193 protein-coding genes, 3 tRNA genes and 8 pseudogenes (1 of these 204 cut by a window edge) are annotated in these 230,686 nt (G+C 60.3%); 88 read left to right on the top strand and 116 right to left on the bottom strand.

Annotated features, from left to right (window positions below; all coding sequences use genetic code 11):
* From flgK to EV679_RS10905, 4 genes are all read left to right on the top strand, one after another.
* Positions 1 to 900, top strand: the 3' portion of a protein-coding gene (gene flgK, locus EV679_RS10920) for a flagellar hook-associated protein FlgK (RefSeq protein ID WP_130487219.1). It extends 786 nt beyond the left edge of the window; 900 of the gene's 1,686 nt are visible here — the last part of the coding sequence; its start codon lies beyond the left edge, outside the window; the stop codon is at positions 898 to 900.
* A 30-nt stretch (positions 901 to 930) separates the two neighbouring features.
* Positions 931 to 2,169 (top strand): flagellar hook-associated protein FlgL, encoded by a 1,239-nt coding sequence (flgL, locus tag EV679_RS10915; protein ID WP_068371952.1) that lies wholly within the window; start codon positions 931 to 933, stop codon positions 2,167 to 2,169.
* 38 nt (positions 2,170 to 2,207) lie between these two features.
* Positions 2,208 to 3,977: a methyl-accepting chemotaxis protein gene (locus EV679_RS10910; protein WP_130487218.1), complete on the top strand. Its 1,770-nt coding sequence runs from the start codon at positions 2,208 to 2,210 to the stop codon at positions 3,975 to 3,977.
* A gap of 67 nt (positions 3,978 to 4,044) precedes the next feature.
* The gene (locus tag EV679_RS10905) at positions 4,045 to 5,694 is read left to right on the top strand and encodes a methyl-accepting chemotaxis protein (protein WP_130487217.1); all 1,650 of its coding nucleotides are present in this window, start codon (positions 4,045 to 4,047) and stop codon (positions 5,692 to 5,694) included.
* A gap of 43 nt (positions 5,695 to 5,737) precedes the next feature.
* Here the strand turns inward: EV679_RS10905 and fliR are convergent, their stop codons facing one another.
* From fliR to fliF, 13 genes are all read right to left on the bottom strand, one after another.
* Entirely contained in the window at positions 5,738 to 6,523 is a 786-nt protein-coding gene (gene fliR, locus EV679_RS10900; RefSeq protein ID WP_127773358.1) for a flagellar biosynthetic protein FliR, read from the bottom strand.
* Positions 6,524 to 6,542: 19 nt separating this feature from the next.
* Positions 6,543 to 6,812, bottom strand: a complete 270-nt coding sequence (gene fliQ / locus EV679_RS10895; protein ID WP_068371961.1) for a flagellar biosynthesis protein FliQ — start codon at positions 6,810 to 6,812, stop codon at positions 6,543 to 6,545.
* Between the two features lie 56 nt (positions 6,813 to 6,868).
* The gene (gene fliP / locus EV679_RS10890; RefSeq protein WP_238591395.1) at positions 6,869 to 7,570 is read right to left on the bottom strand and encodes a flagellar type III secretion system pore protein FliP; all 702 of its coding nucleotides are present in this window, start codon (positions 7,568 to 7,570) and stop codon (positions 6,869 to 6,871) included.
* 86 nt (positions 7,571 to 7,656) lie between these two features.
* Entirely contained in the window at positions 7,657 to 8,025 is a 369-nt protein-coding gene (gene fliO / locus EV679_RS10885; RefSeq protein ID WP_068371964.1) for a flagellar biosynthetic protein FliO, read from the bottom strand.
* 2 nt (positions 8,026 to 8,027) lie between these two features.
* The gene (gene fliN / locus EV679_RS10880) at positions 8,028 to 8,576 is read right to left on the bottom strand and encodes a flagellar motor switch protein FliN (RefSeq protein WP_130487216.1); all 549 of its coding nucleotides are present in this window, start codon (positions 8,574 to 8,576) and stop codon (positions 8,028 to 8,030) included.
* Entirely contained in the window at positions 8,573 to 9,583 is a 1,011-nt protein-coding gene (gene fliM / locus EV679_RS10875) for a flagellar motor switch protein FliM (RefSeq protein ID WP_130487215.1), read from the bottom strand. The genes fliN and fliM overlap by 4 nt, the downstream gene beginning before the upstream one ends.
* Positions 9,584 to 9,589: 6 nt before the next feature.
* On the bottom strand, positions 9,590 to 10,132 hold the full coding sequence (locus tag EV679_RS10870; RefSeq protein WP_127773363.1) for a flagellar basal body-associated FliL family protein: 543 nt from the start codon (positions 10,130 to 10,132) through the stop codon (positions 9,590 to 9,592).
* A 153-nt stretch (positions 10,133 to 10,285) separates the two neighbouring features.
* Positions 10,286 to 11,716, bottom strand: coding sequence for a flagellar hook-length control protein FliK (locus EV679_RS10865; protein ID WP_130487214.1), 1,431 nt, complete (start codon positions 11,714 to 11,716; stop codon positions 10,286 to 10,288).
* Positions 11,717 to 11,749: 33 nt separating this feature from the next.
* Positions 11,750 to 12,202, bottom strand: coding sequence for a flagellar export protein FliJ (gene fliJ, locus EV679_RS10860; RefSeq protein WP_130487213.1), 453 nt, complete (start codon positions 12,200 to 12,202; stop codon positions 11,750 to 11,752).
* A complete protein-coding gene (gene fliI / locus EV679_RS10855; RefSeq protein WP_130487212.1) occupies positions 12,195 to 13,634 on the bottom strand; it encodes a flagellar protein export ATPase FliI in 1,440 nt (479 codons plus the stop codon). The genes fliJ and fliI overlap by 8 nt, the downstream gene beginning before the upstream one ends.
* A complete protein-coding gene (locus EV679_RS10850) occupies positions 13,618 to 14,424 on the bottom strand; it encodes a flagellar assembly protein FliH (protein WP_130487211.1) in 807 nt (268 codons plus the stop codon). Before EV679_RS10850 ends, fliI begins: the two co-directional genes overlap by 17 nt.
* Positions 14,417 to 15,439, bottom strand: coding sequence for a flagellar motor switch protein FliG (fliG, locus tag EV679_RS10845; protein ID WP_068371985.1), 1,023 nt, complete (start codon positions 15,437 to 15,439; stop codon positions 14,417 to 14,419). Before fliG ends, EV679_RS10850 begins: the two co-directional genes overlap by 8 nt.
* The gene (gene fliF, locus EV679_RS10840; RefSeq protein ID WP_130487210.1) at positions 15,432 to 17,111 is read right to left on the bottom strand and encodes a flagellar basal-body MS-ring/collar protein FliF; all 1,680 of its coding nucleotides are present in this window, start codon (positions 17,109 to 17,111) and stop codon (positions 15,432 to 15,434) included. The genes fliG and fliF overlap by 8 nt, the downstream gene beginning before the upstream one ends.
* Before the next feature lie 391 nt (positions 17,112 to 17,502).
* Here fliF and fliE point away from each other — a divergent pair, with 391 nt between their 5' ends.
* Together fliE and EV679_RS10830 are read left to right on the top strand one after the other, a co-directional pair.
* Positions 17,503 to 17,841, top strand: coding sequence for a flagellar hook-basal body complex protein FliE (gene fliE, locus EV679_RS10835; protein WP_068371994.1), 339 nt, complete (start codon positions 17,503 to 17,505; stop codon positions 17,839 to 17,841).
* Between the two features lie 80 nt (positions 17,842 to 17,921).
* Entirely contained in the window at positions 17,922 to 18,662 is a 741-nt protein-coding gene (locus EV679_RS10830) for an RNA polymerase sigma factor FliA (protein WP_068371997.1), read from the top strand.
* 66 nt (positions 18,663 to 18,728) lie between these two features.
* Here EV679_RS10830 and EV679_RS18055 read toward each other — a convergent pair.
* Positions 18,729 to 18,944: pseudogene (locus tag EV679_RS18055) on the bottom strand (helix-turn-helix transcriptional regulator); the annotation flags it as partial.
* A gap of 31 nt (positions 18,945 to 18,975) precedes the next feature.
* Between EV679_RS18055 and EV679_RS17890 the strand changes: the two are divergent.
* A complete protein-coding gene (locus EV679_RS17890) occupies positions 18,976 to 19,494 on the top strand; it encodes an MFS transporter (RefSeq protein ID WP_242611471.1) in 519 nt (172 codons plus the stop codon).
* On the opposite strand, the gene EV679_RS10820 is transcribed toward EV679_RS17890, so the two are convergent.
* Genes EV679_RS10820 through EV679_RS10810 form a run of 3 tightly spaced genes read right to left on the bottom strand, consistent with a single transcriptional unit; the run spans position 19,484 to position 24,331 of the window.
* Positions 19,484 to 21,304 (bottom strand): ABC transporter ATP-binding protein, encoded by a 1,821-nt coding sequence (locus tag EV679_RS10820; RefSeq protein ID WP_130487209.1) that lies wholly within the window; start codon positions 21,302 to 21,304, stop codon positions 19,484 to 19,486. The genes EV679_RS17890 and EV679_RS10820 overlap by 11 nt on opposite strands.
* Positions 21,301 to 23,070, bottom strand: a complete 1,770-nt coding sequence (locus tag EV679_RS10815; RefSeq protein ID WP_242611470.1) for an ABC transporter ATP-binding protein — start codon at positions 23,068 to 23,070, stop codon at positions 21,301 to 21,303. Before EV679_RS10815 ends, EV679_RS10820 begins: the two co-directional genes overlap by 4 nt.
* On the bottom strand, positions 23,060 to 24,331 hold the full coding sequence (locus EV679_RS10810) for an MFS transporter (RefSeq protein WP_130487208.1): 1,272 nt from the start codon (positions 24,329 to 24,331) through the stop codon (positions 23,060 to 23,062). Before EV679_RS10810 ends, EV679_RS10815 begins: the two co-directional genes overlap by 11 nt.
* Positions 24,332 to 24,739: 408 nt before the next feature.
* On the opposite strand from EV679_RS10810, the gene EV679_RS10805 reads away from it, so the two are divergent.
* From EV679_RS10805 to EV679_RS10775, 7 genes are all read left to right on the top strand, one after another.
* Positions 24,740 to 25,522 (top strand): helix-turn-helix transcriptional regulator, encoded by a 783-nt coding sequence (locus EV679_RS10805; RefSeq protein ID WP_165390033.1) that lies wholly within the window; start codon positions 24,740 to 24,742, stop codon positions 25,520 to 25,522.
* Positions 25,523 to 25,967: 445 nt separating this feature from the next.
* The gene (locus EV679_RS10800) at positions 25,968 to 28,835 is read left to right on the top strand and encodes a TonB-dependent receptor domain-containing protein (RefSeq protein WP_165390032.1); all 2,868 of its coding nucleotides are present in this window, start codon (positions 25,968 to 25,970) and stop codon (positions 28,833 to 28,835) included.
* A 79-nt stretch (positions 28,836 to 28,914) separates the two neighbouring features.
* Positions 28,915 to 29,748 (top strand): hypothetical protein, encoded by an 834-nt coding sequence (locus EV679_RS10795; protein ID WP_130487206.1) that lies wholly within the window; start codon positions 28,915 to 28,917, stop codon positions 29,746 to 29,748.
* A 244-nt stretch (positions 29,749 to 29,992) separates the two neighbouring features.
* Positions 29,993 to 31,804: a type I secretion system permease/ATPase gene (locus EV679_RS10790; RefSeq protein ID WP_130487205.1), complete on the top strand. Its 1,812-nt coding sequence runs from the start codon at positions 29,993 to 29,995 to the stop codon at positions 31,802 to 31,804.
* 2 nt (positions 31,805 to 31,806) lie between these two features.
* Positions 31,807 to 33,165 (top strand): HlyD family type I secretion periplasmic adaptor subunit, encoded by a 1,359-nt coding sequence (locus tag EV679_RS10785; RefSeq protein ID WP_207224917.1) that lies wholly within the window; start codon positions 31,807 to 31,809, stop codon positions 33,163 to 33,165.
* 120 nt (positions 33,166 to 33,285) lie between these two features.
* Positions 33,286 to 34,737, top strand: a complete 1,452-nt coding sequence (locus tag EV679_RS10780) for a TolC family outer membrane protein (protein ID WP_165390031.1) — start codon at positions 33,286 to 33,288, stop codon at positions 34,735 to 34,737.
* A gap of 199 nt (positions 34,738 to 34,936) precedes the next feature.
* On the top strand, positions 34,937 to 35,218 hold the full coding sequence (locus EV679_RS10775) for a hypothetical protein (RefSeq protein WP_130487202.1): 282 nt from the start codon (positions 34,937 to 34,939) through the stop codon (positions 35,216 to 35,218).
* 284 nt (positions 35,219 to 35,502) lie between these two features.
* Here the strand turns inward: EV679_RS10775 and EV679_RS10770 are convergent, their stop codons facing one another.
* The 10 genes from EV679_RS10770 to EV679_RS10725 all read right to left on the bottom strand — a co-directional run bounded on the left by EV679_RS10770 (position 35,503) and on the right by EV679_RS10725 (position 49,061).
* The gene (locus tag EV679_RS10770) at positions 35,503 to 35,958 is read right to left on the bottom strand and encodes a hypothetical protein (RefSeq protein WP_130487201.1); all 456 of its coding nucleotides are present in this window, start codon (positions 35,956 to 35,958) and stop codon (positions 35,503 to 35,505) included.
* 26 nt (positions 35,959 to 35,984) lie between these two features.
* The gene (locus EV679_RS10765) at positions 35,985 to 37,553 is read right to left on the bottom strand and encodes an ATP-binding cassette domain-containing protein (RefSeq protein WP_130487200.1); all 1,569 of its coding nucleotides are present in this window, start codon (positions 37,551 to 37,553) and stop codon (positions 35,985 to 35,987) included.
* Positions 37,550 to 39,166 (bottom strand): ATP-binding cassette domain-containing protein, encoded by a 1,617-nt coding sequence (locus EV679_RS10760; protein WP_165390030.1) that lies wholly within the window; start codon positions 39,164 to 39,166, stop codon positions 37,550 to 37,552. Before EV679_RS10760 ends, EV679_RS10765 begins: the two co-directional genes overlap by 4 nt.
* Positions 39,167 to 39,402: 236 nt before the next feature.
* A complete protein-coding gene (locus EV679_RS10755; RefSeq protein ID WP_130487198.1) occupies positions 39,403 to 40,356 on the bottom strand; it encodes a hypothetical protein in 954 nt (317 codons plus the stop codon).
* Between the two features lie 79 nt (positions 40,357 to 40,435).
* Positions 40,436 to 40,789, bottom strand: a complete 354-nt coding sequence (locus tag EV679_RS10750) for a DUF3147 family protein (protein ID WP_130487197.1) — start codon at positions 40,787 to 40,789, stop codon at positions 40,436 to 40,438.
* A 10-nt stretch (positions 40,790 to 40,799) separates the two neighbouring features.
* The gene (locus tag EV679_RS10745; protein ID WP_130487196.1) at positions 40,800 to 42,296 is read right to left on the bottom strand and encodes a surface lipoprotein assembly modifier; all 1,497 of its coding nucleotides are present in this window, start codon (positions 42,294 to 42,296) and stop codon (positions 40,800 to 40,802) included.
* 97 nt (positions 42,297 to 42,393) lie between these two features.
* Positions 42,394 to 43,266 carry a Slam-dependent surface lipoprotein gene (locus tag EV679_RS10740; RefSeq protein WP_130487195.1) on the bottom strand — a complete coding sequence of 291 codons (873 nt, stop codon included), beginning with the start codon at positions 43,264 to 43,266 and terminating at the stop codon, positions 42,394 to 42,396.
* A gap of 69 nt (positions 43,267 to 43,335) precedes the next feature.
* A complete protein-coding gene (locus tag EV679_RS10735; protein WP_207224916.1) occupies positions 43,336 to 46,449 on the bottom strand; it encodes a TonB-dependent receptor domain-containing protein in 3,114 nt (1,037 codons plus the stop codon).
* A 632-nt stretch (positions 46,450 to 47,081) separates the two neighbouring features.
* Positions 47,082 to 47,966, bottom strand: coding sequence for a helix-turn-helix transcriptional regulator (locus EV679_RS10730; RefSeq protein WP_130487194.1), 885 nt, complete (start codon positions 47,964 to 47,966; stop codon positions 47,082 to 47,084).
* 147 nt (positions 47,967 to 48,113) lie between these two features.
* Complete coding sequence (locus EV679_RS10725; protein WP_130487193.1) at positions 48,114 to 49,061, bottom strand: helix-turn-helix domain-containing protein; 948 nt, start codon at positions 49,059 to 49,061, stop codon at positions 48,114 to 48,116.
* A gap of 305 nt (positions 49,062 to 49,366) precedes the next feature.
* Between EV679_RS10725 and EV679_RS10720 the strand changes: the two genes are divergently transcribed.
* The 3 genes and pseudogenes from EV679_RS10720 to EV679_RS17970 all read left to right on the top strand — a co-directional run.
* On the top strand, positions 49,367 to 50,641 hold the full coding sequence (locus EV679_RS10720; protein WP_130487192.1) for an MFS transporter: 1,275 nt from the start codon (positions 49,367 to 49,369) through the stop codon (positions 50,639 to 50,641).
* 13 nt (positions 50,642 to 50,654) lie between these two features.
* Positions 50,655 to 51,872 (top strand): MFS transporter, encoded by a 1,218-nt coding sequence (locus EV679_RS10715; RefSeq protein ID WP_130487191.1) that lies wholly within the window; start codon positions 50,655 to 50,657, stop codon positions 51,870 to 51,872.
* A gap of 12 nt (positions 51,873 to 51,884) precedes the next feature.
* Positions 51,885 to 52,163: pseudogene (locus tag EV679_RS17970) on the top strand (LysR family transcriptional regulator); the annotation flags it as partial.
* Here EV679_RS17970 and EV679_RS10705 read toward each other — a convergent pair.
* The 3 genes and pseudogenes from EV679_RS10705 to EV679_RS10695 all read right to left on the bottom strand — a co-directional run.
* A pseudogene (locus EV679_RS10705) lies at positions 52,164 to 53,103 on the bottom strand (tyrosine-type recombinase/integrase); the annotation flags it as partial.
* A gap of 385 nt (positions 53,104 to 53,488) precedes the next feature.
* On the bottom strand, positions 53,489 to 54,013 hold the full coding sequence (locus EV679_RS10700; protein WP_242611469.1) for a GNAT family N-acetyltransferase: 525 nt from the start codon (positions 54,011 to 54,013) through the stop codon (positions 53,489 to 53,491).
* Positions 54,001 to 54,279: a type II toxin-antitoxin system TacA family antitoxin gene (locus tag EV679_RS10695; RefSeq protein ID WP_130487189.1), complete on the bottom strand. Its 279-nt coding sequence runs from the start codon at positions 54,277 to 54,279 to the stop codon at positions 54,001 to 54,003. The genes EV679_RS10700 and EV679_RS10695 overlap by 13 nt, the downstream gene beginning before the upstream one ends.
* 292 nt (positions 54,280 to 54,571) lie before the next feature.
* Between EV679_RS10695 and EV679_RS10690 the strand changes: the two genes are divergently transcribed.
* The 5 genes from EV679_RS10690 (at position 54,572) to EV679_RS10675 (ending at position 60,159) form a co-directional block, all read left to right on the top strand.
* The gene (locus tag EV679_RS10690; protein WP_242611468.1) at positions 54,572 to 56,158 is read left to right on the top strand and encodes a GNAT family N-acetyltransferase; all 1,587 of its coding nucleotides are present in this window, start codon (positions 54,572 to 54,574) and stop codon (positions 56,156 to 56,158) included.
* A complete protein-coding gene (locus EV679_RS17880; protein WP_242611467.1) occupies positions 56,149 to 56,742 on the top strand; it encodes an EVE domain-containing protein in 594 nt (197 codons plus the stop codon). Before EV679_RS10690 ends, EV679_RS17880 begins: the two co-directional genes overlap by 10 nt.
* The gene (locus tag EV679_RS10685; protein ID WP_130487188.1) at positions 56,726 to 57,211 is read left to right on the top strand and encodes an ASCH domain-containing protein; all 486 of its coding nucleotides are present in this window, start codon (positions 56,726 to 56,728) and stop codon (positions 57,209 to 57,211) included. Before EV679_RS17880 ends, EV679_RS10685 begins: the two co-directional genes overlap by 17 nt.
* Before the next feature lie 157 nt (positions 57,212 to 57,368).
* On the top strand, positions 57,369 to 58,535 hold the full coding sequence (locus EV679_RS10680) for an STY4528 family pathogenicity island replication protein (RefSeq protein ID WP_130487187.1): 1,167 nt from the start codon (positions 57,369 to 57,371) through the stop codon (positions 58,533 to 58,535).
* 760 nt (positions 58,536 to 59,295) lie between these two features.
* The gene (locus EV679_RS10675) at positions 59,296 to 60,159 is read left to right on the top strand and encodes a phage integrase N-terminal domain-containing protein (protein WP_130487335.1); all 864 of its coding nucleotides are present in this window, start codon (positions 59,296 to 59,298) and stop codon (positions 60,157 to 60,159) included.
* 22 nt (positions 60,160 to 60,181) lie between these two features.
* Here EV679_RS10675 and EV679_RS10670 read toward each other — a convergent pair whose 3' ends face one another.
* The gene (locus EV679_RS10670) at positions 60,182 to 60,529 is read right to left on the bottom strand and encodes a hypothetical protein (RefSeq protein WP_130487186.1); all 348 of its coding nucleotides are present in this window, start codon (positions 60,527 to 60,529) and stop codon (positions 60,182 to 60,184) included.
* A gap of 496 nt (positions 60,530 to 61,025) precedes the next feature.
* Between EV679_RS10670 and EV679_RS10655 the strand changes: the two genes are divergently transcribed.
* From EV679_RS10655 to EV679_RS10645, 3 genes are all read left to right on the top strand, one after another.
* A complete protein-coding gene (locus EV679_RS10655; protein ID WP_130487185.1) occupies positions 61,026 to 61,733 on the top strand; it encodes a hypothetical protein in 708 nt (235 codons plus the stop codon).
* Between the two features lie 385 nt (positions 61,734 to 62,118).
* Positions 62,119 to 62,955: an abortive infection family protein gene (locus EV679_RS10650; RefSeq protein ID WP_130487184.1), complete on the top strand. Its 837-nt coding sequence runs from the start codon at positions 62,119 to 62,121 to the stop codon at positions 62,953 to 62,955.
* 16 nt (positions 62,956 to 62,971) lie between these two features.
* Complete coding sequence (locus EV679_RS10645) at positions 62,972 to 63,952, top strand: hypothetical protein (protein WP_130487183.1); 981 nt, start codon at positions 62,972 to 62,974, stop codon at positions 63,950 to 63,952.
* A gap of 290 nt (positions 63,953 to 64,242) precedes the next feature.
* Here EV679_RS10645 and EV679_RS10640 read toward each other — a convergent pair whose 3' ends face one another.
* The 4 genes and pseudogenes from EV679_RS10640 to EV679_RS10625 form a co-directional block, all read right to left on the bottom strand.
* The gene (locus EV679_RS10640) at positions 64,243 to 64,866 is read right to left on the bottom strand and encodes a response regulator transcription factor (protein WP_130487182.1); all 624 of its coding nucleotides are present in this window, start codon (positions 64,864 to 64,866) and stop codon (positions 64,243 to 64,245) included.
* Positions 64,867 to 64,916: 50 nt separating this feature from the next.
* Positions 64,917 to 66,242, bottom strand: a pseudogene (locus EV679_RS10635) (tyrosine-type recombinase/integrase); the annotation flags it as partial.
* Positions 66,243 to 66,474: 232 nt separating this feature from the next.
* Positions 66,475 to 66,550: transfer RNA gene (locus EV679_RS10630), tRNA-Gly, on the bottom strand.
* Positions 66,551 to 66,615: 65 nt separating this feature from the next.
* A complete protein-coding gene (locus tag EV679_RS10625; protein ID WP_068374123.1) occupies positions 66,616 to 66,858 on the bottom strand; it encodes a hypothetical protein in 243 nt (80 codons plus the stop codon).
* Positions 66,859 to 66,991: 133 nt separating this feature from the next.
* On the opposite strand from EV679_RS10625, the gene EV679_RS10620 reads away from it, so the two are divergent.
* The 3 genes from EV679_RS10620 to EV679_RS10610 are packed head-to-tail and all read left to right on the top strand — an operon-like array spanning position 66,992 to position 69,485.
* On the top strand, positions 66,992 to 68,119 hold the full coding sequence (locus EV679_RS10620) for an NAD(P)/FAD-dependent oxidoreductase (RefSeq protein WP_130487180.1): 1,128 nt from the start codon (positions 66,992 to 66,994) through the stop codon (positions 68,117 to 68,119).
* A gap of 5 nt (positions 68,120 to 68,124) precedes the next feature.
* Entirely contained in the window at positions 68,125 to 69,132 is a 1,008-nt protein-coding gene (locus EV679_RS10615) for an arsenic resistance protein (RefSeq protein ID WP_130487179.1), read from the top strand.
* 29 nt (positions 69,133 to 69,161) lie between these two features.
* The gene (locus EV679_RS10610; RefSeq protein ID WP_130487178.1) at positions 69,162 to 69,485 is read left to right on the top strand and encodes a DUF3817 domain-containing protein; all 324 of its coding nucleotides are present in this window, start codon (positions 69,162 to 69,164) and stop codon (positions 69,483 to 69,485) included.
* Between the two features lie 82 nt (positions 69,486 to 69,567).
* Here the strand turns inward: EV679_RS10610 and EV679_RS10605 are convergent, their stop codons facing one another.
* The gene (locus EV679_RS10605; RefSeq protein ID WP_242611465.1) at positions 69,568 to 70,434 is read right to left on the bottom strand and encodes an AraC family transcriptional regulator; all 867 of its coding nucleotides are present in this window, start codon (positions 70,432 to 70,434) and stop codon (positions 69,568 to 69,570) included.
* A 168-nt stretch (positions 70,435 to 70,602) separates the two neighbouring features.
* Between EV679_RS10605 and EV679_RS10600 the strand changes: the two genes are divergently transcribed.
* Positions 70,603 to 71,787: an MFS transporter gene (locus EV679_RS10600; RefSeq protein WP_130487177.1), complete on the top strand. Its 1,185-nt coding sequence runs from the start codon at positions 70,603 to 70,605 to the stop codon at positions 71,785 to 71,787.
* 138 nt (positions 71,788 to 71,925) lie between these two features.
* Positions 71,926 to 72,819 carry an aromatic amino acid DMT transporter YddG gene (gene yddG, locus EV679_RS10595; RefSeq protein WP_130487176.1) on the top strand — a complete coding sequence of 298 codons (894 nt, stop codon included), beginning with the start codon at positions 71,926 to 71,928 and terminating at the stop codon, positions 72,817 to 72,819.
* Positions 72,820 to 72,844: 25 nt separating this feature from the next.
* Here the strand turns inward: yddG and EV679_RS10590 are convergent.
* Positions 72,845 to 73,844: pseudogene (locus EV679_RS10590) on the bottom strand (phospholipase D-like domain-containing protein).
* A gap of 212 nt (positions 73,845 to 74,056) precedes the next feature.
* On the opposite strand from EV679_RS10590, the gene dbpA reads away from it, so the two are divergent.
* Together dbpA and EV679_RS10580 are read left to right on the top strand one after the other, a co-directional pair.
* Entirely contained in the window at positions 74,057 to 75,445 is a 1,389-nt protein-coding gene (gene dbpA / locus EV679_RS10585; protein WP_068374106.1) for an ATP-dependent RNA helicase DbpA, read from the top strand.
* Between the two features lie 79 nt (positions 75,446 to 75,524).
* Positions 75,525 to 77,396 (top strand): DUF3857 domain-containing transglutaminase family protein, encoded by a 1,872-nt coding sequence (locus EV679_RS10580; protein ID WP_130487175.1) that lies wholly within the window; start codon positions 75,525 to 75,527, stop codon positions 77,394 to 77,396.
* Positions 77,397 to 77,671: 275 nt separating this feature from the next.
* Here the strand turns inward: EV679_RS10580 and EV679_RS10575 are convergent, their stop codons facing one another.
* Complete coding sequence (locus tag EV679_RS10575) at positions 77,672 to 77,800, bottom strand: entericidin A/B family lipoprotein (RefSeq protein ID WP_083969731.1); 129 nt, start codon at positions 77,798 to 77,800, stop codon at positions 77,672 to 77,674.
* A gap of 439 nt (positions 77,801 to 78,239) precedes the next feature.
* On the opposite strand from EV679_RS10575, the gene EV679_RS10570 reads away from it, so the two are divergent.
* Together EV679_RS10570 and EV679_RS10565 are read left to right on the top strand one after the other, a co-directional pair.
* Positions 78,240 to 78,920 carry a hypothetical protein gene (locus EV679_RS10570; RefSeq protein WP_130487174.1) on the top strand — a complete coding sequence of 227 codons (681 nt, stop codon included), beginning with the start codon at positions 78,240 to 78,242 and terminating at the stop codon, positions 78,918 to 78,920.
* A 165-nt stretch (positions 78,921 to 79,085) separates the two neighbouring features.
* Positions 79,086 to 80,162 carry an ankyrin repeat domain-containing protein gene (locus EV679_RS10565; RefSeq protein ID WP_130487173.1) on the top strand — a complete coding sequence of 359 codons (1,077 nt, stop codon included), beginning with the start codon at positions 79,086 to 79,088 and terminating at the stop codon, positions 80,160 to 80,162.
* Here EV679_RS10565 and EV679_RS10560 read toward each other — a convergent pair.
* Complete coding sequence (locus EV679_RS10560; RefSeq protein ID WP_130487172.1) at positions 80,156 to 81,235, bottom strand: RNA methyltransferase; 1,080 nt, start codon at positions 81,233 to 81,235, stop codon at positions 80,156 to 80,158. The genes EV679_RS10565 and EV679_RS10560 overlap by 7 nt on opposite strands.
* A gap of 309 nt (positions 81,236 to 81,544) precedes the next feature.
* Between EV679_RS10560 and EV679_RS10555 the strand changes: the two genes are divergently transcribed.
* Positions 81,545 to 82,309, top strand: coding sequence for an SDR family oxidoreductase (locus EV679_RS10555; RefSeq protein WP_068374083.1), 765 nt, complete (start codon positions 81,545 to 81,547; stop codon positions 82,307 to 82,309).
* 341 nt (positions 82,310 to 82,650) lie between these two features.
* Here the strand turns inward: EV679_RS10555 and EV679_RS10550 are convergent, their stop codons facing one another.
* From EV679_RS10550 to EV679_RS10535, 5 genes are all read right to left on the bottom strand, one after another.
* On the bottom strand, positions 82,651 to 83,442 hold the full coding sequence (locus tag EV679_RS10550) for an alpha/beta hydrolase (protein ID WP_165390029.1): 792 nt from the start codon (positions 83,440 to 83,442) through the stop codon (positions 82,651 to 82,653).
* A gap of 252 nt (positions 83,443 to 83,694) precedes the next feature.
* Complete coding sequence (locus tag EV679_RS10545) at positions 83,695 to 84,906, bottom strand: MFS transporter (RefSeq protein WP_130487171.1); 1,212 nt, start codon at positions 84,904 to 84,906, stop codon at positions 83,695 to 83,697.
* A complete protein-coding gene (locus tag EV679_RS17640; RefSeq protein WP_165390028.1) occupies positions 84,903 to 85,079 on the bottom strand; it encodes a hypothetical protein in 177 nt (58 codons plus the stop codon). Before EV679_RS17640 ends, EV679_RS10545 begins: the two co-directional genes overlap by 4 nt.
* A gap of 637 nt (positions 85,080 to 85,716) precedes the next feature.
* Entirely contained in the window at positions 85,717 to 86,568 is an 852-nt protein-coding gene (locus tag EV679_RS10540; RefSeq protein WP_130487170.1) for a nucleotidyl transferase AbiEii/AbiGii toxin family protein, read from the bottom strand.
* Entirely contained in the window at positions 86,565 to 87,380 is an 816-nt protein-coding gene (locus EV679_RS10535) for a type IV toxin-antitoxin system AbiEi family antitoxin domain-containing protein (protein ID WP_130487169.1), read from the bottom strand. Before EV679_RS10535 ends, EV679_RS10540 begins: the two co-directional genes overlap by 4 nt.
* 953 nt (positions 87,381 to 88,333) lie before the next feature.
* Here EV679_RS10535 and EV679_RS10530 point away from each other — a divergent pair.
* A complete protein-coding gene (locus EV679_RS10530) occupies positions 88,334 to 88,849 on the top strand; it encodes a hypothetical protein (protein ID WP_130487168.1) in 516 nt (171 codons plus the stop codon).
* A gap of 45 nt (positions 88,850 to 88,894) precedes the next feature.
* A complete protein-coding gene (locus EV679_RS10525; protein ID WP_130487167.1) occupies positions 88,895 to 89,185 on the top strand; it encodes a type II toxin-antitoxin system ParD family antitoxin in 291 nt (96 codons plus the stop codon).
* Positions 89,186 to 89,365: 180 nt separating this feature from the next.
* On the opposite strand, the gene EV679_RS10520 is transcribed toward EV679_RS10525, so the two are convergent.
* From EV679_RS10520 to EV679_RS10495, 6 genes are all read right to left on the bottom strand, one after another.
* Positions 89,366 to 89,968 carry a L,D-transpeptidase gene (locus EV679_RS10520; RefSeq protein ID WP_130487166.1) on the bottom strand — a complete coding sequence of 201 codons (603 nt, stop codon included), beginning with the start codon at positions 89,966 to 89,968 and terminating at the stop codon, positions 89,366 to 89,368.
* Complete coding sequence (locus EV679_RS10515; RefSeq protein ID WP_130487165.1) at positions 89,965 to 90,381, bottom strand: PIN domain-containing protein; 417 nt, start codon at positions 90,379 to 90,381, stop codon at positions 89,965 to 89,967. The genes EV679_RS10520 and EV679_RS10515 overlap by 4 nt, the downstream gene beginning before the upstream one ends.
* The gene (locus tag EV679_RS10510; protein WP_130487164.1) at positions 90,368 to 90,601 is read right to left on the bottom strand and encodes an AbrB/MazE/SpoVT family DNA-binding domain-containing protein; all 234 of its coding nucleotides are present in this window, start codon (positions 90,599 to 90,601) and stop codon (positions 90,368 to 90,370) included. The genes EV679_RS10515 and EV679_RS10510 overlap by 14 nt, the downstream gene beginning before the upstream one ends.
* A gap of 115 nt (positions 90,602 to 90,716) precedes the next feature.
* A complete protein-coding gene (locus EV679_RS10505; protein WP_130487163.1) occupies positions 90,717 to 90,995 on the bottom strand; it encodes a type II toxin-antitoxin system TacA family antitoxin in 279 nt (92 codons plus the stop codon).
* Positions 90,996 to 91,178: 183 nt separating this feature from the next.
* Positions 91,179 to 91,637 carry a type II toxin-antitoxin system YhaV family toxin gene (locus EV679_RS10500; protein WP_130487162.1) on the bottom strand — a complete coding sequence of 153 codons (459 nt, stop codon included), beginning with the start codon at positions 91,635 to 91,637 and terminating at the stop codon, positions 91,179 to 91,181.
* Entirely contained in the window at positions 91,637 to 91,954 is a 318-nt protein-coding gene (locus tag EV679_RS10495; RefSeq protein WP_068374053.1) for a type II toxin-antitoxin system PrlF family antitoxin, read from the bottom strand. Before EV679_RS10495 ends, EV679_RS10500 begins: the two co-directional genes overlap by 1 nt.
* Before the next feature lie 222 nt (positions 91,955 to 92,176).
* Between EV679_RS10495 and EV679_RS10490 the strand changes: the two genes are divergently transcribed.
* Positions 92,177 to 93,001, top strand: coding sequence for an STY4528 family pathogenicity island replication protein (locus EV679_RS10490; RefSeq protein WP_130487161.1), 825 nt, complete (start codon positions 92,177 to 92,179; stop codon positions 92,999 to 93,001).
* A gap of 172 nt (positions 93,002 to 93,173) precedes the next feature.
* On the opposite strand, the pseudogene EV679_RS10485 reads toward EV679_RS10490, so the two are convergent.
* Positions 93,174 to 94,169, bottom strand: a pseudogene (locus EV679_RS10485) (IS3 family transposase); the annotation flags it as partial.
* Positions 94,170 to 94,462: 293 nt separating this feature from the next.
* Between EV679_RS10485 and EV679_RS10480 the strand changes: the two are divergent.
* Positions 94,463 to 95,344 carry a colicin-like pore-forming protein gene (locus EV679_RS10480; RefSeq protein ID WP_165390027.1) on the top strand — a complete coding sequence of 294 codons (882 nt, stop codon included), beginning with the start codon at positions 94,463 to 94,465 and terminating at the stop codon, positions 95,342 to 95,344.
* A gap of 582 nt (positions 95,345 to 95,926) precedes the next feature.
* On the opposite strand, the gene EV679_RS10475 is transcribed toward EV679_RS10480, so the two are convergent.
* Positions 95,927 to 96,451 carry a GNAT family N-acetyltransferase gene (locus EV679_RS10475; RefSeq protein WP_242611464.1) on the bottom strand — a complete coding sequence of 175 codons (525 nt, stop codon included), beginning with the start codon at positions 96,449 to 96,451 and terminating at the stop codon, positions 95,927 to 95,929.
* Positions 96,439 to 96,717, bottom strand: coding sequence for a type II toxin-antitoxin system TacA family antitoxin (locus EV679_RS10470; protein ID WP_130487159.1), 279 nt, complete (start codon positions 96,715 to 96,717; stop codon positions 96,439 to 96,441). Before EV679_RS10470 ends, EV679_RS10475 begins: the two co-directional genes overlap by 13 nt.
* 1,266 nt (positions 96,718 to 97,983) lie before the next feature.
* On the opposite strand from EV679_RS10470, the gene EV679_RS10465 reads away from it, so the two are divergent.
* The 9 genes and pseudogenes from EV679_RS10465 (at position 97,984) to EV679_RS10430 (ending at position 111,808) form a co-directional block, all read left to right on the top strand.
* On the top strand, positions 97,984 to 98,742 hold the full coding sequence (locus tag EV679_RS10465; RefSeq protein WP_130487158.1) for a type IV toxin-antitoxin system AbiEi family antitoxin domain-containing protein: 759 nt from the start codon (positions 97,984 to 97,986) through the stop codon (positions 98,740 to 98,742).
* A pseudogene (locus tag EV679_RS10460) lies at positions 98,735 to 99,658 on the top strand (nucleotidyl transferase AbiEii/AbiGii toxin family protein). Before EV679_RS10465 ends, EV679_RS10460 begins: the two are co-directional and overlap by 8 nt.
* A 237-nt stretch (positions 99,659 to 99,895) precedes the next feature.
* A complete protein-coding gene (locus tag EV679_RS10455) occupies positions 99,896 to 100,714 on the top strand; it encodes a vWA domain-containing protein (RefSeq protein ID WP_242611463.1) in 819 nt (272 codons plus the stop codon).
* Positions 100,711 to 101,415, top strand: coding sequence for a PP2C family serine/threonine-protein phosphatase (locus EV679_RS10450; RefSeq protein WP_130487157.1), 705 nt, complete (start codon positions 100,711 to 100,713; stop codon positions 101,413 to 101,415). The genes EV679_RS10455 and EV679_RS10450 overlap by 4 nt, the downstream gene beginning before the upstream one ends.
* Positions 101,412 to 102,839 (top strand): protein kinase domain-containing protein, encoded by a 1,428-nt coding sequence (locus EV679_RS10445; RefSeq protein WP_130487156.1) that lies wholly within the window; start codon positions 101,412 to 101,414, stop codon positions 102,837 to 102,839. Before EV679_RS10450 ends, EV679_RS10445 begins: the two co-directional genes overlap by 4 nt.
* A gap of 7 nt (positions 102,840 to 102,846) precedes the next feature.
* Positions 102,847 to 106,161: a DEAD/DEAH box helicase gene (locus EV679_RS10440; RefSeq protein WP_130487155.1), complete on the top strand. Its 3,315-nt coding sequence runs from the start codon at positions 102,847 to 102,849 to the stop codon at positions 106,159 to 106,161.
* On the top strand, positions 106,151 to 107,614 hold the full coding sequence (locus EV679_RS17635; protein ID WP_165390026.1) for a hypothetical protein: 1,464 nt from the start codon (positions 106,151 to 106,153) through the stop codon (positions 107,612 to 107,614). The genes EV679_RS10440 and EV679_RS17635 overlap by 11 nt, the downstream gene beginning before the upstream one ends.
* On the top strand, positions 107,499 to 109,988 hold the full coding sequence (locus tag EV679_RS10435; protein ID WP_165390025.1) for an AAA family ATPase: 2,490 nt from the start codon (positions 107,499 to 107,501) through the stop codon (positions 109,986 to 109,988). The genes EV679_RS17635 and EV679_RS10435 overlap by 116 nt, the downstream gene beginning before the upstream one ends.
* Positions 109,985 to 111,808, top strand: coding sequence for a DUF2357 domain-containing protein (locus tag EV679_RS10430; protein WP_130487153.1), 1,824 nt, complete (start codon positions 109,985 to 109,987; stop codon positions 111,806 to 111,808). The genes EV679_RS10435 and EV679_RS10430 overlap by 4 nt, the downstream gene beginning before the upstream one ends.
* A 170-nt stretch (positions 111,809 to 111,978) precedes the next feature.
* Here EV679_RS10430 and EV679_RS10425 read toward each other — a convergent pair.
* Positions 111,979 to 112,054 (bottom strand) — tRNA-Gly (locus EV679_RS10425).
* A 117-nt stretch (positions 112,055 to 112,171) separates the two neighbouring features.
* Between EV679_RS10425 and murB the strand changes: the two genes are divergently transcribed.
* A complete protein-coding gene (gene murB / locus EV679_RS10420) occupies positions 112,172 to 113,260 on the top strand; it encodes a UDP-N-acetylmuramate dehydrogenase (RefSeq protein ID WP_415777616.1) in 1,089 nt (362 codons plus the stop codon).
* 277 nt (positions 113,261 to 113,537) lie between these two features.
* Here the strand turns inward: murB and dapB are convergent, their stop codons facing one another.
* From dapB to EV679_RS10400, 4 genes are all read right to left on the bottom strand, one after another.
* Positions 113,538 to 114,329 (bottom strand): 4-hydroxy-tetrahydrodipicolinate reductase, encoded by a 792-nt coding sequence (dapB, locus tag EV679_RS10415; protein WP_130487152.1) that lies wholly within the window; start codon positions 114,327 to 114,329, stop codon positions 113,538 to 113,540.
* Between the two features lie 55 nt (positions 114,330 to 114,384).
* Positions 114,385 to 114,966 carry an outer membrane protein assembly factor BamE gene (locus EV679_RS10410; RefSeq protein ID WP_130487151.1) on the bottom strand — a complete coding sequence of 194 codons (582 nt, stop codon included), beginning with the start codon at positions 114,964 to 114,966 and terminating at the stop codon, positions 114,385 to 114,387.
* 78 nt (positions 114,967 to 115,044) lie between these two features.
* Complete coding sequence (recN, locus tag EV679_RS10405) at positions 115,045 to 116,706, bottom strand: DNA repair protein RecN (protein ID WP_130487150.1); 1,662 nt, start codon at positions 116,704 to 116,706, stop codon at positions 115,045 to 115,047.
* Between the two features lie 6 nt (positions 116,707 to 116,712).
* Complete coding sequence (locus tag EV679_RS10400) at positions 116,713 to 117,612, bottom strand: NAD kinase (RefSeq protein WP_068374037.1); 900 nt, start codon at positions 117,610 to 117,612, stop codon at positions 116,713 to 116,715.
* 280 nt (positions 117,613 to 117,892) lie between these two features.
* On the opposite strand from EV679_RS10400, the gene hrcA reads away from it, so the two are divergent.
* From hrcA to EV679_RS10365, 7 genes are all read left to right on the top strand, one after another.
* The gene (gene hrcA / locus EV679_RS10395; RefSeq protein WP_068374035.1) at positions 117,893 to 118,900 is read left to right on the top strand and encodes a heat-inducible transcriptional repressor HrcA; all 1,008 of its coding nucleotides are present in this window, start codon (positions 117,893 to 117,895) and stop codon (positions 118,898 to 118,900) included.
* Between the two features lie 9 nt (positions 118,901 to 118,909).
* The gene (gene hemH / locus EV679_RS10390) at positions 118,910 to 119,980 is read left to right on the top strand and encodes a ferrochelatase (RefSeq protein WP_130487149.1); all 1,071 of its coding nucleotides are present in this window, start codon (positions 118,910 to 118,912) and stop codon (positions 119,978 to 119,980) included.
* A gap of 327 nt (positions 119,981 to 120,307) precedes the next feature.
* Positions 120,308 to 120,847, top strand: coding sequence for a nucleotide exchange factor GrpE (gene grpE, locus EV679_RS10385; RefSeq protein ID WP_068374184.1), 540 nt, complete (start codon positions 120,308 to 120,310; stop codon positions 120,845 to 120,847).
* Positions 120,848 to 120,991: 144 nt separating this feature from the next.
* Complete coding sequence (dnaK, locus tag EV679_RS10380; RefSeq protein WP_127773429.1) at positions 120,992 to 122,917, top strand: molecular chaperone DnaK; 1,926 nt, start codon at positions 120,992 to 120,994, stop codon at positions 122,915 to 122,917.
* A gap of 174 nt (positions 122,918 to 123,091) precedes the next feature.
* Positions 123,092 to 124,219 (top strand): molecular chaperone DnaJ, encoded by a 1,128-nt coding sequence (gene dnaJ / locus EV679_RS10375; RefSeq protein WP_130487148.1) that lies wholly within the window; start codon positions 123,092 to 123,094, stop codon positions 124,217 to 124,219.
* Between the two features lie 401 nt (positions 124,220 to 124,620).
* Positions 124,621 to 127,335 (top strand): M16 family metallopeptidase, encoded by a 2,715-nt coding sequence (locus tag EV679_RS10370; RefSeq protein ID WP_130487330.1) that lies wholly within the window; start codon positions 124,621 to 124,623, stop codon positions 127,333 to 127,335.
* 428 nt (positions 127,336 to 127,763) lie between these two features.
* Positions 127,764 to 129,992: an NADP-dependent isocitrate dehydrogenase gene (locus EV679_RS10365; RefSeq protein ID WP_068374025.1), complete on the top strand. Its 2,229-nt coding sequence runs from the start codon at positions 127,764 to 127,766 to the stop codon at positions 129,990 to 129,992.
* A 186-nt stretch (positions 129,993 to 130,178) separates the two neighbouring features.
* On the opposite strand, the gene EV679_RS10360 is transcribed toward EV679_RS10365, so the two are convergent.
* A complete protein-coding gene (locus EV679_RS10360; protein WP_068374022.1) occupies positions 130,179 to 130,604 on the bottom strand; it encodes a DUF1841 family protein in 426 nt (141 codons plus the stop codon).
* Positions 130,605 to 130,980: 376 nt separating this feature from the next.
* Here EV679_RS10360 and ykgO point away from each other — a divergent pair, with 376 nt between their 5' ends.
* Entirely contained in the window at positions 130,981 to 131,106 is a 126-nt protein-coding gene (gene ykgO, locus EV679_RS10355) for a type B 50S ribosomal protein L36 (protein ID WP_068374019.1), read from the top strand.
* Between the two features lie 263 nt (positions 131,107 to 131,369).
* Positions 131,370 to 131,780, top strand: coding sequence for a ferric uptake regulation protein (locus EV679_RS10350; protein ID WP_068374011.1), 411 nt, complete (start codon positions 131,370 to 131,372; stop codon positions 131,778 to 131,780).
* A 137-nt stretch (positions 131,781 to 131,917) separates the two neighbouring features.
* Here EV679_RS10350 and EV679_RS10345 read toward each other — a convergent pair whose 3' ends face one another.
* The 4 genes from EV679_RS10345 to EV679_RS10330 form a co-directional block, all read right to left on the bottom strand.
* Positions 131,918 to 133,120: a cupin domain-containing protein gene (locus EV679_RS10345; RefSeq protein WP_130487147.1), complete on the bottom strand. Its 1,203-nt coding sequence runs from the start codon at positions 133,118 to 133,120 to the stop codon at positions 131,918 to 131,920.
* A complete protein-coding gene (mutS, locus tag EV679_RS10340; protein ID WP_415777637.1) occupies positions 133,117 to 135,738 on the bottom strand; it encodes a DNA mismatch repair protein MutS in 2,622 nt (873 codons plus the stop codon). Before mutS ends, EV679_RS10345 begins: the two co-directional genes overlap by 4 nt.
* A 181-nt stretch (positions 135,739 to 135,919) precedes the next feature.
* Positions 135,920 to 137,218, bottom strand: a complete 1,299-nt coding sequence (locus EV679_RS10335; protein WP_202969568.1) for a DUF2254 domain-containing protein — start codon at positions 137,216 to 137,218, stop codon at positions 135,920 to 135,922.
* Positions 137,219 to 137,411: 193 nt separating this feature from the next.
* Positions 137,412 to 138,068, bottom strand: coding sequence for a LysE family translocator (locus EV679_RS10330; protein WP_202969567.1), 657 nt, complete (start codon positions 138,066 to 138,068; stop codon positions 137,412 to 137,414).
* Between the two features lie 236 nt (positions 138,069 to 138,304).
* On the opposite strand from EV679_RS10330, the gene EV679_RS10325 reads away from it, so the two are divergent.
* The 7 genes from EV679_RS10325 (at position 138,305) to EV679_RS10295 (ending at position 145,395) form a co-directional block, all read left to right on the top strand.
* Positions 138,305 to 138,742 (top strand): Lrp/AsnC family transcriptional regulator, encoded by a 438-nt coding sequence (locus EV679_RS10325; protein WP_134838189.1) that lies wholly within the window; start codon positions 138,305 to 138,307, stop codon positions 138,740 to 138,742.
* 320 nt (positions 138,743 to 139,062) lie between these two features.
* The gene (locus EV679_RS10320; RefSeq protein ID WP_130487146.1) at positions 139,063 to 140,709 is read left to right on the top strand and encodes an AMP-binding protein; all 1,647 of its coding nucleotides are present in this window, start codon (positions 139,063 to 139,065) and stop codon (positions 140,707 to 140,709) included.
* A 145-nt stretch (positions 140,710 to 140,854) separates the two neighbouring features.
* Positions 140,855 to 142,024 carry an ABC transporter substrate-binding protein gene (locus tag EV679_RS10315; RefSeq protein WP_130487145.1) on the top strand — a complete coding sequence of 390 codons (1,170 nt, stop codon included), beginning with the start codon at positions 140,855 to 140,857 and terminating at the stop codon, positions 142,022 to 142,024.
* Positions 142,021 to 142,935 carry a branched-chain amino acid ABC transporter permease gene (locus tag EV679_RS10310; RefSeq protein ID WP_130487144.1) on the top strand — a complete coding sequence of 305 codons (915 nt, stop codon included), beginning with the start codon at positions 142,021 to 142,023 and terminating at the stop codon, positions 142,933 to 142,935. The genes EV679_RS10315 and EV679_RS10310 overlap by 4 nt, the downstream gene beginning before the upstream one ends.
* Positions 142,936 to 142,938: 3 nt before the next feature.
* Complete coding sequence (locus EV679_RS10305) at positions 142,939 to 143,925, top strand: branched-chain amino acid ABC transporter permease (protein WP_068373997.1); 987 nt, start codon at positions 142,939 to 142,941, stop codon at positions 143,923 to 143,925.
* Positions 143,915 to 144,703, top strand: coding sequence for an ABC transporter ATP-binding protein (locus EV679_RS10300; protein WP_068373993.1), 789 nt, complete (start codon positions 143,915 to 143,917; stop codon positions 144,701 to 144,703). Before EV679_RS10305 ends, EV679_RS10300 begins: the two co-directional genes overlap by 11 nt.
* The gene (locus EV679_RS10295) at positions 144,697 to 145,395 is read left to right on the top strand and encodes an ABC transporter ATP-binding protein (protein WP_068373991.1); all 699 of its coding nucleotides are present in this window, start codon (positions 144,697 to 144,699) and stop codon (positions 145,393 to 145,395) included. Before EV679_RS10300 ends, EV679_RS10295 begins: the two co-directional genes overlap by 7 nt.
* Positions 145,396 to 145,417: 22 nt before the next feature.
* Here the strand turns inward: EV679_RS10295 and EV679_RS10290 are convergent, their stop codons facing one another.
* The 18 genes and pseudogenes from EV679_RS10290 to EV679_RS17875 form a co-directional block, all read right to left on the bottom strand.
* Positions 145,418 to 146,695, bottom strand: coding sequence for a hypothetical protein (locus EV679_RS10290; RefSeq protein ID WP_130487143.1), 1,278 nt, complete (start codon positions 146,693 to 146,695; stop codon positions 145,418 to 145,420).
* Between the two features lie 136 nt (positions 146,696 to 146,831).
* The gene (locus EV679_RS10285; RefSeq protein WP_068373988.1) at positions 146,832 to 147,023 is read right to left on the bottom strand and encodes a 2-hydroxymuconate tautomerase; all 192 of its coding nucleotides are present in this window, start codon (positions 147,021 to 147,023) and stop codon (positions 146,832 to 146,834) included.
* Between the two features lie 93 nt (positions 147,024 to 147,116).
* Positions 147,117 to 147,905: a 2-oxo-3-hexenedioate decarboxylase gene (gene dmpH, locus EV679_RS10280; protein WP_127773438.1), complete on the bottom strand. Its 789-nt coding sequence runs from the start codon at positions 147,903 to 147,905 to the stop codon at positions 147,117 to 147,119.
* A 97-nt stretch (positions 147,906 to 148,002) separates the two neighbouring features.
* Entirely contained in the window at positions 148,003 to 148,785 is a 783-nt protein-coding gene (gene dmpE, locus EV679_RS10275) for a 2-oxopent-4-enoate hydratase (RefSeq protein WP_130487142.1), read from the bottom strand.
* A gap of 22 nt (positions 148,786 to 148,807) precedes the next feature.
* Positions 148,808 to 149,944, bottom strand: a complete 1,137-nt coding sequence (locus EV679_RS10270; protein WP_130487141.1) for a formylglycine-generating enzyme family protein — start codon at positions 149,942 to 149,944, stop codon at positions 148,808 to 148,810.
* Positions 149,931 to 151,649: an arylsulfatase gene (locus tag EV679_RS10265; protein ID WP_130487140.1), complete on the bottom strand. Its 1,719-nt coding sequence runs from the start codon at positions 151,647 to 151,649 to the stop codon at positions 149,931 to 149,933. The genes EV679_RS10270 and EV679_RS10265 overlap by 14 nt, the downstream gene beginning before the upstream one ends.
* Before the next feature lie 185 nt (positions 151,650 to 151,834).
* Complete coding sequence (locus EV679_RS10260) at positions 151,835 to 152,761, bottom strand: alpha/beta fold hydrolase (RefSeq protein WP_068373983.1); 927 nt, start codon at positions 152,759 to 152,761, stop codon at positions 151,835 to 151,837.
* Positions 152,742 to 154,202: a 2-hydroxymuconic semialdehyde dehydrogenase gene (locus tag EV679_RS10255; protein WP_068373980.1), complete on the bottom strand. Its 1,461-nt coding sequence runs from the start codon at positions 154,200 to 154,202 to the stop codon at positions 152,742 to 152,744. Before EV679_RS10255 ends, EV679_RS10260 begins: the two co-directional genes overlap by 20 nt.
* Before the next feature lie 48 nt (positions 154,203 to 154,250).
* A complete protein-coding gene (locus EV679_RS10250; protein ID WP_083969724.1) occupies positions 154,251 to 154,730 on the bottom strand; it encodes a GlcG/HbpS family heme-binding protein in 480 nt (159 codons plus the stop codon).
* Between the two features lie 126 nt (positions 154,731 to 154,856).
* Entirely contained in the window at positions 154,857 to 155,807 is a 951-nt protein-coding gene (locus tag EV679_RS10245; protein WP_068373977.1) for a catechol 2,3-dioxygenase, read from the bottom strand.
* Positions 155,808 to 156,020: 213 nt separating this feature from the next.
* Positions 156,021 to 156,350 (bottom strand): annotated as a pseudogene (locus EV679_RS10240) (2Fe-2S iron-sulfur cluster-binding protein); the annotation flags it as partial.
* A 74-nt stretch (positions 156,351 to 156,424) separates the two neighbouring features.
* Entirely contained in the window at positions 156,425 to 157,489 is a 1,065-nt protein-coding gene (locus EV679_RS10235; RefSeq protein ID WP_068373974.1) for an NADH:ubiquinone reductase (Na(+)-transporting) subunit F, read from the bottom strand.
* 31 nt (positions 157,490 to 157,520) lie between these two features.
* Positions 157,521 to 157,877: a phenol hydroxylase subunit P4 gene (locus EV679_RS10230; RefSeq protein ID WP_130487139.1), complete on the bottom strand. Its 357-nt coding sequence runs from the start codon at positions 157,875 to 157,877 to the stop codon at positions 157,521 to 157,523.
* 14 nt (positions 157,878 to 157,891) lie between these two features.
* Positions 157,892 to 159,436, bottom strand: coding sequence for an aromatic/alkene/methane monooxygenase hydroxylase/oxygenase subunit alpha (locus EV679_RS10225; RefSeq protein WP_068373953.1), 1,545 nt, complete (start codon positions 159,434 to 159,436; stop codon positions 157,892 to 157,894).
* 38 nt (positions 159,437 to 159,474) lie between these two features.
* The gene (locus EV679_RS10220; protein ID WP_068373950.1) at positions 159,475 to 159,756 is read right to left on the bottom strand and encodes an MmoB/DmpM family protein; all 282 of its coding nucleotides are present in this window, start codon (positions 159,754 to 159,756) and stop codon (positions 159,475 to 159,477) included.
* 15 nt (positions 159,757 to 159,771) lie between these two features.
* A complete protein-coding gene (locus EV679_RS10215; protein WP_068373947.1) occupies positions 159,772 to 160,770 on the bottom strand; it encodes a ferritin family protein in 999 nt (332 codons plus the stop codon).
* A gap of 41 nt (positions 160,771 to 160,811) precedes the next feature.
* Positions 160,812 to 161,057, bottom strand: coding sequence for a phenol hydroxylase subunit (locus EV679_RS10210; RefSeq protein ID WP_068373946.1), 246 nt, complete (start codon positions 161,055 to 161,057; stop codon positions 160,812 to 160,814).
* A gap of 200 nt (positions 161,058 to 161,257) precedes the next feature.
* Positions 161,258 to 161,479: a hypothetical protein gene (locus EV679_RS17875; RefSeq protein ID WP_240733365.1), complete on the bottom strand. Its 222-nt coding sequence runs from the start codon at positions 161,477 to 161,479 to the stop codon at positions 161,258 to 161,260.
* On the opposite strand from EV679_RS17875, the gene EV679_RS10205 reads away from it, so the two are divergent.
* Positions 161,432 to 163,108, top strand: coding sequence for a sigma-54-dependent Fis family transcriptional regulator (locus tag EV679_RS10205; protein WP_238591433.1), 1,677 nt, complete (start codon positions 161,432 to 161,434; stop codon positions 163,106 to 163,108). The genes EV679_RS17875 and EV679_RS10205 overlap by 48 nt on opposite strands.
* 2 nt (positions 163,109 to 163,110) lie before the next feature.
* A complete protein-coding gene (locus tag EV679_RS10200) occupies positions 163,111 to 163,869 on the top strand; it encodes a GntR family transcriptional regulator (protein WP_068373940.1) in 759 nt (252 codons plus the stop codon).
* A 76-nt stretch (positions 163,870 to 163,945) separates the two neighbouring features.
* Here the strand turns inward: EV679_RS10200 and EV679_RS10195 are convergent, their stop codons facing one another.
* The 9 genes from EV679_RS10195 to EV679_RS10155 all read right to left on the bottom strand — a co-directional run bounded on the left by EV679_RS10195 (position 163,946) and on the right by EV679_RS10155 (position 171,840).
* Positions 163,946 to 164,701 carry a sulfite exporter TauE/SafE family protein gene (locus EV679_RS10195; protein WP_068373938.1) on the bottom strand — a complete coding sequence of 252 codons (756 nt, stop codon included), beginning with the start codon at positions 164,699 to 164,701 and terminating at the stop codon, positions 163,946 to 163,948.
* 12 nt (positions 164,702 to 164,713) lie between these two features.
* Positions 164,714 to 165,343, bottom strand: a complete 630-nt coding sequence (locus tag EV679_RS10190; RefSeq protein WP_068373935.1) for a Maf family protein — start codon at positions 165,341 to 165,343, stop codon at positions 164,714 to 164,716.
* Positions 165,344 to 165,365: 22 nt separating this feature from the next.
* Entirely contained in the window at positions 165,366 to 165,836 is a 471-nt protein-coding gene (gene rlmH, locus EV679_RS10185; protein WP_068373932.1) for a 23S rRNA (pseudouridine(1915)-N(3))-methyltransferase RlmH, read from the bottom strand.
* 91 nt (positions 165,837 to 165,927) lie between these two features.
* On the bottom strand, positions 165,928 to 166,338 hold the full coding sequence (gene rsfS, locus EV679_RS10180) for a ribosome silencing factor (protein ID WP_068373930.1): 411 nt from the start codon (positions 166,336 to 166,338) through the stop codon (positions 165,928 to 165,930).
* Positions 166,339 to 166,443: 105 nt separating this feature from the next.
* Positions 166,444 to 167,046 (bottom strand): nicotinate (nicotinamide) nucleotide adenylyltransferase, encoded by a 603-nt coding sequence (gene nadD / locus EV679_RS10175; RefSeq protein WP_130487328.1) that lies wholly within the window; start codon positions 167,044 to 167,046, stop codon positions 166,444 to 166,446.
* A gap of 32 nt (positions 167,047 to 167,078) precedes the next feature.
* Positions 167,079 to 167,990 carry an oxygen-dependent coproporphyrinogen oxidase gene (gene hemF, locus EV679_RS10170; protein WP_068373929.1) on the bottom strand — a complete coding sequence of 304 codons (912 nt, stop codon included), beginning with the start codon at positions 167,988 to 167,990 and terminating at the stop codon, positions 167,079 to 167,081.
* 29 nt (positions 167,991 to 168,019) lie between these two features.
* The gene (purD, locus tag EV679_RS10165; RefSeq protein ID WP_068374157.1) at positions 168,020 to 169,315 is read right to left on the bottom strand and encodes a phosphoribosylamine--glycine ligase; all 1,296 of its coding nucleotides are present in this window, start codon (positions 169,313 to 169,315) and stop codon (positions 168,020 to 168,022) included.
* A gap of 129 nt (positions 169,316 to 169,444) precedes the next feature.
* A complete protein-coding gene (locus EV679_RS10160) occupies positions 169,445 to 170,176 on the bottom strand; it encodes a YebC/PmpR family DNA-binding transcriptional regulator (RefSeq protein WP_068373928.1) in 732 nt (243 codons plus the stop codon).
* Between the two features lie 149 nt (positions 170,177 to 170,325).
* A complete protein-coding gene (locus tag EV679_RS10155; protein WP_068373925.1) occupies positions 170,326 to 171,840 on the bottom strand; it encodes an amino acid permease in 1,515 nt (504 codons plus the stop codon).
* 242 nt (positions 171,841 to 172,082) lie between these two features.
* On the opposite strand from EV679_RS10155, the gene EV679_RS10150 reads away from it, so the two are divergent.
* Entirely contained in the window at positions 172,083 to 173,612 is a 1,530-nt protein-coding gene (locus EV679_RS10150) for a helicase HerA-like C-terminal domain-containing protein (protein ID WP_130487138.1), read from the top strand.
* Between the two features lie 24 nt (positions 173,613 to 173,636).
* On the opposite strand, the gene EV679_RS10145 is transcribed toward EV679_RS10150, so the two are convergent.
* Positions 173,637 to 174,566, bottom strand: a complete 930-nt coding sequence (locus tag EV679_RS10145) for a DMT family transporter (protein ID WP_130487137.1) — start codon at positions 174,564 to 174,566, stop codon at positions 173,637 to 173,639.
* A 142-nt stretch (positions 174,567 to 174,708) separates the two neighbouring features.
* On the opposite strand from EV679_RS10145, the gene EV679_RS10140 reads away from it, so the two are divergent.
* The 3 genes from EV679_RS10140 (at position 174,709) to EV679_RS17870 (ending at position 177,837) form a co-directional block, all read left to right on the top strand.
* On the top strand, positions 174,709 to 175,692 hold the full coding sequence (locus EV679_RS10140; RefSeq protein ID WP_130487136.1) for a quinone oxidoreductase family protein: 984 nt from the start codon (positions 174,709 to 174,711) through the stop codon (positions 175,690 to 175,692).
* 224 nt (positions 175,693 to 175,916) lie between these two features.
* Positions 175,917 to 176,474, top strand: a complete 558-nt coding sequence (locus EV679_RS10135; RefSeq protein WP_068373901.1) for a hypothetical protein — start codon at positions 175,917 to 175,919, stop codon at positions 176,472 to 176,474.
* Positions 176,467 to 177,837 (top strand): YfaP family protein, encoded by a 1,371-nt coding sequence (locus tag EV679_RS17870; protein WP_242611461.1) that lies wholly within the window; start codon positions 176,467 to 176,469, stop codon positions 177,835 to 177,837. Before EV679_RS10135 ends, EV679_RS17870 begins: the two co-directional genes overlap by 8 nt.
* 155 nt (positions 177,838 to 177,992) lie before the next feature.
* Here the strand turns inward: EV679_RS17870 and EV679_RS10125 are convergent, their stop codons facing one another.
* Positions 177,993 to 179,012, bottom strand: a complete 1,020-nt coding sequence (locus EV679_RS10125) for a class 1 fructose-bisphosphatase (RefSeq protein ID WP_068373898.1) — start codon at positions 179,010 to 179,012, stop codon at positions 177,993 to 177,995.
* 39 nt (positions 179,013 to 179,051) lie between these two features.
* A complete protein-coding gene (gene pepN / locus EV679_RS10120) occupies positions 179,052 to 181,760 on the bottom strand; it encodes an aminopeptidase N (protein ID WP_127773454.1) in 2,709 nt (902 codons plus the stop codon).
* 234 nt (positions 181,761 to 181,994) lie between these two features.
* Here pepN and EV679_RS10115 point away from each other — a divergent pair, with 234 nt between their 5' ends.
* The 6 genes from EV679_RS10115 to mnmA all read left to right on the top strand — a co-directional run bounded on the left by EV679_RS10115 (position 181,995) and on the right by mnmA (position 189,415).
* Positions 181,995 to 182,633: a DUF4136 domain-containing protein gene (locus tag EV679_RS10115; protein ID WP_068373894.1), complete on the top strand. Its 639-nt coding sequence runs from the start codon at positions 181,995 to 181,997 to the stop codon at positions 182,631 to 182,633.
* Positions 182,634 to 182,748: 115 nt separating this feature from the next.
* Positions 182,749 to 183,585: a carbon-nitrogen hydrolase family protein gene (locus EV679_RS10110; RefSeq protein ID WP_068373893.1), complete on the top strand. Its 837-nt coding sequence runs from the start codon at positions 182,749 to 182,751 to the stop codon at positions 183,583 to 183,585.
* Between the two features lie 84 nt (positions 183,586 to 183,669).
* Positions 183,670 to 185,127 (top strand): metalloprotease TldD, encoded by a 1,458-nt coding sequence (gene tldD / locus EV679_RS10105; protein WP_127773455.1) that lies wholly within the window; start codon positions 183,670 to 183,672, stop codon positions 185,125 to 185,127.
* Between the two features lie 341 nt (positions 185,128 to 185,468).
* Positions 185,469 to 186,530, top strand: a complete 1,062-nt coding sequence (aroG, locus tag EV679_RS10100; protein WP_068373886.1) for a 3-deoxy-7-phosphoheptulonate synthase AroG — start codon at positions 185,469 to 185,471, stop codon at positions 186,528 to 186,530.
* A 333-nt stretch (positions 186,531 to 186,863) separates the two neighbouring features.
* On the top strand, positions 186,864 to 188,219 hold the full coding sequence (locus EV679_RS10095; protein WP_372726452.1) for an FAD-binding oxidoreductase: 1,356 nt from the start codon (positions 186,864 to 186,866) through the stop codon (positions 188,217 to 188,219).
* A 74-nt stretch (positions 188,220 to 188,293) separates the two neighbouring features.
* Positions 188,294 to 189,415, top strand: coding sequence for a tRNA 2-thiouridine(34) synthase MnmA (mnmA, locus tag EV679_RS10090; RefSeq protein ID WP_068373882.1), 1,122 nt, complete (start codon positions 188,294 to 188,296; stop codon positions 189,413 to 189,415).
* Positions 189,416 to 189,573: 158 nt separating this feature from the next.
* On the opposite strand, the gene EV679_RS10085 is transcribed toward mnmA, so the two are convergent.
* Entirely contained in the window at positions 189,574 to 190,191 is a 618-nt protein-coding gene (locus EV679_RS10085; RefSeq protein WP_068374150.1) for a glutathione S-transferase family protein, read from the bottom strand.
* A 321-nt stretch (positions 190,192 to 190,512) separates the two neighbouring features.
* Here EV679_RS10085 and purB point away from each other — a divergent pair, with 321 nt between their 5' ends.
* Together purB and EV679_RS10075 are read left to right on the top strand one after the other, a co-directional pair.
* Positions 190,513 to 191,889, top strand: coding sequence for an adenylosuccinate lyase (gene purB / locus EV679_RS10080; protein ID WP_130487135.1), 1,377 nt, complete (start codon positions 190,513 to 190,515; stop codon positions 191,887 to 191,889).
* 78 nt (positions 191,890 to 191,967) lie between these two features.
* Positions 191,968 to 192,043: transfer RNA gene (locus tag EV679_RS10075), tRNA-Thr, on the top strand.
* Between the two features lie 759 nt (positions 192,044 to 192,802).
* Here the strand turns inward: EV679_RS10075 and alkB are convergent.
* On the bottom strand, positions 192,803 to 193,450 hold the full coding sequence (gene alkB / locus EV679_RS10070) for a DNA oxidative demethylase AlkB (protein WP_130487134.1): 648 nt from the start codon (positions 193,448 to 193,450) through the stop codon (positions 192,803 to 192,805).
* Positions 193,451 to 193,722: 272 nt separating this feature from the next.
* Here alkB and EV679_RS10065 point away from each other — a divergent pair, with 272 nt between their 5' ends.
* Positions 193,723 to 194,379: a TetR/AcrR family transcriptional regulator gene (locus tag EV679_RS10065; protein ID WP_165390024.1), complete on the top strand. Its 657-nt coding sequence runs from the start codon at positions 193,723 to 193,725 to the stop codon at positions 194,377 to 194,379.
* A 16-nt stretch (positions 194,380 to 194,395) separates the two neighbouring features.
* On the opposite strand, the gene EV679_RS10060 is transcribed toward EV679_RS10065, so the two are convergent.
* Positions 194,396 to 194,686, bottom strand: coding sequence for a hypothetical protein (locus EV679_RS10060; protein WP_068373869.1), 291 nt, complete (start codon positions 194,684 to 194,686; stop codon positions 194,396 to 194,398).
* A 472-nt stretch (positions 194,687 to 195,158) separates the two neighbouring features.
* Here EV679_RS10060 and EV679_RS10055 point away from each other — a divergent pair, with 472 nt between their 5' ends.
* Together EV679_RS10055 and EV679_RS10050 are read left to right on the top strand one after the other, a co-directional pair.
* The gene (locus EV679_RS10055) at positions 195,159 to 196,019 is read left to right on the top strand and encodes an MBL fold metallo-hydrolase (RefSeq protein WP_068373868.1); all 861 of its coding nucleotides are present in this window, start codon (positions 195,159 to 195,161) and stop codon (positions 196,017 to 196,019) included.
* Positions 196,020 to 196,165: 146 nt separating this feature from the next.
* Positions 196,166 to 197,401, top strand: a complete 1,236-nt coding sequence (locus tag EV679_RS10050; protein ID WP_130487133.1) for an MFS transporter — start codon at positions 196,166 to 196,168, stop codon at positions 197,399 to 197,401.
* Between the two features lie 90 nt (positions 197,402 to 197,491).
* Here the strand turns inward: EV679_RS10050 and EV679_RS10045 are convergent, their stop codons facing one another.
* From EV679_RS10045 to EV679_RS09995, 11 genes are all read right to left on the bottom strand, one after another.
* Complete coding sequence (locus EV679_RS10045) at positions 197,492 to 197,695, bottom strand: hypothetical protein (protein WP_130487132.1); 204 nt, start codon at positions 197,693 to 197,695, stop codon at positions 197,492 to 197,494.
* 57 nt (positions 197,696 to 197,752) lie between these two features.
* Positions 197,753 to 198,700 (bottom strand): sterol desaturase family protein, encoded by a 948-nt coding sequence (locus tag EV679_RS10040; protein ID WP_130487131.1) that lies wholly within the window; start codon positions 198,698 to 198,700, stop codon positions 197,753 to 197,755.
* Positions 198,697 to 199,464, bottom strand: coding sequence for a phosphatase PAP2 family protein (locus tag EV679_RS10035; RefSeq protein ID WP_130487130.1), 768 nt, complete (start codon positions 199,462 to 199,464; stop codon positions 198,697 to 198,699). Before EV679_RS10035 ends, EV679_RS10040 begins: the two co-directional genes overlap by 4 nt.
* On the bottom strand, positions 199,461 to 200,789 hold the full coding sequence (locus EV679_RS10030; RefSeq protein ID WP_130487129.1) for a F390 synthetase-related protein: 1,329 nt from the start codon (positions 200,787 to 200,789) through the stop codon (positions 199,461 to 199,463). The genes EV679_RS10035 and EV679_RS10030 overlap by 4 nt, the downstream gene beginning before the upstream one ends.
* A 1-nt stretch (position 200,790) precedes the next feature.
* The gene (locus EV679_RS10025) at positions 200,791 to 201,597 is read right to left on the bottom strand and encodes an MBL fold metallo-hydrolase (protein ID WP_130487128.1); all 807 of its coding nucleotides are present in this window, start codon (positions 201,595 to 201,597) and stop codon (positions 200,791 to 200,793) included.
* Positions 201,590 to 202,657 (bottom strand): NAD-dependent epimerase/dehydratase family protein, encoded by a 1,068-nt coding sequence (locus tag EV679_RS10020; RefSeq protein WP_068373846.1) that lies wholly within the window; start codon positions 202,655 to 202,657, stop codon positions 201,590 to 201,592. The genes EV679_RS10025 and EV679_RS10020 overlap by 8 nt, the downstream gene beginning before the upstream one ends.
* Entirely contained in the window at positions 202,654 to 203,661 is a 1,008-nt protein-coding gene (locus EV679_RS10015) for a 3-oxoacyl-[acyl-carrier-protein] synthase III C-terminal domain-containing protein (protein ID WP_068373845.1), read from the bottom strand. The genes EV679_RS10020 and EV679_RS10015 overlap by 4 nt, the downstream gene beginning before the upstream one ends.
* 557 nt (positions 203,662 to 204,218) lie before the next feature.
* Positions 204,219 to 206,882 carry a PKD domain-containing protein gene (locus EV679_RS10010; protein WP_130487127.1) on the bottom strand — a complete coding sequence of 888 codons (2,664 nt, stop codon included), beginning with the start codon at positions 206,880 to 206,882 and terminating at the stop codon, positions 204,219 to 204,221.
* 22 nt (positions 206,883 to 206,904) lie between these two features.
* On the bottom strand, positions 206,905 to 209,739 hold the full coding sequence (locus tag EV679_RS10005; protein ID WP_130487126.1) for a TonB-dependent receptor: 2,835 nt from the start codon (positions 209,737 to 209,739) through the stop codon (positions 206,905 to 206,907).
* Between the two features lie 135 nt (positions 209,740 to 209,874).
* On the bottom strand, positions 209,875 to 210,870 hold the full coding sequence (locus tag EV679_RS10000) for a DUF4880 domain-containing protein (RefSeq protein WP_068373839.1): 996 nt from the start codon (positions 210,868 to 210,870) through the stop codon (positions 209,875 to 209,877).
* Entirely contained in the window at positions 210,867 to 211,397 is a 531-nt protein-coding gene (locus EV679_RS09995) for a sigma-70 family RNA polymerase sigma factor (RefSeq protein ID WP_130487125.1), read from the bottom strand. The genes EV679_RS10000 and EV679_RS09995 overlap by 4 nt, the downstream gene beginning before the upstream one ends.
* A 275-nt stretch (positions 211,398 to 211,672) precedes the next feature.
* Here EV679_RS09995 and EV679_RS09990 point away from each other — a divergent pair, with 275 nt between their 5' ends.
* The 4 genes from EV679_RS09990 to EV679_RS09975 all read left to right on the top strand — a co-directional run bounded on the left by EV679_RS09990 (position 211,673) and on the right by EV679_RS09975 (position 217,118).
* Positions 211,673 to 212,431 carry a LamB/YcsF family protein gene (locus tag EV679_RS09990; RefSeq protein ID WP_130487124.1) on the top strand — a complete coding sequence of 253 codons (759 nt, stop codon included), beginning with the start codon at positions 211,673 to 211,675 and terminating at the stop codon, positions 212,429 to 212,431.
* A 133-nt stretch (positions 212,432 to 212,564) separates the two neighbouring features.
* On the top strand, positions 212,565 to 214,262 hold the full coding sequence (locus EV679_RS09985) for a 5-oxoprolinase subunit B/C family protein (RefSeq protein WP_130487123.1): 1,698 nt from the start codon (positions 212,565 to 212,567) through the stop codon (positions 214,260 to 214,262).
* Positions 214,259 to 216,007, top strand: a complete 1,749-nt coding sequence (locus tag EV679_RS09980; protein WP_130487122.1) for an acetyl/propionyl/methylcrotonyl-CoA carboxylase subunit alpha — start codon at positions 214,259 to 214,261, stop codon at positions 216,005 to 216,007. The genes EV679_RS09985 and EV679_RS09980 overlap by 4 nt, the downstream gene beginning before the upstream one ends.
* 397 nt (positions 216,008 to 216,404) lie before the next feature.
* Positions 216,405 to 217,118 (top strand): CoA pyrophosphatase, encoded by a 714-nt coding sequence (locus EV679_RS09975; RefSeq protein ID WP_068373818.1) that lies wholly within the window; start codon positions 216,405 to 216,407, stop codon positions 217,116 to 217,118.
* 55 nt (positions 217,119 to 217,173) lie between these two features.
* Here EV679_RS09975 and rsgA read toward each other — a convergent pair whose 3' ends face one another.
* Positions 217,174 to 218,076, bottom strand: coding sequence for a ribosome small subunit-dependent GTPase A (rsgA, locus tag EV679_RS09970; protein ID WP_130487121.1), 903 nt, complete (start codon positions 218,074 to 218,076; stop codon positions 217,174 to 217,176).
* The gene (locus EV679_RS09965; protein WP_130487120.1) at positions 218,073 to 219,353 is read right to left on the bottom strand and encodes a M48 family metallopeptidase; all 1,281 of its coding nucleotides are present in this window, start codon (positions 219,351 to 219,353) and stop codon (positions 218,073 to 218,075) included. Before EV679_RS09965 ends, rsgA begins: the two co-directional genes overlap by 4 nt.
* A 46-nt stretch (positions 219,354 to 219,399) precedes the next feature.
* Here EV679_RS09965 and orn point away from each other — a divergent pair, with 46 nt between their 5' ends.
* Complete coding sequence (gene orn / locus EV679_RS09960) at positions 219,400 to 219,945, top strand: oligoribonuclease (RefSeq protein WP_068373810.1); 546 nt, start codon at positions 219,400 to 219,402, stop codon at positions 219,943 to 219,945.
* A 97-nt stretch (positions 219,946 to 220,042) separates the two neighbouring features.
* Here orn and EV679_RS09955 read toward each other — a convergent pair whose 3' ends face one another.
* The 5 genes from EV679_RS09955 to EV679_RS09935 form a co-directional block, all read right to left on the bottom strand.
* Positions 220,043 to 221,446 (bottom strand): MATE family efflux transporter, encoded by a 1,404-nt coding sequence (locus EV679_RS09955; RefSeq protein ID WP_068373807.1) that lies wholly within the window; start codon positions 221,444 to 221,446, stop codon positions 220,043 to 220,045.
* A complete protein-coding gene (locus tag EV679_RS09950; protein WP_130487119.1) occupies positions 221,443 to 223,176 on the bottom strand; it encodes an ArnT family glycosyltransferase in 1,734 nt (577 codons plus the stop codon). The genes EV679_RS09955 and EV679_RS09950 overlap by 4 nt, the downstream gene beginning before the upstream one ends.
* A 138-nt stretch (positions 223,177 to 223,314) precedes the next feature.
* Positions 223,315 to 223,587: a type B 50S ribosomal protein L31 gene (locus tag EV679_RS09945; protein ID WP_127773478.1), complete on the bottom strand. Its 273-nt coding sequence runs from the start codon at positions 223,585 to 223,587 to the stop codon at positions 223,315 to 223,317.
* Positions 223,588 to 223,816: 229 nt separating this feature from the next.
* Positions 223,817 to 224,593, bottom strand: a complete 777-nt coding sequence (locus tag EV679_RS09940) for a YdcF family protein (RefSeq protein ID WP_130487118.1) — start codon at positions 224,591 to 224,593, stop codon at positions 223,817 to 223,819.
* Between the two features lie 7 nt (positions 224,594 to 224,600).
* Positions 224,601 to 225,515, bottom strand: a complete 915-nt coding sequence (locus tag EV679_RS09935; protein ID WP_165390023.1) for a glycosyltransferase family 9 protein — start codon at positions 225,513 to 225,515, stop codon at positions 224,601 to 224,603.
* Between the two features lie 186 nt (positions 225,516 to 225,701).
* Here EV679_RS09935 and msbA point away from each other — a divergent pair, with 186 nt between their 5' ends.
* Positions 225,702 to 227,429, top strand: coding sequence for a lipid A export permease/ATP-binding protein MsbA (msbA, locus tag EV679_RS09930; protein WP_068374135.1), 1,728 nt, complete (start codon positions 225,702 to 225,704; stop codon positions 227,427 to 227,429).
* 138 nt (positions 227,430 to 227,567) lie between these two features.
* On the opposite strand, the gene EV679_RS09925 is transcribed toward msbA, so the two are convergent.
* Together EV679_RS09925 and rng are read right to left on the bottom strand one after the other, a co-directional pair.
* A complete protein-coding gene (locus tag EV679_RS09925; protein WP_130487117.1) occupies positions 227,568 to 227,960 on the bottom strand; it encodes a hypothetical protein in 393 nt (130 codons plus the stop codon).
* Positions 227,961 to 228,205: 245 nt separating this feature from the next.
* Positions 228,206 to 229,669 (bottom strand): ribonuclease G, encoded by a 1,464-nt coding sequence (gene rng, locus EV679_RS09920; RefSeq protein ID WP_068373788.1) that lies wholly within the window; start codon positions 229,667 to 229,669, stop codon positions 228,206 to 228,208.
* Positions 229,670 to 230,686: the final 1,017 nt, after the last annotated feature.

Raw genomic sequence — 230,686 nt, 5'->3', positions numbered from 1 at the left:
GCCGAAAACGGCGAGAGCACTTGGGTGGAACTGGATGACACCCGCCTGAGTGGTGGACGCCTGGGAGGCCTGCTGGCCTTCAGGCGCGAATCGCTGGACAGCGTGCAGAACGACCTGGGGCGCCTGGCGCTGGGCCTGGCGCATGCCTTCAATACGCAGCACCGCCAGGGTCTGGATCAGGCTGGGCAGCCGGGCGGCGACTTCTTCACGATCGCGGCGCCGGTTGCTCACGCCAGCCTGTCCAACCAGGGCAGCGCCAGTGCGGGCGGCAATGCGGGCCTGACTGCGGAGGTCAAGGATATCCAGGCATTGCAGGCCAGCGATTACCGCATCAGTTATCACGCCGCCAGCGGCAAGTATGAAATTCAGCGCCTGTCCGATGGCGTGAAACGGAGCTTCGACGGCGATGCCGGACAGGTGGAAATCGACGGCTTGAGCCTGAACCTGCCCGACGCCACGCAGCCGGGGGCCGTCGAGCATGGAGACAGCTGGTTGCTGCAACCCACCATGAATGCGGCTGCCAGCCTGGCTGTGGCCGTGGAAAACCCGGCGGAAATCGCTGCTGCGGATGCCAGCGGCGGCGCCATCAACAATGCCAACGCGCTGAAGCTGGCCCAGCTGCAGACCGACAAGGTGATGGGGCAGGGGTCGCTGAGCATCAGCGATACCTATCTGCAAATCGTCAATAAGGTCGGGGTAAAGACCGGGGAGGTCACCACGGCCAGCAAGGCTCAGGACAATCTCGTGACGCATCGCCTGACGGCGCAGCAGGAGGTCTCGGGCGTCAGTCTGCGTGAAGAGCAGGTCGCGCTGATGCAATACGCCGAGCAGTACCAGGCGTCGGCACGTCTGATCGACGTTGCCAGCCAGATGTTCGACACCCTGCTGTCCATGAAGTAACCGCCAGCGCCGCGTCTACAGGATATCGCCATGCGTATCAGCTCGTCTTTGATGTACCAGATTGCCCTCGGCCAGTTCTCGCGCAAGGAAGCGCAGCAGGTTCAGCTGTTCGAGCAGATTTCCACCGGCCTGCGCGTGGTGCGCCCCGGGGACGACCCGTTGGCGGCCGCCCAGGCAGTGCGAACCAGCCAGAATCTGGAACTTAACGAGCGCTTCGCCGCCAATCGACAGGTGGCCAAGCACAACATGGGCGAAACCAGCCAGATGCTGGACGCCACCGTGAATACCTTGCAGGACGTGACCACACGCCTGGTGGAAGTCGGCAATGGCATTTACTCGGAAACCGACCAGCGTGCGCTGGCCAAGGTGCTCAAGGAATCCTATGACCGCCTGCTGAACCAGGCCAACGCCAGGGACGGCAATGGCGTTTACATGTTTTCGGGCCATCGTGGCGATGTCGCGCCGTTCCAGACCGATAGCGACGGCTGGGTCAGCGGCGCCTATCAGGGGGACGAAGGCAAGCGCCTGATCCAGGTGGACCAGACCCGCCAGATGCCAACGGCGGAATCCGCAATGAATATCTTTGCCCGCGCCAATCCCGGTGATCGCTCTTATGCCGCTTCATCCGCGCCGGGCAACCAGGGCACCGCGACCTTCAGTTCGCCGGCGGTCACCAGCCAGGACGGCGAGCATGTCGGCAAGACGTTGCGTATCGCTTTCGAGGCCGATCCCGCAGCAGGCGGTGTGCGCTATGTCGTGACCGATGCGAACCAGACGGTGCTGGACAGCGGCCCCTACGACGCGGAAACCGGGCTCAACCTGTCCGTCGGCGGTTTGTCGCTGGCGATCCAGGGACAGCCGGCCGAGGGCGACTGCTTCACGCTGGAACCCATGGCGCAAGCCGATATGGATGTGTTTTCCACCTTGCGCCGGACCATAGACGCCCTGGAGTCGCTGGACAAAAACGACCCCGTGTCTGTTGCCAACTTCCAGAACGTGGTTGGTGAGGCGCAGCGCAAGCTGGGCAGCGTGTATGACAACGTACTGACTGTGCAGGCCTCGCTGGGGGCGCGCATGAATGAGCTGTCCGCGCTGGACACCGTGGGAAGCGCCAGGGGCCTGAGCTATGCCAAGCAACTCGACAACCTGGTGGGTTTGAATGAGTTCGCCGCCTATAGCCAGCAGATCTATTACCAGAATGCGCTGGAAGCCTCCATGTTGGCATTCCAGCGGATCCAGAGCCTGGGACTGTTCAACGGCAATAACTAGGCGTAGCGGCGCGCCGCAGTGAAAAGGGATTGATGATCATGTTTCGGAATACGTCCATAAAAATCAATATGATGCTGGTGCTGGGCCTGTTCATGGCCTTGCTGCTGGTGGCAGTGGCGCTGGGCTGGAACGGGATGCGGGTGTCCGGCAACGCCTTCGAAACGCTCTACAGCCTGACCACCCGGCAGGTGTTGCCGCTCAAGGAAGTGGCGGCGTCGGTCAGCAATAGCCATTATTGGATGGAGCGTGCGCGGCGCATCGAAAGCGAGGATGGCGCGTTGGCGGATATCCGCCAGGCCCTGGATCAGGCCGAGACTGCACTGTCGCAGGCTGACGAGCGCTATGCGCTGTTTGCCGGCGAGGCCGGGCAGGTCGGTACCGCTCAAGCGCTGGGCCAGGTGCTGGAGCGCCATCATGCCCTGATGCGCCAGAATGCCCGCAATTTGCTGCCGCTGTCGTCGGGCGGCAGCGATGAACCGGTGTCCCAGGCCGAACTGGAAGCGTTGCTGGCGCAGGGCGGACAATTGCTGCGCGAATTCACCGATGCCGCCCAGGCGCACATTGCGCAATTGCAGACACAGGAAGTGCGACGCCAGCACTGGGCGCAACTGGCGGTACTGGTGTTGATGATTGCCGGGTTGCTGATCTCTGTGGTGGCCTGGCAGGTCATGCGGCGCCGCGTTCTGCGGCCGCTGGGCGAGGCCGGGCAGTTGCTGGACCGTGTGGCCCAGGGCGACCTCACGTCGCGGGTGGATGTCCGGGATGGCAACGAAATCGGCTTGTTGATGGCCGGTCTGCGCAAGATGCAGGAAAACCTGTCGCGCATGGTGTTGCAAGTGCGCCGTGGGGTGGAGGAAATTTCCCATGGCAGCAAGGAAATCGCGCTGGGCAATACTGATCTCAGCAGCCGTACCGAGCAGCAGGCCGCGTCATTGCAGGAAACCGCGGCCAGCATGGAGCAACTGGCCTCTACGGTGCAGCAGAATGCCGATAATGCGCGTCAGGCGGATCATCTGGCGGCCGGCAGCATGGACGTCGCACGTCGAGGCGGCCAGGCCGTGTCCGAAGTTATTGCCACGATGACTGAAATTTCAAGCAGTTCGGCAAAAATTGCAGAAATTGTCAGTGTGATCGACGGTATCGCGTTCCAGACCAATATCCTGGCCCTGAACGCGGCCGTCGAGGCATCGCGGGCGGGCGACCAGGGCAAGGGCTTTTCCGTGGTGGCCAGCGAGGTGCGTACCCTGGCCCAGCGCAGCGCCCAGGCCGCCAAGGAAATCAAGCAACTGATCGACGATTCGGTCAATAAGGTCAATGCCGGCTCCGACCAGGTGGGCCGCGCCGGCGACACCATGCGCGAAATCATGGAGTCGGTGCAGCGTGTGGCGGACATCATGGGCGAAATTTCCTCTGCCTCGCAGGAACAGTCGTTGGGCATAGACCAGATCAACCGCGCGGTGGCGCAGATGGATCAGGTCACCCAGCAGAATGCTGCGCTGGTCGAGCAGGCGGCGGCGGCGGCCGGTTCGCTGGAAGAACAGGCGTCCAGCCTGGCCCATGCCGTGGCTGAGTTCAAGGTTTCTGCTTCCGGTGCGGCCCGCACGCAAGCTGGCGCTGCACTGGCGTCGGCCCGCCTGAACGGCGCCACCAGCAGGCCCAGGCCCGCGGCACCCTCAAAGCCGGCGGTAGCCGCTGCTGCCGGGCCGCGCAAAGCCGCCAGGCCTGCCGCCACTCCCAGGCTGGAACCCGGTACGGCGCCGCGCCGGCCGACCCGCACCGCGTCAGAGGACGACTGGGAATCCTTCTGAGTGTTCACGCCGCAGGCAAGGCACGCCTTGCCCACGATGATGCCAGCTATGAACTGCGAGATACCGCATGCGAAATAACCAACCGGTCAATGACCATGAATATCATCTGAGCGAATCGGATTACCTGATTTCGCGCACGGATCTGGAAGGTCGCATCACCTACGCCAACGAGGCGTTCGTGATTGCCAGCGGTTTTACACGGGAAGAATTGATGGGGCAGCCGCATAATATCGTGCGCCATCCGGACATGCCGCCGGAAGCCTTCGCCGATCTGTGGCAAACCCTGGAAAGCGGCAATTCGTGGCTGGGCGTCGTGAAGAACCGACGCAAGGACGGCGGTTTTTACTGGGTGCTGGCCAATGTCACGCCGGTACGCGAAGCTGGCAAGGTGGTGGCGTTTTCGTCGGTGCGCGTCAAGCCCAGTGAACAACATGTAACCCGCGCTCGGCATTATTACGAACGCTGGCGCGCCGGCCATCGGGTGGCAGCCCGCCTGGTGCGTGGCCGTATTGTCCCGACCGGCTGGCGCGGACTGGCAGGCGCACTGCGCAAGCTGACCAAGCCCTGGCTGGCGCCCAGCATGTTGCGCTATGCGTTCTTTTCTTCGTTGATGGTGCTGCTGGCGGCGCTGACCTCGCTGTGGCACCTGCGTGCGGCAGACATCGGCGACACCGGGATGTGGTGGCTGCTGGGCGGCTCCCTGCTGGCATCCTTGCTGATCTTCCTGTATGGCTGGCGGCTCACGGCGCGCACGGGCAAATCCATCGAAGCGGTGGTGGACCGCGCATTCCGGCTCGCGGCAGGGGATCTCGGGACAGCGCTGCAATACCATGATGATGATCCAGTCGGACGCCTGGCTTTTGCGCTGGAAATGACGCGTTGCGGCATGAACAGCGTGGCGCTGGATATGCGCAGCAATACCCGTGGTGTGGTGACAGTACTGGAAACCATCAGTTCGGCCAACAAAGACCTGCAGCAACGCACTGAGGAATCTGCGGCCTCGCTGGAAATGACCGCCACCAGCGTTGACGAGTTGAGTGCAACCGTCAAGCACAACGTCGACAACGTCAAGCAGGTGTCTCAGTGGACGCATGACTGCCGCCAGCTTGCCGGTCAGGCGGGGGCGAGCGTCAGCGACGTGGCTGCAACCATGAAAGAGATCGAAGCCGGTTCAGCGAAAATATCGGAAATCATCCGCTTGATCGACGGTATCGCCTTCCAGACCAACATCCTGGCACTCAACGCGGCAGTGGAAGCGGCGCGGGCAGGGGAAGCTGGCAAGGGTTTCGCCGTCGTGGCTGGCGAAGTGCGTTCTTTGGCGCAGAAGAGCGCGGAGGCGGCACGCGAAGTGCGTGACCTGATCCAGGAGTCGACTGGCAGGGTGGACGCTGGCGCCAGCAAGGTCAAGGCGGCGGGTTCCATGGTGGACCAGGTCATGGCCGCCATCGAGCGTGTGGATCAGACCATGAGCGAAATTTCGCTGGCCTCGAACGAGCAGCATATCGGTGTTGAACAGGTCAGCCTGGCGATGAACCAGATCGACGGCCAGACGCAGCAGAATTCTTCGCTGGTGGACAGTCTGGCCGAAGCCATGCAGACCTTGATGGAGCGGGTCGATGGCCTGCGTGTGGCGCAACATGTTTTCCGCCTGGCACCGGCCAGCCAGCGCCAGGCTGCAGGTACGCGCGGCTCGGGCGAGGGGATGGGCGACGACTAGCGTGGTGGGCGGGCTCGGCGGGCGAGCTGCCCAAGGCGGCCGCTCAACCTCCCGCCAGCGCCTGTACCAGGCGCAGCATGTTTTCCAGGCCATCCTGGATCAGATTGCCGAGAAAACCGCTGCTGTTGGGCAGTACGACCAGCAGCGCCAGCAGGCCGGCAATCAGCGACACGGGAAAACCGACGGCAAACACAGACATCTGCGGCGCTGTCCGGTTGAGAATGCCCAGCGCCAGGTTGATGGTCAATAAAGCGGTGATCAGCGGCAATGCCATCAGCAGGCCGGAGACGATGATGGCGCTGCTCCATTCCAGCAGCACGCCCCAGCCGCTGAAATCCAGCGGCGCCGCCAGCGGCAGGCTTTCGAAGGAACGCTGCAGGCCGGCGATCATCAGCAGATGGCCATCCAGCGCCAGGAACAGCAGGACAGCAATCGCATTGAACAGGCGTGACAGCACGGTGGTGCTGGCACCCGCGCCAGGGTCGAAAAACGTGGCGAAGGACAGGCCCATTTGCAGGCCGACAAATTCGCCCGCCGTATGCACGGCGGCAAAGACCACGCGCATGCACAGGCCCATCGCCAACCCGATCAGGAGCTGCCTGGCGATGATGGCCAGGCTGGGCCAGGAGCCTGGTGGAATATCCGGAATTGGCCCGGCAGCAGGCGCCAGGGCCAGGGTGAGCGCCAGCGCGATGGCCAGCTTGATTTTCTTCGGGATGGCCGCGTCGCCCAGCACGGGTGCGGTCAGCATCAGCGCGCCGATGCGGGCGAAGGGAAGAATGAAAGCGTGGATCCAGCCGTAAAGCTGGTCCAGCGTCAGGGCAATCATGGCCGTCCTGGCCTTGCGCCTACTGGGCGAACTGGGGAATGGCGCTGAACAGCTGGCGCATGTAGTCCACCAATTGTTCGATCAGCAGAGGGCCGAGCAATACCAGCGTGCCGCACATGGCCAGCAGCTTGGGGATGAACGACAGCGTCATTTCGTTGATCTGGGTGGCGGCCTGGAAAATGCTGATGGCCAGGCCAACTAGCAGGATGACCAGCAGCAGCGGTCCGGCAATGGACAACGCGATCTTGATGGTTTCATAGGCCAGCGTCATTACCGCTTCGGGCGTCATGATTTCTCCGGTGCATGGGGCGGTGCGCCTGTGGCGGCGCATTTGCCGGTTGCAGGTCAGGTATTGAAGCTCTGGGCCAGCGATCCCAGCAGCAAGGTCCAGCCGTCCGCCAGAACGAACAGCATCAACTTGAAAGGCAGGGCAATGGTGACGGGCGGCACCATCATCATCCCCAGCGCCATCAGCACGCTGGCAACGACCAGGTCGATGATCAGGAAGGGAATGAAAATGGTGAAGCCGATCTGGAATGCCGTTTTCAGTTCACTGGTCATGAAGGCCGGTATCAGCACGCGCATGGGCACCTGTTCCGGACCTTCCAGTTCGGGCAGCCCCGCCATGCCGGCGAACAGGCTCAGATCGTTTTCCCGGGTCTGGGCCAGCATGAATTCGCGCAAGGGCTGGGCGCCGCGCTCGACGGCAGCCTCGAAGGAAATGCTGCCTTGCGACAGCGGGGTATAGGCGTCTTCATAGATGCGGTCGAACACCGGCGACATCGTGAAAAAGGTCAGGAATAGCGCCAGCCCGATCAACACCTGATTGGGCGGCGAGGAGCCGGTCCCCATGGCATTGCGCAACAGGCCCAGCACAATGATGACGCGGGTGAAGCCGGTCATGGCCAGCAGCATGGCTGGCAGCAGTCCGATGAGCGTCAGCATCAGCAGCGTTTGCACGCTGAGCGAGTAAATCTGGCCGCCGTCGGCGGCGGGCGTGGCAGTCAGTGCGGGCATGGCCAGCGATTGCGCCAGCGCGGCCGGCATGGGCCAGGCCAGGAACAGCAGCGGCGCCAGGCAGGCGGCGGCGAAGCGGGCGTTGGACAGGCGAGGCAGATGCATGATGGGCAGGTTCAGGGCTGGGCTGCACGCCACTGGTTCAACGCCCGCTGGAAGGCGCCGGCCACAGGTGCGGCGTTGCCGTTTGGCAGGCTGGCAGCCGGGATGTCGCCAGCCTCGGCCTCGGCGGCGCCGGGGGGCAGGGTTGCCAGATGCTGGATGTTCTGCGGCGACAGGCCCAGCAGCATGCGTTCGCCTTCCACGGAAACCAGTACGATGCGGTGCCGGGGCCCCAGCGCCAGGCTGGCCTGTACGCGTAAATCGTGGCGTCGCGCCTGCTGGCCCAGCACGCCGCTGCGGCGGATCAGCCAGGCGCCCAGCAGGATCGCGCTGATGACGCCCAGCAGGGCGGCGATGATGCGCAATATCGAGCCGGAATCCATGGTCAGCGGGTTTTGTTCAGGCGATTCAGGCGGTCCGATGGCGTCACGATATCCGTCAGGCGGATGCCGTATTTGTCTTCGACGACAACCACTTCGCCCTGGGCGATAAGGAAGCCATTGACGAAAATATCCATGGGCTCGCCGGCCAGGCCATCGAGCTCGATGACGGAACCCTGGCCTAACTGCAGCAGATTCTTGATGGTGATGCGCGTGCGCCCCAGTTCGACCGTCAGCTGGACCGGAATATCCTTGATGATATCCAGGTCATTGACCGACGTCCCGGCGGTATCGCTCAGGGCCGGGAAGTCCACGCGCTTCGGGGTGGCGGCTGTACTTGCAGGGGCGGAAGTGGCGTCAGCCTGGGCCGGCGCCGGCTGGGCGCTGGCCGCCGTGGCGGCAGCCTGCTCGGCCAGCGCCTGTTCCCAGAGGTCCATGCCGCTGGCGTTTTCGCCGGCTTGCGCCAGGCCGTCAGCCTGCGTGCCGCCCAGGTCTTGCGCGAGCGTATCGGCGGATAGGGGCGGTGGGTTCGGGGACGAGGAATCAGTCGTCATAGTGCGTCAATCTCATTCGAATCAAGGTCCGGGTGCGCAAGGATCTGCCGCACGCGCAGCGCATAACTGCCGTTGTGCCGGCCATATTCGCATTCCATTACCGGCACGTTGTTCACGCTGGCCTGAACGGTTTCCGGCCTTTCCAGCGGCAGAACGTCGCCGATCTTCAACTTCAGCAAATCCTGCAGTTTCAGGGGGATGTGCCCGAACTGCGCTGCCAGCGTGACTTCGGCCTGGCGTACTTCGCGTGCCAGCAGCGAGGTCCAGCGGCGATCGGCGGCGTCCAGCGACGCGTCCTGCAGCGGGCGGGTCAGCAGGTCGCGGATCGGTTCGATCATGGAATACGGCAGGCAGATATGCAGGGTGCCGCCTACCGTGCCGAACTCGATGCGAAAGGCGCTGACCACCACGGCTTCATTGCTGTCGGTGATGCTGGCGAACTTCGTGTGCATCTCGGAACGGATGTATTCGAAGTCTATCGGGTAGACCGGCTCCCACGACTTGCCGTAGCAATCCAGTGTCAGCCGCAGCAGGCGCTGGATGACGCGCTGTTCGGTCAGGGTGAACTCGCGTCCTTCGACTCGCGTGTGATAGCGGCCGCTGCCGCCAAAGAGGCTGTCCACCACCAGGAAGACCAGGCTGGGGTCGAAGACGAACAGCGCGGAGCCTCGCAGCGGGCGCATGGCAACCATGTTCAGGTTGCTGGGCACGGGCAGGTTGCGCTCGAAATCTATGTATTTCATGATGCGCAGGCTGCTGACGGAAACGTCGGCGCTGCGCCGCATGAATTGCAGCAGCGCGCTGCGGATATTGCGGCCGAAGCGTTCGTTGATGAGTTCCAGCGTCTGCATGCGCCGGCGCACGATGCGGTCCGGCGAGCCCAGGTCGTAGGCCCTTACCGCGCCCGCATCAGCCTGCTCGGCGGCATCCTGCGCGGAAGTGTCGCCGGAAACCTCGGCGACCAGCGCATCGACCTCGTCCTGAGAAAGGAATGCTTCGTAGCCCATGGTTCGCTACTGCACCACGAAATCGGTGAAGAGCACGTCGATGATCTGCTGGCCCCGCACCAGCGGTTTGAAGGGCCGGCTCAAGGCCTCGGAGATATCCTGTGACAGCCGTGCGCGGGTGCGTGTGCTGGCAATGGTTTCGGGGGATTGGTCGGTCAGGATCATCAGCACGCGGTTGCGCACTTCCGGCAGGTAGCGTTGCAGCCTTTCCTTGGATTCTTCATCACTGAGGCGGACGGTGATGGCCATGTGCACCAGCCGTTCCATGACATTGTCGGACAGCGTGACGGTGAAAGGCGTGAGATCCACGAAAATCGGCATGGGTGCGTTGGCGTCCGGGTCCCTGCCGTTCGAGACGGCGGACGTGGCGTCAGCGGGTTCGCTTGCCTGGGTGGCATCGGTAGCCACCGGGTGTTCGCGGTTGACGTAGAACCACGCACCGCCAATGCCTGCGAAGGCAAACAGTACGATGAGCAGTACTGCGCCGACAAATTTCAGGAAGAGATTGCGTTTGCGCGGAGGGGACGTGCTGGCGTCGATATCTGGCATGAGGAATACGGAGTAAAACGCCTGGGGCCTGGGATAAGACTGTTCGGAAAGCGACGCTTGCCGCGTGCGCCCGATTCCAGATTGTGCCCGACCGGCCTGGAATCCTGCCCAGAGAACAAAGCCTGGTTTCAGCAGGTATTCGTGGCTATGGCTTCAGGCGAAAGTGTCCAGCAGCGCATCGGGGCGCAATACCCGGGCCGGTGCCCTGCCGGCGCTTGCCAGCGAGGCCGCACCGCTATCGGTGACGTTGGCGGATGGGCCACTGCGGGCCTGGCGCAGCGCAGCCTGGAAAAATGCCTGAGCCTGTTCATGGCCCGCCCCGGGCTGGTCGCTGACCTGGGTATCCGCCAGGGTCAGGCCGGTATCGGCCAGGGCGTCCTGCAACTGCGGCAGGGCGGATTCTATGCTTTGGCGGACATGTGAGTGGGCCGTGTTGATCCAGGCATGGGCAACGCCGTCCTGTACGGTCATCATGATGCGCAATGGGCCCAGCGAGGCCGGATTGAGGCTCAGGTCCATTTGCTGAACGACCGATTGCTGGCCGGCGGCAAATTGCCCCAGGCGCAGGAATTGCTGGCTCAGTGCGGATTGCCAGGCGGGGCTGTCCAGGTGTTGCGGCAGCGCGCCGGCATGCGGCGCCGGTGCGGTGCCGGGCGCACCATGCAGAAGCCCGCCCGTCGGGCTGGCGGCCGGCAAGCCGGTAGGGGCTGGCGCAACCTGCATTGATAGGCCCGGAGACGCTTCCTCCGTGCCGCGGGTTTCTGCCGCGATGCCCGTGCTGAATGTGTCTGCCACGAGCCTGGCTTGGGCCGCGTCTGCAGAGCCGGCTTCTGCGGCTGGCGCGAGGCGCGCGCCGGTGGCCGCACCTGCGTGGCGGAGGCCGGGCCGGCTTGGCAGGGCAGGTTCAGCCGCCGTTTTCCCCGCAATGGCACGGGGTTCCCGGCCCGCGGTGACCATGCTGGCGCCGCTGCGGCTACGGCCGACCTGAGCCCTTGCACTTGGCGCCAATCCGTTGGTCAGGAAGCTGGCGCGCAGGCTGTCCTGCGTTTCTTCTGGTCCGGTTTCAGGCCACGTGGCATCCGTGTGGCGCTCCGCCGGGGCAGGTCCGCTCATGCTGGCCGTCCGTGCCTGCGCGCCGCCGGCAGCGGCCGGGCGTTGCGTCTGGGCCAGGAACAGCATGGTGTTGCGCAGGCCGTCCGGGTCATTGGCATCGCCATGGCCGGCGGCATCCGGCGCCAGCGTGGCGGCTGCGTCTCTGGCGCCGGTCGCTGCCGGCGGCGTGGTGGCGGCCAGGGTCATGGCGGCTGTGGCATCCGGGTGCGTTCTGGCCTCGGTTGCCGCTTGCGCCTGCGCAAGGGCATCCGTTTCTTCTGCCGTGTCAGAGTCTCCGGCGGGGCGCGAGGCATTGCCTTGCGCTTCGTGCGGCCGCAACTGTTGGCGCGCCATAAGCGCCGAAAATTCTAAGGTGTCCCGCAGGCCTCGGTTTTCCAGGTGCCGGGCCTCGCCGCGGCGCTGGGCGGCGGCCTGATCTCGCACGGATTCCAGCGCTTGGTTGGCTTGTACCAGGGGGGGGGGACTCGTCATGATGGGCGGGCAGGAAAATGGACAGGCGTGGAATCAGGGGGCGTAAGCCAGGGGCTGGCGCGCCAGGCGTGCGGAAACCTCGTCCATGGCGCGCTGTTCGCGACGCTGGGCGACGAGGTCGGCTGCGTGCGTGCGCCGCGTGGCCAGTGTCACATAGGCGTCCAGCTTGCGTTTCTCATCCAGCCAGCGTTGGCGCAATGCTTCCAATTGCCGCTGCTGAGATTGCAATATCCCATTTTGCTGCGCGATGGCCTGATCCAGACTGTCGAGAAACGACGAATAATTGCGGTAAGTCGCCGTTTGCATGCCTTGCCCCATGCCGTGTTGCAGGTTATGCCGGTAGTCATCGCTGTATTCATGCAGCGCCTGCAACTGCTGGCGGGCCTGGTTGCACTTGCCCTGGGCCTGGCCGAACGCTTGCAGGGCGTCGTCGGTGCGCTGGCGCGCCAGGTCGATCAGGGTGTCCAGCGGCGTGGCTTCAGACATGGCGTCCTGCCTGGGTGAAGAGGCCGCCCAGAGCCTGGGTGGCCTGCGGGTAGGAAATGTTTTCGTTCAGGCCCTGCTGCAAATAGCGTTCCAGGGCAGGAAAGCGGGCCACGGCATCATCGAGCTGTGCATCGTTGCCGGGCACATATGCGCCTACCGCGATCAGGTCGCGGCTGCGTTGATAGCGGGAAAACAATTGCTTGAAGCGGCGTGCGTCGGCCTGCTGGCCGGCATCGGTGATCGCAGTCATGACGCGCGAGATGGAGGCTTCGATGTCTATGGCGGGGTAATGTCCGGATTCCGCCAGCTGGCGCGACAGGACGATATGGCCGTCCAGAATGGCGCGTGCCGCATCGGCGATCGGGTCCTGCTGGTCGTCACCCTCGGCCAGCACGGTATAGAAACCGGTGATGGAGCCATGGCTGGCGCCGTCGGCGCCAGCCGCGCCATTGCCGGCGCGTTCCACCAGGGCTGGCAGGCGGGCGAACACCGAAGGCGGATAGCCCTTGGTGGCTGGCGGTTCGCCCACGGCCAACGCGATTTCCCGTTGCGCCATGGCGTAGCGGGTCAGGGAGTCCATGATGAGCAGGACATGCTTGCCCTGGTCCCGGAAGTATTCGGCCACACGCGTGGCATAGGCCGCGCCTTGCAGGCGCAAGACGGGAGAGACGTCAGCCGGGGCCGCCACCACCACGGAACGGGCCAGGCCTGCCGGGCCGAGATTGGTTTCGATGAACTCCTGCACTTCGCGGCCGCGCTCGCCGATCAGGCCGACGACAATCACATCGGCCTGGGTATAGCGCGCCATCATGCCCAGCAGCACGCTCTTGCCGACGCCGGACCCGGCAAACAGGCCCATGCGCTGTCCCCGGCCCACCGTCAGCAAGCCATTGATGCAGCGGATGCCGGTATCCAGCACGTCATGGATGGGCGCGCGGTCCAGCGGATTGATGAAGGTGTGGGCGAGCGTGCTGCGCGGCGCATCCTGCAGTGAACCCTTGCCGTCCAGGGGGACGCCGGCGCCGTCCAGCACCCGACCCAGCAGCATGTCACCGACCGGCAGCTGGCGTGCGGCATGGCTGGCGGGGGTGGCATCGGCTTCGCCCGGCGGCAAGGCCGTGACGCGGCGCCGGGGCAGGGACTGGGGCACCACGCGGGCGCCAGGCATGATGCCGGCAATGTCCTGCAAGGGCATCAGGTATAAGGTCTGGCCGTCGAAGCCGACGACTTCGGCTTCGATGCCGCCATCATCGCCCTGGCCATGGGCGATGGTGACGGCGGCGCCCACCGGCAGTCTCAGTCCGGTAGCTTGCAGTACCAGGCCGACCGCTCGCGTGATGCGCCCGAGCGGCTGCCAGGGCGGGCAATGCGCGATGCGCTGCCGGGCCAGTTGCAGCTGGCTCAGCCAGCGCTGTTCAAGCGGGAGGCTCATCGGCTTGCGCCTGGCCCGTGCCAGGTTCAGAAGGGCTGGCTGGCGGCGCGGCCGCAGCCCATTCATGTTCAACGCCCAGCGCCTCCGCGTGCTGGCGCCAGCGCGCGCGCAAGGTGGCATCTATGTCGCCCAGCGTGGTTTCCGCCAGGCAGTCGCCAGCTTGCAGGCTGGCATCGGCGCTCAATCGGCAGCCGGTGGCGGCAAGCTCCGCAGGCAACTGGCTTTGCACCACGGCGTAGTCGTCAGGGTGCAGGCGCATGGACAGGATGGGCTGCTGGTAATGCAGCGCCAGGACTTCCCGCACCAGCGGGACGATGGCGTCCGTGCGCTGGCGCAGTTCGGCGCGCACGATATCCTGGGCGATATCCAGGGCCAGCCGGATCAGCGCGTCGCCCACTTCGCGGTCCAACCGCTTGGCGGCCGTGTCGGCCTGCCGAACAATGTCGTGCAGGCGGGCGTGCAGTGCGGCGTTCTCTTCCTGGCGTTGGGCCAGTGCCTCGGCATGGCCCTGCTTTTCGCCTGCCTCGCGGCCACTGGCCAGTCCGTCGCGCCGGCCAGCTTCCAGGCCCTGGGCGTAGCCCAGTTCATAGCCCTGTTGCTCGGCCTGCTCGCGCCATTGGGCGATGAGCGCGCGCGGATCGACTTCTTCCGGTTTCGGGGGCGTCACAGGCGCGTCAGGTGCGTCAGGTGAATCAGGCGCGCCGGTTTCCGCTTCCAGTGAGGCCATTTGCCAGCGTTGCCATGCACGGTTGCGCGGCTTGGGCGGCAGCGGCGTTTCTTGTTCAGACATAGGCGTCGTTGCCCTGGGTGCCCAGGGCAATCTGGCCGTCTTCGGCCAGGCGCTTGGCGATCGCCAGGATCTTCTTCTGTTCGGTCTCGACCTGGGACATGCGCACCGGGCCCTGCATCTCGATATCCTCGCGCAGGATCTGCGCGGCGCGTACCGACATATTGCCCAGGAATTTCTCGCGCAGGTCTTCCGGCGCGCCCTTGAGCGCAATGGTCAGCACTTCGCCCTCGATTTCCTTGAGCAGCGTCTGGATACTGCGATCGTCCATTTCCAGCAGGTTCTCGAACACGAACATCTCGTCGACGATGCGCTGGGTCAGGTCGTTGTCGCGTTCGCGCAGCGCATCGACGATGGATTTCTCGTCGCTGGTGCTCATCATGTTGAGGATTTCCGCTGCCGTCCTCACGCCGCCCATGTTGCTGCGCTTGGCGCCCTGGCCGCTCAGTAAGGTGCTGAGCGTCGTGGTGAGTTCGGCCAGCGCGGCGGGTTGCACACCGCCGAAGGTGGCGATGCGCAGCATGACATCGGTGCGCAGGCGGGCCGGCAGGAAATTCAGGATGGCTGCGGAGCGGTCGCGTTTCAGGTGCACCAGGATTGTGGCGATGATCTGGGGGTGTTCGCCGCCGATCAGTTCGGCCACCACCGAGGCATCCATCCAGTTCAGCGTATCAATCCCGCTGCTGGTGCTGCTGACTTCCAGGATGTCGTCAATGATGCCGGCGGCTCTTTCGCTGCCCAGCGCCTTGGTCAGCACGGCGCGGATGTAGTCGTCCGAGCCGATGGAAACGGCCAGGAACTGTTCTGCATCGTCACGGAAGCTGCTCAGCGTGCTGTTGACGTCCTGCCGCGAGATTTGCTTCAGGTTGGCAATGGCCGCACCCAGTTCCTGGACTTCCGTGCCCTGCAAGTGGCGAAATACCGCAGCAGCGGAATCTTCGCCCAGGGAAAGCATCAGGATGGCGCTTTTCTGCAGGCCGTTCAGTTCCGTTTCGGTGACAGAGGGGGACTTAGCCATTTTTGCCCTCCATCCAGGCGCGGATAATCATGGCCACGGCGCGTGGGTCCTTCTGCGCCAGTTCGCGGGCGGCGGCCAGGTTCTTTTCGTGGCTGTGCTTTTCGGCCTGTAATTGCTGTTCACGCAGCGCGGCACTCTGCGCCTCGCGAATCTGCTGCAACTGCGCTTCGGACTGCGCCGTCGCTGGCGCCGCCGGCGCGGCTGCCGGGGCATTGCGCTGGTTCAGGATGGGGCGGATGACGGCGCGCCAGGCAAACAGCGCCAGCAACAGATAGAGCAGGTATTGCAGCATGGATTGGCCCAGGTCCAGGTAGAACGGGTCGCGCCAGAAAGGCGGTTCGTCTGTTTGCGCCAGGTTTTCGGTGAAGGGGCTGTTGGCCAGGCTGACGCTGTCGCCACGCGCTTCGCTGTAGCCCACGGCATCGCGGACGATGCCTTCGATCTTGGCCATGTCCTCGGGGGACAAGGGCTGGGGGACGCCTTGCGCGTCAGGCAGGTAGTTCAGCACCACGGCCACCGACAGCCGCCGTACTTCTCCGGCCGGCGTGCGCACATGTTCGATGGTGCGGTCCACTTCGTAGTTGATGGTTTCATCGGTGCTGGATTGCGTCGGTGCGGCCGGGGCGGCGGGTTTGCCGGCTTCTGCCTGGCTAGCGGCATTGCCGGTGGCGGGCGCATCTATCGGCGCGACGGCAGTCGGGGCGGGCTGGTTGCTGAGTGCGCCCGGCGGGCCGCCTGCGGGGGCCAGGCCGGTCTGCTCGCGGCGGTTGCTTTGCCGGCTGCGTACCGCTGCTTCATTGGGCGACTGATTGGGACGATAGCTTTCGGAAGTCTGTTCGCGGCGGGAAACGTCCAGGTCGGCGGTCACGCGCGCATGCACATTGCCGCTGCCCAGCAAGGGGTTCAGCAGCGCAAGGATGCGTTCTTCGGCGCGCTGTTCGATCTGGCGCGCGCGGCGTTGCTGGTCGGCATCGAAGCCGAATTCCTCGCCCTGGGGGGTGGATAGCAGGCGGCCGCTCTGGTCCACCACGGAAATGTCATCCGCGTGCAGGTTCGGCACACTGGAAGCCAGCAGCCAGCTGATGGCGGTAAACTGGGCGTGGTCGATCTGGCGGCCGGGGTAGAGCGTCAGCAGTACCGACGCGGTGGGCTTCTGGCGCTCGCGTACAAACAATGACTGGCGCGGCAGCGCCAGGTGCACGCGGGCGCGTTCCACGGCATGCAGGGATTCGATGGAACGTGCCAACTCGCCTTCCAGGCCGCGCTGGTAGCTGACCTGCTCGCTGAACTGGCTGGCGCCGAAACGGGGGTTGTCGAGCAGTTCGAAACCGACCGAGCCACCCTTGGGCAGCCCCTGGGCCGCCAGGGCCAGGCGGGTTTCATGGACTTTCTCGGCGGGAACAAGCAGGGCCGTGCCACTATCGCTGAAACGGTAGGGCACGTTCATCTGGGTGAGCGCGGTCACGATCGCACCGCCGTCTCGTTCTTCGATGTTGGAGAACAGGACACGGTATTCAGGGCCGCGCGACCACAGCAGGGCGACCGCCAGCAAGGCAATGGCCAGGGCGCCCGCGCCCAGCAGCGCCGGCTTGGGCACGCGGGCCAGGAAGGCCAACTGCGGAAAGCGGGTGAAGAAACCGGACAGGCGGCCCGGGACTGTGTCTTGACTCATGCGGACAGTCCTTGGAGGAGGGCGGCGCAGGCTAGTGATGGCAGTAGCGCGATTCTCAGCAGAAATACGGGTTGCGGCACGAGGCGGACCTCTATATTCGAGCTGGGGATTATCGCTGTCGGCAGTAGGGGAATAAACGCTGAAAAGCCGCCATTTTTGGCGCTAATCAATTTTTGCAGGTAGCAGGAAACGAAGCTGAAAGCCGCATGCCGGCTTGTTTTTGCAGCGGTGATGGCCTGTCTTTTGGTGAGCATCAGGAGGCGCTGGTGCGGCTGCGTCTGCCAGTTATATCTGCTATTGTGTTTTGGCAATTTCCCGCGGTGGGCAGTGCTGCTGCCTGGCGCCAATACCTGCGCGCATGTCTTGCGCCAGGGTTCAAAAGGTAGTCTGAATGGCCATGGTGCAAATGTCCGGAATCGAGCAATTGTTGTCCAGCATGCGTGAGCTTGCGCGTGCGGCAGGCGCTGCGCCTACGGCCGAAATGCGGGCAGCGGGCGCGGCCAGGGAAAGCGGCTTCGCCCAGGAACTGCAACGCTCGTTGGCCCGGGTTTCTTCCATGCAGGAATCCGCCAACCAGCAGGCGCAGGCCTACGAGGCCGGTCAGCCTGGCATTGCGCTCAACGATGTCATGCTGGATATGCAAAAGGCTGGTATCGCTTTTCAGATGACCGTACAGGTACGCAACCGCTTCGTTGCGGCCTACCAGGAAATCTCCAGCATGCCGGTCTGAGGCGGCTGGCTGCCCGCTAAATTTCTGATGCTCCCCCGGCGCCCAGGCGGAGCCGGCGTTCATGGTCGCTAGGCGTGTCATTGAAAGAATCGGAACTCATCGAACAGTATTTGCCCCTGATCCGGCGGATCGCGCTGCGCCTGCTGGCGCGCCTGCCGGCGTCGGTGGAGCTGGATGACCTGATACAGGCAGGCAGCATGGGCCTGCTTGATGCCGTGCGCAAATATCGGAAAATGCCGCATGCCCAATTTGCCACCTATGCGACCCAACGCATCCGTGGGGCCATGATGGACGAATTGCGCGGCATGGATTGGCTGTCGCGTGGCGTGCGCGAAAAAGCGCGTCGCATCGAAGATGCCATGCGCAGCGTCGAAGCCCGCACTGGCCAGGCGGCGACCGAGGCGGCCATGGCCGAGGAGCTCGGGGTCAGCCTGTCGCAGTACCATGAAATGTTGCAGGATGCGCACGGGGCACAACTGCTTTATGCCGAAGACCTGTCCCACGGCCAGGACGAATCTGGCCACGACTGGATTTTTTCCGACCAGGGCCGTGCCAATCCCCTCAATGCCATCATGCAGGCGGATTTCCGCACGGTCCTGATCGAAGCGCTGGAAAAACTGCCGGAACGAGAAAAACTGTTGCTGTCCTTGCTCTACCAGGAAGACATGAACCTCAAGGAGGTAGCGTTGGTTCTGGGGGTGACCGAAGGGCGGGTTTGCCAGTTGCGCACGCAGGCCATGGCTCGCATACGCGCGTGCATGGCCAGTCGTGACTGGGACCGCCGGGACGAGGCGATGGCGGACGAACGCCTGTTGGGCTGATACCTGGCGGGCAGCAGGGGGTGCTGGCGAATCGCGTTCCTTGCCAGCATGGGCCACGCTCTTGGGAGCATGGCCGTAATAACGTTCGAAGGCCGTATTGAAACTCGATAGATGCTGATAGCCGACCTGATAGGCGGCGGTTGAAACGCGGGCGCCCATTTCCAGCAACTCCCGGGCTTTTTCCATCCGTACCGAAGTCAGTAGGCGGTACGGACTGGTATCGAACAACTCCCTGAAACCCTGCTTGAGCTTGAAATCATTGGTGCCGACGGCAGCGCTCAAATAGGCAATGGTAAGCGGCTGAGCGTACTCATTGAGCAGGATTTCACGCGCGCGCAGGATTTTTTCCTGGTCGTCGGGGTTCAGTTTCGATGTTTGCGCGCAGGCCGGGGCTGCCGGTATCTTCTCGGCATCGCAGCTCAGTCTGATGGTGGGCAGCTTCATCACGCCGCTGCTGGCATCGCGCCGTGCTGACCAGCGCCCATGGATTGCCGCGACGGTGCTGAGCTGCCTGGCGGGCACCCTGGGATTGATGTATGCCCCGTTGGGTTCAGCCTGGCTGTGGGCGCTGTTGCGGGGCTTCGGCCAGGGGGCGGGGCCTTCGCTGGGGGCTTTTCTGTTCGCGGCCAAGGCTTCCAGTATTGACGTTGCGACCCGGCTTTACGCGATGGCACAGACTGTGGGATACCTGATCGCTGTGGCCGGGCCGTTGCTGGTGGGGGCGATCTACTACCGTACCGGTGACTGGCACCTGCCCATCCTGCTGCTGGCCGGCGTCCTGGTCATCGAATTGATTGTTTCCCTGCCAGCCGGCCGGAATGTCAGGATATGAGTGCTTCCGGGAGTGAATCACGGTCTTGCGCACGGCGCCCGGCATGCCAGTTTTTTGCGCTTTGCTGGGCCTGCCACATCCTGGCATAACGGCCAGGCCGTGCCAGCAATTCGGCATGGCGGCCTTGCTCTACGATCTCGCCAGCGTCGATGACCAGGATCTGGTCGGCGCCGGCGATAGTGGAAAGACGGTGTGCGATCACGATGACTGTACGTTCGCGTACCAGAACATCAATCGCGGCCTGGACGGCTACCTCGCTTTCCGTATCCAGCGCGGCGGTGGGCTCGTCCAGAATCACAATGGGAGCATTTTTCAGCATGGCGCGGGCGATGCTGATGCGCTGGCGTTCTCCGCCGGAAAGCCTGCCGCCGATGTCGCCCACGCAGGTGTCGTAGCCTGAGGGCAGGCGGCAGATGAAATCGTGGCAATGCGCGGCCCGCGCCGCAGCTTCCACCTCGGCGGTCGTTGCCTCGGGACGGGCCATGCGGATATTGGCCAGGATGGTATCGTCGAACAGGTAAACGTCCTGGAATACCACGGAAATCAGCGAGTTCAGCTGTTCCGGGGCGATGGCGCGAATATCCACCCCGCCGATCAGGATGCGCCCGGCCTGTGGATCGGCATGCCGCATCAGCAGGCGCGTCACGGTTGTCTTGCCGCTGCCGGAAGGGCCGACCAGCGCAGTCAGGCTGCGGGCTGCAATCCTGGCGTCCAGGTGGCGCAGGCATGGCGTACTTGCTGAGGCATAAGAAAATTCCACGGCTTCGAACGCCACATCGAAGGTCTGCGGCATTTGCACCGGTTGTTGCTGCGGCAGTGGCGCCAGAGACAGCAGCGCGTTGATTTTCCCCAGTGCGGCCTCGATCAGGTCCAGTATCTTGGCGTACAGCACAAAGGTGGCCAAGGGTTCCCCGAAACGAACGGCCACGACCATCAGGGCTGCCAGGATGGCAATGTCCAGCGTGCCCTGGGCGGCCAGCAGCGTGCCGACGAACACCACGAGCAGCACGGCCAGCTCCATGACGGTGGTCAGGATCAGGTTGGGCTTCGCCCCTTTTTGATGGCCGAGGGTTTGCACCGTTTCCAGATGACGGAAGCTGTCCTGCAGGGTCTCGGCGCGCGCGCCGGCGCAACAGGCTGCCCGTAGTATGGGCAGGCCCTGGAGATATTCCAGTATGTCGCTGCTGGCGCGTTCGTTGGCGTCCGCGAGCAGGCGCATGCCACGGCCGAAAGCAGGGCGACGCCAGCGGTAGAGCGGGACCAGCAAAGGAAACACCAGCAGCAGGACCAGGCCCATGCGCCAGTCGAACCAGAGGGCGGCGAGGGCAACCACGGCGGGCGTGATCAAGGCGCTGGCCATCATATTGGCGATGGTCAGGACGTAGCTCAGGGTTTCGTCCACGTTGCCCAGCAAGGCCGCGTTGACGCCGCCAGTACGCTTGTCCTGCAGCAATTCAAGCGGAATGCGGCGCAACTGTGCGCCCAGCTCCGTGCGCAGTTCGTGCGTATTGCATACCATGTCGCCGTCGTAGTCGAAGCCTTGCGCATGCCAGCGGATGGCGCTGCTGGCCAACAGCAGGATTGTCATGGCCAGCAGCCAGGGCAAGGCGGCCTGCCAGTCCGGCACAGGGATCAGTGCCTGGAAAGCCGGCATCAGACAGGCCAGTGCCAGGCCTTGCATGGCGGCGGCCACGCCCAACCCGATCAGGCTGGTCCGCAGCCGGGGAGCACGGCTGCGGGCATTGCGCAGCAATAGTTGCCAGGTCTCGCGCAGCGAGGTAATGCGTGGGCCGGAGGCCGGTTTTTTCATGCCAGTGTTCCTGTCAGCGACCAGTTCTGGGCGGCTTCGTAGCCGCGCCAAAGCCTGGCGTATACCCCTGCCTGCTGCAACAGGGTTTCGTGCCGCCCGCTTTCGGCCAGGCAGCCTTGGTCGAAAACCAATATCTGGTCTGCATCGCGGATGGTCGATAGCCTGTGCGCGATCATCAACACGGTTTTTCCCCGCATCAGGTGGGAGAGCGCAGTCACCAGGGCGGCTTCGTTTTCAGGGTCGGCAAAGGCAGTGGCTTCGTCCAGGATGAGGATTGGCCGGTTTTGCAGAATGGCCCGGGCAATGGTGATGCGTTGGCGCTGTCCGCCGGACAGAAAGACGCCACGCTCCCCTGCGGGGGTGTCATAGCCCTGCGGCAGCGCCATGATGAAATCATGAGCCTGTGCGGCCTGGGCTGCCTGCATCACGGCCTGGAGCGTGGCGCCAGGCATGCCCAGCCGGATATTGTTGGCAATCGTGTCGGCGAACAGGAAGGTATCCTGGAAAACGAAGGCCAGCTGTTGCATCAAGGTGTCTGGCGGCATGTCCCGGACGTCCACGCCGCCCACACGGATACAGCCCGAACTCACGTCCCAGAAACGTGGAATCAACCTCGCCACCGTGGTTTTGCCAGCACCGGATGGCCCGACCAGCGCCGTGATGCTGCCTTGCGGCACGTGGAAGCTCACATTCTGCAGGACCAACGGGCCATCCGGCGCATAGCGGAAATTCACGCGTTCGAAGCGCACGCTGGCATCTGCCGGCATCCTGGCCCGTTTGGCATCAGGTGCCGGCAGTGCGGGTTCGGCCATGACTTCGTGAATACGGTGGATGCTCATCTGCGTCTTGGCAACCAGGTGCTTGAGCGACATCAGCGGCAACAGGGATTCGGCCATGCCGGTGCCTACCAGCAAGGCTGCCAGCCAGGTGGAAGTGGCTTGTACATCCTGGCTGAGCAGCCAGGCGCCCAGCCAGACCAAGACAGCGAGGGTAGGGAGCGGGTTCAGGATGGCGACGGACAGGCGCGATGAAACCCCGGCCATGCGGTACCACTGCTGGACGACGTCCCAGAACCGGTCCAGCGCCTGCTGGTAGCGCTGAAAGGTGGTGGCGCCGGTGTCGAAAGTGCGTACCACTGGCATGGCCTGCACATATTCCACCACTGCCTTGCTCACGTTCTCGCTGGCATGGTGATAGCGCGACATCATTTCCATGCTGCCGCGCATGGCCAGAGATACGACCGCCATTCCCAGCAGCAGCACGGTTGCGGCTGCCAGTGCGAGGCGCCAATCCAGCCAACAGAGCAGGATGAAGGTCAGGACGGGCGAAACATATGCCCTGGCATAGAGCGGTGTGCTGTCAGCCACGAAAACATGCAATGCCTTGACGTCATCCATCAATACCTTGGCCAACGCTCCGGAGCCCGTTTGCTGCAGATAGCCCAGCGGCACGCGGGCCAGATGCGCCGAAAGCGCAGTGCGCAAATGGGTTTCGAGGCGAAACGCGGCCAGATGTGATTGATTGAAGCCGCTCAGCCGCAGCAGATAGGCCAGCACCGTCAGGCAGGTAGCCAGCAGCAATGGCTGCCAGGGCCACGGGCCGGGCTGCGTGAGCAGTCCATGCACGGCCCAGGCCAGTGCGCACAGCGCGCCCAGCGCTGCCGAAGCAGCCAGCCCTGCCAGAATCATCGCGGCTCGGATCTGGCTGCCGACCGGCCGCATGATGCTCCATACGCTGGGGGAGGCGGGACGGGAATCAGCAGCCATGGGAGTGCAATTCCGGATCCAGGCCATCCAGGGACGGAGCCTGGCTTCTGATCACGATCACCGCAATGACTGCAGACGTTGCGGCCAGCCCGAAAAAGACCGGGTAGCCCAAGTGCTGCGCCAGCCACCCGCCTGCCATTCCGCCGGCAACAGCCAGCAGCGCATCGGCACTTTGGAACAGGGTGAAATCCACGCCTGCCTGCAGCGGTGATGCCAGCCCCATCAAGGCGGAATACAAGGCGACCCAGACAAAGCCCAGGACGGCGAATACCAGCCCGACCAATACCATCAGGACTGTCAACGAGGCGGATGGCGCAGCCAGCGCCAGGGCTGCCAGCACGCAGGCTTTCAACGCGACAGCAATCCATACGGCCCGCCATCCGGGGACCAGCCGTACCAGCAGCCCGCCCAGGCAGGCGCCAGAGAGCCCGGCGAAGATATGCAGCGAACCGAAAAGCCAGCCCAGTTGTTCCAGGCTCAGTCCGCGATCCAGCAGGAAGGGGCCGAACATGCCCAGCGTCAGGCGCACTCCCACGCTGGCCAGTAGCATCAGGAGCAGGCCGGTACGGATTTCCGGGCGGCGCAGCGCATGCAGCAGCCCGGGGCGGTGCCCCTGCGCCAGTTCGTGTTCGCGCGGCGGTTCACGCAACAGCAGCATGGGGATGCTGAGCAACAGCGTTGCCAGGCCTGCGGCCATCAGGGCCCAGGGCCAGCCGGCCTTGCCGGCGACCAGCAGAAATCCGCCAGCGCCCAGCATGGCGCCGATATAGCTGCCGCCGACCTGGGCCACGTTGCCCCAGCCACGTTGCTGGGCTGCCAATTGTTCCACGGTGAATCCGTCACTGGCGACATCGGTGGTGGCGGCTACCAGCGCGGCGAGCAGCAAGCCGCAGAGAATCCATCCGGCATGATCGGATAGTGAGAAAAAGCCAGCCAAGGCCGCCAGCCCCAGCAGGAACAGAATGGCGGATATCAGCCACTGGCCCGTCAGGATCAAGGTACGTGAGCGCCGTTCCAGCCGATGGGCGGGCAGCCGCCAGCGTTCCACGGCGGGCGCCCAGATGAATCGCAAGCCCCAGGGAATCCAGAGCAGGGCGGTCAGGCCCGCAACTTGCAGCGATGCCCCGGCATCACGCAGCAGCGACGGCAGGGCCTGCGTCGTCAGTGCGGTGATGATGGTCTGGCTGATATAGATGCCTGCGATGGCTGGCAGAACTTGTCGCGCGCTCAGGCGCGACGGAACAACATAGGATTTCGACATGCGGAGTGGTCCGTAGCCTGCTGGAGGCGGATGTTCTGCCGCATTGCGGAAAGCGCTGCATTGCAATGCGGGTCAATCACAATGGACAATTTCTATCTACAGGATTTGTGGATAGAATAGATAAGAGTGATATCCAACATCATTACGTTTGCAGGGAAGTTGCGCTAACGGTTTACGGAAAAAATTTGATTTTTTCAGGAAGAAATTATGTCGGGGAGCGCAGGTCCATCCGCCCAACAGGCCCTTGATCCCGGAAAAATGTCGGAAGAAAGCCTGAACCGTGTGCATGAGGATTGGCGGCATGCCGTTCACATGTATCAGCCCTGCGAAGGCCTTTGTATCAGTTGCATCAACGGGCGGCCGGGCAATAAATGGTCGTTCGAGGCAGAAGGGCCTTCTGCATTCAGTGTGAATATCCTGTTGCAGGGGCGCATGCAGGCAGCGTTCGACGACGGCGGCGTGCTCGATGCCCGGGCAGGATCTGCGATCATGATGGCAACCGGCCAGTATGCGAAGGGCTGGGATGTGCTCGACAGCGAATCCGAAGGCGCGTTCCGCATGGTCAGCATCCACATTCCCCAGACGGCCATGACCAGCCTGACCGGATTGCAGATGGACGACCTGAAACAGCGCATCTGCACTACCTCGGGCGACCAGTCGCATCTGGACGCTTTTCTTGGCGTTATGCCTGCATCCAGCAGTTTGCAGCGTCTGGCGGGCGAGCTGCTGGGTTTTGAAAGCATCTATCCGGGCAGCTGCATTTCGCGTGATCTCTATCTTCGTGCCAAGGCCTTTGAAGCGGTTGCCTGCTTCCTGCGGGAAAACCTGGCCCAGCAACGGGCCAGCCTGCCTGTGCCGGCAGACCGGCCGCGGCTGCTGGATGCGAGGGCCTTGCTGGAACGAAGCTACGACCAGGAATGGAGCGTGCAAACGCTGGCGCGTGCGGTGGGGCTAAACGAAAAACGCCTGCAATCGGGCTTTCAGGCCCTGTATGGCTGCTCGGTACACAGTTGCCTGACGCGCATACGGCTGGATGCCGCCGTGGCGCTCTTGCAGCGCGGTGTCAGCGTGACGGAAACGGCAGTCAGTTGCGGATTTTCAAACCTCAGCCATTTCAGCCGGATATTCAGGAACCATACCGGCGTTTCACCCAAGCAATGCGCCCTGGGCATGCAGGCCAGGCGGCAATAGCGGGCAATTGCGGGCAATTCTTGGCATTTTCTGGCGCCTGCGGGCCAGCACACTCAACACCGGCCATGGCCGGTGTTTTCAATTTTTCAATTCGATATTGCAACGCCTGGCGAGACATGAATGCCATTGCCTCACAGGTGCTCGCCGGTATTTTGTGGTGCAACAAATATTCTCGAATAGTCAAATTTTTCCCGTAAACCGTTAGCAGCCAGCACATATTTTCGTGATCATAGGCCTTGGCTGGCAGAGGGTAGTGAGCCCAGCATGCGGCCCTGCCCATAAGGCGCCAGGCCTCAACACTGCGTCTGCGCCAGCACAACCGGGGCAAGATGCCATCAAGAGCACAGCCTGAGCGATGGGCGATCATCGGTAAATATGTAAATGCCTATCATTACTTATATCGTTTATTTTTATTCATCAAATGAAATTTCCTAGAGACAAGGCAGTGAGCCACACGGAACTGCTTGCCGTTGCCGGGCAGCGGCGCCGCAAGCTTGCGCCGTTTCCAGCAGGAACGGCGGTACCGGTGCGCCCGCGGCAATTGAGCCTGGCCATCGTACTGGCCCTGGCCGGGCAGGTAGTGCTGGCCCAGGAAGTGCAAGAGCGCCTGCCATCCGGGGATCAGGATGCCCAATCTGCCCAGATGCCTGCGGATGCCGGACATGCCCAGGTGCTGGACGCGGTAGAGATCCTAGGCACGGCGGAAGAAAACAAGACGATTGGCAATACGGCGGGGGCCAGCAAAGAGGATATCGAGCGGCGCGGTGCCAGCCACATGAGCGACCTGATTGACCGGATATCAGGGACGTCGGTCAACAGTTTGTATGCCAGGCCGGAAGTGTCTGTAGGGGTGCAGGGGATTGCGGGGCATGGGCGTGTTTCTCAGTCGCTTGAAGGTATTACACAGAACTTCCATGCCTTTACCAAAGATATTGGCCAGACCGGCTCGATTTTCGTTGATCCTCAGTTTTTGAAATCCATTGACGTTACCAGAGGTGTGAATGCCAGCACTGGTAGCTTGGGAAGCTTAGGCGGCTCTGTTGATTTCAAATACCTCGACCTAGACGACATATTGCTTCCTGGCAGAAGTTTTGGCGGGATGGTTCGCGGTTCTACCGGGTTCAGTAAATACAAGAATGGACAAAAGCCGTCTGGCTCATTCTTTCTGGGCGGAAGAAGTGAGCGCTGGGATGTGATGGTAGGCGCGGCTGACAGTGAAAATGATGCCTATAAGATAGGTAGTCATTTTGATGATGGCGATATGCTGAAGTATTTTCATGCAAGAAACCTTAATTTTTACGACAACATAAATAATCCAGAGCTCAATTGGGGGGGAGGGTGCCGCTATCAGGTTCGCGGAGTCAGTAGCGGAAGTAGAGATGGAATGGAAAACTGCCAGCTCTCTCCTGAACGCCTGAATCAACTCAAGCAGGCAGCAAAGTCTGGTGCTTTGGAAGGTACAGAAAAGAAAGCCGAATCACAGATGCTGCGTCTGCGCCATTATTTTAATGATGATTATCAGCAAAGCCTGGAGATGTTTGCGGCAAACAGTCGCGCAAAATATCAGACTGATCAGCAGCCTCAGATTATCATCCCGGAAGGTTGGGGGACTGCAGAGCCTGCATATTGGGCAAAAAATCCTTGGTTTATTGCTACCGAGATGAAAAGCCAGGTTATCAGCCTGAAATACAAGGCAGTCGTTTCGGATTTAATTAATCCTGAAATAATGCTATACCACGAGCAACAAAAACGAGATCAACAGTGGAAAGGTGTCAGGGGGACTGGTGCCGTTGGTCAGGATATGCACTACTTTGTAGATAACAGTTCCAATGGGCTCAAGCTGAGTAATGCCAGTCATTTCCAAGCATCGCTTGTCGGCCCATTGCGCCTGGATTCTTCATTCGAGTTTCGACGTACTCATAAAGATGTCGATAGTTTCAGCGAAGCCGACTGGTTGGAGGAAGACAAAAAGAACCGTGGCTTACCCTATACCCTTGCGCAGGAATGGGATCCCAGTTCAAAAAACAAATCTTCAGGTTTTGCGCTGAATTTGAGTACTGAAGGGGATGGGCCATGGCAGGCCAGTGCTGGTGCTGGTTGGCAGCGAGTGACAATGGATGTGGACTCTCCCAGATTTAGGACTGGAAATATTGCAAAAGAGGGAATAGTTCCTAATACTACAACACTCTTAAATGCTTATCGTAGTCAAGGCTACTCTTTTGGAGAAGCCCGGCGCATGGCGAATGCGGAAAGTACAAGAATATTCAATGAGATGAAGTTGGATCCTGATAGCGACAATGGGAATAATCGCTTTAATTTGGATGATAAAAAACATGGTTTTAATTTGAGGCAAGCCAATTTCAACTTGCAATATACACAACCAGGGACGGGTTTGACGGCATATGGCTCTATTGGTTACAGTGAACGAGCGCCGACAAGCAATGAAATGTATACATCTGGCCCCTGGTTGAAGCAACTGTTTGTCGCCAATCCTCATCTGAAAAAAGAAAAAAATCTTTCCTTGCAATTGGGAGTTAACTATCATAAAGAAAGATGGTTGACGACCTCAGATGAATTTAATGTGGGTCTTGGGTATTATCGAAATCGCATACGCAATCACATTGGCTACGGCCCGATATGGATGGAAAACGATGCAGTTATGAATGGCAAAAGCTCTGTTGGGGGGGCTGTTGCTAACGTCAATAATGAGGCGGCAGTCGTTCGTCATGGCTTTGAACTGAACCTTGCCTATAAACAGTCGTTGTTTTATGTGGGTGGTAATTTGACTCTTCCACTTCGGCATAACAATAAAATGTGTAATTCGCTCCTGCCGAGCGGGAACGCTTATTACGTCACCTATGATGCAGAGGGAAATGCTGTTTTCTCACAGGTAGGGGGCCAAGGGCCGAGTTCATGTTACTCAGGCTGGAACTGGATGGAAACCAGCTTAATCGAGCCTATTCGAGGAAGTCTCACAGCAGCCCTGACGCCTTACAACGGGAAAATGGAAATAGGCAGCACCTTGCATTTCCGAGGAAAACAACGTGCGTCTTATTACTACATCAAGGATGCTCAAGACCCCAGCAACAACTCATTAGGGCCATTGCCCAATGGAGATGGCTGGATAGATGCCTATCTTTGGCCGAAAACTATCAAATTTGATCTGTTCTTTAACTACCGATTTAACGATCAACTGAAAGCAGGAATTTACATTGCCAATCTAACTGATGAGTTTGATGGTACGCCGACCTCTTTGGGATACAACTTTTATCCAGGCCGCACCGTTACAGCTAACTTGGAGTACAGATTTTAAGTTTTTCGCTGTTTCGGCCATCTGGGTCGGAACAAATTTTGCCGGAGTTGCGACCGGCTTGTGAAACAGGAGAGACATCATGTCTTTGAAAACTGCAATCGACGACTGGCGTGATAGCTACGATGAAACCATCATCGACACGCAACATGATCCGGCCTATATCGGTTCGGTGAAGGCCACGAACGGCAATATCTACGAAGGTATTGCAATTTACCAAACCGGCAACAAGATCTACGACTTCAACGTGTACGCGGGACAAGGTGTGGATCATGTCAATGCCATCAACGGTGGTGGCAAGTTCGTGGTGGAATCGACTGGCGGCTTTTCGTGGGATACGGCAGTTGCAACGCCACCTTCGACCCCTGGCGGCTACGATGGTACCTACAATTTCGTGACATCTGGTTCACTGAATAAGTTGTCGCTCGGCTACACCCCCTCGGGTGACAACAATCCCTCTCCGGATGCTGCCACACTGACTGCGTTCAATACCAGCTATCCGCTGTTGGTAGTCAACGGTTTCAATATCGCCGTGGACTACGCCGCCACGTTGTTTGGCTCGGGATACAACGGCAACACGGCTATCAGCGTGTCGGCAACGGCCTCCGATGGCACCGTGCTTTCCAGCATCCTGGCTAACGCCAGCCTGTATGAGAACGCAACGCTGAACTCTGCCGTGCTGTACAGCCTGGCGTTCGACAACACCGGTGTTCAAGCCTTCGAGTGGGTGCTGGATAAGTACCTGGAGTCCAAGGGTTCGGATATCACCGACTCGTGGGCAGACATCCAAACTGCACTGTCTGGCACTGGCGTGTCGATCAGCTACTACGACTACGCTCCCAGCAGCGCTGTTGCAGCTGATGCATATGCCGTCGCTGCTGCAGAAGTCGAAAGCGACCTCCTGCTGGCCGCGTAAGCAGCCATTCCAGAAATGCAAGAGGTTTGATCGGAAAAGTGCTGGTGATTTTCTAGCGGGAAGATCCACCACTTGACCGGGTAGTACCGGGGCCTGGCACTTTGCGGCCAGGTTCCGGGTTCCGGAAGCCGTTGATTCTAGCGGTTTACGGAAGCCCCTGCAAAAACACTTTGCAGGCAGATTTCGGCTTTCCCCTTGCCAGTGGGGAGGGGGATTTTTTTCCGTAAAAAAGGCTGGGGATGTAATGACGGCGGATAAATCCCGGCCGGCAGGGAGTGCGCGTGGTGAATTGGCCCGTGCCCTGCTGACCTATAAAAGCAGTTTTGTGCACATCGGCGTGTTTTCCGGTGTCATCAATATCCTGATGCTGGCCCCTGCCCTGTACATGCTGCAAGTGTATGACCGGGTGCTGACGTCCGGTAATGAGATGACCTTGCTGATGCTGACGCTCATCTTGCTGGGCATGTACGCGTTCATGGGGGCACTGGAGTGGGTGCGCTCGCTGGTGGTGCTGCGCCTGGGCACGGGCTTTGACCGCCAGCTGGCGCCACGTGTCTATGACGCGGCCTTTAGTGCCAACCTCAGGACCGGCAAGCTCAACGCAGCGCAGCCGCTGGAGGATTTGCAGCAGCTGCGCCAGTTCGCCACCGGCCAATCGCTGTTCGCGCTGTTCGATGCGCCGTGGTTCCCGGTGTATGTGCTGGTGATGTTTTATTTCCACCCCGCACTGGGCTGGTTTGCCCTGGGCGGCACGGTGCTGCTGATGTGCGTGGCCTGGATCAATGAGCGTGTCAGCCGCCCGCATTTGCAGAGAGCCGGGGAACTGGCCATTGCGTCGCGCCGCGATGCCGGCGCAAATTTACGTAACGCCGAGGCCATAGCCGGCATGGGTATGCTGGCGAACCTGCGCCGGCGCTGGGCCGGACAGCATCTGGGCTATGTGCGTGAACAGAACCTGGCCAGTGCACGCATGGCGAAGATACAGGGCTGGAACAAGTCATTGCGCATGGCGGTGCAATCCCTGGCGCTGGGCCTGGGGGCGTGGCTGGTGCTGGAACACCAGATGACGGCAGGCATGATGATCGCAGGCTCCATCCTGCTGGGCCGCGCCCTGGCACCCATAGACCAGATTATCGGCGCGTCGCGCCAGTGGACGCAGGTGAAGGAGGCCGAACGGCGTTTGAGCCGTTTGCTGGAGGATTTTCCGCCGCTGGCAAAAGGCATGGATTTTCCCAGGCCGGCTGGCAATCTGGCGGTCGAGCAACTGCTGGCTGCTCCCCCTAGCCAGACCCAGGCGGTGCTGCATGGCATTCACTTCAAGCTGGCAGCGGGAGAGACACTGGTCGTGATCGGCCCATCAGGTTCGGGCAAGACGACGCTGGCGCGTTGCCTGGTCAATGCCTGGCTACCTTTGCGCGGCAAAGTCAGGCTGGATGGTGCCCCGTTGGACCAATGGCGGCCGGAAGCTCTGGGGGCGCTGATCGGCTACCTGCCGCAGGATGTCCAGTTGTTCGCGGGGACTGTGGCAGAGAACATCGCCCGGTTTGCGGCCAGTGAGGCTGGCCGGGTGGATGAACAACAGGTCATTGCCGCTGCGCAGATGGCTGGCGTGCATGAATTGATTCTGCAACTGCCCGACGGCTACCAGACACAACTGGGAGAAAACGGCATGGGCTTGTCGGGCGGCCAGCGCCAGCGGGTGGGGCTGGCCCGCGCCCTGTATGGCGAACCCTGCCTCGTGGTTCTCGACGAGCCGAATGCCAACCTGGATGAGGCGGGTGATGCGATGTTGGCTGAGGCCATCGCCCGCATCAAGCGGGCCGGCATCACCCTCGTACTGATTACGCATAAACCCAACATCCTCAAGCTGGCCGACAAACTGCTGGTACTGCACGCCGGCGCACAGGCCGACTTCGGCCCGCTGGCCGAGGTGATGCAGCGCATGCAGCGTGGCGCGCCGCCCAGGGCGCCTGCCAGCATGCCACAGCCTCGGGCCATGCCCATTCCCACCTACGGGGCGGCGATGAATTATGCACAACGCAAGGAAGGAGCATGAGCATGCCAGTGAACACAGGGGCCTTGCCGGTGGGCGCCGGCTTGATCGACGCCAGGGATGAACTGCTGTCGGTGGACGAACGATACTTTGTGCGCCTGGGCTGGCTCATCGTGCTTGTCGGTGTGATGGGGTTTCTCGGCTGGGCCATGCTGGCACCTTTGGATGCTGGGGTGCCGGTAGAAGCCAAGGTGGTGGTCAGTGGCAATCGGAAAGCGGTGCAGCCGATCACCGGCGGCCGGGTTGAACGCATTCTGGTCAGCGAAGGCCAGCGCGTGCAGGCGGGGCAGGTATTGGTCGTGCTGGAACCCAATGTTGCAGCCAATCAATTGGATTCCCTGCAATTCCAGTTCTTCAGCAGCCTGGCGATGGAGAACCGCTTGATGGCAGAACGTGATGGCCTGAGCGACATCCGCTTCGATGAGCGCCTGTTGCAGGCCGGGCAGGAGGGACAGGCCCAGGGGGCGGAGATCATCCAGGCGCAGCGGCAATTGTTCGACAGCCGCCGCAGAGCCCAGCAAATCACGCTCGATGGCCTGGAGGCTACCTTGCGCGGCCTGCGCGAGCAGCGCGACAGCCTGCTGCGCATCCTGCAATCTCGCCTGAGCCAGCGCGAGGCCTTTGAGCGCCAATTGGCCGGGCAGCGTTCGCTGGCGGCCGATGGCTTGTTGGCGCGTAACCGTTTGCTGGAGTCCGAACGCCAGTTCCTGCAATTGGTTGGGGCCGTTGCCGATGACCAGGGGCGTTTGGCACAGTTGCAAGGCCAGGTGCAGGAATACCAGCTGCGCCTTGTGCAGCAGCGCGAGGATTATCAGAAGGAACTGCGCACGGCGCTGGCCGAAACCCGCACGCGTACGGCAGACCTCGGCGCGCGCCTGGACAGCGCGCGATATGACGTGGGCAACATGCAGATTCTGGCACCCACCGAGGGCATCGTGGCCGGCCTGGCTGTTTTCACCCAGGGCGGCGTGGTCAGTGCCGGAGACAAACTGATGGACATCGTGCCGTTGGACCAGCCCTTGATAGTTGAAGGCCGCCTGCCTGTTCAGGACGTGGACAAAATACATGTCGGACAGCCAGTAGAGCTGGAATTTGCGGCATTCAATCGCGCGTCGACCCCCAGGCTGCCAGGCACCGTCAAGACCGTTTCCGCAGATCGTCTGGAAGATCCTTATCAGGGCTTGCCGTACTACCACGTCGAAATCAATGTTGATGAATTACAGGGCAGGGAGGTGCTGCCGGGCCTGCAATTACAGCCGGGCATGCCAGTGACCGCCTTCATCAAGACTGGCGAACGCACCATGATGAGCTATCTGCTCAAACCCTTGCGCGACCGTGCCCGCCTGGCGCTGACGGAGGAATAAATGACTGGGCCGGAGATGACGGAAATGGGTGGGTGGCGAACCGGGAAAAGGGGGCAGCGGGCAGGCATTCGAGGGGGGCGGGCCATCGGGCGTGTGTCTCATCCGGTGTCGATAGCAGTGGTGGCTTTGCTGCTTTGCCTGGATAGCGGCCATCATGCTCAGGCAGAACCTGCTGGCGTCCAGCCACCATCCGTATTGGTGCTGCGCCAGACACAACCCGTGGCATTCGCCGCACCGCATCAGCTTGAAGACCAGGCATCGGACAGGCAGGCGGAACAGTTGCCCGCACTGGATCTGGTGCAGGCCTATGAGCGCATGCTGCTCAATGACCCGCAAGTGCAGGGTGCGCGTGCGGCGCAGCTGGCGGGGCAGGACGCCGGCAAACTTGCCCGCGCCGCCTTGCTGCCGCAGGCCTCCATCAACTACATGCGCAACCGCACGCAGCAGACGGAGTATTACGACAGCCCGTTGACCGGCCATGTGCGCGCCGAAGATACCTTCTATGGCCGCCGGGCCGGCCTGACGGTCGAACAGACGCTTTTCGATTATTCGGCCATCAGCACTTACCGCATGGGCAAGACACAGGCGGAATATGCGGATATCCAGTATCGGCTGCAATTCCAGCAGCAGGCGGTAACGCTGATCGACGCCTATCTGAATGCCGTACTGGCCCGGGATGCGCTGGCGTTGGCGCGCAGGCAGGTGCGTGTGTACCAGGACATGCTCAATGGCAACGAACGCTTGATGGCCGAAGGCGAGGGCACGCGCATAGACATACTGGAAACCCGCACCCAGCTTGGCGCCACCCAGGCAGAACTGGTGAACCATGAAAATGCGCTGGCTGACCGGCTGCGGGAATTGTCTGCCATCGTGGGGGCAACGGTCACGGCCTCAGCGCTGCTGGACATTAATCCGCATTCAGGCGCACCGGCTTTACCGGAAGATGACCTGGCGGTTCTGCAGGCAGACATCCAGCAGCAGAACCCGGAGGTCCAGGCGGCGCGTCTTGCTGTGCGTTACAACGACCTGACCGTCGAACGGGAAAAAGGCCAATTCATGCCCAGGGTGTCACTCTTTGCCACGCATGAGCGCATCGTCTCCGACACCATCAATAACAAAGGGCGCGATTACAGGAGCAACACAATCGGCCTGCAAGTCTCCATCCCCATTTTCAGTGGCGGTTCCAGCTATTACGCCACCCGCCAAGCCAGCCATCGGCTGGAACAGGCCCAGCATGAGCTGGAACAAGTGACACGCAGCACGGTCACGACGCTGGAACAGTACTACCGGGTTTATCACGGTAGCGCGGAGCGTGTGAAAACCTTGCAGCAGAATGTCGCTGACAGCATGGAACTGATTGCGGCCATGCATAAAAGCGTGGCTGGCGGCGAACGCACCAACACGGATGCCCTGCATGCCGAACGGGAATCCTACCGGGCGCGGCAGGACCTGATACGCAGTCATGTGGAATGGCTGCAGGCCTATGCCAAGCTGCAATTCTATGCCGGGCGGTTTTCTGAGGACGATGTGCTGGCGCTGAATGGGCAGTTGGTGGCGCAGGAGGGGAATTGAAAAACGTTAGTGACTGATTGCTGTATCCGGCTTTTTGTTTGCTGCTGGGGGGCTGACCGCTTTCGAAAATCGGTTTTATTTTTCTGGGTGATGTCGTTGTATCTGTCCCGCTAGGCGAATATGGGTAGAGGGTTGACTTTATCAGAATGAAGTGATTCTGATATGAATGGCTATTTAATAAATATTTGAGAGGTTTGCGGTGGAGAAAAATCTGATTGCGTGGCTGTCTTTGAGCATCAGGCCGCGGAGCTTGATGTTAAGTGCTTGGGCTTTTGTTTTGTGTTTTGGCGGTTTGTTTTTGTTGGTGTTTTTTGTTTCTAACGGCTTTGCCCCTGATTTTGAACCGTCCGAAATTTTGGTTACGTTGGTTGGTGCAGCATTTGCGACCCTGTTTTTGCTGGTGGTTCTTGCTTTTTTGATGGCTTTGGGTGGTAATCCTCCCGCAAAAGCGATGAAGACAGAAGTAGAATTTTCTCGTTGAGGAGGTCAAATTTCGAGATTGAGCCGGACGGTGGCATGTTCTTGTAGATTGAGCATCCCGACACCGAAGACCCATCCGATTACATCGAGCGCCTGGAGGCAAGGGACATCCTCTTGATGCCCGGAAGCTCCTTCTCGGTATCGCAAAACTTTCGCGGCAAAACCCGTATCAATGTCGCCCACCTGACCAAGGACATTGCGCACTACTTCGACACGAAGGGGACAGCAGTGCGATAGCGTGCTGGGACGCGCATGCTTGGGTCATTACATACAGACTCAGGCTAGTTAAATTTCGGACGATTCACTTTTATAAAGTCTAATGCTTCTCAAAATATCGTCATTGGGGAGAAGTAATCCCCGGGGACTAAATATTTCTTGTTGCAGCCACAATAAAGCTGCATGCGCGTCTAGAAAAGTTCTGGCTGGTACGCCAAACAACCTCTCTGCGTTTATCTTGCTTATCCGCTCATACTCGCTGGGCGGAACCACGGTTGCTATACCAATCACTTGTTCCCGAATGCGCGAAGCTTGATCTTGAAGCCATGATTTTGTTGAGTTCCCAGAGCCAGCTGAACGCTCGGTAGACTGTGGGTCTAAAAAAACTCGCAATATGGAAAATGACTCATCCTGAGCCAGCCAGTCACTCCAGGCAGACATGAATTTTTCTATGTCTTCCAGAGAAGATGCACCGTGTGCAAGGCTAAGTGCCAAGGGCCAGTGAGAAATATCATGACGAATCATGGGATGTTCCTTTCAGGCGAAACAGGTTACGGGTTAATAAGTTCAATATTGATGCCGGCATGCCAAATGTCTGCGTTTCTGTGAGTTGTGATAAGCACAGTGCTTGGCAAGATTCGTATGGCTTCAGCGATCTTCCTCTCTGTATCCTCATCGAGTGCCGATGTGGCTTCATCCAAGATCAAGATTGGCGCATTTTTGATTAACGCCCGGGCAATGGAAACACGCTGGCATTCACCGCCAGAAAGAGCTGAACCATGAAGCCCGACAGACTGGTGAATTCCCAGTTCGGAGCGCTCAATCACCTCACCGAGCGAAACCATTTGTGCGATCTGCAAGATCTCGTCGTTTGAAGCATCTGAGCGTCCTAAACGTATGTTTTCCGCCAACGTGCCGGTAAAGACAATTGGGTTCTGGGAAACATAGGCGATGCGTTTTATCAAGTCGCTATGACGCATGCGACTTAGCTCAAAGCCGCCAACGGTGATGCTTCCTTTCTCTGGATCATCAAAGCGCATTAGCAACTCAAGCAGTGTGCTTTTTCCGGTGCCACTACGGCCCGAGACAAGTACCCGAGAGCCTTCAGGAATCTGCGCATTCAAATTTTTCAGGACTGGGCCATAAGTTACCTGCCGAATTTCTATATCGTTATTGGCAGGTGAGACTTGGGCTCCGGTGTCAGGCTCCTGTAACGTGGGAACCCGCGTGGCTCTGCGATAGTTATCAAGCCCGGCACGCAGATTGTTGATCCCCAATCCAGCGTGTGCCAACGCGTCAAGCGGTGCGGCCGCACGCAAAGTAAGCATGATTAATGCCAATCCCAGATATGAACTATCGAAGCCTTCGAGCAGCCAGATCGCCAGTAGTCCAGCCAGAGGGAGGATGCCAGCCAACATCGAAGAAAACATTGCGAGAGCCGTTGCGCTATTGGTTCGGCTAAGGGCCTCTTCTTCGTGCGCCCAACTCGACTCTACGCGCTTGATGGCCTTGTCAGGACCTGTTGCAGTTCGCAGTATCTCCAGATGCTCCAGCAGCTCCAATGCGCTTCGTGCCGAATTAGACTCAAGTTCTTGCCGTTTTGAGTCCTGGTGTATCAGTTTTTTTTGCGAGAAGAACTGAATCAGAAATGAGCCAATCAGCAAAACCGCAATACAAGATGCAATCCATCCGTTGGCAAGCCATACCATGCTCACTACCAATACGATCGGGATTAAGATGGCATAAATGAAAGCTTGAATTTGATGGGGCGGAAAGCTCATCAACCCGGGAATGTTTCGCCCAGCAACCGTTCCAATTAACGCCCGATTCTGCTCGGTAAACCACGACAACTTGGCTTGAGACAAGGCCTTGCCAAGCACATCGTACAGTGTGCCAGCCAGTCTAACCCCAACATAAAAACTGCTGCGCTGAATGACTACGGTCACGACGACGGAAATCAATGCGCAGAGCAGAACCGTTCCAGGTGTCTGCTGGTGAATAATTGCCCAAGCCAAAGCGATATATGCCCATGCTTCCAAGGCACCAGCAACGGTCCATCCCAAACCGATGGCGATGAGCTGGTTCTTGATGTGGAAAGATGGATGGTTTTCCGTGTTCATTTGGGCATGCTCCCATGATTCGCCAAGTTGAGATTCATGTGGCTGCTTACCCTGTTTATGAGGCTGTGATCGTGAGTCACGATGATGACGATCTTGTTCTGGCTGACGGCAAGCGTTTGGATTTCCTCCATCAAGTCTGAGGCGGTTTTCGCATCCAATGCGCTGGTGGGTTCATCAAGCAATATGACCGTGGCAGGCGTCAGAAAAACATGCGCCAATCCAACACGCTGGCGCTCTCCGCCAGAGAGGTTCTTTGTCTCAGTATCCAGTGGTATGTCTATCTGCGCCTTCCGGAGTGCTTGTACAAGCTGTTCATCCGTTGCATCAGAGGACGATAAGGATAAATTGTCACGAACAGAAGTTGCGAGCAGATCTGTGCCCTGTGGAATAAGGCGAATCCAGCGACTTCTGGTGTTTTCATCCAGCTCATAAATATTCTTGTGATCCAGCATGACCATGCCACGGTCTGGGCATGCGAAACCTGCCAATGTCTTCAATAATGTGGTTTTTCCTATTCCGCTCTGGCCGGTTATTGCCGTGAGGGTTGCTGGCAGAAACTGGTAATTCAAGTCATCCAGCAGTTCTCGGTCATGGGCCAATATGCTGACCTTGTTCAGCTCCAGAGACCTTGGTGGTGAGGCGAGAGACTCATGGCCTGAAGGGATAAACTGCTCCCTCAGGAACTCTGCCAGACGATTGGCGGCAGCTTTGCCAAGGGCAACATAGTCCAGTCCATGCCCGAGCTTCATCGCAGGAGTGACAACCGCGAGGCTGAACAGCAAAGCAGCGCCCAGCGCGACCGCATCCCGCTGATATGACATGGAATAGGCAATGGCATAAGTGGATACCGCTTGAAGAAGGGCAATTGCGATGGCAGCAGGCGTTGCAACAGAACTAACCCAATCAACCATCCCTGATGTGAATTGGCGAGCTGCAGAACGATATGAAGCGAGTGCTCCCACTTGTGCGCCAAAAATTCGGTTGACGCGAACACCTCGTGCGTAGTCATCGACTGCACTCAATATCCCACTCATCGCCTTGGCGCGCTGTTTCCCATAGCGTGCCGACAGCTTGGGCATAACGACAAGATAGTAGAGTGCCGTCAATGCGCCAGGAATCAGTGCCAGCAACATTGCCGGACCTGCAGCCCATACAAGCAATGTGATAGAAGCAATCGGCACCACAACAAAAGTGGTCAGCTCTGCCGGCAGGTGAGCCACCATATGGTGCAACGCGGAAATATCGTGGGAAATGAGGCGTTTGAGCTTATCGTCACCATAGCGAGCCAAGGTGCTAGAGGGTATCCGAACCAAGTGAGCTGCCACGGTCCTCCTCAAACGAGTTGTAAAAGAAGCCTCGGCGCTGTGGCATAGAAATGACGACCATGATGACAGTGCACCGCCCGCCAACCACAGCGCACACGCCCATATGGCCCATTCTGATGAAAGATCGCCCAGCAACTGAATAAGACACCAAAGCGCGGCGAGCATGAATAAACCGGAGAGAGCACTACCTAATGTGCCAATAATCAACTTGGGCAGTGATGGTTTTAAAGTCTCTAAAATATCTGGACCCAATATACTTTTTATCATTTTCCCTTCTTTGGTTCTCATGATATTAATGCCTTGCTGCTGATAACAGCATTTACAAAATGCACATTGCATTAATGGCCAGATTTAAGTATCAATTATCAAATGAGTATAATAACGCCATGACTTATGGTGCGCACTAGAACGCCAAGACAATATCTATGCGATTCGGCCAATTATCTATGGATGTCGGTGATGATTGTTTTGTGCCACTGATTTCATGACGATGGGCTGAATCGTCTATAGATATCGTATTTTTGCTATTTCATTTCATTAAGGTGCTGCCTGCGTTCGACCATGACATGGTCATTAGGCAGATCCAGCTGACGGATATAATCGCCATCCTTAAAAGACACCACAATGGCATCACCGACCCCACGAAACAGGATCACTACTTTTTCATAAGCGGTAAACCCTTGTGGGGCGGTTGCAGTTGACACCTCCAGCGATTGAGGGAACATCTGGTTGTAGGGCGCTTTTACATACAGGATGGGATGCTCCACACGAATTTGTGCCAGGCGCATTGCACCGTCGAGCAACTGTCCTATGGAGTTGCTCATCAACAATGGCAGCAAGACGACGACAGCGATACTGACAAAATAGAGGTGCTTATGCCGGTTCAAACCGGCAGGTTTTGGGCTCCCCGGCACGGCCAGGGGTTGCTTGCTTTGTTCTGGAGCCATCGTACTGGCCTCATCAGGCTCAACGGCCTGCCGTGACTGCTTGTAGCGGGCTCCTGTATCGACAGCCAGGGAATAAAAAACATACAGCGCTACAACCATCAAAAAAAGGTTGAGGTAGGCGCGCCAGTCATAGCCGGCCAGCCATACCGCAAAGATGACACCTATCAAGGCGTATGGAACGGACCACCAGGCAAATCTTGCCAACTGGTAGACCTGTTTGTCTTTGGCACGAACTATTTTGCTCACTCCCCAGAAAATACCTTGCAGCACAGGCCTGAGCAGCCAAGCTATCGAGATTCCCAGCGAAACCATGCTACCTAGGAAAATGGCATAGACTGCGCCGAAACACCCGGCCACGACCAAGAACAGCAAGCCATCCCCAAGCGTCATGCCTTGAGGGAAATAGCCGATTCGCAACGAATAAAAGATAGCTGTGATACAGCCCAGGGCAATGCTCAGCTTGACGCAGGCACCAGCCAACTTCGAGGCGCTTTCGACGGAGGGCTCGATAGAAGACAGAATGGTTTTCACGTGTGATTGTCCATAAGAATTAGATGGTCAACATGAGATTTGCGCATTTGCACTGTGCAAAAAAAGCGACTTGGCAGCCTCACGGCAGCAATTCAATCCCATACGGCCGTAGTACCCACGCCAGCAATCCATAGCAGGCTGCGGTGATGCACAGTGCAACCACAATACTGAACCAGAAGCCAACGCGTGATAGAAGCCAAGGGAAGACGAGAAACATAGGCAGCGTAGGCACTACGTACCAGAAGGTATACCAGGCATGGTTGGCAATCTTGCTGGTGGGCTGCTGCTCCAGATAAAGCCAGATCAGCGCAAGAAATGTCACCAGTGGCATCGCTGCAAGGAACGCGCCCAATTTGTCGCTGCGCTTGGCCAGCTCCGAGACGCCAACCACGACGGCGGCTGTCACCATATACTTCGTAAGAATCCAGATCACGGCAGCACCATCAGAAGCTCTTCTCAAACTTCAGTGCTACCTCGGTCTGCTGGTACTCGTACGCCCAGTCGATGCTGCTGTTGTTGAGCGTACGCTTGAGGTAAAGATTGGGCGTAATGCCCTTGAAGGCAAAACGTGGCATGCCGACGTTGAGGATCAAGATCCGCTGGCGGTCCTGGCGGCGCCCGCCCAGGAAAGCGTCTTCCGCATCGTGTCGCAAGCTGCGATACAGCGCCGTGGCATTGACGCTGATGCCCGCATCGAACATGTGATACAGGCCCAGGTTGGCCATGTACTCCTTGCTGCTGGCGGTTGCCTGTGGCTTTTGCTGGCGCGTGTAGTTCAGGCCGCCATAGACTGCCGTGCTCGCGTTGAGCATGTAGGAGCCAAAAAGCCCGAACTGGTTTTCATCATAGTCGTCGAAATAGACGCTCTCGCGTGCCTTGAAGTTGATGTGCTTGCGCTGCGCATTGATACCGATCTGTGCACGTTCGGTTATGTTGCGCTTCCACTCCGCACGCAAGCCCAATGCCTGGTAGCGCGAATGGCGGTTGCCATAGTTGTGCTCGAACAGCGGCGTAATGGACACATCGTCCAAGGCACTCAAATAGTTGTAGCCTGCGTACAGAATGCCCGTGTTTTCATCGAAGTGCACGGCATCATCCGTCTCTGAACCCTCCTTGTGCTGGCGGAAGAACTTGCCATAACCAATGCCTCGCACCAGGGCATTGTGGTGGCCGGCCAACTGCCAGCGGCGGCTCAGGGTCAGGTCATACACCATCGAGGCTGAACGAATTGGATCTGGCATGGTGCGTGAAGTCGGAAAGCAGCCGAACTCCGGAAAACACACCTCAGACACCAGCGTTTTGCCGTTGGCCTGGTTGATATTGCTGTTGTAGCCCATGCCCAGCGACAACGAGCCGTGCCAGGCATCGCGTTCATGCAGGGCCCCTTGGAAGCCCTCAATCACAGGGCGAATCTCGTCGGGGATGCCGCTGGTCGAGACCTGCTCGAACATGCGGGATGCCTCGCGTGACTGGTTATCCTCAAAATACACCCGGGCCAACTCCAGCCGGGCGCGGGCATGGTCAGGGTTGGCCTGCAGCGCAGCCTCCAGCTTGCGAGTCGCTGTGCTGTAATCACGGCCCTCGCGGGCCAGCAAGCCTTCGGCCAACAGCACCACGGCAGGGTCATGGCCGAACAATTGTTGGTATTTCCGCAAGAAACCTTCCATGCGTACCCATTGGCGCCGGTTCATCGACACATAGATGGCCGGCTCCAGATCCTCCAGGGTGTTGTTGACCTGGTAGGTGGTGCCATCCAGCACAATCTGCGTGGTCGGGTCTACCCCGGGCGGTGTCTCATCGACCAGGTGCGAGCGCTCACGCTCGATGACGGAGCGGTCAATCTGGTTGAGCAGACGGCGGGTATCGTCCTCATCCGCATGGGCCAGACCGGCAGTCATGGCGACGGACAGAAGAAGAGCAATGCGGGTACGCTGATGCATGAATGCGGGCCTTGCGAATGAATCCGGGAACAAACGGTGCAATAAAAAGAAGGGGGAACGTCTCCCCCCTTCATGCCTCTTCAATCAGGCAAACAGCTCAACGCTTGGCACCGCCGAAGGCCATGTGGTCAGCAGCGCTGTTGGCATCCTTGTAGTAGCCCGCCAGTGCGCTGGCATTGGCACCGTAAAAACGCCCTTGGATGGAACCGTTGTTGTTCTGGAATGTCCCGTCTGCGGAAATAGCCGTGTTGGCGAAGCTGACGTAGCCCACATTACCGGTCAGGGAAGCCTTGCCACCTCCGTAGTTAGCCGTCAGTACGCCTGTGTAGACACCTGCTTGCGTGCCGGGGTTGTACTGGCGAAGACCAACCACGTCGTACTTGGCGTTGACCAAGGTCGGCATGCTGGTGGTCGGGTTTTCACCCACGAAGAACACGGTGCGCAGAGAATCGTTTTGGCCCACCATATTGGTGCTGCTGCCGTAGACTGGGCTGGTAGCCTTGGGTACCCACTCACCAAAATACACTTCATGACCGCTCACCTTGGCGATGCTGGTGTTGCCGAAGTGAGGACGGTCTGCGCCGACCGGGTCGCTGATCTGCCGCCACGTGTAGATCTCGGTACCATTTGGCGCACTCAGATTGCGCCAAGTCTGGGCCATGCGTAGCGTCGAGCCACTGACGTTGAACTCGATGAAGTAGTCAGGACCCGCTTGTGTGGTATATGCATTATCGGTCTGCAAAATCGGGCCGTTCTTCAAGCTTGAAAGTGCGGCGGTCGTACCATCAGGTGGGTTGGTGGTGGGAAACCCGATGCCTGCTTCATTGTTGCCTTGGAAAGTCGAAGAGCCAACTTTGATATAGTTCTCGTTTGACGATTTCCCTGCGACCGGCGCCGCGAAGGAAGTAATGGATGCAAGGGCCAGAGCAGATGCAAGGGCCAGTTTCTGAAGGTTCATGGTCTTTTCCATGTGATATCTCCGGTTGGTTGAGAAACGGACGTTTTTACAAAAACGGCCAAAAATCTATGAATTCAAATCTCAAAATCGTGCAGTCATCCCCATACGCACAGTTCTTCCCGGCGCAGGCATCACGACGCGCACCAAAGGATCTACGTAATAGCGATTGGTCAGATTGGTAACGCCCAGATCAAAATCCAGGTTGTCATTGACGCGATAGCTGGCATAGGCATCAAACACCAGAATAGGATTCCAATAATTGGGGGTGCTGTTATAAGTAATCAGTTTGATAGCAGAGAAATCGCTCTGATTTTTTGCGGCACTGTGATAAACCGCTCTTGTTCCAATTTCCAGTTTTCGCTCAAAGAAGCGCGCACCAAGATCAAGGTTGACTGAATACTTGGGCTGCAGACTCGTACGTGCATAGGTAAGGGGGAAGCCTCCATCCACACATTCGGATACGCGGCCATAAACCGGGTCTAGAAACGATGCATAATCTTTATCGCACAGCTTCTGTTTCAGCCGATAAGTAGCACCAATATTCATGAAATATTTGCCACTATCAGCACGCGCCTGTAGTTCGATACCCGAAAGCTTTTTCTCGGAGAACTGCAAGGTATTCATGTTCCAGTCGCTATCGATGTAATCCTTGATACGATTGTTGAAGTAGTTGATGCGAAAATCTGCATATTCCAAAGAGTCAAAGTGCGCGATCAGATTTTGAACGTAGCCGATTTCCCAGTTGTAAGCGTGTTCAGGGGAGGTGACCACCCCAGCCAAGCTGTTGGAGCCCGATGCACCATTCGAGTGGGCAGAATTGCTAGACTCAAATAAACTTGGGAAACGCACGGCCTCCGAATAGCGTACATAAACTCTTGCGTTATCGGAAATAAATGCCGTCAATCCAATGTGAGGAACCCACGCATGGTCTCTTTGTTTTTTAGGTTGCTCCCATTTATTCTGAGGGTCTGCGCCATATGTATAGCAAGATTTACAACCTTCACCTTGGATGACATATTTTGGCGCAGAGCCTTCTTTACCTTGCGCTCCGTCTACTGTTTCTGTCGCATCAATCTCTCCATTTGCAAATGGGTTGTTTTCTGAAAACCCGCGATGATCCCCGTTGTATGGAACAGATATTGTGGTTTCTTCTGTTTTATAAAAATATCCGTTTACTAGGCGAGTATCCTCACCTGAGAGTGCAAAGGAATCTGCGTCTGGATATTTCTCCAGAAATGCTGCCAGCCGATCCGGAAACCATTGGGTATAACGATCAACGTAACTTTGATAGCTATCCCGCTTTTCTTCAATCAATGTGGCGACTTCTTCGTCGCTCATCAGTTCTCGTACTTTAAAATCCCTAGATACAAAACCTCTTTGCACTGCCCAATCTTCATCCTGGGCAGCTCGTTTCTCAGCTAGTTGGTCATCAAAAGACCAGTAGTCGCTGTAACGTGCACCGGCATTAATCTGCAACCAACCAGCCGGGCGCCAGTCAAAATTGAAGCCAGCATTCCATTGCTGTCGTCTTCCTGCTCTGGGGCCCCAGTGCCGAGAACCCCAAGAGCTATAGGGGTTCTGCAGCCCCCACATCTCAGAAGCATCCTGCTGGCGTAGACGCTCTTTCGTCCAGTCACCAGAGACGGTTAGATCCAGCTTTTCATGCAGTTGAAAGTTATTGCTTAAATTGAAACCTGTTCGGCGATGGTCTGATATCTGTAATGCTCTTGGGCGAATAATAGGGTCGAAGTCTCCACTTCCAGGAATAGCATTGGGGACAGCAACGACACCATATGGGTCTTCTCCGTTCTGATGGCGTTCGCTGTCACTTTGAGTCATCCAAACTGCTGCTTTTAAATCAATCAGCCGATTGTTTTCTGGGCTGAAAGAATATCCAAGATTCCAAGTATCCTGTTTAACGGTGCTATACGGATACTGTTCTTGCGCGCCGTTCGTATTGAGTTCATTTTGCCGTTGTACAAGCCATTCATTTTTCCATGGAATAGTTTCGCCAAAGGTATGGTCATTACGCATGAAACTCATATTAATGGTCTGGTTTTCAGGCAGTCGCAGTGTGCCTTTTAGCAGTGTCGACTCAAGCTCACTGGATGTGTTTGCTACCTCCTGACCTGGAAGATAATACTGTGCGATATAACTAACGCTTGGCCGGTACGCTATGCCATGTGTAGAATTTGCAGCTTCAGCCGCATCCTCCATCCATGTATTCTGTTCATATTTTCCAGCCCCTCGTTTACCACTGTAATAATTTCCACGCTTTCGATAGCTATAAGCAGCCAAGAGATCAAAGTGCTCATGCTTTTTAGCTACGGCCAATCTATAAGCATTGTCGTCAAAATTAAAATCCCGGCCGCTCTTACCTTTTCTGCTTAGAGCACCTCCGGTGATCGTTGCTGGGGAAATACCTCCATATACATCAGGCGTTATTCCTAAATCCCGATAATCCTTCCCATACGCACTAAACGCCCGCTCATCAGGCTTCACCGAGTTGGTCGCTGTATCCAGCTTCAACTCAATACCAAAGCTTTCACCGGGTTTGATGATGTCGTCCGGCTCCAGCGTGCGTACCTGCACTGATCCGCCAATGCCGCTGACGGCCGAGGTTGCGTTCGGGCCTTTCTCCACGGTGATGCTGCTGATCAGGTTCGGGTCCACATAGTTGCGGTTGGACACGCCAACGCCGGTCTGCCAGATGGACGTTGCCTGCTCGGTGCCATCCACGGTCAGCGGCACCCTCCCCTCACCCTGTATGCCGCGAATGTTCGGGTCCAGCCCGCCGCTGCGGGCATCGCCGGAGTACACGCCATTCATGCCCTTGAACAGGTCGGCAGCAGAAGTACCCCGGTAGCGTTCGATCTCTTCCTTGCCCTGATAGACGTTGACCACGTCCTGGTCGTACACGTCATTGCGGCCACGTTCGTCGCGGTCTTCCCGCTCGCCATAAACGGTGACGGCTTCCAGAACATTGGCGGTGTCAGCTTCGCTGGTGTTCAGTTCCAACACCGGGCTGGTTGCTTCGGTGTTTTCATCCCGTTCAGTTCCTGCAGCCACCGCTTCTTGCGCATGGGCGCTGGGCATTTCTGCGGCGATATAGGCCAGTGACAGCCCGATACTGATGACCAATGGAGTCAGGCGGAAAGGTATAGGGGGTGAAGATGAACGTGCACGCAGCGACATGGCAGACTGACAACCTCTTTGTTGCGGCTGGAGGCACGAATCCCAGAACTGGCCTCCTAGCCAGGGTGATACACATGCTGAGTCAAGGGGATGCAGGGTTTTGATGTCTGGCCATGACGACTGTCATGACTGGTCTTTAAAGACCTTTGTCCGGCTGCTCCCACCTTTTTTCAACACTTCTTTATTGCGAAATAATCCTATCAATAAATGCGAATGCGTCTGAATGTATTAACTATGCGAATTGGCTGAAAAGGTATGGGGTCGGGAGAAGTGGGGAACTGGGCAAGGTTTTGGGTGCCGTCGATGTGCTTACCGCTATCGCTACGCACGTTTGGGGATCTGTTGCGTGCTACGTGACGTGCGCCAAAGCCCGAGGCATCAAGCCTTCAAGTGGCTCGCCCCTTCTATCTCAAGGTATTGGGCAGCCGTCGCCAAGGTTGGGCATGAGCTATGCGCGTCAATACTTGACGTTGCCCAACGCGCCCGTGCGGGCTCGCACGGGCTGGCAAAGAGGTCCGGCCAGTGGTGGTCGAGGTTCTTTACACTGAGTGAACGTGGTTTGTAGAGGAATAGGCCTGCGTCGCCTGAACCAGGCCTGTGAAGAGGTCAGCTATTGCAACTGCGCATTTCCTCTACGCATTCACTTGGAGGCGTTGTACAGATTCGGGAGTAACCCCGTGGTAGCTGGTGAACACGGTAGCGAAACTGCGCACGCCCCGATAGCCAAGTTGCCATGCGATCTCATGGGTCGGTGTATTGGCTTCTATCAGACGCAGGGCGCGGTTCATGCGCAGTTCAAGCAGAAGCTGCCCTGGCGTTTTCCCATAGAAGTAGCTCATGAGCGTTCGGAGCCGGCGTTTCCCGACCCCAACCTGACTGGCGAGTTCTTCGAGTGGCAGCGCGGCCTGCAGGTTGTTCTGCATGAGCAAACGTGCCTCTTCAACGTAGCGGATGTCCGGCGATGTGAAGGGCAACGGCAACGAGTTATGCGCTGGTGCAAACAAGTTGAGCTGCTCCTGAAGCAGGCTGAGCGCATGAATGTGGAGGTTCAGCGGTGTACGCGGATCGAGGTTGAAGCGCGCGAGCGCTATGAGCGTACAGGCATGTGACATGGCGGGCGGCGTGCCTGCGCGACAGCTCAGGCCATTGGCCAATGGTGCACTACTGAACAACTGATGACAGCGCTCATAGCCCATATAGCGCTCAATGAGGCTTTCGCGCGCCACGATACGGAGCTTATGAATAGGGCTACAGGCAAAGCCCAAGCCTTCGCTGGAGGTAGAAATGCGTGTGGAAATAATGGCATCGTCTGCACTGCGGTACTCATGTCCAGTCTGTTGAGCAGAGGAATGCCTAGACAGTCCTTGTACGCTAAGGGATATGAGCAGAAGACGGTCGTTATCCTGATCCGGATTTTGATCAAGATGCTGCGGCTTGGCGTCAGGGCGATAACGCAATGTGCCAATACTCAGACCGCGTTCCAGTTCGATGAAACTGTACGTGGATTCTTTATGCATATCAGGCTCAAAAAAATCGTGGCTTCGTAATTTGGTTTTAAGTTATTTTGCTCTCAGATTATTTTTTATTTATTCATATAAATTTAAATATATTTTCTTGATAATTAATTTACTTCTTCTGTAATTCTTACTATTTATTATATTGATTTATCTGCTTTCGTAGATAATTTTTGGTGAGACTCCCCAAAATCTTACAAAAGCAGCAGTCAAATTATTTGGATGTTGATATCCAACTTTGTATGCTGTTTCAGATACACGATGGCCTGCGAGCAATAATTCATGGGCTCGGTGCATCCTTTTTGTTAATAAATAGCGGCCTGGGGACGTATCGTGAGCTTGTTTGAAGCATTCTTTAAGTTTGTATTCACTGATTCCGAATCTCATGCAAAGAAATGTATTGTTTATTGGTTTGTCTAGATTCAAGTCTATGAAACGTTCTATGTGATCTAGTGTGCCTAGATCTCTGGCACATAATCTTTCTGGGCATTGCGTGGTTGAGTGAAGCCCTTGCAATTGCTCTGACAAGAGACTTAACGCATGTATGCGCTGAGTCAGTCCATCTTCCTGCTCAATATTTCTACTCTTAATGCAATGAAGGTGACTGCTGTGGCAACTATTGCACATTGATATTTTTCTAAAGCTTTCACTTGAGCCGAGAGCAGAACCAAATATTTTATTGGCCCTTTCTTCACCAACATATTGTGTTAGTGCGGATTCCGTAACGATCAAACGCAACTGATCAATAGGATCACCTGGGGCATAAATTCGTCTACCCTGACCTTCTCTAAAAATTGATATGGTCGTCTGCCCTACGCCAAAGGAGAGTCTTTCCCCTGTTTTATCTAAAAATTCTGATTTTCCGCTAAGGCCAAAAGCAATAACCAAAAGTCGCTCATGGCCTTCGTAATCACAAAATTCCGAGCTGATATCGTTGACGGAAGTAAATGATCGAACAACAGAGAAACCAAGATCGCAATCTAATCGCTTGACCTTATAGCTGCCACCAGCCCCGCTTCCTTCAAGGCTTTTCCAGCCCGAAGTATTTGGCTTGGCTTCAACTTCAACTGTTTGGTCTGAAACTGATTGCTCTTTCATTGCTGCTACTCCTTGCGACTCAACTTCAAATCATCGGAACATAGAGGGTGGCCTTAACTGAATGTAGATGCCTGTAGTGGAAAAACCAGGCGATCAGACCATAAAGGCCCGCATACACAAGCCCTATCGCTGTTCTGCATAGCAATTCCGCCGAACATCATAGCGAACGACATTCATTCTCATAAGTGTATCCCTTAACATAAATCGAGTGTCATTTCGCTCGGTCGCTCATGGAGGCACGACAACCCACCTCTTCAGCGGCTTTTTTGCTCGTACCGCTAGATGAATAAGTAGGGAGTTGTTTAATGAAACCGAGTTTTAGTCGTTCATGGTGGCCACAGCAGCTGTTGATAGGCTGGCTGAACCTAGTACTGACTGCACCAGTGATTTACCTGTATGTCGGTCTGCCTTTGGTGATGCGCCAACATGGCTGGAGCGGTACTGAAATCGGGCTGCTGCAACTGGCAGGCTTGCCAGCCATGCTCAAGTTCGTGCTGGCTACACCCGTGGATCGCTGGCGGCTGGGGCAGTCCAGCTATCGCAACTGGGCGGTGCTGCTGAGTGTGGGCTATGCCGCCACACTGTTGTTGCTGGGCGCGCATGATATTCGCGATACGCCGTTTATGGTGTTGTTTGCCTTGGCACTGCTGGTCAGCCTGTTGGGAACCTGGGCGGATATTCCCGTCAATGGCCTGGCCATCCGTATCTTGCCGGAATCAGAACGCATACGCGCCGGGGCGATTCGCTCTGCAGCCACGTCGCTGGGCGCGATCGTCGGCGGCGGTTTGATGCTGATGCTGCATACCAAATTGGGTTGGGCCTGGCCATTCACCGTATTGGCGCTAGGCATGTTGTCTGGCGCAATCCTGATCCCACTGCTGCGCGCAGGTCATTCTGTCGTCGATAGGCCTGCATCGGCGCAAGACGTTGCCATGGCACGCGCCGGTTTGCGGGAGTGGCTGAGCTGGTTTGCGACGTCCCAGCACCGCATCTGGGCACTCTTGCTGGTGCTGTATTACCCGCTGATTGGTGCCGTGTGGGTCTACCTGAAACCCTTGATGCTGGATCTTGGCTTTGCGCCAGAACGCATCGCCATGATTGTCGGTGTGGGTGGCGGCTTGCTGGCGGCCATTGCCAGTATGGCAGGCAGTTGGGTGTCGCGCCGTAGTGGTGCGGCAAATGCCTTGCCACTATTTGCCATCGGCAATTTGCTTGCGCTGGCGCTATTGGCTGGTGCCGTCATGTTCAAACTCGATGAAGTATGGCTGATATCCGGCACGATGGTGGTGGCCTTGATGATGGGGGCATCGGCGGGTCTGGTGTTCGGCTTGATGATGTATTACGCACGTCCGGTGCTGTCTGCGCTCGACTATGGCATTCAGTCCAGCCTATTTGTGATTGGCCGCACCATGGTGCCGGCGCTGGCAGGTGTGGTGCTGGATCGCCTGGGATACCCCGGCATGCTGATGTGTCTGGTGGGCGGATTGGCACTGATATTGGTACTGGTGATGTTTGTGCGCAAACACATTTTCAGCGCAACCACAGACCAGTCATTCCAGCCGTTCACTTCCATTCAATAAAGAGATTCTCACCATGCAACACACAACTTTATCGTCGCGGGTGGCGGCTTCAAAAGGTTTATCCAGCAATACGGCTTTGCTATGGCTGGGTTTCATTCTGGTGTCCCTGAATCTGCGGCTGATCTTTTCCACGCTGGGACCGTTGCTGCGCAACCTGGAATTGGACTTCAGCTCAACGCTGCTGGTGACGGTGCTGCCTACTGCCTTGTTGGGGGTGTTTTCGATTCCTGGCGTGCGATTGCGCCAGTTTTTCGGGGAAGAGCGCACCTTGGGGCTGGCGCTGGTATTGCTGGCTCTTGGCTGCGGCGTACGCTGGTTTGGTGAACCGGGATTAATCTTGGGGACGGTGCTGGGCAGTGCGGGCATTGCAGTGATGAATGTCATCATGCCCGCGCTGGCACGCAAGCGCTTCGGGCCGCCGCGCATGGGGCTGGTTATGGGTGTCTATGCCCTGATGCTGGGCGCGGGCGCTGTACTGGGGGCCAGTGCCTCGTTTCCCTTGTTCCAGGCAATGGGGGCTGATACCGATGCAGCCTACCATTCGTTGGGGCTGTGGGCGTTACCCGCTTTGCTGGCGCTGGTGTTCTGGTTGCCGCAATTGCGTTTTCAGAAAGCAGAGGCTGCGGGGCGTGGCGCAGGCGGCATGGCAGCGAAGCCCGCCGTGAATGTCTATCGCAACGGCATAGCTTGGTCGATTACGTTGTTCTTCGGCCTGCAGGCGCTTAATCTGTATGTGTTTCTTCCCTGGATGCCGACCATATTGATGGATCGTGGTGCCAGCCAGGAAAGCGCAGCATGGATATTTTCTCTGTCGCAAGTCAGTTTGATGGTGGGCAGCTTTGTGACGCCTTTGTTGGCCGCACGCAAGCCGGACCAGCGAGTGTTTATTGCGATGACTGTATTGCTATGCCTGGCAGGAACGCTGGGCCTGCAGTTCGCGCCGTTTGGCACGGCCCTGCTGTGGGCTTTGCTGCTTGGCTTTGGGCAAGGGGCCGGTCCGGCCTTGGGTGCCTTGTTGTTCGTGGCCAAAGCGGGCAGCGTAGAGACGGCAACCCGTATCTCGGCAATGGCGCAGACCGTTGGCTATCTGATTGCAGCCGTGGGGCCTTTATTGGTGGGTGCGTTGTATCACAAGTTGGGCAATTGGAATGTGCCGATAGGAATATTGGCAGCAATTCTGATCATCGAGTTGATCGTTTCTTTGCCTGCTGGCCGTCATGCAAAGATTTGAGGACAGCATGCGATGGAACTTCGGCATTTGCGTTGCTTTTTGGCAGTCGCGGAGGAGCTGTACTTCGCTCGTGCGGCTGAGCGGCTCCACATCGCGCAATCTCCTCTCTCACGGGCAATCAAAGAGCTTGAGGATGACCCGGGCGTGCAGCTTTTTGTTCGCAACCGACGTCGCACCCGACTTACCCCAGCTGGGCACGTATTTCAGAAGGATGTGCGCCAACTATTCAACGCCATCGCGCAGGCCAGAGACAATGTCCAGTCCGTGGCATCAGGGCGACGCGGCGTGTTGCTTCACTCGCTCCAGCAGATAACGCACGATTTCGATGGCCTGTATGGATAGGCGAACGATATAGGCAGGAATATCCTGGGCTCGCCGGCTGCCTCGTCGCAACCCTACCCGCCATTGCTTGACGTTGTTCGGCGGTATGAGCCATAGCCCCTGGTCCAATTGAAACTGACAGGGTTCGGCCAGACGCAGTTCTCCTGTACGCACACCCGTCAGTAGCAGCAACCGAATGCCCAACTGGGTTGTGATGGATCTCCCATCGTAGTCTCGTAAGGCACGCAGAAACTCAGGTAACTCACGTAAGGCCAGGAACGGATGATGTGCGACCGGTGGTTTGGGACGTGCCACGACATCCAGGTCAGCAGCAGGATTGTTGTCCAGCCCGTCAACAACGACCAACGCATAGCGGTATAGCTGGTTGAGCCAGGTACGCACCTTTTCTGCTGTCGTCAGGGCACCGCGCATTTCGATTTTTCTGAGGAGATCCAGCAGATCAAACCGTTTGATTTCGTGGATGGGGAATCTGCCCACCTTGGGCAAGACGTCCTTGCTGAAAATCCGCCGCATTTGCGACAAGGTACTTTGTCGCCCGTCCTGCAGTTCGAGTCTGCGATGCGCCAGCCATTGTTGATAGATCGCTTCGAAACTATTGGCCTGCGCCAGACGAACAGCTTGCCGTTTGCGTTTGCGGTCTAGCCTGGGATTGATGCCCTTGCTGAGCAGGACGCGGGCTTGGTCGCGCAGGTGTCGAGCATCGCGCAGCGATACCTCAGGATAGGTGCCCAGTGACATGCGTTTCTGTCTGGCTTGCCAGTAGTAGCGGGAAGTGCCACGACCTGCTGCCTTGAGCAGAAACCGCCAATGAGAGTCCATCTGAATCGGCCAGTGTATAGGGATGACCAGTAGCTTTTGCTTGTCGTGTCGCAGAATCCGTCAGGCTCATGATGTTTCCAGAAAAAGGCCTGGATTGAAACATCTCTGCGGGCAAGCTGCCTGAAAGTCAGTCCATCCTGTCGCGAGCGCGGCTCAAAAAAATGGACTTAAAAATGGACTGAAATCGCGTGGATTTAGGTGGATGTTAGTAGATGTCGCTGGACGAAAAAAAGGCCGAAACACAAAGTTTTCGGCCTTCTTTCAATCATCTATGGACGTTGGTGGATGTCCATGGACGAAAATTCTGGAGCGGGAGACGGGCTAACCGACCACCGCGCAATCCATTGATTCAAAAGATGTTTTCTGTACACCTCGGTTAATGGATGACTAGATTGTGTACTAGTTGGGGGAGGTTGGCAAGAGCGGTGTTGATCCGGTTGGAGAACATGCGTACTTCAAGGCTTCGACAGCAGCAGCTTGCGTGCGTCCTTGAGTAGAAGCAGCAGTTGCTGTTCACGTACAGGTGAGGCTTCAAAGCCGAAGCGCAGGTAGAACCGTTCGGCTGTTGCGTCAATAGGATGCGTCAACAGAGCCCGTACTCCCGCCTGTTCGGAAATCGCCACGGTGCGACGGATCGCGTCTTGCAGCAGCCCGATGCCTAGCCCCTGTCCATGCAACTGCCGTGCGACCGCCAGCCGCGCCAGAATTACCACAGGAATGGGGTAGCTGCCCATGCCCCGGCGCACCCGTTCGGGCGCTTCCAGCGTGTCGATTTGACCTACGGTGAGGCTGTAGTAGCCAACGACACGCGGATCCCGATTGTGCGCGACTACATAAGTCTTGGCGGAGCCGCTGGCTTGTGCTTGGCTAGCATGTCGAGTTAGCCACTCGTTCATGCTGTCCTTGCCGCAATCGAACTCGTCGAGGATATGGCTGGCATCCAGCGCCTGTGGCGCTGTCAGATGTATTAGCGATCCCACGGCGCAGTGCGAGAGAACAGGCTCTGAAGACCTTCATTGACCTGTGCTGGCCGGTCGAGCAAATCCAGCAGAGCCTGAGATTGGCTACCCGCAACCAAGAACAGGCGTTGATCCAGCAGGGTTTGCTCGGCGGCCTGGTAGGCACTGTCAAGGATGAAGTCGGTCAAGGACTTGTGGCTGGCTTCGGCGGCTCGCCGCAGCACGGCTTCTTGCTGCGGGAGCACCCGAAAACCGATGCGTCCGGAACGCATTGTTGTTGCGGTCATGGGAACCTCCAGTGTGCGATGAAATTGCTATTTGTTGGCTATGTTAGCACAAATGACTAACGTGCCCTTCTTCGAACTTTGATGGCCAGGTTATGTCGAAAGAGCGCCAGGACACGTTGCACCGGAGTTCGGATTGTTTGATGCCTCACGCAGTTTGATCGGTTGTCATGAAGCGGCCCAGTCATGGGATGCATGAGGTTTTTGTGCTGCAGACGCCTCAACCTAGCTGAGTCAATGCAACGAATTTGTTACAGTTGCATCCATCATCCGATACAGATGGAGTGCATACCGCATGAATATCCAACAGCTCTCAGTGGAGTTGCTTCTGAAACGGCAGGACGTCCTGCCGTACGTGAGGCAGGTAGTTGATGCCGCTGAAAGCGACCGCCCGGCATTGGGATGGTTTCCCTTCAAGGTCTATGAAGAGGCTGCTATCAGCGAACGACTCATTGTGGCGATTGTTCGCGGGGCTGACGAGATTCAATACGCGGGACATTTATTGTTCGCCAGCACTTTCCCTCGTGGGCACATCATGCAGATTCATGTAAATCCGGGTCACCGTCGGCACGGAATTGCCAAATCTCTGCTAAATGCGCTCAAAGACCAGTTGAGTGCGTTGAACTACATCTCGATTGGTGCACGGGTTGCAGAAGATCTCCGCGCTTCGCAAGAGTTCTGGCAAAGCCAGGATTTCTATGCGCATGGCACTGTGCCAGGAGGCAAGACTAGGGGGCGTACCCTAGTCTTGCGTAGCCACGAATTACGGACACAACAACTTTTTGCGACTAGCGGGCTGAGCCACCGAGATCCTCTAGGCCTCGCTGTCGAACCATCATCAGCGACCAAGCTTTATCTTCTGGACCTTAATGTAATGTTCGATCTTGGGCCGCGTAGAGCGCGTCACCAGGATGTTGTAGACCTTTTTGCGCTAGAACGTCTAGGCGTATGTCGTCTCGCGCTGAGCACTGAGTTTGACGTCGAGCTAAAACGATCTGCTACGAATGGCAAGACTGATCCCATGCAGGGTCTAGGACAGGTCTTCCCGAAGTTTGCCGTGCCTTCCGACGATGTTATGGCGCAGTTCACCAAGGAGGTCGCTCCCTTAGTCTTTCCTGAGCGTTTCGCTGCGAGCGCATTGACCGCTAATGATCTCTCCGATCTGCGGCATCTAGCAACGGCAATTCATCATAACCTAGCAGGTTTAGTCACCAGCGATGGGGCGATTCGCAATGCGTCAGCGATGCTGCGTTTTCGCTACGGTATTGAAGTCCTTTCTCCGTCGGCCTTCAGTATCCTTGGTGAACTCAACAGCAGGTCCAGCGCTGTCGCTGCAAGCACACGTGACACGTTGGAATTAGTAGAGCTCATACCCGGGCGCGAAGCGGATGTTCGTGAATTGCTTTGCAACCTGGGTGTAGCTGTAGCTGATCAATCCACTTTGTGGGCTGCGGACGACGGAGTTAGTAGGGCTCGGCATCGTTTTATTGTGCTGGAAGACCATAGAGTCATTGGCTATCTGATGTGGCCTAGCAGTCTCAGAGGTGGAACGTGTGATGCTTTCTTGGCTGTGGATGAGCGCATGATCTGTGCGCGGGACGCTGCGCGTCAAATGATCGCTCATCTACTAGGAAGGGCTAGAGAAGAGATTCAGCGCGTACGGCTGAATCTCGCGCCACGACAAGCTTCTGTTCGAGAGGTGGCGTTGGAGGTTGGATTCACTGGCTTGGATGACGCTCGGGAGTTGAATAAGGTCTCGCTCCACAGCGTGCTCCTTCCTCGCAATTGGTCAGAGCTTCGCGCCAAGTTGCAGGCCGTGAGTGATATCACGCTACCACCATCGTGCCAGTTTTCCGAGCGGCCGATCAATACGTGGAATTGACGCGTCCTGATGGTCAACGTACACATCTAACAGTCTTTGCTTTGGAAACTTTACTTTCTCCGACGCTGATCTGTATGTCTGACAGGCCCGGCGTGCTCGTGCCTATCCAACGTGATTACGCTGAACACTTGCTTGATCACCTGGATCAGATGCAATTACTCGCCCACTCCAAAGCCTTGCTTTTCCAGCAGCGCCATTACTTGAGTGCGCCAAGGACGCTGAAATCGTTCAAGCGCGGGAGCCTAATGTTCTTCTATGAATCGACTCGTAAAAAAGGACTGAAGGCTGTAGTGGCAGTGGCGAGGGTGATCAACGCCTACCTGCGCGCAGAGGGCGCGGTCGATAAGGGTGACTTGGACAGATCAGTGTTGGAAGTTAGTGACCTCGATGCGATTGGAAAATCGAAAATCAAGACCGTAGTCGTCTTCGATAATTTGATGAAAATGAAAAATCCGGTACCGTTGGAAAGCCTCAAGAAATTTGGCTGTGGCGAAGCGAATCAGCTACGAACAAGTCGCATCATCACATCCGAGCAGATCGAAAACATACTTCTTGAAGGATTTCCGCATGATTACCCCGCATAACTTCCTAATCTCTCTTGAAGAGCGTTATGCAAATGGGATTTTTGATGGTACGAAAACCGTTGAACTTCGACGCAGGCCGATGAACGTTTCCATCGGCGCAACTGTCTGGATCTATGTGAAGATGCCGGTGGGTAGCGTGGTTGGATGTGCCAAGGTCACTGATCTGTACACTCTCGCGCCTAGTACGCTGTGGAAACGTTTTGGGGCGGTTTCTGGTCTTCGACGTCAAGAGTTCTTTGAATATTTTTCCGGCTTGCCAAAAGCATTTGCACTTGGCTTGACTGATCCCATGAAGCTATCGTCGCCAATTCCACTGGACAAGCTGCGAGACGTTTCGGGCAATTTTCACCCTCCACAGTTCTTCATTAATATCGCTAGTGACGCTCCCTTGTTGCATGCGATGAACAAGGCCTTGCTTCCCAGGCGTGGCGGTAGGGTAAGGCGTGATCGAAGTACTGAATTGGCCTAATGTCTTTAAACAAAAATCGGTGGGGCGTCTTGTTCGGAAATCGCCACGTTGTGCATGAGTATGGGTAATCTGCAGGCATGCATGCCCTGCAGGGTAAGAAATACGGTTGCGTCAAAGTTCGGATTGTTTGCTGCTGTGCAGCCTTGGATCTGTTGTCATGAAGTTGTCCGGCCATGGGCCGCAATCCCTGAAAGACAACACTATGATGATTTCCCGTACTCAAGCTGTTGCCAGGAGCAACACCCCTGACGATATTCCTCTTCTGCCTGCCGTTCCCACGGCTTTGTTGCTCGACAAGCGGCTGATGCCGCTGGAGCGTAACGCCTGGATGGTGCTGCACGCCAGTGCCAATGCGGATGGAAATGTCACGGGGATCAGCTACACGCAACTGCGCCAGTTCTTGGCCTGCGTGCCCGACAACCCACAAGCTTCACGCGAGACGGTGGCCCGTACCTTGACCGTGCTGCGCCTGACGCGCTGGATTCACATTGACGCCCATGTCCGCAACCCGTTGACGGGCCATCTTTCCACCAATCACTACACCGTTCACTTGGCACCGTTGCCCATCCGAACCGCCTGCGAACTGGATCTGACGTGGACCGATTTGCTGGAGCAATCCTTTTCCCATGCCAGCACTGCTGTGCGCCAGATTGCCCTGAGTGTTCTCACGGAAGTTGCCGCCGACGTAAGTCTGTTGAAGCAGATGCCTATCGCGTTGCGCATGCGTGCTCAGCAGTTGGGTTTGCAAACGCCCGATGATGGACCGAGCGGAAGTGATGACTCCGGTTCATCAGCAGCGTCCGACGTCGCTGAAACGGCAGATCGTGGTTCGGAAGATCGGCGTGAACCTGATGCACCGAACAGTAAAGTACGTAGTAGTTTTATTAAAAAAAGTACGTACGTATTGCGTGTGCGCGGAGAGCGCTCAGACCCTGGCATGGGTGATCTACGTTTGCCCGAACGCTTCCAGGCATTGGTGCTGAATCAGCAACACGATGCGCTTTACCGTCTGCAGCGGCTGGCACACCCGCAGCGTCAGCAGGTGCTTGATGAGTGGTCTGCGCGTTGTGTGCTCGGGAAGGTGCTTAAACCTGCTGCCTACTTGTTTGGCTTGATCCGCAAGGCGATCCAGGGGGAGTTCCGGTTGTGGGCGGCACAGCCGAAGCAGCCTGCAGCAACGGGCACCATGAGGTCTGTTCCGACGGTGCTGCAAACGGAATCGCAGCCTCCTGCTTCACCGGAGGTGGCCAGGATGTACCTGGCGCAGATTAAGGACGCTTTGGGTATTCAGCCGCAGAAAGGAACGTGCCATGCCCACGCTTGACAGCGTGTGGCCTTGCGCTGGCGGCTGCGTGCCAGAGGAGGCGGCACATGCTGATATTTGCGGTAGCCACAGGCATCCAAACTGCACCATCCTGGATACCAGCATATGCGACGCCGTCGTCACTGCCCACCGCAGTGACGACGGCGCGAGGTGCAGCAACAATGCGGGTGTGCCGCGTATCGCATTAAGTCTGGCCCACATGATGATGGGGGCAGATACTGTCCGTGCAGTCACCTGCCGGCGGGTTTGAACACCGGCAACTGGTGCAGTGCTGATGCGTCTATCGCACTGCGCCGCCGTACCCAACCGGCATCCAGGGCACAAGGCTCCCAGCGTGCCCGTCCATGAGGATGGAGCCTCCCAGATGCGCCAAGGCTCGTTCGCGCATCGTCCCTGTTACAGGGTTGAGCCGCAGTTTTCCATCGGTCTATTTGACCTCATTTCCCTCGCGATATATCGCTCAGGCGTCCCTACGTCCGCCCACTATTTCCTGGCGGCGCTACCCGTTGTTTTCCCCATTCTTTCAAGGAGGTTCATCCAAGCTAATCAGCCATTTTTTCTTTTCCGTATTTGTCCCTTTCCGTTCCTCCGTCCGGCCTTCCCACAGGAAGCAAGGCGGATGCCTCATTCGAGGCAATTGGTGATCTGAGCACCAAGCACTTGGCCCTTCAGGGCATCTCGCTTTGCGCGAGTTGGCAACAACATTAATCGCATGACGACTCAGGAATACACCTTCGAAAACTCGCTGAACAGGAACACCATGGACGACTTGACCTGGACTCTCAAACAACTTTGCCGACGCAATCGGGATGGCAGCTTGACCACCCAGGCAGACCGCCGACGTTCCTTGACGCTGGTGGCCCGCCAGTTGAAGGAAGCCGGTTTCCGCCAAATGAAGGCGACGTCCCTCAAAGGAAAGCATGTGCAGGCATTGCTGGACCGTTGGCAGGCCGAAGGCTTGTCCGCCGGGACGCTGAAGAACCGCATGGCGCATTTGCGCTGGTGGGCTGAAAAGATCGGCAAAGGCGGCATCATTGCTGCCGACAACTCGCAGTTGGGTATTCCTGATCGGCGCTTCGTCACCAATGTCAGCAAAGCGCAGGTCTTGGATCATCGACTTGATGCCGTCACCGATCCCTATGTCCGCATGAGCCTGGAACTGCAAGCGGCTTTTGGGCTGCGTCGCCAGGAGTGCATCAAGTTCAGCCCCAGCTATGCAGACCGTGGCGACAGGCTGATGCTGAAATCGTCATGGACCAAAGGAGGGAAGGACAGGGAAGTGCCCATCCTTACCGCTTCCCAGCGAGAGGTGCTGAACCGTGCCCACCAGATGGTTGGGAACAATTCATTGATCCCGACTGAGAAGCGCTACATCCAGCAGCAGCACGTCTACGATGGCCAATGCAAGGCGGCAGGACTGAGCAAGATGCACGGTTTGCGTCATAGGTATGCACAGATGCGCTATGAAATGCTGACAGGGTGGAAAGCTCCTGCCGCGGGTGGGCCGGTGAGCGATGTGCTGACGCCAGAGCAGGAGGAACGCGATGCCCAGGCCCGTCAGCAGATCAGTGAGGAGCTTGGGCACAAGCGCTTGCAGATCACGGTGACTTATCTGGGGCGCTGAGTCGGGCATCCAAACGCGTGGGCTATCGCTGGCACAGCACTCGTTCCAGATGCGAGAAGAAGCCAACCCAGTACCCGGAAGCGCCTGACTTATCCTGGTAGTCGATGGCGGCGGCAATCAGCCCCAGGGAGTTGCCGCCCGCCCGGCTCGGGTCGGATCGCAAATACCGCATGAATTCTGCGGCATACCACTCGCCGTAATGCAGCGCCAGCGCGTAGTTGTCAGTGGGTTTCACCTTCCAGTTGCTGGCATTCTTGAAGCCACGCTTGGGACGGTAGACAAATGGCAGGGAGGTGAAGTCATAGGGGCCAGATTGCTCGGCATGACTTGGTTCCTGGCGCGAACGGCCAGCCTTTGGGTTTGTAGCCATGATGCACTTCCTGTAGTAGCGGTTATCCCGCTACCCCGCTCTCAAACGGGGTGGGCGGGCACAAGACAGGGTTGAGAGACCGGCTACAGGTACCCGGCGTGCGCAAGCGCACCCCCGCCAAGGCCCGCCCGTAGACAGGCGTGCAATGGCGCGGGACGATAAAAAGCCGCCAGCAAAGGCGGCGGTCTCGTCCCGCCTGTAGTTCCCGGCTCTCACCCCGGGTCGCAGTTGGTTCTGCGACGGTGCTAGTATCCAGTTTTTGCAGGGCTGATGCAATCAATCCGTGGTGGCTGCTGTTCAGTGTCTGTTATCGGCCAGAAGCGGACGATCCATAGCACGTTAGACTGCTTGAAAAACGGACGTTCGCCGTGGCACAATGCACATGGATCTATCGCCTAATTTGGTAAGGCACCGGCTCTTTTGGGGCCGGAATCCCGGTTCGATTCCGGGTAGATAAAGGGCATTGTCCTAGTGTCCTTTATCTACCGAGGAAAGCATGCAAGAACAGCAGCGCGTGGACGTGTTTCGCGCTCAGACTAAGAATGCGCAAGAGCTGGAGCGCTCTTGGAGGCATATTAACCGTCAATTGAATGCTCTTCTGTTAACGAGTAACAATGTTGCGGTTCACGTCAACACTAAGGTTCTCGCACTTATCTACTGCGCCCTCGCTGAGGCTCTTTTCTCGAAGATTCTGCACACACCAAAAGGTTTAACCCTCGACGAAATCCAACAAGTGAAAGTCGCCACAAAGGCTGGCGGTGTGAAAGAAGGATGGATCAAATGTGTCGAGCTTGCTATGCGTAGTGTCCAGGGTGCAAAAGGCAGCCATGGGCCCAACGTAAAGCAACGGCTTCAGCGTTTTATTGAGGAGTTCATCTTTGATCCCAGCCTCTTGAGGAACAAGCTTGCGCACGGCCAATGGTGCATCGCCCTCAACCGCGATAACGATGCAGTAAATGCTCAACTGACATCCGAATTGGCTGCCTTAGATGTAGTAGAAATCTACCGAAGGAAGTCAGCACTTCAGCGACTTTCAGCCATCCTGGAAGACATCATTGAATCGCCCAATAAGGCTCACCATCGTGACTACTGGGATCATCTAGATAAGTTCGAAAATGATCAGCAGGAAATGGCGGCATGGTCCCTGGCTAAGAAAATCGAACAACTTCGAACGAAAGCAGCTTACGCACTGAGCAACGTTTAATCTACATTGCCGCGAAAGCGCTTATCGGTGCAGCTGAGTTGATCCATTGAATGCTAGCCAATTGAAATTCAGCTATGTCCGCTTTGGGTCGAAAGCAGCCAGTTGCGGCTGACTGCTTTCGCCCCAGTGCTGCTATTCGACACTCGACGGCCAGTGCCTGCTTCCAAGCAAGTCGTTAGCAGTTAGCAGCGGCGTGGCTGCAAACCAAGCCTGCTGCGGCATAGCAACGCCGAGGTTGTGGCATATGCACCATGTATGTGGAGATTCTGCGGAGCATATAAACTCAAACCATTTCCAACTCTGCCATCCGCTGAGGCCAGTTTCTGGCACAGTGCTGCTTCATCTAACGAACATCGAGCTTCGAACAACTAAAGAAAGGGAACTGATGCCGAACATTCCTGTTACTGACACGGTCGTACACGCATTTTCCCAGTTGGTAGACGACTCGGGTAATAACGGAAGCTATCGAGAGCCATCGCATTCGGACATCGAATTCCAAATCAATGCGTCCGGGCTGGCGACCTTCGATCCCAAGCAACAGGGGCAGCTGATCGGAAAGGGCAAGCGGGTCAGAGCTGTGCTGTACGAGGCGATGACGGCCAATCCCACCGCCGCCTCGCGGTTGGCCATGGGTCTCCTCGGAAAGATTCGTGCGTGTGGCGGCTTCCGCGCTGGCGCACCAAACTTCGTTGGCTCCGAGGCGATTGCGAACGCCAAGTCGGCCTGCGACAGCGTTGGCTTTGTCCTCACAGACGACGGGATGCTTTCCCCGAAAGTGCTCACAGCTCTTCGTGGCCCGGAGCTGACCGATGCACTCCTGGGCTACGCGCGGCGCGCACAGCGAGGCGCCGAGGATGCGGCCCTTGTGGCTGGAACGGGCAAGGACCTGCTTGAGGCCACTGCTGCCCACGTACTTATGACAATACGGGGCAGCTATCCCACGGGAGCTAACTTTCAGGCCTTGTTGGGCATGGCCTTCATTGCGCTTGATCTTGCGGTGCCGGAGATACCGGAAGGTCAGGGCGAGTCGCCTGTCCGTGCTATGGAGCGAGGTCTGTTCGCCACCGCGCTCGGTGTTAACCGCGTCCGGAACAAGCAGGGTTCTGGCCACGGTCGCCCGTGGCTGCCGACACTTACCGATGCCGAGGCCAAAGCAGCGATTGAGTCTGTTGGCACGGTCGCCAGCTATTTGTTAGCAAAGCTGGCGACACACGGAAGGTAGTCTCTACCATTAAGCCATGATTGACCTGCTTCCCGTCCTAGTTCAAGCCACTGCGACAATGCGATTACAGTTGAAGCAGTGGTTCGCTCGCTATCCAGCTGGCATGCCATGGTCAGTGGTCTCTGACTACTGTATTGGTGACGTCAATAAGGGGAACGACGTCTTTAGCTTTGTAGTTGTCGCACCCCATGACAAGGCGGAGAACATCTGCGAGTACATAGCCGGCGTGGCACCCAAGGATCTGAAGAACACAAGCAAGGTTCCGCTTGGTCTTATCCAGTATCTGACCTGTGAGGTGCCTGTGACGTTCAGCGTCTCGTTCGTCATGAGGCGAGAGGCTGCGCTGCTGCGCGACTACCTGAGCATAGAGGCCATGAACGCGCTAGTCGCCGGAGCTATATCCTTCATGGATGACCGCCTTTCGCTCTACCAGGATGCGCGCGACATCAACTATCACCGCAGCGCCATCAAGCGGCTGAAGGCCTTCGAACGAGATCTGGGCCACAAGGGTGTGAATGCGAAGTTGGCCAGGCAGATTCATCTGGTGGCTGCAATGATCGCGACCCTTTGCAACATGCTCAACCAGACGGTGAGCGCAAGGGTAATCCGTTGGATTTCTGACCGAGATGCACTCTTTGAGCGCCATGATGCCGTGGTGTCTGACCTAGCGTACGTGTACTACCTTATCCAGGCAATCGAGTTCACCACACCGCAGCAGCGGAACGCTCAGAACCTTGGCGCTTCTCTGGCCACCCTTAGCTTTGAAATTCCAGAGAAGACGGGCAAGCACCGCTTTGATGAACTGGTCAGGCTCCCGGACTACCTCGCTGGTACGCTAGCCGACCTGGACAGCGAAACCATGGTCGTATCAAAGGAGAAATTCGACGTCGTGCTGAGCAACGTCTTTATCAACTCCAAGAACAACTGGCTGGTGCAATTGCTGTCAAACGGCGAGCGCATCACAGCGCGCTCGGCCCTGTTCCGAGGCGGGAGCTAGCATTGGCACCACAAACGGACGAACCATCACGCGACCAGATGCTGGCCCCTAATCTAGCAGAGCTACGTGGTCTGCCTAAGCCATCATTCCACCAGCCCCGTGCGGAAAGCCGTGTAGGCAGGTGAAATCAAACATCAAGTGACCGCTGCCACCGACCTCTAATGACAGCTCATGGCCGTTAGCAGCCATAGTAAATGCCCCAAGGGTGAAAAGGTAATGGAAGGGGGCAATGGTCTTACCTCGAAAAGGTCAAGAAAAAGGCCGGTCCATCAGGCCGGCCCTTGCTGTTGCTAGATTGTTTCATCCGGAGGTCTGACGTGCAGTACTGACTTCACATTCAACTTGCGCAGTGCCGCCAGCTTATGCGCACTGACCGTCTTTTCGCTCAGGCACAACCCACGTGCAATCTCCTTGTTCCGTTGCCCCCGCAGCAGTAACCGCAGAATCGCCAATTCCCTCGTACTCAGTACCGAAAAATCATGGCAGGCAGGGCCATCACCCGCCGCGGCGCCATCCACCCGTGGATAGTGGATATCTCCCGTCAACGCCACGCTCACCACCGCCCGAATTGCGCACTCATCGCTTTGCCTGAACAAGCATCCATTAACTCTCAGCTTCCGCGCCAGCGCCAGATGCAAGGCGGGCTGCCTGTCGCACAGGAAAACCACCGGCACGCCAGGGAAATTCCGCCTGATCCGTAAAACGTAATGATCAAGCCCATCTCCCGCCTGGCCGGTTCCAACGATCAGCAGCGCGATGGCTCTCCCATGCCACGCCGCCAAGCCATTCCAATCAGCGACTGGCACCACGGGGCAGAAATTCCATTCCTCCAGAATGGTACGCAATCCCACACGCGTCATGGACCAGCGATCAACAATGATGATGGGCGGGCTCTGCTCAAGATGCTCAGTCATGTCCCAGCCCTCCGAACAAAGGCTGCACCATCGACCTGTCCATGCGCAGCCATTGTCACCCGTTGAGATGCAACAGGCGTTGTGTGCTGGGCAAGGAAATTCTCAGCGTGACTGGGATGCGTCATGACAGCGCTCGACACATCCCGGCCATCAGCCCATGCATCCAGCCGATCCGCCCAAGCCTGCATCATCGTCCGCCGTTGTTCAACATAGGCGGCATGGTTATACGCAGCCCGCACCTGATTAGGATCGACGTGCGACAGCTGGACTTCAACCCATTCCTTTGGATACCCCAGCTCGTTCAATGCCGTGGAAATCGTGGCGCGGATACCATGGCCTGTCAGCCGGTCGGCATATCCCATGCGCCGCAAAGCACCATTGAGCGTGTTTTCACTGACGCGTTGCTTGAGGTCACTGCGATGGGCAAGCAGATAGTGCTGTGCTGGACGCCGGGCTTGCTGTTGCAAGAGATATTCCACGATCTCGATAGCCTGCCGCGAGAGCGGCACGACATAGGGTGGAAGAGTCTTGTTTTCCCGACGCAACTTGACTTGCAACTGCTTGACGACCACTGGCGGAATGATCCATAGGCCGCGCTCCAGATCGAACTGATCCGGCGTAGCCTGCCGCAATTCCCCCGTCCGCACGGCAGTCAACAGCAGCAGTCGCAGCCCCAGCTTCGTCACCTCAGACCCGCCATAATCCCGCAGCGCCCGCATGAACACCGGCATCTCTTCCATGCGCAGAAACGGGTTATGGCAAACCGGCGGTTTCGGTGCCGCGACAATATCCAGATCACTCGCCGGGTTGTAGCGCAGACCTTTTTCAACCATCGCATAGCGGAATAACTGCCTGAGCCAGGTGCGGACTTTCTCTGCAGTTGTGAAAGCTTTACGCCGCTCAATCCTTCGCAGCACATCCAGCAGGTGAGGGTTGTCTACCTCGAAGATAGAAAACTGCCCCAGCCTGGGCAGTACATCCTTGGGGAATATCCGATCAATCTGCGACAGCGTGCTTTGCCGCCCGGGTTTGAGACTGAGCGCCTTGAAGTCACGCCAAGCCTTGAATACCGCTGCAAACGTATTCGTCGGTGCAGCCAGCGCAGCCGCCTTGGCCTGCAAACGATAAACACGTGGATCAACGCCACGCGCCACCTGCGCCCGCAGTTCCTCGCACTCATCGCGTGCTTCCCGCAACGAAATCTCAGGATAAGCCCCCAGCACCAGCCGATGCTGCGCACCCATCCAGCAGAAGCGAAAGTGCCATTTCCTGGCGCCTTTGCTGCTGATGAACAGTGACAGTCCGTCTCTATCGTTGAGGGTATAGGCTTTGCCGGTGGTCTTGGCCTGCCGGACAACGGCATCGGTAAGCGCCATGCGCACATCTCCTTGAGTCAGGAGAGGTGTACTGCTCAAGGGGAAAGTGATTCAGCAAACAATGCGCACTGCGCGCCACCCGTATTTGCGTGTACTAAAACGTGTACTACTTTGGGGTGGTTGACAGTGGAGGCCGGTAGGCTTCGCTGGACGATCCGTAGAGCGAAAACTCTTTCGAATCAATTGACTGCAGACGCACTGAGAAACCAGTGGACGTCTGCAGAATATGAATTGGAGCGGGAGACGAGTCTCGAACTCGCGACCTCAACCTTGGCAAGGTTGCGCTCTACCAACTGAGCTACTCCCGCATTTTCGCGCCATTGCAGCAGCGAACAGACTGTAATAATACACCTAAAAATTTGTTTCTGACAAGTCAGGTGGGTGTTGCCTGGGTATTTTCAGTTTGCGCTTCCTGGGCGGCTTGCTCGAACCAGGCCAGGATGGCCTGCCAGTGGGCGTCGCCATACCGTTTGCGGAATCGCCGGGTTTCTTCTGCCTCGGGGTTCCGCCAGGTGGCCAAACGCTGGGCAATGAAGGCGGTAGTCAGGGGAATGCCGCATTCGCGGACGATGCAGTGGTGCCATTGTTCATAAGTGCGGGGGATGAGGGCGGGCATGACGTTCTGGTTCCAGCGGAAATGAATCTCAATTTGAATATGTTATAACATTCTATATTCTGTGGGGAGTGATGACGATGGTGGGCGGGTCTGTAGAGGAATCCTGGGTGGCGGCGGCAGGGAGTGTTCGTCCATGTTGACTGGCAAGCTTGATGTCCTGGTGGTAGGCGCGGGAGCCGCCGGGGTGGGGATGGCTGTGGCGCTGGCACGGTTGCCAGGGTTGCGCTACGGTGTGCTGGAAGCCGGGGATGTGGGGGAGTCGTTTCGGCGCTGGCCCAGGCAAACACGGTTCATCACGCCTTCGTTTCATAGCAATGCGTTTGGGCTGGCGGACCTCAATGCGGTGACTGAGTACAGTTCCCCGGCGATTTTCAGTGGCACGGAGCATCCGTCGGGCGCGCAGTATGCCGATTACCTTTCTTTGCTGGTGGCGCGCCACGATTTGCCGGTGGTGCCGCGTTGCCGCGTGCAGTTGGTGGAAGCCTTGCCTGGCGGCGGGTTCCAGGTGCGCACGCAGCAAGGCGTGCTGCAGACACGTTTTCTGATCTGGGCTGCCGGTGAGTTCCAGTTTCCGGAGCTTGCGCCGTTTTCTGGCGCGCAATGGTGTCATCACTATGCCCAGGTGGAAGACTGGCAGGCATTCCGGCCCGTGCACCAGACGGTGATCGGCGGCTATGAAAGCGGCGTAGATGCGACGGTGAATCTGGTGCGCAAGGGCTGCGAGGTGCGTTTGCTGGTGCGCAAGCAGAGTTGGGACCCGCAAGGGAGTTACGACCCCAGCCTGTCACTGTCGCCCTATAGCCGTGAGCGTATGTACGAGGCCCTGGACAGCAAGCGCCTGGAAATCGTGTTTGGCGTGGATGTGACGGGTGTAAGTCGCCTGCGCAGCGGTGGTTTCCGGATTGAAGCAGCGGATGGCAGGCAGTGGAGCGCCACCCAGCCGCCTGTGCTGGGCACGGGGTTTGTCAAAGGGGGCGGCGCTTGCCAGATTGCGGGCTTGTGGGACAGGCGCACCGATGGCGCGATTGCCCTGAGTGCCTGCGATGAGTCTACCCGCGCGGCAGGCCTGTTTCTGGTGGGGCCGCAGGTGCGTCAGGATGATCGAATCTACTGCTTCATCTACAAGTTCCGGCAGCGTTTCGGTTTGGTGGCCGCCCAGATCGCAGAGCGCTTGGGGCTGGATGCAGGACAGCTGCAAGCCGGAGCCGGTGCATGGGGGCCGTTTGGCAATAGCGAATGCTGCGAGGGCTGCGAGTGTTGAAAACGATGAGCAGGCAATGGCCGGGCGCGGGATTTTCCCTGTTGCTGGTGGCTGCGATGCTGGGCGGGGCGCTGATTGGTGAGGTGGCACCGCCGGTAGCCGCTTGGCTGGAGGTTCATGTCGATGCGACCTTGCTGTGCCTGGTGACTTTGCTGTTGTTTGGCGTGCCTGGGCGCCGTGGCGTGACTGGCGGGTCTGCAACCCAGGTTGGTTTCTTGGTTCTGGCTGTGGCGTTGAATTTTGCCGTCGTGCCCTGGCTGGGGTACGCCATTGCGTGGTTGGTGCTGCCGGGGCAGCCTTTGCTGATGCTTGGTCTGGCGATCTATTTCATGGCGCCATGTACCGACTGGTTTCTGGGCTTCACGCGTCTTGCCAATGGCAATGTGGCCTTGGGAACGGCGTTGATTCCCCTGAATATGGCGATGCAGTTGTTACTGTACCCGGCGTATCTGCCGTTGTTCGCCGGGCAGGATGTGATGGTGAGCGCTGGCATGCCGTGGATAACGCTATGGCAATGGTTTTTGTTGCCGCTGGTGGTTGCGGTGCTGCTGCACCAGGGTTTGCGCCGTTTTCTCGGCGATGGCCGTTTCCAGCAGGTGCTGCGTTGGGCAGACCGTCTCGTGCCCTGGGTGCTGGCTGTCCTGGTACTGGAGATTTTCTCCGCGAATATCACGGTGATTGTGTCGCAGGCTGAAAATTTTGCTTTCCTGTTGCTGGGCGCCATGCTGTTTTTTGCTGCGACATATCTGCTGGGCGAAGCCGCCAGCCGCCGGTTCGCCTTGAAGTATCCCGAGCATGTTCTGTTGACGATGACGCTGGCTGCGCGTAACGCACCCCTGATGCTGGCCGTCACGATGGCCGTATTGCCGGGGCAGCCGTTGGTGCATGCGGCAATCGTGGCTGGCATGTTGCTGGAGTTTCCTCATCTGGCCTTGCTGCGCCATGTGTTGCTTGGCCAGAAGGCGCGCTGCGGTGCCACCGTGCCGATGGCGCGGGCTACAATCCCGGATTGATTCTCATCGTCATCAAAATAGGTGAATTTATGGCACAGCAGTCCGGTATCGCAAGGCTTTTCAAGGTATGTGCGCTGATAGAGACAATTACCTGGGCCGGCCTGCTTCTGGGCATGTACCTCAAATACGGCTCGGGCACGACGGATCAGGTGGTCTGGTGGTTCGGCCGCCTGCATGGGCTGGCGTTCCTGGTCTATTTCGTCGTGGCTATCGTAGCGGCGAAACGCTTGCGCTGGCAGGCCAGCGATGCCTGGTTGGCTATCCTGGCTGCGATTCCGCCGCTGGTAACGTGGCCGTTGGAAATCTGGTTTCAGCGACGCGGTTTGCTGTCGGGGCATGTGGCGCAGCGCTGATCATCCGGCAGGGCCAGGCCGTAAGGCTTGGCGTGCTGGCGGTTTTTTCCTGGGCCCGGTCTGCGGTTCAGCCTTGCTCTGCCTAGTGGGGGGCGGGCCGGGTTGACCGGCCTGGCTGATAGGCACTGGGCGGCTGCCCGAAATGCTGCCGGAAGGTGGCGCTGAAGGCGCTGGGGCTGTCGTAGCCATGCGCCAGGGCCACTTCCAGCACGGAAGCCCCCGACGCCAGCATGGGTACGGCCAGCAGCAGGCGCGTACGCCGGCACCAGGCGCCGAAGTTCAGCCCGGTTTCGCGTTGGAACAGGCGTGCCAGCGTGCGGGGATGCATGTGCAGGCCATCGGCCCAGCTTTCCAGGCTGGCGGCATCGGCCGGACTGGCGATGAAGGCCCGGCAGCGTTCGCGCAGCCCGGCATGGGCGGGCATGGGCACATGCAGCGCCAGCGGATGGGCGGTTTCGATCTCATCCAGAATCAGGCTCATGATGCGTTCTTCCCGGCCGCCTGCCGGGTAGTCCAGCGGCAGTCGGGTTGCCGCCAGGATGAGCTGCAGCAGCAGCGGCGCAACTTCGATGACCTGGCAGTGCGGCCAGAGGGTGGGGCGCAGGCCCGGTTCCACGAAGATGGTGCGCATGGCGACGGGTTGGTTGGCCATCCGGATGTCGTGGCAGATGCCGGGCGGCACCCAGACCGCGCATCCCGGCGGCACGACCCAGCTGCCGTATTCCGCACGGATCAGCATGACGCCTTCGGTAGCGTGCAGCAATTGTGCCCGCCTGTGCGTATGAGGCGGAATATGGGCGTTGGCCGGCATGTCCGTGCCGTAGGCCACGACCGGGCTGGCGGTGTGTTCGCCCTGCATGGGCGAGGCATGCGGGTCTGGCACGCGGACCAGGCCGGGGCGCGTGGTCGCCCACTGAAGGTCGTCAGGCGAAGGTTGGACATCTGGCATGAGTATTCCTGGCCGCTTGTCATTTTCGCGACGATTGTTGTGCTTTTTTCGCAGGATTGCAATTCGGCCGATCTTTAAGATGCGTTGATTCCCATTTCCATTTACCTGTATCGAGGAATCAATGATGTCCATGCCATCCATGCCTGCCCGCCCGTCCGGGAGGGCCTCATGAACCGCGCCCGTCTTGGCCTGCTGACGGGTACCCATGCCGTCAACGATTTTTACCAGGGGCTGGTGCCGGCCCTGCTGCCTTTCTTGGCGCTGGAACGTGGCTATAGCTATACCGCCGTCAGCGGGCTGATGCTCGCCGCCACGGCCTTGTCCAGTGTTGTCCAGCCGCTGTTCGGCCTGTACGTGGATCGTGCCGCGCGCCCGTGGATGGTGCCCCTGGGCTTCATGGTGGCGGCCATCGGCCTGGTGCTGATGGGCATGAGCCCGACCTACTGGGGCAGCTGGATTGCAGCAACGCTGTGTGGGCTGGGCATTGCGGCCTATCATCCGCCGGCAACGGTTGCCGCCCGGGTGGCGGGTGGCGCTTCGCAGAAAGCCATGAGCGTTTTCTCGGTGGGCGGCACGATCGGGGCGTCGTTCGCGCCATTGCTGGCAGCTGCGGTTGTTGGTGGCGGCGCCCTGGGCCACAGCTGGCTGCTGGTGATCCCGGCGCTGTTCATGCTCGGTGTCTGGATGGTCTGGACCCGCAACGATGGCCGCAGGCGGGTGGCGGCGTCGCAGTCGGCAGCGCCGGCTGCGGCGGGCAGGAAAATCCTGGCGGAAAATGATTGGAAGGCGTTTTTCCTGCTGTGCGGGGTGATTGTCGGCTGGTCGATTCCCTACGTGACGGTGGTGTCCATGCTGTCGCTGTATCTGACGCGCGAATTGGGCGGCACAGCGTTTGAAGGGGCGGCGGCATTGACGACATTCACGGCGGCAGGCGCTGCAGGCACTTTGCTGGGTGGCTGGATAGGCGACCGTTGGGGACGCATGCCGGCCATTCGCATGGGCTATCTGCTGGCGCTGCCTTCGCTGGCGGGGCTGGTGCTGGCGTCTTCGCCTACCATGGCCTGGGTCTGCACCCTGCTGCTGGGGTTGTGCATGTTCCTGCCGTTTGCTCCGCAGGTGACGCTGGCGCAGGATTACCTGCCGCGTAATCAGGCGACCGCCAGTGGTATCACCCTGGGGCTGGCCATGTCCATCGGCGGCATGGTGGCGCCGCTGTTCGGCCTGTTGTCGGATTCCATGGGCCTGCGCTATACGCTGGGTGCAGTTCTATGCGTTCTGTGCGTGGCCTGCCTGCTGGCCTGGTGCATGCGCAACCGCCTCAATACGCAGCAGCAGATACTGGCACAGGCCTGATTCGTCGCTCAGTCTTCCATGCGTGCCATGCTTCATGGCACCGGCCATTGGGCCGGCCCGCACCAGCAGATAAACTAGATGATTTCGCCGATCCCGGTCATCGGGGGCGGCAGGGTGGCATGGAAGAGGTTGCAAGAGATGAATGCACGCAAGGCGACTTTGGTGGGTTTGATTGCGGTGGTGCTGTGGAGTGCGATTGTTGGCTTGATTCGCGGCGTCAGCGAGTACTTCGGGGCAACGGGGGGCGCGGCGCTGATCTATACAGTGGCTTCCATTTTCTTGCTGCTAACGGTAGGCCCCAGCCGGATAAGCGAATTTCCCCGCCGCTATCTGTTCTGGGGCAGCTTGCTGTTCGTGGCCTATGAACTGTGCCTGGCGCTTTCGATTGGCTATGCGCATACCAGTCGTCAGGCGATTGAAGTCGGCATGGTCAATTACCTGTGGCCGGCGCTGACCATGGTTTTCGCCATTCTGTTCAATCGGCAGAAAGCCAGTTGGCTGATCATTCCGGGTTTTGTCATCGCGATCGCAGGCGTGTGCTGGGTGCTGGGCGGTGATCAGGGGCTGGATATCGGCGGCATGTGGGAAAACGTGCGCGACAACCCCTTGAGCTATGGCCTGGCCTTTGCCGGCGCGGTGATCTGGGCGGTGTACTGCACCGTGACGGCGCGCATGGCAGACGGCCGCAATGGCGTGACCTTCTTCTTCATGCTGGTCGCGCTGGCGCTGTGGATCAAATATGCCGCCATGGGCGGCGAAGCCATGAATTGGTCATGGCAGAGCGTGGTGTACCTGTTGCTGGCGGCAGCGGCCATGGGGTTTGGCTATGCGGCCTGGAATGTTGGCATTCTGCATGGCAACGTCACCATCCTGGCCGGGGCCTCATATTTCATACCGGTGCTATCGGCGCTCTTGGCCGCGATTCTATTGAATACGCCGCTGTCCCTGGCGTTCTGGCAGGGGGCGGGCATGGTGTGCGCAGGCTCAATACTTTGCTGGGTGGCAACGCGCAGCCGTGCACACACAGGCTAGGTCAGCCGGGTGGCCTGCACGAACGCTACAACAAAGGTTCTATCGGCAGAATGGACAACAGGCGCAGGTACGTCCGCTTCCAGAATGAGGTTGACGGTTCGCTGGTATGCCGGATGACGCCATCAGGGCCTTGTTCCAGCCAGGCGATTTCATGCTTGTCATCCAGTTCCAGCTGGTAGGCGTAATGGGGCACGCTGTGATCGAAGGCCTGGGACATGGCCTGGGCCAGTGCGGCGCTTTCGATCACAAAGCCCAGTTCGGTGTTCAACTGCGCCGAGCGCGGGTCGAAGTTGAACGAGCCGACGAAAACACGTTCGCCATCGACGGCAAAGGTCTTGGCATGCAGGCTGGAGCCTGAACTGCCGAAGGGGCCGGCCTTTTCCCTGGGCCGTTCGGAATCGGAATTGCGCCGCAATTCGTATAGCTCCACGCCTTGTTCCAGTAAGGGCACGCGGTATTTGGCGTAGCCTGCATGTACTGCAAGTACATCAGTGGCTTCCATGGCGTTGGTCAGAACCCGTAAATGCACCCCTTGTTCAGCCAGTTTGCCGAAGGCTTCCACGCCCTGACTGGTAGGCACGAAGTAAGGGGAAGGGGTTGAACAGCCGCACTTCGACGTTGGGCTCGGCGTTCAGCAGTGCGAGCTTGCTGTCCAGGCCATTCGTGCCGTTGTCGTCGAGCAGCAGCCGTACGCGTACCTTGCGTTGTGCGGCGTCGTGGAGTGCTCGTAGCAGCAGGTTGCCAGTGATGTCGTCGCGCCAGATATAGTATTGAACGTCGACGCTGCGTTCGGCAGCGGCGATCAGCAGAATGCGGGCGGCGAATGCATCCAGTGAGTCCGTCAGCGGCAGTACGCCGGACAGGCCGGGGTGCTGTGCGGCCAACGGTGCCAGGCTTTGGCCCAGCCGTGTATCCAGTCCTTCTTGCGTCATGGTCGCCTGGGATTCACTGCGGTTATCCAGCGGGGGCAGGCCACAGGAGGACACCAGGCCTGCCGCGATGATGGCTATCCCGCTACGTAACATGGCTGTCCTCTGCCTGGTGCGTCTACGTGTCGATGTCGTGTGAGGATTGTCACATAAATTTCCGGCGCTGGCGCAGCGCGGGCCTATGTCTGCTTGCGGGATTCAGGCAGTGTATTTCTGGCTGGCACGCCTTTGCTGCGCCCGTAGCAGGCCAGGCCGGCATACACTGTCGGTCGATTCCATTTTTCGCGGTTTTAGCGATCCGTTCTATTGTGACCCAGACGCCATTTTCTTCCTTGCCCCTGTTGCCCGCCTTGCTGGAAAACCTGCAAAGCCTGGGTTTCGAACAGATGACGCCCATCCAGGCACAAAGCCTGCCGCTTATCCTGGAGGGCCGTGATCTCATCGCGCAAGCCAAGACAGGCAGCGGCAAGACGGCTGCCTTCGGCCTCGGGGTGCTGCAGACGTTGCGGCCGCACCAGCAGACGCCCCAGGCGTTGCTGGTCTGCCCCACTCGCGAATTGGCCGAACAGGTGGCCCAGGAGCTGCGCCGGCTGGCGCGCCTGATTCCTAACGTCAAGATATTGACGTTGTGTGGGGGAACGTCGGCACGTCCGCAAGTGGAATCACTGGCGCGCGGCGCGCATCTGGTGGTGGGGACGCCGGGCCGCATCCAGGACCACCTGGAACGTGGCAGCCTGGACCTGTCCGGCCTGAGCACGCTGGTACTCGACGAAGCCGACCGCATGGTGGACATGGGTTTTCATGACGATATCGTCGCCATCGCCTCGCGTTGCCCGTCCAAGCGCCAGACACTGCTGTTTTCGGCGACCTACCCGGAAAACATCCGCAAACTCAGCGCCCGGTTCCTGCGCAACCCGGTCGAGGTCAAGGTGCAGGCGCAGCATGATGCCAGCCGCATCGAGCAGATCTTCTATGAAATCGAAGACAACGAAAGGCTGGATGCCGTGGCAACCCTGCTGGGGCATTTCCGGCCAGTATCGACGCTGGCGTTCTGCAATACCAAGATCCGCAGCCATGACCTGGTGGAACGCCTGCAGGCCGCAGGCATCAGCGCGCAGGCGCTCAATGGTGACCTGGAACAGCGCGAGCGCGACGAAATTCTGATCCAGTTTGCCAACCAGAGCTGCGCCGTGCTGGTGGCCACCGATGTGGCGGCCCGCGGCCTGGATATCCAGAACCTGGGGGCGGTGATCAACGTGGACGTGACCAAGGATACCGAGGTTCATATCCACCGTATCGGCCGTAGCGGCCGGGGCGACCAGAAGGGGCTGGCGCTCAACCTGTGTTCGCCGGACGAAATGCGCTGGGCCAACCTGATTGAGCAATACCAGGGCACGCCGCTGGTCTGGGCCGACATCAAGGCCTTGCGGCCCAAGGCGGATCGTCCGTTGCGCGCGCCCATGATCACCCTCTGCATCCAGGGGGGCAAGAAAGACAAGCTGCGCCCGGGCGATCTGCTGGGGGCGCTGACGGGAGACGGCGGCCTGGTATTCGAACAAGTGGGCAAGATCAACATTACCGAATACAACGCCTACGTGGCCCTGGACCGAAAGATCGCCAAACAGGCGTTTTCACGGCTTTCCAACAGCAATATCAAGGGGAAACGCTTCCGCATGCGTTTTCTGGAGGAATTCTGAATCAGGGCCTGCCATGAAATGGATGGGCCAGGTTCGTGGCAAAATTTGCCTGGCTCAAACGTTTCATACCAAGGTACTGATGTCCCGTCTCCCTTTTTCCCGTTCCCTTCTTGCGGTCAGCGTCTTTTGCGCCGCTACGCCGGTCTACGCGGCATTGCAACCGGTCTCCGAAGCGCCCCTGGCCGGTGAAATCGAGTTCGACTGCCAGTTCAACGCCGACAACAGCACGGATTGCCTGAGCACCTACAGTTTCACCATCCTCAAGCCCAGTGGCCGCGACATGCTGTCTCGGATTGACCGCAGCTATGCCGAGAATGACAGCCTGACGGTGGAAAAAGCTGAAGTGACCCAGCCGGGAGAACCACCGGTTCCGCTGGACGCCTCGCAGATAGATACGCGGATGGCGCCCAATCCCGACCAGGGTTTTCTGCGCGAACACCAGACATCCCTGGCGTTCCCCAACCTGCGTGTCGGTACCCGTATCAGCTACACCCTGCGCGAGCACTTTTCTGCCCAGCCGTTGAGCACGCAGTTTCACTATGTCTTCAACCGCCAGCCCATGCCGGTGCGCGATGATCGTTTCGAAGCCAGGTTCACGTCGGAGCGGCCGATGGTCATGCGTGGCGAGATGATGGATGCCTATGACATTGAACAGAGTGCCGACAAGAAAACCATCAGGCTCAGCCTGAAGCAGCCACCGCTGTACCTGAATTACATCAACGAAGCCGGTAACGCCTACCTGCGCCATGCACCTCGCCTGGAACTCGGAAGTTCACTGGATGTGCAGGAAAATATCGGTCCGTTCGCGGTGCGTTACAACGAAATTCTCTCTGCTGAATTGCCCAAGGGGGTGGCTGCGGCGGTTGCTGCGGTGCAGGGCAAGCCGGTGGCGCAGCAAGTGGCCGGCTTGATGCAGTACATCAACGACACCTATCGCTATCTGGGCGATTGGCGTGCCAGCGGGCGCGGCTACGTGCCCTTTACGCTGGCGGAAATCGAACGCAACGGATATGGCGATTGCAAAGATCTGGCGGTGCTGCTGAGCGCCATGCTCAAGGCTGCTGGCATCAAGGCCGAACCGACGCTCGTCAGCCGTGGCGACATGGCCCGTGACCTTCTGATTCCCGGCATGTACGCGCCCAACCATGCCATCGTGCGCGCCGAGGTGGATGGCGAGGTCTGGTGGCTGGACCCGACCAACCCGGTATTTGCTCCTGGTCGTACCATGCCTGATATCCAGCAACGTTGGGCATTGGTACTCGGGACGGACGGACAGGTGCGACGTGAAACTATTCCCATGGAATTGCCCAGCGATATTTTGCTGGTGACACGCAGCGAGCATTACCTGCCTGGTGGTGAAGCCCGGGTTGAAGCGCAGGCGGCCTTGTCCAATGCACTGCTGATGGATGTCAGCGTGACTGACCGCTTTTCCGGCCGCACCAGTACTGACCAGGAACTATGCCGGAAATTTGCCAAGGAAGTCAGGGACTGCACACTGGAACGTGATGACAGTACCTTTGTCGTGCAGCCCGGCTATGTCATCATGGCCCAGCTGACTGACGGCCGTGCCCTGGAGCGTCGTGGCGCGCAGTATTTCTATGACCGCGAAGACCTGGCTGGCCAATGGGAAGCGTTCATCAAATACCGCAGCGAAGGGCAGTTGGCTGATCTCTACCAGGGTGAACCGCAGATCGTCACTTATGACGTCACGCTCTCCGGAGGCAAGATCGACGAACCTGCCCAGCAGTGCAAGGTGCGCAGCACTTGGTTCGACATCGACCTGCAGGCCGAACCGACGCCTGAGGGCTACCACTACCGCTACCGCGAAGCGCAGAAAATCAGCTGGTTGAGCCACGACGAAATCAACAGCACCGAGTTCGGCAAGCTGATCGAGGAAAGCCGCCGCTGCATCGAAAAATTGCACCTGGCGGTTCAGTTGCCCCAGTCTTGATGGTCAGTTGCCGTCAGCCTGAATGGGGCCAGGGGAACCCTTGCGGGCTGGCTGTCTCTTGATGATGCAGGCCATGGCTTGAAGCCGTGGCCAGGTGGCGGGCACCCAGGCGTTCTTGGCTGAACATCTGATGACGACAGGGGGATTGGCCCTGGCATGGCGCAGAAAAATTGCCTCGGGCGCCGTGCCAGGCTGCTCGAGGCAATTCGGTCTGGATCAAGAGAAACGGATTGGTTGGAAAAACGTCTGAAAAAACCTGGGAACAACGGACGACACTATTGGGCTTGTTCCTGGATTTTTTCACCGCCACGTTCAATGTCCTTGCCTATGCCATCCACCGTATTGCAGCCGGCGAGGGTGGTGGCAAGCATTGCGATTGCGAGGATAAGGGCTTTTTTGTTCATACAACCTCCGTGAAAAATCAGGATAAGGATGGAAGAACTGATGGCGGCCCAGGCGGGCAGTGCCTGGTTCATGAGCATGCGGCGCAACGTTCGCCGCGTAGCAGGTGTTTATCTCCAGAATAGCAAAAGTTGGCATTCCTGCCGCTGCTTGGAAGACACGGTTACGAATGTCCCGCGTTTTGCGTTTTGTGCCTTGTCATGTTTGGCGCGTTCTGGCGGATGATTGCATGGCGGCCTCGCCGAGGTTTGCCGGTATTCGCCTGCGGATACGGGTCGATACGACTGGACACGAGGGGCGCTGGTTGATCCCGTATCATGTTCAGCCTGAATTTGTTGCGCCGCCGCGTGGACAATCCAGGGCTTCAGGCCGGATATCCGGAAGCCCTGGCGGCGGCCCGTTGGAAAATGCCGCACGAAAATCATGGGAGCAATGGATCAAATGCAAGCTGAGGCGCCGATTGAAAATACCACGCTGAGGGACGTGGGCGAGGGGTATCGGGTGCTATATGCCACCGGACTTTCGCCGGAAATAGACCAGGTCAGCTGGGAAGACGAGGAAGGGGAATACGCCGTGGTGTCCTTCATCGACGGGACGGAACTCAAGGGGGCCGGCAATCTTGCCGTCCATGCGGTATGGCACGAGGATGCCGCCAGCGTGACGCCCGCCCACCTGGCACAGGCGCCAGCGCTGCCCGCGCCGACCCAGAGCATGGAGGCACGGGTGGATGATGCCTACGATGCCTATATTGCCGGCGATATTGAAAATGCCAGGGCGCAGCTTGCGTCACTGGCCGCAGAACGCTTTACCGGCGACTACATTGCTTGGGTGCCGGTGTCGTTTGGATTGTCCCTGCTGGCCTTGATCGAAGAGCAACGTGGTGAGACAGGCTGTGTTGCCGCCCTGACCGCCATGCTCGACGAAGGCTGCCGGTCAGGGGAGGATCGCAGCCCGACGCGTGGCCTGGCCCGTAAACTGGCTTCGCCCTTGCCGCAGGAAGTGTCTGCCTCCTCCTTGCAGGACATCATCTATCGCTGGGCGCATGGCGAGGGGCTGTGCGATCGCCAGGCCCTCAAGGCCGCACATGACCGCATGCTTGCCGCGTTGCGGGCGTCAGTCTGAAGCGTGCGGCGGGCCATGGCTGTTCTGGCCGTTGGCCGGGTCTGCACTTTGCGTGATTGCTGTGGCACCCTGGTGCGCGGGGGCCGCCCGCCGGGGCTGCCTGGCATTGCATACCTTGCCGTACTGTGAAGGCGGCAGGGCACATAAATTGGAAATGACCCTATTATGATCAAGATCGCAGACCTGGGCAGTTTTGAACAGGTGCCGCCCGTTGTCGAGGCATTGCTGGCAGGGGATGCTGACGCCCTGGATGCCTTTTTATCTTCAGGCTGGGATATCGAAGCCCCGCTGTCCTTGAGCAAACACATCCAGGAAAGGCCGCTGGTACTGGCCTTGTGCGTCAATGCGCGTGCCTCGGTGCGGTGGCTGGTTGAGCATGGCGCCAGCTTGAACCAGGCCGATGAACCGGCTTTTCCGATTGCTGCACGCTACACCGATCCGGCCATGATGCGCTATCTCGTACAGCAGGGCGCCGATGTGCATGCCGAACGGAAAGTGGGCGGCGATGCCTATATGCAGGCCCTGTACGGTGGAAAAACCGAACACCTGGCGGAAATCCATGCCCTTGGTCATGCCGCAGCGGAACATGGTGGTCAGGCTTTCCGTTCAGCCGTCTTCGAGCGCAAGAAACGGGTGGTTGATTTTTTCCTGTCGCATGGCGTCGACGTCAACTTCAAGGAAAAGGACCAGGTTTTCTCCGATAGTGCGACCCCGTTGCTGGTGGCTGCGCGCAACCGCGACAAGGGCATGTGCCGCCTGCTGGTGGATCATGGCGCGGACGTCCTGGCAACGAGCCGGGATGGCGAGCGTCCCTACACGGTGGCTCTGGAAGAAGGCGATGAAGCCTTGGCTGCCTATTTCCGGTCACTGGAACCTGCCGAGCTGCATAGCGTGGCGCACAGGTTGCGTGAGCTTGAACCCTACAAGCTGCCGCCGGAAATGCTGGCATTCCTGCAGGGAGAACAACGGCGTATCGAATTGCCGGATTGCGACTTCGGTTTCTTTGAGTTCTTTGCGCTGACAGACATCTTTCCGATGAAAGCCGGCCGCAGGAAGGTGTTGCGGCTGAGCAAGGAATCCGGCGATTACACCGATGTCGTCCTTGTCTGGAATCCGACCAAAGGACGCATTGGCTACTGGGACATCGAGCACGAGGAATACGCCGACCTGGCCACCTTCAAGGCCTTCATGGCGAACCCTGCCAAGTACATGAATGGCGTGCTGGACGGCGATTATCAGTGAGGCATGGCAAGCGCCACCGGCTGTGCCGGCGCTTGCCCAGGACGCCGGCGCCGCATTTCCACCACTTTCCCTTCACCCACGGCGCGTGCACGCAACTGCCCGCAGCCGGCGTCCACATCCTGCCCGGCACTGTTCCTGACCTTGGTAAGCACGCCATTGCCGTGCAGGTATTGCATGATGTGGCGGATCCGTTCCGGATCAGGGCGCTGGTAGTCATCGCCTTCCAGGCTATTGAAGGGAATGATATTCAGCACACAGAACTTGCCTGTGAGCAGACGCAGAATGGCGTCCAGCTCGTCATCGCCGTCATTGACGCCTTTGAGCAGTGTCCATTGGTACTGGATGGGGTAATCCGTCGCACGTGCATATCGTTCCCCCATTTCTATCAAGGCATCCGGCGCAATCTTGGGCGCGCGCGGCAGCAAATGCTCGCGCAAGTCAGCCTTGGTCGTATGCAATGAAAGCGCCAGGGCCGGTTTAACGCGCTGCCTGGGCAAGGCATCGAAGACACGCGGGTCGCCCACGGTGGAAAACACAAGGTTCTTGTGTCCGATATTACCCTCGGTGCCGAGCAGCTCGATTGCCTCTAGCACGTTATCCAGGTTATGGGCGGGTTCGCCCATGCCCATGAACACCACCTTCTTTACCGGGCGCAGACGTCGCGCAAGCACCACCTGGGCCAGTATTTCCATGCTGCTCACCTGACGCAGCAAGCCGCTCTTGCCGGTCATACAGAAACGGCAGCCCACGGCGCAGCCCACCTGCGTGGAAACACACAGCCCGCCGCGCGGCAGCAGCACGCTTTCCACCATTTGGCCGTCGGCAAGCTGTATCAGCAGGCGTGAGCCATCATTGCCCGGATGTTCCGAATGCACGTGGGCCAGCCCATCGAGCTCCGCCGTCAGGGCGGGCAGGGCCTGGCGCAGCCTCAGCGGCAGAAAATGCTCGGCGGGCCGCCGCTGCGTTCCACTATCGAGCGCCTGCCCGCTCAGCCAGGCGCGCAGGATGCGGCCGCGGTGAACCGGCAGGGCATTGAGGGAGGTCAGGCGCTGGATGAAATCAGAGAAACGCATGGGAGCGGATTCTACCTTGCCTGCAGATGGCTGCGCAGCCCGATAGGAGCATCGGTCGTCCATCGCTGCATGCATTGAACCGATGGCGTGACGATGCCTGTGCCATGCCAATCATGGCGGCAGGTGCTGGCCTATGCCTGTGCTGGTGGCGTTGAGTTTTTCCCGTTGGTGGGCAGAAGCACGGCTGTCGGGGCGTACTTGCCGGACTGGAGAGGCGAGTCGTCGGTTTTCCTTTTATTAGAGTACCCTGTATGGATATCCCGGCCTAAGTGCCATCTTGTCGTTCATGCTTTTTCAAAGGAGATTGAAATGGGTCGTGTAGCAGGAAAAGTCGCTCTGGTTACGGGCGCTGCACTGGGTATCGGCAAGGCGTCGGCAGAATTGCTGGCCCGGGAAGGGGCCAAGGTCGTGGTAACCGATCTGAAAGTCGAAGAAGGCCAGGCCGTCGTCAGCGCGATCAAGGCGCAGGGTGGCGAGGCCATCTTCGTGCAGCATGATGCTTCCAAGGAAGATCAATGGGAAAAAGCCATTGCCGCCACATTTGATGCCTTCGGCAAACTAAACGTCGTGGTCAACAACGCCGGGATTGCGCTGGGCAAGAATGTGGAAGAAACCACGCTGGCCGAATGGCGCAAGGTTCAGGACATCAACCTGGACGGTGTGTTCCTGGGCACGCGCTTCGGCATTGAAGCACTGAAGAAAAGCGGTGGTGGCTCCATCATCAACCTATCTTCCATCGAAGGCCTGATCGGTGACCCCAACCTGGCCGCCTACAACGCCAGCAAAGGGGGCGTGCGCATCTTTACCAAATCAGCCGCCCTGCATTGCGCCCAGGCCCGCTACGGCATCCGCGTCAACTCGGTTCATCCGGCCTATATCTGGACGCCGCTGGTGCAGGAACTGGCGCAGGATGAACAGAGCGATGCCTACAAACGCCTCGTCAGCCTGCATCCGGTGGGCCACCTGGGCGAACCCAACGACATTGCCTACGGCATTCTGTATCTGGCCTCGGATGAATCGAAGTTCGTGACAGGTAGCGAACTGGTGATTGATGGCGGGTATACGGCGCAGTAAACGGTTCTGCGGCAGCCTTGGCAGCGTGAGACTTTTACCTTGCCGCCGATGACGCGGCAAGGTGAAAGCATACTGGCGGGTTGGGCTGTCGCGACAGGTTGGTATTTCATCCCGAATCAAAAACTGGCGGTCATGCACAGCCTGACTCAGCAGGTGGGCGCATGCACTAGTATTTTGATATCCGACGATGGGCTAGGGCTGGATTTCGCGGATTATCATCCTTAGATGACCTGCTGGAGTCCAGCAGCATCAAACGCGATTGGCGTTCCGTGATAGTGATGATTGCGCTTGAAGCCCCTTTGCTGCAGCTAGGGGCTGCCGTCGCTATGCGCCCAGGGTAGCTAGCGTGTTGCGGCCAATGCCAGCGCAGGACGCAATGAGGTGGCAAAGAGTTCACCGTGACTTTGCTCCGGGAACGCCTGGAAGGTAATGTCCATGCCTTCATGCGCGAGCCTGTTCACCAGCGCATGCGTGCTTTCCCGGCCAGGCGGAATCGTGGAAACCGGGCCGGATGAGGGGGCTGGGGTAGCGTCGGGATTGGCGGCGGGACGTCCTCGGCCTACCAGCACCCTGACGATGGCCTTTGGCGCCTGGTCTGCATGAAACCTGTTTGCGCGTTTCAGCAGCGCGTCATCGCCCCAGCCGACCGAAGGGTCGCCGGCGACATAGCGCTGGAACATGAGCGGCCGGGTGATCAGGGTGTAGAGGGTGAACAGGCCGCCGAACGAGTGCCCCCAGAGGGTTTGCCGCGCCGGGTCCAGAGGGACGCGCGCTTCGACAGCGGGTCGGATAGCGTCCTGGATGATATCCAGGAAGAGGTCAGCGCCTCCGCCGGGACGGCCCCGGTTCACGGTACCTGTCTGTGCTGTACCGTCCGGGTTCAGGATGGGGGGCGTGTAGTCGAAAGCCCGCGCCATCACATCGTGCCGGGAAGGCACGTCGTAACCGATACCGACCAGTACCGGAGGGTTGTCCGTGAACAAGGCGGCCAGATCCTGGTCTTGCAGGGTATGCATGGCGGCGTTGCCATCGAGCATGTAGATGACCGGGTAACCTTGGGCCGGCGCCGGCTTGCGCGGCACTCCGATATACACCCGGTAATGGCGCTTGCCATCTCGGGAATCGAACAGCAAACGATCAAATTCGTAATACTCAGACGGCAAATCCGCGACCGTCGGGCCAATCGGCTCGTCCCAGCGGCGTCTGGGGGGATGGGATTGGGCGGGGGCTGTGGGTGACTGGGCGAAGGGACAAGCCGGCATACATGCAGCCATGAGCAGGAAGCGTCGACGCAACATAAGGTTTTTTGAATTTATTGTGAATGATATCAATAATCAGTCATTATAAATTGACGTCGAAAACCTGGGTATTCAGTATGAACCATACTAGGCTTGCGCTGCAGTCGGCCTGATTTTCGGATGCCGGTGAAACATCACGGCAACTGGAATACCGCTCAGGATGACCATCGAGCAGAAAGTGCAGATCGCGGCATTCATGCCCCAATGATCGGCAATCCAGCCTATGCCCATCATCGGAACCATGCTGCCGACATAGCCAACCACCAGGTAGGTGGCCAGCAATCCTGCGCGGTCATTGGCTGTGGCAAGGCGATTGACCATGCTCATGCCGGCAATCATGGTCATTCCATGGCCCAGTGCAGTGAGCAGCACGCCCAGCGCGAACAAAGTGGCTGAACTGACCCAGAGGTTCACCATCAGCAGCGCATTGCTCAAGGCCAGGCTGATCAGGCCGAGCGCGCCAGTCAAGTGGGTGGGCAGGCGCGCGGTCAGGACTTGCACGGCGGCGGAGGTAAAGAGGATCAGGGCGATAGTGGTGCCGCTCACCACCGGGCCGTGCCATGGCAGCAGCAGATCCAGGAACAGCGGCGCCATCGAGGTATAAAGGCCGAAGACGCCAAATGCCATCAGGGGCAGGCAACAGGTGAGCGCGAAGGCCTTGGAGGTGCTGGCTTCCGGCCAGGTCAACGAGGGCAGAATATCCTGCACGCGCAGCCGCTGGCCAGGCGCAGCCCGGGCGCTCTCGGGCAATTTCAGGCGGTGCAGCGCAGCCAGTGCCAGGGCGCCAAGCAGCAGGGTAGGGATATACGTGATGACCAAAGGTGCCGGACCCCATTGACCGATAATTCCGCCCACCAGCGGCCCCAGGCCGAAGCCGAATGCCATCAGAAACCCCGTCATCATGGCGACATGCTGAGGGTTGGCATGCCGTGACAGCCTGGACAGCCCCAGTGTCGCGCTGGTAGTGAGCATGCTCGACGCCACGCCCACGATGAAGCGCCCGACATTCAGGCTCGTCATGTCCCAGGCGAACAGGCTAATGGCGGTTCCAATCAAGGACAGTGCCAGGCCGCAAAGCATCATCGGCCGAAAGCCGACGCGGTCGGGCAGGCGCCCCAGGAACAGCAGGCCGAGCAGCGCGCCGCCCATATAGACAACGTACATCAGCGAGATGTCGCTGGTCTGCAACTGCCAGGTGTCTTTGTACAAACCGTACAGGGGACTGATGAGCGCCGTCCCCATGACGCCCACGATCATGGCGAAACTGACCCAGGAGAATGGCGATCCTTTGATTTTCATTTTTCAGTGACTATGTTTTGCGGGAGTGTATGGGGCGGCCGGCATTCAGCCTGGCTCCCTGTGTTGCTGGGATATTCGCCCGTCTTATCAAAGTGAATTGAAATCTTTCCCTTGGCTTGGCGAGTGTCTTCCAATGCTTGCGGCGACAGCCCGGCAAGAATGGTGTGCTTCATCTCCCACTCTTGGTCAGGATTCCTGCGGCAATCTTGCGGACCGTAGGCCTCAGAACGATATATTTTGTGCGCCGATCGGGCCGGTTTGCAGGAACAACTGGGCACCTGCGCCTTGTGCAATTGCGTTAGCACCTGCGTCCAAGATGCGGAATCTGGATACAAGGTATCCGCCAGGCCTTTCTGGCGCAAGGGCTGTCTATCATGCGGCGCACCAGCAGCGTCATGCGCGTGGCGTCGGATAGACCCGGCAACAAGCCGCGACAGCCGTCACCCGTACCGTTGTGGGTGGGGCAGTATTGATTGATGGTGGCTGGACTGCAGTGGAACTTGCAGCAACGAAAAAGGGGCCGAAGCCCCTGTTTTCAATGACTTGCAGACTTCCGTGGAACTCTGCAGAACTATATATGGAGCGGGAGACGGGCTAACCGACTACCGAGCAATCCATTGATTCAAAAGGTGTTTCTTGCACACCTCGGTTAATGGATGACTGGATTGTGTGCTAGTTGGGGAGAGTTGGCAAGAGCGGCCTTCACGCAACGATCAATGAGCGGATTTTTGATCGTCACGTCTCCTTCAAAGGCCCGGACGTGATTCATACCCTCATTGCATAGCGTCAGTGCGTCCGACTTGATCAGGGCTAGAGGTGTTGGAAGTACGCCTGCCGGACAGTGACGGCAGCCGCATCAACATCAAACTGGGGCATCCCCGGCCGCAGCAGCGTCTCCATGTCTCGGCGGAAACCTGGCTTGCGCAACCGGGCATCCAGCAGCGCATTGGCTTCCTCTGCACCCAGATGCGTGCCTTCCTTTTCCAGGTACCAGGTGAACGCTTGCATCGCTTTGGCGCCGTCCACCTCGTAGGGAGTGGAACCGGCTACGCTGAGCTGCCAAGCATGCGCCAAGTCGAACAGGTCACGGCCTTGCTCGCGCTGCATCAGCGCGCGTGTTTTGGTGCCGAGCATTTCGTTGATGTCATAGGAATGCGCCGTGGCACGCACTGGCTCGCCATCTTCGTCCAGCGTGTCCAGTTCGACCTGCACCAGTGGATAGAGCGATGCGCTTTCGTTGAGATTGACCTCGACCTTGATGGTTTCCTCGCGCTGCAATCCCAATGGAATGAACTTGTAGGCGGTGCGCAGAATCCGCGAAGGCCGCAATACGTTGCGAATCGCCAGCCAGGCATCGGCGATCAGCGAATCGCTGGGTTGCCCCAGCACGGGTGAAAGAACCCGGCGCAGATGGCGATCCAGTGTATCGGTGTCCATAGCCTTGACCAGCACCAAGTCGATGTCTTCCGAATACCTCGCCGCCGGCGCCAAGTGCGCCTTGTGCAGGACCGTGCCGCCGCGCATGGCCAGATGCTGGCTGAGCACATCGTCGCGAAAGATTGCAGTCACGCCCTGGGATAACCGTAGGTCCTGCTCGATTTGGCTACGTTTGGGCCAGGGAGCATAGGCCTGCCAGGCCGTCAGGTGGGATTGCTGCATCATGTATTCGACCTTCTTAAATCGTCCGGCATCCGCACCTTAAAGCGCGTATCCAGTGTGGTGGTGCCAGCCGAAACATGGCCGGTATCAAGAGAGATAATGCGCATCGGCTGTGCCCGTAGCCAGTCGGCTATGCAATCGGCCAGCGCGTTGTGGCCATCCAGTGCCAGCAAGGCTCCCAGCCGCTGGGCGGCAGGTACTTCTTGTACGGCAGTCAGTGCCTCGCCTAGCCCTGTAGGGGAGCACGCCGACATCAGACCTTGCAGGACTTCACGTACTCGTGATATTCCGCCCAGGGCGCCTTCACGCTGCACCAGTTCCAGCGCCGTCAATTCTGGTGAGGACATCTTGAAACGGCCGTCCGGTGTCTCGTGCCAGCGTGTCGGCATTTGTTCGACTCTGGCCCGGGTGTGGAATACGATCTCGTGTCGTCCCACGGTCATCGGCCGGCGCGGCTTGGGGACCATCACCTGGGTCACCATCACTGCATAGGGCGAGGCACCGTAGGCCTCGGCGGCGCTCAACAGGGCGACGTAGTATGGAATCTCCAGTGTTTTGGCTAGATAGCGATGCAGCCAGGTCTCCAGCGGCGGCGCGCCAGCCTCGGCATATTGCAGCGGCACGATCAACCAATGCCCTGATCCACGCGAGAGCCGCACCAGCCGACCTCGGCGCTGCTGCCGATGCAGGGCCTGGCGCAGTGCGTCGGCACTCAGCCCGGGCAAGGCTGACGCAAGGTCTTCGGTCCGCACGTTCAGGCGCCCACCGCGTTCGGCAGCGTCCAGCACGTCGGTCAGGGGGCTTGTCACGCTCATGGAAATCTCATTTGATTTGCGAAAAGTATCATTAAACGTCACATAACGCAAAACAAATGTTTGTCTGGGTGATGGGAAATACGGTTGCGCCGAAGTTCGGATTGTTTGCTGTCGTACCGTTCTTGATCGGTTGTCACGACGTTGTCCGGCGATTTGCCGCAACCTCTGAAAGACAACGTCATGATGATTTCTCGTGCTTAAGTTGCAACCAGGAGCAATACCCCTGACGATATTCCTCTGCTGCCTGTCGTTCCCACAGTTTTGTTGCTCGAAAAACGGCTGATGCCGCTGGAGCGCAACGCCTGGATGGTGCTTCACGCCAGTGCGGCGGTGCGGCAGATTGCATCGAGTGTCCTCACGGAAGTGGCTGCCAACGCAACGTAAGCCGATCGCACTGCACCTGCGTGCCCAGCAGATGGGTGTGCAAGCGTCGGCTGATGCGCCGGGCGCTGATGATGATTCCGATCCACCGGCAGTTTCTCGTGTCGCTGAAACAGCAAACCGCAGTTCGGAAAAATGCGGTAATTTTCAACAAAGGTGTCTGTTTTTCTATGCGGCGTAATCTACAGTCATGACATCTCTAGCATATTCTTTTGGCGGGTGCAGAGGGCTTTTGCTGGTACGTTGCTCAAATGGCGCTGCCTCGCTGAAATAAAAATCCACAGGTGGTCCTCCGCAGAGTTTCGGTAGTCGGCTCGCCTTTGTCATCGACGCCAACCTACTGCATGACGTTGATATTTACCAAATAATCTTCCACCATGAAGCGCCGCCGTTTTTCATTAAGCGCCACAATAACTCCATTTTCATCTACATTAAACATGCGGTAGATTGACGCTGAGATAAAATTTAAGGCGCTGCAACCATCATAAATTTCGCATATATTCTATCGACGTATTGATTTTTTCGAGAAATGCTTAATGTCACGGCAGGATATTAGACTTGGGAACAGATATATGAATCTTAATAAAAAATTTGCAACAATTGGTTCGGCCGTTGCTATTGTTGGTGTCATAGGTGGTTGGCTACTTTCAGATATGTGGAAGCGAGGCGCAGAAAGCGAGAAAATGACTCAGCTTGAAATACAAATCGCTAGAATCCCCGATATCGAAAGCCAGCGCCAACGCGAAAAAGATCGGGCTGACCGCTTAGACCTAGAAGTGGCGTCTCTTATGAGGCGTATTGATGATGTTACAAAAACGTACGGTGCGGAGAACGCTCGTCTATACGAGTCTCTTCTAGCATATCAGAAGGAATTAAGTGCGGCTAACTTTCAATTATTAGCTCAACAGAAATGTGCGTATTTAGATGAGTTAACAAGAGACAGCAAAAAGACAATGGACAACCAAACCTCTATAGGCGTTGTGGGCAACGCGGATGTTTTCGCTAGGCAAGAGACGGAGCGAAGGCAGCAGCTTTTGAATGAGTTTGAAAAAAATCGTGCTGCTCTGATTGAGTGTCTTAAAGGCTAACTTTTTCCCTGTTTCATTAATGTATTTCCATGGAGGTCCAATATCATGCCTACAAGTAACGGGGTGCCAACCGAGCGTCAACATGATTTTGTCGCATCCATGGTGCAAACAGGACGCTATCAGAATACCGACGAGGTTCTGCGCGAAGGACTGCGCCTGATCGAGCAGCGTGAACGCATGGAAGCAGCGAAGATCCTGGCATTGCGTGAAGCGGCCAACCGAGGCTGGATGGATATCGAGGCGGGTCGTTATGCGGATATCTCGGATGCCCAACTTGAAGATACTATCGGGCAACTTGGCCGCAGGGCTGCCGAGTGTGTTGCCGGTAGAAAATAATGATGCGGTATCGACTATCTGCCATCGCGCAGGAAGACTTTGTTCCTGATAATAGGGCTTTCGCCTTCGACCAACTCCCGGACGGTTCAAGAGACAAATAATAACTCCTGTCGAGTCAATAATCATCCATCAACATAGTGATCTGCTTAGTTGGTGGTGACCATTCTTTACTGCGCATGTTTATGCCAAATCCCGCTCATGCAATATAGTCATATCTGTATCGATTAGCACCTGGGTCCCTACTGAGACGAGCGAGAATAGCTCTACGATATCGGTGTTATACATTCGAATGCATCCATGTGAAGACGGGGGGCGGAGCATGCCTTCGTCTGGCGTTCCATGAATGTAGATATATCGGCGTAGCGTGTCCACATTCCCGCTGCGGTTCCGATTCCTTTCGAGGCCATCCAACCAAAGTATGCGGGTCAAAATCCAGTCACGATCTGGCGTGGCATCGTGAATCTCTTTTGGGTATATCTCGCCTGTCACGCGACGACTGAAAAAAACTGTACCGACGGGTTGGCCATCTCCGATTTTCATCTTGATTCTGTGTAAGCCGATCGGTGTCTTATAACTGCCGAACTCGCATCCACCGCCTCTAGCACCAGTGGATACCGGATAGGTGCAAACGACCTTTCCTTTTTCGACATATCGAAGGAGTTGATTGGCAATATCGACGTGGACGAACCGGGCTTCCCCTGTATTGATGGACGGAAGAGCCGTGGCTACAGAGGGACTCCAACTGGGGGAGGTTGGCAAGGGTGGTGTGAAAGCAGCGATCATTGGTCAATGAACGGATTCTGGATCGTCACGTTTTCTTCAAAGGTCTGGCCGTGATTCATGTCTTCGCTGTATAGCGTCAGGCAACTGGAACCGGCGGCAGCAGCCACGATGCACGAGTCGTAGAACGACAGCTGATGATGTTCAGCTATCCACCTGGCGCGGTCGTGTATTTTCTCTGTCAGCGGCACCACCTTGCAGAAGCTGCGCACCAGTTCAAGAAATTGCCTGATCTCGTCCCAGCTCATTTTGAGCTTGCGCACGCAGACGTGCGTCACCTCATTGAGAACTTGCACGCTGATGAGCGGGCTGGTTTTCAGCAAGGCCTCGGCCCGATCCGCCTTGCTTGCGTCGCCTGACAGCAGGTAGAGCACGACATTGCTGTCGAGAAAGCTCTTTTGCTTAGTCACGGGCATTGGCTTCGTCCCTGCTGAACTTGAAGTCTGCCGGCAGCTTGCCACGGAAGGCTCGCAGGCGCGCCAGCAAGGCTTCTGCGCCCGGTTTCTTGCGCACGGCGAAGGTACGTGCGTCGTCCACGACGATTTCGATATCGTCGCCTTCACGCAGCTCCAGTGCTTCGACCAGGGTAGCGGGCAGGCGCACGGCAAGGCTGTTGCCCCATTTTGCTACTTGCATAGTGATCTCCTTTGGATATACGGAATTAATGTATATCTTCCGTATCAAAAAAACAAGCAACTGCTGCAATCGAACGCGCCAAAGAGATTGTCGGTATCCAGCGCCTGGGGGACTATTAGCGGCCCCACGGGGCAGGGTGGGAGAACAGGTTTTGAAGGCCTTCATTGACCTGCGCTGGTCGGTCGAGCAAATCCAGCAGAGTTTGCGATTGGCTACCCGCAACCAGGAATAGGCGCTGATCGAGCAAGGTCTGTTCGGCCGCACGATAGGCGCTGTCGAGAATGAAGTCGGTCAAGGATTTATGAGAGGCTTTGGCGGCGCGGCGTAGCATGGCTTCTTGCTGTGGACGTACCCGGAAACTGATGCGCCGGGAACGCATTGTTGTCGTGGTCATGGGAACTTCCACTATTTGATGAAATTGCTATTCGTTGGTTATGTCGGCATCAATGAGCCACACATCCTCGCTTGGATGGCTGGCCGTCAATCCGTGGACGGTGGGGAAAATGTGATCGCGCAGAATGGCAGATTATCCGATGCTGAGCAGCCTTTGGCTGAATGGATGGCGCTATATGAATTTCTACTCCGACTCGCCCCACGCGGTCTTGCTTGCTTTAACCAAGGCATCCCATCCATCTGGCGGATTACCTCGTCCAAGCATCTTTTCGAAGACTGCATACGGATCAGACTTGCTGCCTGACGACCTTAGGGTCTGTTCATCATTGATCCATGCATAGACAATGATCCGCGCCTTGGAGTCATACCGGAAGAACAGCCGGTACCGCTTGCCGAGCTTGGCCCGCCGCCAATGGCGGTAGGCTGGCCCCATGGTATTGCCTTGGCGGTATTCGTCGCGTGCCGGGTCGCTTGGCACCACATCCAAGAGCAACTGGACCAAGGCCCGGAAGAACTTGACGTTGGCGTTGGACTCGAAGTTCTCCGGGTCCTTCTCCTGTGCGCGCAGTACCGCTGCGCGCAACTTCACCATCTGTTCGATCAGGTTGTCGTGGAACAGCAGTGTCCAGCCATGCTGCCGCATCAGATTTCCACGTCCTCGTCGAAGTCTTCGTTCAACTTCACCTTGTGGCCTGCGTGTTCCAGCATCGTGCGAGCCAGATCGTCGGGCAGGCCACGAACGTTGCGACCCGCTTCTATATCTCGCGCTAACAGAGTCAAGAACGCACCGATGGCCGGATCTTCATGTTCGGCATCGGCACGAGTGACCACCACCTCAGTACCTCGAAGCTCGAACGAGAGTTTGCTCCCAGTATCGGCCCCCAAGGCTTGCCGGATGGACTTGGGCAGTGTGATCTGACCTTTGGAGGTCAATGTGGCAACTTCGAGAATGGCAGGCATGGTGGCACTCCTGGTAAGGATGTCTGTATTGTAAGGAAATATCCTTACTTTGTCGATATGGGGTTCCATCTACCTTCCAAATGTCAAAAATACGAGCCATCGCATTGGGAAAACAACACACCTTTCGCACCAATCGAGTTGTTACCTGAAACGGTGTACCCATGAATACGGTTGCGTCGAAGTTTGGATGGTTTGTTGCTGCGCAGTGCTGGATCGGTTGTCATGAATTTGTCCGGCCATGGGCTGCAATCTCTGAAAGACAACGCCATGATGATTTCCCGTACCCAAGTTGCTGCCAGGAGCAACACCCCTGACGATATTCTTTTGTTGCCTGCCGTTCCCACTGCTTTGTTGCTCGACAAACGGCTGATGCCCCTGGAGCGTAACGCCTGGATGGTGCTTCACGCCAGTGCGAATGCGGACGGAAATGTCACGGGAATCAGCTATATGCAACTGCGCCAGTTCTTGGCCTGCGTGCCCGATAACCCACAGGCTTCCCGTGAGACGGTGGCACGTACCTTGACGGTGTTGCGCCTGACTCGCTGGATTCACATTGATGCCCATGTTCGCAACCCGCTGACCGGCCATCTTTCCACTAATCACTACGCCGTTCACTTGGGACCGTTGCCCATCCGAACCGCCAGCGAACTGGGCCTGACGTGGGCAGATTTGCTGGAGCAATCCTTTGCCCATGCCAGCGCCGCTGTGCGCCAGATTGCCCTGAGTGTTCTCACGGAAGTTGTCGCCGACTCAAGCTTGTTGAGGCAGATGCCTATCGCGTTGCGCATGCGTGCCCAGCAGCTCGGTTTGCAAACGTCGCACGCCCCCCCCGTATTTGCGTGTACTAAAACGTGTACGACTGTTGGGTGGTTGACAGTGGAGACCGATAGGCTCCGCTGGACGATTCGTAGACCGAAAACGCTTTCGAATCAATCGACTTTCGATGAACCGAGAATTACGCAGACGAAAAAAAGCCCAGACCGCAGTCTGGGCTTTTTAGAATCTGGAGCGGGAGACGGGCTAACCGACCACCGAACAATCCATTGATTCAAAAGGTGTTTCTTGTGCACCTCGGTTAATGGATGACTGGATTGTGTACTAGTTGGGGGCGGTTGGCAAGAGCAGCCTGAAAGCAGTAACTGTTCAACGCAGATCACTACGGCGATACAGGCTAAGTGCTAGGCCCTGGATTTGTCCCCCCGTAAATCCGGACACCAGATCACCCTTGGGTTAATGATTCCTGGTGCTGTATGAACTCCTTGGCGGATCGGTATTTCAGCGCGTTATGGGGGGCTGCTCGTTGTAATGCTCGAAGGCAATGGCCAGATTCTGCAGTGCCGTAGGCACGTCAGGTTTGGGCATGAAGGCGACGTAATCACGCTTGATTGTCTTCACGAAGCTCTCAGCCATGCCATTGCTCTGGGGACTGCGTACTGGCGTGGTGACAGGTTTCAGGCCGATCTGCTGGACGAAGGCCCGTGTTTTGCCAGCGATGTAGGCCGACCCGTTATCGGTCAGCCACTCGATCTCCGAAGAAGGGGCATGGTCGGCGCCGCCGAACCGGTGTTCTAGCGCGGCCAGCATCACATCGCGTGCCACTTCGGCGCTGTGACCGGCAGTGATTGCCGCCCAGCTCATCGCCTCGCGGTCGTAGCAATCCAGAGCAAAGGCCACCCGCAAGGAGCTGCCATCATCACAGCGGAACTCGAACGCGTCAGAGCACCAGCGCTGGTTGCTGCTCAGGACAGCCACATGATCATCGTGCCGGCGTTTGAGGCTGCCTGCGGCGCGATAACAGCAAGCTGTGGTCTCGCATCACCCGGTAGACCCGTTTAGCGTTGACCGGCGCTGCATCATCCAGTGCACGGCTCCGACGCACCAGCGCTCAGACTCGGCGATAGCCGTAGCAGGGAAGCTGACCGATATGCCGCTGGATTTCCTCAACCAGTCCACTGTCCCGGGGCGTGCGGACCTTGCGGCCATCACGCCAATCCTGCGACCTCGCCAAACGTACTGCCATATTCGAGCGCGCAATCCACTTTTTTAAGCGGCCATACTCCATCGCTTCGCGCAGATTTTCGTTCTCCATGGTCTTTTTGCCCAGCATCCGTTGATGCTCCCGGATCTGCTTGAGTGCATCGGCCAGTTCCGAGGCTGCCACCACCTGCTCACCAGGATCCATAGCCAACAAGTTATTACTCATCCGCATAATTCTTACGAAAATGAGAATGATTGTTATATGATATTATAGTAATTTATCGGAGTTGAGCTGTTCGCAAGGAGCAGGAATGCAGGGTATTAGATGGCTACCTCCACGTACGGATATGCTGGAGCATTTGATGGTACGTTGTGCCAACATCAAAAATGTACACCTGTTTCTGACCGCTTTGTTAGCAAGGCTGTATTTGAATTATTTTATCTTGTCACGGAAACGAGGATGCTATTAACGATAAAGATTGATTCGGAATGTATGATAATAAATCGACCATTAAGATGATTTTTAGAAATATGAGCAACGACAAATACGACTATAGGTTAATAAAATATTGGGAAAACGGACGCCCCTTTTCCGATCGTGGTGTCCACTTAATGCCGACGCAGGAAATTGTCGCGGAACAGATGCCGGGCGATGATATCCTGAATCTCATTGCAAATAATATTTGTGCTGTTTGCGGAGAAATAAATTGTCCACACTGGAAGAAGGAAAAGTCGTACCAGGATGTAGTTGGTGCCTACCGAGATGGGGCTTTTGATAAATTGCGTCGTATATTTAAAATAAAATATGCTGCCTTGCACATGTACGACGCAAAAAAAAATGAAGAACTGGAAAAAATAAATGCAGATAAAGAAGAAATTAAAGAGTCAGTGAAGTTTGCTGCAGATTTCCATAAGGAAACATTCGAAAAATATGGAGAAAAAGCTGAGCACTTGTCAAAATCGTTGGCGGACAAGACTCAAGGTAAGAATGTACGAAATGTCGATGATGCCCTGAAGGCTTACGAAAAATATAGAAAAGATATTAACAAAAAAATCAATAGGAAAGACCGCGACGCCATTGCAACGGCATTGGAATCTATTGAGGCCGGTGATATCGCAAATAATTTTAAAAAATTCAGTAAGGGTCTTGGTTATACTAGCGGGGCTATTGATTTTGTCGATTGGCTAAGTGAGTTGGCGAATGCTGTAAAAACCGATAACTGGCGACCATTCTTCATTAAAACCGGATCTATTGCCGCTGGTTTGGGTGCGACAACGGTTGCTGGGCTGGCATTCAGTGTGCTACTGGGTACTCCTGTTGGGATTTTAGGCTATTCGTTGATCATGGCAAGTCTTGGTGCTCTCATTGATGATGAATGGATAGAAGAAGCCATTGGTCTCGTCGGAATCTAAGATGCCTTGCCCTGACTGAATGCTTTCTTGATAAGAAAAGCTAAGGTAAATATGATAAGAATGGGGGCGGTTAGGATAAATATGGTCCCCCAATACGCACCCAACAACCCAGATATTCTTGCTGAGCGACTGAATGATGCATTAGACCAGAATTCCTTTTTTGTAATGCTTAATGTAACTCGCTCAACTATCCATTTTGCAACTGGGTAAAAAATTATTCCAAAAATAGCAATGGCAAAAACAATCTTTTTGTATGCAAAATCACTGTTCCAGAATGGATATGTTATCGCGGCCCCCCCGAGCCATCCAAAAATCATATGTGTAATGTAATATTTTTTAGTGACAAGGTATTCTTGTCTTATGCAATTATTCATGATTTTGTGCGTTGCGCGCTCAGTCTTAGGGATGGGTTGATGATTTATTTTTCAATTTCCTCAAAATTGCCAGAGGAATTGAATTGACCATAAGCTGAAGTGAGTTTACATGTACTATTATTTCATGGCCCTCAATCGAGAGAAACTATATTCAGCGATCCGGTGCTTCGCAAGTGCTGTGTCGATTTGGTTGAATAGGGTGCATACTTCAAGGCTTGGTCAGCAGCAATTTGCGTGCATCCTTGAGCAGAAGCAGCAGTTGTTGTTCCCGCACAGGAGAGGCTTCGAAGCCGAAGCGTAGGTAGAACTGTTCAGCCTCTGCGTCGATAGGATGCGTTAACAAGGCCCGCACGCCAGCCTGTTCGGAAATCGCCACGGTGCGACGGATCGCGTCTTGCAGCAGACCAATGCCCAGACCCTGTCCATGCAATTGCCGGGCGACTGCCAGCCGCGCCAGAATGACCACGGGGATGGGGTAGCTGCCCATGCCACGGCGCACTCGTTCGGGCGCTTCCAGCGTGTCGATTTGACCCACGGTGAGGCTGTAGTAGCCAACGACACGCGGATCCTGGTTGGGCGCGACCACATACGTCTTGGCGGAGCCGCTGGCTTGTGCTTGGCGAGCATGACGAATTAACCATTCGTTCATGCTGTCCTTGCCGCAATCGAACTCGTCGAGGATATGGCTGGCATCCAGCGCCTGCGGCGCTGTCAGATGTATTAGCGATCCCACGGCGCGGGGCGGGAGAACAGGTTTCGAAGACCTTCATTGACCTGCGCGGGGCGGTCGAGCAGATCCAGCAGGGCTTGCGATTGGCTGCCCGACACCAGGAACAGGCGCTGATCCAGCAGGGTCTGCTCGGCAGCCTGGTAAGCGCTCTCGAGAATGAAGTCGGTCAATGACTTGTGGCTGGCTTCGGCGGCGCGCCGCAGCACGGCTTCTTGCTGCGGAAGTACCCGGAAACCGATACGCCCGGAACGCATGGTGGTAGTGGTCATGGGAACCTCCGATGTATGATGAAATTGCTATTTGTTGGCTATGTTAGCACAACTGACTAACAACTGGTGCATTAATTGCCGACGCTCTGGATGGGCCGAAGGGAGGGAAGGGCGCATGGCGAATCTACGTATGTCCACCGCTCACCGCGCAAAAGCAGCCCAGCGAGGCTGAATTCCTTGTAGAGCTCATCCGTCTGTGAGTCCCTACAAAAGGAGCCGGACTTTGGCAAGCTGACGTTCCAATCGCAGTGGAGCATATTTGTGTTCCATCGAGCTATTAATTTTTTGAGGTATCCCTTCAATCCTCTCCGTATTACGGGTTGAAGTTCTTCCGAAACAATATAATCTCCTGATTCATGCGCATAAAACCAGCGTGTGCGAGAAATGTTGCGGGATGAAAATGCACACTCACGCAAAATATGTAGAATTATTTGTGCGTGCTCATCGTTGCATTCAATGTGACAACGGCCCACCCTATAAGGCTGGCGTATCAATACTATCTGCTCACCATTGGATCGTTGTTTCACTGCCCAGTACTCAGGGTAACGCTCAACGGGCATTCCGAAGTCGACCGACTTCCAATTTTGTTTTGTATGGTGTGTCAGGACGGGGATGTCTTCCATATTTAGCCATTGCCCATCTGGATGAAGAACTTCGATATCAGTATGTGGGATACCGATAGGCTCCGCTGGACGATTCGTAGACCGAAAACGCTTTCGAATCAATCGACTTTAGATGAACCGAGAATCACGCAGACGCAAAAGGCTCAGACCGAAGTCTGGGCCTTTTTAGAATCTGGAGCGGGAAACAGGCTCCAGGATGAAGCCATAACTCATTGATTGAAAACAAATTAAATTCATCCAGAATGACTGGATGGATTGGATTGTGGACTAGCTAGTTTACAGCGTCAACGTCGGCTGTCCGCCTGCATCCAGTGGCCTCCGCTGGCATCCATGATGAATCCCGCCAAGCCGCATCGGTCGTCATTGCTGAGGCAGATCTCTTGCATGAGGTTGCCCGATGATTCATCGTTGACCCAAGCATGGACGATGATCTTTGGCCTTCAAGTCTTACCGGAAGAACAGCCGGAACCGTCGTCCAATCTTGGCCTGTCGTCAGTGGAGCGGTGGGCCTATCTTGGCTGCGTTTTTCATCCTGGCCGGTTACGATTGGATTTAAGCGTGAAATTCCACTATGGGGTGAATTTTAGAGAAAAATCTATCAATTTTAGTGGTTAATGATTAGATTTTGACGTATATTTCTTGCATGAGTGAACATTCGAGACACCAGATAATCAAGCGCCTGCAGGCGGAGCTTCCTCGGGGGGCACCGTTCGATCTCGCCGTGCTTGAAACCTTCGGCGTGTCGCCCAAACTGGCCGCCCGCTACGCCAAGAGCGGCTGGCTGGTGCGCCTGGGACACGGCGTCTATGCTTATCCTAACGACAACTTTGACGCCAGCGGTGCGCTGCGGCTTCTGCAAGAGCGGGTCGCCGGGCTGCACATCGGCGGCAAAAGCGCCCTGGCGCTGCAAGGGGTTCGGCACAACCTGGCCCCCAGGGAAACCTTGGTGCTCTGGGGCGAGGCCCGCTTTGCGTTGCCTGCCTGGTTCACCACACGGTTTCCTGCGCGTTACGTCAATGCAAGGCTGTTCGATTGGCCCAACGATGACCTCGCCAGCAAAACCCTGCACACACCACCCGGACAGCCTGCTGGACTGCGGGTGGCAGTGCCTGAACGCGCAGTGCTGGAGTTGCTCTACGACACCGGCACACGGGAAAGCCTCGAAGAATCCCGCAACCTGTTCGATGGCCTGCGCTCACCGCGCAAGGATGTGCTCGGACGGTTGCTGGCCTGTTGCACCAGCGTCAAGGCCGTGCGCCTATTTCTTACCTGGGCGCGGGAAACCGGCGTTATTGACGTGGATGAGCTACTGGCGCAATACCCGGTACGCTCCGGCAGTGCCAGCCGCTGGATGAGCCGGCTGGATGACGGAACCCTGTTGAGCCTGAACCCTCATGGATAAACACTACGCCGACACCGTCCGCCTGTTGCTGAACATCGCGCCCGACGTGTTCGATAACGACATCTTCGCCATGAAGGGTGGCACTGCCATCAATTTGTTCCTGCGAGATATGCCCCGCCTATCGGTGGATATAGATGTGGTGTACCGCCCCTGGCAGACTCCACGTGATCAGGCACTAGAGGATATCAACCAGGAACTGGCAGCCATCGCGCAGCGTGTCGAACGCCTTGGCGTACAGACAAGGCTGATCCGCAGCAAAGACCTTGGCGACACCAAGCTGATCGTCGAGAACGAAACCAGCCAAGTCAAGGTCGAGGTCAATGTGGTGTTCCGTGGCACGGTGCTGCCCATTGAGCACAGGCAGTTGAATGCCCGCACCGGCGATTTGTTCGGGGTCGAATTTGCGGTGCCGGTGCTCGCCCCGGACGAACTCTACGCAGGCAAACTGGTTGCTGCCCTGGATCGCCAGCATCCGCGAGACCTGTTCGATGTCTGGCAGTTGCTCCAGACCGGAGGTCTGACCGATGCCATGGTCGAATGCTTCGTGATCTATCTGGCAGGGCACAACCGGCCCACCCATGAAGTGCTGTTCGGCAACGACAAGGACATCGTGGTCGAATATGAACGCGCTTTCGTGGGCATGACTGAAGTGGACTGCCCACTTGAGGCTCTGCTAGAAACCCGCACTCAATTACGCTAGGAACTGCCGCAGCGGCTGAGCGCCGCCCACCGGCAGTTCCTGAGCGGACTGGCTCGCGCCGAACCCGACTGGTCGCTGTTGCAATGCCCGCACGCCGACCAGTTGCCCGCGTTGCGCTGGAAGCTCGCCAACCTGGCAACCTTCCAGAAACGCCGTCCACGAGACTTTGCCGCGCAGGCTGATGCGCTTGATGTTGGGCTGGTTTCTGGGCGATGAGCAGAGCCCACCACAGCTCTGAATCCGAAAGCCAGAAATGACAGACTGGCTCAGAATACCAGGACTCACCACAGTTCTCGTTATCAACGGATCGCAGGCACATCAGATCCGAATGAAATGTATTTAATGGTAAAGTAGTTTTTAATCATTGATGAATTGGTTGCTCAAGCATCAGTCAAAAAACTGGCTACGGTTTGTGCTTGATGATAAGAAATTTTATGAGTTGGAGGCTGAGATATGGGGTTTGCCAAATACCAGGAAGACATCGTGAGCCGGTACGTCGGCGATCTCGCGATGCGTTCCGCTACGTCACCAATTTCGCCGCCTAAAGCCCCAACCCAGAACACAAAAAATCAACCTGATCAAAGGACAAAGAAGATGAGCAGTCTCAAAAAATTCGCTGTCGCCACGCCCCGGCCTCTCCCCGTGATCGTCTTGGCTGACACAAGTGGCAGCATGGGGGAGAACGGCAAGATCGAAGCGCTAAATGCTGCGATGAAGGACATGGTCTCGACTTTCGCCAAGGAAAGTCGTTTGCGCGCCGAGATCCAGGTGGGCCTGATCACCTTTGGTGGCAAGGCGCAGTTGCACTTGCCATTGGTTGCGGCACATGGGGTCGCAGGGTTCTCGGAATTTAAGGCTGACGGTGTCACGCCGATGGGTGCGGCATTTGATCTCGCGCGTCAGTTGCTGGAGGACAAGGATCGCATCCCCTCCCGAGCCTATCGCCCCGTTTTGATTCTGTTGTCTGATGGACAACCGACCGACGACTGGGAGGGTCCTTTCAAGGCTCTTCGCGACTCCGAACGGGCACAAAAAGCGACCCGTCTTGCAATGGCGATTGGGCCGGATGCCGATGAAGCAATGCTGAAGGATTTTGCGAACGACGCAGAGGCTCCTATTTTCAAGGCCCACAACGCCCGAGACATCCACCGTTTCTTCCGTGCAGTGACCATGAGTGTGACCACTCGCACGGCAAGCCAAAATCCAGACGTCTCAACCGCATTCGTTGTCCCGCCCCCGGATGATGACGCGCTGGACCTCGACTTCCAATGAGGTTTATTGCCTGCGGCGCGAGCGTCATCGGCCCCCGACACCTGGATCTGGGCGAGCCAAATCAGGACGCGATGGTTCTGGCGGGTTGCCGTGGTGGCTGGATTGCGGCTGCAGCAGACGGTTTGGGATCGCGAGCACGTAGTGATCTGGGGGCACGTAGTGCCTGCCAAGTTACCCGGCGGATCTTGCGCGCCACATCGAGCAGTTTCGATCTGCCGGCAACTCTGCCCTTGATTCATCAGCAATGGCTTAAAGCGATTGGTCCGACAATTCCTCGGGACGCCGCGACCACGCTGCTGTTCGGCCGCGTGACAGATCAAGGCGAGGTCCATGCAGCCCAATTGGGTGATGGTCTTCTGTTGGTGAAATGCGCGGGCGAGTTCCGTCGCGTCACGCCAGAGCGCACAGCATATGGCAATCAGACTTGGGCACTTGAGTCCACACACCTGCAGGACAAATGGAGCTATACGAAAGGCCGATTCACCGAGCCGGGTGATGGCGTGGTCCTGATGACAGATGGCGTGGCCGATGACCTCGAACCTGCCCATCTTGCCGACTTCTTTGATGCGCTTTATCAAGACGTGAGCACTCGGAATCGGCGCAGAGGCAGGCGCTGGTTGCAGTCTGAACTGAATGACTGGGCCACACCCTTACACAGCGACGACAAAACACTCGTGGCCATTTTTAGGACGTCTGAATGAGCACAGCAACACCAGAAGCGCCAAAGAAAAACAGGACGGTGCTGGACCAACATGGTCAGTCCTATGAGCTGACGGGGCGTATCGGAGAAGGCGGTCAAGGGATCGTTTGCACGACCAACTACCCCAACGTTCTCGTAAAAGTCGCGCGTGCAACCACAGAAGAAAAGCGAGTCAGTTGGACGAGCAAGATTCGCGCACTTATGCGTCAGCCACTTGAGGGCCTTCCAATCGCTCATCCACAAGCTCTTATTACGCAGCCGCAGCCCGGTTACGTCATGGAACTGATGGATGGACTGGCCCCAATGACTGAACTGATGCAGGTGGCGACGGACGCCTTGATGTCAGATGAAGGCCTATCCGGTTATGTGAAGACAGGCGGTCTGTTGCGCCGGTTGAAGATGCTCGCGCGACTGGCTCGGGTGCTGGCGGATCTGCATGGTCGAGGACTCGCCTATGGCGATCTTTCTCCTGCAAATGTCTTCGTATCGCAGTCACTAGAGTACGCCGAAGTCTGGTTAATCGACGCCGACAACGTTGCGAGTCAGTCGCGTGACGGTCAGCAAGGTGTATTCACCCCTGATTACGGGGCTCCAGAGATTCTGAGGGGAGAGTCCGGCATCAATACACTGACCGACAGCTGGAGTTTTGCGGTCATGGCGTATCGCATCCTCACTCTGGTTCACCCCCTCAAGGGGGACGTTGTGCTTGAAGGTGAACCCGAGCGTGAAGAGGCGGCACTCCGAGGCGAACTCCCTTGGGTAGATCACCCAGTTGATCGCAGCAACGCCTTGTCGATAGGTCTTCCCCGCGAAATCACGCTCAATGCGCCACTGCGTGCGCTGTTTGAACGATGCTTCAATGCCGGGCTGAACAATCCGGGTGAGCGGCCATGTCTGAATGAGTGGGCAGATGCCTTCGAGGCTGCCACAGGCCATTGCGATCAATGCGAGTCTTGCGGCAGCACGTTTTTCTACACCTCGAAGCACATCTGTCCATTTTGCGATCACGCCCAGGACACGAATCGCACGATCCTCTTGCAGGAATATCGCTATATGCCTCCGGATCTGCTCCGGGAGGGCTTGCCGGAAGATGTTCCAGAGTCGTTGATTCGAAAAGAGTGCTGGACTCGCACAGGCAAGGCGATGGTTTTGAGTATGAGCCCTACCGTGTTAAAGACTTTGCCTTTGGGGACGTCCCTGTACGCGGATGCCCGTCCGCTATGCACTGTCGAACTTGCTAAGGATGGGTTGTGGATAGAGCCATCAGTCGGTACGCAAGTTTCCTTGCAGAGAGCATCTGATGACAAAGTCGTCGCTGTTGTGCGTCGTCAGCGGCTCAAGTCAGACAGTCGTTCAGGAGTATCTTTTTGGCTCCACCTAGGCGCGGTAGAAGAAGAGCACGTCGTTTGGCGTTTCAACTGGTGAGGCAACGATGAAACTCTGCGACTTTCCTCTTCTGTCGGGTGAACTTGCCCAGTTCACATGTGACGACCTGGGAGCCGATTGGCAAATCGGTGAGGCCGTGTCAGTACAGGCACACGGTAATGACTATCTTCTCCGACAGGGCAACTCCGTTTGCGTCGGCAAAGCAGAAGGACGCCAAGATCGAACTGCGCTTCAGGTCCAACGAGGCCTGACGTTGTGGGTGTTAAGACATCGGCATGGCGAGGTCCTCCACCTTCAATCGCTGGATTTGGTCGAGCAGATCCAGCTGGATATGGCGATTTCTGTTGATGAGTCCATTGCGGAGCAATTGGCCAGCAGGGGTGAGATTTCTGCTTCAGACGTACCCACTGCAGTTGGTTGGTTGAATGAGCAATTCATCTCAGCTGAAAAAGCACCGACCGCAGAAATGGATCGTGTTTTTCTTGGCCGCTTCGACAACGCTTCCGATGAGAGTTTCGTTCTGTTTGGTGCAGGCTGGCGCGGCAACGTCAAACGAGATGCTGGCGTGCTGAAACTGATGAGCGTCACTCGTCTCAAGGGGGCTACAGCACGTGTAGCGATGGCCGTTGGCAAGATCTCTTTCCAAGATGCCAGTGTCGCCGCGCGTCTCCAGAGTACAGAGCAACGCGCACTTTTGGATGCCGCGCTGCGCGACAACGGCAGCTACCTACGTTTATGGCAAGAGTATGGTGCGCTCGAATGGGAGCAGGCTCGAGATTGTGCGAGGGAACTGGGTTCTCTTCGCTTCAAGAGTGCGGAGCTCGTCGAAGGTGAACTGTGGGCCTGGTTTCTAAAAGTTGATGCGGATCACCTAAGGGATTTCCGGAAACGATGGAAAGCTTTGGGGCTGGCGAACACGACGCAAGTGGAGCTTGGGGATCGGGAGCTTGATCTTGATTCCGAGGTTGATGACGTGCCGGGCAGAGCTGACCGAGCACGCCGTTGCCCGGTTCGTGGTGTATTGCGGTTCGAGCGGGATGGCGTGGTCTTGGTTCCGAGCCAGGACCGGCGCTCAGAACGCCCCCCCAACCAAGGGTTCATCTACTACTCACTATCGGGTGATGAAGCCGTACAGACCCGTCGTGCACGCGCAAGGCAATCTATCAATGAAGGACGGCGACTGCCGCAACTGAGCTACTTGCTGGAAGGGGTGGCTCCGCCAAGCGCCCGGCGACGTCAGCTCGACGGCTTATCCACCTACGCCAAATCTTGCTTCAAGGGTGTTCCGACCAAGCGGCAGATTGAGGCGCTGGAGAAGGCGATCAATACACCTGATATCGCACTTATCGTTGGCCCACCAGGAACAGGTAAGACTCAGGTCATTGCAGCTTTGCAGCGGCGCCTTGCCGAAACACTCGGGGAAAACTCGCTGCAGCACCAAGTGCTGATTAGCAGTTACCAGCACGATGCGGTCGATAACGCCCTGAATCGTGCAGAAGTCTTTGGCTTGCCTGCCGTTCGAATTGGCGGTCGAGGGCGTCGTGATGAAGGCGGTGTCGACCCCGTTGGTGTTTGGTGTGAACGCAAACGGAAAGAAATCTCTGTGCGACTCGACGCGATTCGGCTGAATGAGCCGCTGACTCAACCATTGGAAGAGCTAGATCGACGTATCACAGCATTGAGACTCGCGAGCATGTCGGCACAGGAACGCCAAACACAGTTCGAGCAAATTGATGTCCTTTTGCGTCAGCTGTTCGATCTAGACGTTCGTCTCCCGGCCCAAATTAAGGACCGATGGGATGAGTTTCTTGCCCAGCAGAAGAGAGTCGAAACCCAGCGTCAGGCCAATGAGCCTGCTGGGCTTGTGCGCTTGCTGAGGGCTCTGCGCACCAGTTCTATCGGGTTCGCCGACGACGGGCCGGACAGAGCTCACCAGCTTGAGCGCACGCTGCGGCGCAGCAACGTCAATCTTCAAGATTCGGAATGGGGCTTGCTCCAGCGACTTTCAACGGTTGCCGATGCCACTGAAGCAGATCTTGCTGAATTGGCTGCGTTTAAGCGGTCCATGCTGGATCGGTTGAGCCCCGATTACAGGCCCCCACAGCTAAAGCAAGCGTTGAGCGGCGAAGCACTTGGTCTCTTGGCCAACATCGAGCACGCAATCGACGCGCCTTTGCGTCAATCTCGCCGTGGCATCTCTGCGGTAGTGGCCTCGTACCACGCGGCACTTTCCCAAGCCCCCAATGAGGCAGCGAGAGCGGTCCGCGAGTACGCCAGCATTGTCGGTGCGACCTGCCAGCAGTCAGCTGGTAAGGCTATGAGTAGTTTGAAAGAGTTGAGCGACCTAGATGCAACAGAAGGAATTGAGTTCGACACGGTTGTCATCGACGAAGCCGCCAGGGCAAACCCTCTAGACCTTTTCGTTCCTATGGCGATGGCGCGGCGTCGCATCATCCTGGTCGGCGACCATCGACAACTACCTCACCTTGTTCAACGAGAGTTGGAAGACGAACTAATTTCGAGACAAAGCCTGACTGAGGCTCAAGCGAAGGCGTATGAGCAGAGTCTTTTTGAGCGGCTGGTGAAGCAGCTTAGGGAGCAAGAGAAAGTCGACAACATCAAGCGCGTCGTGATGCTCGATACGCAGTACAGAATGCATCCGACACTGGGTGACTTCATCAGCAAACAGTTCTATGAATCTGAGGGATTGGACGTCTTGCACTCGGGGCGACCTGCGGAGGATTTCGCTCACACGATTCCTGGCTACCAAGGCAAATGTGCGGCTTGGTTGGATGTGCCTCTGCAGGACGGGAAGGAAAGATTCCTAAAACCCGGTTATGAAAGACGGGCGGAGGCAATTTCTATTGCAAAAGAGGTTAAGCGGATTGCAGATTCATGTGGGCCGTCGCTGAGCATTGGGGTCATCAGTTTCTACCGCGCCCAGTGTGACCTGATACTTGATGCACTGGCTGACGAGGGCTTGGCAGAGGAAGAGGATGGGGAAATCCGAATCGCACGCTCCTACCGGCAGACTGAATCAGGTGATGAGCGACTGCGCGTCGGCACGGTTGACGCGTTTCAAGGCAAAGAGTTTGACCTCGTCTTCCTGTCCGTAGTGCGAGCTAACGACGTGGTGATTCCCGATCAGAAGGAAGGGGAAGAGCGCGAACGATTGCTAAACAGCAAGTATGGACACTTGCGGTTGGCAAATCGCATGAACGTGGCGATGAGTCGCCAGAGGAAGCTCCTCGTCGCCGTCGGTGCCAAACACATGGCCGAAGGGCCCGAGTCCGAGGAAGGGGTCCCGGCTCTGGCTGCATTCCTCAAGCTTTGCAGAGAGGAGATGGCGCATGGCCGCTGACCGCTATCTTCGCTTCGATGTCCGTCGCCCCCCGGGTGGGCGGCCGCTTCTGTGGCCTGTCCGCGTTTGGAAGGTCCTTTATCCAACAAATCGTGTCCTCAAGTTGAACCTGTTCCAGCAGGCGATCCTTGGACTGGCAAGGGCCAGATGCCAGGACAGTTCGGAAATGGCTGAGTTGCTGGGGCTGGACGGAGAACTGGTGGCCTTCATCATTGCAACTCAACTGATCCCGAACGGCTGGATGAACACCTCGGGATCAGTCACCTCTCAAGGTGAGCGTGTCCTCGAAGAGGCTCAGGATGCCAGCGAGGAAGTCCGCATGGGGTACGCATATCAGGACGCGATTTCGGGGAACTGGCTGCCGCGATTCACTGAAGAACTTCCAGAGATCGAAGCGAAGCGAGTCGATGAACGTGGTTACCCAGTGTTCCTGCGAGACCTCGATTCCGGAAAGGAGGATCGCCCCTTCCGCCTCAATCACTTCCGAGAGGACACATTGGACACAGCGGCCCTCTTTGATGCGTTTCAGCGCTATCGAACGGATCACGACCACGCCAAGCAGCGTGATGACGAGCTTTCGGCACGTGTCCGCATTGAGAGCCTGAGCTTCGTCGAAGATTCGGCGCAGCCGATGTGGTTATGGACATGGATTTTTCCCGACGAGGCTGGGCCACAACCCTGGTTGGTTGCAGATCCATTCGGGTTGCAGCAGGCTGCGTCGTGGTTGCGCAAACCCCTGCAGGAAGTCTTGCCGCGAAACGATGGACTTGGAAGATACATCGCTGACGCGGTAGGCGAGACGAGATCGAACGATTTGTCGGCAGAGGAGTGGCTCCGATCCCTGGAGAATCAGATCGACTTGACACTGCTTGCAGACTACAACTGGTCGCGGAAGGTGCCGATTGTTGAGGGATACCTCGCCAGCGTTCTGAGACGAAGGTCCGTGCTGGCTAGTCAGGAGAGGTCTTGGCAGGAGGATGTGACTAGCCTTCTCATTGAGACTCACAACCTGGCAGAAAGCGTGCTGCAGTGGCTGTTGAAAGCATACCCATCGGACATTCGTAGATTGCCGCACTGGAAAGACCAGAGGGATTGGAAAGATGGGGAAGCGCAATATTACCTCCAGTTCTTCAACCTTCCTTGCCTCACCGATGACGTAATCAAGCGTTTGTCTGAGCAGCGCCTAGATCAGGTGCGCACAGCGGTAAAGCGCGGTACCAGTTCGCTCAAGGCGTTGTTGTTTGCAGGACTTTTAGGGACAGTGGATCAAGCATCACACCCCTTCCTCAAGCTATCCGCCGATGAGCTTCAACTGGCTCGTCTGCTTGATATGGCCGATGCTCGCAACAAAAAGGCCGGGCATTCAGGTGTCGAGAGAATCGATAGAGAAGAAGCTATGGAACACGCTGACTTTGTCATCGAATGGGTTCAAATTTTTAAGGGCTGGTATTGAAATGGCGAAACACAATAAGGGGAAAAAAGCCCCAGTCGCGCAAAACGCAAATACTGCACAAAGTGCGGTCGCATCGGCATGGCAGAAAGCAACTGCTGGAATTGGCTCCCTTGCATCGCTGGTGCAAGGCGATGCTTCCGCTGTGGCACTCCCTGACTTGGAGAAAGATCAGGTCAGCGAGTTGGATAAGGTAGAGCCCGAGAAAAAAATCGAGCTCGAGAGGTTGCTGGCGGGTATCTCTGATGCCGCAAAGAGAGTTCGTGATCTACATGAAGACGCACAGAAGCGCACCGATGACCTGGCTCGCAAGGAGGAGGCATTCTCCCGCCGAAGTGATGAGAACAAGAAGCGAACCGAAGAGATCAACAAACTCGACGAAGAGTTGAAGCAAAGACAAGTTGAGATAAAAAAGTCCGAATCAAGTTTGGCCGATAAGGAGCGTGAACTTGAGAAGCGAGAACTGGATGCGCGTTCCGGTTTTGCCGCCCAAAACGTGGCCGCACTCAGTGATCTCAAGAAAGAAATCGTGGAGCTCGAGTCTAGGAAGACTGAGATTCAACTCGGCATCCTTCAAGCGGAGCAGAAAGCACGTGACGATGAGTCCGCGCGCGCATCCGAAGTGATGGAACGTGAAGCGGAGATTGCAAACAAGGAGAGAGCTCTACAGCAGCAGCAACGGCGACTAGATGCAGAGTGGAAAGAGCTTGAGCGTGAACGGGTACAGATCCGCGAAGATTCACTTCGCGAGGCCAGTCAGGAAATTGCCAGATTGACCGATGCTCGACTACGCGCAGAGGCACGCCTTGAAAAGGTTTACCGCGATTGGACATTGACTGAACAGAAACTAGAGCAATACCGGGAATTCTCAGAGGCATTGGCAGGGAGGTCTGCCCGCGAGATACTTGACGAGTTGGCTGCTCAGAAGCGTCGAGTCACTCAATTGGAAAACCAAATTGCAAACAGTCAGGATGATCAGTTGCAATTTGAGAACGAGGCGCTGCGAAAACTTCGTGATGAGCAAAAGGCTCAACTCGACGAGGTTCATTTTGATTTGGCTGATGCAAAAGCTCAGCTTCATCGCCTCCGCCTCGGCGTGAGTGACAAAGAGAACCTCGAAAGAGAAAAGCGTGCCCTGGAAAAGAACAATCAGATCTTGAGTGCAAGGCTCAATGACTTGGGCAAAACGGTAGATGACCTAACCCAGTCACAGCAATCTGAGAAGCCGTTCCCTCAAATGGCATGGATGGATTCCGCATCCACTGCCGATTGGATCAAGGATCGCAAGGCCAAGGAGTTGAGCCTGCCGGAGCAAAATGTTCCTGATCTGAAAAAATTCTCGGTTGAATTGCAGCACCGGATCGCTCAAGCGGAGGAAGGCGCGATACTGCATTTCCGCCTCGAAGATATTCAGTTGCTTATTGCCGGGTTGGCCATGAGCCAGCTTCACATCTTTCAGGGAATCAGCGGCACGGGTAAAACGAGCCTGGCGAAGGCGTTCGCAAAGGCTGTGGGAGGGCATTGCACTGACATTGCCGTCCAAGCTGGCTGGCGAGACCGTGATGATCTACTAGGCCACTACAACGCATTCGAGAAGCGCTTCTATGAGCGCGACTGCCTGCAAGGTCTCTACCGTGCGCAATCAGCCGCTTACAAGGACCGGTGCAACATCATCTTGCTGGACGAGATGAACCTGTCGCGCCCGGAGCAGTATTTTGCTGAATTCCTCTCGGCGCTCGAAAAGAATGACCCAAGAGATCGACTCATCAGTTTGTCGGAGAGCCAGTTGCCAAACGCACCAGCGCTGCTGGTCGAGGGTCGAAGAATTCGGGTTCCCCACAACGTCTGGTTTGTAGGCACTGCTAACCACGATGAAACGACGAACGAGTTCGCTGACAAAACCTACGACCGTGCTCATGTCATGACGCTTCCCCGCCACGAAGGTGGATTCAAGGTGGAGCCGAAGCCGAAGGTCAGCTTTAGCTATGGATCATTGATTGAACGTTTTGATGCTGCTGTGACACAAAACGCTGATGAGGTTTCAGAGTTGTTGGCGGAGTTGACCACTGGCCCGCTCACAAGCATCTTGCAGGATCGCTTTGACCTGGGTTGGGGCAATCGACTCGAACGCCAAGCCATGCGATTTGTCCCTGTTTACATGGCTGCCGGCGGTCGCAAAGAAGATGCTCTGGATCATTTGCTCGCCAGCAGAGTATTTAGGCGCGGGAAGGTCACTGGTAGATATGATGCGACCATTGATGATCTAGCCGCTATCGAACAAGCGCTGACCACTGTATGGAAGGGGTGGAAATCGGAGCCTCGCCGTTCTATTGCTTTGTTGGCTGAAGACCGTCGCCGCAAGGAGCGTGGGGCATGATATTTTTGGACCGGCTTACGGGTGGCAAACTCAACTGCCTACCCGACGTGCTTCTGCCGGGGCGGTATTGCTTGCTTGAGCCACTCGTGGTCAATGGACACAGCCGCTTGCAGCCCGGTGATCTGCTCTCGGATGACGGATCGGGCGTCATCCGGATTCAAGACACTGAATCAAAAGTACTCGCCATCGATCATTCTGACTGCGATCAGGCGGACTCCGATCTGTCTGCAGAGGCGATTGTTTCCATCGCCGGAAAGATCGCTCACACACATGATGCAAATGTCTCGCCCATGCTACCCGCAGAGATGGCCGCCCAATGCGTGCTCGAAGAGCTCGAGCGAGACTTGGCGGCGGTTCTCGGAGATGGTCATCTGCATGCAATATCTGACCGCCCTCGAAGAGACCTTCGATATGACGAATCAGTTGCGCCAGTGGCGCGAGCCCGACGCCTCGCGCCTTCGGCATTAAGTCACCTGGCATCACACTCAGATTGCTGGCAGCAGCGTACGCTCAGCGGTGTTCAACCGCGCAAGATTCTGGCACGTTTCAGCGAGGACGACTATGCCATCTATGAGAATAGGCTCTACAAGCGGTTACTAGATCGGCTTGATCGACACCTTGCCAGGAGATTGGCTCGCATCCGGGGAGTCAATTCAAGACTGGAGAGTGCTTTGGAGTTTCAAGACTCAGAGCAGACGCATTTTCGACTTCGCCAGGATATTTGTCGCCTTTGGGGGGAGTCATATCTTGATGACAAAACTGGGATGCAGTTGGAGGCAGGAAAGCGTGCCCTCAGCGATTTGGAGTCTCAGTTGCGTGCAATCAGAGGACTGAAGCAACGGGGTCTTTATTCCCTGGTGCCTCCTGCATCTGTGGTTCCTGCCCAAATTCATCGGACGAATATTCTGAATCACGACCCTCACTATCGTCATCTGCCCCCTTTATGGGAGAGGCTGAAAGATGATCGAGAGGAACGGCTGTTACCCCCTGAAGAGCGCTTGGCGCGGCAACTTCAATTGCAAGTGGCTTACGTCAGTTACGTCGGTCTTGTAATCAGACGGGCGCTTGAAAGGTATAGTCCGTGCAAAGTAGATGGGAGTCTTGCGTTCAGTTGGGCTGGTCAGGGCTTCACAGTCGATCATGATGCACATGATTGGGTTATAACTCAGTCAGAGGGATCTACGCTGAGGATCGTGCCTATTGCTTGGTTCGGTGCGTCCATCAGTAGCAGTGAGAGTCTTGGGTCTGGACGTATTGTGTGTTGGCCGGGCGCGCCAAATAGTGTCGCATCGGCGCAGAGCCTTCCTGTTTCGCCGTTGGACCTTTATGTTGTGGAAAAAGTAGGGAAGTTGATTGATGAGTGGATGTTGCGGCAGCTGCTCCAAGGTTATGGCCGAAAACTGGGGCCGTTGCCCACACCGTCTAAAAAGCTGACCGAGACATGGCCGAAACAATTTGAACCTGTTTCTCCGACCTATGTTCGGCTTCTCGCGCCAGTCGATGCTCAGCAAGCAGCCGAACTGAAGGCATCTCTAAGAGATTCGGCTAATTCTCAAGTAGAGGACGCTGTAGGGGTTGCCATTGAACAGGTAGCAGCGCTTGCGCAGCTTTGTGGGCATCCGGCACGATTCGAGCGCGGGCAGCAGCAAGATTTCTACTGCCAGTGCGGAACTTGCCAAATAACCTGGTCGCTCAAGACAATAGGTAATAAACGACGCTTTTCCATGCAACCGAAAGGCGTGTCTGCCATCCCAGAGGAGAAGGGATTTCTTTGGTTTGGAAGGGACTGGTTGGAGTTTGATTTGGATCCTGCGCCGTGATGGACGACGTTTCGAACTCCTTATTACCTTGCCACGCTCTTGCGTATTGATGGACTAAAAAGTCGCGGATACAGGTGGATTTCAGTGGACGTCGCTGGAATGAAAAAAGGGCCTTTCGGCCCTGTTTTCAACGACTTACAGACGTCAGTGGAAGTCTGTAGATCATAAATTGGAGCGGGAGACGAGTCTCGAACTCGCGACCTCAACCTTGGCAAGGTTGCGCTCTACCAACTGAGCTACTCCCGCATGGCTTGTTTGCTATCGTTGCTGGAATCTTCTTTCGAAAGATTTCCCCGAAGGCTTGCCCAGGTAATGCCTGAGCAACAAGCGAAGAACGCAACTATAGCATAAGATTACGGCACTATGTCAAATGCTCCAGCCCCCCTTTTCTCCATGGACCCAGCTGCTTCGGATATGCCTGTGCTTGCTGCCGCTGCGCAGGATTTGCGCGCGTTGAATACCCTGGGCCTGCCGGCCCGGGCCGCTGCGTTTGTGTCGGTGACTGATGCTGCTCAGTTGCCCGCTTTGAGCCGCTTGGTGCGTGAGTACGCGTCGACATTGGTGTTGGGGGGCGGCAGTAATCTGGTGTTGCCGGACGAGGTGGATGGGCTGGTGGTGGCGGCGCGGTTGCCGGGTGTGCGCCGTGTGGGCGAGACGGATACGGCGATACTGGTTGAAGCTGCCGCCGGCGAGAGTTGGCATGGTCTGGTGCAGTGGTGTGTGGCCCAAGGGCTGGGCGGCCTGGAGAATCTGGCTTTGATTCCCGGTACGGTGGGCGCGGCGCCAGTGCAGAATATCGGCGCCTATGGGCTGGAAGTGGCCGAGCGGCTGGTGCAGGTGCATGCCTGGGATATCGTGGCTGCTGAAAGGGTGGTGCTGCCTGCCAGCGAGTGTGGCTTTGCTTACCGTGATAGCCGGTTCAAGCAGGCTGGGCAAGGGCGCTGGTTGATTATGTCGGTGGTGCTGGCTTTGCCCAAGGTCTGGGCGCCGCGTATGGAGTATCCGGATTTGCAGCGCTATGTCGGGTTGCAGGATAAGTCCGCAGCCGGGATTCGCCCGCAGGATGTGTTTGATGCGGTGTGCGCCGTACGCCGTGCCAAGTTGCCGGATCCGGCTGTGCTGGGAAATGCCGGGAGTTTCTTCAAGAATCCTGTCGTCAGCGATGAACAGGCGGATGCCCTGCAGCAGCGTTTCCCGGATATGCCGCGTTATCGGGTGGCGGACGGTCGCAGCAAGCTGGCGGCCGGCTGGTTGATTGACCGTTGTGGCTGGAAGGGACGGGCGTTGGGTCCGGTTGCCATGCATGAGAGGCAAGCATTGGTGATGGTGAATCGTGGCGGTGCGCGTGCGGCAGATGTCTTGCGGCTGGAGGCGGTGGTGCGTGCGGACGTCCAGATGCATTTTGGTGTGGCGCTGGAGCGTGAGCCCATTCTGGCGCCAGGGCGTGATTGACGATCAGGGCCGAGTTATCCTGCTGCCAGTCCAGTCCAGTCCAGTCCAGTCCAGTCCAGTCCAGTCCAGTCCAGTCCGTCTGATTGTGGACTGTCTACAGTCTGCCTGCCGCCGCTTGCTTGCCCCTGATCCGGCGTCTGCTTGTCCCAGGCGCCGCAGGTCGCCTGTTTCCGGGCGGACCGAAGCAGGCATAAAAAAACCACCCCTGCCTGTTGCGGCGGGGTGGTTGTCTTGATGGATGGCGTGTCGGTGGTGACGGCAGGCTTGCCGCCGGTTTTCAAATGGCCAGCACATCCTGCATGTTGAATAGGCCGCGTTCGTGCTGGCCCAGGAAGCGCGCCGCGCGTACGCTGCCTTCGGCGTAGCCTGCGCGGCTGCTGGAGCGGTGGCTGATTTCGATGCGCTCGCCGGTGCCGCAGAAGTAGACGGTGTGGTCGCCGACGATGTCGCCGCCGCGCACGACGGAAAAGCCGATGGTGCCGTCCTGGCGCGGGCCGGTTTCGCCATAGCGGGTCCAGACCGCGACATCCTCCAGTTTCTGGCCGCGGGCTTCGGCAATGACGCGGCCCATGCCGATGGCAGTACCCGAGGGGGCATCCACCTTGTGGCGGTGGTGGGCTTCGAAGATTTCGGTGTCGTAGCCTTCGTTAAGCAGCTTGGCGGCCATTTCCAGCAGGCGCAGCGTGGCGTTGACGCCCACGCTCATGTTGGGCGCGAAGACGACGGCAATTTTTTCGCTGGCGGCATGGATGGCAGCGTGGCCGGCAGCATCGAAGCCGGTGGTGCCGATTACGATTTTGGTGCCGTGGCGCACGCAGGCATCCAGGTGGGCCAGGGTGCCCTCAGGGCGAGTGAAGTCGATTAGGCAGTCGGCCTGGGCCAGCTCTTCGATGTTGTCGCTGATCAGGACGCCCGTACTGATACCCGACGGGGCGCCGGCATCCTGGCCGATGGCGACGGAACCTGGGCGGTCCAGGGCAACGGCCAGGGTCAGGTCCTTGGCGGCGAGAACGGCGTCGATCAGCATGCGGCCCATGCGGCCGCTGGCGCCTGCAATGGCGATGCGCATGTGTATATTCCTTGAAATGGGGGCGTGGCTGCCTTCCGGCAGCCTCGCGCGAACCTTACAGCGGCATGGGGGCCGGGCTGGCGGCGCCTGGCTCGGTGATGGGGGTGGGCTGCAATTCGATATGCAGTGGCACCGGGTCGCCGTCGATATTCAGGTTGTCGGTGATACCTTCCTGTTGCCCGCTTGCCGGGGTGGCGGGAGCAGCAGGCGCGGTTTCCGCGATCTTGTCGACTTCGATCAGGTCGATCTGGCCATCCTGGGCGCCTTTCTGGAATGGCTGCACTTCCGGAACGGCATCGCCTTCCCAGCGCACCAGCCTGTCATTGTCGAACCAGACAGTGAACAGGCGATGCTGCGGCTGGCCGCGGCCGGGCTGGTAGTAGTAGGTGTAATCCCAGCGGTTGGAGTGCAGGATGCTGGTGAGCATCGGGCTGCCCAGGGCGAACTGCACCTGGTCGCGGCTCATGCCGGGTTGCAGCAGGGCGACCTGGCTGGCGGTGATCCAGTTGCCTTGCTGGACGCTGGCGCGGTAGGGGAAGCCCCATTTGCCCGAAGTGCAGCCTGTGGCGCCTATGGCCAGCGCGATGAGAAGGGCGCTGAGTCGGGCGCGAGAAAACGATGCATAAGCTTGAGGCATGCTGCGATCCATGGAATGGGCTCGTGTCGGTTGCGTGATGAAATCTTTCATAAGTGTAGCCGGGGATGGTGCCGCCGGTCAGGCCGGGTCCAGGGTGCCGGAGCGGGAGAGCATTTCTTTCGCGTGCTGGCGCGTGGTTTCGGTCAGGGTAATGCCGCCCAGCATACGGGCGATTTCCTCGATCCGTCCTGGATTGTCGAGTGGGACAATTTCCGAGCGTGTGAGTTCGCCGTCCGAGCTTTTGCTAACCTGGAAGTGGCGTTCGCCGCAGGCAGCGACCTGAGGCAGGTGGGTTACGCACAGAACCTGGTGGCGAGCGCCCAATTTCTGCAGCAACCGGCCGACCACTTCGGCGACGGCGCCGCCGATGCCGGTGTCCACTTCATCGAAGATCAGCGTGGGCACGCGTGCGGCGCGGCTGGCGATTACCGATAGCGCCAGGGAAATGCGCGCCAGTTCGCCGCCGGATGCCACTTTGGCCAGCGGCCTGGCGGCAACGCCGGCATGGCCGGCCACCAGAAAGACGATGTTTTCGTTGCCGTGGGCGCTGGGGCTGGTGTTTTCCAGCTGGATGTCGAAGCGGCCGCCATCCATGGCCAGGGTCTGCATGGCGGCAGTGACACGTCGGGAAAGGTCGAGCGCGGCCTGGCTGCGGCCTTCGGAGAGCCGAGCGGACAGGGCTTCATAGGCCTGGCGGGCGGCGGCTTCTTCCTGTTTCAGGTGTTCCGCATCGCCGGAAACGCGCAGGGATTCGGCTTCCTGCTCCAGCCGTTCCTGCAGTTCTGGCAATGTTTCGGGGTCTGTCTTGAGCTTGCGTGCCAGTTCGAAGACGGCGCTCAGGCGCGATTCCGCGCTCGCCAGGTTTTCCGGGTCCAGGTCCACGCGTTCCAGGTAGTCGCGCAGTTCGGAACTGGCATCGCTGGCAGCGATGCGCGCCGATTCCAGCGTGTCGCGGATGGCGGTGAGGCCGGCATCGTGGCGCAGCAGGTGATTCAGCTTGCCGATGGCGCCGGACAACAGGTGCAGCGCGCCCTGGTCGTCGTCCAGCAGGCCCAGCGCTTGGGCGCTGCCGTCCTGCAGGGCCTGCGCATGCGCCAGCCTGTCGTGTTCTGCCTGCAGGCGTGGCCATTCGCCGGGTTGCAGGTTGACGCCATGAAGCATGTCCAGCTGCCATTGGATTTGCTCGGCACGTTCCTGGCGGGCATCGGCATCGCGCTCCAGCTGTTCGATCTGGCGGGTCAGCGCGTGCCACTGTTTCCAGGCTTGTTCGGTCTGGCGTGCCAGCGGCATGAGTTCGCCGTGGGTATCGAGCAGGTCGCGCTGCGCATCGTTGCGCATGAGGCTCTGGTGCGCATGCTGGCCATGGATGTCGACCAGTTGTTCGCCCAATTCGCGCAACTGCGCCAGTGGCGAGGGAGCGCCGTTGATATAGGCGCGGCTGCGGCCCTGGGCGTCGATAACGCGGCGCAGGACCAGTTCTTCGCCTGCGTCCAGGTCGTGCGCCTGCAGCCAGGCATTCAGTTCCGCCGTCGGTGCGAAGCTGGCATGGATGTCTGCACGGCTGGCACCTTCACGCAGCACGCTGGCGTCGCCGCGTGCGCCCAGGCAGAGGGCCAGGGCGTCGATCAGGATGGACTTGCCGGCGCCGGTCTCCCCGGAAAACACGGTAAAGCCCTGGCCGAAGCTGATTTCAGCTTCGTCGACGATGACGAAATCGCGGATGTGCAGCGAAAGCAGCATGATGGTTCACTCGTCCTGGTCATCCATGCGGGGCATGACATTCCAGTGCAGCTTGTGGCGCAAGGTGGAAAAAAAACTATAGCCCGGCGGATGCAGGAAGCGGATGGTATTGGGGGCTCGCAGCACTTCGATGCGGTCGCCTGGCTGAAGTTCCGACCAGGATTGCATGTCGAAGTGGATGCTGGCACCAGCTTCTACCCGGCTCATGGAGGTCAGGGTGATGCTGAGTACGCCGCTGGGCGGCAGGACGATGGGACGGTTGGACAGTGTCTGGGGTGATACCGGTACCAGCACCATGGCCTCGATGCCCGGATGGACGATGGGACCGCTGGCTGCCAGCGCGTAGGCGGTCGACCCGGTGGGAGTGGCGACGATGATGCCGTCGGCGCGCTGGGTGTTCATGTAGACCCCATCGACTTCCAGCCGCATTTCAATCATGCCGCCGCGCCCGGCGCGGCTCAGGACGACGTCGTTGAGGGCACAGGCCTGGCACAGAATTTCGCCATTGCGCAGTACGCGTCCGGTCAGCATCATGCGGTCTTCGGCGTTGTAGCGTCCGGCCAGCAGGTCGCGCAGCGCGTCATGGGCCTGAGGCAGCGGGATATCGGTGATGAATCCCAGCCTGCCATGGTTGATGCCGGCGACCGGTACGTTGTAGGGCGCCAGTTGGCGGGCGGCGCCCAGCATGGTGCCATCCCCGCCGACGACGATGGCCAGTTCCGCCTGGCGGCCGATTTCATCGTAGGTGGCCAGCGGAAAACGCTTCAGGCCCGTGTAACGGGCCGTCTCCGCCTCGACCAGCACCTGACGGCCGGCATCGGCCAGTAGATCCCCCAGGCTGCCCAGCAGGGCATCCAGGTGGGTATCCTGATAGCGGCCAATCAGCGCGACGGTGGAGAAATGCATGAAATCCTGGCAAGGTTTGTGGTGGCAAAGTACTCCGTCCGAGGGTTGGCGCAGCTGCGCTGCCCTTGGGGGAATCCTTCATCCCCGAATTAAACATGCCTCGCTGGGCCCTGCCGTTGCCGGCAGAGGCTGCGCTCTGGCGCGTGGTCCGGCAAGGCGCGGCAAGGTGCCCGCGCCAGGACCAAGCGGCCTGACGGACGCGGGGCTGACGTTACTGGCGCGATTATATCGACCGCCATGTCTTCATAGGTACTGAAAAGCATCCTAAAATGAACCCATGATGGATGATCGCGCACGCTCTCTGCTGAAGGCCCTGATAGAACGGTACATCGCCGATGGACAGCCTGTCGGTTCGCGCACGCTGTCCAAAGTGTTCGATCTGTCACCGGCCTCCATACGCAATATCATGGCGGACCTCGAGGAATTCGGGCTGATCCACAGCCCGCACACGTCTGCCGGCCGGGTGCCGACGCCGCGCGGCTATCGCGTTTTCGTCGATACCCTGCTGGCTGCGCGTCCTTTTGAACCCGACGGGGTCAGCTTCGAAACCCGCTTGCCTGTGGCCGATCCGGTACGTACGGTTTCGGCGGCTGCCAGCATGCTGTCCAATCTGACTCAGTTCGCCGGAGTGGTGCTCACGCCCAAGCGCTCGCAGGTATTCCGCCAGATCGAATTCATCCGGCTGTCGGAACGCAAGGTTCTGCTGATCATTATTACGCCGGATGGCGATGTGCAGAACCGCATCCTCTTTACGCCGCGCGATTACAACGAATCCGAACTGCTGGAAGCGGCCAATTACTTCAACATGCATTTTGCTGGCAAATCCTTCGATGTCGTCAAGCGTACGCTGGCGTCGGAACTGGACCAGCTGCGCGAAGATATTTCGCGCTTGATGATGGCGGCGGTGGAAACCAGTGTCGATGTCGAGAACGAAGGCGATGCCGTGCTGATTTCCGGCGAGCGCAAATTGCTCGAGGTCGAAGACATCACGTCCGACATGGATCGCCTGCGCCGCATGTTCTCGTTGTTCGAAAAGCGTACCGAACTCCTGCAGTTGCTGGATGTATCCAGCCGCGCACAGGGAGTGCAGATCTACATCGGCGGCGAATCGCAGTTGATGCCCTTCGAGGATATCAGCGTCGTGACAGCGCCCTATGGTGTGGACGGCAAGGTCGTGGGCACGCTGGGCGTGGTCGGGCCGTCGCGCATGGCGTACGACAAAGTGATTCCCATCGTGGATATCACTGCCAGGCTGTTGTCGAACGCGCTCAGTCAGCCCAACTCTTGAGACTAGGCCATGAAATATCTGTCAGAACCCCGGCGCTCCGACCTTTTTGAAATCAAGCCAGCGCCCGACGGGGCGGGTGCGTATGGCCGGCAGGGTGTGCTGTTGCTCAACCTGGGGACGCCGGATGCGCCCACCCCGGCGGCGATCCGGCGCTATCTGGCGGAGTTTCTCTCGGATACGCGTGTTATCGAGCTGCCCGGTTGGCTATGGAAGCCGGTGCTCTATGGCGCCATTCTCACGCGGCGCCCGTCACGGCTGGCGCCGCGCTATGCCAGTATCTGGATGGATGGCGGCTCGCCATTGCTGGTCTATACCCAGCGCCAGGCACAGGCAGTGCAGGCCGGGCTGGCGGCCAACGGCCTGGATGCGACAGTGGCCGTGGGCATGCGCTATGGGCAACCTTCGGCGCAGCAGGCCTTGCAGTCGCTCAAGGAAGCGGGTTGTGAGCGCATCCTGTGCGTGCCGCTTTATCCGCAGTACGCCGCCAGCACCACGGCCACGGCCGTGGATCAGGTCATGCGGACGGCCGCCCGCATGCGCGACCAGCCGGAACTGTCCTTTATCAAGCGCTTTCATGTCGATGCAGGCTATATCGCGGCGATGGCGTCTGCCATCAACCATCGCTGGAAGGCTGAGGGCGAACCGGACCGGCTGCTGTTGAGCTTCCATGGCCTGCCGCGTGCCTGCGTCGAGCAGGGCGACCCCTACTATCGGGATTGCATGCAGACGGCGCTGGCGCTGGTGGCACGCCTGGGCTTGTCGCCGGAACGCTATGCCGTGACCTTCCAGAGCCGCTTCGGCCCGGCCAAGTGGCTGGAGCCGGATACCGAGGGTACGTTGAAAGCCTGGGGCCGGGCTGGCGTCGGCAGTGTGGATGTGGTGTGTCCCGGCTTTACCTCGGATTGCCTGGAAACGCTGGAAGAAATCGCCATGGAAGGACGGGATGCCTTCCTCGAAGCGGGCGGACGCCAGTTCCGCTACATTCCCGTCATGAATGATGCGCCCGCCTGGCTGGCGGCCTTGACGGACCTGATCGCGCAGCGGCTGGATGCCGCCCCGGCAGGCGGTGTGGCCGGCTGAATGATGGTGGCCCGGCCGGCCCAGCAGGGCGGCGGCTGGGCTTTCTGTGGCATTTGGGCTTGAAACCGGCGGGACTGCCCCCAGTTATAGGCGCGGAGGTACCATTCCCGCGATAGCGGATGCGGTGCCTGCAGTGTGCAGGCCAATGCGCGTGTGACTGCTTTGCCAGTTCAGGGCAGGGCTGGCCGGTGGTTCCAGAAACCGCAGGCCGGTGGCCTGGCGCATTGGTGTTACAAGGCTAGGCGCGTGGATGCGCAGTGCCGGTTCAGCGCCGGCCTGTGCTGACGGGCCCAGCCATTTCTTATGAATTTCGCGGAGATAATCGACATGACGGATAGCAATTCGCCCGAACAGGTGCACCCGGAAGACCAGGCGGAGCAGCAGGCCGCTGGCGCAGAGGCGCAAACGGACCTCCAGGCGCAGCTGGATGAAGCGCTGGCCCAGATCGCCGAATTGAAGGACCAGGTGCTGCGTGCCCATGCCGAGGCGGAAAACGTGCGCCGCCGGTCGCAGGAAGACGTAGCCAAGGCCCGCAAGTTCGGTATCGAGTCGTTCGCTGAAAGCCTGGTGCCGGTGCGCGACAGCCTGGAGGCTGCGCTGGCCCTGGAAAACCAGACCGCCGAAGCCCTGCGCGAAGGCGTGGATGTGACACTCAAGCAGTTGTCGGCCGCTTTCGACCGCCATCAGCTCAAGCAGATCGCCCCGGCGCCAGGCGAGCGTTTCGATCCCAACCTGCATCAGGCCATTTCCAGCGTGCCGTCGGAGCAACCGGCCAACACCGTGGCGAATACGCTGCAGGTTGGTTACCTGATTTCCGAGCGCGTGCTGCGCCCGGCGCTGGTGATGGTTTCGGCCGGGCAGTCGTAACGGAAAGCCATGGGACGCAGCAACTGGCTGCATATTTTCAGCGGGGACGCTTGAAATTGCGTCGATCGTCCCCAGATAGTCCAGCATGAGGGCGTGATGCCCGGCAAGCAACGAATCTGACTATTTGAGCAAGGTACTCTAGACATGAGCAAAATCATTGGTATTGACCTGGGCACGACCAACAGCTGCGTGGCAGTTCTGGAGGGCGGCCAGGTCCGCATTATCGAAAACGCAGAAGGTACGCGTACCACGCCTTCTATCGTCGCCTACATGGACGATGGCGAAACGCTGGTCGGCGCGCCGGCCAAGCGCCAGGCCGTGACCAACCCGCAGAACACCCTGTTCGCGGTGAAGCGCCTGATCGGCCGCAAGTTCGACGAAAAGGCCGTGCAGAAAGACATCGACCTGATGCCTTACTCCATTATCAAGGCCGACAACGGGGACGCCTGGGTGGAAGTGCGCGGCAAGAAACTGGCGCCTCCCCAGGTATCGGCGGAAATTCTGCGCAAGATGAAAAAGACTGCCGAAGACTATCTGGGCGAAGAAGTGACCGAGGCCGTGATCACGGTGCCGGCTTACTTCAACGACAGCCAGCGTCAGGCAACCAAGGACGCCGGCCGTATTGCTGGCCTGGACGTCAAGCGCATCATCAACGAGCCGACGGCTGCTGCCCTGGCTTTTGGCCTGGACAAGAGCGAAGCCGGTGACCGCAAGATTGCCGTCTATGACCTGGGCGGCGGTACTTTCGACGTTTCCATCATCGAGATCGCCGATGTCGACGGTGAAAAGCAATTCGAAGTGCTGTCCACCAACGGCGACACCTTCCTGGGTGGTGAAGATTTCGACCAGCGCATCATTGGCTACATCATCGACGAGTTCAAGAAGGAACAAGGCGTTGATCTGTCCAAGGACGTCCTGGCGCTGCAACGCCTGAAGGAAGCCGCTGAAAAGGCCAAGATCGAGCTGTCGTCCAGCCAACAGACCGAAATCAACCTGCCGTACATCACGGCAGATGCTTCCGGTCCCAAGCACTTGAACCTGAAGATCACCCGCGCCAAGCTGGAAGCCCTGGTCGAAGACCTGATCGCACGCAGCATCGAACCCTGCCGCGTGGCCATCAAGGACGCCGGCGTCAAGGTTTCCGAGATTGACGACGTGATCCTGGTCGGCGGTATGACCCGCATGCCCAAGGTGCAGGAAGCCGTGAAGGAATTCTTCGGCAAGGAGCCGCGCAAGGACGTCAACCCTGACGAAGCCGTTGCTGCAGGTGCTGCCATCCAGGGTTCCGTGCTGTCCGGCGACCGCAAGGACGTGCTGCTGCTCGACGTGACCCCGCTGTCTCTCGGTATCGAGACACTGGGTGGCGTGATGACCAAGATGATCCAGAAGAACACCACGATTCCGACGCGACATGCGCAGGTGTTCTCCACGGCTGATGACAACCAGCCGGCCGTGACCATCAAGGTGTTCCAGGGCGAACGTGAAATCGCCGTCGGCAACAAGATGCTGGGCGAGTTCAACCTGGAAGGCATTGCACCGGCTCCGCGCGGCCTGCCGCAGATCGAAGTCACGTTCGACATCGACGCCAACGGCATTCTGCATGTGTCGGCCAAGGACAAGGGCACCGGCAAGGAAAACAAGATCACCATCAAGGCCAACTCCGGCCTGACGGAAGAGGAAATCCAGCGCATGGTGCAGGACGCCGAGGCCAATGCCGAGGAAGACCGCAAGGTCGCCGAGCTGGCCCAGGTTCGCAACCAGGCGGATGCCCTGGTGCACGCCACCCGCAAGTCTCTGGGCGAGCATGGCGACAAGCTGGAGGCGTCCGAGAAGGAAGCCATTGAGAAGGCCGTGGCTGACGTCGAGACTGCGCTGAAGGACAACGCCGACAAGGCCGAACTGGAAGCCAAGGTCGAAGCGCTGACGACTGCCTCGCAAAAGCTGGGTGAGAAGATCTACGCCGACATGCAGGCGCAGCAGGCCCAGGCCGGTGGTGCGCAGGAAGAAGCGAAGCCGGCTGACGACAACGTCGTGGATGCCGACTTCAAGGAAGTCAAGCGCGACCAGTAAGCACCGGCAGTCCGGTACGCCCTGCAGTGGCAGGGCGCGCCGGCTCCTGGTTCCAGGTGATTTCAACGGGGGCTGCGGCTCCCGTCATGCCCGGCGCTGCCCTTGTTTGGCGGTGGCCGGGTATGGCTTTATGGGGTTGACGCATCCCGTGTGGGCTGCGTGACGGATCCAATCATGGCAAAACGCGATTTTTACGAAACGCTCGGGGTGTCCAAAAGCGCCTCGGATGACGATATCAAAAAGGCTTATCGCAAGCTGGCAATGAAGTACCACCCGGATCGCAATCCGGGGAACAAGGAAGCCGAAGAAAGATTCAAGGAAGTCAAAGCCGCCTACGAAGTGCTGTCCGAGGCGGACAAGCGCGCGGCCTATGACCGTTACGGCCATGCGGGTGTCGATCAGAATGGTGGCATGGGCGGCGGGCAGGGTGGCATGGGCGGTTTTGCCGAAGCATTCGGCGATATCTTCGGCGATATCTTCGGTGCGGCGGCCGGTGGCCGACGCGGCCCGCAGGTGTATCGTGGCGCGGATATGCAGTACAGTCTGGAGATCTCACTGGAACAGGCCGCCAATGGCTTCGATACGGAAATCCGCATTCCGGGCTGGGATGAGTGTGACAGCTGTCATGGCAGCGGTGCCAAAAAGGGCTCCAGCAAGAGTACTTGCCGCACTTGCGGCGGCGCTGGCGCCGTGCGCATGCAGCAGGGCTTTTTCAGCGTTCAGCAAACCTGCCCGACGTGCCATGGTTCGGGCGAGGAAATCACCGACCCTTGCGACAAATGCGGCGGTGCGGGACGCCTGCGCCGCAACAAGACGCTGCAGGTCAGTATTCCGGCCGGCATTGACGACGGCATGCGCATCCGTTCCAGTGGCAACGGTGAACCCGGCCTGAATGGCGGGCCTCCGGGCGATCTGTACGTGGAAGTGCATATTCGCGAACACGATATTTTCCAGCGCGATGGCGACGACTTGCATGCCGAGCTGACCATTCCGTTTACGACGGCGGCGCTGGGGGGGGATATTCAGGTTCCCACGCTCAATGGCAAGGCGGAAATCACCATTCCGGAAGGCACCCAGTCGGGCAAGACTTTCCGTTTGCGCGGCAAGGGTATCCGTGGCGTGCGCTCCAATTACCCCGGCGATCTCTACTGCCACCTGGTCGTGGAGACCCCCGTCCGCCTGAGTGACGAGCAGAAATCCCTGCTGCGGCAGTTCGAGACTTCACTCAACCAGGGCGGCAGCGACAGGCATTCCCCGCAGAGCAAATCCTGGACGGACCGGGTCCGTGAATTCTTTTCCTGATTATGGGCCTTCGGGCTGATTTCCGCGGCAGGTGTGTCCTGTCCATGATGCCGGCCCGCGTGGCCGGCATTTTTTTGTCCGGCCCTGTGAGGGAGGGTGAGGCGGAGCAGGGTGGGACGCTGTTGCCCAGCTGCAGTGAAGCGAAATGAAAAAGCTTTACAAACTCCGCTGGCGGCACGCAGGAACATCGGTCTAAACTGGCCGGCCTGCCGTGTCTGATTTATTGTTTATATCTAATGTTTGTGCCAGCATTGGGCATGGCATGTGCGGCATTGGGCCGCCACTCTGCATACGTGGCACCATGGCATGGCGCCATGGGCATCGCGGAGCAGCCGCAGTCATATCAACTGATTTCTGGGAGGGCTATGTCTTTCAATCTTAATAGAGTGGTCAAGGGTTTGATGGCCATGGCGTTGGGACTGGTCGCACCGCCCGTACTGGTTGCAGCAACCCTGCCTGCAGGGGTGTCCAAGGTTGCGACAGTCGAAGGCGTCAGCGAGTATCGGTTGGCCAATGGGCTGAAAGTAGTGCTTGCTCCTGATGCATCCACACCGGTGACCACGGTCAACATGACCTATCTCGTGGGGTCTCGTCACGAAAACTACGGTCAGACCGGCATGGCACACCTGCTGGAGCACATGCTGTTCAAGGGGACTCCCACCACGCCCAATGCACTGGGAGAATTTTCGCGGCGTGGCTTGCAGGCCAACGGTACGACTTCTACCGATCGCACCAATTACTACGCCAGTTTCGCCGCCAGCCCGGAAAACCTGGAGTGGTATCTGCGCTGGCAGGCCGACGCCATGGTGAACTCCACGATTGCCAGCGAAGACCTGGCCTCGGAAATGACAGTGGTGCGCAATGAAATGGAAAGTGGCGAAAACAGCCCTTTCCGGGTGTTGATGCAGCGCATGCAGTCAGCCGCCTATCTATGGCACAGCTATGGCAAGAGCACCATAGGCGCGCGCAGCGACGTCGAGAATGTGGATATTGCCCAGCTGCGTAATTTCTACCGTGTCTATTACCAGCCGGATAATGCCGTGCTGGTCCTGAGCGGTGCTTTCGATGAAGAGGCGACGCTGGCCATGATTGCCGATGCCTTCGGCAAGATTCCCCGTCCGCAGCGCGAGTTGCCGCGTGAATATACCGTGGAGCCCGTGCAGGATGGCGAACGCAGCGTCACCGTCAGGCGCGTTGGCGGAACCCCCATGGTGGCGGCCCTGTATCACGTGCCTTCCGCCGCAGCGCCGGACTATGTCTATTTCAACCTGGCGACCATGATGCTGTCCGATACGCCGTCGGGGCAGTTGTACCGGGACCTGGTGCAGAACAATCTCGCAACCGGCGTGTTCGGTTTCGCCATGGCGCGGCGCGATGCCGGCGTGGCCATGTTCGGCGCGCAGTTGCAGCCAGGCATGAGCGAAGACAAGGCTCTGGAAGCGCTGACCGACGTGCTGGAGTCGCAGGGCAAGCGGGTGATGTCGCAACAGGACCTGGACCGTGCCCGCAACCAGTGGCTGACCGATTGGGAACGAACCTTCGGCGATGCGCAAAGCCTGGGCATTGCGCTGACGGAAGCCATTGCCGCCGGCGACTGGCGCCTGTTCTTCCTGCAGCGCGACTGGGTGCGCAATGCCGGGCTGGACGAAGTGGAATCGGTGTCGCGCAGTTATCTGGTGCGCAGCAACCGTACCTCGGGCCGGTACGTACCCACGGACAAGCCGGTGCGTGCGCCCGAACTGGCGGCACCCGATGTGGCGCAACTGGTGGCTGATTACGCCGGGGATGGCCAGGCGCCTCCCGCAGAAGTCTTTGATACCAGTCCCGCCGCCATTGACGCGGCCACCATGCGCAAGACCTTGACGCTGCCCAACGGCAGCATCGGCATCGCCATGTTGCCCAAGAGTACCCGCAGCCAGCGTGCCGAAGCAGTCTTGAAGCTGTACTTCGGTGATGCGGAGACTCTCAAGGGCCACCGTGTCGAAGAAGAGATCGTGGCCGATATGCTGGGCATGGGCACCAAGACCCGTTCGCGCCAGGAGATCAATGACGAGATCGACAGCCTGCGCGGTACCCTGGGAATTTCTGGCGGCAAGGGGCAGGTGGAGGTAACGTTGTCCGCGCCGCGTGAGAACCTGCCCAGGATGATTGCGCTGGTGTTCGACCTATTGCGCAATCCGGTGTTTCCGCAGGACGAGCTGAAAACCTACCTGGGCCAGGAAAGCAACCGGCTGCGCAATGCCATGAGCGATCCCATGGGGCTGGCGGGCAAGGCACTGGCGCGCCATGACAACCCCTGGGCCAAGGATGACGTGCGCTATCAGCCGACCTTCCAGGAAGAACTCGATGACCTCAAGGCGGTCAAGCGGGAAAAGCTCAAGGCTTTTCACGAGGCGTTCTATGGCGCCGGCCAGCTGACGTTCTCTGCGGTGGGCGATTTCGATGCCGAAGCCGCTGAACAGGCATTGGTGGAAGGTGTTGCCGGTTGGCGCAAGGCGCCCAGCTATACCCGCGTGGATAACGGTTATCGCAAGGTCGACGCCCAGCAGTTCGAAATTGAAACGCCCGACAAGGCCAACGCATTCTATCTGGCTGGCGGTAGCTTCGAGATGCAGGACGACAATCCGGATTACCCGGCGTTGATGCTGTCCAACTTCTTGCTGGGCGCTTCGGAAACCTCGCGCCTCTGGATGAAGATCCGGGAAGAAGCGGGCCTGTCCTATAGCGTGCGCAGCCATGCCACGGTATCGGCCTTCGAACCGGCGGCACGCTGGCGTGTCTATGCCATCTTCGCACCGTCCAACCGCGAACGCCTGGAAACCCTGATCAATGAGACCTTGAGCGAGGCGCTGGAGAAAGGCTTTACGGACAAGGAAGTGGCAGAGGGCATAGAGGCGTTGTTGAATTACCAGCGCCTGTCGCGGACGGTGGATGAAAATCTGGCGCAGCGCTGGTCCAACTACCAGGAAACCGGCCGCAGCTTTGCCTGGGTCGAGGCATTCGAGCAGAAACTGCGCCAGCTTGACGCAGCGGAAGTCAACCGCGTGCTGCGCAAGTACATGCATCCGGACGACTGGAGCCGTGCCATTGCCGGTGACTTTTCCAAGAAGCCATAGCCGGAAAAAGGATGGGAATGGGGCGCGGCCGGCATCTGCCGGTGCGCTGGAATCCGTGCCAGCCGGGAAACCGGTCGCGGGTTCCGGCGCGGCGCTACCCGGTGCAGACCCCTATTGCGCTGTTTCCCTTGGCTTGTCCTCGGTTTGGCCGAAGATGAGAGCTTTTCTTGCTATACTCGTTGGCGCCCTCAGGGCGCCTTTTTTCGGCGTCTTCGGCTCCAGAACCGATGCCGGCCTTGCGTGCTTTTCCCCACGGCGCAAGCCAAGATCCCTTTCTTGTCGTCGAAGCTGATACAGGCCCGCAATAGTGCCAGGGTGCCGTTCGTCCCCACGGTGAACGGCGCTGCATGCATCGTGCCTTGACCGGCCGATGCTGTGCTGCGCGAAGTATCCGCGGTTTCCGTGATTGAGCAAGTTAACGAGAAAAAATGTCTAACACGTCGAAGATCCTCTACACCCATACTGACGAAGCACCCGCGCTGGCTACCCAGTCGCTGCTGCCCATCATTCAGGCCTACACCCGGTCCGCGGGCATCGCGGTCGAGACCCGGGACATTTCGCTGGCCGGTCGCATCATCGCCACCTTCCCCGAATTCCTGACGGACGCGCAGAAAGCGTCGGACGATCTGTCCGAACTGGGCCAGCTTGCGACCCGCCCGGAAGCCAACATCATCAAGCTGCCGAACATCAGCGCCTCGATTCCGCAGCTGAAGGCTGCGATCAAGGAATTGCAGCAGCAAGGCTACGCCCTGCCGGATTACCCGGAAGAGGCCGTCAGCGACGAACAGAAGGCGATCAAGGCCCGTTACGACAAAATCAAGGGCAGCGCCGTGAACCCGGTGCTGCGTGAAGGCAACTCTGACCGCCGCGCTCCGCTGTCGGTCAAGAACTATGCCCGCAAGCATCCGCACAAGATGGGTGCCTGGTCGGCCGATTCCAAGTCGCATGTTTCGCACATGGAAGATGGCGACTTCTACGGCAGCGAAAAGTCCGTGCTGATCGCCGCCGACGGCAATGTGAAGATCACCCTGCATGGCGCTGACGGCAGCGTCAAGGTGCTGAAGGAAAAGACGCCGGTCAAGGCTGATGAAATCCTCGACAGCGCCGTCATGAGCAAGGCTGCCTTGCGTCGTTTCCTGGATGCGCAGATCGAAGACGCCAAGCAAAAGGGCGTGCTGTTCTCGGTGCACCTGAAGGCCACCATGATGAAGGTGTCCGACCCGATCATGTTCGGCCAGGTCGTCGAAGCCTTCTACAGCGACGTGCTGGCCAAGCACGCCGACGTCCTGAAGGAAGCCGGTTTCAATCCCAATAACGGTATTGGCGACCTGTACGCCCGCCTGGCCTCGCTGCCGGCTGACAAGCGTGCCGAGATCGAAGCCGACATCAAGGCCGAATATGCCAAGCGTCCGGCGCTGGCCATGGTGAACTCCGACAAGGGCATTACCAATCTGCACGTGCCCAGCGATGTGATCGTTGACGCCTCCATGCCCGCCATGATTCGCGAGTCCGGCAAAATGTGGGGCGCCGATGGCGGCCTGCACGATGCCAAGGCCGTCATCCCGGACCGCTGCTACGCCGGCGTGTACCAGGTCGTCATCGAGGATTGCAAGCGCAACGGCGCGTTCGATCCGGTCACGATGGGCAGCGTGCCCAACGTCGGCCTGATGGCCCAGGCTGCCGAAGAGTACGGTTCGCACGACAAGACTTTCCAGATCCCATTCGCGGGCGTGGTTCGCGTGACGGACGATGCCGGCAACGTGCTGATGGAACAGAACGTGGAAGCCGGTGATATCTGGCGCGCCTGCCAGGCCAAGGATGCCGCCGTGCGCGACTGGGTCAAGCTGGCTGTGACGCGTGCCCGCGCCAGCGGTGCACCCGCCGTGTTCTGGCTGGACCCCAAGCGTGCCCACGACGCGCAGCTGATCGCCAAGGTCGAGCGCTACCTGAAGGATCACGACACCACCGGCCTGGATATCCGCGTGCTGCCGCCCGAAGAGGCAACCCGCCTGTCGCTGGAGCGCATCCGCGCCGGCAAGGACACCATCTCTGTCACCGGCAACGTGCTGCGCGACTACCTGACCGACCTGTTCCCCATCATGGAATTGGGAACCAGCGCCAAGATGCTGTCCATCGTGCCGCTGATGGCCGGTGGCGGCATGTTCGAAACGGGTGCTGGCGGTTCCGCACCCAAGCACGTCCAGCAATTCCTGGAAGAGGGTTTCCTGCGCTGGGATTCGCTGGGCGAGTTCCTGGCGCTGGCCGCTTCGCTGGAACACCTGGGCGACACCTACGGCAACGCCAAGGCCAAGGTCCTGGCCAAGACGCTGGATCAGGCCACCGGCCGCTTCCTCGACGAAAACCGTTCGCCGGCCCGCAAGGTCGGTGGCCTGGATAATCGTGGCAGCCACTTCTACCTGGCGTTGTACTGGGCCCAGGCGCTGGCCGAGCAGACCGAAGACGCAGGCTTGCAGGCGCAATTCGCACCGCTGGCCAAGGCGCTGACGGCAAATGAAGCCAAGATCGTGGCCGAGCTGGCCGCAGTGCAAGGCAAGCCGGTCGATATCAAGGGCTACTACCGTCCCGACCTGTCGCTGGTGAGCCAGGCCATGCGCCCGAGCACCACCTTCAATGAAACCCTGAAGCAACTGGCCTAAGGGTTCCCGCGCCCGGCTTGCCCAGGCGCGCAGGAAACACGAAGGCCCCTGTCCCGGCAATCCTTTCGAGGGTTGCCGGGCAGGGGCCTTTTTTGTCGCCGGGCCGCCCCAAGACAAAAACGCCCCCTTGGGGGGCAGCAAGCCGAAGGCGCCGCGTGGGGGCCCTTTTTTGTCGCCGGGCCGGGCCTACTTGCTGGCGCGTTGGCGGATCAGTTCGATATATGTGTCGCTGTCCAACGGCGTTCCCAGGCGCTGCGATTCCCAGACCACCTGGCCCAGGCATTCCATGATTTCATGGATGGCGTGGTGGCGGTCGCTGCGGTTGGCCATGCGTTCGAAAGCGGCGCGTATGCCGCGTGGATGGTCGATGGACAACTGCTCCTCGATCGCAAGGTGCATGGAGAGATGCAGGAAGGGGTTGGTGCGGCCTTGTTCCACGGAATAGTCAGTGGCCAGCGCTTCTTCGCTTTCGAGATCCTGATGGTATTCGGGATGCTCGGCCATCCATTCCACGGCCATGGCTTCCAGCGGGGTCTGGACTTCGCCGGCCCGGTGCTTGCGCCATGCTTCGATGAAGAACTGGCGCACCTGATCGCGTGACGGATTGAACATAGTGCGGGCAACCGGAAAGAAAACGCAAAACATCATTTTACGCTGTCGGGGCGTCTGGACTGTGACTGACTGAAATCTAGGAAACGAAGGGACACATCGTTATCGTTTCAGCAAAGTGCTGGCGGCGCTACACTGTCGGTCATGATCCTGCTGTGGTGCAGAAGCCGATAGTCCAGCGATATTCCAGGCATTTCTTGTCTCGATGCTTGGGCTTGTGTTATCCTTTAGGGCTAACTATGCCTGTATGGCTTTTGCCAGACAGGTTTTTGCCGGGCTATGGGTTCAGGTTTTCATGGCCCGTACGGTTTCGATTATCAGCGGCGCGGTCGAGCACACTCTGTAAGCGGTCTGTCGCCAGTTCAACAAGGAAAATCCCATGAAAGTGGTTGCTTCGCTCAAGAACGCGAAAGAGCGTCATCGTGACTGTCAAGTCGTGCGCCGTCGCGGCAAGATCTACGTGATCTGCAAAACCAATCCCCGTTTCAAAGCACGCCAGAAGTAATTTGCCTGCCCAGGCTTGCTCTGGGCTGCAGAACCGCTAAACTTCAATAGTCGGGAATTTCTGCCGGCTGTCCATGGCTGTTCGAGTTCCGGGTACGTGTCGCGTGCCTGGGTGCATCATAAAGTTTCGGCGACGGGGTAGTCGTGCGTTTCTTGGCACTTAGGAAGCGCGTCGGCAGTGTGCGGTCGAATGGTTTCGGTGGCTGGGCGTGGTGTCCGTTGCCGTAAAACCCGAGTTAACCGCGTTCTATCTGGAGAGAACAAGTGGCATCGGATAAGATTGAACTCAAGGATAGTGGGCTTAAGGTAACCTTTCCCCGCCTGAAAATTCTGGATGTGTTTCGCAACAGCGAACAACGTCACCTGACTGCTGAAGATGTCTATCGCCTGTTGATGGCTGATAACATCGAAATCGGCCTGGCGACGGTGTACCGTGTGTTGACCCAGTTTGAACAGGCTGGCCTGCTCAAGCGCAACCAGCTCGGCAGCAACAAGGCTGTGTACGAGTTGAATGACGGCGAGCGCCACCACGGTCACCTGGTGTGCAGCAAGACCGGCGAGGTCAAGGAGTTTCACGATCCCCAGATCGAGAAGCGCTTGCACAAGATTGCCGAGGAAATGGGTTACACCCTGTCCGAGTACACCATCAACGTCTTCGCCACGCCGAAGGCCTGAGTAGTACTTTACTTCTGCCTGTTCCGCAGGCAGGAAGTGAAAAAGCGGCTGATGTCCTCATCAGGCCGCTTTTTTATTGGCAGTGCCCAGAGGAGGCAGCTGCCATCCGGGCGCTGCCAGGATGGCAGCTTGGCTATTTATTCGCGCCAGTGCAGCCAGCCGGCATCCAGCCAATCTGTCAGGTATTCACGCACGGCCAGCCCGATACGGCGCTTGCGCCAGTCAGTGCACTGCAGTTCCCTGGCGTCGGCCAGTGCGCGCAGCAATGCGTCTGGCGGGCATTCCAGGCATTCCCCGTTGATGAAGCACTGGCGCTCGCGGTAGAGCATCCGGGTGCGCCGGTCCAGCACCAGCCGGCCATGGGAAGGCAGGCTATCGGGCAGGCTGTCGGCGGTATCGTCGCTGTCTTCCAGACTGGATTCGAATACGGCGTTCGGGTGCGGTTCGCTGAGCCAGCAGCCCAGGAATCGTGTCGCCAGCGCTTCGTCGAAACGCACCTTGGCGACGCTATCCAGTGCATGCTTGACCAGCTTGCCGGGGATTTCCGCTGGTGTGGCGGTGGCCGGCTGGCCCGGATCGCGATAGCGCGCGGACAGGTCGGGGCCGGGCAGGAGCGGCTGAGCATAGGTGCCGCCGCTGCAAGTGGCGCGTTCCATGACCTGGTCCATGGCCGCTTCCAGCATGCCGCGCGCCAGCGTCGCCCGGTCCGGGGAGCGAAAACCGATGGAAATCGTCATGCAGTCATTGCCGACCGCAATGCCGTCGTGCGCGGCCTGGGGGGGCAGGTACAGCATATCGCCGGGCTCTAGGTAGTATTCGGCGTCCGGCTGGAAGTTGCTGAGTATCTTCAGAGGCAGGTCCGGGACCAGATCAAGGTCGCGCTGCTGGCCGATGCGCCAGTGGCGGGTACCCTGGGCCTGCAGCAGGAAAACGTCGTAGCTGTCGAAGTGGGGGCCAACGCCGCCACCGTCGCTGGCAACGCTGACCATGACATCGTCCAGGCGAGCGTCGGGAATGAAGCGGAACTGCTGCATCAGGTGCGCGGCAGCATCGTCGTGCTGGTCCAGGCTCTGAACCAGCAGCGTCCATTCGCGTTCATCGCGCTTGGGCAGGCGTGCGAACGGCCCGTTTTCCATCTGCCATTCGCCGTCCTCTTTCCAGATCAGCCGCGATTCGACATCATCTTCGCGTGCCAGCTTGCGCAGCCCCGGGATTTTCACGGGAGGCTTGATGCCAGGAACGGCCTGGCGGATCAGCAAGGGCTTGCGCTGCCAGTAGGTGCGCATGAATTCTGCGGGGCTGATGCCGCCCAGCAGGGTCAGCGGAGTATCCAGGTTCATTGCAGCAGGCCTTTCAAGCGGTAGAGGGCGTCCAGGGCTTCCCTGGGCGTGAGGCTGTCCGGGTCGATATCGGACAGCGCGGTGACGGCGGGATGGGCTTCGGCCTCGGCAGCAGGGGAGGGGGCGGGGGCGTCGAAGCCCTGGCTGAACAAGCCAAGCTGCGGCGTGGGCTGGCCCTGGCTTTCCAGGCGTTCCAGTTCGCGGCTGGCATGGCGGATGACGGCCGCTGGAATGCCCGCACGTTGCGCGACCTGGATGCCATAGCTGCGGCTGGCGGGGCCTTCTCGCACTTCATGCAGGAACACGATGCCGCTGGCAGATTCCGCCGCTGCCAGATGCACGTTGGCAGCCTGCGGAAACTCCGATGGCATGCGCGTCAGTTCGAAATAGTGGGTGGCGAACAAGGTCAGCGCATGATTGTGGGTGAGCAGGCGGTGAGCGATGGCCCAAGCCAGCGCCAGGCCGTCGTAAGTCGAGGTGCCGCGCCCGATCTCGTCCATCAGAACCAGGCTGTGGCTGGTACTGGCAGACAGGATGGTGGCGGCTTCGGTCATCTCCATCATGAAGGTGGAGCGGCCGCCAGCGAGGTCGTCGGCGGCACCTATGCGGGTGAAAATGCGGTCCAGGCTGCCGATGCGCGCCTGTGTGGCGGGCACGAAGCTGCCGATGCGGGCCAGCAGGGCGATGAGAGCGACCTGCCGCATATAGGTGGATTTACCCCCCATGTTCGGGCCGGTGACCAGCAGCATCAGGCGGGTGGAGTCCAGCTGGCAGTCATTGGGGGTGAAGCGTTCTATGGCGTTCTCCACCACCGGGTGGCGGCCGGCTTCGATGCTGATTTCTGCCTGGTCGGACAATTCCGGGCGTACCCAGGCATGCGTGCGAGCATGGTGGGCCAGGGCGCCCAGGCTATCGAGCTCGGCCAGCGCGGCGGCGCACGCCGACAGCGCCGGTGCGTGCGGCGCCAGGGCATCCAGCAATTGTTCGTACAACCATTTTTCCCGGGCCAGGGAGCGGTCCTTGGACGAGAGGATCTTGTCTTCCCAGCTTTTCAGCTCAGGCGTAATGTAGCGCTCGGCATTCTTCAGGGTCTGGCGGCGGCGGTATTCCGTCGGGACTTTCTCCGCATGCAGGCGCGACACTTCGATATAGAAGCCATGCACGCGGTTGTACTCAACCTTGAGGTTGGAAATGCCGGTGCGTTCACGCTCGCGGGTTTCCAGCCGCATCAGGAATTCGCCGTTGTCGCTGGCAAGGCTGCGCAGTTCGTCCAGTTCGCTGTCGTAGCCGGTGGCGATCACGCCGCCATCACGGATGGCAGCTGCGGGTTCAGCGGCAATGGCGCGTGTCAGCAGTTCCCCCAGCCCTGGGTCGATTTCCAGGCTGGCGGCCAAATAGTGCAGGAGTGGGACGGCACTGTCCTGAGGTAATGCCAGGGCCTGGAGGACGCCGGGCAGTGCCAGCAGCGCCTCGCGCAGGCTGGCGAGCTCTCGTGGCCGCAAGGTGCGCAGCGCCAGGCGCGTTGCAATGCGTTCCAGGTCGGGAATCGGGCGCAAGGCGCGTTGCAGTCCGTTGAGCAAGGCTTCCGTCTGCCAGGCCGAGGCGCCGGGAGCCGCTGCCAGCAGGGCTTCGATGGATTGCTGGCGGGCCAGCACCGGTGCATTGTCGCGCAGGGGGTGATGCAGCCAGCGCTTGAGCAGGCGGCTGCCCATGGGCGTGTGGCAGTGGTCCAGCAGCGAGAACAGCGTGGGGGTTTCCTCGCCGGAAAGCGTACGCGTCAGTTCAAGATTGCGGCGGGTATAGGGGTCCAGCACCACATACTGGCCGCTGCGATCCACCTTGAGCGTCTGCACGTGCGTCAGCGTCTGCGCCTGGGTGCGAGTGGCATAGCGCAGCAGGGCGCCCGCGGCGCATTGCGCGGCTTCCAGGTCTTCGGCATCGAAACCGGCCAGGGAATCCGTGCGGAAATGGGCCAGCAGATGGCTGCGCGCACCTTCGTACTCGAAATGCCAGTCCGGCGTGCGGGCAATGGCACCGTCGAAGGCGATCGGCAATTCAGCCTGGTCGGCGATGATGAGTTCCGCCGGGGCGATCCGGTGCAGCTCGGCTTCGAGTTCGGCAGGGTCGCACTCCGACACACGGAAATCGCCGCTGGCGAGGTTCAACCACGCCAGCCCATGGCGCAGCTTGCGGGGCGCCTTGCCGGTCGTCGACAGGGCGGCCAGGATACGGTCGGATTTGCTGGGCAGCAGGGCATCGTCGGTCAGCGTGCCGGGCGTCACAATGCGGACGATCTTGCGTTCCACGGGCCCCTTGCTGGTGGCAGGGTCGCCGATCTGTTCGCAAATGGCTACGGAAATATTCTGCGCGACGAGTTTGGCGATGTACTGGTCCACCGCGTGCACCGGAATGCCGGCCATGGGAATCGGCGCCCCTGCTGAATTGCCGCGCTTGGTCAGCGTCAGGTTGAGCAGTCGCGCGCCGCGCTCGGCGTCCTCGTAGAACATCTCATAGAAATCCCCCATGCGGTAAAGCAGCAGCAACGGGCCGGCTTCCTGTTTGAGTTCCAGGTATTGCCGCATCATGGGGGTATGGGCGGAAAGATCGTTCTTTTGCATCGAAACTTTGGAAATGGTCAGGCGGCGCCTGCGCAAGGCTGCCATGGCGGCCGGTGCCCCGGTGCAGGGATGCGCCGGGGGGGCCAGCGCCTGGAACACCATGCGGGCGTTTGCGGCGGAATAGGGTATTTGACCATGTTAGCCCTGCGTGACGCTACCGTTGCAGGCGCCAGCAGGCATCTCAGGCTGCATCATGCGCAGCACGCCGGAGCTGCAGCTTTTCCTGTTCCAGCACCAGCGCGCTTTCCGCCCGTTCCAGGGCCAGTTGCGCCTGTTCCCGCGCTGCGGCGCGGAAGTCGGCATTGCCTGTGCGGGCCAGGGCGTGCAGGGTGCGTTGCAGGCGCACCTGCACTTCTATCATGCCGGCGCTGTTGCGCGAAATCAGCGTAAAGGCGTCGGCAAAGAGTTCTGCTGCTGTCAGCGGGGCGACGCGGATGCGGGGATAGAGCGTGGGCTCGGCAACTGGGCTGGCACAGCCGTCGGCCCAGCGTTGCAATAGCCGGGCCATGCGGCCAATGATATCTATCGCGGTACCAGGGTCATTGACGGCGCGAGCCCCGATTTCGCCGATGACGGCCAGGCAGAAGCGCGGGTCCTGGTCGAAGGCGCGCTCCGCGCCCAGGGTGAAGCAGGCGTGGCAGGTTGTCAGGGCGGATTCGGGCAAGGGCTGCCCGTCGGCGCGATGGAGCCAGGCCAGGGGCGTGTCGGTGTAGGCAAAGGTGCCAGGAATGGCCGGTACGTAGGCATCGCAATCGTGCTGTTCGCAGCAACGCGCCAGGGCAACCATATCGAGGAACTGTACATTGCCGATGGCAGCTGCCATGACCGGCACGGCAGTAGCAGGAACCTCCGTTTTGGGGGCATGGAGCGGCAGGCCGCCCAGGTAGGGATGCACGAGCCGGGCGTCCAGGGCTTGCCTGGCCGTGTCTTCAATGCGGCTGGAGGTATCGGTTACGCGTCCGAGGCGGGTAAGGTGGTCGATCCAGCGCAACAACGAAATCACGACCAGGGCGATGACGGCAATGGTGACGACGAACATCACGAACCGGCCGCGTTCGCCGTAAGCGCCGGTCTGCAGGACAATGATGCCGACGATGCTGAAAATGAAAGAGCCGATGAATGCTGACAGGGCGTTCTGGGTAATTCGGTCTTCCATGAGCAGGCGCGTGGCTCGTGGGGTGACATTATTGGTCGAGGCATCGTAGGCCGCGTTCATGATGCTCAATGAGAACGTGGTGACGGCCAGCATGCTGGATGCCATGATCTGCAGCAGGGTGAAGACGGAGTTGTCGCCGATATTGGATGGCACTTCCCAGGGAGGGACGTAGCGCTCCACCAATGCGGCAAGCATGGCCGCCACGACGCCAAGCAGGCCAATGAGGGTGGTGTGCACCCAGAGCCGGCGTGAAAGCTGTCGCAGTACCCAGCGCCAGCCGGAGGGAATGGAAGTGGCGAGGGCGGGGCGACGGCGCTGAGGCATGACAGGCTTCCTTAAAGCGGGATAGGCAACCTACTATGAATCGGAACGGCGAGCTATTGCCTCTTATTGAGGTGTGGTTCAAGTATAGGGGCTTTGCCGCTGCAGCGCTGGCTGGCGGCGACGTCCGGCTAGGCAGAAAAAAACGCCGCAACCCGGGCGGATGCGGCGTGATAGACAGGCTGGCGGCAGGTGTTCAGAGCGAGAAGTACTGCAATGAAGCCTGGATGGAAGGCAGCACGGAACTGGCCAGCAGCAGGGCCATGCCCCAGTTGAACCAGCGCATGCGCCGTGCGTCCGCAGCCAGGTCCTGGAGGCGCGAGCCCATGTAGGCCCAGGCACTGACGGCGGGCAGGCTGACGATGGTGTAGATCAGGCCGAGCGTCAGAAACAGCGTCAGGCTGCCATTGGTATTGCTGGTGTAGGACGTTACGGCGCTCAGCGTGATGATCCAGGATTTCGGGTTGACCCATTGGAACAGCGCGGCGCCAACGAAGCCCAGCGGTCGGCCCCTGGTATTGCTGGAAGACGAGGACGCGCCGGCCGTGGCGATGCGCCAGGACAGATAGAGCAGGTAGAAAATGCCCAGTACGCGGATGGTCTCGAACAGGGCAGGGGAGCTTTTCAGCAGGTTGCCTATGCCCAGCCCGACCACGGCCACCATGACGCCGAAGCCCATGGCCACGCCCAGGATATGGGGAATGCTGCGGCGGAAACCGAAGTTCAGGCCGGAGGCAGTCAGCATGATGTTGTTGGGCCCCGGCGTGATGGCGGTGACCAGTGAATAGACCAGGAATGAATAGAACGTAGCCAGTTCCATGATGCGCAGCGAGTCAAAACAGATAGTGGGCACGGCAGTTGCCGTGAATCAATAGGGAAAGGAGTTGCGGTTCGCTCGCGGCGGTCCGGCCTGCCCGGGATGGGCCTGGATGCTGGACAAGACGTGGATCGCGGAAAACATGGGTGATGACTTAAAATATTCAGCGTTTTGTCTAATTTAACTTATATCGTTCTGTTGTTTGAAGGGGGATAAAGGCTGTGGAAGAAAAAACGAATCGCATTAGGAAAGGCGCGGGGGGCGGTGCGGCCTTGGATGATGTCGACCGAAGATTGTTAAGCCTGATTGCCGCCGATGCGACACGTAGTTATGCTGCCCTCGGCGAGGCCCTGCACCTGTCGGCGCCAGCCGTGCATGAGCGCGTGAAGCGGCTGAAGCAGGATGGTGTGATCAAGGGAACCGTCGCGGTGTTGGACGGCCCTGCGATTGGCCGTCCGCTGCTGGCATTCATTCAGGTCAAGACCCGCAACTGGGCGACGACACTGGAACAGAATGACTTCACCGGCCTGCCGGATATCGAGGAAGTGCATACCATTACCGGGCAGAGCGACGTGCTGCTCAAGGTACGTACCCGCGACACCCAGGCGCTGGAAGAAATCCTGGCGCGTATCCAGGGGTTCGAAGGCATAGATGGCACCCATTGCATCGTGGCCTTGTCCACCTACCTGGAGCGAGGTCCCAGTCCTTGAGTTGGGGGGGGGGGGGCGCTGCTGTTCCTGATGCTCGGCAAGACCATCGAACGCCGGGAACGGCGCGGCCCGATATTGCGGCTTGGTGATCGAGCCCGCCCAACCGCGCACCAGCAATACATGAAGCGGCAAGCAAACCGCGCAACCCAGTCAAACCGTGCAACGCCAGTCCTGACGCGGCCCTTGGCGGCTTGCCTGAGGGTAATTCCTAGATAGTTCCAGTGCCTGAATTTGGCTACATTGCTTTAAAAGTAAAATATGTATTTATAAAATAATTTCCGGCCGGGCCTGTCCTGGCGGGTGCTCAACCCGAGGTAATCATGGAAGTTTCCGCACACGTCGATACCTTCGCTCGCGATAACCTGCCGCCGCAGGACACCTGGCCTGTCATGCTGGATTCCCCGGACACCGACTATGCCGCCCGCCTGAACTGCGCGGTGGAACTGGTGGACCGCCATGTCAGTGAAGGCCGGGGTGAGCGGATCGCACTACGCTGGCTGGGGGAAGACGGTGCCCAGGCAACGATGAGCTATGGCGAACTCCAGGCATTGACCAATCGCATGGCCCGCGTGCTGACCGAAGAAATGGGCCTGGTACCGGGCAACCGCGTCTTGCTGCGCGGCGCCAACCACCCGCTCATGGCGGCGGCCTGGCTGGCGGCGATCAAGGCTGGCATGGTCACTGTACCGACCATGCCGCTGCTGCGTGCCAAGGAACTCAAACAGGTTATCGAAAAAGCGCAGATCAGCGCCATGCTGTGTGACTCGCGCCTGGCCGAAGAAGCGGAATTCTGCCGCACCCCGGGTCATGAACACTTCTGCAGCGACCTGCAGCAGATCCGTTACTTCAACCAGCCGGGCAGCGCATCCCTGGAAGCGCGTGCCGCCGCACAGCCGGACGACAAGTTCATGGCGTGCGACACCGCAGCCGATGATGTTTGCCTGATTGCCTTCACCAGCGGTACCACGGGCATGCCTAAGGGATGCATGCATTTTCATCGTGACGTGCTGGCCATGTGCGACTTGTTCTCGCGCCATATATTGCAGCCCGGCCCGGATGACATATTCTGCGGCACGCCGCCGCTGGCGTTCACCTTCGGCCTGGGCGGCCTGCTGTGCTTCCCGCTGCGCGTTGGCGCAAGCGTGGTGCTGGCCGAAAAACTCACGCCAGCGAGCCTGCTGCAAGCGGTGCAGGATTTTCGCGTTTCCATCGTCTTTACTGCGCCGACCTTCTACCGGCAAATGGCTGCGCTGGCGTCCCAATACGACCTGTCCAGCCTGCGCCGGTGCGTGTCGGCCGGCGAAGCGTTGCCTGACGCCACGCGCCAGCTGTGGAAGGATGCCAGCGGCATTGAAATGGTAGATGGCATTGGCGGCACTGAAATGATCCACGTCTTCATCTCCAGTCGTCCGGAAAACGTGAGGCGTGGCGCCATCGGTCAGGTAGTGCCGGGATACGAGGCCTGCGTTGTGGATGCGGACATGCAGCCTGTGCCCGATGGTACGCCGGGGCGCCTGGCGCTGCGTGGCCCTACCGGTTGCCGCTATTTGGCGGACGAACGCCAGAAGGTCTTCGTGCAGCAAGGCTGGAATCTGCCTGGCGATGTCTTTGTACGTGATAGCGATGGCTATTTCTTCTACCAGGCGCGCAACGACGACATGATCGTTTCTGCTGGCTACAACATCGCCGGCCCGGAAGTCGAGGATGCGCTGCTGCGTCATCCGGCCGTTGCGGAATGCGGAGTGGTTGGCTGGCCGGATGATTTACGGGGCCAGGTTGTCAAAGCCTATGTCGTGCTCAAGGCCGGAAACGCGCCGGACGAAGCCATGGTGGAAACGCTGCAACGCTTTGTTAAGGACAGTGTTGCACCCTACAAGTATCCGCGCCTGGTCGAATTCGTCGATAGCCTGCCGCGTACCGAAACCGGCAAGTTGCGCCGTTTCGCGCTGCGCCAGGAAGCCCGCTAGCCGGCGGCAGGCGGCGGTGCCTCGGTGTTTACCCGGGAGGCGAGCCGCGCGCCGCCGAGGGCAAATCAGGACAGCGTAGTATCAAGCAGTGCCAGCCGGCCAGCACGAAAAAAGGCCGGTTTCATAACCATACTGGAGACAACACATGATCAGGAAAACCCTCACTGTCGGCGCGCTGCTGGCAGGGGCTTGCGCCGTGGCGCAGGCCCAGGATCCGGTACGCATCGGTTTCATCACCACGCTCTCCACACCGGCCGGCTACATCGGCGAAGACCTGCGCGATGCCTTCAATCTGGCGATAGAAGAAGGCGGCGGCAAGCTGGGCGGCGTTCCGGTAGAACTGATGGTGGAGGACGATGCGCTCAAGCCTGCCAATGCCAAGCAGGCGGCCGACCGCATGGTGCAGTCCGGCGTCCCCATCTTCACTGGCGTCATCTTTTCCAATGTGCTGGCGGCCGTGGTGCCCAGCGTGACCAAGGCCGACGACTTCTACATCAGCCTTAATCCCGGCCCGTCGAACTTCGCTGGCCAGCGCTGCGACCCCAATTACTTCGTCGTGTCCTACCAGAATGATGCCTTCTATTCGGCAGGCGGCGTGGCGGCCAACGAACTGGGCTACAAAAAGGTGGCGGTGCTGGCGCCCAACTACCAGGCCGGCCGCGATGCCATCGCCGGCTTCAAGGAAAATTTCCAGGGCGAAATCGCCGCGGAAATCTACACCAAGCTCGACCAGTCCGATTTCTCTGTCGAACTGGCGCGTATCCGCTCCATTGCGCCGGACGCCGTCTACCAGTTCCATCCCGGCGGCACCGGCATCAACTTTGCCAAGCAGTATGCGGCGGCAGGGTTGAACAAGAGTATCCCGATGATCATTCCCAGCTTCTCCATGGATGCACACATGCTCAAGGCGACGGGTGATGCGGCAGAAGGGGTCTATACCACTGGCATCTGGTCACTGGATACCGACACGCCGCAATCCCGGGCTTTTGTCGAAGCCTTCCAGAAAAAATATGGCCGCGTGCCGACCGATTACGCCATGCAGGCCTACGACACGGCGCAGCTGATGGGTACCGCGCTCAAGGCCGTCGACGGCGACATGTCGCGCAAGGATGAATTCCGCGAAGCCATGCGCCAGGCGGATTTCGAATCACTGCGCGGCAACTTCCGCATGAACGTGAACCAGCACCCTATCGAGGACTACTACCTGATGCAGATCGTCCGCCAGGATTCGGGTGAGCTCGCGCCGCGTACCGTGCGCAAGCTGATGACCGATCACGAGGATAGCTACGCCAAACTCTGCAAGATGCCATCATGACTTTTTTCCTCGAACAGTTGCTCAACGGCCTGCAGTTCGGCGCCATGCTATTCCTGTTGGCAGCCGGGCTGACCCTGATCTTCGGCATCATGGGGGTCGTTAACCTGACGCACGGCTCGTTCTATATGGTGGGGGCCTATTGCGCGGCCTACGCCATTGCCAATACCGGCTCTTTCCTTGCCGGCATCCTGGCGGCACTGCTGGGGGCGGGAATTTACGGGCTGGTCGTCGAAGTGCTGGCGATACGCAGGCTGTACCAGCGTGACCACCTGTACCAGGTGCTGGCAACGTTCGGGTTGCTGTTGTTCACCAACGAGGCGGTCAGCCTGATTTTCGGGCGCCGCCCGCCGCTGGTGAATATCCCTGACATCCTGCAGGGATACGTGACGCTGGGCCCGGGCTTCCAGTATCCGGTCATCCGCCTGGCCTTCATCCTGGTGGGGGCGCTGGTGGCCCTGGGACTATGGCTGCTGGTCAACCGCACCCGGATCGGCATGTTGATCCGGGGCGGTGCCGATGACCACGGCATGGTGGAAGCGCTGGGCGTGGATATCCGCCGCCTCTATACGCTGGTGTTCGGCCTGGGCGCATTGCTGTGCGGCCTGGCCGGCGTCATGGCCGCGCCCTTGCTGGCAGTGGAAATCGGCATGGGCGAGCGCATCCTGATCACGACTTTCGTGGTCATCGTGATCGGCGGGGTCGGTTCCGTGCGCGGCGCGCTGGCTGGCGCACTGCTGGTGGGCATGGTGGACAGCCTGGGACGCGCCTATCTGCCGACCTTGCTGGGGCATCTGTTTCCCCCGACGATCGCTGATCCGCTGGCGGCAGGCTTTGCCTCGGCCAGCATCTACGTGCTGATGGCCATTGTTCTCATCATCAAGCCTGCTGGCCTGTTCCCGGCGCGGAGCTGAAACATGATTCAAAATTCCTTCAACGCCAGGCGTGCCCTGTTTGGCTGGGGCGGCCTGCTGGTCCTGGCACTGTTGCCGCTACTGGCTGAAACCATAGGCTCGCCGTATTGGGTCAACCTGGCAACGCGCTTTCTGATCTACGGTCTGGTGGCCGTCAGTCTGGATCTGGTCATCGGCTATGGCGCCATGATCAGTTTCGGCCATGCCATGTTCTTTGCCATGGGCGGCTACGTCGTCGGCATCATTTCCTTCCATACCTTCGAGGCCGGTCCGCTGTTTGGTTGGGCGGGCAGCAATGAGGCCTTGCTGGTGTGGCCGCTGGCCCTGGCCTGCAGCGCATTGCTGGGCCTGGTGACAGGCTACCTGGCGCTGCGTACGCGGGGCGTGCAGTTCATCATGATCACCCTGGCCTTTGGCCAGATGCTCTACTTCATCCTGGTGTCGCTGCAAGTCTATGGCGGTGACGATGGCTTGCTGCTCAACGAGCGCAACCATCTGCCGGGCGTGGATCTGTCCAGCGACACGCAACTCTATTACGTCTGCCTGGTCCTGTTGGCGCTTTGGACGCTGCTGTGCATACGTATCGTCAATTCGCGTTTCGGCATGGTGCTGCAGGCGCTGCGCCAGAGTGAACGGCGCGCGGTGAACCTCGGCGTGGCGCCAGTACCGCATCGGCTGACGGCGTTCGTGCTGTCGGCGGTGGGCACCGGGCTGGCAGGCGTGCTGTGGGCCAATTACTCCGGGCTGGTCACGCCGGATATGGCGGCCTGGACCAAATCCGGCGAATTCATGGCCATCGTGATCCTCGGGGGCGTAGGCACCCTGTTGGGGCCGATTGGCGGCGCGGCTGTTTTCCTGGGGCTGGAGCAGGCATTGTCGGCAGTGACCGAACACTGGTTGCTCTATATGGGGCCGCTGCTGGTACTGGTAGTGCTGTTGGCGCAGCGCGGGCTGTTCGGACGACTGCTGGAGAAGCGCAATGGCCAATGAGCAGAACAACCACCAGCGGCAGGATGGCGCAGCTCCCTTGCTGCGCATTGCAGGCTTGCACAAGGCTTTTCATGCCGTGAAGGCAACCAACGGCGTGGACCTGACCGTCTTCAAGGGGGAGATCCACGCCATTATCGGCCCCAACGGAGCGGGAAAATCAACGCTGATCACGCAGATCTGCGGCGAAATCCTGCCCGACGCCGGGGTGATCGAACTCGAAGGGCGTGATGTCACGCGCCTGCCGCCTTATCTCAGGGCGCGTCAGGGCTTGGGGCGCTCATTCCAGATCACCGAGCTGTGTCAGGAGTTCAATGCGCTGGAAAACGTGATTCTGTCCGTCATGCTGCTCAAGTCGCGCGGCTTCGGCATGTGGCGCAATCCGCGTAACGATGGCGCCATGCACGAGCGTGCCATGCACTGGCTGGAAAAAGTCGGCCTGGCGGACCGCGCCCTGGCACGTACCGCCGACCTGGCGCATGGCGAGAAACGTCAGCTGGAACTGGCCGTGGCCCTGGCGCGTGAGCCGCGCCTGCTGCTGCTGGACGAACCGATGGCTGGCATGGGCGGGGATGAGTCGGCGCGCATGACCCGGCTGCTGGCGGAAATCAAGCAGGATTACGGCATTCTGCTGGTCGAGCACGACATGGATGCCGTATTTGCGCTGGCTGATCGCGTCAGCGTGCTGGTCTACGGCCGCATCATCCATACGGGTGATCCAGTGTCCGTGCGCCAGCATCCGGATGTTCGCGCTGCTTATCTGGGAGAAGAAACATGCTGACGGTTCAGGATCTCGCAGGGGGATATGGCGGCAGCCAGGTGTTGTTCGGCATGTCTTTCGAGGCTGGCGAGGGCGAGGTGATCGCCCTGATCGGCCGCAACGGCATGGGCAAGACGACTACCGTCAAGACCGTGATGGGCATGCTGCCTGCACGTGGCGGCCAGGTCAGTTTTCGTGGCAAACCGCTGGAGCGTCTGGCACCCAGCGTGGTGGCGCGTCTGGGCGTCGGGCTGGTTCCAGAAGGCAGGCGCGTGTTCGGATCGCTGACGGTGGAAGAAAACCTGCTGGCGACGGCCAGGCGCGAACCGGGGCGTGACAGCTGGGATCTGAAGCGGGTCTATGCGCTGTTTCCTCGCCTGCTGGAGCGGCGCAAGCAGTCGGCCCGCACTTTGTCGGGCGGTGAACAGCAGATGCTGGTGGTAGGGCGGGCTCTGATGACCAACCCGCATTTGCTGATTCTCGATGAGGCGACCGAAGGCCTGGCACCGCTGATCCGGCAGGAAATCTGGTCATGCCTGCGTCAGCTCAAGACGGAGGGGCAGACGATTCTGGTGATAGACAAGAACCTGCCGGAAATGGCTACGCTGGTCGACCGCCACTACATCGTAGAGAAGGGCACGGTGGTGTGGTCAGGCAGCCCGGCCGCGCTGCAGCAGGAAGCGGGGCTGGCGAGTCGGTATCTGGGCGTATAGCTTCCGTTCCTGCTGTGTGCCTTCAATAGCGGCAGTTTGTCACTGGTCCGGTATTGATGCAGGTGATGGTGCTGCTGTTGCCGGGGGACGGGATACTGGCAGCCTGGGGCATGGGCTGGTTGATCTGGTTCTGCAGCAGTTGCTGGCTTTGCTGGTATAGCTCGCGGCTGGCCTGGTTCAGCTGGTCCAGCTCGCTCTGCCATTGTTGCTGTTGCTGCCATTGCTGTTGTTGGGCCAATTGTTGTTGGAGCAAGTGTTGCTGCGCAGCGAGGGCCGCTTGTTGACGCTGGTTTTCCTGTTCCTGACGGTATTGCTCTGCTGCCCTGGCGTATGGGGCACGAAATTGATCGCGCCAGGTACAGATTTTCTGGGCGGTGACAGGATCCAGTTCCTTCAGGTGATAGCCTGTGCTGCAAGCGCGAAACAGGTAATTGCGTTCCAGTTGCCGTACTTGCTCAATGTCGGCCTGGATGGATGGGAGGGCGTCCTGAACTGCCTGGAATTTGGCTTGGCGGTTCGCGACATATTCAGGGGGCAGCTTGATGGGTTCGAGCACAGGCCCGCCCAGTTTGAGATAAATGAATGCGCCGTTGGCAAGACGGACAATGAGAATCCCGCCTGGTGCCTGGGTGACGGGATCTTGGGTGTCTGCCAGGAGGACGATGGCCTGGGGCGATAGGGCGGGCGCTGCGCTATTGTCCTGGAAACGATAGAGGATCTTGCCGTCGCTGTTCAGAAAGGTCCGGGCAGACTGGAATGGGCCGCTGGATAGGGCGACCAGCCGGCCTTGGCCATCCTGTTTGCCCATTATCTGCACGACATCAAAGCCGCTGATGTCATTGCGAAACCTTTCCTGCAGAAAGCTGGCAGAACCAGGAATGTTGCCGTTCAGGCTGTAGGTAACGTGGTCGTTGACGAAATCGTAGGTGATGGCGGGTTGAGACAGGTTATCGCCGTTGCCGTTGTGGACGGTAATCTGTTCGATATGCTGGGTGTCTGATATGGCGATGTCGCGGCCCAGGCCATGGGCATAGCCGTTCTGGCAGCCGCCGTCCCAGTATGCGCGAAAGTTCGGGCTGGCCGATTGTTGTGGCGTCGATGGCAGCAGGCACCGTTCCTGCTTGTTAATGGGCTGGACAAAGGTGGGGGGCGGGTGGACAGGCGTCGCGGGCGCTCTGGCCAATAATGTTTGCTCGAAGGCCGACGCTTCCTGCAGGCTGAGGGAACGGGGTTGTGTGCCTGTCGCGCAGCCTGCCAGTGTGATTATTGCAAGTAATGCACAGGAGGATATGGGACGCATACAAGGGGTTCCTTTGAGTCTGAGGACAGGCTGAGCGCCGTGTTTCTCGCTGACACAACCTGTGCCAGATTCTGGAATATTAGCGCAGGCAGGGACCGGATGGTCCCTGCCGAATCCAGACTGGACGGGGGGCGTGTCAGCGTCCTAGCTCTTTCGCGCTGACGCCTGCGATGCCCCAGTTTTCCTTGGGGACTTCCTGAATCCAGACACGCACATTGGCGACAGGGGCGTCGAGTGCCTCCACCAGTGCCTGGGTGACTTTCTCGATCACCGCCTTTTTCTGTGCTTCGGTGCGGCCTTCGAGAATATGGATTTGTGCAAATGGCATGGCATCTCCTGTCAGAGTGAAAGATCATCTGAGGCCGGTAGCCCCGGGGCGGGCGCAGGCCGGCCCCGGACTGGGGAAAGGGGGCGGGAAGCCTTAGGCAAAGCGCAGCGAGACGCTGCCCATGCCGTGCACACGCAGGCAGACGTGATCGCCGGCGGCGACGGCGACGGCTTCCGTGACGCCACCGGAAAGGATCAGGCTGCCCGCAGGGATTTCCTGGCCCTTCTTGCCCAGGTGATTGGCCAGCATGGCGATGGCGGCTGCCGGGTGGCCCAGCACTGCTGCGCCTGCGCCCAGCGCGACCGGTTCGCCATTTTTTTCGAGCACGATGCCGACCGTGCGCAGGTCGGTCTGGTCCGGCCGCAACGCCTGGCCGCCCACGACGAAGCGTGCTGCCGAGGTGTTGTCGGCCACCACGCTCTTGAGGTCGAACTTGAAGTCGCGGTAGCGGCTGTCTATGACTTCAATGCCGGGCAGGACGAATTCGGTGGCAGCCAGTACAGCGCCGATATGGCAGCCCGGCCCCTTGAGCGCATGCTTGAGCACGAAAGCGATTTCCGGCTCGACTTTCGGGTGGATCAGGTCGCTGGTCTTGATTTCGGCGCCTTCCGGCACGCTGTACTCGTCCACCAGGAAGCCGAATACCGGGGTTTCCACGCCCATCTGCTTCATCTTCGCATGAGAGGTCAGGCCGGCTTTCAGGCCGACCACTCGCGCACCCCGGGCCAGCTTGCGGCGCAGGATTTCATCCTGGATGGCGTAGGCGTCATCCCAGTCCATGTCAGGGTGGTCATTGGTGATCTTTGGCGTGTCGCGGGCTTCCAGCTGGCAGGTTTCCAGGTGCTCGGCCAGTTGGGCGATGGTTTCGGGGTTCAGGGCCATGTCGTCTTCCTTCTATGTTCAGAGTGATGGCCTGCCGGAGATCCGGCAGGCAGCCGTAATGCAAGGCAGGGAAAAAGGGGGCGGCAGTATGGGGTGTTCAAACGAAACGGACCGAGCAACCGCCGATGCCGCCGATGGTGACGCGCAGGTTGTCGCCCGCCTGGACCGGCACCATGGCTGCCAGTGAACCGGACAGGATGACCTCGCCGGCCTCCAGGGCGATGCCCAGGCGTCCCAGCGTATTGGCCAGCCAGGCCACGGCATTGGCTGGATGGCCCAGGGCCGCTGCGCCTGCGCCAGTTGCCACGATCTCGCCGTTTTTCTCCAGGACCATGCCGCAGGTATATAGATCCACGTCGCGCACATCGACCAGGCGGTCGCCCAGCACGAATACGCCGCAGGACGCGTTGTCGGCCACTGTGTCCTGGATCTTGATCTTCCAGTCGCGGATACGGGAATCGACAATTTCGAAGCAGGCCATGACGCCTTCGGTCGCAGCCAGCACGTCGGCAGCGGTAATGCCCGGCCCCTTTAGGGTTTTCTTCAGCACAAAGGCGATTTCACCTTCCGCCTTGGGCTGGATCAGGCTGGCGGCAGCAATGGGTTCGCCTTCGTTGTAGACCATGCCATCGGTCAACCAACCGAAGTCCGGCTGGTAGACGCCCAGCATGTTCATCACGGCCTGGCTGGTTACGCCGATTTTCTTGCCGACCACGCGCTCGCCGCTGGCCAGGCGCAGGGCCTGCATGGCCTGCTGGACGGCGTAGGCATCTTCGATGCTTATGTCCGGATGACGTTCGGTCAAGGGGGCGATGACCTGGCGCTGGCGCAAGGCCTGGTAGAGTTCGGCGCCGAGAGTCTGGATCTGCTGCTGGTCCATGGCTAAGTTCCTGTTGTTGCTGTCAAGGTTCGAGATTGAGGACAGTGCGAAAGCCCACGTGCATGGTGGACATGGCGGCCTCCTGGGGCTGGCGCGAGGCTGGGCGGTAACGCATGCAAAAATTCGGGGCGCAGAGGAAGGAGCCGCCCTTGAGGACGCGTGTGGCAGCCTGGCGGCCAGGCGCGAGGTGGGCTTGGGCCGGGGGTTCTGAGGAAGCCTGCGGGTCGTGGTAGGGGCGCCAGGGGTCGCGGGTCCATTCCCAGACATTGCCGACGGCATCCCACAGGCCATGGCCGTTGGCGGGAAAACAGCCTACGGGCGCGCTGCCGGCATAGCCGTCACGTACCAGGTTCTGCGCCGGGAAATTGCCTTGCCAGGTATTGGCCATCAGGCGGCCTTGCAGTTCCGGCGTATTTCCCCAGGGGTAGGTAGCGCCTTCCAGGCCGCCACGCGCGGCATATTCCCACTGCGCTTCGGTCGGCAGATCGCGCCCCAGCCAGCGGGCATAGGCCTGCGCATCTTCGTAGGCGATGTGAACCACCGGATGGTTTTCCAGCCCTTCGATGCCGGTGTCGGGGCCGCCGGGATGGCGCCAGTTTGCACCGGGAACCCAGGCCCACCATTGATAGGCGCCATGCTGCTCGGTTGTTCCATGGTCGTCATGGTCGTGGCCCGCGCCCGCATGCCCGCCTGATGGCCTGGCAGGTGGGACGAAAACCGCTGAACCCGGTTGGCGGTAGGCATCGGGCACCTGGATGCCGTGGGGGAGATCTGGAGTGTGTTCGGCACGGGTGACATAGCCGGTCGCGGCGACGAAGCGGGCAAACTGGGCATTGGTCACTTCATGGCGATCTATGAAAAAACCGGCCACGGCCACCGGATGCACCGGTTTTTCTTCAGGGTAGCCGTCGTCGGCACCCATCAGGAAGCGGCCGCCGGGAATGGCAACCAGGCCGGCGCGGTTGGGTGCTTTATCCGTGGCAGGGCCGAAACCGTCGGGAATGCCGCTGTAGGCCAGGCAATCATGCGCTGGCGCCGGGGCGGGCAGCGGCGTGGCAGCGCCTGCCTGCGGAGGGGCGGCCAGCCCGGCCAGGAGTCCGGCTGCCAGTACGCAGCGCGCCAGCGTGAGGCCATTACCCGGACGCTCAGAGGCTTTCATCGAGGTCCTTGTAGTAATTCAGGCTGTTGCTGTAGCCCGGGCGGGACGCCAGCCCTTCGAAATCCATGACGCCGTTGCGGTTGGCATATTGCTCATACTCCGAAATCATTTCCTTGAGCTTGTCCGGGTGCTCGGCGGCCAGGTCTTTCAGTTCGGCGCGGTCGGCGGCGATATTGAACAGTTCCCAGCGGTCCTTGCCCCAGGGGGCATTGGCGTAAACGATTTTCCAGTCGCCCACGCGCATGGCGCGACGGCCATTCAGCTCCCAGCCCTGGCGGAAGGTATCGTGCACGCTGTCGCTGCGGCCGGCCAGCATATCCACCATGGAGCGTCCTTGCATGGGGACGATATCACGGCCGCGATATTGCTCGCCGGGCTGTTCGACCTGCGCCAGTGCCAGGATGGTGGGCGCCACGTCGGTCACGTGCGCAGGGGCGCGAACGAATTCACCTTGGCGTTTGCCGCCAGGCAGGCGCACGATGCTGGGCACGGAAATGCCGCCTTCATACATGAACGCCTTGTAGAGGTTGAACGGGGTGGAACCAAGCTGCGCCCAGCCTGGCCCGTATTCCACGAAAGAGCCCGGCCTGCCGGTATTCTCGTAGCTGTTGTCGCGATGCTTGTGGGCCCAGGCGCGGGTCGCGCCTTCGTCCAGCACGGTATTCCCGTCCGCACCGTTGTCGGACATGAAAATGACGACTGTATTGTCATACTGGCCGGTTTGCTTCAGATGGTCGATGACCCGTCCGATCTGGGCATCCATGGCTTCGACCATGGCGGCATAGACGGCCATGCGCCGGCTTTCCACGCGTTGCTGCTCCGGGCTCAAGTCTTTCCAGCGCGGCCAGGCCGGGTTACCGACATAGCCTTGCATGTCCTGGGGCACGAGGCCCAGCTTTTTCATGCGTGCCAGGCGTTCCTCGCGCAGCACGTCATAGCCGGCGTCGTAGCGGCCTTCGTATTTGCGGATGTATTCGTCCGGCGCCTGGAGCGGCCAGTGCGGTGCGGTAAAGGCCAGGTAGGCAAAGAAGGGTTGGTCCTTGCGCTGGTCGGCGTCGATATAGGACAGCAGGCGCGATGCGAAGAACTCGCTGGAATAGAAGTCGTCCGGCAGCTGGACTTCCTTGCCGTTCTCCCGGTACAGGGCGACGGGTGCCTTGTCCGCGTCAAACGTGATGATGCCGCTCTGGTCGTAGTGGCTGGCGCCGCCGTGCATCAGGGCATAGGACTGATCAAAGCCGCGTTGCGGCGGTGAAAATTCTTCCTTGACGCCCAAATGCCATTTACCGGCCATGTAGGTGCGGTAGCCGGCGTCCTGCAGCACGACAGGAAAGGGCAGCGCGCGATCGCTCAGGTAGCCTTCGTAGCCTGGCAGGCTACGCTGTTGCGGTGTCAGCAGTTCGGCCATGCTGCCAAAGCCGACCTGGTGATTATCCGCGCCAGACATCAGCATGGCACGGGTGGGAGAACAAAAGGGCGACGCATAGAAGTCGGTCAGCGCCACGCCATCCTGAACCAGCGCATCGAGATTCGGCGTGGCGATTTCCCCGCCGAAGGCACCGATGTCGGAATAACCGAGGTCGTCGGCGACGATCAAAAGGATATTGGGGCGTTGCGGCTGGTCGGCGGCGCTGGCCGCCATGGCACAGGCAGCCAGGGCCAGGCCGAGCAGGCGCGGCATCAGGTAGGGTTTGTGGTGGATCATTGTTGTTATCCCTGATTATGGTTTTGGTGGATTTTTTCTAGGGCCTTGCCATGGGCGAGCAAAAAATGAAACGGTTTGCGCAAAGCGCTGCTTCATGGCTCTGCCGCCACAGCGAGTAAAAACCGGGCCGGCACAGCCAGCCCGGGGTAATTCAGGGTTGCTTACAGCCCTGTTATGCAGGCCGCTCAGGCGGCTTCTTTTGTATCCTGGCGCGTGGCGGTTTGCCGGTCTGCCAATGCCTTGGGCTCGGCCTGTCCCGCTTCGGCGAGGAAATCTCCTACCAGACGGGAAAAGCGCGCTGCATGTTCGATCTGGGTCCAATGGCCGCAGTGCCCGAACACATGCAGTTGAGACCGTGGAATCCATTGCGACAGCGTGAGCGAGTTCTGCAGCGGAATGACCTGGTCTTCGCGGCCATGAATGATCAGGGTTTCATGCGGCAGGGTGCGAATGTCCTCTTCGTGGCTGGCCAGCGCATCGACCCAACGCTGGCGCGGGGCGGGGAACATGGCACCGAAGGCTTCCTGCACGCCGGGCCGGATGCTGGCCTGGTAGCGCAGCTGGGCCAGTTCATCGCTGACCAGATTGCGGTCGTGGGCGAAGATATCCAGTACCTGGCGCATGCTTTGCGGCGAGGGCGTGTAACCCCAGACGGAATCCAGGCCGGGAGTCAGGGCGAAGGGCACGCCTACGCTGCCCATCAGCACCAGCCGGCGTACCCGCTCCGGGTGGCGGATGGCCAGCGCCAGCGCCAGGGCGCCGCCAAACGAGTTGCCGACGATATCGGCCTGTTCGATGCCCAGGGCATCCAGCACGCCCAGCGCCTGTCGTACCCAGACCCAGGAAAACAGGTCATGGCGCACGCCCGGCAGCGACAGATCCAGCCCTTCGCTATAGCCGAAGCCGGCCATGTCGGGCGCGATGACGCGGGCACGTTGGGCCAGCGTCGGCATGACCGTGCGCCAGTTGGCCCAGGCCGACACGCCGGGGCCGGAGCCGTGGATCAACAGTACCGGCGCACCCGAGCCCATGTCATGAACATTGGTGCGCAGGCCGCTGGCCATGACGCTGCGGCCGATCTCCGGATTGGTATCAGAGCTTGATGCAGACATTTTTCAACTCCGTGTAGAACTCCAGCGAATGCACGCCGCCTTCGCGGCCGATGCCGGAATGCTTGGCGCCGCCAAACGGCGTGCGCAGGTCGCGCAGGAACCAGCTGTTGACCCAGGAAATGCCAACCTTCATACGTTGCGCCACGCGGTGCGCGCGCGCTACGTCGCGCGTCCAGATGGCAGCGGCCAGGCCGTACTCGTTGTCGTTGGCCAGCCTGAGGGCTTCTTCTTCAGTGTCGAAGGGGGCGATATGGCAGCACGGACCGAAAATTTCTTCCTTGATGACCCGGGCCGTTTCCGGCAGCCCGGTCCAGATCGTCGGCTGCACCCAGGCGCCGTCGGCCAGTGCGCCCGCCATGGCCGGTTTGCCACCGCCAGTCACGACCGTTGCGCCTTCTTCGGCCGCCAACTGATAGTAGGACAACACCTTCTGCTGGTGTTCGCGGCTGACGAGCGGCCCCAGTTTGGTGTCCGGGTCTTCGGGCAGGCCGATCTTCCAGCCTTCAATCTGACGCTTGAGTTCGGCGACGAAGCGCTCGAACAGGGGGCGCTCCACGTACACGCGCTCGGTGCCCAGGCAGACCTGGCCGCTATTGACGAAAGCCGAGCGCAGCGTGCCCTCGATGGCGGCGTCGAAGTCGCTGTCGGCAAACACGATGGCGGCGTTCTTGCCGCCCATTTCCATGCTGACCGGACGGGCGCCCTTGGCGGCGGCCTTCATGATGACTTCGCCCGTGCGGGTTTCGCCGGTGAAGGTAATGGCATCCACATGTGGGTGGGTCGTCAGGAATTCGCCCGCTGAATCCGGGCCGAAGCCGTGCACCACGTTATAGACGCCCGGGGGGATGCCGGCTTCGTTCATGACTTCGCCCAGCAGCGCGGCGGTTTGCGGGGTTTCTTCCGAGGGCTTGACCACGACGGTGTTGCCGCAGGCCAGCGCCGGGCCGACTTTCCAGGTCATCAGCAGCAGCGGCAGGTTCCACGGACAGATCACACCGACCACGCCCACCGGACCACGGTAGCCGTAGTTGATCGCGCCACGGCCGTCCGGCGTCTGCATTTCAAAGAACTCGGTCGGCACATTCTTGATGACGTCGGCGAAGATCTTGAAGTTGGCCGCGCCACGAGGGATGTCGATGTGGCTGGCGATGCTGCGCGGCTTGCCGGTATCGGCGCACTCGGCCGCCAGGAACTCGTCGAAGCGGCGGTTGATGCCATCGGCCACGGCATACAGGCGCTCGACGCGCTCGGCCACCGTCATCCTTGCCCAGGGGCCGTCCAGCGCGGCGCGGGCAGCGGCCACGGCGCGGTCGACTTCGGCCTTGCCGGCTTCGTGCACTTGGGCAATGACGCTGTGGTCCAGGGGCGAATGTTTGGCGAAGTGTTTCTGTGTCGCCACGTACTGGCCGTCAATGAAGTTGAGAATCTGTTTCTGGGTCATGGCTGATGTTCCTGTTGCCGAGTTGCTGCGGCCGCGCCGCAGGCGGGGTTAGTATTCCTGGGCCAGTGCTGCGAGCCCGGCCCCGGCGATGATTTCGTCCTGGGCTTCGCTGCCGCCAGAGACGCCGATGCCGCCCAGGCGCTGGCTGTCGATCTCGATGGGCAGGCCGCCGCCGAAGGCCACGAAGCGCGGCCGGCGCAGCAGGCCGTCGCGCACGGCAGGTGAATGCGATTGCAGGGCTTCGGGCCACTGCCCGGTGGCCAGCCCGAAGCTGGCAGAGGTATAGGCCTTGTCAATGGCGATGTCGATGGAGTGCAGGGGAGCGCCGGGCTGGCGGATGAAGCCGACCAGCAGGCCAGCCGCATCGGCGACCGCGATATTGACCTCTATGCCCAGGGCCTCGGCTTGCCGCAGGGCGGCATCGGTCATCACCCAGATGGCGCGGGCGCTCAGCGCGGTGCGCGCCACGGTGAGGCCGGCGCGGGCGGCGGCTTCAGTTGCGAGGCCCGCAATGGGGGGCGTGCTCATGCCAGTCTCCTTGCTGGGGTGTCAATCAGCCTGCCGTACAGCGGCAGGCGGTAGGAAAAGCTGCCTGGCTACGGGCAGCGTCCCGCAGCCAGGCGTGTGGCCGGGGGCGGGATACGGCCCGGCAGATCAGGTATAGACGTCGGTGAACGAAGGCACGAGGTCGCCGGTGTGGTAGAAAATCCCGCTGCCGAGCATGTCTTCGGTCCAGGTGGTCACCGGACGATCTGGCTGGGCCAGGTAGCCCAGGCCCGCAAAGGTTTCATTGCGGTTGCCGCTGGGGTCGAAGAAATAGATCGTCTCGCCGCGCGTGATGCCGTGGCGCGTGGGCGCGACGTCGATGCGCACCTTGTTCTTGGCCATGATGTCGGCCGACTTCAGCACGTCATGCCAGGAATCCAGGAAGTAGGCGATGTGGTGCAGGCCGCTGGTCGGGCCGCCCACGAAGGCGATGTCGTGCGGCGTCGTGGTGCAGGCCATCCAGGTCGCGGCCTGGATGCTGTTGTCCGGGCCGGCCAGTACCTGTTCGGTCGTGAAGAAGCCCAGGACTTCCTGCATGAAGCGCGTATTGGCTTCCACCGTGTTGATGCCTGCCTCCGGGTTCAGCTCGCACATCAGCAAACAGTGGTCCAGCCAGTGCACGCCGCAGCCCTTCAGGCCATCGGGCCAGGGGTCGGGGTTCAGCGAGCCTACGCCCGTGCCGGCGAATTCCTTGTCGGCGTACAGGCGCAGGTCGTGGCCGCTGGGCAGGTGGAATTGCAGCTGGCGGCCGGTGAAGGGCAAGGCGCCTGCCGGAATCATGGTCGTGCTCAGGCCCCAGTTCTCGATGCGGGCCTGCAGTTCGTCGAGTACGGCGTCATTGCGGACTTTGTAGGCCAGGTGGTTGAGGCCGCCCTGGTCCGCCTGGGTGAGGATCAGCGAGAACTTGTCCCACTCGTCCCAGCATTTCAGGTACACGTGGCCGGCGTCGTCCTGGTGCACCACTTGCAGGCCCAGTACGTCCTGGTAGTGGTGGATGGCCGCCTGCATATCCATGACTTTCAGGCTGGCGTGGCCGATGCGTAATACGGGGCTGCTCATAGTCTGTCTCCTTGTCTTTCTGGTTGGGTCCGGGGCCGGGCCCCGGTTCACTGCCTGGTCTGGCCGTTCACGGCCATGTCAGGACAACGCCAAAGCGGCGCGGTCCTGCGATTCAATAACGGGGGGAGCTGTCACCTGGGGCTGGCCGGCCGTGGCGGGCGTCGTGGGAGCGGGACCGCCGTCCGCAGGGGGGCACGTTCCCGGCGTCTGGCATGGCGGGCGGCAGAAGGGCTTGCGCAGCAGCGGGCTGACTTCCAGCACCACGGCTTCCAGCGGCGCCACGCGGCAGGCCAGCGTGTAGCCCTGGGCTTCTTCTTCCTGGCTGACATGCGCCCGGCTGACCGGGCCCAGTGCCCGCACGCTGCCTTCGATGATCCTGACCTTGCAGACGCCGCAGCCGCCGCTGACGCAGCCCACCGGAATACCCTTGCGGCCGAGCTTCAGCATGCCCTTGAGCAGGCTTTCTTCCAGCGAGCATTGGTAGGTCTCGTCCGATTGCACGACGCGGACCGGCACTTTCTGGCAGGGTGTCAGCGGCAACATATGCGTGTCTCCTTCCGTTGCTGCATGGCGCGGTATGTTCCGCGTTTCCATGCATCCCAAGATTCGATATCGGCCTAGATGCGTTTGAACAGCGCGCTGCGGACGTTGTTGGCGTCCGCCGCCGAGAGGAATTTCTCGGTATAGATGTCGCGTTCGAACAGCCGGCCTTTCATCAGGGTGCCGATACAGGCTTCTATCATGGGCGGCGGGCCGCACAGATAGGCCTTGCGTCCGGAAAAATCACCGGCCAGGTGATGCTGCGCAACGTCGTGCACGAAGCCGCGCGGGCCGTCCCAGCCGGAGTCCTCCGGTTCGTCGGACAGCGCGGCCACATATTCGAAGTTGGGATAGCGCTGCGCCAGTTCCCGGAATTCCTGGTCGTAGTAAAGCTCGGCGCGGTTGCGCTGGCCGTAAACCAGGGTGATGGGATGGTCGCAGCCGCTTTCCAGCAACTCCAGGATCATCGAGCGCGGGCTGGACAGGCCGGAGCCACCGGCCATGAACAGCATCGGCATGGCGGCCGAGCGGCGCACGAAGAAGCGTCCGTAGGGGCCGCTGACATCGAGCTGCTGGCCTTCCTCCAGGCTTTCGTGCAGCCAGGTGGTGCCGGCGCCGCCGGGAATGCGGCGCACGTTGAGCTCGATTTCCGTGGCCTGGCCATCGGCGCCGGGCGGATTGGCGATCGAGAAGGCGCGGGTGCCCTCGATGCCGGGGATGTGAACCTGGACATACTGGCCAGCCTGGAACTCGATCGGTGTATCGAGTTTCAGGTGAATGGCCTTGATGGTGGGCGTGAGGGTTTCGATGCGGGTCACCGTGCCGGCGAAGTCGCGTACCGGGATGATGCGCGCGTCCGGGTCTTCGTCGATGTCCGCCTCGATCACGGCGTCGGATTCCAGGGTCGCGCAGCAGGCCAGGGTTTTGCCTTCGTCGCGCTCGAAGTCCATCAGTGCGAACGGGTTGGCGTTGCCATGATCTATGTCCCCTTCGGCGACTTCGACCTTGCAGGTTCCGCACAGACCGTGTCCGCACGCATGCGGGATGTAGATGCCCTGGCGTAAAGCGGCATCCAGCAAGGTCTGGCCTTCCTCCACGTCGATGGTGGCGCCCAGGGGTTCTATCGTCAGCTGATAGCTCATGTTTGCTTCTCCTGTACTGTCTGCGCGTCGCTTAGCTGTGGCTGCCGGCGATCCCCGTCAGCCCAGGTGTGCGAAAGCGGATCACATCCTTGTGGCCGATGCCGTTGTCGGCCAGGCTGCGCGCGGCGTCCGGCTGCCAGGGCTGGCCGGATTTCAGCCACTCGACCTTGTCCCAGTCGATCAGGGCGAAGTCCGGGTGCTGGCTGTAAATGGTTGGCAGAATGCTGTCGCGCAGCGCCGCGAACGGCGTGTCGGGCGGCACCGGCAGGCAGACCGGCGAGCAGAAGGACAGGTGGCCATCCCAGCCGATGTACAGCAGTGGCGCCGGGAAGCGGTCCTCCGTGTCTCGTGCCGGGAAGTCATACGGGGCGAGCGTGCGCAAAGTCATGGCGTGTCTCCTGTTCAAACGCTGCGGCCAGTCCAGCTGGCAAAGTTCTTCTGGTCGGGCGAACCGTCGAATTCCATGTTGTCCACGCCCGGCTGGATGCCGTACCAATCCAGCACGGCGGCCAGCGGATCGAAGCCTTCGGCGGTTGGATCGACATCGGGCTTGAAGCAATTGCCCTGGTAGATCTGGTGCACCGGCAGCCAGGACTGGATGAATTTCTGCGGTTCGTGGTCGAAGACCTGCTTGCAGCCGTCGCTGCAGAAGTGGAACTTCTGGCCCAGATAGGTGCTTTCGCGATAGCAGATTGCCGTCGGGTCGCCGGGTTCGGTGAAGGCCATCGGAATCTGGCAGGTATTGCACAGCATGGGCAGCGCGTTGTTGTAGAAGCGCTTGCCTTCCTGTTGCAGCTTGCGGTAATGCAGCAGGCGCGGACGGTAGAGCTTGTCGAAGGTATCGGGGTACTTCTGCGACAGCCAGTCCAGTTCCTCGTCTTCGGGCACCCAGGTGTGCATGGCTGCGGCGCCGCAGTAGTTGTAGAAGATATTCCATGCCTGGTGGCTCAGGTGGTCCTTCTCCTCCATGGCCTGCTTCCAGCCCAGCGGTTCGCGGATGCCATAGCGCGCCAGGTCGCGGAACAGCGCGCCGCCGTTGGCTTCGCCGTACATTTCCCAGGCTTCCTTCCAGCTCATGACGCGCTTGGGCAGCATGTAGTCCTGCATCATGGCGACCAGCGTCAGCACGCGGTAGCCGCGCCAGAACCATTTGTCGATCCAGCCCTGCACGATGGGCACGTTGGCCGGGTCTTGTTCCAGCATGAACTTGATGCACTCGATGCCCAGCGTCATGTGGCGGGATTCATCCGATTGCGCCGAGAAGCCGAAGGTCACGGTGGACAGGTCGCCGTTGTGCGCCGCGCCGGACATGAAGGGCACGAACAGCAGATTGGTCAGCACATACTCGAACGAGAAGCTGATGGCGGTCAGGAACTCGAAGGGGCCGGAAGTCAGCGCATCCTCGAAGAAAGACTTGGGCACGGACAGGTACCAGACACGGTCGAACCACTGGTTCGAGTTGTGCATGCCGTTGAAGTACTTGTTGTAGTGCGACAGCGCGTGCGTTTCGGTCTGGAAGTGGCGCAGCTCGTCAATGGCCTGCATTTGCGTGGCCACGCGGGCGCCTTCGCCGGTGAAGTGGCGGCCCAGGTGGGCAAACCCGCGGTAGGCGTAGTACTCCAGCGGCGTCACGCCCTGGATGAAGAGCTTGAGCGCATTGATATAGCGGGCGTCAGAGACGCTCAGCTGGCCGTTGTTCTGGGCAAAGGCCTCGATCACGGCGTAGAGCTTCTTTTCCTTTTCGCCCTGGTATTTCCAGTAGGCGTCCATGGTCAGGCGGAAGGGGTCTTCCCATTTGTCCCAGTCGTGGATCTTGATGCCTTCGAACTTGTCATAGGGAAACACCTTGTCCATGGGCTGGTAGCTGGTTTCCCAGCCCAGGCCGCGGGTCATGGTGGCGTAGCGCTCTTTCAGGCCGAGCTTCTTGCGTGTGACTCTGGTATCCATATCTTGTCTCCGTTTCTGTCTGTTCTTGGCAGGGAGGCTCAGGCGCCCCAGCTCAGGGTCAATTGGTCGTCGTCCTCGTCGATGTTGCCCGACAGGGTGACGAGGTTGACGTGCAGCTGCTGCAGGTCGTACGGCTGGCCCGTATGCTCTTCGATCGTGGCGCGCTGGATGCTCAGGCGGCCCGGGGCGTCGATCTTCACCAGGCCGGGCGAGTAGACGGCACTGGCTTGGGGGTTGTCCTGCAGGATGGCATCCACCACCGGGCGGGATTCTTCATTGGCCTGGAAGGCGATGAATACATTGGAGGTCGTGCTGGTCATGGCGGTGATCCCGGGTCAGTTCAGGGCGAGGCCGATCTTGGCCATGCGGGTATGCAGTTCTTCACTGGCGGCGCGCAAGGCGGCGGCTCCATCGTCCTGCATGGCAAGCTGGGCAACCGGCGCCAGGACTTCCTGGGCACGGGCACCGTGGCGGGCCAGCCATTCCTGCAGCTGTGCCTTGTTTTCGGGGGATTCCGCCGCCATGACCTTGAGCAGGGCGTCGGTCCAGCGGGCCGATTCCTTGTGCCATTCGGGCATGAAGACCGTCAGCATGGCAAGCGGCGTACCGCCGCGCTGGGACACATAGCCGTCGATGTACTGGCCGTAGATGAGCGGGTAGAGCAGGCCGTCGAGGACGACGTTCTGCAGTACGAACAGCTCGACCGGGTCCATGACGACGAAGGAATCCTCCAGGAAGCGGCGCAGCGGCTGCCAGGCCGGGGCATCCAGCCAGTCGGCCTTGCCTGCGTCCAGCAGCGTCGTTTCCGCACCCATCAGCAGGCCCAGGCGCGTCAGGTATTGCGCGGCGCCCAGGTGGTCCATGGCGTGCATCAGCACCGGCGCGGAAAACGCTGTGCCATAGCTGCGGCTACAGATGCTGCAATTGTTCATGTTGCCGCCCCAGGCGACGTGGCGCAGCGGCATCAGCGTGGCGGCCACGTTGGCGCGCAGGGCATCAGGCATCATGTCGAGCAGCTCGCGCGATTCCACGAACTGGTAGTTGGCATCCATGGCTTCCTGCTGGCGGGCGCGCGCCATGGTCCAGGTGGCGTAGTAGAACTGCCGGGGGTCGCGCAGCGAATTCCAGTCCGCCATGCGGATCGCCGTGCGGCGCTGGTCGAACAGTTCGTACTCGGGCTCCCAGGTGGCGCGGTAGTGGAAGTTCTCCGTGGGCTGCGTGCTCAGGATGGCTTCCAGGTAACGCGACGCGGGCTTGTCGCCGGTATAGGCTTGCACGCGGTCGAAGGTCTGGCGCAGGGGCTGTATTTCCCGTGCCTGTAAATCAATGTTCATGCCTAGTCTCCTGTTGTTGTCGGTATGGCTGCATGGATGCTTCAGTCTTCGTGTCCGTCCTCGTGCCCTTCTTCGTGCGGCGGCAGCATCTCCACGTGGTTGGCTTCGCAGAAGGCCTTGAAGTCGGGGGGCATCAGGATCAGTTCGACGACCAGTTCCTGCCAGCCCACGGAAAATTCGAATTCGATGAACCCGTTGTCACGCTGGCCAGTGACCCTGACATAGCGTTTGCTCAGGTCAACGGCGGGCAACGGGATGGAGGTGTCGTCTGTCGTCAGGGCACTCATGGCGATTTTTCCTTTTCGGCTGTCTGTACAGGCCTACTTGCAATAAGCGTGCCAGCTCGCAGGAATATCGATAAAACCAGGGAAAGCCCTTAAAAAAACAGAGCCGACCCCCTGTTTTCAGGGGACGTAAAGAGAATCATATTTATTTGATCGTCGCTGATTTTCGGCTCATTGCACTGCATCATGATGAGATGATGAATTCATCCGGCGGCAATGAACGAATTCCGCATCAGGGAAAACAGCAGGATGCACGGGATCATCAAAACCCGATAATCAGGCGCATAAATATCGATAAAAAACGAGACATGCCCGAATCCAACACCCCTGTTTTCCCATCCGACCGGGACCTGCGCAGGTTGCTGCGCTTTTCCCGCATGGATGGCCGGATCTGGCTGGCCGGCCAGCGCATGCTGTTGATGCATGTGAATACCCTGCGTGCGATGCGCAAGGAAATCATCCAGAGTTTCGGGCTGGAGCAGGCCAGGACCCTGTTGACGCGCGCCGGGTATTCGGCGGGCGAGCAGGACGGCTTGCTCGCCCGCCAGGTGCGCCCCGACCAGAGCGTGTTCGAGGCCTTTGCCATCGGCCCGCAATTGCACATGCTGGAAGGTGCGGTGCAGGTCGAACCCCTGGTATTCGATTACCAACCGCATGCCGATCCGGTGCGGCGCCATTTCCATGCTGTGTTCAATTGGTCGTACAGCTGGGAAGCTGAAGCGCACATGCAGGAATATGGGCAGCAAGATGACCCGGCCTGTTGGATGCAACTGGGGTATGCCTCGGGATACTCGACGGCGTTTTTCCAGCAGCCCGTGCTGTTCAAGGAGGTTCGATGTACGGCCTGCGGGCACGCGCATTGCCAGATCGAAGGCCGTTTCCTGCATGAATGGCCGGCAGCGCAGCGCGACGAACCCGATGCCGGGCCGGTATCGGTTCAGGAAACCGTGACGGCCCTGCGCCAGGAGGTCGAGGCCTTGCGGGGTCAGCTGGACCAGAACCGCCATCGCAGCCAGCTGGTCGGCCAGTCGCCGGCGTTCGAGCGCGCTTTCATGTTGCTGCAACGGGCTGCGCCGACCCAGGTGACGGTGCTGCTGACCGGGCCGACAGGCGTGGGCAAGGAACAGTTTGCCCGCGCGCTGCACGCCATGAGCGACCGTGCCGAGCAGCCATTCGTGGCCATCAATTGCGCCGCCTTGCCTGCCGATCTGATCGAAAGCGAACTGTTCGGTGTTGAAAAGGGGGCCTATACCGGCGCCGTGCAGACCCGGCTCGGGCGTTTCGAGCGGGCCGATGGCGGCACCTTGTTCCTGGATGAACTCGGGGAACTGCCCCTGGCGGCCCAGGCCAAGCTGCTGCGCGTGTTGCAGCAGGGTGAAATCGAGAAACTGGGAGGCACGGAAGTGCGCAAGGTCAACGTGCGCGTGGTTGCGGCCACCAACGTGGACCTGGAAAAGGCGGTGGAGGCTGGCACATTCCGCCGGGATCTGCTGTATCGCCTGAATATCTACCCGATACAGATACCTTCGCTGTGCGAACGCCTGGACGACATTCCCCTGCTGGCGCGGCATATGCTGGAGCAGTACTGTACCTTGCACGGCAAGCGCGTGGCGGGCTTTACCGGCCCAGCCATGGCGGCCCTGTGCAACCACGACTGGCCAGGCAATGTGCGGGAGCTGTCCAACCTGATAGAGCGCGGCGTCATCCTGACGCCGCCGGAACAGCCTATCGACGCCGGTACGCTGTTCCCGTCGCTAGATATGCCGCTGACGGATCATTTGGCGGCGTCGGGCCAACTGGCTTCGGCCGACGATGAAACCAGCGAGGGTGACGCTGCGACGCTGTCGCAGCCGGGCAGCCTGCAGAGCGCCAGCGGCGTGTACTACCTGTTGCAGAAGCAGGGCCTGGGCCTGGATGATCTGGAAAGCCTGCTGCTGCAGGAGGCATTGGCGCAGGCAGGCGGCAATATGGCAGCTGCGGCGCGGGCGCTGAAAATGACGCGGCCGCAGCTCAGCTACCGTCTGTCCCGCATTCGCGGCAAGGGAGAGGAATAGCCATGTCGAAGCGATCGTTCATGGCGCAACTGTCCGCTGCGCTGGAATGCGGTGAAGGGGACGATGAGCTGCGCACCCTGACGGAACAGACCTATGCCAGGCTGCGCGCCGATATCATCGAAGGGCACCTGCAGCCGGGCAGCAAGCTGCGCATTGACCACCTGCGCGGCCAGTATGGCGTCAGCGCCGGCACGCTGCGCGAAGCCCTGACTCGCCTGGTCAGCGATGCGCTGGTGACGGCGGAAGGGCAGCGCGGCTTTCGCGTGTCGCCCATCGCGCTGGAAGACCTGGAAGATCTGACCCGCTTGCGTGTTCATATCGAAACCCATGCCTTGCGGCTGGCCATCCGTCACGGCGATATGGCCTGGCGCAAGGCGCTGGAAGCCAGTTTCGAGGCCATGTCGGAATTCGAGCAACCCCTGACCATGGCGCGCCGACGCCAGTGGGAAGTGCTGAATGCGCGCTTTCACGATGCCTTGCTGGCCGGCCATGAGTCTCCCTGGACGCGCCGCGTGTTGCGCCTGCTGACGCGCCATGGCGAGCGCTATCGCTGCTTTGCCATGCAATTGCCGGGCATGACGCGCGACGTGCACCTGGAACACAAGGGGATTTTCGAACTGGCAATGGCCGGCGAGGACGCGCGAGCCGCGTTGGCGCTGGAAGCCCATATCTGCGCGACGCCGTATTCGCTGATCCGTGCGCTGCGCGATGGCAGCATCGTGTTGCCCGGCAGTGTCGATGAACGCAGCGTGGTGGCATGAGCGGCGCAGGCCTTCTGGTGGGATGGGTATCTGGGCGCTGCGTCAGGGACTAAAGGGGCAGCAGAGCTTGAGTGTCTCAGGGCGCCAGGGCTTGCCAGAGCATCTGCGCGCACAGCAAGGCCATGGTGATGCGAAAGCCCAGCCGGAAATAGCGCTCCGGCATGTTGTCGAGCAGGCGCGTGCCGGCATAGGTTCCCAGCACCCCGCTGGCAATCATGCAGGCCAGCAGGAAGGCCCACTGGGCATAGGCGAAGCCGAGGACGCCGAACGCCAGGATTTTCAGTCCGTGCTGGATGCTCAGGCAGGTGGCATGGGTGGCAACCAGGCGTTGCTTGGTCAAGCCGATTGCGGCCAGGAGCGCGGCGACTAGCGGCCCGGTGGCGCCGACGATCATGGTGGCGAAGCTCGTCAGGGCCCCGCCAGCGATCAGATAGGGCTTGCCGGGCGGGCTGGGCGGCGGTTTCTTGCCGAACACGGCCCACAGGATGAACACGGCCAGCAGCAGCTTGGCGCCGCGTTCAGGAATATACGCAGCGACAGGGCTGCCCAACGCGATGCCGATGACACTGCCGATCGAAAACCAGAGCACCAGCGGCCAGATAACGTACTGGCGCTGGATGACTGTGCGGCCCAGGTTGGAGCCCATCTGGACGATGCCGTGTGCCGGCAGTACGCTGCTGACGGGCAGGCCTGCGGCCATGATGGCCAGCATTGCCACGCCACCGCCCAGTCCCATGGCGGAAGTCAGCGCCGAAGTGAAAAAACTGGCGATGACGAGCACGATGGCAAAGGCGTGCGTGACTTCCGGCGGCAGGGTGATGAATTCGAACATGGCCGGGGGCGTTCAGCCCAGCACCGGGTGGCCTGTGAGACGCAGCAGTTCCGCCGTCTCATGCAGCGGCAGACCCATGACGCCGCTGTAGCTGCCGTCCAGCCGTTCGATGAAAACCGATGCCAGGCCCTGGATGCCATAGGCACCCGCCTTGCCTTGTGGTTCGCCGCTGCGGCAATAGGCCTGGATTTCGGTATCGCTCAGGGACTTCATCCAGACCAGCGATACGGATTCGCGTTCATGTGTCTGGCCGTTGGCTGGGTCGTACAGCGCCACCCAGGTACGCACCTCATGGCGCGTGCCGGACAGGCGGTGCAGGATGCGTGCGGCATCGTCGGCGTCGGCTGGCTTGCCGAGTATCTCTTCACCCAGCGCGACAGACGTGTCGGCGCACAGGATCAGGCCTGGGGGCAGGCTTTGCTGCTGCACCCAGTCCACCGCACGCCGGGTTTTTTCCAGCGTGGTACGCCGGGCGTACTCGCGCGCGCTTTCATTGGCGAGCCGGGGTTCGTCTTCGCCAGGTGGCGACGGCACGCGCAGCACGCTGTGGGCCAGGCCGATCTGGCCCAGCAGTTCGGCGCGCCTGGGGCTGGCGGAGGCCAGGTAGAGTGGCAGGCGGGAGGCTGAGGGTGTGGCGGTCATGGCGATGGCCTGGAGCTGGATTTCAGCTGCGGTGATAGGGGTGGTTCTGCAGGATGGTCCAGGCACGGTAGAGCTGTTCGGCCAGCATGACCCGCACGAATGGATGCGGCAAGGTCAGCGACGACAGTCTCAGGGCCAGGTGGCCGCGCTGCTTGAGGCTGGCATCCAGGCCATCCGGCCCGCCGATGATGAAGGCGACGTCACGGCCTTCCTGGCGCCAGTCCTGCATGGCCTGGGACAGCTTCATCGTGGTGTAGTCGCGGCCGTGCTCATCCAGGATGACCAGTGTGCATTGCGGCGGCAGGGCGGCCTCGATGCGGCGCGCTTCTGCTTCCATCATTTGTGCCGGCGTCTTGCCGCCGCTGCGCGGCTCAGGCTTGATTTCCCGCAGCACCAGCGGAAAGTCCGCCGGCATGCGCTTGGCATATTCGTTCCAGCCGGTTTCTATCCAGTCCGGCATGCGCTGGCCTACGGCGAGGATGTGTAGTTTCACGGCGATGGCGTCGCAGCGGCGCGGGCGCTGCGCGAAAAGAGGGGCGCCATTCGCGGATTATCCCGGAACGGCGCTGGTGGCAGGGAAGGGCTCAGGCGTCCTGGTCCAGGCCCGGGCGCTGCTGGATGGGAGCGATGGGTACCGGACGCGTGGATTCCGGCAGCAGTTTGACCTGCACCGGCTTGTCGCCCCAGATTTCTTCCAGGTTGTAGTACTGGCGGATTGCGGGTTGCATGATGTGGACGACGATGTCGCCCAGGTCCACCAGCACCCATTCGCCCGTTTCCAGGCCTTCTTCGGCCAGGACGGGAATGCCGAGTTCCCGGGCGCAGTCGCCGACGCTCTTGGCCAGCGCACGGGTTTGGCGGTTGGAGGAGGCGGAGGTGATGATGACACGGTCGAACAGGCCGGTCAGGTGGGTGGTATTGAATACCTTGATGTCCTGTGCCTTGACGTCTTCCAGCGCGTCAAGCACGGCGCGTTGCAGTTTTTGTATATCCATGCGGGAAATATAGCGCGATCAGATGCAGCGTGGCTGCGGGAAAGAGGCGTTTTACGGGAATTATGCCGGGAAGCTGCGCCTGCCTGCGTGCGGAGCGCCGGCGCTTCAGGCGGAACCGGCGTCCCGGTACAGCCCGTGGGCGTCGATGTAGCTCGCCACGGCAGGTGCGACCAGACCGTGCAGCGAGTCGCCGTGTGCCTGGCGTGCCCGGATATCGGAAGCCGATACCTGGCGGGGTTCGAAGGGGATTTCTTCCAGCTGGCGGCCATGTGCGGTCAGCCATTCGGCCAACGCTGGCGGTGCCTGGAGGCTGGAGCCGGGGCGCTGGGCCACGGCAAGATCGACGCGGGCGACGATCTCCTGCCAGTCGTGCCAGGTGCAGAAGTTGGCAAGCTGGTCGGTGCCCAACAGCCACACGTAGCGGCTGTCCTGCGGCAACTGCCGCACGGTATCTATGGTGTAGGTCGGGCCGCCGCGATCCAGCTCGGCGGTATTGATGGAAAGCCGTTCCTGTCCTGCCAGGGCCAGCCGCAGCATGTCCAGCCGCTGGTCGGCGCTGGCCTGGAGCGGCCGGCGCTGCCAGGGCTGCGCCGCCGGAATGAACTGCACGCCGGCCAGCTGCAGGTACGACAAGGCCGCCTGCGCCAGGGCAATGTGGGCCAGGTGAATGGGGTCGAAACTGCCGCCCAGCAGGCCGATGCGCGGCAGCGGTTCAGAAGGAACGGCGTGAACGGGTGTGATCAAATCCAATCCCTGGGGGTCAGGAACTCGTACAGCCGCGCTTCCGGCGTGCCGGGTTCCGGCTGCCAGTCATAGCGCCACTGGGCCATAGGGGGCATGGACAGCAGGATGGACTCCGTGCGTCCGCCGGATTGCAGGCCGAACAGCGTGCCCCGGTCGAAGACGAGGTTGAATTCCACGTAGCGGCCACGCCGGTAGGCCTGGAAGTCGCGCTCGCGCTGGCCGTATTCCTGGCCGATGCGGCGTTCGACGATGGGCAGGTAGGCCTGCAGGAAACAGTCGCCCACGGAACGTGTCAGCGCAAAGCTGCTGTCGAAGTCGGGCACGTCCAGGTCGTCGAAGAAAATACCGCCGATCCCGCGCGTTTCCTTGCGGTGCTTGAGATAGAAGTATTCATCGCACCAGCCCTTGAAGCGCGGATAGTATTCGTCGCCGAATGGCGCCAGCGCGTCGTGGCAGGTCTGGTGGAAATGCCGGGCGTCTTCTTCGTAGGCGTAGTAGGGCGTGAGGTCCAGCCCGCCGCCGAACCAGTAGCGGTCGCTGTCGTCTATGCCGGGCCGGGCCTTGGCCACGAACAGGCGCACGTTCATGTGCGTGGTCGGCACATAGGGGTTGCGCGGGTGCAGCACCATGGAAATACCCATGGCTTCCCAGGGGCGGCCGGCCAGCTCGCGGCGGTGGGCGCTGGCCGAGGGCGGCAGGGTCGCGCCCTGGACGTGGCTGAACAGCACACCGCCGCGTTCCAGGAACTCCCCGCCCTCGATCAGCCGGGAGATGCCGCCGCCGCCTTCCTCGCGGTCCCAGCGGTCTTCGCGGAATGATTCATTGCTGACTTGTTCCAGGCCTGTGACGATGCGTTGCTGCAGGTCGAGGAAGTATTGCCTGGCTGAGGACAGGGGAATGGACGGCATTGTGCGGCTCCTGCGGGAAGTGGTAGGGGTCAGGCCGCGCCCGATCCGCGCTTGAACGCGCGCCAGCCGATGTCCGTGCGGTATTGGCGTCCGTTGAAATGGACGCGCTCCACGGTGTCATAGGCCAGATCGCGGGCAATGCGCAGCGAATCTCCCAGGGCTGTAACGCACAGTACGCGGCCGCCGTTGGTCAGGACATCCTGGCCGTCGTAGCGAGTTCCGGCATGGAACACCATGACATCGGAATTGTCAGCCGGCAGGCCGGTAACGGCGTCGCCCCGGCGGGGTTCGCCGGGATAGTTGGCCGCTGCCAGCACGACGCCGATAGCCGTGCGCCTATCCCAGGTGATTTCCGCCTGGTCGAGCGTACCTTCCACAGCATTTTCGAGGACATCGACGAAATCGCTTTTGATCCTCATCATGATGGGCTGAGTTTCCGGGTCGCCCATGCGGCAATTGAACTCCAGCACCTTGATCGGGCGGGCCGGATCGTCGCCCGGGGCGATCATCAGGCCGGCATACAGGAAGCCGGTGTAGGGGATGCCGTCGCGCGCCATACCCTGCACGGTGGGCAGGATCACTTCGCGCATGATGCGATGGTGCATTTCCGGTGTTACGACCGGCGCGGGCGAGTAGGCGCCCATGCCGCCCGTATTCGGGCCGGTATCGCCGTCGCCCAGGCGCTTGTGGTCCTGGCTGGTGGCCAGGGCGAGCACGTTGCGGCCATCGACCATGACGATGAAGCTGGCTTCCTCGCCTTGCAGGAATTCCTCGATGACGACGCGGGCGCCGGCCGCGCCCAGCGAACCGTCGCCCAGCATGGCGTCCACGGCTTCGTGGGCCTGTTCCAGGGTTTCCGCCACGACCACGCCCTTGCCCGCCGCCAGGCCGTCGGCCTTGATGACGATGGGTGCGCCCTGGGCCTCAATATAGGCATGCGCCTGGGCCGGGTCGGTGAAGGTCTGGTAGGCCGCCGTCGGAATGTTGTGGCGGAACAGGAAGGCCTTGGCGTAGTCCTTGGAGCTTTCCAGCTGGGCAGCGGCCTTGGTGGCGCCGAAGATCTTCAGCTTGCGGGCGCGGAACACGTCGACCACGCCGGCCGCCAGGGGCGCCTCCGGGCCCACCACCGTCAGCGCGATCTGTTCGCGCTGGGCGAAATCGGCCAACTGCTCGGGATCCGTGATATCCACGTTTTCCAGGTTGCGGGCGAGTGCGGTACCGCCGTTGCCAGGAGCGACATAGACCTTGTGGACGCGTTCAGATTGCGCCAGGCGCCATGCCAGGGCATGTTCGCGGCCGCCCGAGCCGATGACCAAGAGTTTCATTGTTTGAATCAGTAGGGTGGTTGCCACGACCAGCGTGGAGGATGCTGCCAAGGCCTGCGCCCGTTGCCGGGCGCAGGCTGTTTCTTGTTCTGCAGGCGGCCGCATGGGCGGCCGCGCGAGTGGACGGCCTTATTCGGTTTCGTCCAGGACTGCGGTGGTGAAAACTTCCTGGACATCGTCCAGGGCTTCCAGCGCATCCAGCAGTTTTTGCATTTTGACGGCATCTTCGCCGGTCAGCTCGGTTTCGTTGAGGGCTTTCATGATGATGCCGTCGACTTCCGGCGTCAGGCTGGCTGCCAGCAAGGCATCGCGCACGGCAGCGTAGTCGCCTGGGGCGGTGATGACTTCGATCACGCCTTCGTCATCGGTCTGGATGTCCTCGGCGCCGGCTTCCAGTGCAACTTCCATTACCTGGTCTTCAGAGGTGCCGGGCGCGAAGATGAACTGGCCGCAGTGCTTGAACATGAAGGCCACCGAGCCTTCCTGGCCCAGATTGCCACCGTTCTTGGCGAAAGCGTGGCGGACTTCGGCGACCGTACGGGTACGGTTGTCGGTCATGGCGTCTACGATGACGGCCGCGCCGCCGATGCCGTAGCCTTCGTAGCGGATTTCCTCGTAGTTGGCGCCATCGGCGCCGCCAGCCCCGCGCGTGATGGCGCGCTGGATGTTGTCCTTGGGCATGTTGACGTCGGTGGCCTTGTCCCAGGCCAGGCGCAAGCGGGGGTTGGTGGCCGGGTCAGGGCCGCCGGCTCGCGCGGCGACAGTGATTTCACGGATGATCTTGGTCCAGATCTTGCCGCGCTTGGCGTCCTGACGCCCTTTGCGGTGCTGGATGTTAGCCCACTTGCTGTGTCCGGCCATAGTGCTCTGAAATAAAGGAAAAAAACGGAAAGAACCGGGATTTTAGCTTGCTTGACGCCGCAGGGGGAGAATCGCTCCTGCGGCGTCAGGGAAATGCGCCGGGAGACGCCGTCGGGCAGGCAACTGTCCGGCATTGGGCGTGGCTGCCATTACTTCCCGGGCCGGCGCGGTACCGGCCCCGACAGCGAATCGGGGAAGGTCATCTCATCGAGCCGCACGAAGCGGCCGCCCTTGACCAGCCGGTAGCCCAGCCAGATCAGCAGGAACAGCGGCAGGCCAATGTAGGTGGCGACCACGCCCAGCCAGTCGATCTGGTCATTGAGGAAGGCTTCATAGTTCTGTCCCAGCGTGATGATCAGGCACAGCACGAAGGCAAAGATAGGGCCGAAGGGGAACAGGCCGGCGCGGTAGGGCAGCAGGTTCAGGTCGCGGCCCTGGTGCATATAGCCCCGCCGGAAGCGGTAGTGGCTGATGGCAATGCCCAGCCAGGCAATGAAGCCGGTCATGCCAGAGGCATTGAGCAGCCAGATATAGATCGCGCTCGGACTGAAAATGGAGGCCAGGAAGCACAGTGCGGCCACGGCGGCGGTGGCCAGCAGTGCGTAGCGCGGGACGCCGTTGACCGACAGGCGGGCGAAGATGCGTGGCGCCTTGCCTTCCAGCGCCAGGTTGTACAGCATCCGGGTGGATGCATACATGCCCGAGTTGCCGGCCGACAGCACGGAAGTCAGGATCACTGCGTTCATGACTGCCGCTGCCGAGAGCAGGCCGGCCTTTTCAAAGACCAGGGTAAAGGGGCTGACGCTGATGTCCGACACTTCGTTGCGCAGCAATTGCGGGTCGGTGTAGGGGATCAGCAGGCTGATGACGAAAATCGCCAGGACGTAGAACAGCAGAATGCGCCAGAAAACCTTGCGCACCGCCCGGGGAATGTTGCGCGCCGGGTCTTCCGATTCGCCGGCGGCGATGCCGATCAGCTCGGTGCCCTGGAAGGAAAACCCGACCACCATGGCCACGCCTATCATGGTGGCGACGCCGCCTGCGAATGGTGCGTCGCCGATTGTCCAGTTGGCCAGACCGCTGTGCTCGCCGCCCTTGAGAATGCCCAGCACCATCAGGAAGCCGGCGCCGATGAAGAACAGCACAGTTACCACCTTGATGGCGGCGAACCAGTACTCGGTTTCAGCAAAGCCGCGCACCGACTGGTAATTGAGGGCGAACAGCAGGCAGAGGAACAGCGCGCTCCAGATGACGCCAGGGACGTCCGGAAACCAATAGGCCATGACCAACTGGGCGGCGACCAGGTCGACGGCAATCGTGACGGCCCAGTTGTACCAGTAGTTCCAGCCCAGCGCGAATCCGAAACCGTCATCGACGTAACGTGCGCCATAGGTGGCGAAGGACCCGGATACCGGCATGCAGGCTGCAAGCTCGCCCAGGCTGGTCATCAGAAAATAGACCATCAGGCCGATCAGCACGTAGGACAGCAGCGCGCCGCCCGGGCCCGCCTGGGAGATCGTCGCGCCAGATGCGACGAACAGGCCGGTGCCGATGGAGCCGCCGATGGCGATCATGGACAGGTGCCGGGCTTTGAGTTCCCTCTTCAGGCCGCCGTTGGGCGGAGAGGATGTCTGGGGTGGGGCAGATTGGCTGCTTGTTGTCACGGCTAAACGAGCATTGCCATCCGTCCGGTACCGCTGGAGAGGTACCGGACGGATGGCGGCGCATGAGATGAAAAACCGGCGAATGATAGCAGCGTCCCCGGTTCCGGGTCATTGAAAACCTTGTCGCGCCTGGGCCAGGCATGCGGAAAATGGGTTGCGCCTGTGTCAAAGACGGGAAAGTCGGCTGCGACACGGGTGTGAAAGCCCTAAACTGCGTTTTATTTGCTTCCCGGGAAGAAACCATGAGCGCCGACCCCATTCTCGTTGCCCGCAATGCCGGAACGGATGTCCATCTGCTGCCTGCGCTGGCCAATCGCCATGGCTGCATTACCGGGGCCACCGGTACCGGGAAGACCGTCACCCTGCAAGTGCTTGCCGAGTCCTTCTCGCGGCTGGGCACGCCGGTATTCATGGCCGACGTCAAAGGTGACCTGACCGGCCTGGCCCAGGCTGGGGAAGCATCGCCCAAGCTGCTGGCACGGCTGGAAAAACTGGGTTTGCCGCCGCCCCAATGGGGCGCCTGCCCGGTGGAGCTTTGGGATGTGTTCGGTGAGCAGGGCCATCCCGTGCGCGCCACCATCTCCGATATGGGGCCGATGCTGCTGTCGCGCATGCTCAATCTCAATGCGACCCAGGAAGGCGTGCTGTCGCTGGTGTTCCGGGTGGCCGATGACGAAGGGCTGTTGTTGCTGGACATGAAGGACCTGCGGTCCATGTTGCAGAACGTGGCAGATAGGGCGGCGGAACTGCGTACGCGCTACGGCAATGTGTCCAGCGCGTCGGTGGGGGCGATCCAGCGGGCCCTGCTCACCCTGGAAAGCCAGGGGGCGGACCAGTTTTTCGGCGAGCCCATGCTGGATATCGCGGACCTGATGCGCACGGATGCGCAGGGGCGTGGCGTGGTCAATATCCTGGCCGCAGACCGGCTGATGCAGTCTCCCCGTCTGTATTCCGTCTTCCTGCTGTGGCTGCTGGCCGAACTGTTCGAGCGCTTGCCCGAGGTCGGGGATCTAGACAGGCCGCGGCTGGTGTTCTTTTTTGATGAGGCCCACCTGCTGTTCAACGATGCGCCGGCGGCGCTGCTGGAAAAAATCGAGCAGGTCGTGCGCCTGATCCGCTCCAAGGGCGTCGGGGTGTACTTCGTGACGCAGAACCCGGCCGATATTCCGGAAACGGTACTGGGGCAGTTGGGGAACCGTGTGCAGCATGCCTTGCGCGCTTTCACGCCGCGCGACCAAAAGGCAGTGCGCACGGCGGCCGAGACCATGCGGCCGAATCCCGGCCTGGATATCACCGCTGCGATTACCGAACTGGCCGTGGGCGAGGCCCTGGTATCGCTGCTGGATGAGCAGGGCCGTCCAGGCGTGACGCAACGTGCCTGGATATGTGCGCCGGGCTCGCAAATTGGTCCCATTCCTGTGATGCAACGGCAAGCGCTGCGCCAGGCATCGCAAATGGACCTGCGCTACGGTCAGGCGGTTGACCGGGAATCCGCCTACGAGATCCTGGCTGCGCGGGCCGTGACCTCTGTCGCAGGGACGCCGGCGGCGCCAGCGGGCAAGGCGGCCAGCCCGGCTGCCGAGCCGCAGCAGGATGATGGCGGCAATCCCATGCTCAAGGCCGTCAATGAGTTGCTGTTTGGTTCGACGGGGCCGCGTGGCGGCAAGCGCGATGGGGTGGTCCAGAGCGTAGTGAAAAGCACGGCACGTTCCATGGGCAATTCCCTGGTGCGCGGCATTCTGGGTTCGCTGATGGGGTCCAAGCGGCGCTGAAGCCGTGGCAGGGCCGGCATCAAGTCAGGGAGCTGGCGGTGGTTCGGCTGTCTCGGCTGGTGCCGCCGCCTTGTTGCGTGCGGCCAGCACGATGGCGCTGACGATCAGCGCCGCGCCCGCCAGCATCCGCCCCGTAGGTTGGGCGCCAAATAGCCACCAGGCGCCGGCGATGGCATAGACGGGCTCCAGCGCAATAATCATGCCGCTGCCGCGTGCGCTCAGTCCGCGCAGGCTGGCCACGAACAGACCATGCGCGAGCCCGGTGCACAAAATGCCCAGCAAGGCCAGGTTCAGCCAGTCCAGCCCGTCGAGTCGCATCAGTCCCCATGAGGCGAATGGCGCCAGGACCAGCGCTACGGTCGTGTTCTGCCAGAACGCCACCTGTATCGCGGCCAAGCCGTGCACGGCGCGGCGGTTGGCGGCAGCCAGCAGGGCGAACGAGAAACCCGATGCCACGCCCCAGAGCAGGCCGATGGTGCCCTGGTCGGAGGCATGGAAGGCAGGCGTCACCAGCACCAGACCGGCGCTGACCAGCACCAGCAACAGGCTTTCGCTGCGGCCGATGCGCTCGCGGAAGAGCCAACGGTCCAGCAGCGCGATGAATGCAGGAAAGCTGGCGAAGCCCAGGGTGGCCATGGCGACGCCACCGGTTTTTACGGAGATGAAGAAAGTGATCCAGTGCAGCGCCAGCAAGATTCCTGTGATCATGAGCAGGGCGAACTGGCGGGGGGCCATGCGCTGATGCAGTCCATGGCCACGCCAGCAGGCAAAGGCGGCAAGGGCGAGACAGGCGAACAGTGCGCGCCCGAAGGTAATGGTGACGGCATCCGCATGGATCAGCGCGCCGAAGATTGCACTCAGGCCGAATAGCAGGGCGGCCAGGTGGGCGCACAGCCTGGCGGTTGCAGGGGATGCGGGCCGGAAGACCGGAGAGGCGTGGCGGCGAGAGGTCATGAATGATGCAGGGGAATAGAGGGAGATCGTTCGGGCCGGCCCTAAAATGATTGCACGAAACCAGGGCGGCGCGCGAGCCTGCCAGCGTGGATCATGCTGGCGCCAGCCGCAGGTTTGTTCATCCCCCGACAGGAGCAACGACATGAGTACACAGGCCAAGGCAATGCGCATACGCCGTTACGGCGGTCCGGAAGTGCTGGAATGGGTGGATATCGACGTGCCACCGCCCGCCCCGGGCGAGGTCACTCTGAGGCAGACTGCGGTCGGGCTGAATTTCATAGACATCTATTTTCGTACCGGCCTGTACCAGCAGCCGCTGCCGCATGGCCTGGGCTATGAGGCAGCCGGCGAGGTGATTGCAGTCGGCGAAGGCGTGACCCGCTTGGCGCCGGGCGACAGGGTGGCCTATGGTCAGAGCGAGCTGGGTGCCTATGCAAGCGTACGTAATATGGAGGCCGGTCGCCTGGTCAAGGTACCGGCGGGCGTCAGCGATGAGGAAGCCGCAGCGCTGATGCTCAAGGGACTGACCGTGCAGTATCTGTTCCGCCAGACGTATCGGCTGCAGGCCGGGGAAACCATTTTGTTCCACGCCGCTGCCGGCGGTGTGGGGTTATTGGCCTGCCAGTGGGCCAGGGCGCTCGGGGTCAAGCTGATCGGCACGGTCTCCAGCCCCGAGAAAGCCGAGCGCGCGCTGGCGGCAGGGGCCTGGCAGGTGATCGACTATTCGCGGGAAAACATCGTGCACCGCGTGCTGGAACTGACCGAAGGACGCAAGGTACCGGTGGTGTATGACGGGGTGGGCAAGGATACCTGGGAGGATTCCCTGGATTGCCTGGCGCCGCGTGGCCTGATGGTCAGTTTCGGCAATGCCTCCGGCCCGGTGACGGGTGTCAACCTTGGCATCCTGGCAGCCAAGGGGTCGCTTTATGTGACGCGGCCTACGCTGGCGACGCACATTGCCACGACTGAAGCCCTTCAGGCCGCGGCGGATGAGCTGTTCGAACTGGTTCTGGCTGGCAAGCTCGCGGCGCAGATTTCTCGGCGAGCGCCGTTGGCCGAGGCCGGACGGGCGCAGGATGCCCTGCAGCGGCGCGAAACCACCGGCGCGACGATATTGCTGCCGTGATGTCTGGGCGTAGCCGCTCGGCTACGCCCAGACACAATGGAAATAATTTGTTTAGCTCCTGCCAGACTAGAATTCAGCGGATTTTTTGAATACCTGCCCAGGGCGAGGCGCCGTTCCAGGTGGACGGCGTCCGGCCGGGCAGGTTTCTTTTTCCGCAGCTGGCCTTGGCAGCGTGCCCGCAAGGCCGCTGCCGGGGCAGGCATGCTTCCATGGAGCGACACATAATGAATGTTTCCTTGCGCAAGTCGTGGCTTGCGCCGTTTTGTTTGAGCCTGACCCTGGCGGCCTGCGGCGGCGGGGATGATTCAGGCGGCTCGGACGGCGGCAGCACTCCCCCTGAAGACAATACGCCGGCAGCGAGCATCGAAGCACTGGAGCGGGATGGCACCTTGCCCGCGCTGGACCGCAGCGACAGCCTGGCTGGCGTGGATGCCGATGGCAATGGCGTGCGTGATGACATCCAGGCCTGGGTGACGCAGCTGCCCGCCAACGAGACGCAGAAACAGGCGCTGATGCAGCTGGCCGCTGCCAATCAGAAGGCTTTGCTGGTTGACGTCGCCGACGAACCTGCGCTGCGCCAGGTGGTGTCCCAGCAGATGGCTGGCGTGAAGTGTGTGGTACGCCGCGAAGCGGATGTGCTGGCAGGCGAAAATACCGTGACCGGCCTGCGCGACCGTACGGCCAACACGGAAACGCGTGCCCGCGCCTATATGCGCTACATGGAAGCCGTCAACGGCTATGTCATGAAATCTCCTGACGGCAATGGGTGCGGCGATGAATAAGCGGTTCGGGTTTGCTCCCTTTCCCCTGGCGCGTTCCTATCGTTCGTTCGCGGCTGGCCTGGCCGCTGCGGCCACGCTTTCGCTGGCGGCCGTGCAGCCCGCACTGGCGCAACAGGAACCCGCCAGCCTGTGCGAAACCAGCGGTTATGTGCTGGGCTTTTTCAACGGTGTCTGGAACGATCCGACCGAAGCCGCGCACGGCATGGAGCGGCTGATGCTGCTGGCCGGCGACAGCCATGATGGCGAGCGCGTGACGTCCGAACTGTTCTACAACACCTCCGGCAAGCTGGCCGATCGCCCGGATGTCACGAGCCTGGAAGATGTTGCAGAAGTTTTCATCCAGCGTTCCGAGGAAATCGACGGGGTGTTCGCGCAACGCTGGGAGTATTTCTGGAGCACACTGAGCGGCGCTGGCGAGTCTTCGCTGTGGGAACGCCTGAAGGATAGCCACCAGGCGTTCGGCGACGCCTACCAGGCCTGGCGCGACACCGTGAAGGCCAAGATGGTCTCGTTGCTGGCCGGCATGGCATCCACGCCGCCCACGGAGGCGGATTACATCCGTCACAACGCGCGCATCCAGGGGCTGGTGACGGAACGCAAGAAGTTGCTGCTGGTGGCCCATTCCCAGGGGAATCTGTTCGTCAACAAGGCCTATGACGAAGCCGTCAGGGTCAGCGGTTCCACGGCCAGCGCCAAGGTGGTGCATATCGCCACGGCGGCGCCGACGCTCAATGGCGAATACACCACGGTGGATATCGACCTGGTCATCGGCGGCTTGCGGGCTGTGGCTGGCAATACGCCTGCCGCCAACCTGAATATTCCGTTTTCCAAGGTAGACGCTTCCGGTCACAAGCTGATCGAAACCTATCTGGACGGCACGCGTGCTGCACGCGGCCAGGTTCAGGCGCAGATGCAAAAGGCACTGGGTGAGCTTCAGACGCCGACGACGGTCGGTGAAACTGGTTTCTTTACCGTGACGCTGACCTGGGATGGCGAAGGTGATGTCGACCTGCACACCTTCGAACCGCAAGGCGCGCATGTCTATTATGCCAGCCGGCCCGGCCAGAGCGGTTATCTGGATACCGACAACGTCATTGCCTATGGGCCGGAACACTACTATGCCAGTTGCGATGCGAACGTGTTGCAGGCGGGCGTATACCAGATTGGCATCAATAATTATGCGCGTGCTGCAGGACGTACCGCCACGGTGCAATTGTCCTCTGCCAAGGATGGGGAATTGCTGACGCGTCGCCTGCCGGTGGGCGAAGTCCGCGGAAATAGTGGTAATAATTCACCGATACCGGTCTTCAATGTGAAGGTAGCGCAAAGCGCCGAAGGCGTCTGGAGCGTCACACCACAGTAAGTGCGCCGCTTGAGCTTGCGGTGAACGCCAAACGGCCCGCCCGGTTTCTCATGATCGGGCGGGCCGTTTTCCGCTATGCCTCGTTCAGCCGGATGGGCTGGCCGGGCGAAGGCCGCATGGGGGGGCAAATGCCGACCCGGGGCGGCCGGACGGGATCAGCGTTTTGCTGCGTCCGCTTCCTGGTGGTACTGGCCGACGCGCTCGACTTCATTGCGCGAACCCAGCACCACGCTCACGCGCTGGTGCAGTTGGGTGGGCTGTACATCAAGAATTCGCTGGCGGCCATCAATGGCGGCGCCACCGGCCTGTTCGACCAGGAAGCCCATCGGGTTGGCTTCGTACATCAGGCGCAGCTTGCCGGGCTTGGACGGTTCGCGGGCATCCCAGGGGTACATGAAAATGCCGCCACGCATCAGGATGCGGTGCACATCGGCCACCATGGACGCTACCCAGCGCATATTGAAGTTCTTGCCGCGCACGCCGTTTTCGCCGGCCAGGCACTCGTCGATATAGCGCTTGACGGGGGCATCCCAATGGCGCTGGTTTGACATGTTGATGGCAAATTCCTTGGTATCTGCCGGGATCTGGATGTTGTCATGCGTCAGTACCCAGGCGCCGATATCGCGGTCCAGCGTGAAACCGACCACGCCATGGCCGAAGGTCAGCACCAGCAGTGTCTGCGGGCCGTAGACAGCGTAGCCGGCGGCGACCTGCTGCTTGCCGGGTTGCAGGAAGTCGGCTTCAGTGGCGTCCTGGCCTGCGTGTTCCGTCTTCAGGATGGAGAAAATGGTGCCGATGGACACGTTGACGTCGATGTTGGACGAACCGTCCAGCGGATCGAACAGCAGCAGGTATTCACCCTTCGGATAATGGCTGGGGATCTTGCGGATCGTATCCATTTCCTCGGATGCCATGGCGGCCAGGCAGCCGCCCCATTCGTTGGCTTCGATCAGGATGTCGTTGGACATGACATCCAGCTTCTTCTGCACTTCGCCCTGGACATTTTCGCTTTCCAGGCTGCCGAGCACGCCGCCCAGCGCACCCTTGCCCACGGAGTGGGCGATGCTCTTGCAGGCGCGGCCGACGGTTTCGACGAGCTGGCGCAGCGCTTCGGGCACGCACTGGTGGTCGCGCTGCTGCTCGATCATGTATTGAGTCAGGGTTTTACGGGACATGTTGTTCCAGAAAATAGTGAAAAAACAGGAAATGGGGATTCAAAGGGCCAGGGCCTTGGCGGTGATCTCGTCGACGTTGCGCGACAACGGCTGGTGCGCGCGCACGCGTTCGATGGCGGCGCGCATCGGGGCGCTGAGCGCCGGGGCATGGGCGGCCCAGTTGTCCAGCGCACGCGCCAGGCGGGCGGCGATTTCCGGGTTGATGGCATCCAGTGCCAGGACTTGCTCGGTCCAGAATGCGTAGCCTGCGCCATCGGCCTGATGCAGGCCGGCCGGGTTGTTCAGGCAGAACTGGAAGACCAGCGAGCGGGCCCGGTTCGGGTTGCGCAGCGTGAAGGCCGGATGAGTCAGCAGGCGCCGGGCGGCGGCGACGTCGGTGGCGCGTGAACTGGCTTGCAGGGCGAACCATTTGTCCACCACCAGCGGGTCATGCTTCCAGGTTTCGTAAAACGCGGCCAGGCGTTGCTCGGTGGCCGCATCCCGGCTGTCATTGACCAGGGCGGTCAGCGCCGCCAGGCCGTCGGTCATGTTGCTGGCGGCATCGTATTGCGCCAGCGCCAGCTCGCGCGCGCCTTCGGCCTGGCCTGCCAGCAGGTAGGCCAGCGCCAGGTTGCGCAGCGCGCGCTTGCCGGCAGAAGGAGCGTCGGGCGAATAGGGGCCGGCGACCTCATTGGCGTCGTAGGCGGCGCGCCACAGCGGCGTCAGGGTGCGGCCCAGTTCGGCGCGCAGGAAGTCGCGTGCGGCAGCGATTGCCGGCGGGTCCATTTTTTCCATACGCTGCGCCAGCGCTTTCTCGGAAGGCAGCGCCAGGGCACGGGCGCGGTAGCCGGCGTCCAGGCCGGGGGCGCTCAATTGGGCGCGCCAGGCGTCGACGAATACCGGGTCTGCGTGCATTGGTTCGCCACCGCGCAGGCGTGCCGCATTGGCCAGCACCTGGCGGGCGGCCAGTTCCTGGCCGGCTTCCCAGCGGGCGAAGGGGTTGCCGTCGTGGGCCGAGAGCAATGCCAGGTCGGCATCCTGCCAGTCGTAATCGACGATGACGGGGGCGGAGAAGTTGCGCAGCAGCGACGGCGTCGGGGCCGAGGCCATGTTCTCGAAGCGCCACTGCTGGCGTGCCTCGGTGAGTTCGAGCAGGAAGGTATCGGCTTGCTGGCCGTTGAGCACGGGTGTCAGCGCCTGGCCGTCGGCCGCGATGAAGCCGATGGCGAACGGAATGTGCAGCGGGGCTTTGATGAAATCCGCGCCGCGTTCCTTTTCCACGCCTACCGGCGGGTTGCTTTGCGACAGCGTGACCACGCACGAGCGCGTGGCGGCGTCGTAATCCAGTTCGACGCGCACACGCGGCGTGCCGGCTTGCTCGTACCAGCGGCGGAAGACGGCGAGGTCCTTGCCGGAGTGCAGGCGCTTGTAGACCGATTCCATTGCATTGACGAAATCGTCGCAGGTGACGGCCTGGCCGTCATGGCGCCGGAAATATTCGCGTATGCCTTCCTGGAAGCCGGCTTCGCCCAGCAGCGTGTGCTGCATGCGGATGACTTCGGCGCCTTTCTCGTAGACGGTGGCGGTATAGAAGTTGCCGATTTCCTGGTAGCTGTCAGGGCGAATGGGGTGCGCCATCGGGCCGGCATCTTCCGGGAACTGCGCGGCACGCAGCACGGTTACGTCGTCGATGCGCTTGATGGTGCGGGCGCTGGCGGCTGCTTCGGCATCCAGGCCGGCAGCCATCATGTCGGCGGTGAATTCCTGGTCGCGGAAGACCGTCAGCCCTTCCTTGAGGCTCAGCTGGAACCAGTCGCGGCAGGTGACGCGGTTGCCTGTCCAGTTGTGGAAGTATTCATGGCCGATGACGGCCTCGATGGCGCGGTAGTTGGCGTCCGTTGCTGTCTGCGGGTCTGCCAGCACATAGGCTGCGTTGAAAACGTTCAGGCCCTTGTTTTCCATGGCGCCCATGTTGAAGTCGCGGGCGGCGACGATCATGAAGCGGTCCAGGTCCAGTTCCAGGCCGAAACGTTGCTCGTCCCAGCGCACGGAACGTTCCAGTGATTCCAGGGCCCAGGCGGTCTGCGTGCCCGAACCGGGGTCGGCATAGACCTGCAGCAGCGCTTCCCGTCCGCTGCGGGTACGCAGCTGGCTTTCACGGCAATCGAATTGACCGGCAACCAGAGCGAACAGATAGCAGGGCTTGGGATGGGGGTCTTCCCAGACGGCTTGGTGCCGTCCGCCATCCAGCGTAGTGGTTTCGATCAGGTTGCCATTGGAAAGCAGCAGCGGATAATCGGCCTGGCTCGCGCGCAGCGTGACGCGATAGCGCGACATGACATCGGGGCGGTCGGCAAACCAGGTAATGCGGCGAAAGCCTTCGGCTTCGCACTGGGTGAACAGGCTGGCACCAGACACGTAAAGACCCATCAGCGTGGTGTTCTGCGCCGGGCGGCACAGGCTGGTGATCTGTACCTGTGCATCGGCGGGCAGGCCGTCGATGCGCAGCGTGCCGCTGGCATCGTCCACCTGGTAGCGGCTGGCGTCGAGCAGTTGGCCGTCGACATGGATGGATTGCAGCGTCAGTGCTTCGCCGTCCAGCACCAAGGCAGCCTGGGCAGGCGCATCTGGCTTGCGCTGCACGTGCAGGCGGGAGATGACCCGGGTGGTTTCAGCTGCCAGGTCGAATTCGAGTTCGATCGACGGAATCTGGAACGGATAGGCTTGATAATCCTGGCGCAGGATTGTGGTCGGACTGGCGTGGCGCATAGCGATGTCATCATGCTCGAGATTGGACGGCTACATTGTAGTCGTCCGCACCGGAGAACTGTGCCGGTTGGACTGAAGCCTGTTCCGGGCTGCGCGCCGGCCCAGCGGCAAGGCGTGCGGAAACCCATGAAAACAGGAACAAAACCGCCGGCACAAAACTTTTCGGGCGCGGGACAGTCTTAGCAATAGAATATTCAGCCAGGCTTACGACTTACGATCGCCAGGAGGTATCTCATGTCCCGGACAACAGGAATCTCGCACAGGGGGCGCTGGCCCGGCTGGCGCTTGGGCCTGGGCCTGGCCGTCTTCATGCTGGCAGGCTGCGCGTCCAGCATCTCGGCGCGCGTGACCAGCTTCCAGCAGTGGTCGGACAGCTATGAAGGCCAGACCTACCGGATAGACACACCCGAACAGAGCCGCGGCAACCTCGAATATTCTTCCTATGAAGACATGCTGCGCGCCGCGCTCGGGGCAACGGGTCTGGTCGAGGCCAGAGATGGCGCGCCGGCGCGCTTCCTGGCAGGCTTCAGTTACCAGATCAAGCCGGTGACGGCACTGGTCGAGGAACCGATCTGGTGGGGCATGGGGCCGCCCGGGTTCCGGCCACGTTTCTATGGCTACGGCTATGGTTATTGGGGCGGGCCGCCCGAATGGGTGACGCGCCCGGTGGCCGCCAAGGAATACCGCCTGACGGTAACGATCCAGGACCAGGACAACGAAGGCAAAGAAGTGTATCGCTCGACAGCCGAGCATGTGGGGGCCGGGGATTCCGAAAGCCTGGAAGTCGCACCTTATCTCTTCAGGGCGGTCTTCGATCATTTCCCTGGTAATAACGGCCAGGTGCGGCGCGTGAATTATCAATTGAGCGACTGAAGCGCCTGGGTGAAACCTGCTACGATCCTGTCGATGCGCCGGCGTGGATGAACGCTGGCAGCAGGCGGCAGGCATCGTGTGCCTGCCGGCTATCGCGTTATCCAGGGGAAACTGCATGTCGGAACTCGCGGCGCAAGCATTGGCGGCTGATTCAGCCTTGCCGGTGGCAGGCATACAAATGGTGTCCACACCGGACGTACAGGAAAATCTGGCGCAGGCCGAGGCCTTGATTGCCCAGGCGGTCGCTGGCGGCGCGCGGCTGGTGGCCTTGCCGGAATATTTCTGCCTGATCGGCCTGAAGGACGAGGACAAACTCGCCATCATCGAAACGGATGGCGCCGGCCCCTTGCAGGAATTCCTGTCGGCGCAGGCGCGCCGCCATGGCATCTGGCTGGCTGGCGGCACCATTCCGCTGGCAAGCGGTGATGCGGGCCGGCTGTTCAATGCCCAGCTGGTGTACGGGCCGGATGGCCAGCGCGTGCAGCGCTACGACAAAATCCATCTGTTCAGTTTCACTCGCGGCCAGGAGTCTTACGATGAATCCCGCGTGATTCGCGCCGGTAGCGAAGTCCGCACGTTCGATACGCCTTGCGGGCGGGTCGGGCTTTCGACCTGTTACGATCTGCGCTTTCCGGAAATGTACCGGGCCATGGGCAGCGTCAGCCTGTTGCTGGTGCCTGCGGCCTTCACCTATACGACCGGCAAGGCCCACTGGGAGCTGCTGCTGCGCGCGCGCGCCGTCGAGAACCAATGCTATGTGCTGGCGCCGGCGCAGGGCGGACGCCATGCCAGCGGCCGGCGCACCTGGGGGCACGCAATGCTGATCGACCCCTGGGGCGAGATTGTCGACGTACTGGAAGAAGGGCCGGGTGTGGTCAGCGGCGTCGTCGACCCGGCACGCATCGCCAGCATACGCACCGACCTGCCTGCATTGCGCCATCGCGTGCTCTGATTCCGCCGGTGCTGGCTGCCGGGAAACGAGCCGCTGCCCGTGCGGGTGACGGTTCCGGCGGCCCAATTAATTGTTGAAGAGTCTATGAAACGAATTGATCCCGGGCTGGATGCCCTCAATACCGCCAGGGCCGTCCTGCTGGACCCCTGGGGCCTGGATGAAAGCCACCTGGCGCGCGCGCTGGGTGAGATTTTCACGCACCGCGTCGATTATGCCGACCTGTACTTCCAGCACACCCGCAGCGAGGGCTGGAGCCTGGAAGAAGGCGTGGTCAAGAGCGGCAGCTTCTCCATCGAGCAAGGTGTGGGCGTACGCGCCATCGCGGGTGAGAAGACCGCATTTGCCTATTCCGATCACCTGTCGGCCGAGGCCTTGCTGGCGTCGGCGCGCACGGTCCGCGGCATTGCCCGCCGTGGAGCGGGACGGCAGCAGGTGCTTGCCGGTGATGCGCCGGTGGGTCGGGCGCTGTATCCGTCTTTGGACCCTTTGCTGACCCTGGATGCACCGGACAAGGTGGCGCTGCTGGAACGCGTCGAGCGCATGGCCCGCAGCCGCGATCCGCGCGTCATACAGGTCATGGCAAGCCTGGGGGCGGAACATGATGTGATCCTGGTGGCCGGCAGCGATGGCCGGCTGGTGGCCGACGTCCGGCCGCTGGTGCGTCTGTCCGTCAGCGTGATTGCCGAACAGAACGGCCGCCGGGAAATGGGCCATGGTGGCGGCGGTGGCCGCGCCGGCCTGTCCTACTTCACCGATGCCATCCTGCAGGGCTATGTGGAACGCGCGGTGCATGAGGCGCTGGTCAACCTTGAGGCGCGGCCCGCGCCCGCTGGGGAAATGACTGTGGTCATGGGGCCGGGCTGGCCCGGTATCCTGCTGCACGAGGCAGTCGGCCATGGCCTGGAAGGTGACTTCAACCGCAAGGGTTCCAGCGTCTTTGCCGGCCGCGTCGGCGAGCGCGTTGCCTCAAAGGGCGTGACAGTCGTGGATGACGGTACGCTTGAAGGGCGGCGTGGTTCGCTCAATGTTGATGACGAAGGCAACGCCACGCAGCACAATGTGCTGATCGAGGATGGCATCCTGCGCGGCTATATGCAGGATTCGCTCAATGCGCGATTGATGGATGTGCCGCTTACCGGCAACGGCAGGCGGGAATCCTATGCCTATCTGCCCATGCCGCGCATGACCAATACTTACATGCTGGGCGGGCAGACGCCGCCCGAGGAAATCATCGCTTCGGTGAAGAAAGGCCTGTATGCGGTCAATTTCGGCGGCGGGCAGGTGGATATCACCAGCGGGAAATTTGTCTTTTCCGCGTCCGAGGCCTACATGATCGAAGACGGCAAGGTGACGTATCCGGTCAAGGGCGCGACGCTGATCGGCAACGGCCCGGATGCCATGAACCGTATCAGTCTGATCGGCAACGACATGGCGCTCGATGGTGGTGTGGGAACCTGTGGCAAGGAAGGGCAGAGCGTGCCGGTCGGCGTGGGCATGCCGACCTTGCGCATGGATGGCCTGACCGTGGGCGGCACCGCCTGAACCTTGCCTGCAGCGGTGTGGCTGGCACCCGCATATGACAAACATGGCGGCCAGGCCGCCGTGTTTGTATTTTCGCCACGTTTAAAGAAAACTAATGCATAGCCTGAAAATGAGGCGTGACGGCGGAATTTTTTGTGCTACCATGAATTACATGAACATCCTCAATGCACGATTTTATTTTGCGTACTATTTTCCGATGCCGCTGGCGGAGGAAGGGACGCGTCGTACCTGAGGTTTTCTACCCGTTTCCCTGAAAAAGCCGCCAGCACTGTCTGGCGGCTTTTTTTCGTATGTCGTCGGGCGCAGTTGGCGCAGAAATTATCTAAAACAGGAGTGTCTCCGTGTCTCACAATACCGATGACCTGCGGATCAAAGAAATCATGGAACTGGCTACACCAGCTGAGGTAATCAGCGAATTGCCGTGTTCGGCAAGAGCTTCCACTGTTGTTCATGATGCCCGCCAGGCGGTGCACCGGATTCTGCATGGCGAGGACGACCGGCTGGTGGTCGTGATTGGCCCGTGTTCCATTCATGATCCCGCTGCCGCCCTGGAATATGCCCGCCGCCTGCAGCCCATCCGCGAACAGCTGTCCGACCGCCTGGAAATCATCATGCGGGTGTACTTCGAGAAGCCGCGTACCACCGTAGGCTGGAAGGGACTGATCAATGACCCCGGCCTGGACGGCAGTTTCAATATCAACGCCGGCCTGCGCCTGGCGCGCCGCCTGCTGCTGGAAATCAATGAGCTGGGCATGCCTGCCGGTTGTGAGTTCCTCGACATGATCACGCCGCAGTACATCGCCGACCTGGTGGCTTGGGGTGCCATCGGCGCTCGTACCACGGAGAGCCAGGTGCACCGCGAACTGTCGTCCGGGTTGTCTTGCCCGGTGGGTTTCAAGAACGGCACGGATGGCAACGTCAAGATTGCGCTGGATGCCATCCGTGCGGCGTCGCAGCCCCACCATTTCCTGTCGGTGACCAAAGGTGGGCGTTCTGCCATCGTACGCACGGCTGGCAACGAGGATTGCCATGTCATTCTGCGTGGCGGCAAGCAGCCCAACTACGACCATGCCAGCGTCGAAGCTGCCAGTGCGCTGATGCTGGCCAATGGTCTGGACCCGCGCATCATGATAGATGCGAGTCATGCCAACAGCAGCAAAAAACCGGAAAACCAGCCGCTGGTCGTGGCGGATATTGCATCGCAAGTCGGTGCAGGCGATGGACGGCTGGTCGGTGTGATGGTCGAGAGTCACCTGGTGGCCGGCCGCCAGGACCTGGTGGAAGGCAAGCCGCTGGTCTACGGGCAGAGCATTACCGACGGCTGCATCGGCTGGGATGAGTCTGTTGCGGTGCTGGAGCAGCTGGCCGCAGCGGTGCATGACCGCCGCGAAGTGTTGGTATAAAAATGCTATCCTAAACGCAGCCTGTCCTCGCGGGAAGATTCCTGCGGAACGGGCCCGTTTCCTGCGGGGAGGCGCAGGCGCTGGACGAGATCCTGCGCGTGGCGCCTCCCCGCGCTGCTTTTCAGGCGTCTGCCGTGCGCAGGCCCGTGGGCGGCCGGAATGCGGGCGCGGCGGGCAGTGCGGCTGCGCGGCCTGGGCCGCGTCTCTATTGATAATAAACGGCGCTGAAATCCGGCCCTGAGGGTGACGGCGATTTACGCGCCAGGAAGACAAACCATCATGAATGCCCATATCGAATCCATCCAGGCGCCTCGTGCCATCCCTGCCGTTTTCATGGAACGCCTGCGTGAACGCTTCGGCAGTCGCTGTTCGGAAGCGGCTGCGGTGCGTGAACACCATGGCCGCGACGAATCTCCTTATCCAGTCATGCCGCCGGATGCCGTCGTGTTTGCGGAATCGACGGAAGAAGTCGTGTTCGTCGCCAGGCTCTGTAATGAATTTGGCGTGCCGTTGATTCCCTATGGCGCAGGCTCGTCGCTGGAAGGACACGTATTGGCGGCGCAAGGTGGCGTGGTGCTGAACCTGCAGGCCATGAACCGCATCCTGTCGGTGGATGCAGGCGACCTGACCGCTACCGTGCAGCCTGGCGTCCTGCGGCGCCAGCTCAACGAGGAGTTGCGCGATACCGGCCTGTTCTTCCCCATCGACCCGGGAGCCGACGCCAGTATTGGTGGCATGACGGCAACCCGTGCCTCGGGCACCAATGCCGTGCGCTATGGCACCATGCGCGAAAACGTGGTGTCGTTGACGGTCGTAACGGCCGATGGCAGGGTGGTGCGTACGGCAGGCCGGGCGCGCAAGTCTTCCGCTGGTTACGACCTGACCCGCGTTTTCGTGGGCAGCGAAGGGACGTTGGGTATCATCGTCGAAGTGACGGTGCGCCTGTACCCGTTGCCGGAAGCGGTGTCGGCGGCAATCTGCAACTTCAGCACACTGGACGACGCCGTACGCTGCGTGATCGACACGGTGCAGATGGGTGTGCCAGTGGCACGCGTGGAATTCCTGGATGCAGCCTCGGTGCGTGCGGTCAACCAGCATAGCAAGCTGACGTTGCGCGAAACGCCGCTGTTGGCTTTCGAATTCCATGGCAGCCCTGAGGGCGTGCGCGAGCAGGCTGAAATCGTGCAGGAACTGGCGCGTGAACATGGCGGCGAGAACTTCGAGTGGGCGGAACGCCCGGAAGACCGTAACCGCCTGTGGTCGGCGCGCCACAATGCGTACTTTGCATCGGTGCAGCTGCGTCCGGGTTGCCTGGCAAGCACGACTGATGTGTGCGTGCCCATTTCCCGCCTGGCGGAGAACGTCACGGCAGCGGCGGAAGATCTGGCCAAGGCTAGCTTTCCGTCCACCATTCTGGGCCACGTCGGTGACGGCAACTTCCACGTGCTGATGATGCTGGACCCGGAAAGCAAGGAAGAATGGGAAGAGTCCGAGGCCATCAACCACCGCATCGTGCGCCGCGCAATCGACGCCGACGGCACTTGCACTGGCGAACATGGCGTGGGCTTGCATAAAATGCAGTTCCTGACCGAAGAGCATGGCGAGGATGCGATTGCACTGATGCGCTCGCTCAAGCATGCCTTCGATCCCAACAATATCCTGAACCCGGGCAAGATCATCGCCTGGTAAGGCCTTGCCTGATCTGGGCATTTCACTGTCATAGACGGCGGCGTGGCCTGTCGCGCCGCCGCATTGCGAATTCCATGACTGCTTCTTCTTCCGCTCCTTCCCGCGGCCGTGTCGTGATCGGCATGTCCGGCGGCGTCGATTCCTCCGTTTCCGCCTGGCTGCTCAAGCAGCAGGGCTATGAGGTCGTCGGCCTGTTCATGAAGAACTGGGAAGATGACGACGATTCCGAGTACTGCTCCAGCCGGCAAGACTGGTTGGATGCCGCCAGCGTTGCCGATCTGGTGGGTGTGGATATCGAAGCGGTGAATTTCGCTGCGGAATACAAGGATCGGGTGTTTGCGGAATTCCTGAGGGAGTATTCCGCCGGCCGCACGCCCAATCCTGACGTGCTTTGCAACGCGGAAATCAAGTTCCGCGCTTTCCTGGATCATGCCATGAGCCTGGGCGCGGACTGGATTGCCACCGGTCACTATGCCCGGGTGCGTCGCGTGCCCTCAGGCCATGGCGTGCGCAGCGAATTGCTCAAGGCGCTCGACGGCAGCAAGGACCAGAGCTATTTCCTGCACCGGCTGAGCCAGGAGCAGTTGTCACGCGTGTTGTTTCCGCTGGGCGAAATTCCCAAGACTGAAGTGCGCCGTATCGCGGCGGAACTGCAGTTGCCCAATGCCACGAAGAAAGATTCCACCGGCATCTGTTTCATCGGGGAGCGGCCTTTCCGTGAGTTCCTCAACCGTTATCTGCCGACCCAGCCCGGCCCCATCCTGACGCCGGAAGGTGAACGGCTGGGCACCCACCAGGGCCTGGCCTTCCATACGCTGGGCCAGCGCAAGGGCCTGGGCATAGGCGGGGTCAAGGGACATCAGAACGAGGATGGCACCGCTCAGGCCTGGTATGCGGCGCGCAAGGATCTGAAGAAAAATGTTCTCTACGCCGTGCAGGGGCACGACCATCCGTGGCTGCTCAGCCACACGCTGACGGCGCAGGATGCCAGTTGGGTGGCTGGCGAACCGCCGGCGCCAGGGCGCTATGCCGCCAAGACCCGCTATCGTCAACAGGATGCGGCCTGCACCTTGACGGCGGACGGGCAGGGTGGTTTCACACTGACCTTCGATGAACCGCAATGGGCAGTGACGCCCGGACAATCGGCGGTGCTGTACCAGGGCGAAGTATGCCTGGGCGGCGGGATCATTCTCTGACGCAGAGCCGCGCCTGATAGGTGGGCAAGTAAAACAGCGTCCTGGCCGGAGAGCCAGGACGCTGTTTTTTCATGGAGGCTCTGCAGGCCAAATGCAACGGTGCGAAGGCTGGCACTGCCGGCAGCCTGTGGTCGGCTGGAGGCGCCGACCGGGTCGCTTTACTGCTGGGCGCTTTGCTGCAGGTTCTCGGCAAACGAAGGGCGGGCCAGCAGCTTTTCGTGCAGGCGCAACAGGTTGGCGTGGCTCGCACGCCAGTCCAGCTCGGGGAATTCCTGGTCCAGATGGCACAGCGCGCAGCCCACGGCGATATCGGCCAGGCTGAAATTCACGCCCATGCAGAAGGTCTGCTCGCCCAGTTGCTGGTTCATGACTTCGAGGGCCGCGTGCACGGTTTCGATTTGCCTGGCGACGATGTCCTCGCTGCGCAGGGCTTCGGGGCGGGCGCGTTCTTCCTGGATGGTACGGCAGGCATCGAGCAGGCCGTCCGCCAGTGCTTCCCAGCCCTTGGCGGCGGCGCGTTCGCGCCCCGAAGGCGGAATCAGGCGGCCGACAGGCGAGAGGGTATCGAGGTATTCGACAATGACGCGCGAATCGAAGAGGGCGGCGTCATCCTCCATGACCAGGCAGGGCGTCTTGCCCAGCGGGTTGTAGGTTCGTACCGATATTGAGCCGGTCGGGGCATCCTCGACGTCCAGCTGGACGTTGAGTTTCTTCTCGGCGAGGACGATCCGTACTTTACGTACGAAGGGATTGTTCAGCGAACCTAACAGTTTCATGAAAGCGACGTGATCAGGCAAATGCGGTGGCAGTATATCCCAGTGCGGTAAATCACCAGACGTACCCTGCCAAGACATCATGTGTCCGGAGCGGGGGGCCATGTTTCCATGGCGGCGGGCAGCATGCCGGCTTGAGCGGCAGTTAACTGCGTGCTATCCGGAACAAAGCGTGATGTTCCCGGAGCTGGCCGGATGCGGCAAGCAGCCGATGCGGCGAAATCATGCCATAGAGCGGCTCCACGGGAGTGTAGCCCGGCCGTGCACGGTTTCCGGATGCTAGAATCCAAGACTTCGCAAATTGTTGTTTTTTTGTCAGAAATCATGCAAATCGCCGATCAGATCAGTTCCCTCAATGCCCTGTCGCCGCTTGACGGGCGCTACGCCGGCCGGGGCGATGCCCTGCGTGGCCTGTTGTCCGAAGCTGGCTTCATGGCCCATCGGGTGGAAGTTGAGATCGCCTGGCTGATCGGTCTGTCCGAAGCCGGCCTGCCCGAGCTGCCACGCTTTTCCGATCGTGCCCGCCAGCGCCTGCTGGCCTTGGTGGAAAACTTCAGCGAAGCCGATGCCGCGCGCATCAAGGCTATCGAACGCACCACGAATCACGACGTGAAGGCGGTGGAATACTGGCTGAAGGAACAAGTGGCCGGGGATGAGGAACTGGACCGTGCCGCAGAGTTCATTCACTTCGCTTGTACGTCCGAAGACATCAACAACACCTCGCACGCGCTGATGCTGACCCGCGCCCGCGAGCAGGTGTTGCTGCCTGCCCTGGAAAAGGTCTACGCCAAGCTGGCGGCCCTGGCTGCCACGCACGCGGAACAACCGCTGCTGGCCCGTACCCACGGCCAGCCTGCCAGCCCTACGACACTGGGCAAGGAGTTTGCCAACGTCGCGGCCCGTCTGCGTCGTGCCATCGACAATGTCGCCAAGGTGCAGCCCCTGGCCAAGCTCAATGGCGCTACCGGCAATTACAACGCCCACTACTCGGCCTATCCCGAAATCGAATGGCCTGCCTTCAGCGCACGCGTGCTGGGCGACCTGGGCCTGACGCAGAACCGCCACACGATCCAGATCGAGCCGCATGACTGGATGGCCGAACTGTTCGACGCCGTGGCCCGTGCCAACACCATCATCCTCGACCTGGACCGCGACATCTGGGGCTATGTTTCGCTGGGTTATTTCAAGCAGCGCCTGAAGGAAGGCGAAGTTGGTTCCTCGACGATGCCGCACAAGGTCAATCCCATCGACTTCGAGAATTCCGAAGGCAACATCGGCCTGGCCAATGCCATGCTGCGCCACCTGTCGGAAAAGCTGCCGGTGTCGCGCTGGCAGCGTGACCTGACGGACTCTACCGTGCTGCGCAACCTGGGCGTGGCCTTCGGTTATGCATTGGTGGCCTATGACGCCTGCCTGCGCGGCCTGAACAAGCTGGAAGTCAATTCTGCCGCCATCGACGCCGATATCGACGCCTGCTGGGAAGTGCTGGCCGAGCCGGTGCAGACCGTGATGCGCCGCTATGGCCTGCCGCAGCCCTATGAGCAGCTCAAGGCGCTGACGCGTGGCAAGGGCATTACCCAGGAAGCGTTGCGTGAATTCATCTCCGGCCTGGCCCTGCCTGACGAACCCAAGGCCCGCTTGCTCGACATGACGCCCCGCAGCTACCTGGGTATGGCCGTCAGCTTGGCACGCGACCTGTGATAATTTTTTCTCGCAGGCCACTTGTGCTGTGTTTGAATTTACGTGCTATAATTTAATTCTTATCGCAGTACAGGTTTCGCCGGTGTAGCTCAGTTGGTAGAGCAGCGCATTCGTAATGCGAAGGTCGGGAGTTCGACTCTTCTCACCGGCACCAAAATGAAAAGGCCCAGTTCAATGAACTGGGCCTTTTTTCGTTCGCTGCTGTTGGAGCGGAGCCGCGCAGACTGTTCAGTGTTGATGTCCTGGTGCTGCAAGGCTTGATTGCGTCCTGCGCGTTTTTCTCCTTCCAGTATTCCCCTTGTGCGCTTGCGTGTTCAGCGCTGGCCGTAGCTGGTTTGTAGCGCGGGGATGCCAGCATGCCTTTCCCAGGTATGGCTCGGACGTTTTGAAGCCAAGGCTACGGCAGCCATCTGTTTGTGAGGACGGGCTGTGCCTGGCCGCTAGTTACCGGATAATGCCTGACGGTTTCTTCATTTTGATCAATAAGTGATCATTTTCTTCTATCTATTTGATTTTTATGGCACTTATTGATGTGTTCAAAGAGTGCCAACAGGCTTATTCACAGTTGCTGTGGGTAAATGGAAAAAAAGGACTAGGCGGCCGGTGTGGCAGGCCTTTGTGGCGGCGATAGTCTGTTGCAGGGGGAGATTGCCTGTGGAAAGCCTGGCTTTGCTGGTCCGGGAAGCGGAAAACAGGCCGGAAAACACTATCTGGTCAATGATTGATCAATGTGTTTCATCTCATTGTAATCATTGGGAGTTTTTTCCCTGTCCCACAAGTGCCAACATGCTTATTCACATTTGTTGTGGGTAACTGTCCCCAAGCTGGCGCTTCGGATGGATGGGCGAGGCGGCACACAGCTGGCTTGGGCAGGAACATTGCCCATCGGGGTTTGCGCCGGTCCGGTCTTGTCTCAGGCAGCTTTGCGCAAGGTGAAGTTCAGGCGCTGGGCGCCTAGCAGCGGGTGTGGGTCGCCCTTGAGCGGCAAAATGCCGTGATAGCGCATCCGGTCGGGGCCGCCCCAGACTACCACATCGCCGTGCAGCAGGGTGATACGAGCGGTGGGATCGGAGCGGAGCAGGCCGCCGAACAGAAAGGTAGCGCTCATGCCCAGAGATACCGAAACGATGGGGGCGCTGGCGTCGCGTTCGTTCTTGTCCTGGTGCAAGGCCAGGCGCGCGCCGGGAACATAACGGTTGACCAGGCAGGCATCCGGCTGGAAACCAGGGAAGCCGGCTTCGGTGGCTGCTTCGTGCGCCAGCTTGGAGAAACTGGCAGGCATGGAAGGCCACTCACGGCCATTGGCCGGGTCGGTGCGTGTGTAACGGTATCCCTGGCGATCGCTGGTCCAGCCGTAGCGGCCGCAGTTGGTGAGCGCCACCGACATGGTAAATCCGCCAGGCGTTTCCATATGGCGGAAGGCGGCTTGTTGCTCGATGGCGGCCAGGTCGGCGAGCAGGGTTTCAGCCCGTGCCAGCGCATAGCCGCGCAACACGATGGCACCCGGCTCCAGGCGGTCGCGCTGGCCGACGTGCAGGTCGGGAAAAAGGTCTGCGGTCATGGCGTTATGCTAGCGTGGATGGATTGTCCAAGGGGTTGCAGCAGGCTGGCAGGGCTGCAAAATTGCACTGTTTCTGACCAAAGAATGACAAGGCTTTGTAAGAATTAGTGTTTTCCCGTATATCCCCCATCTGCCAACAGGTTTATTCACAGTGATTGTGGGTAACTTGCAAACTGTGCATAACTTTGAAGGTGTTTGTAACTGGGTGGAACAGGGCGGGCCGTATAATCGAAGCCTTATGATGTCTTGCTGTTCAGGGAATGCCGTTCGCCATGCCAAAAACTACCGATGACCGCCCCCGCAAGCGCGTCAGGTTGTCGCCTGCCGTGCGGATCGAGCAAATTCTCGACGCCGCGCTGGTGGAGTTTTCCGACCACGGCTTTGGGGCGGCGCGCATGGAAAACATTGCCAAGCGCGTAGGCATGTCCAAGGCGGGGCTATATGCCCACTTCTCGGGCAAGGAAGCCATCTTCGAAGCGCTGCTGGAAAAAATCCTGGCTCCTGACTTTCCCAATGAGGTCTGGCTGCGTCAAGATGGCCGCACGCTGGAACAGGTGGTCGACGAGTACATGGATGAAATCTACTGCACGATTGGCGACCCCAAGGCCCTGGCGGTGTTGCGTCTGGTGGTATCCGAAAGCGGGCGGGTGCCGCAGCTGATGCAGAAATGGCGGACGGACCTGCTGCGCCATATTGAAGAGCAGCAGTGCATCATCAACCAGTGCACGTCCGATGGCAGTCTGCGCACCAGCGCACTGACCGATTGTTTTGCCATTGCCTTCTCGCCGGCGATCTATTGCGCCATATGGCAATTGATCCATGCGGATACCGATTGCACGGAATCGCTGGATGCAGTTCGCAAGGCCCACAAACAATTGATGCTGGACAGCCTGCGTCCCAAACAGGCGCCCGGAGCGGAAAAAGCCTAGGTGGCTTTGCCTGTGTTCAGACGACGGGCGTCTGCAGGACGGTTTCCTCCGCCCAGGGCTGGATCAGCACTGTCTGCGGAACGAATTGATACCAGGCCAGAAATGCCGTGGCACATACCATCCACAGCAACAGGGCGCGTCGGATTTTGCCGGCAAACAGCCAGACCACACACAAGGTTGCGCAGATAGCGATCACCATCGCCGCCAGTTCGCTCCAGCCTGCCGTTTGGTAGAGCAGCGTGCGGATACTCCAGGCGCTGGAGGCAGTCAGCAGCATGACAAACACCGCCGCCTGCATGAGATGCATGAGGCAGATCCTGGCGGTGCACTGACGGTCTGTAGCGGGAGTCGTCGTCGTAGACATGGCGGAATGGCACGAAAAGAAAACGGAAAGCCTGCGTAGCTTCAGTATTCAGGGCTCATGGAAGAGGCGGCTGCCATGGGAGTCATATGGCCGGACGATGGATATCGCACTGGCTACAGCAACCGTCAGCATGCGGTGATTTTATACCGACTTTTCAGTCGGTAAGGGTTTTTGTGCAGAGAAATTTTTTGTCGCCGGGCCGTTCAAGACAAAAACACTCCTTGGGGGCAGTTCAGCCGAAGGTGCAGCGTGGGGACTCATTTTTATCTGTCGCAAAATGTCATCCTCGCGCGCGGGGCAGGGAGGATGAGCAAGGGCGCGGGGAGCGTGGCGGGTGTTCCTGGCAGCGGCAAAACGGTTTACCATATAGTATAAGTTTTTTCTGTTATTACCATAGGTAATTAAGAGGTCGTTCATGAAAGACGCGCTCATCGAATCCTTCTATGACGCAGACACCGCGACGGTGACGCATATCGTCGCGGATCCGGATACCGGTCAGGCGGCGGTCATCGACAGCGTGCTGAATTTCGATGCCGCAGCTGGAAGGATTTCACACCAGAGCGCCGACCGCATACTGGCGCTACTGCGGTCTCGCGGCTGGCGCTTGCAGTGGCTGCTTGAGACCCACGCGCATGCGGATCATCTGTCGGCTGCCCCCTACCTGAAGGCCCATGCTGGCGGCGAGATCGGTATAGGCAGCCATATCCAGGACGTGCAGCGCGTTTTCAAGGGGATTTATCACCTGAGCGATCTTTCGACGGACGGCAGGGAGTTCGATCGTCTCTTTGACGATGACGAAGCTTTTTCACTGGGCCGGCTGACGGTGCGCGTCATGCATACGCCCGGCCATACGCCAGCATGCCTGACCTATATCATCGGCCGTGATGCCTTTGTGGGCGATACGCTGTTCATGCCGGACTACGGCACTGCGCGTTGCGATTTTCCCGGCGGCGATGCCGCCACGCTGTACCGATCCATCCGCCGGGTGCTTTCCTTGCCGCCCGAAACACGCCTGCACCTGTGCCACGATTACCCGGCAGAGGGCGTCGAGCCGCGCTGGGTGACGACGGTGGCAGAACAGCGGACAGGCAATATTCACGTGCACGATGGCATCAGTGAAGCAGATTTTGTGCGCATGCGTACCGACCGCGACCGCACCCTGCCCATGCCCAGGCTGATACTGCCCTCCGTTCAGGTCAATGTCCGTGCCGGCCGCTTGCCGGAACCTGAGGAAAATGGCGTGCGCTACCTGAAGTTGCCGCTGGACCAGTTCTGAGCCAGGTGGCCAGGCGGGGAGAGCGGCCGGTGTTGCACCGTCTGGGCAAGGCTGGAAACATCTGGCATTGCGCCATAGGTCAGTTTGCAGATACGGTCTAGAATCCCGGTTGGAATAAGTTCCATTTTCATCAACCAGGATGCACCATGAACCAACCGGACGCGGCACAGGCCGGCGCCATCGCTATTCCAGACAAGCGCCTGGTGCGCTTGACCATTTTCCTGAGCGTCAGCCTGTCGACGCTGGGCGTGACGATCATCCTGCCCATCCTGGCGCCCTTGATCCGCGAGTTGGGACTGAGTGAAAGCCAGGGGGGCTGGATGGTGTCGGTTGGGTCAGTCGTCATGGCGCTGTGTGGTGCATGGTGGGGGCGGCGCAGTGATGCGCTGGGCCGCAAGGCCGTGATTCTGGCTGGGTTTGCGGGCCTGTGCGGCAGCTACCTCGTCTATACCGTCATCATCGGTCTGGGGCTATATGGCGTCGTCGGTGGCATGGCGCTGTTTATCCTGTTGCTGGCAGGGCGGGCCTTCGTAGGCGCTTTCCTGCCTGCTGTGCCGACCGGCGCGCAGGCGTATATGGCTGACATCACCACGCCCGAGGAGCGCAGCAGCGGTATGGCCGTGATCGGGGCCGCCAATGGCGTGGGCATGGTTCTCGGACCGGCATTGGCGGGTACGCTGGCAATTTTTGGCCTGATCTGGCCCATGGTGCTGGCAACCGTGCTGCCGCTGTTTGCCTGGTTCGTCGTGCGCCGGGTGTTGCCTGCTGCACCGCCGCGCAGCCATGTGGACGGCCCTCGTCTGAGCCCGCTGGACGCCCGCATCCTGCCCTGGCTGCTGGTTGGCCTGATCAACATGCTCTGCATCGTGACCTTGCAGATCACTGCCGGTTTCTATTTCCAGGACCATCTCGGGCTGAGCGCGGGCAGTACTGCGCGTGTTCTGGCCGGGGCGCTGACGCTGGTGGGTGTGGTATTGATGCTTACCCAGTTTGTTCAGATACGTTTTCTGCAGTGGCAGCCGCGCCGGCTGGTCGCTGTGGGGGCGCCGCTGGTGGCGGTGGGCCTGCTGGTGCTGCTGCTGACCCGCAGCATGCAGGCCTATTACCTGGCCTATGCCTTCATTGGCTGCGGTGCTGGCATGATTTTTCCGGGTTTCATGTCTGGTGCGTCTGTCAGTGTCGACCGGCAGCACCAAGGGGCAGTCGCTGGTCTGGTGGCCGCCACGCAAGGGACGGCGGCCATCATCGCCCCGATCGCCAGCACGACGCTGTATGAAATGTCCTCGACCTGGCCATTTTCCGTCTTGGTCGGCCTGATGGCGGGAGCATGGCTGATCGCATTGTTCTGGTTGCGCCGGACGGGCGCGGGCGCAGCGGCCTGAGACGGCATGGGTGGTTCCCGGCAGTCCTCGCGCCTTTTGTGCCTTTTATGCCTCCGGTGCTTCTTGCACCCTGCATACCGGCCCGCCGGGCTAGGGCCGCTGAGCCGCGTCGGCGGGGCCGCGCATAGTTCCGGTATTCACAGGCAAATCCGGCTGCACGGTAAGCTGCCCGGAAGCCGGCAGGCTGGTGCGGCCCGAGCGCAGCGCACGATAGCGGTACGCGCAGGCCAGCAGGCCATGCGCGGCCAGCGGCACGGATAGCGCCAGCCATGTCAGTGTCTTGCCTGGCAGCACGGCACCTGCCAGCGCTGCCGGAACCAGCAGGCAGATGAGGGGCCAGCAACGCCAGCCTCAGCGGCGTCCCTCGGACATTCCACCCAGGGCGATCGTGCCGCAGGCCAGCAGCAGGAACAGCGCGGCCTGGCTCCACCACGAGGGCCACTGCCCCTCGGACCAGACATAGGCCACCACCACGCAGAACAGGATGATGCCGCCGCTGGCGACCAGCCACGCCGGGGCGGTGCTGCGCGGGGCTGGCGCAGCATTGGCGGGTTTCAGGCCCAGGTAGCGCAGCACGGGGTCATTGCTGGCGCGAAAGGGGTTTTCTGAAGGCGCCATGCCAATGACGCCATAGCTCAGCGGGGCATCTGCATGAACGCGTTCGAACGTGCCAAACAGTTTGTCCCAGAAAATGAAGCTGCCGCCGAAGTTTTTGTCGATGTAGCGCTCGTGGGTGCCATGGTGCACGCGATGGTGATTGGGCGTTACCAGCAGATATTCCAGCCAGCCCAGCCGTGGCGTGACGGCATTGTGGTTAAAGAGCTGGATGGAGTAGTGCAGCGTTGAAACAGCCACGAACATTTCTACCGGCATGCCCAGCAATGCCAGGATCAGGAAGAACGGGATGGAGGTCAGCGAGGAATACCAGGAGTTGCGCACGCCCAGGGACAGGTTGAATTTTTCACCCTGATGATGCACGACATGGACAGCCCAGAGCAGGCGGTAGCGGTGGTGCAGCCGGTGCAGCCAGTAGAAGCAGAAATCCCAGGCCAGGATGCCTGCCGTCCATTGCAGTGCCACGGGCATGCGGGTGAACCAGTCCAGGCTGGCATGGCTGGCAATCCAGCCGAACAGTGCGACTTCCATGCCGCGGAACAGCCAGAGCACGATGTGCCCGGAATTGAGGTTGAAGATCGTATCGCGCCAGTCATGGTCGGCGCTGCGGCGCCAATGCAGCCAGCAGGCTTCCGCCAGCACAATAAAGAGCATGAAGGCGATGGGCAGGGCCAATGCGTTCATTGCAGTGTCTCCCGTTGGGCAGGATGATTGGCGGAGCGGCAGGGGGCAGTCCGGCGCGCTGCTGCAGCCGGCAGCGCGCGCTTGCCAGCCAGGCCGCAATACATTGCTGCGGCCTGGCCCAGCAACAGCCCGGCGATCAGGTCAATGAAAAGATGGCGGCGCAGGACGATGATGGATAGGGCAATCAGCCCGCCCCATAGCCAGAGCGCGAGATTGTAGGTGCGTGTACGAGTCTGCGAGCCATCCCGGTACAGCGCGTGCACGCACAGCAGCGTCAGTGCGGCATGTAGCGAAGGCAGGCAATTCTGGGGGGAGTCCACTTGCATCAGGCCGTGCAGCAGCCAGCCTGATATCGTGCCCGGGTCTGGCGCAGGGTAGGCGGCCAGCGTGGTGGGGAACAACATAAAGCACAGCCAGGCGGCAGCGGCGCAGCATTGCATGGCCGCCGCCAGCGCATATTGCCGTTGCGGCGGGCAGCGCAGGTAGGCCAGCGGCACCAGGATGAACATTGAAAGGTAAGGCCAGACTGCCAACGGATGGAAGGGCAGCAGACGATCCGGCAGCAGCTCCGGCAGCGAGCGCCCGGCACCTTGCAGCCAGTGGGCACTGCCGTAGGCCAGGCCGATGGCCCCCCAGCCGATCAGCATCAGCCACAGGCGCTGCGGCAGCCAGCCGGGGCCGCAGCCACGCAGCAGGGGCAGGAACCGGAAAGTGCGGGCGCCCGGGCGGGTTTCATGGCCAACGTCTTGAACCGGTTCTGTCATGGCGACTCCCGTTGCGCCGCAGGCGTGTCCTCATGCCGTAAGCGGCGGATGCGGCGGCGTTTCTCGTGTGCGGCCTGTGCTGGTACTGCATCGGCCAGCGTCCATTGCAGGCTGGCCGTGTCTACGCCATGGCGTTCAAACAAACCGGTCAGCGCGGCCTGGCAGCGTTGCAACTCGGCGGGCGAGCAACCGGCCGCATGCAGGGCCAGGGCGGTGTCCCCGTGCTGCCACAGGCGATAGTCTGCCTCCAACGGCAGGGACAGGGCCAGTACGCGGCTGCAGACATCGGCAAACAGCGTGACATGTCCGCCCTTCAGGGCTGGCAAGCGCAATTGGTCGTCGCGTCGGCCTTCGATGGCTTCCAGCGCCAGGGTCGGGCGGCCGCATGGGCAGGGCGTGGCGCGCAGCGTCAGGATGTCATCCAGGCGGTAGCGCACGATAGGCTGTGTCCGCCGGGTGAAATCGGTAATGATGGGCTGGAATCTCCGTTCATCCAGCCATTCCGGTTCGATATGGATGAACTCTTCGTTCAGGTGCAGGCTGCCATGTTCGCAGGTCGCGCCCAGGAAACCTTCGGTTGCCTGGTAGACCTCGGCCACTCGGGGAAACCGTTGCTGCAGGGTTTCCCGTTCCTGGTGTTCCAGCACTTCGGCGACGGAAATTACCATGGGCGGCGGAATGTCGATCCGGCCTTGCTCCAGCGCCTGGGCGAGCGCGCCCAGTACTTGCGCCGGCGCGACGATGATGCTCGGGCGATAGGTTTCCAGGCGGGCATATTGCCCGTCCAGCGGCTGGAACAGGTCGAAGAACTCCAGCGTCAGCCAGCGGCTGTTCACGCCTTGGTACAGCGAATTGTCGGCGCGCAGGAACAGCGCGACGCGTTCACCGGCGAACAGGCCGCGCGGCAGCAGGCGGGCAAGGATGGTGCCTGCCCATTGGTTGCGCTCTGACGGGCTGGTCACAAACAGGCCGCGGCGTCCGGAGGTGCCGGAAGACAGGCCGGGGCTGTAGGCGCCAGCCATTTGGGAGAAATCTCGGCTGCGTTCGGCATTCAGCGCGCATGCCAGCAGTTCGTCACGCCGCAGGCCTGCGGTATTCATGCGATCGAACTCGGCCATCATCAGCGCCTTGTCCATGAGTGGCCATTGCGCCAATGGCAGGCCGATGAAGGGCTTGAAGTAAGGACTATGGCGCAGCACTTCATGCTGGAAGCGCTGCAACTGGCGTTCCTGGTGCGCCAGCAAGGCGGTGCGACTGGAAAACCGCAGGCGCCGCGCGCGCTGGTAGTGCCACAGTGTTGCCAGGGTATCCCGCAAGCGGCCCATGTCAGATATCCCCCTCGTGGCTGAGCAGGATGCGTACCTGGCCACCATGATGCAGTTCGCCCAGGCGTCTCAAGGTATCGTAGTAGGCGGGCACGTCATGCAGGACGAGATGGGCCAGTCGCGAGGGAGGCGTGCCGTCGCGGTAGCTGGCCGGTGCCCAGGCAGCGTCGCTGGCCAGCAGGGTCCAGCCGCCCGAAGTCTGCACGAATGCGCCCAGGTGCCCGGCGGCGTGGCCGGGCAGCGCGACGATGAAGACTTCATCCTCCGCGCCGGGCAGCGTCCACCCCTGTTCGAACGGTTGCAGGGCGGCCGGCAGGCGCACGGCGGGCAGTTGTTCCACTGCACGCATGCGCGTTTCGAAATCCTCGGGAATCAGGCCTGGAACGTAGGCCTGGCGCAATGCAGCCCAGCCGCGCAAAGGGCGGGTGGCAGTCCAGCCGGTGCCGGAGCAGTAAATCGGAACGCCGGGGAAATCGCGTAGCCCGGCAATATGGTCGCCATGAAAATGCGACAGCAGAATGCCATCCAGCTCGCCAGGAGTGACGCCGTCGGCCCGAAGCTGGCGCACCAGCGCTTCTTCCTCATCAAAATGAACGGGCGTGACACGCCGGTACAAGCTGATCAGCCCACGCCGCGTCTGGGTATGGAAATGGCTGGCATAGCCGGTATCCCAGATCCATTGGCGCTGGCGTGTGCGTATCAGCCACGCGCGTGCAGGAAAACGGCAGATGCGCAATCCGGCACCGCGCAGGGCCATGCAGGCCGGATGTGTGCAGTAGCCGGCGATGTAGGTTTGCAGCTCAGCCACCGATGCCTCCGTCGGCATCAGCGCCGCGCAGCCAGGCGGCTGTCAATGCGACAGCCGCCTGCAGACCGACGGGGGGCTGATAGCCCAGTTCGTTGCGGGCGCGCGCCTGGCTCAGCGTCATATCGAAATTCACGGCGCCAACGCTGTAGCGCGTCAGCATGGGTTCGCGTCCGCTGATCCTGGCGGCGGCTTCCATTGCCGCCGCAGCGGCATGGAGCAGTCCATAGGGAACGGATTGAATGGAGATGGGGAGCTTCAGTTCGACTGCCAGCAACTGGTGCAGAATGTCGGCAAGCCGCACGGGCTCGTGGTTGCTGATGTTGTAGGCGCGCCCATTGGGCAGCGAGGCTTGTGCAGTCGCCAGCGCCATGGCGTGCACCACGTTGCCGGCATAGGTCATGTCCAGCAAAGCGGTGCCGCCCCTGGGCAGCTTGAGCGTGCCGCCGGCTGCCCCTTTCAGTTGCGCGAGCAGGCGCGGCAACAGGACGCGGTCGTGCGGCCCGAAAATCGCGCGCGGACGCAGCAGGGTAAAGCGGGTAGGGCTGTCCGCTGTTGCCAACGCGGCGAGCGCCACTTCGGCCTCATGCTTGCTGCGGGCGTATTCGTTGGCGAAACGGGCAGCGCGGAAATCTTCGTCGACATCGTAGCGGTGCTGGAAATCGAAGTAGAGCGACGGTGTGGATATATGGATGAAGCGCGGTACGCCGGCGCGCATGGCGGCGCGGGCCAGCGCCATGGTGGCGTCGACATTGATGCGCCGGAAGTCGCGAGCAGGGCCCCAGGGCGAGGAGAGCGCGGCGCAGTGCCAGATGGCCTCGACGCCAGCGACCAGCGTATCCAGTTCCGCGGCGCCCGCGTCAGCCAGGTCGCAGCGCTGGAACGGGATACCCTGTGCCGCCAGGGTGGCGCCCGCAACGGGGTCGCGGCCAGTGCCCCGGACGGCATGTCCGTGCTGGCACAGCCACTGGACGGCATTGCGCCCCAGGCCGCTGGTTGCGCCTGTCACGAGAATGCGCGCGCCGGGACGTAGCGCGGGCGACGCAGGGGAGGCCGTATTCATAGTTGCCAGACCAGGCCGGCCAGCGTTAACCCGGCGCCGGTGCCGATCAGCGCAGCTGGTGCGCCCCGAGGCAACCGACCGCTGCCATGGGCCTCGTGCAGTGCCGTGGGCAGGGACGCAGCAACCTGGTTGCCGTGCGTGGCATAGATATCGACCAGCTTGTCGTTGTCGATGCCCAGGCGCTCGCGCATGTGCGACATGCCCAGGTGGCTGGCCTGGTGGGGAATCACCCGCTCAATATCTGCCAGTGTCAGGTGCGCGGCGGACAGCAGGCCATCCAGCATGGCCTGCATCAATGGCGCAGTCTGCCGGAACAACCGAGTTCCCTGCATCTGGAACAGGAAATCGGAGTCTTCCATGCCGCTGCGCGGATTGCGGCGCGTGCCGCCTGCTCGGATTTCGCAAAGCGCGGCATGGCTGGGATGGGTGTGCTGGCGGAAGCCCAGCAGGCGTTGCATCCCGTTACCTTTTTCGACAATGGCGCACGCGGCACCGTCACCAAAGATCAGGGATGACTTCGGATTCTGCCAGTCGACGCCACGCGATGCCAGGTCGGCGCAGACAATGGCAATCCGCCGGTAGGCGCCGCTGTTGAGCAAGGCTGCCGCCGTGTGCAGGGCAGTGATGAAGCTGACACAACTGGCGTTGATGTCGAAACCCGGCGTGCCGTCAGGCAAGCCCGCCTGTGCCAGCACATGGGCGGCCGAACATGGCAGCGCCTGCACCGGAATGGCGCTGGCGCTGATCAGCAGGTCTATGGAGGCCGGGGCGATATCGCCCTGGCGCAGGGCGTCGTGCAAGGCCTGTGCCGCCAGCACGGCCTGGTCGTCCCCGGGATCGGCCAGGTGGCGCGACTGGATGCCGGATTGGGCCAGGCTGTAGCCCTGCGGGCGTCCCAGCCTGAGATCGAGCTCCGCGGCAGTGATGCGCTGGCCGGGGAGGGCCTTGCCGGTGGCGATCAACGTCATTGGCAAGGGGGTAATGAATGAAGATTGGTCTGGCATGCCTGCTTTCTAATCCTGCTGTCGCCGCAAGGCAAGAAAAGCGGGCAGCGGGACCGATCTCAATTATCTCAAATTGTATGTCCGGCGCCCAAGATTCCGTGCATGCAGCTGCCTGTGGATTGCGCAATGTTTGCTCACGGCCTGGAAAGCCGCATGTTTGCTCATTGTTCACGGAATGCCCAAAGGATGTTCCCAGGGTTGTTCACAATGTGTGTGTGTAAACTGGATTTGGCTGCGCACAGGCCTGACGGCATCCATGCAGGCACTGCAAGATATCCACAGTCTCATGGGAAGGCTTGCAGGAACTGTTCGCATGAACAGTGTTTTTTCCACAATTTGTGCATTGCAAGAAAAAAAGACACGGTCCGGAGCCGGACTGTGTCTTTTTTGAGCAGGGAATTCCAGATGCTTGAAATAACAGCGTTTTTTTTCATCATCTGAGGTCTGCCAACAGGGTTATTCACAGAAGTTGTGGAAACTCTGGCTGTGACGCCTCCTGGGCGATCTATCCACAAGGAAGGCCGTGCCCGACCGCCTTCCTTGCGAAGCAGAAGGACTTACTTGCCCCAGTTCCAACCTGTCAGCGGGACATAGACCTGCACGCCATACTGAACCGGCTGCGAGATTTCCGTGCTGGAGAACGAGAAGTTGAAGTCGTAGGTATCGAAGTTGCGGTCACTGTCCCAGAATGCCGGTTTTTCTGCGCGTTGCGGTGGCATCGGGGGCAGGACCATCTTGAAGACGACTGATTCTCCGGCCTTGATGACATTGGGCAGGCCTTCGAAGCGTGGCTGGTAGTTCGCAGCATTTTCGAAGTCACTGCTGTAGTGGGCGGGCGTCTTGCCATCGCTGGGCATGAACTGCTTGACGCTCGTCGAGACATCGCTGATGGGGAAGTCCTTGCCGACAGCCGTCAGACGGTAGTACTTCACGGTGCCGCCGTTCTTGAAGTCGTTGTAGAACGCCTGCCTGCCCGCCATGTCGTTGGGGGAGGTGCCAAGGTCCAGTGAAGATGTGCGGCCATCGAGACGGCTCACCGTATTGAAGCTGTTGGGGTCCTGTTCGCCGACGACTTCCTCGTAGCCGGATGCGCCTTCCACACGCAGGGATTCCAGTGTGAGGGCAGAGGCATCCGCCGGTGCTGGTTCGACGCGTACCACCAAGCGCTGAACCTCGGTCAGTTCCGAGCCATCGGACACCTGCAGGGTGAATTTATAGTCTCCCGGAACGTCTATATTGCAGATCTTCAGCGACATGCGGTTGAACTCGACCGGATTGCTGAACGACGGCTGGATATTGCTGCCAGACGGTTGTTCGACGGAAAGGCGGTAGTAGAGCTGATCGCCATCGGGGTCTAGCGCCGTCGCCTGGATGATCAGGTTTTCGACGTCACCCATCTTGAGGGTATTGCCCCAGCCCAGCTTGGTGGATGCCAGGTTGCCGAAGTCGCAAGCCAGACCATCCTGCGCCTTGGTGCCGTTGGTAATCAGGGTGTAGCGGTAGATGCCTGCCTCTTCATCCAGCGTACCAGGCGTGGTTCCGATGAAACGCGCCACAGGGGGATTGTTCCTGGCCTTGACCATCACTTTGCCGACCTTCGGATAATCCGTCCATTCCGAGGCGCGGCTGGGCGTGCCCGTACTGTCGTAGACGATCAACTCCGCTTCATAGGCGCCAGCGACGTCTGGCACGAAACTGGCGCGCGCTTCATTGGCGTGCTTGAGTTCCGCCTGGCTGCTGGACGGTTTCATGGCCCAGCGCCATTGGTATTTCATGCCATAGGTGCCGTCGTCCGGGTCGGAGCTCTTGGTGCCGTCGAACCATGCTTCGATGCCGGTCATGACACTGCTGGTATCGGTACTGACCACAGCTTGCGGACGGCGGTTGGCGCCACTGCGTACGTGAACGGTCTGGGAGGTGCGTTGGCTGTCCACCTGACCGTCATTGACGGTCAGGTACATGGTGTAGTAGCCCTCGACCGGGCTGCCCGTTGCGTCGCCAGTGGTGGTCGGACGGAAGCTCAAGGTGTTGCGGCCGGTGTAGCCGCTGACGTCGGGACGGGTGAAGCCAGCCGGCGTATCACCCCATTCCCATTTGTAGGTCAGACTATTGCCATCCTTGTCATAGGAATCGCTGAAAAAGTAGATGTAGGCAGAACTGGTTTTGCTGGCGCTCAACAGCTCCGCTTCATTCAGCGGATAGTAGTCGCGCAGCACGGCGACGGGCGGAGTGTTGGCGGCGCCTTCAGGACTGCTCACGGTGACGGTGGCACGTGCGGGCGAGCTGAGGCTCGTTCCATCGAAGGCGTACAGGTCCAGGTTGTAGGAGCCAGCAATATCTGCCGAGAAGGTCGGGGTGGCCGTGTCGGCGTTTTTCAGCTGGACATTCGCGTAGGCGGTCTGGGGGCCATTGGCGAGATAGGGCGATAAGCGCCAGCTGTATTGCAGGGTATCGCCGTCCGCATCATAGCTGTTCGAGGCGTCCAGCTTGATGGCTTGGCCCGTGCTGCCCGTATAGGGGCCGCCTGCCAAGGCGACCGGCTGTGTATTGGCCTGAGAAGCGTGAATGGAAATCACGAACTCGTTGCTGCTCTTGCGGCCGTAGGTGACGACCAGCCGTGCCAGGTACACGCCGGGGATGTCCGGGGTGAAACCGGGCTTGGCTGAATAGGCGTCGAAAAGCTGTACGGCTTTGCCGTTGGGATCGGTGACACTCCAGTTGTAGCTCATGCCCTGTACGTCGCCCCCTGCCGGCGGCGTGCTGTCGCTGCCGTCTAGTTGCGCCCAGCCATTGACCAGGGCATTGACGGTATCGGTGGGGCCTGCGGCGATAGGCTCCGTACTGCCAGCGGTAACGAGCACGCGGCTATGGTTGCTGCTGCCGGATGCGTTGCTGACCACCAGGTCCAGCTCATAGCGGCCGGCGAGGTCGGCGACGAAGCTCGGCGTGGCGCTGTCTGCCTTGCTCAGGACGGCATTGCTGCCTTCGGGCTTGCTCACCAGCGTCCAGGTGTAGCTGGTTGCGGCAGTGCTGCCGCCGCCATTGAGCGTCACGGTTGCGCCAACCTGCACGGATTGCGCTGTGCCGGCATTGGCGACCGGCGTGGTGGCACTCGTGTCGCTGCCGGTCCAGTCGTCGGACGCGCCGTTGCCGCCGCCGCAGGCGGCCAGAACCAGCGCGGCACCGAGGCTCAACGCAAGATTGCGGATAGTGGGTTTCATTGAAGGTTCCTCGGGGTCGGAATCAGAATTGCAGGGTGACGCCCAGCCTGGCGGTACGGCCGGGCGCGGGGACCAGGCCCAGGCTCAGTGCATCCAGGTAATAGCGATCGGTGATGTTGTCGATGTTGAAGTCCACGCTCATGTTGTCGTTGACGCGATAGGTGGCGAACACGTCGAAGATCCGGTACGAATGCCAGGGCACGGGGCGCAGGAAACCATTGCGCGTGTCGTCGAAGGCGGTGGGCATGTTGCGCTGGCCCATGAACGTGCCGCGCACACCCAGCATCAGGCGGCGGTCGAACAGCCGGGTGCCGATGCGCGACGAGGCATGCCAGCGCGGCGGAATCATGTTCGTGACGTAGCTGTTGGCCAGGCCGTAGTCGGTGCAGTCATAGCGCCGGTAGGAAGCATGCTCGCAGACCGCGATATGGTTGTAGCGGGTGCCTGCGGCTTCGAAGAAGAACACGCCGGCGTCGTATTCCACCGACAATTCGGCGCCGCGCACGCTGACCTTGTCGATGTTGCGCATGCGGAAGACGTTGCGGCTGTCGGTATCTTCCCAGCCGTAGCTGACGGTACGGGTGAGGTAGTCCGAGGTGGTGTTGCTGAAATAGGCCAGCTTGACGCGCAGCTTATCGGTGTCGGTGAACACCGCGTCGCGCAGCAGGTTCATGCCGATTTCACGGTTGTAGGCATGCTCGGGCTTGAGGTCTGCGCCGATGGTCGGAGCGACGGAGAAGCCGCTGGTATTTTCGAACAGGCTGGGCATGCGGATTGCTTCGGCGTAGCGCAGATACACTTGCAAGCCGTCCGTAGGTTCCCAGGTCAGGCTGGCCAGCGGCGTGGAGCCGCTGTTGCGGCTGCTGTAGAACACCGGCAGGCATTTGCCGAACGCATCAACGGCTTCGCACCAGGCACTGCCGGCGGCCGGCGTCTGGGCCTTGTGATCTTCGGACTTGTAGCGGCTGTAGCGCAGGCCGGCATCCAGCGTCAGGGAAGGCAGCACTTCCCATTTGATGGCGGTGAACAGGTTGTACTCGCGCCGTTCGCCGGCACGGGCATCGCCGTCTGTGCCGAAGATGTCCGTGCCATTGCCGGCCTTGCCGTCCGGGCCCACGGTTTCGCGCTGCAGCGAGAAGCCGTAGCGCCATTCCGGCATGCCCCAGACGTCGAAGCGCGAGGTGTTGCTGATATCGAAGCCGGTGCGCTTGTAGCGCTCGGTGACGTTGCTGGATTCCGTCGTGATGCCGCTGGCGAAATCGCCGGAGACGGCATAAAGATCGTTATTGCTCTTGGTGTTGGTATGCCACAGGTTGGCCTTCACATCGAAGAAGGCATTGTCCGCAGGCGTCCAGCGGTAGCGGCTGGTATAGGTATTGGCCGTGACATGACTGTTGTTGGTCTGGGCAATATCATTGGTCCACAGCAATTGCGACGGCATTAATTCGCCGTAGCTGCTGTCATAGCGCAGCCAGCTCAGTTCCAGGTCGTGGTCGGCGGGCAGCAGGAACTTTGCCTTGACCAGGGTCGATTCGCTTTCGAAATTGGTATTGGCAATGCGTTCGCCGCCACGGAAACGCGTGGCCCCCTGCAGTTCGGGACGGACTTCCGTATAGAAAGGCAGTTTGCGCTGGTCGGAAAAATCGACGTACGGCGTAGGGCCGTGCGTACCGGCGTAATAGTTGCCCTGTTCGCGGCGTGCATAGGCCGCCACCAGGTCCACCGCCGCGAAGCGCTGCGCCAGCGCAATGCTGCCCGCCCAGCTCTTGGGCTTGTACCAGTCCGGTCGGTCCATCCCTTCGTTGGAGGCAAAGCGGCGCGGCATGGCATGGGTACCGCCGCCGGGCCTGGCTTCATTGCAGATTTCCGGGCTGGAGCAGTTGATGCGCCAGGCGCCGTTGTCCACGCCGCCGCCGCGCAGGAAGTAGCCGGAGGGCGTGCCGGGTTCCGGCGCCGACCCGCTGTTATTGCCTATCATCTGCCCGCGCACGCGCACGCCGAAGGTCTGCCCGTCGCGCAGGATGTCATCTGCACCTATGGTACGGGCGCTGACCAGGCCGCCGGTGGCGCCTTCGCCGCCCGCCGACATGGTGGGGCCTTTTTCGATCAGGATGCCGCCGATCAGGTCGGGGTCGATATAGCTGCGCGAGGACACGCCGGAATAGCCGCGATAGACCGTGGTTTCCTGGCGGGCACCATCGACCAGCACGGGGACGCGGCCCTGGCCCTGCATGCCCCGGATATTCACGTCCAGGCCGCCGGAGTTGCGGTTTTCACCGATCAGCACGCCGGGAATGCCCTGGAAAATATCGCCCACGGACGTCCCGCGGAACAGTTCGATGTCATCGCGAGACAGGACTTTCATCGAACTGGCGCTGCGAAACGGCAAATCCTTGTCTGTGTCGTCAGGCGCGGCCCCCTGGACTTCGATATCGCTGAACTGGAAGATGCCATCGCGCGTGGCGGGAGCGGCTTCCAGCGTATAGCCGGTGGCGCCGGCTCGTGCGCTCAGTCCGCTGCCGTTGAGCAGTTGCTCCAGGCCGGCGCGGACGGTATAGCTGCCTTCCAGGCCGCGTGAGCTCAGGCCCTGCACCTGCTCGGGCGTGAACGAAAGATTCAGGCCGGACTGACGCGCGAACTGGTTCAGGCGGTCGGCAAGCGGGCCAGGAGCGATGTGATAGGTCTGGACGCTATTGGCGCTGTTTTGTCCCTGAGCCTGTACCGGCTGCTGCGGATAGGCCAATACCAGTGCCGCTGCCAGCGCCAGCGGCGGGCAAAGACTGAAGGCGCGGGAGCGCGCACCGGGCGCGGTGCGGAGTGTAGGGGCTGACTGTCGGCCAGGAGGATGGAGGGGCATGACGGCAAGATCCGGAAGTGTCTTTCCTTCTATGCCGTACGAAAATGCAAAACCCGACAAAAATTTCTACGCGATTCATTTCCATTCCTATTCCGGCGATAGCCGGACGGCAATGGCAACGCGCGCCGACAGGTTTCAGGCCTGGGCCCTTACTGTCGTCCAGTAACGTGTGCGCTGGCCGATTTCCACCGGCAGGACGCGTGGCAGCAAGGCCAGCAGGCTGTCCGTATCGCGCAATTGATACGTTCCGGAAATACGCAACGAGGCGATCTCCTGCGTCCAGTCCAGGCGTCCGTGGCGGTAGCGTCCGACTTCCGCCAGGAAGTCCGACAGCAGCATGTTCTGTGCGACCAGCTGGCCTTCGGTCCAGGCCAGCATGTCCATGCCCGGATTGGCGATGGGCCGGGCCGCAGCGGCAGTCAGTAGGTAGTCGCCGGGGGCGGGCGCCAGCGTCGGGGTCGGCATGTGCCGTCCTTGCGCCGGGACCGTTCCGGTTTCTACATGCAACTGGCTGCCGTTAGCCAGCTGGCGCACGGAAAAGTGGCTGGCCCTGGCGTCCAGCCTGCCGTCACGGGTTTCCACGCGCAAGGGCATGAACGGCGTGTCGTGCCGGGCCGTGACGCTGTTCAGACTGATCTCGCCGCGATCCAGCAGAATCAGGCGTTCGTCCGGGCCGAAACGCAGGCGTATCGCGCTATCGGTATTGAGGTGCAGGCGCGAGCCGTCGTCCAGTGTGAGCAGGGCGCGCTGGCCGATGCTGGTGGCGTGGTCGGCGCGCAGGCGCTGCCAAGGGGTGTATTCGTGTGCGATCCAGCCTGCGGGAACGGCCAGCGCCAGCAGGCTGCCGAATTGTCCCAACGCACGGCGGCGTGACAGGCGATTGGTCGATCGGTGCAGCAGCGTGGACGGGCTGACCGGCAATCCGGAGGGAACCTGTTGCACGTGCTGGCGCAATTGGCTGTAGGAAGACTGTACCGCCTGCCAGGCATGCTCATGGGTGGGATGGCGCTGGCGCCAGTTCATACAGGCTTGCTGCAGGCTGGCATCGCCGGGCTGGGATTGCAGGCGTACCAGCCAGAGAATCGCCTGTTTTTCCAGTTTCTCGTTGCCCGTGGACATGGCGATACTCATGCCGAACGCTGCATCAACTGGTGGCAGTGGAACAGTGCGTCTGCCATATAGCGTTCCACCGTGCGCACGGAAATACCCATCTGGCCGGCAATTTCGGTGTAGCTCATGCCGTCGAGCTGGGCCATCAGGAAGGCGGTGCGGGCCTTGGGCTTCATGGCTTCGATCAGCCTGGCGAGCTGCTGCAGGGTTTCGAGAATCAGGGTGTGCTCTTCGGGAGACAGCGCCATTGGTTCGGGCTGTTGCGCCAGGGCATCCAGATACGCCTGCTCCAGCGATTGGCGGCGCCAGAAGTCGATGACCAGGCCATTGGCAATGGTCTTCAGGTAGGCGCGTGGTTCCTTGAGTGTCTGGCCGTCCAGCGGTTGGACCTGGTTGCGAGAAAGCATGCGCACGAATGTGTCTTGTGCGAGGTCGGTCGCCTGGCTGGGGTTGCCCAGTTTGCGCGCCAGCCAGCGGAATAGCTCGCCATAATGCGCACGGTAAAGGCATTCAATAGTGCTGTGGTCGGCGGAGGCCTGGCGCGACATGGTCTGGCAGTGGCGTAAGGAGCAGTTCGGTGGAACGATGGAGCGGCAAGGACAAGTCGTATGAATCAGGTAGGCTTGCCTGGCGATTGGAGATGCGTGCTGTCCAATTCTTTATGCTATAGAAAATGAAACTTATTATCAATAGTGGTCTGGAAAATACAACAAATGGCGCGGCGTTTTTCCTCACACCGCGGCGACGGCGTCCTTCTCCGGCAACGCGGGCGTCAGCTATGATCGGCAACAGCAGTCATGCGGCCTGCACAAGGAAAAATAGAATGAAGACCATAGACCTCAACAGCGATCTGGGCGAGAGCCTGGGCGCATGGAAAATGGGTGACGACGCTGCCATGCTAGACATTGTCAGTAGTGCGAATGTCGCCTGTGGCTATCATGCTGGCGACCCGGCCGGCATTCTGGCAACCCTGGAGGCAGCGCGCCGGCGTGGCGTGACTGTGGGCGCGCATGTCGCCTATCCTGACCTGCTCGGATTCGGCCGGCGCAATATGGATATCGCCAGTGCCGACCTGACGGCAGGCGTGATTTACCAGATCGGGGCGCTGCAGGGGCTGGCCCGGGCTGCTGGCTTGGCGGTGCGCTACGTCAAGCCGCACGGCGCGCTCTACAACACCATTGCGCATGACAAGCGCCAGGCCATGGCGGTGATCGCAGCCATCCGGGCCATAGACACCAGCCTGACGCTGGTGGTGCTGGCTGGTTCGCCGCTGGCAGCGTGGGCGGCCGATGCAGGCCTGCGCACAATGGCAGAAGCCTTTGCCGACCGTGCCTACACGCCCCAGGGAACCTTGTTGTCACGCCGCGATCCGGGCGCCGTGTTGCATGATCCGGGATTGGTGGCCAGGCGCATGCTGCGTCTGGCTGAGGAAGGCGTGATCGAGGCCGTGGACGGCAGCCTGGCGCCGGTGGTGGCGGATTCCATCTGTGTGCATGGTGACAGCCCGGATGCCGTGGCCATGGCGCGCGCGGTACGCGATACCTTGCAACAGGCAGGGGTGGCGGTGCGCGCTTTCGCCTGATGGCGAAGGCGATCTTCTCATGCCATGCTATGTCGGCCGAGCCGAGCATGAGCGGTCATGATCGCCGAGCCGCGACGGGTTTCCCTGGTCGTTGCCGGCCTGTTTGTCCTTGATTGAGACTGGAGTGTTGCCCTTGCGTTTTCTTCCTGTCAATTCGCATGCCATGCTGGTCGAGCTTGAAGATCTGGCGCAGGTACTGGCCTTGTTCGAGGCGCTGCAGGCCGAGCCTCTTCCGGGTGTCGAGGAACTGGTGCCGGCAGCGCGTACCGTGCTGGTGCGTTTCCAGCCCGCATTGATCTGCCGCGAGGTGTTGGCCGGGCACATTGCGGCGTTGCGTACGCAGACTGGCGCGCAACAGCCAGGCGAACTGGTGGAAATTCCGGTGCGCTATGACGGCGAAGACCTCGACGAGGTGGCCCAATTACTGGGGCTGAGCCGGGAAGAAGTGATACGGCGTCACACAGGCAGCGCATATAGCGTGGCCTTTACGGGCTTTGCGCCAGGTTTCGCCTATCTGGCCGGTGGCGATCCGGTATTCGACGTACCGCGCCGAACAAGCCCGCGCACTCGAATTCCGGCGGGAGCCGTCGGCCTGGCAGGCCGGTTCAGCGGTGTTTATCCGCAGGCCAGTCCAGGCGGTTGGCAGATTATTGGCGTGACCGATGTGCCCATGTGGGATGCCACGCGCGCCGTACCGGCCCTGCTGCAACCGGGAATGCGGGTGCGCTTCATCGAGCAACGCGGGCCTGTCGGGGCGCCGGTCTTCAGTCGCTCCGGCCAGCATCAGCCGCACTCCCGTCCCCAGGCCCGCTTGCCGGCCGTCGGGTCCGTAACGGCTGCGGCTGCCACCGGCATGTCCGCTTGCGTGATGCGTCAGCCGGGGTTGCTGGCGCTGTTCCAGGACCAGGGGCGGCCAGGGCTGGCGAGCCAGGGCGTCAGCGCTTCGGGCGCGCTGGACCAGGCGGCGCTGCGCGAGGCCAACAGGCTGGTCGGCAACGCGGCAGGCACTGCCTGCATCGAGTTCGTGCCCGGTGGTTTTGAAATCGAATGCCAGGGCGATGTGGTCATTGCTGTGACCGGCGCGGACGCGCCGCTGATACTGCGCGACCGTGAGGGGCGCCATGCCGGCCTGCCCAGCCATCGCCCGCTGGCATTGACCGATGGCGAACGTTTTCAGGCCGGTCCGGCCCGGGCCGGCAGCCGGGCCTATCTCGCAGTGCGTGGCGGCTTTGCCGTTGAGACATTCCTGGGCAGCGCCTCGAGCGATACCCTGGCCCATATCGGCCCTGACGCCTTGCGGGCCGGAGACAGGCTACCTGTGCTGCCCGCCCGCCACGGCTGCGTGGGCGAACCGGCTGTGTCCCGTCCGGATATGCCCGCGCCTGGCGAGACTGTCTGGCTGGATATTACGCTGGGGCCGCGCGCCGATTGGTTTACGGATGCAGCGCTGGCCCTATTGCTGCAGCAAGCCTGGCAGGTGACCCCGCAATCGAATCGCGTGGGGATACGGCTGCAGGGGGCGGTACCGCTGGCCCGCAGCCTCACGGCCGAATTGCCCAGTGAAGGAACGGTTGCAGGCGCACTGCAAGTGCCTCCCAGCGGCCAGCCGGTGCTGTTTCTTGCTGACCGCCCCTTGACTGGTGGCTATCCTGTCATTGCTTGCGTGGCGCCCCACGACCTGGACCGTGCCGGGCAGATACCGGTAGGCGCATTGGTACGCCTGCGTGTGCTGGAGCCGTTCCAGCCCATCATTCCTGAGCGCCGGCCGATTGCTGGCGACGTGTCGGCAGCCGCTCCGGCTTCATCTCCTTCCATCCTGCCATTGCCATGAAAAAAATCCTCATCGCCAATCGTGGTGAAATTGCCGTGCGCATCGCCCGGGCCTGCGCCGATTACGGTGTGGCCTCGGTAGCGGTCTATGCTGACGCCGATTTCGATGCGCTGCACGTGCGCATGGCCGACGAAGCCTATGCGCTGCATGGCGAGCGTTCCGTCGACACCTATCTGGATATCGGCAAGCTGCTGGAGGTGGCTCGTCGCAGCGGGGCCGATGCAGTGCATCCCGGGTATGGCTTCTTGTCCGAAAACGCGGCGTTCGCGCGGGCGGTTATCGACGCGGGCCTGATATGGATAGGCCCGCCGCCTGCCGCCATCGAACAACTGGGCGATAAGGTGCAGGCGCGCAAGCTGGCCATGAAGGTTGGCGCACCCTTGGTGCAAGGCACCAGTGATCCGGTGCGCAATGCTGGAGAAGTCGTGGTGTTCGCACGGCAACACGGCTTGCCGGTTGCGATCAAGGCGGCTTTCGGTGGGGGCGGGCGCGGCCTGAAAGTCGCCCGGAAACTGGAAGAAATCGAAGAACTGTATGCATCCGCAGTGCGTGAGGCCTCAGCCGCCTTTGGCCGAGGCGAATGCTTCGTCGAGCAGTTCCTGGACCGGCCCAGGCACGTGGAAGCCCAGGTGCTGGCCGACCAGCATGGCAACGTCGTGGTTGTGGGCACGCGCGATTGCTCGCTGCAGCGGCGCAACCAGAAATTGGTAGAGGAAGCGCCGGCGCCATTCCTGAGCGATGAACAGCGTGAACGCATCCACGGTGCCGCGCGCGATATCTGTCTGGCGGCTGGCTACGTCGGGGCCGGAACGGTGGAGTTCCTGCTTAGCGTCAATGGCGCCATCTCGTTTCTGGAGGTTAATACGCGCTTGCAGGTCGAACATCCCGTGACCGAAGAAACAGCGGGTGTGGATTTGGTGCTGGAACAGCTGCGTATTGCGGATGGCGAAATGCTGTCGTTCCGTGACACGCCGGCGCCTCGTGGCCATGCTTTTGAATTCCGCATCAATGCCGAGGATGTCGGGCGCGGATTCCTGCCTTGCCCTGGACCGGTACGGCGCTTTGACCCGCCATCCGGACCCGGCGTGCGTGTGGATAGCGGTGTGACGGCAGGGTCGGAGGTATCCGGCCATTTTGATTCCCTGCTGGCCAAGCTGATCGTGACGGGCGCGACGCGGGCCCAGGCAATCGCCCGGGCCCGTCGCGCGCTGGCGGAGTTCCGGGTCGAAGGCCTGGCGACCGTCTTGCCCTTTCACCGTGCCGTCATGGCGCATGAGGATTTCACCGGGGCCGAGCCGTTCAGGGTGCACACGCGCTGGATAGAAACGGATTTTGCCAATACCTTGCCGGCCGAAACGCCTGCCCGGCAGGCGCTGGCGCCCGCCTTGCAGCGCCTGGATATCGAGTGGGACGGGCGACGGGTAGCATTGGGTCTGCCGCTCACCTTGTTGCAAGGCCTGGCGGGCCTGCCTGCACAGGCCGAAGGACGGCATTCAGGTGCTGCGCCGGACATTGCGGCCACGCCTTTGGAACAACCGCCCGCAGTGCTGGCCCCGATTGCCGGTATGTTGCAGCGCTGGAAAGTGGAAGATGGCGCTCAGGTCGAAGAGGGTGACTTGCTGGCCATCATGGAGGCCATGAAAATGGAGATGAACATCGTGGCGCCGCGGGCTGGACGTATCGTGCTTTTGGCTGCCGAGGGCAGCCAGCTGGAGGCTGCGGCCGCACTGGCGGACATCACCTGATTCCCGCCGCCATGCCGGGTGTTGCCGCCGGAATCCGATGGCGCGCATGCGGGTTGGCAACACGGCAAGGGCAGGCGGAAGATGGATGGTGGAAGGACGAAAACACAGATCAGGGCAATGTCTGGTCTTTTTGCGCAAAAAATATAAATAAAGCGAAAAATTAATAAGTTTTGATTAAATTAGTATGTATCGGATAATGCGATTCAAATCCGTGGCTCATCTTGCCCGCGCAGCGGTTTGCCGAGCGGTGGCATTGCGCTTGGGGAACCCAGGGATATACTGCCGGTCAATAACATAGCAATAACCAGATAAGCCAGCCTCCGACTGCTGGTGGCGTGCAGTGGCAGGCATGCCGTGGCGGAAGGCCCCCATTGCGGCTGGCGTAGGAATAAGTACCATGGCTGACGCATCCGAAACCTCCAAGGAACCGCAGATCTTCGATCCGCAGGCTCAACCATGGACGCCAATCCCTGTCGAAGCGCGCCTGCCGGCGGAGTTGCTGACTGGCGACGCGATCCAGGCGCGGCTGGGCCAGTTGGGACCGGCGCCGGGGTCTGTACTAGGCGGCGATATCGGCTTGAGCCTGCGTGCCTTGCCTGCCGCCATGCGGCCCGTGCCTGCGGCGGTACTGATGCCTATCGTTATGCGGGGCGATGGCGCGGGCATGCTGCTGACGCAACGCAGCGCCAACCTCAGCCATCATGCAGGACAGATCAGTTTCCCCGGTGGACGCGCCGAACACAGCGACGCTGGCCCGGTGGCGACGGCACTGCGCGAAAGCCACGAAGAAATCGGTTTGCGGCCTGATCAGGTGCGGGTGCTGGGCACCTTGCCGCAATACCTGACCGTCACCGGTTTTGCCGTCACGCCGATTGCGGCCTGGGTGGAGGGCAACCCCTCGCTGGAACCGGCGGCGCGGGAAGTCGCCGAAATTTTCGAGGCGCCGCTGGAATACCTGCTGGACCCGGCCAACTACCGTATCCATTCCGCGCAATTGCCCGATGGCGCCAGCCGCCGCTACTACTCGGTTTCCTGGGACAAATATTTCATCTGGGGCGCCACGGCGGCGATGCTGCGCAATCTCTACCTGGCGCTGCGCCCGGCTAAATAAGAGTAGGGCCATTCCCGCTCGGACAGGGCGAGCTGTTGGTGTGCGGGCACGTGTCTCAATAACGTTGCCCGGCTTCCAGTTCGTCTAGCAGGCGCAGGTACAGTGCATAGCGTCCCGTGTCGATGGCGCCGCTTTCCAGCGCTGCCAGCACGCCACAGCCGGGTTCGCGCCTATGGGTGCAGTTATAGAAGCGGCAGGACGGGATATGCGAGGCGAATTCGGGAAAACCGCGTTCGATATCGCCGGCCGACAGATGCTGCAGGCCGAAAGCCTGGAATCCCGGTGAGTCGATGAGGTCGCCGCCGGGTGCCGGCAGGTGGTACAGCCGGGTGCTGGTGGTGGTGTGCCTGCCGGTATCCAGCGCCGTCGAATGCTCGCGGGTGGCGGCGCCAGCCTCGGGGGCCAGGGCGTTGAGCAGGGTGGATTTGCCCATGCCGCTTTGCCCCAGCAGCAGGCTGGTGCGGCCCGCCAGCTCGGGGGCCAGGCGCGCGCGGGTGGCTTCGTTATCGTGGGCGCTCAAGCGCAGCACGGGCACACCCAGCCGTTCATACGGGGCCAGGCGGGTTTCCGCCAGGACCAGCCCTTCGGCCAGGTCGGTCTTGTTCAGCAATATCAGGGGTTCGATGCCTACCGACCAGGCACCAGCCAGCGCCCGTCCCAGCAGGTCATCGGAAAAGGTGGGTTGTACCGCAACCACGATCAGCAGCCGGTCGACATTGGCGGCGAATTGCTTGGTGCGCATGGCGTCCGAGCGGTACAGCAGGTTGCTGCGCTCGCGCACGGCAGCAATACTGCCGCCGTCCAGTCCTTCCGGGGCGATCGTCACATAATCCCCCACGGCCGCGGCTGCGGCCTTCTTGCCGCGCGGATAGCACTGGCGCAGGCTGCCGTCCTCCAGTTCCACTTCATAGTGCCGGCCATGGGCGGCAATGACGCGGCCTTCCAGCGTGCTGCTCATGCTGCCTGCTCCAGCTGGTTGAGATGGGCGATACGCAGCGCGGCGGGCGGGTGGGTGTCGTAGAACGCGGAATGCACGGGGTCGGGAGTCAAGGTGGCGGCGTTATCGTTATAGAGTTTGAGCAGGGCCGCGACCAGGAATGCAGGCTGGCTCTGTGCGGCGGCATAGGCATCGGCCTGGTATTCATGGCGGCGCGACAGCCAGCTGCGCACGGGCGTCAGGAAAAAGGTGAAGACCGGGCTGACCAGGAAAAACAGCAGCAGGGCCATGGCGGGCTGGCTGGATGCGTTGGCCGGGACAGCGTTGAACGCGGTGTAGAAGCCTGGCTGGGCGGCCAGCCAGGCCAGTATGCCCAGGGTCACGAGCGACAGGAATTGCGCCAGCAGCAGGCGCTGGCGGATATGGCCGTGCCTGAAGTGCCCCAGCTCGTGGGCCAGCACGGCTTCGATTTCATCATGGTTCAGTTTGGCCAGCAAGGTATCGAAGAAGACGATGCGGCGCATTTTGCCCATGCCGGTGAAATAGGCATTGCCGTGCGCCGAACGGCGCGAGCTATCCATGACGTACAGGCCATTGAGGGCAAAGCCGCAGCGTTGGGCCAGCGCGTGGATGCGCGCGCCGAGCGCATCGTCGTTGAGCGGCGAGAAGCGGTTGAACAGTGGCGCGATCCAGGCGGGGAACACCAACATGATGAACAGGCTGAAGGCTGACCAGAGCAGCCACGCGTAGAGCCACCAATAGGGGCCCGATGCCATCAGCGCGAGCACCGCGGCGGACAGCGGGGCGCCCAGCAGAATGCTCAGCAGCGTGCCCTTGATCGTGTCGGCGACAAACAGGCGCTGGGTCATGCGATTGAAGCCGAAACGCGCCTCCAGCCGGAAATGGCGCCACCAATTGAAAACCAGGTCGATCGGCGCCATGACCAGCAAGGCCAGGCCTAACAGGGCCAATTGATGCGCCAGCGGCGGCCATTGCCAGGCAGCGATCCAGCTTTCCAGCGCCGCCAGCCCGCCGCCCAGTGTCAGTATCAGCAGGACCACGGCGTCGGCGCAGGTGTTCAGCCAGCCCAGCCGCAGGCGCGCGACCGTATAGTTTGCCGCGCGCTGGTGACTGAACAGGCCGATATGGCCGGCAAATGCTTCCGGTACGCGGTCGCGGTGAGTCTGCACATGGCGCGCATGGCGCCAGCCCAGCAGCCGCTTGACCAGCAGGTTCAGCACCAGGGCGGCAAGGAACAGCCAGGTCAGGGAGGAAGGAAAGGCGTCGGGCAGGAGCATGGAGGCTGGCGGTATGAGAAAATGTCGTGTTTTAAAGGCAGATTATATGGCTCGGAACGAAAATCGCCTGGTCTGGCTGGACATGGAAATGACTGGCCTGGACCCGGAAAAAGAACGCATCATTGAAGTGGCTGTTGTTGTAACGGAACCTGATCTCAGCGTCGTGGCAGAAGGCCCGGTGCTGGCGATCCACCAGGACGACAGCCTGCTCAACGCGATGGACAAATGGAATACCGCCACGCATGGCCGCAGCGGCCTGACCGAACGGGTGCGTGCATCGACGACGACGGAAGCCCAGGCAGAGGATATCCTGCTGGCGTTCCTGGCGCAGCATGTGCCGGCGGGAAAATCGCCGCTGTGCGGCAATACCATCAGCCAGGACCGCCGCTTCATGTTCCGTTACATGCCGCGTCTGGAACAGTTCTTCCATTACCGTAACCTGGACGTGAGCACGCTCAAGGAGCTGGCGCGGCGCTGGAAGCCCGAGGTCTATAAAGGCTTCGAGAAAAAATCGCGCCACGAAGCCCTGGCGGATATCTACGAATCCATTGATGAACTGAAATACTACCGCGAGCATTTCCTCAAGGTGTAAGGCGTGCCAGGGCAGGGATGAATTGTCCAGGATGCCGCGACCAGGCCGGCCAGGCTAGCGTGCCCGGGCCGGCTTTTTCATCCCTGGGCGGGCTGGCTCAGCGGTTGTCCTGCAGGGACTGGCGCGAGACGCGCCGGTACCAGCTGTGCAGCAGGGCCGCCGAGAGCGCCAGGCCCACTGATGCCATGAGCCACATGGTACCCGCGCCTTGCGGCGATCCCGGAATCAGTGCTTCGCGCACACCATCCAGCAGGCCGCGGCCCGGGCCCAGGCCCAGATACCAGCCGCCGGCCAGGCCGACGCCGCCCAGCGCCAGGCCTTGCAGCAGCATGGGCACGAAGGCCACTTTGTGGGCTCGTAGTAGATAGGAATTGATGCACTGCATGCAATCGACGATATGGAACAGCACCAGCAGTGGCATCAGCGTCAGCACCACGGCGGCGACATGCGGCTCGTCGGTGTAGGCGCGCACGATCAGGGGCCGTCCCAGCACCAGGATACAGACCGTGACCACGGCGCCGCATAGCGCCAGCACGATACCGGCGCTGCTGATGCGGCGCGACAGCATGGGGTCGCGGGCGCCCAGCGCGCGGGCGGACAGCGCTGCGGTAGCTACGCCGATGGCCATGGGCATCATGAAGCAGAGGGCTGCCAGGTTGGAAATGATCTGCTGCGCGCCGATGACATAGGTGCCTTCGCGGGCGACCAGCAGGGCCATGAATGTGAAGGCGGACACTTCGATCAGGTAGGAGCCGCCCATGGGTAGGCCCAGGCGCAGCAGGGTTTTCTGGTCGCTCCAGCGAATTCGGCCCATGCGCAGTGCGAACTGGCGGAAGAACGTGTCGTGTCGCAGCACCAGGATGCCGGCGGTCAGTGAAATGACATAGACCAGAGCCGTGGACAGGCCGGCGCCCTGTGCGCCCAGCGCCGGCAGGCCAAGGTTGCCGTAGATCAGCAGCCAGTTGAAAAATGCCTTGAAGCCGATGCCGGCCAGATTGATGGCCATCACGATTTTCGGGCGCGATACGGCGTTGCCCAGGGCATAGATGGTCCGGAAAACCAGTGCGAAGGGCAGGGCCAGCGCCAGCGCCCTCAGGTAAGCGGCGATGCTGGCTCGCACTTCCGGCGCGACGTCGCCCGACAGGCTCAGCCACATGTCGGGGAACAGCATCAGTATCGCGCCGATGACGGACAGGGCCAGCGCCAGCCAGACACCCTGGCCCCAGGTGCGGCCCAGCTCATGGTATTGCTTGGCGCCGAATTGCTGGGAAAGGATGGGAATCAGCGCATGCAGCACTCCCATCAGGCCGACGAACACCGTGACGTAGATCGAGACAGACAAGCCCATGGCCGCCAGGTCCGTGGGAGAGGCGTGGCCCGTCATGGCCGTGTCGAGTACGCCGAAGGCAACGCCGGCCCACTGGCTGATCAGGACGGGCCAGGCGTTGCGGGCGATCAGGGCCAGGTTGTGCCGCAGCCCGGGTAGTGCAGCGGCACTCATGGTGCGGCGCGCCTGACCAGGAAGAACACCTCGTGACGGTCCGCGGTACGGCCGCCGCGCCACAGTATCTGCCCTTCGCGTGCCAGAGAGGGCAGGCCAGCGCTTTCCAGCCTGCGATTGGTCGTTTGCAGCAGTACCAGATTGCAGTTGCCCGAGAAATCGAAATTCAGGTTGGAGAACACCTGGAAGGCGGCGCGCTGCGCCAGGCCCAGGCCGGCGCTGCGTACGCATTCACCGGGCCGGATATTGGCCGCGATGGCCTGCGACAATTCCTCCGAGGTGGCACGGTAGCTGCGCGCGTAGTCAATGGCAGGCAGCCACAGCAGGGCCAGCAGGACCCAGGTGGCCGTCAGGCCGCAGGCGGACAGGATGGTGCCGCGCCATAGGGCCGTGGGCTGGGTGCGCAGCCGCCAGCTCACCAGCGCAGCCCACAGGCCGGTGGTGACCAGGGCCAGCAATGTGGCCAGGAGATTGATGTGGGGTTCGAACCCGGTGGTCTGGCGGGCAATATTGCCCGCAATCTTGGTAGGCCAGCCGAAATGCAACGCTACCCACCCCAGCCAGACGGAGGCCACGGTGAGCGAAAAACACATGATGGCGAACCAGTCCAGCGTATTGACCACGCCACGGCGCAGGGTGGGAAGCGCGAAAGCTGCCAGTACGGCGAAAGGCAGCACCAGCATGGCGAATTCGGGTTCGAAGGGTTCGCCCATGGCCAGCAGGCAGAGCACGGCGCCGGCTGCAAGGGAGGCAGGCAGGCGGATGTGTGGTGCGGCAGTCCATTGGCGCCAGCGCCACAGCGCCAGCAGCGCCAGGGGCCAGGTCGGCCACAGGAACCAGGACAGGTCGCGCAGGGTGCGCAGGATGACCGTGGCCTTGGGCGCACCGAACTGCCCCAGGTTCCAGCCCAACCATTGGTCTACCCAGTAGGGGTTGGCTGCGCGTGCAGGCATATACCAGGCCAGGAACAGCAGCGCGGCCAGCGCCAGCGCGGCGACCAGCCACTGGCGCGGCAGGCTGACGTGGCGCGGTGCGGGCAGCAGCAGGATGAGCATGGCCAGCAGAATCGGCAGCGCGCCCGGCAGGCCACGCGTCAGCATGGCGCCGGCCAGCGCCAGCCCCAGCGTGGCAGCGCCGCTCAACGGCTTGTCCAACATGCGAGCCATGCCGTAGTAAGCCAGCGCCAGGCAGGCCAGCATGGCGGGCATGGATGAGCTTTCATGCACGCGCAGCAGGATGCCGACGGTCGCCAGCACCAGCAGCAGGGCGGTATCGGCCAGCATGCGGCCGTAATCGCGCGCCTTCGGCTCGCCGCCGAAGGGCAGTGCCAGGGGTTGCGCTTCCGGACGGCGGCCCAGCAGGTAAGTGCCATACCAGGTGGCGCTGGCCATGATGCCGAACCAGATCAGATTGGGCAGCCGAGCGGCGGCGAAATCGCCCATGATCGGGCCGGCGAGCCAGATGGTGATGGCGCCCGCCCAGGTGGGCAGCGGGCCGCCCTGGGCGTAGGCATAGTTGCCGATCTGTGGCAGCAGCCAGCCCAGCGGGCCTTCGCGCAGCGCGGTCAGCATGGTGGCCACGCCGATGATATCGTCGCTTTTCCATGGGTCGCGGAAAAACAGGCCGGCCAGGATATAGACGGCAGCCAGGCAAAGCAGCGCCATGCGGGGCAGTTTCCGGGTGGCAGTGGCGGTCAGGCGTGAAGGTGTCGCGGTATGTTGGGGGTGCACGAGGAGGCAGGATCGGAAAAGGAAACGCCTCCCTTGCGGGAAGCACGGCTATGGATACGAAGTGTATAGCTGAAAAAAAGGCAGCCGTCACGGCTGCCTTTTCTATCTGCGCCTGTGGCGCGGAAGGAACGAGTCGGATTACGACGCGTTGGCAGCCTTCTTGGCGCCGGCGGTGCGGGCGAAGCGGGCGCGGAACTTCTCGACGCGGCCGGTTTCGACAACGCGGGTCTGCGCGCCGGTGTAGAAGGGGTGCGATTCGGAGGTCACGTCGCACTTGAACAGCGGGTAGGTCTTGCCGTCCAGTTCGATGGTTTCACGCGTTTGCACGGTGGAACGGGTCACGAACTTGGTGCCAGTGATCAGGTCCTGGAACACGACTTCGCGGTAGTCGGGGTGAATGCCTTCTTTCATGGAAATATCCTGTGTGTATGTCGGGTCGCCAGCAGGTTTCCATGCGCAGTGCCGCCCATTGCGACCGCCAAAGTGCGCCAGGCGCATCTATTAGGCGAAAACAGAAGACAGAAACCGGACGAACCGGTCGCAGGAAACCAGCCACGTTCCCTGGCTGGTCGGTAAAAGCAACTCGCGATTCTAGCATGATTATGCCAATCGGGTCGGATGCTTGCGGCGGTTTTTACACTCAGGCCGCTGCCCAGCCGCGTAGTTGGTAAACCGCCAATCCGATGTATTCCTTGATGATGGAACGGCTGGCATCAAAGGCGCGCCGATTTGGCATCCAGGCCCACAGCGCGCCGCGGTCTTCGGGCTGGAGGATCTGTGGTGCGGCAGGGGCAGGGATGACGGTCACGCCCTGTTTGCCGAAAGTGGCGACAGAACGCGGCATATGCAGCGCGGACGTCACAAGCAGCACGCTTTTCAGATTGTGCTGATGCAGCACGCGCGTTGTCAGGTGCGCGTTCTCGTAGGTGTTGCGGCTGGCTGTTTCCAGCAGCAGCGCTTCCCGGGGGACGCCTTGCTGGCGCAACATCTGCGCCATGCCTTCGGCCTCGCTCACCGTGCCTTCAGCCGCTCCGCCTGAGGGCAGGACGTAGGGCGCGCGCCCTGCCAGGTAGATTTCAGCCGCCCTGGCAGTACGGCTGGGCTTTTGCCTGGGTAGCTCGGGCAGGAACCAGTTGGGCCGGCCGTTGGCGGTCTGGCCGCCCAGCACCACGATGACATCGGCTGCCGGCAGTTCGGCGGCGGGCTGGTACGGATAGGCGCTTTCCAGCATACCGCCTGCCCAGATCGACGTGACGGGCAGCGACCAGGCCAGCGACCAGACCAGCGCTACGGCCACCAGCAGGTTACGCAGGCGGCGCCAGCGCAACAGGCCGACCACCAGCGCGCAGGCCAGCAGGAAAAGCGAAAGGTGCAGCGGATAGACCAGGGACGAGAGAAGTTCGACGGGCGATGTCATGGTGATGTCAGGCCGGATCGGCGAGCAGGCTGGAAATGCGGTTCAGGACTTGATCCAGGCCAGGCCAGTTGTGCTGGTCGCCCATATAGTTGGCAAATGGCGACCACGGGCGGCTGTCGTCCGGGTCGGACACGCCGAACAGGGTGAGCTGGCGCGCGGAAGCCGCAGCGGCAATATGGGATACCCCGGAATCGTTGCATACCACCAGCGCTGCGCGCGTCGTCAGGGCGGCGAAGGCGCGCAGGGGCATGGGAGGCAGCAGCAGGGCGCTGGGCGCGTTCTGCCGGGCAATCTCTGTTTCATCAGGGGGCGGCGCCATGACGACTGCCCAGCCTTTGGCCTGCAAGGCCCGGGTCAGAGCTTCATAGTGTGGCCAGACTTTGACCTTGCCGCGATGCAGGCCGGTAGCCGTGGGCGCGATCATGATGAACGGCTGATCCTGCAGCCCGGCCTGTTCCAGGCATTCGCGGGCCTGCTGGTGGTCTTCCTGGCCCAGGCGCAGCGGGGACTTGGGCGGCGGTGTGACGGAACCGTGCGGCAAACCCCAGAGGCGCAAGGCCTGACGGGTCACTTCGTACCAGGATTCAACTGCGTGCATGGCCTGGGGCGGTTTCTGGATCGGCCAGCGCAGCAGAAAGCTGCGGCCATCGTCGCGGTAGCCGGCGCAGGGCAGGCCGGCCAGCCGGAAACTGAGCGCGCTGGAAAGGGAGTCGGGCAGCAACAGCCCCACGCTGCGTCCGCCAGGCTGGGGGTGGGCCTTCATGTGGGCCTGCACCACTTGCCGGTTCTGCAGGATCTTTCGCCCGAAGGGCAGATAGTCCTCAAGCGGCATGTGCGCCAGCAGGTTGGCGCCCCAGGCGCGCCCGCACGCCACGACAGGGATGCCGGTCTGGTTGAGAAGCTCCAGCGAGGGCAGTGCCATGCAGGTATCTCCGACCCAGTTTGGCAGGCGGAGATAGATTCTGGTCGGTTTCGGAAAAGTGCGCATCAGGAAAAACAGGTGGTGACGGTACAATCTTCCAACATTGTATTCAGCCTTGGAAGCGAGTCTGCATTGAAATCGAAAGAAAAACCCGCGCGTGCCGGTAAAACCGTGTCTCAAGAGCGCATGTTATGGGGACGGATCTACGCGAGGGTCGGCCAATACTGGAAGGGGCTGGCGCTGGCGATCGCGCTGATGACAGGCGCAGCGCTGACGCAGCCGGCGCTGGCGCTCATCATGAAACCTTTGCTCGACGACGGTTTCAGTGGTGGCAATCCTGACTATATCTGGATTTTCCCTCTGCTGGTCATTGCGATGATCGCCGTGCGCGGGGTGCTCAGCTTCTTCAGCGACTATTTGCTGGCCTGGGTGGCCAATAACGTGCTGCTGGGGCTGCGGCGCGACATGTTCGAGCGTCTGCTGGGCTTGCCGGACGAAGCTTTCCGCGCAGGCGAGAACGGCCGTCTGCTCAACCGTTTCACGATCGACGCCGGCAACGTCACGGGCTATGCCACCAGTGTCATGACAGTGTTGATCCGCGAATCGCTGATCGTGCTGTCCATGATAGGTGTGCTGTTCTACATGTCCTGGCAGTTGTCGCTGATCGTGCTGGTCATGTTGCCGGTAGCCGTGCAGGTGTCGCGTGCCTTCATCCGCCGCCTGCGCCATATCAACCGCGATACCGTCAACATGAATGCCGAGCTGACCCATGTGGTCAGCGAAACCATTGCCGGCCAGCGTGTCGTCAAGCTGTTTGATGGCTATGAGCGCGCCCGCCAGGGCTTCGGCTATGTGAATGGCCGCCTGCGCCGTTTTGCGATGCGTTCGGCAACCGCAGACAGCGCCATGACCCCTGTCACGCAGATGTGCGTGGCGGTTGCCGTGGCTGGGGCGATAGCCGTGGCGCTGCATCAGGCCAACCAGGGCACCTTGACTGTCGGTAGCTTTGCCGCCTTCATCACGGCCCTGGCCCAGATTTTCGATCCTGTGCGCCGTCTGACGCGTGTCTCTGGCGGTATGCAGAAAATGCTGGCCTCGGCGGAAAGCGTATTCCAGATGATCGACGAACCGGTCGAGCAGGACCAAGGCAAGAAAGTCATGGAACAGGCGCGCGGCCGGGTTGAATTCCGTGGCGTGTCGCATCGGTTCTCCGATACCGATCGTGAAACCCTGCAGGATATTTCCTTTGTGGCCGAGCCCGGCAAAACCATTGCGTTGGTCGGCCGTTCCGGTAGCGGCAAGACTACCCTGGTGAACATGCTGCCGCGCTTTATCGAACCCACTGGCGGCAGCGTCCTGCTCGATGGCGAGGAAATCCACGACCTGACGCTGGCCAGCCTGCGGCGCCAGATTTCCCTGGTCAGCCAGGATGTGGTGCTGTTCGATGGCAGCATTGCCGAGAACGTGGCCTACGGTGCAGTGGCATCTTCCAGTACCGATGAAACCGTGCGCGAAGCCTTGCGATCGGCCAGCCTGCTGGACTTTGTCGAGCGCCTGCCCAATGGCATCCATACCCAGGTTGGCGTCAATGCGGTACGGTTGTCTGGCGGCCAGCGCCAGCGTCTGGCAATCGCGCGCGCCTTGATCAAGGATGCGCCCATCCTCATCCTGGACGAAGCAACCTCGGCGCTGGACAACGAAGCAGAACGCCAGGTGCAGGCGTCGCTGGAACGCTTGATGCGCAACCGCACCACGCTGGTGATCGCACACAGGCTGTCAACTGTCCAGAGCGCCGACATCATCCTGGTCCTGGATGAAGGCCGTATTGTCGAGCGCGGCAGCCACGACGAGCTGATGCGCAGTCCGGACGGCCTGTACCACGCGCTTTACCAGATGCAGTTCAGGGGGAGCTGATAGAAATGGGCGGCCGGGCGCAGCATGGCCCGGCTTGTCCGATAAGCGGCTGTTGCACCGAGACTCCCAAAAGAACGGGCCGGGCAGTGATTCACTGCCCGGCCCGTTCCCTATTGCCGGTAAGGAGATGCGCTGGCCTTACTTGCCGCTTTTCCAGCGGCCGCCCAGTTGCGCGCAGCTGGCAGGCAGGGAGGCCAGGTCGTCGGCGGCGCGCTCATAGTAATAGGCGCCGCGTTTCAGTCCGGCCAGGTCCTGGCAGATGCCTTGCGCGGGCGTCGGGCACTGTTCCAGATAGGTGATTTTTCCTGCCTCGCCGCCCATGGCGGCAGACGTGTTGGCCAGTTGCTCGCAAGAGGTCTTGAATGCCGCTTCGTCTTCTGCCGGGTCCGACTGCACGCAGTCCTTGGATTTGATGACCTGGCCCAGGAGGTTGAAAGAACCCTCGATCATGCAGGCGCCATCCCTGGCCATCACAGGCGCGTTCAGCAGCAGGCAGGCGAGGCCGGATGCGGCCAGCAAGGTTGATTTCATGTGGGATTCCTTTGGTTGGTGCGCCGGATTATAGGAACGGACCATTTCCGAATTGCGATGAAGTGATTCCGTGGATTTCAAAAAATCACCGGTATCACTTTGCTCCGGGTGGATATCCGGACGGCGGGCAGCCAGGTTGTTCCGGGTGGATGGTGGGCTAGGCTGTACGGTTCATGCACGCTTCCTGCCGCCGCTGTGTTGGGGGCGGCAGGGCAGCGGCGGCAGCTGCTTGGCCGCCGGTCGCGTCAGAGCAGGATGATGTCGTACTTTTCCTGGGGGTAGATGGGTTCGACCTCCATGGAGATCGGCTTGGTGACAAAATCACCCAGCATAGCCATGTGCTGGCTCTCTTCTTCCAGCAGCAGGTCGATCACGGCCTGTGAGGCCACGATGCGGAATTCCTTGGGGTTGAATTGGCGCGCCTCGCGCAGGATCTCACGCAGGATTTCATAGCAGATGGTACGGGCCGTCCGCACGGACCCCCGGGCTTCGCAAACCGGGCAGGGTTCGCAGAGCTGGTGCGCAAGCGAGTCGCGCGTGCGCTTGCGGGTCATTTCCACCAGGCCCAGTTGAGTATAGCCGTTGATGGTCATGCGTGTGCGATCGCGCGACAAGGCTTTTTGCAGTTCCTGCAACACCATGTCGCGGTGCGAAGGATCATCCATGTCGATGAAGTCGATGATGATGATGCCGCCCAGGTTGCGCAGCCGCAATTGCCGGGCAATGGCGCGTGCGGCTTCCAGGTTGGTCTTGAATACCGTGTCGTCGAAGTTCCGGCCGCCGATGAAGCTGCCGGTATTGACGTCCACCGTGGTCAGTGCCTCGGTCTGGTCGATGATCAGGTAGCCGCCGGACTTCAGGTCTACCCGGCGCGAAAGCGCCCTGGCGATTTCTTCATCGACATTGGCGGTATCGAACAGGGGGCGTTCACCGCTGTAATGCTGGATGCGGTCGGTCAGCGCGGGCGTGTAGACCTGCGCCCAGTCGGTCATCGCTGCCTTGGTGCTGCGGGAGTCCACCAGAATCTTGCCGGTATTTGGGGTAACGATATCGCGCAGTACCCGCTCAGCCAGTGTCAGGTCCTGGTGCAACAGCGAAGGCACGCCCTGCTTGCGGGCCGATTGCTGGATGCCTTGCCAGAGCTTCAACAGGTATTCCACGTCGGCGGCCAGTTCTTCATCGGTTGCCCCTTCGGCCTGTGTGCGCAGAATGAAACCGCCATGGGGGTCTTCGGGCAGCAGCGCCGTCAGTTGCTGCTTGAGGCGCTTGCGTTCCTCCTGTGATTCGATTTTCTGGGAAATGCCAATGTGCGGATCATGCGGCAGGTGCACCAGCATGCGGCCGGCCAGGCTGATCTGAGAGGACAGCCTGGCGCCCTTGGTTCCCAGCGGGTCCTTGATGACCTGGACCATGATGGTCTGGCCCTCGAACAGGATTTTCTCTATGGGGGTGATGGTCTGGCCCTGGGTGCGTTCCTGGCGGTTCTCGCGCAGGTCCGCAATATGCAGGAAGGCGGCGCGCTCCAGTCCGATGTCCACGAATGCGCTTTGCATGCCCGGCAGGACGCGGTTGACCCGCCCCAGGTAAATATTGCCGACATGGCCGCGCTGGATACTGCGTTCGACGTGCAGTTCTTGCACGGCACCTTGTTCGACGATGGCAACTCGGGTTTCGAAAGGCGTAACGTTGATAAGAATGTCTTCAGTCATGGGCAAGCTCGGGTGTGGCCTGGGGCTGCGCGGTGGGAAATCCCGGCGCCGCTGGTGAGGCGGCTCCGGCGATGCCGAACGGCGGGCGCCTGCATATATATAGAGAAGGCAGGCAGTGCATGGGGCGTGGCGCTGACCATATCCGCCGCATCATTGTCCTGTCCTTGTTCCTGGCGGGCGCGCCCGCCAGGACTGCCTTCTATATATAGAGATGCCGGACGCCGGGTTCAATCCACGGCGAGGCCTGCGATCCTGATGGTTCAATAACAATGGATGCAAGCATTCTATGCCCGATGGCGGATTTGCGTATGTATGGCCGGGCAGGAGGGCGTGGTGTCGCGACGCCGGTGGCTACGGTTGGAGCGAGGGTAAGCCCTTGTCCGGTGTCTTTGGGTTTTCTCGCATGGTTCTCGAACAAGCACATGCGCATAATGAAGTCGTGGCCAGTGTTGGCCGCAGAGGATGCTCGACCGTCTGAGTCTCGGCGTAAAGCTCCGGAATCCAGGGCGCGACGGGCTGGCGAGCCGCTCTTGGTAGATATAAACGCAGAGATTTTCCCGTTTTCAGCGGGAGGAGAAAGATTTTCTTCGAAAAGTTTACACGGCGATGAAAAGCGTGCTATATTTCATTTTCTGTTGAGCAGCACAGCAAACCTTTCCCAGCGAAAGGGGCGAAGTAAAGTTCAACGGGGCCGGAAACGGAGTTTGTTTTCAGGCGCAGCGGTTTGATCCCTAAGGGACGGCCAGGCGGCGCTAGGAAACGGATTCGGCAGGGAAGTGAAGCGGTTCAGCAAGTGTTGACAAACTTCAAAATCCCATGTTATAGTTTCTAGCTCGGTTGCTTAGTGACTCAGGGTTAACCCGAAAGGGGCGGTTCTGATAAGCAACTGGAAACGAGGTCTGGTGGGTTTACCCAGGCGGCTTTTTTCAAGTAGGGATTCAGTGGATAGCCGCTAAGTGGCAAACGAAACTGAGTTGACAAACCTGAAAAACTGCTTCATAATCTCGTTTCTCTGCT

Origin of the sequence: Kerstersia gyiorum (assembly GCF_004216755.1) — a bacterium.
Taxonomy (GTDB): Bacteria; Pseudomonadota; Gammaproteobacteria; order Burkholderiales; family Burkholderiaceae_B; genus Kerstersia; species Kerstersia gyiorum.
The sequence above is the reverse complement of the archived record's forward strand: the minus strand, read 5'-3'. Positions and strand labels throughout refer to the sequence as shown.

Coding starts and splice junctions, on each gene's coding strand:
- flgL (WP_068371952.1), top strand. CDS start 931: ATGCGTATCAGCTCGTCTTTGATGTACCAGATTGCCCTCGGCCAGTTC.
- EV679_RS10910 (WP_130487218.1), top strand. CDS start 2,208: ATGTTTCGGAATACGTCCATAAAAATCAATATGATGCTGGTGCTGGGC.
- EV679_RS10905 (WP_130487217.1), top strand. CDS start 4,045: ATGCGAAATAACCAACCGGTCAATGACCATGAATATCATCTGAGCGAA.
- fliR (WP_127773358.1), bottom strand. CDS start 6,523: ATGATTGCCCTGACGCTGGACCAGCTTTACGGCTGGATCCACGCTTTC.
- fliQ (WP_068371961.1), bottom strand. CDS start 6,812: ATGACGCCCGAAGCGGTAATGACGCTGGCCTATGAAACCATCAAGATC.
- fliP (WP_238591395.1), bottom strand. CDS start 7,570: ATGCCGGCCGCGCTGGCGCAATCGCTGGCCATGCCCGCACTGACTGCC.
- fliO (WP_068371964.1), bottom strand. CDS start 8,025: ATGGATTCCGGCTCGATATTGCGCATCATCGCCGCCCTGCTGGGCGTC.
- fliN (WP_130487216.1), bottom strand. CDS start 8,576: ATGACGACTGATTCCTCGTCCCCGAACCCACCGCCCCTATCCGCCGAT.
- fliM (WP_130487215.1), bottom strand. CDS start 9,583: ATGGGCTACGAAGCATTCCTTTCTCAGGACGAGGTCGATGCGCTGGTC.
- EV679_RS10870 (WP_127773363.1), bottom strand. CDS start 10,132: ATGCCAGATATCGACGCCAGCACGTCCCCTCCGCGCAAACGCAATCTC.
- EV679_RS10865 (WP_130487214.1), bottom strand. CDS start 11,716: ATGACGAGTCCCCCCCCCCTGGTACAAGCCAACCAAGCGCTGGAATCC.
- fliJ (WP_130487213.1), bottom strand. CDS start 12,202: ATGTCTGAAGCCACGCCGCTGGACACCCTGATCGACCTGGCGCGCCAG.
- fliI (WP_130487212.1), bottom strand. CDS start 13,634: ATGAGCCTCCCGCTTGAACAGCGCTGGCTGAGCCAGCTGCAACTGGCC.
- EV679_RS10850 (WP_130487211.1), bottom strand. CDS start 14,424: ATGTCTGAACAAGAAACGCCGCTGCCGCCCAAGCCGCGCAACCGTGCA.
- fliG (WP_068371985.1), bottom strand. CDS start 15,439: ATGGCTAAGTCCCCCTCTGTCACCGAAACGGAACTGAACGGCCTGCAG.
- fliF (WP_130487210.1), bottom strand. CDS start 17,111: ATGAGTCAAGACACAGTCCCGGGCCGCCTGTCCGGTTTCTTCACCCGC.
- fliE (WP_068371994.1), top strand. CDS start 17,503: ATGGCCATGGTGCAAATGTCCGGAATCGAGCAATTGTTGTCCAGCATG.
- EV679_RS10820 (WP_130487209.1), bottom strand. CDS start 21,304: ATGAAAAAACCGGCCTCCGGCCCACGCATTACCTCGCTGCGCGAGACC.
- EV679_RS10815 (WP_242611470.1), bottom strand. CDS start 23,070: ATGGCTGCTGATTCCCGTCCCGCCTCCCCCAGCGTATGGAGCATCATG.
- EV679_RS10810 (WP_130487208.1), bottom strand. CDS start 24,331: ATGTCGAAATCCTATGTTGTTCCGTCGCGCCTGAGCGCGCGACAAGTT.
- EV679_RS10795 (WP_130487206.1), top strand. CDS start 28,915: ATGTCTTTGAAAACTGCAATCGACGACTGGCGTGATAGCTACGATGAA.
- EV679_RS10790 (WP_130487205.1), top strand. CDS start 29,993: ATGACGGCGGATAAATCCCGGCCGGCAGGGAGTGCGCGTGGTGAATTG.
- EV679_RS10785 (WP_207224917.1), top strand. CDS start 31,807: ATGCCAGTGAACACAGGGGCCTTGCCGGTGGGCGCCGGCTTGATCGAC.
- EV679_RS10770 (WP_130487201.1), bottom strand. CDS start 35,958: ATGATTCGTCATGATATTTCTCACTGGCCCTTGGCACTTAGCCTTGCA.
- EV679_RS10765 (WP_130487200.1), bottom strand. CDS start 37,553: ATGAACACGGAAAACCATCCATCTTTCCACATCAAGAACCAGCTCATC.
- EV679_RS10760 (WP_165390030.1), bottom strand. CDS start 39,166: ATGAGAACCAAAGAAGGGAAAATGATAAAAAGTATATTGGGTCCAGAT.
- EV679_RS10745 (WP_130487196.1), bottom strand. CDS start 42,296: ATGCATCAGCGTACCCGCATTGCTCTTCTTCTGTCCGTCGCCATGACT.
- EV679_RS10740 (WP_130487195.1), bottom strand. CDS start 43,266: ATGGAAAAGACCATGAACCTTCAGAAACTGGCCCTTGCATCTGCTCTG.
- EV679_RS10735 (WP_207224916.1), bottom strand. CDS start 46,449: ATGTCGCTGCGTGCACGTTCATCTTCACCCCCTATACCTTTCCGCCTG.
- EV679_RS10730 (WP_130487194.1), bottom strand. CDS start 47,966: ATGCATAAAGAATCCACGTACAGTTTCATCGAACTGGAACGCGGTCTG.
- EV679_RS10725 (WP_130487193.1), bottom strand. CDS start 49,061: ATGAAAGAGCAATCAGTTTCAGACCAAACAGTTGAAGTTGAAGCCAAG.
- EV679_RS10720 (WP_130487192.1), top strand. CDS start 49,367: ATGAAACCGAGTTTTAGTCGTTCATGGTGGCCACAGCAGCTGTTGATA.
- EV679_RS10715 (WP_130487191.1), top strand. CDS start 50,655: ATGCAACACACAACTTTATCGTCGCGGGTGGCGGCTTCAAAAGGTTTA.
- EV679_RS10695 (WP_130487189.1), bottom strand. CDS start 54,279: ATGACCGCAACAACAATGCGTTCCGGACGCATCGGTTTTCGGGTGCTC.
- EV679_RS10690 (WP_242611468.1), top strand. CDS start 54,572: ATGAATATCCAACAGCTCTCAGTGGAGTTGCTTCTGAAACGGCAGGAC.
- EV679_RS10685 (WP_130487188.1), top strand. CDS start 56,726: ATGATTACCCCGCATAACTTCCTAATCTCTCTTGAAGAGCGTTATGCA.
- EV679_RS10680 (WP_130487187.1), top strand. CDS start 57,369: ATGAAGTTGTCCGGCCATGGGCCGCAATCCCTGAAAGACAACACTATG.
- EV679_RS10675 (WP_130487335.1), top strand. CDS start 59,296: ATGGACGACTTGACCTGGACTCTCAAACAACTTTGCCGACGCAATCGG.
- EV679_RS10670 (WP_130487186.1), bottom strand. CDS start 60,529: ATGGCTACAAACCCAAAGGCTGGCCGTTCGCGCCAGGAACCAAGTCAT.
- EV679_RS10655 (WP_130487185.1), top strand. CDS start 61,026: ATGCAAGAACAGCAGCGCGTGGACGTGTTTCGCGCTCAGACTAAGAAT.
- EV679_RS10650 (WP_130487184.1), top strand. CDS start 62,119: ATGCCGAACATTCCTGTTACTGACACGGTCGTACACGCATTTTCCCAG.
- EV679_RS10645 (WP_130487183.1), top strand. CDS start 62,972: ATGATTGACCTGCTTCCCGTCCTAGTTCAAGCCACTGCGACAATGCGA.
- EV679_RS10640 (WP_130487182.1), bottom strand. CDS start 64,866: ATGACTGAGCATCTTGAGCAGAGCCCGCCCATCATCATTGTTGATCGC.
- EV679_RS10625 (WP_068374123.1), bottom strand. CDS start 66,858: ATGCCCGCCCTCATCCCCCGCACTTATGAACAATGGCACCACTGCATC.
- EV679_RS10620 (WP_130487180.1), top strand. CDS start 66,992: ATGTTGACTGGCAAGCTTGATGTCCTGGTGGTAGGCGCGGGAGCCGCC.
- EV679_RS10615 (WP_130487179.1), top strand. CDS start 68,125: ATGAGCAGGCAATGGCCGGGCGCGGGATTTTCCCTGTTGCTGGTGGCT.
- EV679_RS10610 (WP_130487178.1), top strand. CDS start 69,162: ATGGCACAGCAGTCCGGTATCGCAAGGCTTTTCAAGGTATGTGCGCTG.
- EV679_RS10605 (WP_242611465.1), bottom strand. CDS start 70,434: ATGCCAGATGTCCAACCTTCGCCTGACGACCTTCAGTGGGCGACCACG.
- EV679_RS10600 (WP_130487177.1), top strand. CDS start 70,603: ATGAACCGCGCCCGTCTTGGCCTGCTGACGGGTACCCATGCCGTCAAC.
- yddG (WP_130487176.1), top strand. CDS start 71,926: ATGAATGCACGCAAGGCGACTTTGGTGGGTTTGATTGCGGTGGTGCTG.
- EV679_RS10580 (WP_130487175.1), top strand. CDS start 75,525: ATGTCCCGTCTCCCTTTTTCCCGTTCCCTTCTTGCGGTCAGCGTCTTT.
- EV679_RS10575 (WP_083969731.1), bottom strand. CDS start 77,800: ATGAACAAAAAAGCCCTTATCCTCGCAATCGCAATGCTTGCCACCACC.
- EV679_RS10570 (WP_130487174.1), top strand. CDS start 78,240: ATGCAAGCTGAGGCGCCGATTGAAAATACCACGCTGAGGGACGTGGGC.
- EV679_RS10565 (WP_130487173.1), top strand. CDS start 79,086: ATGATCAAGATCGCAGACCTGGGCAGTTTTGAACAGGTGCCGCCCGTT.
- EV679_RS10560 (WP_130487172.1), bottom strand. CDS start 81,235: ATGCGTTTCTCTGATTTCATCCAGCGCCTGACCTCCCTCAATGCCCTG.
- EV679_RS10555 (WP_068374083.1), top strand. CDS start 81,545: ATGGGTCGTGTAGCAGGAAAAGTCGCTCTGGTTACGGGCGCTGCACTG.
- EV679_RS10545 (WP_130487171.1), bottom strand. CDS start 84,906: ATGAAAATCAAAGGATCGCCATTCTCCTGGGTCAGTTTCGCCATGATC.
- EV679_RS17640 (WP_165390028.1), bottom strand. CDS start 85,079: ATGAAGCACACCATTCTTGCCGGGCTGTCGCCGCAAGCATTGGAAGAC.
- EV679_RS10540 (WP_130487170.1), bottom strand. CDS start 86,568: ATGATGCAGCAATCCCACCTGACGGCCTGGCAGGCCTATGCTCCCTGG.
- EV679_RS10535 (WP_130487169.1), bottom strand. CDS start 87,380: ATGAGCGTGACAAGCCCCCTGACCGACGTGCTGGACGCTGCCGAACGC.
- EV679_RS10530 (WP_130487168.1), top strand. CDS start 88,334: ATGAATCTTAATAAAAAATTTGCAACAATTGGTTCGGCCGTTGCTATT.
- EV679_RS10525 (WP_130487167.1), top strand. CDS start 88,895: ATGCCTACAAGTAACGGGGTGCCAACCGAGCGTCAACATGATTTTGTC.
- EV679_RS10520 (WP_130487166.1), bottom strand. CDS start 89,968: ATGATCGCTGCTTTCACACCACCCTTGCCAACCTCCCCCAGTTGGAGT.
- EV679_RS10515 (WP_130487165.1), bottom strand. CDS start 90,381: ATGCCCGTGACTAAGCAAAAGAGCTTTCTCGACAGCAATGTCGTGCTC.
- EV679_RS10510 (WP_130487164.1), bottom strand. CDS start 90,601: ATGCAAGTAGCAAAATGGGGCAACAGCCTTGCCGTGCGCCTGCCCGCT.
- EV679_RS10505 (WP_130487163.1), bottom strand. CDS start 90,995: ATGACCACGACAACAATGCGTTCCCGGCGCATCAGTTTCCGGGTACGT.
- EV679_RS10500 (WP_130487162.1), bottom strand. CDS start 91,637: ATGCGGCAGCATGGCTGGACACTGCTGTTCCACGACAACCTGATCGAA.
- EV679_RS10495 (WP_068374053.1), bottom strand. CDS start 91,954: ATGCCTGCCATTCTCGAAGTTGCCACATTGACCTCCAAAGGTCAGATC.
- EV679_RS10490 (WP_130487161.1), top strand. CDS start 92,177: ATGAATTTGTCCGGCCATGGGCTGCAATCTCTGAAAGACAACGCCATG.
- EV679_RS10480 (WP_165390027.1), top strand. CDS start 94,463: ATGAGCAACGACAAATACGACTATAGGTTAATAAAATATTGGGAAAAC.
- EV679_RS10470 (WP_130487159.1), bottom strand. CDS start 96,717: ATGACCACTACCACCATGCGTTCCGGGCGTATCGGTTTCCGGGTACTT.
- EV679_RS10465 (WP_130487158.1), top strand. CDS start 97,984: ATGAGTGAACATTCGAGACACCAGATAATCAAGCGCCTGCAGGCGGAG.
- EV679_RS10455 (WP_242611463.1), top strand. CDS start 99,896: ATGGGGTTTGCCAAATACCAGGAAGACATCGTGAGCCGGTACGTCGGC.
- EV679_RS10450 (WP_130487157.1), top strand. CDS start 100,711: ATGAGGTTTATTGCCTGCGGCGCGAGCGTCATCGGCCCCCGACACCTG.
- EV679_RS10445 (WP_130487156.1), top strand. CDS start 101,412: ATGAGCACAGCAACACCAGAAGCGCCAAAGAAAAACAGGACGGTGCTG.
- EV679_RS10440 (WP_130487155.1), top strand. CDS start 102,847: ATGAAACTCTGCGACTTTCCTCTTCTGTCGGGTGAACTTGCCCAGTTC.
- EV679_RS17635 (WP_165390026.1), top strand. CDS start 106,151: ATGGCCGCTGACCGCTATCTTCGCTTCGATGTCCGTCGCCCCCCGGGT.
- EV679_RS10435 (WP_165390025.1), top strand. CDS start 107,499: ATGCTCGCAACAAAAAGGCCGGGCATTCAGGTGTCGAGAGAATCGATA.
- EV679_RS10430 (WP_130487153.1), top strand. CDS start 109,985: ATGATATTTTTGGACCGGCTTACGGGTGGCAAACTCAACTGCCTACCC.
- murB (WP_415777616.1), top strand. CDS start 112,172: ATGTCAAATGCTCCAGCCCCCCTTTTCTCCATGGACCCAGCTGCTTCG.
- dapB (WP_130487152.1), bottom strand. CDS start 114,329: ATGCGCATCGCCATTGCAGGCGCCAGCGGCCGCATGGGCCGCATGCTG.
- EV679_RS10410 (WP_130487151.1), bottom strand. CDS start 114,966: ATGCCTCAAGCTTATGCATCGTTTTCTCGCGCCCGACTCAGCGCCCTT.
- recN (WP_130487150.1), bottom strand. CDS start 116,706: ATGCTGCTTTCGCTGCACATCCGCGATTTCGTCATCGTCGACGAAGCT.
- EV679_RS10400 (WP_068374037.1), bottom strand. CDS start 117,612: ATGCATTTCTCCACCGTCGCGCTGATTGGCCGCTATCAGGATACCCAC.
- hrcA (WP_068374035.1), top strand. CDS start 117,893: ATGGATGATCGCGCACGCTCTCTGCTGAAGGCCCTGATAGAACGGTAC.
- hemH (WP_130487149.1), top strand. CDS start 118,910: ATGAAATATCTGTCAGAACCCCGGCGCTCCGACCTTTTTGAAATCAAG.
- grpE (WP_068374184.1), top strand. CDS start 120,308: ATGACGGATAGCAATTCGCCCGAACAGGTGCACCCGGAAGACCAGGCG.
- dnaK (WP_127773429.1), top strand. CDS start 120,992: ATGAGCAAAATCATTGGTATTGACCTGGGCACGACCAACAGCTGCGTG.
- dnaJ (WP_130487148.1), top strand. CDS start 123,092: ATGGCAAAACGCGATTTTTACGAAACGCTCGGGGTGTCCAAAAGCGCC.
- EV679_RS10370 (WP_130487330.1), top strand. CDS start 124,621: ATGGCCATGGCGTTGGGACTGGTCGCACCGCCCGTACTGGTTGCAGCA.
- EV679_RS10365 (WP_068374025.1), top strand. CDS start 127,764: ATGTCTAACACGTCGAAGATCCTCTACACCCATACTGACGAAGCACCC.
- EV679_RS10360 (WP_068374022.1), bottom strand. CDS start 130,604: ATGTTCAATCCGTCACGCGATCAGGTGCGCCAGTTCTTCATCGAAGCA.
- ykgO (WP_068374019.1), top strand. CDS start 130,981: ATGAAAGTGGTTGCTTCGCTCAAGAACGCGAAAGAGCGTCATCGTGAC.
- EV679_RS10345 (WP_130487147.1), bottom strand. CDS start 133,120: ATGAACCTGGATACTCCGCTGACCCTGCTGGGCGGCATCAGCCCCGCA.
- mutS (WP_415777637.1), bottom strand. CDS start 135,738: ATGCAAAAGAACGATCTTTCCGCCCATACCCCCATGATGCGGCAATAC.
- EV679_RS10335 (WP_202969568.1), bottom strand. CDS start 137,218: ATGCCTCAGCGCCGTCGCCCCGCCCTCGCCACTTCCATTCCCTCCGGC.
- EV679_RS10320 (WP_130487146.1), top strand. CDS start 139,063: ATGGAAGTTTCCGCACACGTCGATACCTTCGCTCGCGATAACCTGCCG.
- EV679_RS10315 (WP_130487145.1), top strand. CDS start 140,855: ATGATCAGGAAAACCCTCACTGTCGGCGCGCTGCTGGCAGGGGCTTGC.
- EV679_RS10310 (WP_130487144.1), top strand. CDS start 142,021: ATGACTTTTTTCCTCGAACAGTTGCTCAACGGCCTGCAGTTCGGCGCC.
- EV679_RS10305 (WP_068373997.1), top strand. CDS start 142,939: ATGATTCAAAATTCCTTCAACGCCAGGCGTGCCCTGTTTGGCTGGGGC.
- EV679_RS10300 (WP_068373993.1), top strand. CDS start 143,915: ATGGCCAATGAGCAGAACAACCACCAGCGGCAGGATGGCGCAGCTCCC.
- EV679_RS10295 (WP_068373991.1), top strand. CDS start 144,697: ATGCTGACGGTTCAGGATCTCGCAGGGGGATATGGCGGCAGCCAGGTG.
- EV679_RS10290 (WP_130487143.1), bottom strand. CDS start 146,695: ATGCGTCCCATATCCTCCTGTGCATTACTTGCAATAATCACACTGGCA.
- EV679_RS10285 (WP_068373988.1), bottom strand. CDS start 147,023: ATGCCATTTGCACAAATCCATATTCTCGAAGGCCGCACCGAAGCACAG.
- dmpH (WP_127773438.1), bottom strand. CDS start 147,905: ATGGCCCTGAACCCCGAAACCATCGCCCAACTGGCCGAGCACCTGGAA.
- dmpE (WP_130487142.1), bottom strand. CDS start 148,785: ATGGACCAGCAGCAGATCCAGACTCTCGGCGCCGAACTCTACCAGGCC.
- EV679_RS10270 (WP_130487141.1), bottom strand. CDS start 149,944: ATGAAAGCCTCTGAGCGTCCGGGTAATGGCCTCACGCTGGCGCGCTGC.
- EV679_RS10265 (WP_130487140.1), bottom strand. CDS start 151,649: ATGATCCACCACAAACCCTACCTGATGCCGCGCCTGCTCGGCCTGGCC.
- EV679_RS10260 (WP_068373983.1), bottom strand. CDS start 152,761: ATGTCTGCATCAAGCTCTGATACCAATCCGGAGATCGGCCGCAGCGTC.
- EV679_RS10255 (WP_068373980.1), bottom strand. CDS start 154,202: ATGACCCAGAAACAGATTCTCAACTTCATTGACGGCCAGTACGTGGCG.
- EV679_RS10250 (WP_083969724.1), bottom strand. CDS start 154,730: ATGAGCACGCCCCCCATTGCGGGCCTCGCAACTGAAGCCGCCGCCCGC.
- EV679_RS10245 (WP_068373977.1), bottom strand. CDS start 155,807: ATGAGCAGCCCCGTATTACGCATCGGCCACGCCAGCCTGAAAGTCATG.
- EV679_RS10235 (WP_068373974.1), bottom strand. CDS start 157,489: ATGAGCTATCAGCTGACGATAGAACCCCTGGGCGCCACCATCGACGTG.
- EV679_RS10230 (WP_130487139.1), bottom strand. CDS start 157,877: ATGACTTTGCGCACGCTCGCCCCGTATGACTTCCCGGCACGAGACACG.
- EV679_RS10225 (WP_068373953.1), bottom strand. CDS start 159,436: ATGGATACCAGAGTCACACGCAAGAAGCTCGGCCTGAAAGAGCGCTAC.
- EV679_RS10220 (WP_068373950.1), bottom strand. CDS start 159,756: ATGACCAGCACGACCTCCAATGTATTCATCGCCTTCCAGGCCAATGAA.
- EV679_RS10215 (WP_068373947.1), bottom strand. CDS start 160,770: ATGAACATTGATTTACAGGCACGGGAAATACAGCCCCTGCGCCAGACC.
- EV679_RS10210 (WP_068373946.1), bottom strand. CDS start 161,057: ATGAGTGCCCTGACGACAGACGACACCTCCATCCCGTTGCCCGCCGTT.
- EV679_RS10205 (WP_238591433.1), top strand. CDS start 161,432: ATGGATGGCCGGATCTGGCTGGCCGGCCAGCGCATGCTGTTGATGCAT.
- EV679_RS17875 (WP_240733365.1), bottom strand. CDS start 161,479: ATGCATCAACAGCATGCGCTGGCCGGCCAGCCAGATCCGGCCATCCAT.
- EV679_RS10200 (WP_068373940.1), top strand. CDS start 163,111: ATGTCGAAGCGATCGTTCATGGCGCAACTGTCCGCTGCGCTGGAATGC.
- EV679_RS10195 (WP_068373938.1), bottom strand. CDS start 164,701: ATGTTCGAATTCATCACCCTGCCGCCGGAAGTCACGCACGCCTTTGCC.
- EV679_RS10190 (WP_068373935.1), bottom strand. CDS start 165,343: ATGACCGCCACACCCTCAGCCTCCCGCCTGCCACTCTACCTGGCCTCC.
- rsfS (WP_068373930.1), bottom strand. CDS start 166,338: ATGGATATACAAAAACTGCAACGCGCCGTGCTTGACGCGCTGGAAGAC.
- hemF (WP_068373929.1), bottom strand. CDS start 167,990: ATGCCGTCCATTCCCCTGTCCTCAGCCAGGCAATACTTCCTCGACCTG.
- purD (WP_068374157.1), bottom strand. CDS start 169,315: ATGAAACTCTTGGTCATCGGCTCGGGCGGCCGCGAACATGCCCTGGCA.
- EV679_RS10160 (WP_068373928.1), bottom strand. CDS start 170,176: ATGGCCGGACACAGCAAGTGGGCTAACATCCAGCACCGCAAAGGGCGT.
- EV679_RS10150 (WP_130487138.1), top strand. CDS start 172,083: ATGAGCGCCGACCCCATTCTCGTTGCCCGCAATGCCGGAACGGATGTC.
- EV679_RS10145 (WP_130487137.1), bottom strand. CDS start 174,566: ATGACCTCTCGCCGCCACGCCTCTCCGGTCTTCCGGCCCGCATCCCCT.
- EV679_RS10140 (WP_130487136.1), top strand. CDS start 174,709: ATGAGTACACAGGCCAAGGCAATGCGCATACGCCGTTACGGCGGTCCG.
- EV679_RS10135 (WP_068373901.1), top strand. CDS start 175,917: ATGAATGTTTCCTTGCGCAAGTCGTGGCTTGCGCCGTTTTGTTTGAGC.
- EV679_RS17870 (WP_242611461.1), top strand. CDS start 176,467: ATGAATAAGCGGTTCGGGTTTGCTCCCTTTCCCCTGGCGCGTTCCTAT.
- EV679_RS10125 (WP_068373898.1), bottom strand. CDS start 179,012: ATGTCCCGTAAAACCCTGACTCAATACATGATCGAGCAGCAGCGCGAC.
- pepN (WP_127773454.1), bottom strand. CDS start 181,760: ATGCGCCACGCCAGTCCGACCACAATCCTGCGCCAGGATTATCAAGCC.
- EV679_RS10115 (WP_068373894.1), top strand. CDS start 181,995: ATGTCCCGGACAACAGGAATCTCGCACAGGGGGCGCTGGCCCGGCTGG.
- EV679_RS10110 (WP_068373893.1), top strand. CDS start 182,749: ATGTCGGAACTCGCGGCGCAAGCATTGGCGGCTGATTCAGCCTTGCCG.
- tldD (WP_127773455.1), top strand. CDS start 183,670: ATGAAACGAATTGATCCCGGGCTGGATGCCCTCAATACCGCCAGGGCC.
- EV679_RS10095 (WP_372726452.1), top strand. CDS start 186,864: ATGGAACGCCTGCGTGAACGCTTCGGCAGTCGCTGTTCGGAAGCGGCT.
- mnmA (WP_068373882.1), top strand. CDS start 188,294: ATGACTGCTTCTTCTTCCGCTCCTTCCCGCGGCCGTGTCGTGATCGGC.
- EV679_RS10085 (WP_068374150.1), bottom strand. CDS start 190,191: ATGAAACTGTTAGGTTCGCTGAACAATCCCTTCGTACGTAAAGTACGG.
- purB (WP_130487135.1), top strand. CDS start 190,513: ATGCAAATCGCCGATCAGATCAGTTCCCTCAATGCCCTGTCGCCGCTT.
- alkB (WP_130487134.1), bottom strand. CDS start 193,450: ATGACCGCAGACCTTTTTCCCGACCTGCACGTCGGCCAGCGCGACCGC.
- EV679_RS10065 (WP_165390024.1), top strand. CDS start 193,723: ATGCCAAAAACTACCGATGACCGCCCCCGCAAGCGCGTCAGGTTGTCG.
- EV679_RS10060 (WP_068373869.1), bottom strand. CDS start 194,686: ATGCATCTCATGCAGGCGGCGGTGTTTGTCATGCTGCTGACTGCCTCC.
- EV679_RS10055 (WP_068373868.1), top strand. CDS start 195,159: ATGAAAGACGCGCTCATCGAATCCTTCTATGACGCAGACACCGCGACG.
- EV679_RS10050 (WP_130487133.1), top strand. CDS start 196,166: ATGAACCAACCGGACGCGGCACAGGCCGGCGCCATCGCTATTCCAGAC.
- EV679_RS10040 (WP_130487131.1), bottom strand. CDS start 198,700: ATGAACGCATTGGCCCTGCCCATCGCCTTCATGCTCTTTATTGTGCTG.
- EV679_RS10035 (WP_130487130.1), bottom strand. CDS start 199,464: ATGACAGAACCGGTTCAAGACGTTGGCCATGAAACCCGCCCGGGCGCC.
- EV679_RS10030 (WP_130487129.1), bottom strand. CDS start 200,789: ATGGGCCGCTTGCGGGATACCCTGGCAACACTGTGGCACTACCAGCGC.
- EV679_RS10020 (WP_068373846.1), bottom strand. CDS start 202,657: ATGAATACGGCCTCCCCTGCGTCGCCCGCGCTACGTCCCGGCGCGCGC.
- EV679_RS10015 (WP_068373845.1), bottom strand. CDS start 203,661: ATGCCAGACCAATCTTCATTCATTACCCCCTTGCCAATGACGTTGATC.
- EV679_RS10010 (WP_130487127.1), bottom strand. CDS start 206,882: ATGAAACCCACTATCCGCAATCTTGCGTTGAGCCTCGGTGCCGCGCTG.
- EV679_RS10005 (WP_130487126.1), bottom strand. CDS start 209,739: ATGCCCCTCCATCCTCCTGGCCGACAGTCAGCCCCTACACTCCGCACC.
- EV679_RS10000 (WP_068373839.1), bottom strand. CDS start 210,870: ATGAGTATCGCCATGTCCACGGGCAACGAGAAACTGGAAAAACAGGCG.
- EV679_RS09995 (WP_130487125.1), bottom strand. CDS start 211,397: ATGTCGCGCCAGGCCTCCGCCGACCACAGCACTATTGAATGCCTTTAC.
- EV679_RS09990 (WP_130487124.1), top strand. CDS start 211,673: ATGAAGACCATAGACCTCAACAGCGATCTGGGCGAGAGCCTGGGCGCA.
- EV679_RS09980 (WP_130487122.1), top strand. CDS start 214,259: ATGAAAAAAATCCTCATCGCCAATCGTGGTGAAATTGCCGTGCGCATC.
- EV679_RS09975 (WP_068373818.1), top strand. CDS start 216,405: ATGGCTGACGCATCCGAAACCTCCAAGGAACCGCAGATCTTCGATCCG.
- rsgA (WP_130487121.1), bottom strand. CDS start 218,076: ATGAGCAGCACGCTGGAAGGCCGCGTCATTGCCGCCCATGGCCGGCAC.
- EV679_RS09965 (WP_130487120.1), bottom strand. CDS start 219,353: ATGCTCCTGCCCGACGCCTTTCCTTCCTCCCTGACCTGGCTGTTCCTT.
- orn (WP_068373810.1), top strand. CDS start 219,400: ATGGCTCGGAACGAAAATCGCCTGGTCTGGCTGGACATGGAAATGACT.
- EV679_RS09955 (WP_068373807.1), bottom strand. CDS start 221,446: ATGAGTGCCGCTGCACTACCCGGGCTGCGGCACAACCTGGCCCTGATC.
- EV679_RS09945 (WP_127773478.1), bottom strand. CDS start 223,587: ATGAAAGAAGGCATTCACCCCGACTACCGCGAAGTCGTGTTCCAGGAC.
- EV679_RS09940 (WP_130487118.1), bottom strand. CDS start 224,593: ATGACATCGCCCGTCGAACTTCTCTCGTCCCTGGTCTATCCGCTGCAC.
- EV679_RS09935 (WP_165390023.1), bottom strand. CDS start 225,515: ATGGCACTGCCCTCGCTGGAGCTTCTCAACCAGACCGGCATCCCTGTC.
- msbA (WP_068374135.1), top strand. CDS start 225,702: ATGTTATGGGGACGGATCTACGCGAGGGTCGGCCAATACTGGAAGGGG.
- EV679_RS09925 (WP_130487117.1), bottom strand. CDS start 227,960: ATGAAATCAACCTTGCTGGCCGCATCCGGCCTCGCCTGCCTGCTGCTG.
- rng (WP_068373788.1), bottom strand. CDS start 229,669: ATGACTGAAGACATTCTTATCAACGTTACGCCTTTCGAAACCCGAGTT.